201 protein-coding genes, 1 tRNA gene, 1 pseudogene and 1 riboswitch (2 of these 204 cut by a window edge) are annotated in these 230,686 nt (G+C 51.3%); of the genes and pseudogenes, 71 read left to right on the forward strand and 132 right to left on the reverse strand.

Annotated elements, in window-relative coordinates; translation table 11 throughout:
• From map to clpP, 33 genes are all read right to left on the reverse strand, one after another.
• Positions 1-439 carry the 5' portion of a type I methionyl aminopeptidase gene (map, locus tag C7120_RS02265; protein WP_107621351.1) on the reverse strand. Its footprint begins 362 nt before the window's first position, so only the first 439 of its 801 coding nucleotides appear in the window; the start codon lies at positions 437-439; its stop codon lies off the left edge, out of view.
• Positions 440-453: 14 nt separating this feature from the next.
• Positions 454-1,791: a preprotein translocase subunit SecY gene (gene secY / locus C7120_RS02270; protein WP_107620209.1), complete on the reverse strand. Its 1,338-nt coding sequence runs from the start codon at positions 1,789-1,791 to the stop codon at positions 454-456.
• 4 nt (positions 1,792-1,795) lie between these two features.
• The gene (rplO, locus tag C7120_RS02275; protein ID WP_107620210.1) at positions 1,796-2,242 is read right to left on the reverse strand and encodes a 50S ribosomal protein L15; all 447 of its coding nucleotides are present in this window, start codon (positions 2,240-2,242) and stop codon (positions 1,796-1,798) included.
• Between the two features lie 21 nt (positions 2,243-2,263).
• Complete coding sequence (gene rpmD, locus C7120_RS02280) at positions 2,264-2,440, reverse strand: 50S ribosomal protein L30 (protein ID WP_107620211.1); 177 nt, start codon at positions 2,438-2,440, stop codon at positions 2,264-2,266.
• Between the two features lie 16 nt (positions 2,441-2,456).
• The gene (gene rpsE, locus C7120_RS02285) at positions 2,457-2,969 is read right to left on the reverse strand and encodes a 30S ribosomal protein S5 (RefSeq protein ID WP_107620212.1); all 513 of its coding nucleotides are present in this window, start codon (positions 2,967-2,969) and stop codon (positions 2,457-2,459) included.
• 6 nt (positions 2,970-2,975) lie between these two features.
• Entirely contained in the window at positions 2,976-3,320 is a 345-nt protein-coding gene (gene rplR / locus C7120_RS02290; protein WP_107620213.1) for a 50S ribosomal protein L18, read from the reverse strand.
• Between the two features lie 20 nt (positions 3,321-3,340).
• Positions 3,341-3,913, reverse strand: coding sequence for a 50S ribosomal protein L6 (gene rplF, locus C7120_RS02295; protein ID WP_107620214.1), 573 nt, complete (start codon positions 3,911-3,913; stop codon positions 3,341-3,343).
• Between the two features lie 14 nt (positions 3,914-3,927).
• Complete coding sequence (gene rpsH / locus C7120_RS02300; protein ID WP_092114023.1) at positions 3,928-4,323, reverse strand: 30S ribosomal protein S8; 396 nt, start codon at positions 4,321-4,323, stop codon at positions 3,928-3,930.
• A 64-nt stretch (positions 4,324-4,387) separates the two neighbouring features.
• On the reverse strand, positions 4,388-4,690 hold the full coding sequence (gene rpsN, locus C7120_RS02305; RefSeq protein WP_092114021.1) for a 30S ribosomal protein S14: 303 nt from the start codon (positions 4,688-4,690) through the stop codon (positions 4,388-4,390).
• A 5-nt stretch (positions 4,691-4,695) separates the two neighbouring features.
• Complete coding sequence (gene rplE, locus C7120_RS02310) at positions 4,696-5,250, reverse strand: 50S ribosomal protein L5 (RefSeq protein WP_107620215.1); 555 nt, start codon at positions 5,248-5,250, stop codon at positions 4,696-4,698.
• Positions 5,250-5,594, reverse strand: coding sequence for a 50S ribosomal protein L24 (rplX, locus tag C7120_RS02315; RefSeq protein ID WP_107620216.1), 345 nt, complete (start codon positions 5,592-5,594; stop codon positions 5,250-5,252). The genes rplE and rplX overlap by 1 nt, the downstream gene beginning before the upstream one ends.
• A gap of 19 nt (positions 5,595-5,613) precedes the next feature.
• Positions 5,614-5,979, reverse strand: a complete 366-nt coding sequence (rplN, locus tag C7120_RS02320; protein ID WP_092114016.1) for a 50S ribosomal protein L14 — start codon at positions 5,977-5,979, stop codon at positions 5,614-5,616.
• 2 nt (positions 5,980-5,981) lie between these two features.
• Positions 5,982-6,239: a 30S ribosomal protein S17 gene (gene rpsQ / locus C7120_RS02325; protein WP_107620217.1), complete on the reverse strand. Its 258-nt coding sequence runs from the start codon at positions 6,237-6,239 to the stop codon at positions 5,982-5,984.
• An 11-nt stretch (positions 6,240-6,250) separates the two neighbouring features.
• Entirely contained in the window at positions 6,251-6,445 is a 195-nt protein-coding gene (rpmC, locus tag C7120_RS02330) for a 50S ribosomal protein L29 (RefSeq protein ID WP_107620218.1), read from the reverse strand.
• 3 nt (positions 6,446-6,448) lie between these two features.
• Entirely contained in the window at positions 6,449-6,877 is a 429-nt protein-coding gene (gene rplP / locus C7120_RS02335; RefSeq protein ID WP_092114011.1) for a 50S ribosomal protein L16, read from the reverse strand.
• Positions 6,878-6,891: 14 nt separating this feature from the next.
• On the reverse strand, positions 6,892-7,623 hold the full coding sequence (gene rpsC / locus C7120_RS02340) for a 30S ribosomal protein S3 (protein ID WP_107620219.1): 732 nt from the start codon (positions 7,621-7,623) through the stop codon (positions 6,892-6,894).
• An 8-nt stretch (positions 7,624-7,631) separates the two neighbouring features.
• Positions 7,632-8,036: a 50S ribosomal protein L22 gene (rplV, locus tag C7120_RS02345; RefSeq protein WP_107620220.1), complete on the reverse strand. Its 405-nt coding sequence runs from the start codon at positions 8,034-8,036 to the stop codon at positions 7,632-7,634.
• A gap of 32 nt (positions 8,037-8,068) precedes the next feature.
• Positions 8,069-8,335, reverse strand: coding sequence for a 30S ribosomal protein S19 (gene rpsS, locus C7120_RS02350; protein ID WP_107620221.1), 267 nt, complete (start codon positions 8,333-8,335; stop codon positions 8,069-8,071).
• Between the two features lie 10 nt (positions 8,336-8,345).
• Positions 8,346-9,173, reverse strand: a complete 828-nt coding sequence (rplB, locus tag C7120_RS02355) for a 50S ribosomal protein L2 (RefSeq protein WP_107620222.1) — start codon at positions 9,171-9,173, stop codon at positions 8,346-8,348.
• Between the two features lie 6 nt (positions 9,174-9,179).
• Complete coding sequence (rplW, locus tag C7120_RS02360) at positions 9,180-9,473, reverse strand: 50S ribosomal protein L23 (RefSeq protein ID WP_107620223.1); 294 nt, start codon at positions 9,471-9,473, stop codon at positions 9,180-9,182.
• Between the two features lie 18 nt (positions 9,474-9,491).
• A complete protein-coding gene (rplD, locus tag C7120_RS02365; RefSeq protein WP_107620224.1) occupies positions 9,492-10,121 on the reverse strand; it encodes a 50S ribosomal protein L4 in 630 nt (209 codons plus the stop codon).
• Positions 10,121-10,735, reverse strand: a complete 615-nt coding sequence (gene rplC / locus C7120_RS02370; RefSeq protein WP_107620225.1) for a 50S ribosomal protein L3 — start codon at positions 10,733-10,735, stop codon at positions 10,121-10,123. Before rplC ends, rplD begins: the two co-directional genes overlap by 1 nt.
• A gap of 24 nt (positions 10,736-10,759) precedes the next feature.
• A complete protein-coding gene (gene rpsJ, locus C7120_RS02375) occupies positions 10,760-11,065 on the reverse strand; it encodes a 30S ribosomal protein S10 (protein WP_092113999.1) in 306 nt (101 codons plus the stop codon).
• 97 nt (positions 11,066-11,162) lie between these two features.
• Positions 11,163-13,277 carry an elongation factor G gene (gene fusA / locus C7120_RS02380; protein ID WP_107620226.1) on the reverse strand — a complete coding sequence of 705 codons (2,115 nt, stop codon included), beginning with the start codon at positions 13,275-13,277 and terminating at the stop codon, positions 11,163-11,165.
• 27 nt (positions 13,278-13,304) lie between these two features.
• Entirely contained in the window at positions 13,305-13,781 is a 477-nt protein-coding gene (gene rpsG / locus C7120_RS02385) for a 30S ribosomal protein S7 (RefSeq protein ID WP_107620227.1), read from the reverse strand.
• Between the two features lie 166 nt (positions 13,782-13,947).
• Positions 13,948-14,328: a 30S ribosomal protein S12 gene (gene rpsL, locus C7120_RS02390; protein WP_092113994.1), complete on the reverse strand. Its 381-nt coding sequence runs from the start codon at positions 14,326-14,328 to the stop codon at positions 13,948-13,950.
• A 203-nt stretch (positions 14,329-14,531) separates the two neighbouring features.
• Entirely contained in the window at positions 14,532-14,852 is a 321-nt protein-coding gene (locus C7120_RS02395) for a DUF3467 domain-containing protein (protein WP_107620228.1), read from the reverse strand.
• Between the two features lie 161 nt (positions 14,853-15,013).
• Positions 15,014-15,262, reverse strand: coding sequence for a hypothetical protein (locus tag C7120_RS02400; protein WP_107620229.1), 249 nt, complete (start codon positions 15,260-15,262; stop codon positions 15,014-15,016).
• Positions 15,263-15,351: 89 nt separating this feature from the next.
• Positions 15,352-16,092, reverse strand: coding sequence for a hypothetical protein (locus C7120_RS02405; protein WP_107621352.1), 741 nt, complete (start codon positions 16,090-16,092; stop codon positions 15,352-15,354).
• Between the two features lie 125 nt (positions 16,093-16,217).
• Positions 16,218-16,355, reverse strand: a complete 138-nt coding sequence (locus C7120_RS02410; RefSeq protein WP_107620230.1) for a DUF1963 domain-containing protein — start codon at positions 16,353-16,355, stop codon at positions 16,218-16,220.
• Positions 16,356-16,499: 144 nt separating this feature from the next.
• Positions 16,500-18,674, reverse strand: a complete 2,175-nt coding sequence (gene recQ, locus C7120_RS02415; RefSeq protein ID WP_107620231.1) for a DNA helicase RecQ — start codon at positions 18,672-18,674, stop codon at positions 16,500-16,502.
• Positions 18,675-18,776: 102 nt separating this feature from the next.
• Positions 18,777-20,027 (reverse strand): ATP-dependent Clp protease ATP-binding subunit ClpX, encoded by a 1,251-nt coding sequence (gene clpX, locus C7120_RS02420; RefSeq protein ID WP_107620232.1) that lies wholly within the window; start codon positions 20,025-20,027, stop codon positions 18,777-18,779.
• Positions 20,027-20,695, reverse strand: coding sequence for an ATP-dependent Clp endopeptidase proteolytic subunit ClpP (clpP, locus tag C7120_RS02425; RefSeq protein WP_107620233.1), 669 nt, complete (start codon positions 20,693-20,695; stop codon positions 20,027-20,029). The genes clpX and clpP overlap by 1 nt, the downstream gene beginning before the upstream one ends.
• 402 nt (positions 20,696-21,097) lie before the next feature.
• On the opposite strand from clpP, the gene C7120_RS02430 reads away from it, so the two are divergent.
• Together C7120_RS02430 and C7120_RS02435 are read left to right on the forward strand one after the other, a co-directional pair.
• Positions 21,098-22,333 carry a site-specific integrase gene (locus tag C7120_RS02430; RefSeq protein ID WP_004371695.1) on the forward strand — a complete coding sequence of 412 codons (1,236 nt, stop codon included), beginning with the start codon at positions 21,098-21,100 and terminating at the stop codon, positions 22,331-22,333.
• Positions 22,334-22,345: 12 nt separating this feature from the next.
• Positions 22,346-22,708, forward strand: coding sequence for a hypothetical protein (locus C7120_RS02435; RefSeq protein ID WP_004371696.1), 363 nt, complete (start codon positions 22,346-22,348; stop codon positions 22,706-22,708).
• A gap of 74 nt (positions 22,709-22,782) precedes the next feature.
• Here C7120_RS02435 and C7120_RS02440 read toward each other — a convergent pair whose 3' ends face one another.
• Together C7120_RS02440 and C7120_RS02445 are read right to left on the reverse strand one after the other, a co-directional pair.
• Entirely contained in the window at positions 22,783-23,088 is a 306-nt protein-coding gene (locus tag C7120_RS02440; RefSeq protein ID WP_025072717.1) for a helix-turn-helix domain-containing protein, read from the reverse strand.
• 31 nt (positions 23,089-23,119) lie between these two features.
• Positions 23,120-23,419 (reverse strand): helix-turn-helix domain-containing protein, encoded by a 300-nt coding sequence (locus C7120_RS02445; protein WP_004371698.1) that lies wholly within the window; start codon positions 23,417-23,419, stop codon positions 23,120-23,122.
• Positions 23,420-23,621: 202 nt separating this feature from the next.
• Here C7120_RS02445 and C7120_RS02455 point away from each other — a divergent pair, with 202 nt between their 5' ends.
• The 14 genes from C7120_RS02455 to C7120_RS02525 all read left to right on the forward strand — a co-directional run bounded on the left by C7120_RS02455 (position 23,622) and on the right by C7120_RS02525 (position 45,806).
• Positions 23,622-23,978, forward strand: a complete 357-nt coding sequence (locus tag C7120_RS02455) for a helix-turn-helix domain-containing protein (protein WP_025072716.1) — start codon at positions 23,622-23,624, stop codon at positions 23,976-23,978.
• Between the two features lie 3 nt (positions 23,979-23,981).
• On the forward strand, positions 23,982-24,332 hold the full coding sequence (locus tag C7120_RS02460; RefSeq protein ID WP_004291454.1) for a helix-turn-helix domain-containing protein: 351 nt from the start codon (positions 23,982-23,984) through the stop codon (positions 24,330-24,332).
• Positions 24,333-24,352: 20 nt separating this feature from the next.
• Entirely contained in the window at positions 24,353-25,912 is a 1,560-nt protein-coding gene (locus tag C7120_RS02465; RefSeq protein WP_004371700.1) for a DUF3945 domain-containing protein, read from the forward strand.
• Between the two features lie 60 nt (positions 25,913-25,972).
• Positions 25,973-28,063, forward strand: coding sequence for a type IA DNA topoisomerase (locus tag C7120_RS02470; RefSeq protein ID WP_004371701.1), 2,091 nt, complete (start codon positions 25,973-25,975; stop codon positions 28,061-28,063).
• Between the two features lie 164 nt (positions 28,064-28,227).
• Entirely contained in the window at positions 28,228-28,680 is a 453-nt protein-coding gene (locus tag C7120_RS02475; RefSeq protein WP_004371702.1) for a DUF1896 domain-containing protein, read from the forward strand.
• Complete coding sequence (locus C7120_RS02480) at positions 28,670-33,340, forward strand: N-6 DNA methylase (protein ID WP_004371703.1); 4,671 nt, start codon at positions 28,670-28,672, stop codon at positions 33,338-33,340. The genes C7120_RS02475 and C7120_RS02480 overlap by 11 nt, the downstream gene beginning before the upstream one ends.
• 658 nt (positions 33,341-33,998) lie before the next feature.
• Positions 33,999-35,669, forward strand: coding sequence for a group II intron reverse transcriptase/maturase (ltrA, locus tag C7120_RS02490; RefSeq protein WP_107620234.1), 1,671 nt, complete (start codon positions 33,999-34,001; stop codon positions 35,667-35,669).
• A gap of 1 nt (position 35,670) precedes the next feature.
• Entirely contained in the window at positions 35,671-36,936 is a 1,266-nt protein-coding gene (locus tag C7120_RS02495; protein ID WP_107620235.1) for a DNA methylase, read from the forward strand.
• A gap of 656 nt (positions 36,937-37,592) precedes the next feature.
• Positions 37,593-39,518, forward strand: a complete 1,926-nt coding sequence (tet(Q), locus tag C7120_RS02500) for a tetracycline resistance ribosomal protection protein Tet(Q) (protein WP_004371707.1) — start codon at positions 37,593-37,595, stop codon at positions 39,516-39,518.
• Entirely contained in the window at positions 39,518-41,836 is a 2,319-nt protein-coding gene (locus tag C7120_RS02505; RefSeq protein WP_004371708.1) for a hybrid sensor histidine kinase/response regulator, read from the forward strand. The genes tet(Q) and C7120_RS02505 overlap by 1 nt, the downstream gene beginning before the upstream one ends.
• Entirely contained in the window at positions 41,829-43,151 is a 1,323-nt protein-coding gene (locus C7120_RS02510; RefSeq protein ID WP_004371709.1) for a sigma-54 dependent transcriptional regulator, read from the forward strand. Before C7120_RS02505 ends, C7120_RS02510 begins: the two co-directional genes overlap by 8 nt.
• A gap of 279 nt (positions 43,152-43,430) precedes the next feature.
• Positions 43,431-43,844: a dihydrofolate reductase family protein gene (locus C7120_RS02515; protein WP_004371710.1), complete on the forward strand. Its 414-nt coding sequence runs from the start codon at positions 43,431-43,433 to the stop codon at positions 43,842-43,844.
• A gap of 247 nt (positions 43,845-44,091) precedes the next feature.
• Positions 44,092-44,697 carry an RteC domain-containing protein gene (locus C7120_RS02520; RefSeq protein WP_008125994.1) on the forward strand — a complete coding sequence of 202 codons (606 nt, stop codon included), beginning with the start codon at positions 44,092-44,094 and terminating at the stop codon, positions 44,695-44,697.
• A 182-nt stretch (positions 44,698-44,879) separates the two neighbouring features.
• Positions 44,880-45,806, forward strand: coding sequence for an Abi family protein (locus C7120_RS02525; protein WP_004371713.1), 927 nt, complete (start codon positions 44,880-44,882; stop codon positions 45,804-45,806).
• A gap of 148 nt (positions 45,807-45,954) precedes the next feature.
• Here C7120_RS02525 and mobC read toward each other — a convergent pair whose 3' ends face one another.
• The 3 genes from mobC to mobA are packed head-to-tail and all read right to left on the reverse strand — an operon-like array spanning position 45,955 to position 49,718.
• A complete protein-coding gene (mobC, locus tag C7120_RS02530; protein WP_004371714.1) occupies positions 45,955-47,958 on the reverse strand; it encodes a conjugal transfer protein MobC in 2,004 nt (667 codons plus the stop codon).
• Between the two features lie 30 nt (positions 47,959-47,988).
• Complete coding sequence (gene mobB / locus C7120_RS02535) at positions 47,989-49,236, reverse strand: conjugal transfer protein MobB (RefSeq protein WP_008125997.1); 1,248 nt, start codon at positions 49,234-49,236, stop codon at positions 47,989-47,991.
• Positions 49,215-49,718, reverse strand: coding sequence for a conjugal transfer protein MobA (mobA, locus tag C7120_RS02540; protein ID WP_004371716.1), 504 nt, complete (start codon positions 49,716-49,718; stop codon positions 49,215-49,217). The genes mobB and mobA overlap by 22 nt, the downstream gene beginning before the upstream one ends.
• 421 nt (positions 49,719-50,139) lie before the next feature.
• Here mobA and C7120_RS02550 point away from each other — a divergent pair, with 421 nt between their 5' ends.
• The 18 genes from C7120_RS02550 to C7120_RS02635 all read left to right on the forward strand — a co-directional run bounded on the left by C7120_RS02550 (position 50,140) and on the right by C7120_RS02635 (position 64,010).
• The gene (locus tag C7120_RS02550) at positions 50,140-51,189 is read left to right on the forward strand and encodes a ParA family protein (protein WP_081040383.1); all 1,050 of its coding nucleotides are present in this window, start codon (positions 50,140-50,142) and stop codon (positions 51,187-51,189) included.
• A 2-nt stretch (positions 51,190-51,191) separates the two neighbouring features.
• The gene (locus tag C7120_RS02555; RefSeq protein WP_004371718.1) at positions 51,192-51,632 is read left to right on the forward strand and encodes a DUF3408 domain-containing protein; all 441 of its coding nucleotides are present in this window, start codon (positions 51,192-51,194) and stop codon (positions 51,630-51,632) included.
• Positions 51,633-51,634: 2 nt separating this feature from the next.
• Complete coding sequence (locus tag C7120_RS02560; RefSeq protein ID WP_004371719.1) at positions 51,635-51,988, forward strand: DUF3408 domain-containing protein; 354 nt, start codon at positions 51,635-51,637, stop codon at positions 51,986-51,988.
• Positions 51,989-52,004: 16 nt separating this feature from the next.
• A complete protein-coding gene (locus C7120_RS02565; RefSeq protein WP_004371720.1) occupies positions 52,005-52,733 on the forward strand; it encodes a hypothetical protein in 729 nt (242 codons plus the stop codon).
• A gap of 200 nt (positions 52,734-52,933) precedes the next feature.
• Positions 52,934-53,251, forward strand: coding sequence for a DUF4134 domain-containing protein (locus C7120_RS02570; RefSeq protein WP_004371721.1), 318 nt, complete (start codon positions 52,934-52,936; stop codon positions 53,249-53,251).
• A gap of 11 nt (positions 53,252-53,262) precedes the next feature.
• Positions 53,263-53,595, forward strand: coding sequence for a DUF4133 domain-containing protein (locus tag C7120_RS02575; protein WP_004371722.1), 333 nt, complete (start codon positions 53,263-53,265; stop codon positions 53,593-53,595).
• Complete coding sequence (locus C7120_RS02580; protein WP_004371723.1) at positions 53,592-56,096, forward strand: TraG family conjugative transposon ATPase; 2,505 nt, start codon at positions 53,592-53,594, stop codon at positions 56,094-56,096. The genes C7120_RS02575 and C7120_RS02580 overlap by 4 nt, the downstream gene beginning before the upstream one ends.
• 38 nt (positions 56,097-56,134) lie before the next feature.
• Positions 56,135-56,515 carry a DUF3876 domain-containing protein gene (locus C7120_RS02585; protein ID WP_004371724.1) on the forward strand — a complete coding sequence of 127 codons (381 nt, stop codon included), beginning with the start codon at positions 56,135-56,137 and terminating at the stop codon, positions 56,513-56,515.
• A 23-nt stretch (positions 56,516-56,538) separates the two neighbouring features.
• On the forward strand, positions 56,539-57,168 hold the full coding sequence (locus tag C7120_RS02590) for a DUF4141 domain-containing protein (RefSeq protein ID WP_025072698.1): 630 nt from the start codon (positions 56,539-56,541) through the stop codon (positions 57,166-57,168).
• Between the two features lie 3 nt (positions 57,169-57,171).
• Positions 57,172-58,176 carry a conjugative transposon protein TraJ gene (traJ, locus tag C7120_RS02595; protein WP_004371726.1) on the forward strand — a complete coding sequence of 335 codons (1,005 nt, stop codon included), beginning with the start codon at positions 57,172-57,174 and terminating at the stop codon, positions 58,174-58,176.
• Positions 58,177-58,209: 33 nt separating this feature from the next.
• Positions 58,210-58,833 (forward strand): conjugative transposon protein TraK, encoded by a 624-nt coding sequence (gene traK / locus C7120_RS02600; RefSeq protein WP_004371727.1) that lies wholly within the window; start codon positions 58,210-58,212, stop codon positions 58,831-58,833.
• Positions 58,834-58,839: 6 nt separating this feature from the next.
• Positions 58,840-59,148: a TraL conjugative transposon family protein gene (locus tag C7120_RS02605; protein ID WP_004371728.1), complete on the forward strand. Its 309-nt coding sequence runs from the start codon at positions 58,840-58,842 to the stop codon at positions 59,146-59,148.
• The gene (gene traM, locus C7120_RS02610) at positions 59,129-60,475 is read left to right on the forward strand and encodes a conjugative transposon protein TraM (RefSeq protein WP_004371729.1); all 1,347 of its coding nucleotides are present in this window, start codon (positions 59,129-59,131) and stop codon (positions 60,473-60,475) included. Before C7120_RS02605 ends, traM begins: the two co-directional genes overlap by 20 nt.
• A 36-nt stretch (positions 60,476-60,511) precedes the next feature.
• Positions 60,512-61,498 carry a conjugative transposon protein TraN gene (gene traN, locus C7120_RS02615; protein ID WP_004371730.1) on the forward strand — a complete coding sequence of 329 codons (987 nt, stop codon included), beginning with the start codon at positions 60,512-60,514 and terminating at the stop codon, positions 61,496-61,498.
• A gap of 2 nt (positions 61,499-61,500) precedes the next feature.
• A complete protein-coding gene (locus C7120_RS02620) occupies positions 61,501-62,076 on the forward strand; it encodes a conjugal transfer protein TraO (RefSeq protein ID WP_004371731.1) in 576 nt (191 codons plus the stop codon).
• A gap of 7 nt (positions 62,077-62,083) precedes the next feature.
• Positions 62,084-62,986, forward strand: a complete 903-nt coding sequence (locus C7120_RS02625) for a toprim domain-containing protein (protein ID WP_004371733.1) — start codon at positions 62,084-62,086, stop codon at positions 62,984-62,986.
• The gene (locus C7120_RS02630) at positions 62,983-63,486 is read left to right on the forward strand and encodes a DUF3872 domain-containing protein (RefSeq protein ID WP_004371735.1); all 504 of its coding nucleotides are present in this window, start codon (positions 62,983-62,985) and stop codon (positions 63,484-63,486) included. The genes C7120_RS02625 and C7120_RS02630 overlap by 4 nt, the downstream gene beginning before the upstream one ends.
• Positions 63,483-64,010 carry a hypothetical protein gene (locus C7120_RS02635; RefSeq protein WP_004371737.1) on the forward strand — a complete coding sequence of 176 codons (528 nt, stop codon included), beginning with the start codon at positions 63,483-63,485 and terminating at the stop codon, positions 64,008-64,010. Before C7120_RS02630 ends, C7120_RS02635 begins: the two co-directional genes overlap by 4 nt.
• 51 nt (positions 64,011-64,061) lie before the next feature.
• On the opposite strand, the gene C7120_RS02640 is transcribed toward C7120_RS02635, so the two are convergent.
• From C7120_RS02640 to C7120_RS02680, 9 genes are all read right to left on the reverse strand, one after another.
• Positions 64,062-64,283 (reverse strand): hypothetical protein, encoded by a 222-nt coding sequence (locus C7120_RS02640; protein WP_004371739.1) that lies wholly within the window; start codon positions 64,281-64,283, stop codon positions 64,062-64,064.
• A 117-nt stretch (positions 64,284-64,400) separates the two neighbouring features.
• A complete protein-coding gene (locus C7120_RS02645; protein ID WP_004371741.1) occupies positions 64,401-64,709 on the reverse strand; it encodes a hypothetical protein in 309 nt (102 codons plus the stop codon).
• Between the two features lie 54 nt (positions 64,710-64,763).
• The gene (locus C7120_RS02650) at positions 64,764-65,066 is read right to left on the reverse strand and encodes a hypothetical protein (RefSeq protein WP_004371743.1); all 303 of its coding nucleotides are present in this window, start codon (positions 65,064-65,066) and stop codon (positions 64,764-64,766) included.
• On the reverse strand, positions 65,006-65,236 hold the full coding sequence (locus tag C7120_RS02655) for a DUF3873 domain-containing protein (protein WP_004293898.1): 231 nt from the start codon (positions 65,234-65,236) through the stop codon (positions 65,006-65,008). The genes C7120_RS02650 and C7120_RS02655 overlap by 61 nt, the downstream gene beginning before the upstream one ends.
• Positions 65,237-65,255: 19 nt before the next feature.
• Positions 65,256-65,513: a hypothetical protein gene (locus tag C7120_RS02660; protein ID WP_004371745.1), complete on the reverse strand. Its 258-nt coding sequence runs from the start codon at positions 65,511-65,513 to the stop codon at positions 65,256-65,258.
• Between the two features lie 24 nt (positions 65,514-65,537).
• Positions 65,538-66,869, reverse strand: coding sequence for a PcfJ domain-containing protein (locus C7120_RS02665; protein WP_028900990.1), 1,332 nt, complete (start codon positions 66,867-66,869; stop codon positions 65,538-65,540).
• The gene (locus tag C7120_RS02670; RefSeq protein ID WP_004371748.1) at positions 66,866-67,282 is read right to left on the reverse strand and encodes a PcfK-like family protein; all 417 of its coding nucleotides are present in this window, start codon (positions 67,280-67,282) and stop codon (positions 66,866-66,868) included. The genes C7120_RS02665 and C7120_RS02670 overlap by 4 nt, the downstream gene beginning before the upstream one ends.
• A 13-nt stretch (positions 67,283-67,295) precedes the next feature.
• Positions 67,296-67,517, reverse strand: a complete 222-nt coding sequence (locus C7120_RS02675; RefSeq protein WP_004371749.1) for a hypothetical protein — start codon at positions 67,515-67,517, stop codon at positions 67,296-67,298.
• 11 nt (positions 67,518-67,528) lie between these two features.
• A complete protein-coding gene (locus C7120_RS02680; protein WP_008126037.1) occupies positions 67,529-67,744 on the reverse strand; it encodes a hypothetical protein in 216 nt (71 codons plus the stop codon).
• A 676-nt stretch (positions 67,745-68,420) separates the two neighbouring features.
• Here C7120_RS02680 and C7120_RS14320 point away from each other — a divergent pair.
• A pseudogene (locus tag C7120_RS14320) lies at positions 68,421-68,634 on the forward strand (hypothetical protein).
• Positions 68,635-68,977: 343 nt separating this feature from the next.
• Here C7120_RS14320 and C7120_RS02700 read toward each other — a convergent pair.
• The 22 genes from C7120_RS02700 to C7120_RS02800 form a co-directional block, all read right to left on the reverse strand.
• On the reverse strand, positions 68,978-70,246 hold the full coding sequence (locus C7120_RS02700) for an OmpA family protein (RefSeq protein WP_107620236.1): 1,269 nt from the start codon (positions 70,244-70,246) through the stop codon (positions 68,978-68,980).
• 61 nt (positions 70,247-70,307) lie between these two features.
• Positions 70,308-71,507 carry a hypothetical protein gene (locus C7120_RS02705; RefSeq protein ID WP_107620237.1) on the reverse strand — a complete coding sequence of 400 codons (1,200 nt, stop codon included), beginning with the start codon at positions 71,505-71,507 and terminating at the stop codon, positions 70,308-70,310.
• A gap of 20 nt (positions 71,508-71,527) precedes the next feature.
• Positions 71,528-72,667: a hypothetical protein gene (locus tag C7120_RS02710; protein WP_107620238.1), complete on the reverse strand. Its 1,140-nt coding sequence runs from the start codon at positions 72,665-72,667 to the stop codon at positions 71,528-71,530.
• A gap of 21 nt (positions 72,668-72,688) precedes the next feature.
• Positions 72,689-73,849 carry a hypothetical protein gene (locus C7120_RS02715; RefSeq protein ID WP_107620239.1) on the reverse strand — a complete coding sequence of 387 codons (1,161 nt, stop codon included), beginning with the start codon at positions 73,847-73,849 and terminating at the stop codon, positions 72,689-72,691.
• Between the two features lie 73 nt (positions 73,850-73,922).
• Positions 73,923-74,231 carry a hypothetical protein gene (locus C7120_RS02720; RefSeq protein ID WP_146154189.1) on the reverse strand — a complete coding sequence of 103 codons (309 nt, stop codon included), beginning with the start codon at positions 74,229-74,231 and terminating at the stop codon, positions 73,923-73,925.
• A gap of 117 nt (positions 74,232-74,348) precedes the next feature.
• Complete coding sequence (locus C7120_RS02725; protein ID WP_107620241.1) at positions 74,349-76,436, reverse strand: TonB-dependent siderophore receptor; 2,088 nt, start codon at positions 76,434-76,436, stop codon at positions 74,349-74,351.
• A gap of 49 nt (positions 76,437-76,485) precedes the next feature.
• On the reverse strand, positions 76,486-78,279 hold the full coding sequence (locus tag C7120_RS02730) for a hypothetical protein (RefSeq protein WP_107620242.1): 1,794 nt from the start codon (positions 78,277-78,279) through the stop codon (positions 76,486-76,488).
• Between the two features lie 223 nt (positions 78,280-78,502).
• Positions 78,503-79,120 (reverse strand): nicotinamide riboside transporter PnuC, encoded by a 618-nt coding sequence (gene pnuC, locus C7120_RS02735; RefSeq protein ID WP_107620243.1) that lies wholly within the window; start codon positions 79,118-79,120, stop codon positions 78,503-78,505.
• 7 nt (positions 79,121-79,127) lie between these two features.
• Positions 79,128-81,485: a TonB-dependent receptor gene (locus C7120_RS02740; RefSeq protein WP_107620244.1), complete on the reverse strand. Its 2,358-nt coding sequence runs from the start codon at positions 81,483-81,485 to the stop codon at positions 79,128-79,130.
• Between the two features lie 35 nt (positions 81,486-81,520).
• Positions 81,521-81,619, reverse strand: a riboswitch (TPP riboswitch).
• A gap of 156 nt (positions 81,620-81,775) precedes the next feature.
• The gene (locus C7120_RS02745; RefSeq protein WP_107620245.1) at positions 81,776-82,588 is read right to left on the reverse strand and encodes a class I SAM-dependent methyltransferase; all 813 of its coding nucleotides are present in this window, start codon (positions 82,586-82,588) and stop codon (positions 81,776-81,778) included.
• 76 nt (positions 82,589-82,664) lie between these two features.
• On the reverse strand, positions 82,665-83,636 hold the full coding sequence (mutY, locus tag C7120_RS02750) for an A/G-specific adenine glycosylase (protein ID WP_107620246.1): 972 nt from the start codon (positions 83,634-83,636) through the stop codon (positions 82,665-82,667).
• A gap of 31 nt (positions 83,637-83,667) precedes the next feature.
• Positions 83,668-84,120: a hypothetical protein gene (locus tag C7120_RS02755; RefSeq protein WP_107620247.1), complete on the reverse strand. Its 453-nt coding sequence runs from the start codon at positions 84,118-84,120 to the stop codon at positions 83,668-83,670.
• A 164-nt stretch (positions 84,121-84,284) separates the two neighbouring features.
• Complete coding sequence (locus C7120_RS02760) at positions 84,285-84,539, reverse strand: hypothetical protein (protein WP_107620248.1); 255 nt, start codon at positions 84,537-84,539, stop codon at positions 84,285-84,287.
• A gap of 10 nt (positions 84,540-84,549) precedes the next feature.
• A complete protein-coding gene (locus tag C7120_RS02765) occupies positions 84,550-84,807 on the reverse strand; it encodes a hypothetical protein (protein ID WP_107620249.1) in 258 nt (85 codons plus the stop codon).
• On the reverse strand, positions 84,804-84,926 hold the full coding sequence (locus C7120_RS14275; protein ID WP_255413132.1) for a hypothetical protein: 123 nt from the start codon (positions 84,924-84,926) through the stop codon (positions 84,804-84,806). Before C7120_RS14275 ends, C7120_RS02765 begins: the two co-directional genes overlap by 4 nt.
• 55 nt (positions 84,927-84,981) lie before the next feature.
• A complete protein-coding gene (locus tag C7120_RS02770; protein WP_107621353.1) occupies positions 84,982-87,096 on the reverse strand; it encodes a prolyl oligopeptidase family protein in 2,115 nt (704 codons plus the stop codon).
• A gap of 416 nt (positions 87,097-87,512) precedes the next feature.
• A complete protein-coding gene (locus tag C7120_RS02775) occupies positions 87,513-87,857 on the reverse strand; it encodes a hypothetical protein (protein ID WP_107620250.1) in 345 nt (114 codons plus the stop codon).
• 151 nt (positions 87,858-88,008) lie between these two features.
• Entirely contained in the window at positions 88,009-89,667 is a 1,659-nt protein-coding gene (locus tag C7120_RS02780) for a fumarate hydratase (RefSeq protein WP_107621354.1), read from the reverse strand.
• A gap of 97 nt (positions 89,668-89,764) precedes the next feature.
• Positions 89,765-92,674, reverse strand: a complete 2,910-nt coding sequence (locus tag C7120_RS02785) for a pitrilysin family protein (protein WP_107620251.1) — start codon at positions 92,672-92,674, stop codon at positions 89,765-89,767.
• Between the two features lie 29 nt (positions 92,675-92,703).
• A complete protein-coding gene (locus C7120_RS02790; protein ID WP_107620252.1) occupies positions 92,704-94,560 on the reverse strand; it encodes a DUF4954 family protein in 1,857 nt (618 codons plus the stop codon).
• Positions 94,557-95,804, reverse strand: a complete 1,248-nt coding sequence (gene hflX, locus C7120_RS02795; RefSeq protein ID WP_107620253.1) for a GTPase HflX — start codon at positions 95,802-95,804, stop codon at positions 94,557-94,559. The genes C7120_RS02790 and hflX overlap by 4 nt, the downstream gene beginning before the upstream one ends.
• A gap of 250 nt (positions 95,805-96,054) precedes the next feature.
• Positions 96,055-98,259: an alpha-N-acetylglucosaminidase gene (locus C7120_RS02800; protein WP_107620254.1), complete on the reverse strand. Its 2,205-nt coding sequence runs from the start codon at positions 98,257-98,259 to the stop codon at positions 96,055-96,057.
• 308 nt (positions 98,260-98,567) lie between these two features.
• Between C7120_RS02800 and nagB the strand changes: the two genes are divergently transcribed.
• Together nagB and C7120_RS02810 are read left to right on the forward strand one after the other, a co-directional pair.
• Positions 98,568-99,359 (forward strand): glucosamine-6-phosphate deaminase, encoded by a 792-nt coding sequence (gene nagB, locus C7120_RS02805; RefSeq protein WP_107620255.1) that lies wholly within the window; start codon positions 98,568-98,570, stop codon positions 99,357-99,359.
• A 12-nt stretch (positions 99,360-99,371) separates the two neighbouring features.
• Entirely contained in the window at positions 99,372-101,363 is a 1,992-nt protein-coding gene (locus tag C7120_RS02810; protein WP_107620256.1) for a glucosamine-6-phosphate deaminase, read from the forward strand.
• Positions 101,364-101,586: 223 nt separating this feature from the next.
• Here C7120_RS02810 and C7120_RS02815 read toward each other — a convergent pair whose 3' ends face one another.
• Positions 101,587-101,916, reverse strand: a complete 330-nt coding sequence (locus C7120_RS02815) for a hypothetical protein (protein ID WP_107620257.1) — start codon at positions 101,914-101,916, stop codon at positions 101,587-101,589.
• A 93-nt stretch (positions 101,917-102,009) separates the two neighbouring features.
• Positions 102,010-104,268 (reverse strand): outer membrane beta-barrel protein, encoded by a 2,259-nt coding sequence (locus C7120_RS02820; RefSeq protein ID WP_107620258.1) that lies wholly within the window; start codon positions 104,266-104,268, stop codon positions 102,010-102,012.
• A 320-nt stretch (positions 104,269-104,588) separates the two neighbouring features.
• On the opposite strand from C7120_RS02820, the gene C7120_RS02825 reads away from it, so the two are divergent.
• Positions 104,589-107,303 (forward strand): 3'-5' exonuclease, encoded by a 2,715-nt coding sequence (locus C7120_RS02825; protein ID WP_107620259.1) that lies wholly within the window; start codon positions 104,589-104,591, stop codon positions 107,301-107,303.
• A gap of 76 nt (positions 107,304-107,379) precedes the next feature.
• Here C7120_RS02825 and C7120_RS02830 read toward each other — a convergent pair whose 3' ends face one another.
• The gene (locus tag C7120_RS02830; protein WP_107620260.1) at positions 107,380-109,374 is read right to left on the reverse strand and encodes an OPT family oligopeptide transporter; all 1,995 of its coding nucleotides are present in this window, start codon (positions 109,372-109,374) and stop codon (positions 107,380-107,382) included.
• A 183-nt stretch (positions 109,375-109,557) separates the two neighbouring features.
• Between C7120_RS02830 and C7120_RS02835 the strand changes: the two genes are divergently transcribed.
• Positions 109,558-111,684, forward strand: coding sequence for a M6 family metalloprotease domain-containing protein (locus C7120_RS02835; RefSeq protein ID WP_107620261.1), 2,127 nt, complete (start codon positions 109,558-109,560; stop codon positions 111,682-111,684).
• A gap of 221 nt (positions 111,685-111,905) precedes the next feature.
• Here C7120_RS02835 and clpB read toward each other — a convergent pair whose 3' ends face one another.
• The 4 genes from clpB to C7120_RS02855 form a co-directional block, all read right to left on the reverse strand.
• Positions 111,906-114,494, reverse strand: coding sequence for an ATP-dependent chaperone ClpB (gene clpB, locus C7120_RS02840; protein WP_107620262.1), 2,589 nt, complete (start codon positions 114,492-114,494; stop codon positions 111,906-111,908).
• A 190-nt stretch (positions 114,495-114,684) separates the two neighbouring features.
• A complete protein-coding gene (locus tag C7120_RS02845) occupies positions 114,685-115,785 on the reverse strand; it encodes a hypothetical protein (RefSeq protein WP_107620263.1) in 1,101 nt (366 codons plus the stop codon).
• Positions 115,769-116,152, reverse strand: coding sequence for a hypothetical protein (locus tag C7120_RS02850; RefSeq protein WP_107620264.1), 384 nt, complete (start codon positions 116,150-116,152; stop codon positions 115,769-115,771). Before C7120_RS02850 ends, C7120_RS02845 begins: the two co-directional genes overlap by 17 nt.
• A complete protein-coding gene (locus tag C7120_RS02855; RefSeq protein ID WP_107620265.1) occupies positions 116,139-116,699 on the reverse strand; it encodes an RNA polymerase sigma factor in 561 nt (186 codons plus the stop codon). Before C7120_RS02855 ends, C7120_RS02850 begins: the two co-directional genes overlap by 14 nt.
• A gap of 251 nt (positions 116,700-116,950) precedes the next feature.
• On the opposite strand from C7120_RS02855, the gene C7120_RS02860 reads away from it, so the two are divergent.
• The 5 genes from C7120_RS02860 (at position 116,951) to C7120_RS02880 (ending at position 126,801) form a co-directional block, all read left to right on the forward strand.
• Positions 116,951-117,595, forward strand: a complete 645-nt coding sequence (locus C7120_RS02860) for a hypothetical protein (RefSeq protein WP_107620266.1) — start codon at positions 116,951-116,953, stop codon at positions 117,593-117,595.
• Between the two features lie 26 nt (positions 117,596-117,621).
• Positions 117,622-119,136 (forward strand): glutamine synthetase family protein, encoded by a 1,515-nt coding sequence (locus C7120_RS02865; protein WP_107620267.1) that lies wholly within the window; start codon positions 117,622-117,624, stop codon positions 119,134-119,136.
• A 268-nt stretch (positions 119,137-119,404) separates the two neighbouring features.
• Positions 119,405-124,876 carry an alpha-2-macroglobulin family protein gene (locus tag C7120_RS02870; RefSeq protein WP_107620268.1) on the forward strand — a complete coding sequence of 1,824 codons (5,472 nt, stop codon included), beginning with the start codon at positions 119,405-119,407 and terminating at the stop codon, positions 124,874-124,876.
• Positions 124,877-124,879: 3 nt separating this feature from the next.
• The gene (locus tag C7120_RS02875; protein WP_107620269.1) at positions 124,880-125,941 is read left to right on the forward strand and encodes a DUF1573 domain-containing protein; all 1,062 of its coding nucleotides are present in this window, start codon (positions 124,880-124,882) and stop codon (positions 125,939-125,941) included.
• Positions 125,938-126,801, forward strand: coding sequence for a 4-hydroxy-3-methylbut-2-enyl diphosphate reductase (locus tag C7120_RS02880; protein WP_107620270.1), 864 nt, complete (start codon positions 125,938-125,940; stop codon positions 126,799-126,801). The genes C7120_RS02875 and C7120_RS02880 overlap by 4 nt, the downstream gene beginning before the upstream one ends.
• A 27-nt stretch (positions 126,802-126,828) precedes the next feature.
• Here C7120_RS02880 and C7120_RS02885 read toward each other — a convergent pair whose 3' ends face one another.
• The 4 genes from C7120_RS02885 to porQ all read right to left on the reverse strand — a co-directional run bounded on the left by C7120_RS02885 (position 126,829) and on the right by porQ (position 130,611).
• Positions 126,829-127,500 (reverse strand): hypothetical protein, encoded by a 672-nt coding sequence (locus C7120_RS02885; RefSeq protein WP_107620271.1) that lies wholly within the window; start codon positions 127,498-127,500, stop codon positions 126,829-126,831.
• Between the two features lie 47 nt (positions 127,501-127,547).
• A complete protein-coding gene (locus C7120_RS02890) occupies positions 127,548-128,336 on the reverse strand; it encodes a hypothetical protein (RefSeq protein ID WP_107620272.1) in 789 nt (262 codons plus the stop codon).
• Between the two features lie 630 nt (positions 128,337-128,966).
• The gene (gene cmk, locus C7120_RS02895; RefSeq protein ID WP_107620273.1) at positions 128,967-129,659 is read right to left on the reverse strand and encodes a (d)CMP kinase; all 693 of its coding nucleotides are present in this window, start codon (positions 129,657-129,659) and stop codon (positions 128,967-128,969) included.
• 4 nt (positions 129,660-129,663) lie between these two features.
• Entirely contained in the window at positions 129,664-130,611 is a 948-nt protein-coding gene (gene porQ, locus C7120_RS02900; RefSeq protein WP_107620274.1) for a type IX secretion system protein PorQ, read from the reverse strand.
• 102 nt (positions 130,612-130,713) lie between these two features.
• Here porQ and C7120_RS02905 point away from each other — a divergent pair, with 102 nt between their 5' ends.
• The 6 genes from C7120_RS02905 to C7120_RS02930 all read left to right on the forward strand — a co-directional run bounded on the left by C7120_RS02905 (position 130,714) and on the right by C7120_RS02930 (position 134,546).
• The gene (locus tag C7120_RS02905) at positions 130,714-131,433 is read left to right on the forward strand and encodes an energy transducer TonB (RefSeq protein ID WP_233247001.1); all 720 of its coding nucleotides are present in this window, start codon (positions 130,714-130,716) and stop codon (positions 131,431-131,433) included.
• Between the two features lie 15 nt (positions 131,434-131,448).
• Positions 131,449-132,423 carry a polyprenyl synthetase family protein gene (locus C7120_RS02910; protein WP_107620275.1) on the forward strand — a complete coding sequence of 325 codons (975 nt, stop codon included), beginning with the start codon at positions 131,449-131,451 and terminating at the stop codon, positions 132,421-132,423.
• A 79-nt stretch (positions 132,424-132,502) separates the two neighbouring features.
• On the forward strand, positions 132,503-133,201 hold the full coding sequence (locus tag C7120_RS02915; RefSeq protein WP_107620276.1) for a hypothetical protein: 699 nt from the start codon (positions 132,503-132,505) through the stop codon (positions 133,199-133,201).
• Positions 133,202-133,219: 18 nt separating this feature from the next.
• A complete protein-coding gene (locus C7120_RS02920; RefSeq protein ID WP_107620277.1) occupies positions 133,220-134,026 on the forward strand; it encodes a TatD family hydrolase in 807 nt (268 codons plus the stop codon).
• A 3-nt stretch (positions 134,027-134,029) separates the two neighbouring features.
• A complete protein-coding gene (locus tag C7120_RS02925; protein ID WP_107620278.1) occupies positions 134,030-134,383 on the forward strand; it encodes an MmcQ/YjbR family DNA-binding protein in 354 nt (117 codons plus the stop codon).
• Positions 134,384-134,458: 75 nt separating this feature from the next.
• Positions 134,459-134,546: transfer RNA gene (locus C7120_RS02930), tRNA-Ser, on the forward strand.
• Between the two features lie 357 nt (positions 134,547-134,903).
• Here C7120_RS02930 and C7120_RS02940 read toward each other — a convergent pair.
• The 5 genes from C7120_RS02940 to C7120_RS02960 form a co-directional block, all read right to left on the reverse strand.
• Complete coding sequence (locus tag C7120_RS02940; protein ID WP_107620279.1) at positions 134,904-135,983, reverse strand: relaxase/mobilization nuclease domain-containing protein; 1,080 nt, start codon at positions 135,981-135,983, stop codon at positions 134,904-134,906.
• Entirely contained in the window at positions 135,967-136,398 is a 432-nt protein-coding gene (locus C7120_RS02945; protein ID WP_004384745.1) for a hypothetical protein, read from the reverse strand. The genes C7120_RS02940 and C7120_RS02945 overlap by 17 nt, the downstream gene beginning before the upstream one ends.
• Positions 136,399-136,749: 351 nt before the next feature.
• The gene (locus tag C7120_RS02950) at positions 136,750-137,211 is read right to left on the reverse strand and encodes a DUF3408 domain-containing protein (RefSeq protein ID WP_107620280.1); all 462 of its coding nucleotides are present in this window, start codon (positions 137,209-137,211) and stop codon (positions 136,750-136,752) included.
• Positions 137,212-137,215: 4 nt separating this feature from the next.
• A complete protein-coding gene (locus C7120_RS02955) occupies positions 137,216-138,181 on the reverse strand; it encodes a toprim domain-containing protein (RefSeq protein WP_107620281.1) in 966 nt (321 codons plus the stop codon).
• A 194-nt stretch (positions 138,182-138,375) separates the two neighbouring features.
• The gene (locus C7120_RS02960) at positions 138,376-139,815 is read right to left on the reverse strand and encodes a VapE domain-containing protein (protein WP_107620282.1); all 1,440 of its coding nucleotides are present in this window, start codon (positions 139,813-139,815) and stop codon (positions 138,376-138,378) included.
• Between the two features lie 477 nt (positions 139,816-140,292).
• Here C7120_RS02960 and C7120_RS02965 point away from each other — a divergent pair, with 477 nt between their 5' ends.
• From C7120_RS02965 to C7120_RS02995, 6 genes are all read left to right on the forward strand, one after another.
• Positions 140,293-140,583, forward strand: coding sequence for a helix-turn-helix domain-containing protein (locus C7120_RS02965; RefSeq protein WP_107621356.1), 291 nt, complete (start codon positions 140,293-140,295; stop codon positions 140,581-140,583).
• Positions 140,580-140,873 (forward strand): helix-turn-helix domain-containing protein, encoded by a 294-nt coding sequence (locus C7120_RS02970; RefSeq protein ID WP_107620283.1) that lies wholly within the window; start codon positions 140,580-140,582, stop codon positions 140,871-140,873. The genes C7120_RS02965 and C7120_RS02970 overlap by 4 nt, the downstream gene beginning before the upstream one ends.
• A gap of 89 nt (positions 140,874-140,962) precedes the next feature.
• Positions 140,963-141,382: a VOC family protein gene (locus C7120_RS02975; protein ID WP_013613459.1), complete on the forward strand. Its 420-nt coding sequence runs from the start codon at positions 140,963-140,965 to the stop codon at positions 141,380-141,382.
• 13 nt (positions 141,383-141,395) lie between these two features.
• Entirely contained in the window at positions 141,396-141,665 is a 270-nt protein-coding gene (locus tag C7120_RS02980; RefSeq protein WP_107620284.1) for a helix-hairpin-helix domain-containing protein, read from the forward strand.
• Between the two features lie 344 nt (positions 141,666-142,009).
• Positions 142,010-142,405 carry an HU family DNA-binding protein gene (locus tag C7120_RS02990; RefSeq protein ID WP_304590100.1) on the forward strand — a complete coding sequence of 132 codons (396 nt, stop codon included), beginning with the start codon at positions 142,010-142,012 and terminating at the stop codon, positions 142,403-142,405.
• 264 nt (positions 142,406-142,669) lie between these two features.
• A complete protein-coding gene (locus C7120_RS02995; RefSeq protein WP_233247003.1) occupies positions 142,670-143,959 on the forward strand; it encodes a hypothetical protein in 1,290 nt (429 codons plus the stop codon).
• Between the two features lie 242 nt (positions 143,960-144,201).
• On the opposite strand, the gene C7120_RS03000 is transcribed toward C7120_RS02995, so the two are convergent.
• From C7120_RS03000 to C7120_RS03025, 6 genes are all read right to left on the reverse strand, one after another.
• Complete coding sequence (locus C7120_RS03000) at positions 144,202-144,819, reverse strand: GNAT family N-acetyltransferase (protein WP_233247004.1); 618 nt, start codon at positions 144,817-144,819, stop codon at positions 144,202-144,204.
• Between the two features lie 59 nt (positions 144,820-144,878).
• Positions 144,879-145,283, reverse strand: a complete 405-nt coding sequence (locus tag C7120_RS14110; protein ID WP_107620287.1) for a hypothetical protein — start codon at positions 145,281-145,283, stop codon at positions 144,879-144,881.
• A complete protein-coding gene (locus C7120_RS03010) occupies positions 145,280-146,524 on the reverse strand; it encodes a site-specific integrase (protein WP_107620288.1) in 1,245 nt (414 codons plus the stop codon). Before C7120_RS03010 ends, C7120_RS14110 begins: the two co-directional genes overlap by 4 nt.
• A 56-nt stretch (positions 146,525-146,580) precedes the next feature.
• The gene (locus C7120_RS03015; RefSeq protein ID WP_107620289.1) at positions 146,581-147,810 is read right to left on the reverse strand and encodes a site-specific integrase; all 1,230 of its coding nucleotides are present in this window, start codon (positions 147,808-147,810) and stop codon (positions 146,581-146,583) included.
• 390 nt (positions 147,811-148,200) lie between these two features.
• The gene (gene ahpC / locus C7120_RS03020) at positions 148,201-148,767 is read right to left on the reverse strand and encodes an alkyl hydroperoxide reductase subunit C (protein WP_107620290.1); all 567 of its coding nucleotides are present in this window, start codon (positions 148,765-148,767) and stop codon (positions 148,201-148,203) included.
• Between the two features lie 21 nt (positions 148,768-148,788).
• Positions 148,789-149,376 (reverse strand): superoxide dismutase, encoded by a 588-nt coding sequence (locus C7120_RS03025; protein ID WP_304590086.1) that lies wholly within the window; start codon positions 149,374-149,376, stop codon positions 148,789-148,791.
• Positions 149,377-149,806: 430 nt separating this feature from the next.
• Between C7120_RS03025 and C7120_RS03030 the strand changes: the two genes are divergently transcribed.
• The gene (locus tag C7120_RS03030; protein ID WP_107621357.1) at positions 149,807-150,733 is read left to right on the forward strand and encodes a hydrogen peroxide-inducible genes activator; all 927 of its coding nucleotides are present in this window, start codon (positions 149,807-149,809) and stop codon (positions 150,731-150,733) included.
• A 482-nt stretch (positions 150,734-151,215) separates the two neighbouring features.
• On the opposite strand, the gene C7120_RS03035 is transcribed toward C7120_RS03030, so the two are convergent.
• The 12 genes from C7120_RS03035 to C7120_RS03090 all read right to left on the reverse strand — a co-directional run bounded on the left by C7120_RS03035 (position 151,216) and on the right by C7120_RS03090 (position 166,342).
• The gene (locus tag C7120_RS03035; RefSeq protein WP_107620292.1) at positions 151,216-151,707 is read right to left on the reverse strand and encodes a pyruvate ferredoxin oxidoreductase; all 492 of its coding nucleotides are present in this window, start codon (positions 151,705-151,707) and stop codon (positions 151,216-151,218) included.
• Positions 151,697-152,209 (reverse strand): RNA polymerase sigma factor, encoded by a 513-nt coding sequence (locus C7120_RS03040; RefSeq protein ID WP_107620293.1) that lies wholly within the window; start codon positions 152,207-152,209, stop codon positions 151,697-151,699. Before C7120_RS03040 ends, C7120_RS03035 begins: the two co-directional genes overlap by 11 nt.
• A gap of 160 nt (positions 152,210-152,369) precedes the next feature.
• Positions 152,370-153,191, reverse strand: coding sequence for an acetylglutamate kinase (gene argB / locus C7120_RS03045; RefSeq protein WP_107620294.1), 822 nt, complete (start codon positions 153,189-153,191; stop codon positions 152,370-152,372).
• Between the two features lie 15 nt (positions 153,192-153,206).
• Positions 153,207-155,099: a biosynthetic arginine decarboxylase gene (gene speA, locus C7120_RS03050; protein ID WP_107620295.1), complete on the reverse strand. Its 1,893-nt coding sequence runs from the start codon at positions 155,097-155,099 to the stop codon at positions 153,207-153,209.
• Positions 155,096-155,623, reverse strand: coding sequence for a shikimate kinase (locus C7120_RS03055; RefSeq protein ID WP_107620296.1), 528 nt, complete (start codon positions 155,621-155,623; stop codon positions 155,096-155,098). The genes speA and C7120_RS03055 overlap by 4 nt, the downstream gene beginning before the upstream one ends.
• A 68-nt stretch (positions 155,624-155,691) precedes the next feature.
• Positions 155,692-158,019: a type I DNA topoisomerase gene (gene topA, locus C7120_RS03060; protein ID WP_107620297.1), complete on the reverse strand. Its 2,328-nt coding sequence runs from the start codon at positions 158,017-158,019 to the stop codon at positions 155,692-155,694.
• A gap of 258 nt (positions 158,020-158,277) precedes the next feature.
• Positions 158,278-158,808 carry an NUDIX domain-containing protein gene (locus tag C7120_RS03065; protein ID WP_107621358.1) on the reverse strand — a complete coding sequence of 177 codons (531 nt, stop codon included), beginning with the start codon at positions 158,806-158,808 and terminating at the stop codon, positions 158,278-158,280.
• A 129-nt stretch (positions 158,809-158,937) separates the two neighbouring features.
• Positions 158,938-162,195 (reverse strand): glycosyl hydrolase, encoded by a 3,258-nt coding sequence (locus tag C7120_RS03070; RefSeq protein WP_107620298.1) that lies wholly within the window; start codon positions 162,193-162,195, stop codon positions 158,938-158,940.
• Between the two features lie 299 nt (positions 162,196-162,494).
• Entirely contained in the window at positions 162,495-163,484 is a 990-nt protein-coding gene (gene dusB, locus C7120_RS03075; RefSeq protein ID WP_107620299.1) for a tRNA dihydrouridine synthase DusB, read from the reverse strand.
• Between the two features lie 27 nt (positions 163,485-163,511).
• The gene (gene dprA, locus C7120_RS03080) at positions 163,512-164,639 is read right to left on the reverse strand and encodes a DNA-processing protein DprA (protein WP_107620300.1); all 1,128 of its coding nucleotides are present in this window, start codon (positions 164,637-164,639) and stop codon (positions 163,512-163,514) included.
• Positions 164,640-165,050, reverse strand: coding sequence for a thioesterase family protein (locus tag C7120_RS03085; RefSeq protein ID WP_107620301.1), 411 nt, complete (start codon positions 165,048-165,050; stop codon positions 164,640-164,642).
• Entirely contained in the window at positions 165,047-166,342 is a 1,296-nt protein-coding gene (locus tag C7120_RS03090; RefSeq protein ID WP_107620302.1) for a DUF2851 family protein, read from the reverse strand. The genes C7120_RS03085 and C7120_RS03090 overlap by 4 nt, the downstream gene beginning before the upstream one ends.
• 111 nt (positions 166,343-166,453) lie before the next feature.
• Between C7120_RS03090 and dapB the strand changes: the two genes are divergently transcribed.
• From dapB to C7120_RS03110, 4 genes are read left to right on the forward strand one after another with little or no spacing between them, the layout of a single operon-like run.
• Entirely contained in the window at positions 166,454-167,209 is a 756-nt protein-coding gene (gene dapB, locus C7120_RS03095; protein WP_107620303.1) for a 4-hydroxy-tetrahydrodipicolinate reductase, read from the forward strand.
• A gap of 15 nt (positions 167,210-167,224) precedes the next feature.
• The gene (lepB, locus tag C7120_RS03100) at positions 167,225-168,670 is read left to right on the forward strand and encodes a signal peptidase I (RefSeq protein WP_107620304.1); all 1,446 of its coding nucleotides are present in this window, start codon (positions 167,225-167,227) and stop codon (positions 168,668-168,670) included.
• Between the two features lie 9 nt (positions 168,671-168,679).
• The gene (locus tag C7120_RS03105; protein WP_107620305.1) at positions 168,680-169,213 is read left to right on the forward strand and encodes a S26 family signal peptidase; all 534 of its coding nucleotides are present in this window, start codon (positions 168,680-168,682) and stop codon (positions 169,211-169,213) included.
• The gene (locus tag C7120_RS03110) at positions 169,210-169,824 is read left to right on the forward strand and encodes a WbqC family protein (RefSeq protein ID WP_107620306.1); all 615 of its coding nucleotides are present in this window, start codon (positions 169,210-169,212) and stop codon (positions 169,822-169,824) included. Before C7120_RS03105 ends, C7120_RS03110 begins: the two co-directional genes overlap by 4 nt.
• A gap of 143 nt (positions 169,825-169,967) precedes the next feature.
• On the opposite strand, the gene C7120_RS03115 is transcribed toward C7120_RS03110, so the two are convergent.
• A complete protein-coding gene (locus C7120_RS03115) occupies positions 169,968-171,200 on the reverse strand; it encodes a pitrilysin family protein (RefSeq protein ID WP_107621359.1) in 1,233 nt (410 codons plus the stop codon).
• Between the two features lie 80 nt (positions 171,201-171,280).
• On the opposite strand from C7120_RS03115, the gene C7120_RS03120 reads away from it, so the two are divergent.
• The 3 genes from C7120_RS03120 to C7120_RS03130 all read left to right on the forward strand — a co-directional run bounded on the left by C7120_RS03120 (position 171,281) and on the right by C7120_RS03130 (position 174,766).
• Complete coding sequence (locus C7120_RS03120; RefSeq protein ID WP_107620307.1) at positions 171,281-172,222, forward strand: carbohydrate kinase; 942 nt, start codon at positions 171,281-171,283, stop codon at positions 172,220-172,222.
• 20 nt (positions 172,223-172,242) lie between these two features.
• Positions 172,243-173,430, forward strand: coding sequence for an FprA family A-type flavoprotein (locus C7120_RS03125; RefSeq protein ID WP_107620308.1), 1,188 nt, complete (start codon positions 172,243-172,245; stop codon positions 173,428-173,430).
• A gap of 169 nt (positions 173,431-173,599) precedes the next feature.
• Positions 173,600-174,766: a dicarboxylate/amino acid:cation symporter gene (locus tag C7120_RS03130; protein ID WP_107620309.1), complete on the forward strand. Its 1,167-nt coding sequence runs from the start codon at positions 173,600-173,602 to the stop codon at positions 174,764-174,766.
• Here the strand turns inward: C7120_RS03130 and C7120_RS03135 are convergent.
• The 3 genes from C7120_RS03135 to C7120_RS03145 form a co-directional block, all read right to left on the reverse strand.
• The gene (locus C7120_RS03135) at positions 174,759-175,289 is read right to left on the reverse strand and encodes a TIGR00730 family Rossman fold protein (RefSeq protein ID WP_107620310.1); all 531 of its coding nucleotides are present in this window, start codon (positions 175,287-175,289) and stop codon (positions 174,759-174,761) included. The two genes, C7120_RS03130 and C7120_RS03135, sit on opposite strands and share 8 nt — an antisense overlap.
• Positions 175,290-175,425: 136 nt before the next feature.
• On the reverse strand, positions 175,426-177,495 hold the full coding sequence (locus C7120_RS03140; protein WP_107620311.1) for a RagB/SusD family nutrient uptake outer membrane protein: 2,070 nt from the start codon (positions 177,493-177,495) through the stop codon (positions 175,426-175,428).
• An 18-nt stretch (positions 177,496-177,513) separates the two neighbouring features.
• On the reverse strand, positions 177,514-180,819 hold the full coding sequence (locus tag C7120_RS03145) for a TonB-dependent receptor (RefSeq protein ID WP_233247005.1): 3,306 nt from the start codon (positions 180,817-180,819) through the stop codon (positions 177,514-177,516).
• Positions 180,820-181,410: 591 nt separating this feature from the next.
• Here C7120_RS03145 and C7120_RS03150 point away from each other — a divergent pair.
• Positions 181,411-183,267: a DEAD/DEAH box helicase gene (locus C7120_RS03150; protein WP_107620313.1), complete on the forward strand. Its 1,857-nt coding sequence runs from the start codon at positions 181,411-181,413 to the stop codon at positions 183,265-183,267.
• 134 nt (positions 183,268-183,401) lie between these two features.
• On the opposite strand, the gene C7120_RS03155 is transcribed toward C7120_RS03150, so the two are convergent.
• From C7120_RS03155 to C7120_RS03175, 5 genes are all read right to left on the reverse strand, one after another.
• Positions 183,402-184,274: a hypothetical protein gene (locus C7120_RS03155; RefSeq protein WP_146154190.1), complete on the reverse strand. Its 873-nt coding sequence runs from the start codon at positions 184,272-184,274 to the stop codon at positions 183,402-183,404.
• Positions 184,275-184,435: 161 nt separating this feature from the next.
• Positions 184,436-186,547, reverse strand: coding sequence for a S46 family peptidase (locus C7120_RS03160; RefSeq protein ID WP_107620315.1), 2,112 nt, complete (start codon positions 186,545-186,547; stop codon positions 184,436-184,438).
• Between the two features lie 6 nt (positions 186,548-186,553).
• Positions 186,554-187,999 (reverse strand): lipopolysaccharide biosynthesis protein, encoded by a 1,446-nt coding sequence (locus tag C7120_RS03165; protein WP_107620316.1) that lies wholly within the window; start codon positions 187,997-187,999, stop codon positions 186,554-186,556.
• Positions 188,000-188,003: 4 nt separating this feature from the next.
• Positions 188,004-189,233: a nucleoside recognition domain-containing protein gene (locus C7120_RS03170; protein ID WP_107620317.1), complete on the reverse strand. Its 1,230-nt coding sequence runs from the start codon at positions 189,231-189,233 to the stop codon at positions 188,004-188,006.
• Between the two features lie 12 nt (positions 189,234-189,245).
• On the reverse strand, positions 189,246-191,804 hold the full coding sequence (locus C7120_RS03175) for a zinc-dependent metalloprotease (protein WP_107620318.1): 2,559 nt from the start codon (positions 191,802-191,804) through the stop codon (positions 189,246-189,248).
• Between the two features lie 140 nt (positions 191,805-191,944).
• On the opposite strand from C7120_RS03175, the gene C7120_RS03180 reads away from it, so the two are divergent.
• On the forward strand, positions 191,945-193,441 hold the full coding sequence (locus tag C7120_RS03180; RefSeq protein ID WP_107620319.1) for a xylulokinase: 1,497 nt from the start codon (positions 191,945-191,947) through the stop codon (positions 193,439-193,441).
• A 98-nt stretch (positions 193,442-193,539) separates the two neighbouring features.
• Positions 193,540-194,862, forward strand: a complete 1,323-nt coding sequence (gene xylA / locus C7120_RS03185; protein WP_107621360.1) for a xylose isomerase — start codon at positions 193,540-193,542, stop codon at positions 194,860-194,862.
• 202 nt (positions 194,863-195,064) lie between these two features.
• On the opposite strand, the gene C7120_RS03190 is transcribed toward xylA, so the two are convergent.
• From C7120_RS03190 to C7120_RS03205, 4 genes are read right to left on the reverse strand one after another with little or no spacing between them, the layout of a single operon-like run.
• A complete protein-coding gene (locus tag C7120_RS03190) occupies positions 195,065-196,504 on the reverse strand; it encodes an aspartate ammonia-lyase (RefSeq protein WP_107620320.1) in 1,440 nt (479 codons plus the stop codon).
• 37 nt (positions 196,505-196,541) lie between these two features.
• Positions 196,542-197,735: a porin gene (locus C7120_RS03195; protein WP_107620321.1), complete on the reverse strand. Its 1,194-nt coding sequence runs from the start codon at positions 197,733-197,735 to the stop codon at positions 196,542-196,544.
• A 24-nt stretch (positions 197,736-197,759) separates the two neighbouring features.
• The gene (locus tag C7120_RS03200; RefSeq protein WP_107620322.1) at positions 197,760-198,812 is read right to left on the reverse strand and encodes a type II asparaginase; all 1,053 of its coding nucleotides are present in this window, start codon (positions 198,810-198,812) and stop codon (positions 197,760-197,762) included.
• Between the two features lie 53 nt (positions 198,813-198,865).
• Entirely contained in the window at positions 198,866-200,185 is a 1,320-nt protein-coding gene (locus C7120_RS03205) for an anaerobic C4-dicarboxylate transporter family protein (protein WP_107620323.1), read from the reverse strand.
• Positions 200,186-200,456: 271 nt separating this feature from the next.
• Here C7120_RS03205 and C7120_RS03210 point away from each other — a divergent pair, with 271 nt between their 5' ends.
• On the forward strand, positions 200,457-202,967 hold the full coding sequence (locus tag C7120_RS03210) for a TIM-barrel domain-containing protein (protein WP_107620324.1): 2,511 nt from the start codon (positions 200,457-200,459) through the stop codon (positions 202,965-202,967).
• Between the two features lie 105 nt (positions 202,968-203,072).
• On the opposite strand, the gene xylE is transcribed toward C7120_RS03210, so the two are convergent.
• From xylE to C7120_RS03280, 14 genes are all read right to left on the reverse strand, one after another.
• Complete coding sequence (xylE, locus tag C7120_RS03215; RefSeq protein WP_107620325.1) at positions 203,073-204,539, reverse strand: D-xylose transporter XylE; 1,467 nt, start codon at positions 204,537-204,539, stop codon at positions 203,073-203,075.
• A 551-nt stretch (positions 204,540-205,090) separates the two neighbouring features.
• Positions 205,091-207,394, reverse strand: coding sequence for a GH92 family glycosyl hydrolase (locus C7120_RS03220; RefSeq protein WP_107620326.1), 2,304 nt, complete (start codon positions 207,392-207,394; stop codon positions 205,091-205,093).
• A gap of 2 nt (positions 207,395-207,396) precedes the next feature.
• On the reverse strand, positions 207,397-209,919 hold the full coding sequence (locus tag C7120_RS03225) for a glutaminase family protein (RefSeq protein ID WP_107620327.1): 2,523 nt from the start codon (positions 209,917-209,919) through the stop codon (positions 207,397-207,399).
• Between the two features lie 24 nt (positions 209,920-209,943).
• On the reverse strand, positions 209,944-212,202 hold the full coding sequence (locus C7120_RS03230) for a GH92 family glycosyl hydrolase (protein ID WP_107620328.1): 2,259 nt from the start codon (positions 212,200-212,202) through the stop codon (positions 209,944-209,946).
• A gap of 453 nt (positions 212,203-212,655) precedes the next feature.
• Complete coding sequence (locus tag C7120_RS03235; RefSeq protein WP_233247006.1) at positions 212,656-213,717, reverse strand: DUF6261 family protein; 1,062 nt, start codon at positions 213,715-213,717, stop codon at positions 212,656-212,658.
• A 138-nt stretch (positions 213,718-213,855) separates the two neighbouring features.
• Entirely contained in the window at positions 213,856-215,466 is a 1,611-nt protein-coding gene (locus tag C7120_RS03240) for a hypothetical protein (protein ID WP_146154191.1), read from the reverse strand.
• A 30-nt stretch (positions 215,467-215,496) separates the two neighbouring features.
• Positions 215,497-215,694: a hypothetical protein gene (locus C7120_RS03245; protein WP_107620330.1), complete on the reverse strand. Its 198-nt coding sequence runs from the start codon at positions 215,692-215,694 to the stop codon at positions 215,497-215,499.
• Positions 215,695-215,698: 4 nt separating this feature from the next.
• Entirely contained in the window at positions 215,699-215,983 is a 285-nt protein-coding gene (locus C7120_RS14115) for a hypothetical protein (protein ID WP_233247007.1), read from the reverse strand.
• 186 nt (positions 215,984-216,169) lie between these two features.
• Positions 216,170-217,768: a CotH kinase family protein gene (locus tag C7120_RS03255; protein WP_107620331.1), complete on the reverse strand. Its 1,599-nt coding sequence runs from the start codon at positions 217,766-217,768 to the stop codon at positions 216,170-216,172.
• 408 nt (positions 217,769-218,176) lie between these two features.
• Positions 218,177-219,673 (reverse strand): calcineurin-like phosphoesterase family protein, encoded by a 1,497-nt coding sequence (locus C7120_RS03260; protein WP_107620332.1) that lies wholly within the window; start codon positions 219,671-219,673, stop codon positions 218,177-218,179.
• Complete coding sequence (locus C7120_RS03265; RefSeq protein ID WP_146154192.1) at positions 219,666-221,180, reverse strand: hypothetical protein; 1,515 nt, start codon at positions 221,178-221,180, stop codon at positions 219,666-219,668. The genes C7120_RS03260 and C7120_RS03265 overlap by 8 nt, the downstream gene beginning before the upstream one ends.
• Before the next feature lies 1 nt (position 221,181).
• Entirely contained in the window at positions 221,182-221,634 is a 453-nt protein-coding gene (locus C7120_RS03270; RefSeq protein WP_107621361.1) for a hypothetical protein, read from the reverse strand.
• Positions 221,635-221,639: 5 nt separating this feature from the next.
• Positions 221,640-223,040, reverse strand: a complete 1,401-nt coding sequence (locus tag C7120_RS03275) for a RagB/SusD family nutrient uptake outer membrane protein (protein WP_107620334.1) — start codon at positions 223,038-223,040, stop codon at positions 221,640-221,642.
• 15 nt (positions 223,041-223,055) lie between these two features.
• The gene (locus C7120_RS03280) at positions 223,056-226,046 is read right to left on the reverse strand and encodes a SusC/RagA family TonB-linked outer membrane protein (protein ID WP_233247008.1); all 2,991 of its coding nucleotides are present in this window, start codon (positions 226,044-226,046) and stop codon (positions 223,056-223,058) included.
• A 299-nt stretch (positions 226,047-226,345) separates the two neighbouring features.
• On the opposite strand from C7120_RS03280, the gene ruvB reads away from it, so the two are divergent.
• The 3 genes from ruvB to ybeY are packed head-to-tail and all read left to right on the forward strand — an operon-like array spanning position 226,346 to position 228,282.
• Complete coding sequence (gene ruvB, locus C7120_RS03285; RefSeq protein WP_107620336.1) at positions 226,346-227,377, forward strand: Holliday junction branch migration DNA helicase RuvB; 1,032 nt, start codon at positions 226,346-226,348, stop codon at positions 227,375-227,377.
• A gap of 25 nt (positions 227,378-227,402) precedes the next feature.
• The gene (gene coaD, locus C7120_RS03290) at positions 227,403-227,852 is read left to right on the forward strand and encodes a pantetheine-phosphate adenylyltransferase (RefSeq protein ID WP_107620337.1); all 450 of its coding nucleotides are present in this window, start codon (positions 227,403-227,405) and stop codon (positions 227,850-227,852) included.
• A 4-nt stretch (positions 227,853-227,856) separates the two neighbouring features.
• Positions 227,857-228,282, forward strand: a complete 426-nt coding sequence (ybeY, locus tag C7120_RS03295; protein ID WP_107620338.1) for an rRNA maturation RNase YbeY — start codon at positions 227,857-227,859, stop codon at positions 228,280-228,282.
• A 151-nt stretch (positions 228,283-228,433) separates the two neighbouring features.
• Here ybeY and C7120_RS03300 read toward each other — a convergent pair whose 3' ends face one another.
• Both C7120_RS03300 and C7120_RS03305 read right to left on the reverse strand, forming a co-directional pair.
• Complete coding sequence (locus C7120_RS03300; protein WP_233247067.1) at positions 228,434-229,945, reverse strand: S41 family peptidase; 1,512 nt, start codon at positions 229,943-229,945, stop codon at positions 228,434-228,436.
• Between the two features lie 119 nt (positions 229,946-230,064).
• Positions 230,065-230,686, reverse strand: partial view of a DNA topoisomerase IV subunit B gene (locus tag C7120_RS03305; protein WP_107620340.1) — the 3' portion only. Its footprint extends 1,373 nt past the window's final position; the window shows 622 of its 1,995 coding nt (coding positions 1,374-1,995); the start codon falls outside the window, past its right edge — the gene reads right to left on this strand; the stop codon is at positions 230,065-230,067.

The following is a 230,686-nucleotide window of genomic DNA, read 5'->3' on the forward strand; positions in this document are numbered from 1 at the left end:
CAGCTACCGCCTGCTCTATACCGAGATATAAAGACTCCTTGGTGGTTTTCAGCAAATGCTTCACTTCGGGAGCAACCTCTCCTACGCAAAAGGTATAGCAACTGTCGCCATTATAACCATCGAGAAGTGTTCCGCAATCGATTGAGATAATATCTCCGTCTTTGAGGATAGTTTTCTCATCTGGTACTCCATGTACAACAATATTGTTCACCGAAGTGCAAATGCTGCCTGGAAACGGCTCTCCAAAAGGATTAGGGAAGCCCTTAAAAGTAGGGATAGCCCCATGGTCTCTAATGAACTCCTCTGCAATCGTGTCCAATTGGAGAGTCGAAATACCTGGCTTAATATGCTTACCCAATTCTGCAAGAGTCGCCCCAACAAGTTGGTTTGCCCTGCGCATCAGGTTGATTTCATCTTCCGTCTTCAGAAATACCTCCATTACGATATCCCTGATCAATAGGCTGATACAGCTCCTTGGCGAGTATGGCCGGAATTCAACAATCCGTCATAATGACGCATCAGGAGATGGCTCTCAACTTGCTGGAGCGTGTCAATAACAACACCAACAAGGATCAAGAGAGAAGTTCCTCCGAAGAACTGTGAGAACTCCTGCTGAACATTAAGGAAGCTTGTAAGCGCAGGCATGATAGCCACAAAGGCGATAAGCAAAGAGCCTGGCAAAGTAATACGAGACATGATGGTATCGATATACTCTGCAGTATCCTTGCCCGGCTTAATACCGGGAATAAAGCCATTATTGCGCTTCATGTCTTCAGCCATCTGAGTTGGATTCAGGGTGATTGCCGTATAGAAATAGGTAAAGGCGATAACCAAGATCACATAGATCACATTATACAGCAGACTGCGTGTATTCATCAGATTCTGAACCAGCCAGCTGGCATTCTCGCTCTGATACTGTACGACTGCCAAAGGAATAAACATCAAAGCCTGAGCAAAGATGATAGGCATCACATTAGCAGCAAACAACTTCAAAGGAATATACTGACGAGCTCCGCCAAACTGCTTGTTACCAACAAGTCGCTTTGCGTATTGTACAGGTATCTTACGAGTTCCTTGTACCAACAGAATTGACAGGCAAACAACCACATAAAGAATCAGAATCTCAACGATGAACATAACAAGGCCACCACCACTAATCGCCGTAAAGCGAGAGCCTACCTCTTGGACAAAAGCCTGAGGAAGACGGGCGATAATGCCAATTGCAATAATCAAGGAGATTCCATTCCCAACTCCCTTATCTGTAATGCGCTCACCCAACCATAGGATAAACATACTTCCTGCCGCAAGAATAATGGTTGCCGGAATCATAAACACCGACCATGAAATGCCAGAGGCCAAAGCCTGACCGGCCTGCATTCGTAGGTTGATGAGATAACTCGGAGCCTGGAATACCAAGATAATCACAGTCAAGATACGAGTATACCAATTGATTTTCTTGCGACCACTCTCACCTTCACGCTGCATCTTTTGGAAATAAGGAACAGCGACAGCAAGAAGCTGCATCACGATAGAAGCTGAGATGTAAGGCATGATTCCGAGTGCAAAGATTGACGCATTCGAAAATGCACCACCAGAGAACATGTCCAATAGCGACATAAGGCCACCAGAGGTTTGCGACTGAAGTTTCTGTAACATGCCCGGATTAATACCTGGAAGTACTACAAACGAGCCAAAACGGTAAATAGCCGTAAACAGAAGAGTTATGAGGAGACGCTGACGCAAATCCTCTATCTTCCAACAGTTCTTTAGTGTCTCAATAAACTTTTTCATTTACTTAGATAATAGTTGCGGTTCCACCAACAGCCTTGAGAGCTTCTTCGGCCGTCTTAGAGAACGCATTTGCTTCTACTTCAATTTTTGCCTTTAATTCACCATTGCCAAGAATCTTCACAAGCTCTTTGCCATTGGTAAGACCTGCCTGCTTGAGCTCTGCAATACCAATCTTTGTGAGGTTTCTTGTCTCAGCAAGGGACTGGAGGGTTGACAGGTTGACAGCAAGGTATTCCTTATGGTTGATATTCTTGAAACCAAATTTCGGGACACGACGCTGCAGCGGCATCTGACCTCCCTCAAAACCAACCTTCCTCTTATAGCCAGAGCGAGATTTTGCACCCTTATGACCGCGTGTTGAAGTTCCGCCCAGACCTGAACCTGGACCACGACCGATACGACGGCGAGAATGTGTTGAGCCTGCAGCTGGCTTTAAATTATTTAATTTCATATTAGCTTCTGAATTTAAAAATTATTTAACTACTTCTACCAGGTGATGAACCTTGCGAACCATACCGCGGTTGCTCGGAGTATCTTCTACCTCAACAACCTGAGAAATCTTATGGAGGCCCAGAGAAAGAAGAGTTCTCTTCTGATCTATCGGAGCTCCGATACGACTCTTAATCTGCTTGATTTTAATTGTTGCCATAGTTTATATCTCCTAATTAACCATTAAATACTCTATTCATCGCTATACCACGATCACCAGCTACAGTGTAGGCATCACGCATCTCGCTGAGGGCGAGAATCGTAGCCTTCACCAAATTGTGGGCATTCGAAGAGCCCTTGGATTTAGCGATGACATCCGTAATGCCGACGCTGTCCAAGACTGCACGCATAGCACCTCCTGCTTTCAGACCCGTACCTGTAGCAGCGGGCTTGAGAAGTACCCGGGCTCCAGCAAACTTAGCTTCAACCTCATGAGGAACAGTTCCATTGATGACTGGAACTTTAACAAGATTCTTCTTGGCAGACTCTGTACCTTTCTGGATAGCAGCAGTAACTTCACCTGCTTTGCCGAGCCCCCATCCAATAACTCCGTTTCCGTCACCTACAACGACGATGGCAGCGAAACGCATCGTACGACCACCCTTTGTAACCTTTGTTACACGGTTGATAGCAACCAAACGATCTTTTAGTTCGATATCGCTATTTACTTTTACTCTATTCATTGCCATAATCGTTTAGAAATTAAGACCTCCTTCACGAGCCCCTTCAGCCAACGCCTGCACACGACCGTGATACAAATAACCATTACGATCAAAAACCACTGCCTCAATCCCAGCGGTCTTTGCCTTTTCCGCCACAAGAGCGCCAACTTTCTTTGCTTGTTCAATCTTTGGCAACTTTTCAAGTCCTAGAGAAGATGCGGAGGCTAGGGTTCTACCTGTCAAATCATTAATAACCTGAGCATAAATCTGCTTGTTTGAGCGGAAAACGCTAAGACGAGGACGCTCGGCTGTCCCTTTTACACTCTTACGAATACGGAACTTTATCTTAATTCGTCTTTCAACTTTCTTTATTGTCATAATCGTAAAATCAATTAAAATTACTTAGCTGCAGCTGTCTTACCTGACTTTCTGCGAATAACCTCACCCTGGAATAAGATACCCTTTCCTTTGTAAGGCTCAGGCTTGCGGAAAGAACGAATTTTTGCACAAATGAGTCCCAGCAATTGTTTGTCGAAAGACTCCAGAGTTATGATAGGGTTCTGATTTCTTTCAGACTTTGTCTCGACCTTAACCTCCTTAGGGAGTTGAATGAATATCGGATGGGTATAACCTAGGGAAAACTCTACCAGATTGCCCTGATTGGAAACGCGATAACCTACACCGACAAGCTCCATTGTTTTCTTGTAGCCTTCACTCACTCCGACAACCATATTGTTTACAAGGGAACGATACAAACCATGGAATGCCTGCTTCTGCTTGATATCCACCGAACTCTTCTCGTCAATTTCAAAGGTAATTTCACCATTCTCGTTCTTAAACTTGATAGATGGGTCGATTTTCTGGGACAATTCCCCCCTTGGGCCTTTGACTGTAACTACATTCGACTTCTCATCGAAATTAACCGTAACTCCTGATGGAATACTAATTGGTAATTTTCCTATTCTTGACATATTCAATCCTCCAATTAATAAATGTAGCAAAGAACCTCACCGCCAATCTTCTGCTCGGCAGCTTCTTTGTTAGTCATAACACCCTGAGATGTAGATATAATTGCAATACCTAATCCATTAATAACTCTTGGCATATCTTTGTAACCAGTATACTTACGAAGACCTGGTGTAGATACGCGCTTCAAACTCTTAATTGCGTTTTGCTTTGTTTGCGGGTCATACTTCAAGGCAACCTTGATAGTTCCCTGAGGGCCATCTTCTATGAACTTATAGTTCAAGATATAGCCTTTTTCGAAGAGAATCTTTGTAATAGACTTCTTCATGTTAGACGCAGGAACCTCAACAACACGGTGATGAGCCATGATTGCATTTCTGAGTCTTGTCAGATAATCTGCTATTGGATCTGTCATAAAAATAAATGTTTAATTAATCGGGCCTACCCCGACAATATTAAATAATAAAAATTCTCCTCGCTTACCAGCTTGCTTTCTTCACTCCAGGAATAAGACCCGCAGAAGCCATTTCACGAAATTGGATACGAGAAAGACCGAACTGACGAATATATCCCTTTGGGCGGCCTGTTATCTTGCAACGGTTGTGAAGACGGATTGGGTTCGCATTCTTTGGAATAGCCTGAAGTTTACGAGCTGCCTCGTAAGCTTCTGCAGGATCCTGAGCCGTAGCGACGATCTTTTTCAAAGCAGCACGCTTTTCAGCATACTGAGCAACAAGCTTTGCACGCTTAACCTCACGGGCTTTCATTGATTCTTTTGCCATATTTCTTAATCGTTTTTAGCGTTCTTGAAAGGAAGACCAAATGCTTTGAGCAGAGCATACCCTTCTTCGTCTGTCTTAGCAGATGTTACGAAAGTAATGTTCATACCCTGAATACGATCTACCTGATCAATATTAATCTCTGGAAAGATAATTTGCTCGGTAACACCGAGAGTATAGTTGCCGCGACCGTCAAACTTGCTTTCAATACCCTTGAAGTCGCGGATACGAGGCAAAGCGACGCGTATGAGTTTCTCCAAGAACTCATACATACGCTCACGGCGTAATGTTACCATAACGCCGATTGGCATCTTCTTACGAAGCTTGAAATTCGCTATATCTTTCTTTGAATATGTCGCAACAGCTTTCTGGCCTGTGATAGCCGTAATCTCATTGATTGCGACATCTACGATCTTCTTGTCCTGCGTTGCATCACCCAGCCCCTGATTGATAACTATCTTCTTCAGGACGGGAATCTGCATAGTAGAAGTATAGTTGAACTGTTTTTGAAGCTCCGGAGCTATTGTCTCCTTGTAGACTTTCTTTAACTCTGCTGTATTCATTACTTAATTTCCTCCCCTGATTTTTTAGCTATACGAGTAACTTTCTTTCCCTCACGCTTGATTGCGATACGGGTAGGCTCGCCAGTCTTTGGATCTACCAAACTCAGATTTGAAATATGAATGGAAGCTTCCTGCTTAATAATGCCTCCCTGAGGATTTTTAGCTGAAGGTTTTGTGCTCTTAGATACGATATTAACGCCTTCCACTATTGCGCGCTCTTTATCAACAAGCACTTTCAGTACTTTGTGGGGTGCAGGGTACTTGCCATTAGACTTTCTGACATCCTTGTCTTTTCCTGCAAGGACGAGAACCATGTCCCCTTTTTTAATATGTAATTTACCCATTACTCTTTCTTTTAATTATTTAAAGAACTTCAGGTGCCAAAGAAACGACTTTCATATTAACCGCACGCAACTCACGAGCCACAGGACCGAAGATACGGCTACCACGAAGCTCGCCGGCATTGTTCAGCAATACACAAGCATTATCGTCAAAGCGGATGTAAGAACCATCTGCACGACGAATTTCTTTCTTTGTGCGAACAATCAAAGCCTTAGATACTGCACCTTTTTTCAATTCACTTGCCGGGATGACATTCTTTACAGCAACGACTATAATATCACCGACACTTGCATAACGACGGCGCGTACCACCAAGTACACGGATGCAAAGAGCCTCGCGTGCACCGCTGTTATCACATACTGTAAGTCTTGATTCTGCTTGTATCATAATTACTTAGCTTTTTCAACAATTTGTACTAATCTCCATCTCTTTGTCTTAGATAGAGGACGAGTCTCCATGATCTGCACAGTATCACCTACATTTGCCTCATTTTTCTCGTCATGCACATGGTACTTCTTTGTTTTCTGGACAAACTTACCATAAATAGGGTGCTTCTCCTTGAACTTAGCTGCAATAACAATGGTTTTGTCCATTTTGTTACTGATAACGACACCCTGTCTTACTTTTCTTAAATTTCTTGTTTCCATCTGGACCACTGTTATTTATTAAGTTCTCTTTGATGAAGTTCTGTCTTCATGCGTGCTATGTCGCGACGAGCGAGCTTAATCTGTGATGGATTCTCAAGAGGAGTAATGCTATGATTCAGCTTCTTCTGATGCAAATCAGCCACAGCAATCTCCAGTTTCTCACGCAGTTCCTTGTCGGTGAGTTCTCTTATTTCTTTAATCTTCATAGTTTAAGCGTTTTTATCGTAATCGCGTCTAACAACAAATTTTGTCTTAACAGGCAGTTTCTGTGCAGCAAGACGAAGAGCCTCCTTAGCCACATCAAAAGAAACGCCTTCTACTTCAAAGAGGATGCGACCTGGTGTAACAGGCGCTACCCATCCTGCTGGATCACCTTTACCTTTACCCATTCGAACATCAGCAGGCTTACGGGTGATTGGTTTGTCTGGGAAAATACGGATCCATACCTGGCCTTCGCGGTTCATGTAGCGGTTTACGGCTACACGAGCTGCCTCTATCTGGCGACTGTCAATCCATTTGGCTTCAAGGGTCTTGATTCCAAATGAACCAAATGCCAGCTGTGTCCCTCTGTGGGCGTTTCCTTTATTGCCACGACCATCTTGGGGCCTTCTATATTTTACTCTTTTTGGCTGTAACATGATAGCTTCTACTTTTAACGATTGTTATTGTTTCTTCTACGATTACCACGACCACGGCCGCTGTTGTTAGGACGGCCAGCACTCTGCTTCTCCTGAGTAAAATTAGGCGTAAGGTCTTGCTTTCCGTAAACCTCACCACGACAAATCCATACTTTAATACCCAGCAAGCCCACCTTTGTCAAGGCTTCTGCGTGACAGTAATCAATATCTGCACGGAATGTGTGAAGAGGTGTGCGCCCCTCCTTGTACATCTCGCTGCGTGCAATCTCAGCACCATTCAGACGACCTGAAATTTGAATCTTGATACCTTCTGCTCCTGCACGCATCGTATTCTGAATTGCCATCTTGATGGCACGGCGGTAAGCAATCTTACCCTCAATCTGACGAGCGACATTGTTTGCTACAATTGTTGCGTCAAGCTCAGGCTTCTTTACTTCAAATATATTAATCTGAATGTCTTTCTTGTAGAGCTTCTTCAGCTCTTCTTTCAGTTTATCGACATCAGCACCACCTTTACCTATAACGATGCCCGGACGGGCTGTACAAATAGTAATGGTAACGAGTTTCAATGTACGCTCGATGACAATCCTTGAAACGCTGGCCTTGGCCAAACGCTCATTAAGATACTTACGAATTTTCTGATCTTCTACCAGATTATCTCCAAAGTCTTTGCCACCAAACCAATTAGATTCCCAACCACGAATAATACCAAGTCGGTTGCTTATTGGATTAACTTTCTGTCCCATGCTATTTCTTATTTTTCGTCATTAGTTTTGGCATCAACAAACAAAGTAACATGGTTCGAACGCTTACGGATTCTGTAACCACGACCCTGAGGTGCAGGTCTCATTCGTTTCATTGTAACGCCCTCATCAACGAAGACCTTGCTTACATAAAGTTCGCCGTCTTCTGCCTTACGATCATTCTTAGTCTCCCAGTTTGCAATAGCCGAGCGCAGCAGTTTCTCAACATCTGCGGCAGCATGCTTTTTAGAGAACTTCAGTACTCCGAGAGCACGGTTTACCTCCATACCACGAATCATGTCGACTACATAGCGCATCTTGCGTGGAGAAGAAGGAATGCCATTGAGCTTTGCGAAGTACAAATTCTTGCGAGCTTCCTTTATTTTCTCAGCTGCTATATGTTTTCTTGCTCCCATTATTATTTTTACTTTTTAAATGGTTTGCCCTATCACTTCCTATTACCAGAGTGCCCACCGAAACGACGAGTTGGAGAGAACTCTCCGAGCTTGTGTCCTACCATGTTCTCTGTAATATAAACAGGGATAAATTTATTTCCGTTATGAACTGCAACAGTATGTCCCACGAATTCCGGGGAAATCATTGATGCTCTGGCCCATGTCTTAACGACACTCTTCTTACCACTCTCGTTCATAGCGAGAATCTTCTTCTCGAGTGATACATTGATATATGGACCTTTTTTAAGTGAACGACTCATAATTTACTCTTTATTTTTTATTAGCTCTTTCAATAATATACTTGTTAGAAAGCTTCTTCGGTGCACGAGTCTTGAGACCCTTAGCGTACAGACCCTTACGAGATCTTGGATGACCTCCGGACTGACGACCCTCACCGCCACCCATCGGGTGATCAACAGGGTTCATAACAACACCACGGTTGTGAGGACGACGACCCAGCCAACGAGAGCGACCTGCCTTACCAGACTGCTCAAGAGCGTGATCCGAATTACCCACACTACCTACGGTAGCCTTACAAGCAGAGAGTATCTTACGAGTCTCTCCAGAAGGGAGCTTAATTACACAATAACTGCCCTCACGAGAAGTCAACTGAGCAAAATTACCAGCCGAACGAACAAGCAATGCACCCTGGCCCGGACGCAATTCAATGTTATGAATCACCGTACCAACAGGAATATTTGCCAAAGGCAGAGCGTTACCAATTTCAGGAGCTGCTTCTGCGCCCGACATCAGCCTCGCACCTACCTGCAGTCCGTTAGGAGCAATAATATAGCGTTTTTCACCATCCACATAATAAAGCAATGCGATACGCGCCGAACGGTTCGGATCGTATTCGATTGACTTTACTACGGCTGGAACACCATCTTTCTCACGCTTGAAATCGATAAGACGATATCTTCTCTTATGACCACCGCCCATATAGCGGACTGTCATCTTTCCGGTATTATTACGACCACCGGTAGAATGCTTACCGTAAACGAGAGACTTCTCTGGCACTGATGCAGTGATTTCCTCGAAAGTGCCAATAACTTTGTGTCTTTGACCCGGTGTAACGGGTTTTAATTTACGTACTGCCATTTTTTATTAAATATTGCTATAAAAATCAATTGTATCACCCTCCTTGAGAGTAACGACAGCCTTCTTGAACGCCGCCTTCTGACCTTTCACAAGACCAGCCTTAGTATAGCGAGCGGAACGCTTGCCGGCATAGGAAGCTGTATTCACATCAACTACTGTAACATTATACAGACTTTCGACCTCTGACTTAATCTGGAGTTTGTTAGCCTCTGGACGGACAACGAAACCAAAACGGTTTGGCTGCTTGTCTGTAATCTTGGTCATCTTCTCAGTAACCAATGGTTTGATAATAAATGCCATAATCTACTTTCTCCTTCATTACTTTGTTAAGACACCGTCGATAAGCTTCAGCGAATTCTCCGTAATCACAAGAACATCAGCATTCAAAACTTTATACGAATTGAGTGCAGATGCAGTCATAACTTCGGCCTGCTGTAAGTTACGAGCTGACAAATATACATTTTTATTTACTTCTGGCAAAAGCAAAAGGGTTTTCTTCTCGTCGACTTTAAGATTTTTAGTGATATTTATAAAATCTTTAGTCTTCGGGGCGTCCATTGTAAAGTCTTCGACAACAACAATGGCGTTTTCCTGTGCCTTATAAGACAAGGCAGACTTACGAGCAAGAACTTTTACCTTTTTATTCAATTTAAAGCTATAATCACGAGGCTTTGGACCAAACACACGACCACCGCCCTTCAACAATGGAGAATTGATATCACCGCGACGAGCGCCACCACCGCCTTTCTGGCGACCCAGCTTACGAGTGGAACCGCTGTGCTCACTTCTTTCCTTTGACTTAGCGGTACCCTGACGCTGATTAGCGAGATACTGCTTCACATCGAGATAAAGAACATGATCGTTAGGCTCAATTCCGAAGATGCTCTCATTGAGAGTTACCTTCCTTCCGGTCTCCTGACCGTTGATATTTAATACGCTAACTTCCATTATTTCTCAATTAAAACGGTTGAACCTTTGCATCCAGCGAAAGAGCCCTTTACGATAAGGAGGTTCTGCTCTGGAATTACCTTTAACACTTGAAGGTTCTGAGTAGTAACCCTGTCCCCTCCCATTTGGCCAGCCATACGCATTCCTTTGAACACTTTAGCTGGATAAGAACAAGCACCGATTGAACCCGGCTTACGCAGACGGTCATCCTGACCGTGAGTAGCCTGCCCTACACCGCCAAATCCGTGGCGCTTTACAACACCTTGGAAGCCTTTTCCCTTAGATGTACCAATGACATCAACGAACTGAGCGTCGTTAAACAACTCAACCGTGATGGTATCACCAAGGTTGTACTCCTCATCAAACTTGAACTCGGCCAAGTGCCTTTTAGGCGTTGTGCCGGCTTTCTTAAAGTGTCCCATCATAGGCTTGGTAGTGTTCTTCTCCTTAGCCTCCGAGAAACCTAACTGAACAGCCTTGTAACCATCATTCTCTACGGTTTTAACCTGGGTTACAACACAAGGACCTGCTTCGATAACAGTGCACGGTATATTCTTACCGTCGGCACTGAAAACGGATGTCATTCCGATTTTTCTTCCAATTAATCCTGGCATTTCAATTAAATATTAACAATTAAACTATACTTTGATTTCTACTTCTACACCACTCGGCAACTCGAGCTTCATCAAGGCGTCAACGGTCTTAGCAGTTGAGCTATAGATATCGATAAGACGCTTGTAGTCTGAAAGCTGGAACTGCTCACGAGACTTCTTGTTAACGAAAGTACTGCGGTTCACAGTAAAAATACGCTTGTGTGTCGGCAATGGAATAGGGCCGCTAACAATAGCGCCCGTAGCCTTGACAGCCTTCACGATCTTCTCTGCTGATTTGTCTACCAACTGATGGTCGTAACTCTTCAGCTTGATTCTGATTTTCTGACTCATTGTGATTTTTTAAATTTGTATTTATAATTTAGAAAGAAAGGAACGCTCCTTAAGAGTCATTCGCTAAGCAGCGCCTCTCCACTCTATCTGTTAATTCTTAGAGAAGTTCCGAATGACCACCAGCCTCGTCGAGTACTGCTTTGGCAATCGTCGTGGATACAGGTGCGTGATGATCATACTCCATAGAACTTGTTGCACGACCAGAAGTGATGGTACGTAATGCTGTTACATAACCGAACATCTCTGCCAGTGGAACCATGGCTTTCACGATACGGGCACCACTGCGAGCCTCCTCCATACCCTGAACCATACCACGGCGCTTATTCAAGTCGCCGATTACATCACCCATATTCTCCTCTGGAGTAACAACCTCAACACGCATGATCGGCTCCATCAAGACAGGCTTTGCCTTAGGAGCAAGCACCTTGAATGCCTGATGGGCAACAAGCTCAAACGAAAGCTGGTCAGAGTCCACGGGGTGGAAGCTACCATCAGTAAGGGTTACTTTTAGACCAGTCATTGGGAATCCTCCGAGAACACCATTTGAGAGGCAATCCTTGAATCCCTTTTCTACAGACGGGATGAATTCCTTAGGAATATTACCACCTTTCACCTCATTGATAAATTGCAAGTCGCTTTCTGTGTAATCCTCGTCCTTAGGGCCAATGGTTACATCAATACAAGCAAACTTACCACGACCACCTGACTGCTTCTTATAAGTCTCACGACTCTGGGCAGTTCCGACAATCGCTTCCTTATAGTTAACCTGAGGCTTACCCTGATTACATTCCACCTTGAACTCACGCTTCAGACGATCGATGATGATATCGAGGTGAAGCTCGCCCATACCTGAGATAATGGTCTGACCACTCTGCTCATCGGTACGGACAGTGAAAGTCGGATCCTCTTCTGCAAGCTTGGCAAGTCCGTTATCGAGTTTTGCCACATCAGCCTGGCTCTTTGGTTCCACAGCAATAGATATCACAGTATCAGGGAACGACATAGACTCGAGTACGATCGGATGTCCCTCGTCGCAAAGAGTATCACCCGTACGGATATCCTTGAAACCCACACCCGCACCAATATCGCCTGCGTCGATAGACTCCATCGGAATTTCCTTGTTGGAGTTCATCTGGAAGAGACGACTGATGCGCTCCTTCTTACCAGAACGGGGGTTGTAGACATACGATCCTGCCTGCACCTTACCGGAATAGACACGGAAGAATACCAAACGCCCCATAAACGGGTCAGTAGCAATCTTGAACGCCAAGGCTGATGTAGGTTCGTCCTCTGACGGCTTACGGTCCTCTTCTTCATCTGTGTCGGGATTCGTACCAACAATGTTTTCCGTATCCAGAGGTGAAGGAAGGAAGGCGCAAGTATAATCCAACAGAGGCTGAACACCCTTGTTCTTATAAGAGGAACCAAGTGTCATCGGGGTAATCTCCATTGAGATACAGCCCTTGCGGATGGCAGCAATAATCTGCTCTTCCGAAATATCTTTACCCTCAAGGAAATTCTCCATCAGGTCCTCATCAAAGTCAGCAGCAGCCTCGAGCAACTTCTCGCGCCACTCCTGAGCCTCATCCAAAAGCTCTGCGGGAATCTCCTCAACATCATATTCTGCACCCATGGTCTCATCGTGCCAAAGGATTGCCTTCATCTTAATGAGATCTACTACACCCTTGAAGTTCTCCTCTGCCCCAATAGGAATTTGTACAGGCACAGGGCGTGCACCCAGGATATCCTTCATCTGCCGAACGGTCTCGAAGAAGTCAGCGCCTGAACGGTCCATCTTGTTTACATACCCGATACGGGGAACATTATACTTGTCTGCCTGGCGCCATACTGTCTCTGATTGTGGTTGCACACCATCGGCCGCGGAATAGGTAGCCACAGCACCGTCCAGCACACGGAGTGAACGCTCCACCTCTGCGGTGAAATCCACATGTCCCGGAGTATCAATCAGGTTTATTTTGTAAGTATTGCCTCCATAGTTCCAGTTACAGGTTGTTGCAGCTGATGTGATAGTGATACCACGCTCCTGCTCTTGCGCCATCCAGTCCATTGTGGCTGCGCCATCATGCACCTCACCTATCTTGTGAGTCTTACCTGTATAGAACAAGATACGCTCCGATGTAGTGGTCTTACCCGCATCGATGTGCGCCATGATACCGATGTTCCGAGTCAAATGTAAATCGCGGTTTGCCATTGTTTCTTTTTACCTTTAAAGTTTTGATTAGAATCTGAAATGAGCAAACGCGCGGTTAGCCTCGGCCATACGGTGCATATCCTCCTTGCGCTTGAATGCGCCCCCCTGATTATTAAAAGCATCCATGATTTCCGCAGCCAGCTTCTCGGCCATCGACTTGCCGCTACGCTTGCGGGCGAAAGTGATAAGATTCTTCATAGAGATACTCTCCTTACGCTCGGGGCGGATCTCCGTAGGCACCTGAAAAGTAGCACCACCGATACGGCGGCTCTTCACCTCTACCATCGGGGTGATGTTATCGAGAGCCTGTTTCCAAATCTCCAACGGTGGCTTTTCATCGTTAGCCACCTTCTCCTTGACAATATCAAGGGCATTGTAGAAAATTTTATAAGATGTATTCTTTTTACCGTCATACATCAAATGATTCACGAACTTCGAGACCTTCTGGTCGTTGAAGACGGGATCCGGCAAGATCACGCGCTTCTTTGGTTTTGCTTTTCTCATTGTTGTTTTTACTTTATTTGCGGAGGTTGTATCTTCTGTTCTTCAACGCCTGCACTCAGACATTTACTCAACCTTATGACTTTCTCCAGCAAAACGGTTGATAGTTTTTCTTTAGTTCCCAGGTCCTCAAGCATCTCCGCCTGTGGACTTTGGGTATAGCGCCTTATTACTTCTTAGCCTTTGGACGCTTCGCGCCGTACTTAGAACGACGCTGTGTGCGGTTTGCGACACCGGCAGTATCAAGTGTACCGCGAACGATGTGATAACGAACACCCGGGAGATCTTTCACACGACCGCCACGAACCAGCACGATGCTGTGTTCCTGCAAGTTGTGCCCCTCGCCCGGGATGTAGGAGTTCACCTCTTTGGAGTTTGTCAAACGAACACGGGCAACCTTTCTCATTGCCGAATTAGGCTTCTTAGGAGTCGTGGTATAGACACGGACGCAAACTCCACGACGCTGCGGACAGTTGTCCAAAGCCGGAGACTTGCTCTTGTCTTCCATGACCTTTCTGCCTTTTCTTACCAATTGTTGAATTGTAGGCATAATTTTACTCTTTTATTATTATATATTTAATTTTATATTTTCTCGACAGTTCGTGGCACGACATAACATGCCGTTTCGGGCTGCAAAGGTACACACTTTTCCTTAAACCACCTAATTAATAGAAAACGAAAAAGTCCTCGTCCTGTCGTTTTTAGCAAAATATAAAACCTATTAACATATTTTATACCACCCAAACTTTTCGTTTAGGCCTCAGGGGTTCCTTTTCCAAAGGGCAAAACCACACCAGGCTGTCCCTCTCCAAGGTCAATCTCCCCGAATTCCCGCTCATATTTATAGATATTCTCCTGAAGAGCTCCCAACAGGCGTTTTACATGTTCAGGAGCCATAATCACGCGTGCCTCAACCTCTGGCTTGGGAAGTCCGGGAAGGACAGCGGAAAAATCCAGCACGAAGTCGCTGTGTGAATGGCTGATCAATACCAGGTTGGAATAAATGCCTGAAGCCACCTCGGGCTTCAGGTTCAGTTGCAGCTGCATCTGCTGCTCATTATTTTCATTGTCCATAATCGCTATATATAATATAATAATGTATATGCAAAAATAGTGAATAAATTCGAGAAAACATCATTTCCCGGCATTATACTCCACACGCCTGCCCACTTCCGACCCTGCCAATAGCTGTTTAGGGTGTAGCAGAAGACGGGCGCATAGACTGGCGGAGCATATCACTTTGAAAGCGGGAGGTAGCATTGGGACACGGGTTTTCCGCTCTTTTCCCGCACCACATCAAAATAGCGCACATAGAGCCGACCGATGTCATGCGCCCGGAGGAAGGCCGTATCCACCTCCAGCATCGTGCTCCAGTAGTAGGCACTGCATCTCTCCGCTTCCGTCTTCGCCTCCTGGCAGGAGGAAAGGAACGGGGAAAGCACAATGCCACAAAGGCTGAAGAATAATATAATATATCGTTTCATACGCCCAGAATGCTACTGCCAATGTCTCACACAACCTAAACACATAAAGGAAAAGCTTAGAAGCAATACCCCGGAAGTTTGTCATAGGGCTACAGCAACACATCCAAGGACATCCGCTCCTGCGCCATATTGTATTGGCGGATCAAAGAGTCGTAGGAAAGAAACTCCACCCGAGAGACTATAGGCTCAAACGCAAATGCCTTTATCTTCTTGTCAAACTCCGCCTTTCTCCTTTTATCCGCCACAATAATCATTCGCGCGGAGAAGTCGCAGAGGTCGTCATACTTGAGAAGAGAGTTCTGGAAATCCGTCGAATGCTCCACCTCGAAGAACGAGTCGGGCAAGTCTCTTTTGTTGAACCAGATAACATCTATCGTGGAACTTCGCCGCATCACCTTATCCGTACTGAAGTGCGGAAGGGACTTCAGCGTACACACCTCGCCCAGTTCCCGATTGGAATATCTCCGATGAAAGTCCTGCCGGGGAACATAGGTGCCCATTTGCTTCATGTTGCCATACTCCACCAGCAACCCCTGATAGTAATAATGGTTAAACTCCCGCATCGCTTCCGTATCCCTGTTCGCCGGCGTTTCCTCTATCATGCCGTTCGCCTCAAGCTGCCTCCTGAAAGTCTCCAGCCCATACAATCCCGGCTTTATCCGATAGATTCCGACCTTGTTATGCCTCACGATGCGACGAATTGAGGCATAGGGTGTCTTCGTCTTCCACTGGCAATCGCCGATCTTGAAGACATTCTGGTTTATCTGTGCCAAGGTGGCCACGCCTCCCAGCATCTCTATGGTTTGTCTTACTGCTTCAACTTGATTCATAATAAGCACAAAGATAGGAAGTTTCTTGTTGAAACGCAAGGAATCTTCCTGTTTTTTGGTAACGCTCCCTGAAAAAACTTAAAACTTAAAACGAAGATATACCCTACGGCCAGCCGCCTTCCCACTCAATGGCAGTCCCAGTTATAGAGCACATCGGAGAAGCCGCGGCGGCGCAGTGCCTTACGGTTGATAAAGAAGTTGCCGACGCCCGCGTCGCCCCAGACGATGTTGCTTTCGTCGTCAGACACCGACTGCAGGAGCAGTCGCCCACCCTGCCTCCTGCCACCCGGGCGACAAACGGAGGCGGCTCCCGGGAATGTTACAGACGGCGTGTAACAGCATTACAAGCAGCGTGTAATCAGGTTACACGCCGTGTGTAATCCTATGGTTTGCCGTTCGCAATGCCGTCAATTGGCCATCTCAGAGAGGAACTTGATACGCACCAGTCGGATTTCTTCTTCCGAATAGTCCTCCCCCAGTTCGTCGAGAGCAGCTTCAATATCATCGGTTTCACTCTCGCGGAAATACTCATAGATGTCGTCTATCTGGTCTTCATCCATCACATCCTCAAGGAAGTAGTCGATGTTTAGTTTCGTTCCGCTGTAGACAATGGCCTCTATCTCGTCAAGGAGTTCATCGAAATCTTTCCCGAGAACGCTCGCTATATCATCGAGGGCTATCTTCCGGTCGATGTTCTGGATGATCTTCACTTTCAGCATGCTCTCCTTGGCCACCGTCCGCACCCGCAGTTCCTCGGGGCGTTGGATGCCTTTTTCCTCACAATGTCGCTTGATGAGTTCGCAAAACTCCTTGCCGTAGCGCTTGGCCTTGCCAGCTCCCACACCCTGAATGTTCTGCAGTTCCTCCAGCGTCACGGGATACATCGTGGCCATCTGCTCAAGCGAAACATCCTGAAATATCACATACGGAGGCAGTTCCAGCCGCACGGCCACTTTCTTACGGAAGTCGACGAGCATCTGATAAAGCTCCGGGTCAAGGACGCTCGTCCCCCCCTGTGCCTCTTCCTCGTCATAATCACTGAAGACGGTATCGAGCACCACCTTGAACGACTTCGGCTTCTTGATGAAGCGTTTGCCCGCCGGCGTGAGCTTAAGAAGCCCATAATTCTCAACATCCTTCTTCAGATAGCCGGCTATCAGAGCCTGGCGGACAACGGGACTCCATATCTTTTCGTCCTCGTCTTCTCCTGCGCCGAACTCCTCAAGGCCGTCGTGCTTGTGAGAGGCTATGTCATCGGTGGTTCTTCCCTTTATAAAATCTATTATATATTCCTGTCGGAAATTCTCCTTGAGCGCACTCACGGCCTTCAGGACGATCACGAGCTGATTCTTTGCCTCTATGTGTTCTTTCGGATGCAGACAATTGTCGCAGTTGCCGCAGTTGTCCTTCGGATATTCTTCGCCGAAATAGTGCAGCAGCATCTTGCGCCGACACACGGACGACTCGGCATAGGCTGCCGTCTCTTGAAGCAACTGCCGGCCAATGTCCTGCTCGGAAACCGGCTTCCCCTCCATGAACTTCTCCAGTTTCCGGAGGTCTTTACTCGAGTAAAAAACTATACATTTCCCCTCGCCGCCATCACGCCCTGCACGCCCGGTTTCCTGATAATAGCCCTCCAGGCTCTTAGGAATGTCATAATGAATGACAAAACGCACATCGGGCTTGTCTATGCCCATGCCAAATGCGATGGTGGCCACGATGACATCAATGCGCTCCATCAGGAAATCATCCTGCGTCTGCGAGCGGGTCTGCGTATCCAGTCCTGCATGATAGGGGGCCGCCTTGATGTCATTGGCTTTCAATACCTCGGCCAATTCCTCTACTTTCTTGCGCGAAAGGCAGTAGATGATGCCGCTCTTGCCGGCATGCTGCTTGATGAACATAATGATCTGCCGTTCGATGTCGCGGCTCTTCTGGCGCACCTCATAATACAAGTTCGGGCGATTGAAAGAACTCTTGAACTCCTTCGCGTCCTGTATGCCAAGACTCTTCTTGATGTCGGTGCGCACCTTGTCGGTGGCCGTTGCCGTCAGGGCGATGACCGGAGCATTGCCGATCTTGTTGATGGTAGGCCGAATGTTGCGGTATTCCGGGCGGAAGTCGTGCCCCCATTCCGAAATGCAGTGAGCCTCATCAATCGCATAGAAAGAAATCTTGAACGAGCGGAAAAACTCCAGGTTCTCCTCCTTGTTCAATGACTCCGGAGCCACATAGAGCAACTTAGTCCTGCCCGTCCTGACATCGTCCATGACCTGTTGGATGGCCGACTTGTTCAACGACGAGTTCAGATAATGGGCCACCCCATCCTCGTCGCTCATCCCGTTAATGACATCCACCTGGTTTTTCATCAACGCTATGAGTGGCGAAATGACAACGGCCGTACCTTCCATGATCAATGAAGGCAACTGGTAACACAAGCTCTTTCCGCCTCCGGTGGGCATCAGCACAAAGGTATCGTTGCCTGCCATCAGATTCCTGATTATCGCCTCTTGATCCCCCTTGAAGGTATCAAAGCCGAAATAGTGTTTCAGTTTTTCAGTTAGATTTACTTCTTTCGTCATATCAACAAGCAGATTCGGTCTACTTAGGTCAGATGGTATTTTCTGGTATGGTCTGCATTCCCGGAGTCTTCCATGCCTCCGCACGGAAGACCCCTAAGAATTCTATGCCGACTCCAACTTTTGCAAATGAGCTTTGTCTAACTGCTGCTTTGCATAGTTGAGAGTTACATTGAGGCTCTTCGTCCTCTTAGAAGGGATTTCAAACATGGCATCCATCATCACCGACTCAACGATTGAGCGCAGTCCGCGGGCACCAAGCTTATATTCAAGAGCCTTGTCGACGATAAAGTCGAGGGCTTTCTCATCAAATGTCAACTTCACCCCATCGATGGCAAACAGCTTCTCATACTGCTTGATGATGGAATTCTTCGGTTCAACCAGTATTCTTTTCAATGCTGCCCTGTCCAGTGGGTTCAGATAAGTGAGAACCGGCAGTCGCCCGATAATCTCCGGAATCAGGCCGAACGACTTCAAGTCTTGAGGAACGACATACTTCATCAGGTCGTTCTTGTCTATCTTTGCCACATTCTGCACGGAGTTATAACCCACGACATGGGTATTCATGCGCTGGGCAATCTTGGCCTCGATGCCGTCGAAGGCACCCCCGCAGACGAAGAGTATATTGCTCGTATTCACATGGATATACTCCTGATCCGGATGCTTGCGACCGCCCTGAGGAGGTACATTCACCATGGTTCCCTCAAGGAGTTTCAGCAGTCCCTGCTGAACGCCCTCACCGCTTACATCTCGGGTGATACTTGGATTATCACTCTTGCGGGCAATCTTGTCTATCTCATCGATGAACACGATGCCCCGCTCCGCAGCCTTCACATCGTAGTCGGCCACCTGCAGAAGGCGCGAAAGAATGCTCTCCACATCCTCGCCAACATAGCCTGCCTCCGTGAACACTGTCGCGTCTACAATCGTGAAAGGTACATCCAGCAACTTGGCAATGGTGCGGGCCAGAAGGGTTTTCCCCGTTCCCGTGCTCCCCACCATGATAATATTGCTCTTCTCTATCTCTACGCCGTTGTCGTCCCTTGGCTGCTCCAGTCGCTTATAATGGTTATAGACCGACACGGAGAGATAGCGCTTGGCCTCGTCCTGACCGATTATATACTGGTCGAGATATTTCTTGATTTCCTTGGGCTTCGGCACCCTCTTCAGCGAGAACTTGCTTTCGGTCTCGTTCTTTGCCTTGGCCTGCGCATCGGTAAGCCCCATCGACTGGACGATGGAATAGGCCTGCTGGGCGCAATCCTCACAGATAAAGCCGTCCAGGCCGCTGATCATCAGCTTCACCTGGTCCTCGGCTCTTCCGCAGAAGCTGCATACTTTCTTTTTCGTAGCCATTACTTCTTGCGTGTTAAGACCTGATCTATCATGCCATATTCCTGAGCTTCCTGAGCCGTCATCCAATAGTTGCGGTCGCTGTCCTGCCAAACTTTCTCGAAAGGAGTATGGGAATGGTCTGAGATGATAGTGTAGAGTTCCTTTTTAAACTTTTGGATTTCCCTTGCCTCGATTTCTATATCCGACGCCTGCCCTTGCACTCCGCCCAACGGCTGGTGAATCATCACCCGAGCATGAGTAAGTGCCGAGCGTTTGCCTTCCGTACCGGAAACAAGCAAGACGGCAGCCATCGAGGCGGCCATTCCCGTGCAGATGGTCGCAACATCACTGCTGATGAACTGCATGGTGTCATAAATGCCCAAACCTGCCGTTACGCTACCGCCGGGACTGTTGATATAGATTGAAATATCCTTGGCGGGATCAACGCTGTCCAGATACAGTAGCTGAGCCTGCAAGGTATTGGCGGTATAATCGTCGATTTCCGTTCCGAGGAAGATGATACGGTCCATCATCAGGCGCGAGAACACATCCATCTGAGTAACATTCAACTGGCGCTCTTCCAGGATATACGGGTTCAGATACTGCGCCTGTGCCTTCACGACATCATCCAGCATCATCCCGTCCACACCTAAATGCTTCGTGGCATAATTTCTAAAATCTCTATTCATTTCGTTCCTTCTAATTATTTATTCTATAATATATAAAGAGGAGTTATCCACTTTTTCTGTATATGTTGAGGCAACAAAGTTACTACAAAAAAGTGAAATGCGGAAAGATATAGTGATAGAATTGAGTTACAAGGGTTTTAGTTGAAGTGGCGATAATTCGTGAAGCCATTACAATCCCTGCCGAAGCCAAATCCTGACGCCGCAACGTTACTTGTTCGTAACCATGCCCGAAAATGCGACAAACGGGCACGGAGGGCGAAACAAGACACTAAGGAATAGTGAGTTACCGACAACTCACGCGAAAAATCCGGTTACGGAAAAAGATTGCGCCGTTCCTCTCCGTTTTGCGTACCGACACCGGACTCTTCACCAACTAATTTTGAAACCAAAAAATTAAGGACAATGAAGAGTACATTTTCAGTAATCTACTACCTCAAGCGTCAGGTAGTGAAAAAGGACGGGACAGTTCCCGTCATGGGACGCATCACAGTTGACGGCAGCCAAACGCAGTTCAGCTGCAAGCTGACTGTCGATCCGAAATTGTGGGACACCAAAGGTGGACGTGTCACGGGCAGAAGCACGGCGGCACTCGAAACGAACCGTATGCTTGACAAGATGCGGGTACGCATCAACAGGCACTATCAGGAAATCATGGAGCGTGATAATTTCGTCACAGCGGAGAAAGTCAAGAACGCATTTCTTGGACTGGAACACCGCCATCATACACTTATGCAGGTGTTCCGCCAGCACAACGAGGACTACGAGAAACAGGTGGAGGCAGGCATGAAAGCCAAAGGCACGCTGTTGAAGTACCGCACCGTTTACAAGCACCTGCAAGAGTTCCTCGACATCCGCTACCATGTGAAGGACATCGCCCTGAAAGAGCTTACCCCGGCTTTCATCTCCGATTTCGAGATGTTCCTGCGCACGGACAAGCACTGCTGCACCAATACCGTGTGGCTGTATGTCTGCCCGCTACGGACGATGGTTTTCATCGCCATCAACAACGAGTGGCTGACACGCGACCCGTTCCGCGAGTATGAAATCAAGAAGGAGGAAACGACACGCAGTTTCCTGACCAAAGAGGAAATACGCCTGCTGATGGACGGGAAACTGAAAAACGCCAAACAAGAACTGTACCGTGACCTCTACCTGTTCTGCGCCTTCACCGGGTTATCGTTTTCGGATATGCGCAGCCTCACAGAAGAGAATATCCGCACCTACTTCGACGAACACGAGTGGATAAACATCAACCGCCAGAAAACGGGCGTGGTGTCCAACATCCGCCTGCTCGACATCGCCAACCGCATAATCGGCAAATACCGGGGGCTGTGCGAGGACGGCAGGATATTCCCCGTACCGCATTATAACACGTGCCTTGCCGGTATCCGTGCCGTCGCCAAGCGTTGCGGCATCACCAAGCATATCACGTGGCATCAGAGCCGCCACACGGCAGCCACGACGGTATTCCTCTCCAACGGCGTACCCATCGAAACCGTCAGTTCCATGCTCGGACACAAGAGCATAAAGACGACGCAGATTTACGCTAAGATAACGAAAGAGAAACTCAATCAGGACATGGAGAACCTTGTGGCAAGATTGAGCGGCATTGAGGAATTTGCAGGTTGCACCATCTAAAAAAGAGGAGCCATGAAACGTGACATAATCATCATAGATAACAAGGCGGTCAGCGTAACCGGTAACGACGTATGGATGGCCGCCACCGAAATCGCCGGACTGTTCCATACGACCGTCCCGGCAGTGAACGCCGCCATCAAAGCTGTCCGCAAGTCGGACGTGCTGAACGACTACAAGGTATGCCGTTACATGCAACTTGAAAACGGGCTGTACGCGGACGTGTACGCGCTTGAAATCATCATACCCGTCGCCTTCCGGCTGAACACCTACAACACCCACCTGTTTCGCACATGGCTGGTGGGAAAGGCACTCTCACAAGAGAAACGGCAGGCATACGTGATGTTCATACAGAACGGAAAAACTGGGTATTGCTGATTGCGCATACCCCATAAGACAAGAAACGGGCAGCACCACAAAAGGTGTCGCCCGTTTCCTTTTTCATGCCAGCGTCACTCCAGCGGCTTGCGGTAGTTCGCTTCCAGTACCTCGCGCAACCCCGTTTCCGGGTAAAGCACCTTCCCTCCCAAAAGTATGAAGGGCAACACGCGGTTGTTGCGGTATTCCTGCAAGGTGCGTCGGCTTACACGGAGCAGTTCCGCCACCTCGCCGTCCGTCAGGTAACGCTCCCCGTCCAGCGGAGGACGGTAATTCTCCAGAAATGCGGACAGCCATTTTGAGCCTTTGCGCATATCCTGCATCACAGAGGCTATCGGCTCGTCTTCCATCGTAAAAACATCGTTGTTCTCGTTTATCATAACTTCGGATTCAGTGGGTAAATAAATCAAATCATCTGCCGTGCGGATAGAGTGTACCGATAAGCGGTATCAACCGCTTTACCTCCTCCGGCTTGTAATAAAACCTGCGGTTTATCTGCGAGTAGCCGATAAGCCGCCTGTCACGCAGCGTCTGCAACGTACGCGGGCTTATTCTCAACTGCCCGCAGACCTCCTCGCCCGTGAGCCATCTTTCCATGCGCCCCGTGTCGCTTTTGCGCCTCAGTGCGGCGACCTTCTCCGAGAGTGCGCCGAATGTCGCCACCATCATCTCGAAAGTCTTTTTCTCAATTGATACTATTTCCATATTCATGCAATTATCGGTTTGCCCGCAAAGGTAACGATACACTCCCGGACACGTGCCGTTTTCCACTGAAAGGCTGCCTGTTGCGCCGTTTGACCGGGTTACGGAGCCATCTTCCGTAAAAATCTTACGTGAGTCACGTAGTGAGTTGTTAAAGCCCCTTTTGTTTATTGCCGAATTTTGCCGCAGATACAAAAAGAAAGGACTGAATATGAAAGTGATAACAATGGAAAGTTCCGTCTTCCGGTCATTGACGGAACAGATAGCGGAGATTGCGGCACACGTCCGTGCCGTCTCCGGTGACAAGAGAGCGGCATCGCCCGACAGGTTGCTCACCACACGCGAGGCGGCGCACCTGCTTAACGTGAGTACCCGCACCCTCCAGCGTATGCGCAGCGAGCAACGCATCGGCTATGTCGTGCTTCGCGGCAAATGCCGCTACCGGCAGTCGGAAATCGACCGCCTGCTTGATGAGAGTACCGTCAACGAGGACGCGGCGACACCGCAGGAACTGAAACGCAACCACACGTTGCGCACGGGCGGCAACCCCAAAGGAAGGAGGACATAGGTCATGGAACTGCTCACACGAAACAACTTCGAAGGCTGGATGCAGAAGTTGATGGAACGGCTCGACCGTCAGGACGAACTGCTGCTGGCGATGAAGGCTGAGGGGAAACAGCCTACTATCACGGAAAGCATCCGCCTTTTCGACAATCAGGACTTGTGCATGCTGCTTCAGATAAGCAAGCGCACCCTGCAACGCTACCGCAGTGTCGGCGCATTGCCCTACAAGACACTGGGCAAGAAAACCTATTACAGCGAGGAGGACGTGCTGACATTCCTTTCCAACCATATCAAGGACTTCAAAAAGGAAGATATAGCCTTCTACAAGGCTCGTATCCATAATTTCTTTCATAAATAACCCATTAAAACATTTTTCAGATGGCAAAGAAAAAAGACGAAAAGGACGTGCTGGTGGTCCGTGACGAGAAGACGGGCGAGATCAGCGTGGTTGCCGGGCTGAACGCGGACGGCACACCCAAGCGCACCCCCGCGAAAGCGGAAAACGCGCAGAGTTTCCTGCAATTCGACCGACACGGCGACGTGCTGGACAACTTCTTCAAGAACTTCTTCCGGCAGTGCAAGGAACCCAGCCGCTTCGGTTTTTACCGCATCGCGGCAGACCAAGCCGAAAATCTCTTGGAGGTGATGAAGCAACTGCTGAAAGACCCCGAAGCGAACAAGGAGCTGCTTGCCCCTCACAAGGTGGACACCTCCGACTACGAGAAAAAGGTGCAGGAAGAACTGGCAACCGAAAAACAAGAACCTCAAAAACAGGAAAACATGGAGCAACAAAAAGAACAACAGGAAGATCCCGAACAGACGCAGGGCAAACGGGGCTACCAGCCCATCGACGAGAGCAAAATCAACTGGCAGGAGCTGGAGGACAGATGGGGCGTGAAGCGTGACGACCTTGAAAAGTCCGGCGACCTTACGAAGATGCTCCACTACGGCAAGTCCGACTTGGTGAAGGTCAAGCCCACCTTCGGCGGCGAAGCATTCGAGCTGGACGCCCGCCTTTCCTTCAAGAAGGACGGCGAGGGAAACATCAGCCTCGTGCCGCACTTCATCCGCAAGGAGCAGAAACTGGATGAATACAAGGAACACAAATTCTCCGACGACGACCGGAAGAACCTGCGCGAGACGGGCAACCTCGGCAGGGTCGTGGACATCGTGGAGAAGGAAACGGGCGAGATTATCCCCTCCTACATCAGCATCGACCGCAAGACGAATGAGATCACGGACATTCCGGCGAGCAAGGTACGCATCCCGGAGCGCATCGGCAAGACGGAAATCACCAAGCAGGAGCAGGATATGCTCCGCGCCGGACTGCCCGTGCGCGACAAGCTCATCGAGCGCAACGACGGCAGGAAGTTCGTCACCACTCTGCAAGTGAACGTGGAGCAGCGCGGCGTGGAGTTCGTGCCGGGAACCGGAAGGTCGCCCCGTACCGTACAGACGCAGGAAACCAAAGGCGACACGTCGAAAAGTCAGGCGCAAGGCGGGGAAAATGCCACACAGACCAAGAAGGAGCAACGCCGCAACACGTGGACGAACGAGGACGGCAGCATCCGCCCCATCAGCAAATGGAGCGACGTGAACTTCACCGAACAGCAGAAAGCCGACTATGTGGCGGGCAAAGCCGTGAAACTGGAGAACGTGACCGACAAGCAGGGCTTCCATGCCACGATGTATATCAAGTTCAACCCGGAGAAGGGTCGCCCGTACCGCTACGAAACAAATCCCGACATCGGGCAGCAGGTCGCCCCGTCCAACGAGAGCCGCACGCAGGTGGCGGTGAACAACGAGGGCAAGACCAACGAGGCGACAAAGAACCTGAAAGAGCCTTTGCAGAAAGGTCAGACCACTCCGAAGGACGCCCGCCAGCAACAGCAGCAGGACAAGCCGCAGAAGAAAACGGGCAAGGGCATGAAAGTATAGACCGATGTCCGCCACTGAATCCAAAATAAAATCCAAAGTATCAACAAAAAAGAAGAAGACATGAAGACAATCATTGCAGAAAAGCCCTCCGTGGCACGTGAAATCGCCCGCATCGTGGGCGCGACAAAGAGAGAGGAAGGATATTTCGAGGGAGGCGGCTATGCCGTGACATGGGCATTCGGACACCTTGTCCAGCTCGCCATGCCCGATGGCTACGGCGTGCGCGGTTTCGTCCGTGACAACCTCCCGATTATCCCCGACACCTTCACGCTCGTCCCCCGTCAGGTCAGGACGGAGAAAGGCTACAAGCCCGATAGCGGCGTGGTGTCGCAGATAAAAACAATCAAAAGGCTGTTCGGCACCAGCGACCAAATCATCGTGGCAACCGATGCCGGACGCGAGGGTGAACTTATCTTCCGCTACCTCTACCACTACACGGGCAGTACCACTCCTTTCGTGCGCCTGTGGATAAGCTCGCTCACCGACAAGGCTATCCGCGAGGGATTGCGCAACCTCGAAGACGGCGGCAAGTATGACAACCTATACCTCGCCGCCAAAGCGCGAAGCGAATCCGACTGGCTCGTGGGCATCAACGGCACGCAGGCTCTCTCCATCGCCGCCGGACACGGCACATACTCCGTGGGGCGGGTGCAGACACCAACGTTGGCTATGGTATGTGAACGCTACTGGGAGAACCGCCGCTTCACGCCCGAAGCCTTCTGGCAACTCCATATCGCAACGGACGGTTGCGACGGCAAGGTCGTGAAATTCTCATCCTCTGAAAAATGGAAGTCGAAAGAACCGGCAACGGAGCTATATAATAAGGTAAAGGCGGCAGGCTTCGCAACGGTAACGAAAGCCGAGCGCAAGGAGAAAACGGAGGATACCCCGTTGCTGTACGACCTGACCACGCTTCAGAAAGAAGCCAACGCCAAGCACGGCTTCACGGCGGAGCAGACGCTTGAAATCGCGCAGAAGCTCTACGAGAAGAAGCTGATAACCTATCCGAGAACGGGTAGCCGCTACATCCCCGAAGACGTGTTTGCCGAAATTCCCAAACTGCTCGCTTTCATCGGCACACAGCACGAATGGAAAGACAAGGTGCGGGCAAAAGCCATCCCGACACGCCGCAGCGTAGACGGCGGCAAGGTGACAGACCACCATGCCCTACTCGTCACGGGTGAGAAACCGCTCTTCCTCTCCAAAGAGGACAATACCATCTATCAGATGATTGCCGGGCGCATGGTCGAGGCATTCTCTGAAAAATGCGTCAAGGACGTGACCGCTGTCATGGCGGAATGTGCCGGAGTGGAGTTTACCGTGAAAGGCAGCGTCATCAGGCAAGCCGGATGGCGTGCTGTCTATGGCGAGGAAAACAAGGAGGAAACCACCATTCCCGGCTGGCAGGAAGGCGACACGCTGACACTGAAAGCCTCTTCCATCACAGAAGGGAAGACCAAGCCCAAGCCGCTACATACCGAAGCCACCCTGCTGTCCGCAATGGAAACGGCGGGCAAGGAAATCGAGGATGACGCACTGCGGCAGGCGATGAAGGACTGCGGCATCGGTACTCCCGCCACACGCGCCTCCATCATCGAAACGCTCTTCAAGCGCGGTTACATGGAACGCTGCAAGAAATTGCTTGTCCCCACCGAAAAGGGGCTTGCACTCAATTCCGTGGTGAAGACGATGCGCATCGCCGATGTCGCCATGACAGGCGAATGGGAGAAGGAACTGGCACGCATCGAGCGTGGGGAGCTGTCCGCCGATACCTTCCGCAAAAAGATAGAGGCGTACACGCGGGAGATTACCTCCGAACTGCTCTCATGCGACAAACTCTTCGGCAGCCGCGATTCCGGTTGCGCGTGTCCCAAGTGCGGCACGGGCAGGATGCGGTTCTACGGCAAGGTGGTACGCTGCGACAACACGGAGTGCGGGCTTCCCGTGTTCCGGCTGAAAGCGGGACGCACCCTGTCCGACGATGAAATCAAAGACCTGCTCACCGAAGGGCATACCCAGCTGCTCAAAGGCTTCAAGAGCAAACAGGGCAAGAGCTTCGATGCCGTCGTCGCCTTTGACGGGGAATATAACACGACGTTCGTGTTCCCGGAGGCTAAAAAGGGCAAGAAATTTTCAGGACGGAAGAAATAGTATTAACTTTGCCACTTGTTCAGAGTAATGAATTGTTCTTCGATACCGGATTACACTCATACTTTGGATTTAGTGGCGGCACTCGGAGGGATACCGAGTGCCTTTTTCTTCCTTTTTTCCAACCGATTATCCCGTTAAATATCAATCCACTAAACTCCAAAGTAATGAACAACAAGAAGAACAACGAAGGGCAGTCCGACTTTTCCTATTACGGTCTGTACCTGATGGACTACCTCCGCACGAACAAGTTTGAACAGGCTACCGACACCGCTTTCATACGGGAACGCGCCGATCGTGCCGCCGAAACGTATGAAAAGGCGCGGATTGAAGGCTATCCCACCGACGGTGCGCAGGAACTGGCGATGGAAACACTGCTGCGCGGGTTGCACTATTCCCGGTACGCCATGCTCCACGAAGTCGTGGAGAACGAGTTTGCCAACGAAGTGCCGGAAGAGAAACAAGAAGCCTTTATCCATAAACTCCTGCCGCTTGTCGGCAACGTGTTCTCCGTCTATGACCTTTCGGACGACAACTTCGCCCTGTCTTCCGATTACGACCTGCTCTATACGGAGCTGACGGGGGCAACCGTCCTTTACATCGGGGAATATGGCGTTTAACCGCAAACAGAAACTACGGGACAACATCGAGGCGATACGGACGGCATTCATCCTTGACAGGGAACAGAGAGCGGCGACAACCGAAGAGCGTGCCATACTTCAAAGGTACTGCGGTTTCGGCGGTCTGAAATGTATCCTGAACCCTGCCAAGGAACTGACGGATGCCGTCCGGTGGGCGAAATCCGACCTCGAACTGTTCGCCCCGACGGTGGAGTTGCACAGGCTCATCCGTGAGAACAGCAAGGACGAAACGGAATACAAGCGGTTTGTGGATTCGCTGAAAGCATCCGTGCTGACCGCTTTCTACACCCCAAAAGAGATAACTGACACCCTCGCGGACATGCTGGCGGATTACAGCGTCCGCCCCGCCCGTATGCTCGAACCGTCGGCAGGTGTAGGCGTGTTCGTGGATTCCGTGCTGCGGCACAGCCCCGATGCGGATGTGATGGCTTTCGAGAAGGATCTGCTCACGGGGACAATCCTGCGGCATCTATATCCAGACCATAAAATGCGCACCTGCGGTTTTGAGAAAATTGAAAAGCCTTTCAACAATTATTTCGACTTGGCGGTATCTAACATCCCGTTCGGTGACATCGCCGTGTTCGACGCGGAGTTTCAGCGTAGCGATTCCTTCGGCAGACGCTCCGCCCAGAACGCCATACACAACTATTTTTTCCTCAAAGGGCTTGATACCGTGCGTGACGGCGGTATCGTGGCGTTTATCACCTCGCAGGGGGTATTGAACAGCACCAAGACCTCCGTGCGTAACGAACTTTTCCGGCAGGCTAATCTGGTATCCGCGGTACGCCTGCCCAACAACCTGTTCACGGACAACGCGGGCACGGAGGTGGGCAGCGACCTGATTGTCCTGCAAAAGCACCTGAACAAGAAGGAAATGTCGCAGGACGAACGGCTGATGACCGTGATACAGACGGATACGAAAACCGACCTGACGGACAACGCCTATTTCATCCACCACCCGGAACGCATCGTGCATACGACGGCGAAACTTGACACCGACCCCTACGGGAAACCCGCTATGGTCTATCTGCACGAGGGCAAGACCGCAGGCATATCCGGGGACTTGCGCCGTATGCTTGACGAGGATTTCCATTACAGGCTCGCCATGCGTCTGTATTCGGGAACAATCCGGCAGTCGGGAACGGAAGAAAAAGTTACCGTTCAAAAGGAGGTAGAGCGTCCTGCTATAAAATTGGAAACGGTATCTTCGGCGCAGACGGTGGAAACTCCGACAGAAAAACCGCAACCCGTTGAGGAAAAACCGGAGATAGAGCCACGTCCGAAATATTCTGACGGTGTGCAGCTATCCTTGCTCGACCTCTGGGGGATGACGGAAGAAGTCAGTCAACAACCGAAAACCGCCAAAAAGAAAAAGGCGGCGAAAAAGGAAAGCCCGACAAGGCGCATTCCGTCCAAGCCGCAGACCACACAGAATGTTACGGAAAACAAGGAGGCGAAAACGGACAATGCCGCCAAGCCTGCCGACCCTGACGACATCTATGCCACGTTGGACTGGGATACCAATCCTCCCATCAACGGCTTCTATGAAATGATGATGGGTTTGACGCCGGAACGCAGGAAGGAACTTCGGGAGCTGGCAAGACAGCATAACGAGAAACAAGTGGCGGCGGAAAAGACGGAAGTGAAAGCTGTGCCGGAAACTTCCCGAGAGCAACCACGACAGGAGGAAACACAGCCGAAAGTTGCCGCCACGCCTGCTGCTACCGATGCTCAAGTGGAAGCGGTGGCGACTTCACTTTTCCCCGACATCGAAGCGGAAAAGCCGAAGGAGGAAGTCGTGGACCTTTCTCCGCGTGCCTACCACCGCACGCCGGAGATGCACCTGCGCGAAGGCTCGCTGGTGGCTGACAGGGCGCGCCGCAACATCGGCTATCTGAAGGACATCACGCCTTACGGGGCCACATTCCAGCCGCTCGACCTGAAAGGCTACCAGAAGGAGAAGGCGTTACAGTATGTTTTACTCCGTGACGCCTACGAGCGGCTGTACCGCTATGAATCGAACCTACACGAAGCAAATGTCCAGTGGCGTGAGCATCTGAACACCTGTTACGATGAGTTCGTCATGCGTTACGGCAACCTCAACGCCAAGCAGAACGTGAAGCTGGTGATGATGGACGCGGGAGGGCGTGACATCCTTTCGCTGGAACGGGCGGAGAACGGGAAGTTTGTCAAGGCGGACATCTTCGATCGTCCTGTTTCCTTCTCCGTGGAGAGCCATGCCAACGTAGGCTCTCCCGAAGAAGCCTTGTCCGCGTCGCTCAACAAATATGGCACGGTCAATCTCGACTATATGCGGGAGATAACCGACAGCACGGCGGAGGAGTTGCTCACAGCCCTGCAAGAACGTATCTATTACAATCCGCTCGTAACCGGTTACGAGATTAAGGACCGCTTTATTGCCGGAAACGTGATAGAGAAGGCGGAACGCATAGAGGCTTGGATGGGCGAAAACCCCGAAAGTGAACGTATGCCGGAGGTGAAGCAGGCGTTGGAGGCTCTGAAAGAAGCCGAACCGCCGCGCATCGCCTTCGAGGATCTGGACTTCAATTTCGGGGAACGCTGGATTCCGACGGGTGTCTATGCCGCCTACATGAGCCGGCTGTTTGACACAGAGGTGAAAATCGCCTACTCCGCCAGCATGGACGAGTTTTCGGTGGCGTGCGGCTACCGCACCATGAAAATCACGGACGAGTTTCTGGTGAAGGGGTATTACCGGAACTATGACGGTATGCACCTTCTGAAACACGCCCTGCACAACACCTGCCCCGACATGATGAAGTCCATCGGCAAGGACGAGCATGGCAACGACATCAAGGTGCGCGACAGCGAGGGAATACAGCTCGCCAACGCCAAGATTGACGAGATACGAAACGGATTCTCCGAATGGCTCGAAGAGCAGTCGCCACAGTTCAAGGAGCGGCTGACGACGATGTATAACCGCAAGTTCAACTGTTTCGTGCGCCCGAAGTATGACGGCTCGCACCAGACTTTCCCCGACCTCAATCTGAAAGGCTTGGCAAGCCGGGGCATCAGGAGCGTCTATCCCTCGCAGATGGATTGTGTCTGGATGCTGAAACAGAACGGCGGCGGAATTTGTGACCATGAGGTGGGAACCGGCAAGACGCTGATTATGTGTATCGCCGCACATGAAATGAAGCGTCTGAATCTGGCGCACAAGCCGATGATTATCGGGCTGAAAGCCAATGTCGCGGAGATTGCCGCCACCTATCAGGCGGCATATCCCAACGCACGTATTCTGTACGCTTCGGAAAAGGACTTTTCGACCGCCAACCGCGTGCGTTTCTTCAACAATATCAAGAACAACGACTACGATTGTGTCATCATGTCGCACGACCAGTTCGGCAAGATACCGCAGTCGCCGGAGTTGCAGCAGCGCATCCTGCAAGCGGAGCTTGACACGGTGGAGGAAAACCTCGAAGTGCTGCGCCAGCAGGGAAAGAACGTGTCGCGGGCGATGCTGAAAGGATTGGAGAAGCGCAAGCACAACCTTGAAGCGAAGCTGGAGAAGGTGGAACACGCCATAAAGTCACGCACGGACGACGTGGTGGATTTCAAGCAGATGGGCATCGACCACATCTTCATAGATGAGAGCCACCAGTTCAAAAATCTGACTTTCAATACACGACACGACCGTGTGGCGGGGCTGGGAAACAGCGAGGGAAGCCAGAAGGCGTTGAACATGCTCTTTGCCATACGCACCATACAGGAGCGCACGGGCAAAGATTTGGGAGCTACGTTCCTCTCCGGCACGACCATCAGCAACTCGCTGACTGAATTGTATCTGCTGTTCAAGTACCTGCGCCCGAAGGAGCTGGAACGGCAGGATATCCGGTGTTTCGACGCTTGGGCGGCGATATTCGCCAAGAAGACGACGGATTTTGAGTTCAACGTGACGAACAACGTGGTGCAGAAGGAGCGTTTCCGATACTTCATCAAAGTGCCGGAGCTTGCCGCCTTCTATAATGAGATTACGGACTACCGAACGGCGGAGGATGTGGGCGTTGACCGCCCCGCCAAGAACGAGATACTGCACCACATACCGCCCACGCCGGAGCAGGAGGACTTCATTCAGAAGCTGATGCAGTTCGCCAAGACGGGCGATGCCACCCTGTTGGGCAGGCTGCCGCTTTCGGAAACGGAAGAAAAGGCGAAGATGCTTATCGCCACGGACTATGCCCGGAAAATGGCACTCGACATGCGCATGATAGACCCGAATTATGAAGACCATCCCGACAACAAGGCGAGCCACTGTGCCAAGATGATCGCGGAATATTACCAAAAATACGACGCGCAAAAGGGAACGCAGTTCGTTTTCTCGGACTTGGGGACATATCAGCCGGGCGATGGGTGGAACGTCTATTCGGAAATCAAGCGCAAGCTGACGGAGGACTACGGCATACCGCCAAGCGAGGTGCGCTTCATTCAGGAGTGCAAGACCGACAAGGCGCGGAAGGCGGTGATAGACGCCATGAATGCCGGAACGGTGCGTGTGCTGTTCGGCTCCACCTCCATGCTCGGAACGGGTGTGAATGCGCAGAAAAGGTGTGTGGCAATCCATCATTTGGACACACCGTGGGTGCGACATGAAGTCGCATAGATAATTGTTAGAATGATACTTACGAGTATCAGCTTTAACCCGCTGTTCCGTCAGCGGTAGCCTACCGACCAATGCACCTTAATGTTGTATTAAGCGGTTGGGACAAAGTACACTTTCCGAAAGGACAAGACAGAACCGTGAGGGAAAGTCAAGTGCGGTTAGTATCATACCGCAGAGTGGCGAGGCTGGATAGTATGGTTAGCGTAAGCGAACTGTTAGTAAACTTCGTAATGTCGTAAATGAGTGTAAGATACTGGTACACTCTTCCCAAAAGGGAAGCGGTCAGTTAATCCTCTCCATGGTAGGATTACACGGATATAAGCACCGCCGGAGGATGAGACAGAACCTAACCTATCCGTTAGTTATCTATGTGGAACATGGTAAGCCTGTATATCTCCTGTCATGTCAAAGTGGCAGGTAAGCTGACAGCAATGGAAGCTGAACGGTGTGCAGGTATAAGATAACAGAAAAAGCGAATGCCGTTCTGTAATGGAACGGATACGGATTGAGCCGACATCACGAGTTGATTTGGGCGACATCACCCGACACGAAAGTGGGCAGACTTCTGTGACAATATTCGGGAGGCAAGATACCCGACTGTTGTCTAATGGTAATTCTTTACAATTAACTTTTAGAACTTTCAAAAGAAGGAATGCAAATGAACGAAAACAAAACATCGTGTGCACCTGCTGACAATCAGCTGACACTTTGGGACAGCATAGACTGGACCAAGGCAGAGTTGGCTGTCAGAAAGCTACAAGCACGTATTGTAAAGGCTCAAAAGGACGGCAGACACAATAAGGTGAAAGCCTTACAGTGGACGCTGACCCACTCTTTTTACGCAAAAGCCTTAGCCGTAAAGAGAGTAACTTCTAACGGAGGTGGCAACACCCCTGGGGTTGACATGGAGACATGGGATAAACCCGAAACAAAAATGCAAGCAATAAACGACCTCAGACGCAGAGGCTATCAGCCGAAGCCCCTGAGAAGAGTTCACATCAAAAAGAGCAATGGCAAACTGCGCCCATTGGGAATACCGACAATGAAAGACAGAGCCATGCAAGCACTCTACCTCATGGCATTGGAACCAGTGTCCGAAACTACAGCCGATACTCGTTCATACGGGTTCCGCAAGGAACGCCGCTGTATGGACGCTGTAATGCAATGCCATAATATTCTCCGAAAAGGCTATTCTCCCGAATGGATTTTGGAGGGTGACATCAAAGGATGCTTCGACCATATCAGCCACGAATGGCTACTCGCCAACATCCCTATGGACAAGGCGATGCTCCGCAAATGGTTGAAATGCGGCTATATCTTCAACAAACAGATGTTCCCGACGGAGGAGGGTACACCACAAGGAGGTATAATCTCCCCGACGCTTGCCAATATGGCATTGGATGGATTGCAGAAAGTTCTCGCAGAGAGGTATAAAAGAAGAACCATAAAAGGGAAACATTATTCCCCCATGGTGAATTTGGTACGCTATGCCGATGATTTTATCATCACCTGCGAGAACAGGGAAACGCTTGAGAACGAAATCAAACCATTGGTTGCCGAATTCATGGCTGAAAGAGGTTTAACCTTATCAGAAGAAAAGACTGTGATAACCAATGTCCGTGACGGGTTCGATTTTCTCGGTTTCAACATCCGCAAATACGGTAATGAAATATTGACCAAGCCGACCAAGAAAGCCGAAAAACGCTTTATGGAGAATATTCGTAAGGTGATAAAAGGCAACAAGGGTTGCAGGCAGGAGTCCTTAATCAGAATGTTGAATGCTAAAATCCGAGGATGGGGAGCATACTATCAGCATGGCGCAACGCGTGATTCCTTTCACAGAATTGACCATCAGATATTCCTCTCCCTATGGCAATGGGCTAAACGTCGCCACTCCAAGAAAGGAAAGCGATGGATTAAAGACCGCTATTGGCATAATATCCGAGGTAACAGTTGGACTTTTGCAGCCAAGTTCAAGAAATCAAATGGAAAGGAAGACCAACTAGCACTGTTGACTTTGACTTCCTCGTTCCCCTTTCTGCAATATACGCAGATAAAAGGAGATATGAATCCGTTTGACGTGGACTGTCGTTTATACTTCAACCAAAGAATGAAGTCGAAAATGCTTGTTTCACTGAAAGGGCGTAAGTCTTTGCTTCACCTATGGGAAAAGCAGGGTAGAAAATGTCCAATATGTGGTGAGCCGATAAACACGCACAAGGCATGGAATGTGATGCCTACCGTCCAAAACGGACGAAAATGCAACCTATTGGTTCATGACGAATGTTTCAAATTATCCCGCAAATCCAATGACAACAACAAGAAGTAATATGAGCCGGTCTCTATATAAGAATAGGGATTTAGAAAAGCTTGAGCCGTATGAGGGGAAACTCTCAAGTACGGTTCTTAGGGGGGAAGAGGGCAGTAATGCCCTTGACCTACCCGATCGGCCATCCGACCTGCAACAGCGTGACGGACGCGGAGTTAGGGCAGGAAATGAGATTGCCAAGCATTTCGCCGGGAACAACGTGGATGTAATCATCTACGCGGTGGAGAAGTCACTGGACAGCTACAAGTTCAACCTCCTGCACTGCAAGCAAACTTTCATCTCGCAGCTCAAAAGCGGTGCTATGGGGGCGCGTACCATCGACGAGGGGGCAATGGACGAGAAATCGGGCATGAACTTCTCGGAGTACATGGCGTTGTTATCCGGCAACACCGACCTTTTGGATAAGGCGAAACTGGAGAAGCGGATCGCATCGCTCGAAGGGGAACGCAAGTCGTTCAACAAGGGCAAGCGTGATTCGGAGTTCAAGCTGGAGTCAAAGACCGGCGAGTTGCGCAACAACACGGCTTTCATAGATGCCATGACGGAGGACTGGAACCGCTTCCTGTCGGTGGTGCAGACCGACAAGGAGGGCAACCGCCTTAATATAATTAAGGTGGACGGTGTGGATTCCGCCGATGAGAAGGTTATCGGAAAGCGTTTGCAGGAGATAGCGAAAAACGCCACTACGGGCGGGCTTTACACGCAGGTCGGAGAGCTTTACGGTTTTCCGATAAAGGTGGTGAGCGAAAGGATACTCAAAGAGGGATTGGAGTTTACCGACAACCGTTTCGTGATAGAGGGAAACTACAAGTACACCTACAACAACGGGCATCTGGCGCTGGCTGACCCGTTGGCTGCCGCCCGCAATTTCCTCAACGCGATTGAGAGGATACCCTCAATCATCGACCAGTATAAGGCGAAGAACGAGGTACTGAAAAGGGAGATACCGCAGTTGCAGGAGATAGCTGGCAAGGTGTGGAAGAAGGAGGACGAGTTGAAGCAGTTGAAGTCCGAACTTGCCGCCCTTGACCGCAAGATACAGCTGGAGCTTGCGCCGCCCACGCCCGAAGTCGCCGAAAAGGAGAACGAGGGGCAACAGGTCAAACCGGAAGCGGAAGATGTGCGGAACAGGCAGGTGCAATATCCCGAAAATGCACCGCCGCAGATACGCAGTCCGGCGGATAGTATCGTTGCCAACCATGTCATAATCGGGCGTCCAGGACTGTATGCCAAGGAGGAAACCCGGTCCAAAGGATTGAAAATATAACCTTAGGAATTTTATCTGAAGTATTAATAAGGGCTATCCCAAAAGGTCTAAAAGTAAATTTTATCCTTTCTGCAAGTATCTGTAGGATGGCAACTGCATTTTTTTCTTTTTGGGCAGCCCTTATTAAAATTTATTCTTATTTTAGGTTATATACATTCATGTTCATTTATGTAAAAAATCCTGCTGACCTTGTTTATGTCTTGTCAGTCACCATTTGCAAAACCATATTTGACCCTCAAAGAGGCTGAATTTGATAAGCAACTTGCTACATACTCATAATAAGGAGCTAAATAGAACACGAATGGGAAATACTCAAATGCCAAACTAAAGAAGATATTGGCCAAAATAAACGTTATACCGAGAGAGAAACTTGATTTTTCAACTTCCTAAAACGGTGTTGTTCAAACATTTCTACTTATTTGTACTTGCCAGTTGAACCTACGCTTCCCTAATAAAATGTCTATGGTAAAAAGTTAAAAAATCCTCCCACTTTTGTTAGATATATTTTTTTGTGTAATTTTGTAATCGTTATGCGGCAGTAATAATATACATATTAATACGAGTTAGTAATCCTGTAGTTCTCACATGCTACGAGGAGGTATTAAAAGGTGCATTTCGACAATGCATCTATTGTAGTATATTATTGCTTAATCCAAATGAATATTATAAATTTAGGAATTCTTGCTCACATTGATGCAGGAAAAACTTCCGTAACCGAGAATCTGCTGTTTGCCAGTGGAGCAACGGAAAAGTGCGGCCGTGTGGATAATGGTGACACCATAACAGACTCTATGGATATAGAGAAACGTAGAGGAATTACTGTTCGGGCTTCTACGACATCTATTATCAGGAATGGTGTGAAATGCAATATCATTGACACTCCGGGACACATGGATTTTATTGCGGAAGTGGAGCGGACATTCAAAATGCTTGATGGAGCAGTCCTCATCTTATCCGCAAAGGAAGGCATACAAGCGCAAACAAAGTTGCTGTTCAATACTTTACAAAAACTGCAAATCCCGACAATTATATTTATCAATAAAATTGACCGTGACGGTGTGAATTTAGAGCGTTTGTATCTGGATATAAAAACAAATCTGTCTCAAGATGTCCTGTTTATGCAAACTATTGTCGATGGATTGGTTTATCCGATTTGCTCCCAAACATATATAAAGGAAGAATACAAAGAATTTGTATGCAACCATGACGACAATATATTAGAACGATATTTGGCGGATAGCGAAATTTCACCGGCTGATTATTGGAATACGATAATCGATCTTGTGGCAAAAGCCAAAGTCTATCCGGTACTACATGGATCAGCAATGTTCAATATCGGTATCAATGAGTTGTTGGACGCCATCTCTTCTTTTATACTTCCTCCAGAATCAGTCTCAAACAGACTTTCAGCTTATCTCTATAAGATAGAGCATGACCCCAAAGGACATAAAAGAAGTTTTCTAAAAATAATTGACGGAAGTCTGAGACTTCGAGACATTGTAAGAATCAACGATTCGGAAAAATTCATCAAGATTAAAAATCTAAAGACTATTTATCAGGGCAGAGAGATAAATGTTGATGAAGTGGGGGCCAATGATATCGCGATTGTAGAAGATATGGAAGATTTTCGAATCGGAGATTATTTAGGTGCTAAACCTTGTTTGATTCAAGGGTTATCTCGTCAGCATCCCGCTCTCAAATCCTCCGTCCGGCCAGACAGGCCCGAAGAGAGAAGCAAGGTGATATCCGCTCTGAATACATTGTGGATTGAAGACCCGTCTTTGTCCTTTTCCATAAACTCATATAGTGATGAATTGGAAATCTCGTTATATGGTTTGACACAAAAGGAAATCATACAGACATTGCTGGAAGAACGATTTTCCGTCAAGGTCCATTTTGATGAGATCAAGACTATCTACAAAGAACGACCTATAAAAAAGGTGAATAAGATTATTCAGATCGAAGTGCCGCCCAACCCTTATTGGGCCACAATAGGGCTGACTATTGAACCCTTACCGTTAGGGACAGGGTTGCAAATCGAAAGTGACATCTCCTATGGTTATCTGAACCATTCTTTTCAAAATGCCGTTTTTGAAGGGATTCGTATGTCTTGCCAATCTGGTTTACATGGATGGGAAGTGACTGATCTGAAAGTAACTTTTACTCAAGCCGAGTATTATAGCCCGGTAAGTACACCTGCTGATTTCAGACAGCTGACCCCTTATGTCTTCAGGCTGGCCTTGCAACAGTCAGGTGTGGACATCCTCGAACCGATGCTCTATTTTGAGTTGCAGATACCCCAATCGGCAAGTTCCAAAGCTATTACAGATTTGCAAAAAATGATGTCTGAGATTGAAGACATCAGTTGCAATAATGAGTGGTGTCATATTAAAGGGAAAGTTCCATTAAATACAAGTAAAGACTACGCCTCAGAAGTAAGTTCATACACTAAGGGCTTAGGCGTTTTTATGGTTAAGCCATGCGGGTATCAAATAACAAAAGGCGATTATTCTGATAATATCCGTATGAACGAAAAAGATAAACTTTTATTCATGTTTCAAAAATCAATGTCATCAAAATAATGGAGCGGTCAGGAAATTTCTATAAGGCAATACGGTTGGGATATATACTTATCTCCATTCTTATCGGATGTATGGCATATAATAGCCTCTATGAATGGCAGGAGATAGAAGCATTAGAACTTGGCAATAAAAAAATAGACGAGCTCCGAAAAGAAATAAACAATATCAATATTCAAATGATAAAATTTTCTCTATTGGGTGAAACAATACTGGAATGGAACGATAAAGATATCGAGCATTACCATGCACGGCGTATGGCAATGGACAGTATGCTCTGCCGTTTCAAGGCCACCTATCCAGCAGAGCGCATCGATAGTGTGCGCAGTCTTTTAGAGGATAAGGAACGACAGATGTTCCAGATAGTCCGGTTAATGGATGAACAACAATCTATTAACAAGAAGATAGCCAATCAAATTCCGGTTATTGTGCAGAAAAGTGTGCAGGAACAGTCCAAAAAGCCAAAACGAAAAGGTTTCTTGAGCATCTTCGGCAAAAAAGAGGGAACGAAGCCAACGACAACAACGACTACGCTCCGTTCATCCAATAGAAACATGGTCAACGAACAGAAAGCGCAGAGCCGTCGATTGTCAGAACAAGCCGATAGTCTTGCTGCCCGTAATGCAGAACTTAACAGACAACTGCAAGGATTGATTTGCCAAATCGAAAAGAAGGTACAATCTGATTTACAAAATAGAGAAAGCGAGATAACAGCCATGCGTAAAAAATCATTTATGCAGATAGGCGGCTTGATGGGATTTGTTCTTTTGCTGTTGGTCATTTCCGATATCATCATACACCGTGATGCAAAGAACATTAAACGATACAAACGCAAGACAACGGATTTGATCGAGCAATTGGAACAGTCCGTGCAACAAAATGAGGTACTCATAACCTCCCGAAAGAAAGCGGTACATACTATTACCCATGAGTTGCGTACACCACTGACGGCAATAACCGGCTATACCGAACTTTTGCGGAAAGAATGCAATAGCGGTAATAATGGGCAATATATCCAAAATATACTGCAATCCTCCGACCGTATGCGGGATATGCTCAACACTTTGCTTGACTTCTTCCGCCTGGACAACGGCAAGGAACAGCCCCGTCTGTCACCCTGCCGGATTTCTGCAATCACGCACACACTTGAAACGGAGTTCATGCCTGTTGCCGTGAACAAAGGGTTGTCCTTGTCCGTGAAGACTGGACACGATGCCATTGTATTGACCGACAAAGAGCGAATAATACAAATCGGGAATAACCTGCTGTCAAACGCTGTCAAGTTCACAGAAGAAGGCGGTGTTTCTTTGATTACTGAATATGACAATGGAGTTCTGACACTGGTCGTTGAAGATACAGGTACAGGCATGACAGAAGAGGAACAGAAACAAGCGTTCGGTGCGTTTGAACGTCTATCAAATGCCGCCGCAAAGGAGGGTTTCGGGCTTGGGCTTGCCATAATGCGTAATATTGTGTCGATGCTTGGCGGAACAATCCGTTTGGACAGCAAGAAAGGGAAAGGCAGTCGTTTCACAGTTGAAATTTCTATGCAGGAAGCTGAAGAACAGCTTGGATATACAAGCAATACACCTGTTTATCATAACAATAAATTCCATGATGTTGTCGCCATTGACAATGATGAGGTATTACTTCTGATGCTGAAAGAGATGTATTCCCAAGAAGGAATACACTGCGACACTTGCACCGATGCTGCGGCACTGATGGAAATGATACGCCAGAAAGAATACAGCCTGTTGCTGACAGACTTGAATATGTCCGGTATAAACGGTTTCGAATTGCTGGAACTATTGCGTTCGTCCAACGTGGGCAATTCACCAACAATCCCGGTGGTTGTGGCAACCGCTTCGGGCAGTTGTAACAAAGGGGAACTATTGGCAAAAGGCTTTGCCGGATGCCTGTTCAAGCCGTTCTCCATATCGGAGTTGATGGAGGTTTCCGACAGGTGTGCCATAAAAGAAACACCGGACGGGAAACCGGATTTTTCAGCCTTGTTGTCCTACGGCAATGAAGCCGTTATGCTGGAAAAGTTGATGACGGAAACCGAAAAGGAGATGCAGACAATACGGGAAGCGGCAACAGAAAAAGACCTGCGAAAGTTAGATTCCCTGACACACCACCTGCGTAGCTCATGGGAGATACTCCGTGCTGACCAACCGTTGAGGGAACTTTACAGATTGCTTCATAGCGATGTAATCCCAGATGAAGAAGTGTTAAGCCATGCCGTGATCGCCGTGTTGAACAAGGGAGCGGAAATAATCCGGTTGGCAGAAGAGGAAAGGAGAAAATACGAAAATGGATAAGACAAAAATAATTGTGGTGGAAGACAACATCGTGTACTGCGAGTTTGTCTGCAACATGCTGTCACGGGAGGGCTACCGTACCGTGAAGGCTTACCACCTGTCAACAGCGAAGAAACATCTGCAACAGGCGACGGATAATGACATCGTGGTTGCCGACCTGCGCCTGCCTGACGGTAACGGCATAGACCTCTTGCGCTGGATGCGAAAGGAGGGAAAGATGCAACCTTTCATTATCATGACAGACTATGCCGAAGTGCATACCGCAGTGGAAAGCATGAAGCTCGGTTCGATAGACTATATCCCCAAACAACTTGTGGAGGATAAACTTGTCCCTCTTCTCCGTTCCATACAGAAAGAACGGCAGGCGGGACAATCCCGTATGCCCGTGTTCGCCCGTGAAGGTTCCGCCTTTCAGAAAATCATGCACCGCATAAGGCTGGTAGCAGCAACCGACATGAGCGTGATGATATTCGGAGAGAACGGCACGGGCAAGGAACATATCGCCCACCACCTGCACGACAAGAGCAAACGTACGGGCAAACCCTTCGTGGCGGTTGACTGCGGTTCACTCTCAAAAGAACTTGCGCCGTCGGCATTCTTCGGACACGTCAAGGGAGCGTTTACAGGTGCGGACAGCACCAAGAAAGGGTATTTCCATGAAGCGGAAGGCGGCACGTTGTTTCTGGACGAGGTGGGAAACCTCGCGTTGGAAACCCAACAGATGTTGCTCCGTGCCATACAAGAGAGGCGGTATCGCCCGGTTGGTGACAAATCGGACAGGAGTTTCAATGTCCGCATCATCGCCGCCACCAACGAGGATTTGGAAGTAGCGGTGAATGAAAAGCGTTTCCGACAGGATTTACTCTACCGCTTGCATGACTTCGTGATAACCGTGCCGCCTTTGCGTGACTGTAAGGAGGACATCATGCCGCTTGCGGAGTTCTTCCGCGAGATAGCCAACAAGGAACTGGAGTGTAATGTGAGCGGTTTCAGTTCCGAAGCCCGAAAAGCGTTACTGACCCACACATGGCCGGGCAACGTGCGGGAACTTCGGCAGAAAGTTATGGGTGCTGTATTGCAGGCGCAGGAAGGTGTTGTCATGAAAGAGCATCTGGAACTTGCCGTGACGAAACCGACCTCTACTGTCAGCTTCGCCTTGCGCAATGACGCGGAGGATAAGGAGCGGATATTGCGTGCGTTGAAACAGGCAAACGGCAACCGGAGTGTCGCCGCCGAACTGCTCGGAATAGGCAGGACAACACTATACAGCAAACTTGAAGAGTATGGACTTAAATATAAATTCAAGCAATCATAGCCTGTAATTCACTGAATTTGGCTATCTTTGCATAACATTTGAGAAAAACGGCGATTGGCAGGAGCTTTTCGCCGCCAACATATAGGATAAGACCGCAAGGCGTTTCAAGCGAAAATCTGGTAAATTGGAACTACGGAGACGATTGCGTGATGCTTATGCTATGCTTACGCATAGCGTGCATTCACGTACTCTCCGTAAAGGCTTTACCAGAGCCATCGCTTGAAGGTAGTGTGAATTGCACGCTACTTTTTTACCCTTGCCTAACGAAAAGAAACGATTATGGGTAAAGTTCAGATTCTCGCTGTACTGACGATGGACGGATGTCTTTCTTCAGAGTTATATGATAAAACACATCAGGATTTGTGCCTTGACCGTTGCGGTCTTGATGAAATCAGGAAGAAAGCCCTTTACCGTGTGACACCGGACTATTCCATTTCAATGCTGCACGAATGGAGAAAAGACGGCACAAACATCCGTTACCTCGCGGAAGCCACACCGGATACGGCAGATTATATAAACGGACTACTGCGTATGCACGCTGTGGATGAAATCATACTATACAACGTTCCTTTCATTTTAGGAAGTGGGCGGCATTTTTTCAAATCGGCTCTGCCAAAGCAACACTGGACGCTTTCCTCTGTGAAAAGCTATCCTAACGGTGTATGCCGAAGTATCTACACCCTTGACAAATAAGCAAGACAGCCAAAATGTACGGCAGTCATACAATTTTGTTTTCGGAAATAGAAGAAATGTTCTGATTATGAACAATTTAATCCCGTATAAATTCATTCCTTTGGAAAAATATTGAATTTTATACCACTGAATTCCAGCACCTTGAAAAAGCCGGTGCCGGATTTTTTGCTTTCTGACACATGTTTTGCCAATTATATTTATGTGCGCACGCAGAAAACAAAGTGTAATTTTCAAAATTGACAGAACCATGAATTATTTCTTGCTGGCGGAAACCGACTTCTTCCGCCTGATAAACGAAGCCGGTGACTGCAATATGGAAACGGCATATACGGCTTTCGCCACCCAAGTGATTGAACTGTGTAACGGCGGCATGGATGCGAACCTTACCATTATCGCGCTTGCTTACATCGAAATCGAGTTGCAGCACCATCCCGTGCGCAATCTATCAGAAGAAAGAAAAGAGATTGCCGCCTACATCAGCAAGGCCCTGTCTTTCATCAGGAAGATGCAAAAATTCCTTGCCACGCCCCAAGTGCCGCCACTAATATCCGCCAACAACGCAACTGAAAACACCGCCAGCCTCCTGCAATGGACGGGCAACGCCATAGACCTCGTGGAGCTTATCTACGGCATCGACGAGATGGGTTGTATCAACAACGGCAATATGCCGCTCAAACAGCTTGCCCCGCTTCTTTACAAGATATTCGGGGTTGAGTCGAAGGACTGCTACCGCTTCTACACCGATATCAAACGCCGGAAGAACGAAAGCCGCACCTACTTCCTTGACAGGATGCAGGAGAAACTGAATGAGAGGATGATGCGCGATGAGGAACTGGAAATAAAAAGACGGTAAGTATTTCTATACCTTTTCATCGTTTGAATGAAAAATCGGCTTATTTTTTGTCGTTACATAAAAAAGTCTTATCTTTGCATCTACAATTAAGAAGACATGCGGTTCTGACCGTGTTCAACGATAACAGTACCCGTTTGGCATACCGTAAGATCTGCCGGCGGGTCATTCTTTTTTATAACGGTATGGCAAATAAGGAATCACGTTCCATTGATGAACAAATAGAACTGCTCAAACAAAGAGGAATGCTTGTCGGCGATGAAGGTTTCGCTGCCCGACATTTGGCTCATATCAGCTACTATCGTTTGAAGGGATATTGGTGGGACATGCAGTCCGATAGAGCCAATCATCTGTTTCAGCCGGATTCCAAACTGGAAGATGTAATCACACGCTATTATTTCGACAAGGAACTGCGCCTTATTTTATTTGATGCCATCGAAACAATAGAAATCACGCTACGCACAAAGATGATTTATCATCTTTCACAATCCTACGGAGGGCTGTGGTATCGTGACCCGAGATTGTTTGCTGATGTCGCTTTTCACACACAGCACCTCAAAGAACTGATAGAAGAATTCTTACGGAGCAATGAGATTTTTGTGAAAGACTACAGGCGCAAGCACCTTGTGACTGATGCAAGCGGTGAAAAGACGCTTGACGAACACCCGGATGCGTGGATTATATTTGAAGTGGCCACATTCGGCACACTTTCCAAGATATACAAGAACCTTAACCACCAACTGCCCGAAAAATCAGCAATAGCCAATGATATGGGGCTGAATCTACACAATGAACTTTCGGGATGGCTTGAAGCCATTTCATATATGCGCAACATAATCGCGCACCATTCCAGAATATGGAGTCGGAACATGGTCAAACGGCCTTGTGAAATTCATAATCCGCGAATGACATGGCTTTCCCGTCCATTGACCGAGGTACAGCAGAAAAAACCGTTCTATGTGATTACGGCAATGTTATATCTCTGCAATGCCATAGACGAGGGGCATACGTTCAAAGAGAAACTGCTGGCATTGTTTGAGGAGTATGCGGATGTGCCCATCTACAAGATAGGCTTCTTCAACCGCTGGAAAGAAGAGCCGATTTGGAAATGAAAAAAGTGCCTGTTTACAGGTGCGGAAAAACAAAAAGAGAAGCAATACAATAAACCTCCTGGGCGCATCGTAAGACAGCATACTTGGGAGGCGTTCTTCATTTTAAGAGGTGACGGAGATATTTTCCGCCACCTCTGTTTTTTTATTTCTACTGCAACAGGTGCTTCAGGTTGTCATCGCCTGCGATGCGTTCCAGTTCATCCTGCACAATCTGCTTCACCTCTTCCTTGATGCGCCGGTAGTTCGCCTGCACCGTATCCTTCATGCGGTCGTTTCCGTCCTCGTCCGTGAAATCGGTAATGACAGGTATTTTCTTGTAGGCACTTTCCTCCCGCTTCACCTTCTCGGCATCCACCACAATCTCGCAGTGGAAAATCTTCTGCTCGATGCGCTCGTTGAAGTTGTCGGACACCGAACCGACAAACATACCCTGCGTAAGCCCGGAAATCTTGCTCGGCGGGATAAGCGCGTCCATCTGCGTGTTGATGGAGGTGGAAACATCCTGCCGGTTGATGGAGATAGACTGCCGTTTCTGCAACACCTTCCCGAACCGCTCCGATAGTGTCTTTGCCGTTTCTCCTACCACCTGCCCGGAGAAAATGTTACCGACCGTATTCATCACGACTTTTGCTTCCTTATCGCCGTAGTCGCGCACTAACTGGCTGAAATCCTGAAAGCCCAGACACACGGCAACCTTGTTGCTTCGGGCGGTAGCTATAAGATTGTCCAACCCTTTGAAGTATATCGTGGGCAGCTCGTCGATGATGACCGACGACTTCAGCATCCCCTTCTTGTTGATGAGTTTCACGATACGGGAGTTATACAGACCGAGAGCCGCCCCGTAAATGTTCTGACGGTCGGGATTGTTGCCCACGCATAGGATTTTCGGCTCTTCGGGATTGTTGATGTCCAGCGTAAATTCGCTGTCCGACATCACCCAGTAGAGCTGCGGGGAAATCATCCTCGAAAGCGGAATTTTTGCCGACGCTATCTGCCCCATGAGCTGCTCCGCAGCCCCTCCGAGCCAAGCATCCATGAACGGGGAAAGGTAATTCTCCAGTTCGGGATAGGAAGTCAGTATCGGAAAAATATCCTCGTAACGGCGGTTCAAAAACTCGATGGCATGGGGAAACGTGCAGTATTTCCCGTTCTGATAGATTTTGAGATACCAGATAATACTGGCAAACAGAATGATAGGTGACTCCACGAAGAAGTCGCCCTGCTTTTGCACCCACGTTTTATTGAGGTTGAGCATTATCGTGTAGGCACTCTCGTAAGCGTCCGTAATATCCTCCATGAAATCCGGGTGTATGGGATTGCAACGGTGTGAGCGTCGCGGGTCGTCGAAATTGATCACATAGAATTTCGGCTTCACCTTGTAGCCCTCCGGGTGGTTCAGCAAATGGTTGTAGGCTATGGTGGACAAGTCACTGAATTTGAAGTCGTACACATACATTGAGAAGCCCTTTTCAATCTGTTGCTTGATAAAGCTGTTCACCACTGCGTAGGATTTGCCGCTGCCCGGCGTACCCAACACGATGGACGCACGGAAGGGATTCACCACATTGATCCAGCCGTTGTTCCAACGCTTTTTGTAATAGAAGCGTGTGGGCAGATTGACCGAATACTCGCTTTCGATGAGCCTTGTTTCCTGCATGAAACTCTCGTTCTCATTGTTGAAAACATCCTCCATCAGATTGTGTTTCAACAGACGGCTCATCCACAGACCGCCCATCAAAAGGCAGACATAGCCTGTACCGATGGTAATGATATACAGCCCCGTCACCGCTTCGACCGGCAACGGCAGAGCCAGTATCCACCAGTTCAGGAAAAACAGCACGGACCCGATGGCGAGTGCCGTCCATATTTTTCTCCAAGTGATTTTCTCTCCCTTGACACCCTTCGTACCCAGACAGGACAGGGCAAGCAGCAGGACGGCAAACAGCTTCGTGTACAGTATGGAATGGAACAGCCCCGCCGTGCGGTCGAAGTTCATCAGGATTTTGTCCACCACACCGATGTTCACGCCCCACAGCCGGATGGCTTCGTAGCAGAACCAGTACACGTTCATGACCACTAAAATGATACTCACGGCACGCAGAAAATCCATGATTTTCGCCAATGCCCTCAAATCGTCTTCTTGTTGTGACATACATTGATTTTTTAATTGTTGATACTCCGATTACATACCCAAGCCCTTGCGCTTTTTCTTCTTTTTGCGCTTCATCGCCCGGATGAAAGCCTCTTCCTCGGCATCTACCGCCGGACCTTCGGGAGTGAGCAAGCCCATTCCGCCCGATACGTCTTCACGGTCGTATGCGGTCTGCCCGTGCGCCTTGTCCGCAGCATCCACAGGGATGGATAGCGGTATCGGCGGCTGTCCTGCGTATGGCAGGGTAAAATGTTCCTGCAAGGCATTCGCCGAAAGCTCCTTGCCCATGCGTGAGCCGTTCAGCACGCACCCCGTGCGGTGGTCGATGAAAGTAGCCCCGTAGATGCGCCCTTCCTCCGTATGGCGCAACACGGTGTCGATGCCTTTCTCTTTGAGCAGGGACACAAACCTGTCCTTGTCATAAGTGCCTTGCAGCACGGAAAGGACGGTGCGTTTCGTCATGTCGGCGAGTTTCCTGTCCTTAATCTCAAGCTTGGAACGGGCAAACTTATTCTGCACGGCTTCATAGCCTGCGGACTTCCCGAAAAGCGAGGACTTGAACGGGTTGCCGACCTTGTTGCCCTTGTCGTCCGTGACGGAATAGACCAGCCCGTGATATTCCCGTCCGCGCACGTTACCCCTCGCTTCCTCCACCGTCATATTATATAAGGAAAGGAGCGCACGGTATTCGCCCATCGTCTGGAAACGGTACTGCCCGTTCAGAGCCTTCAGGGTATTGCCTACCTGCTTCTTCACATCGCCTGCCGATACGTCCACTTTACATAGCGGCGTGTCAAGACGGCGGTTCCTGCGCTCCGCATCGTGCAGCCCGTATTTCCTTTCAAGCTCACGAGTAATCTGCTTGCTGCGGTAGTAGTTGTTCTTGTCGCTGATACATTTCCCGTTCTCATCCACCCGCACCGTCACAATGTGCAGATGGTGACGGTCGATGTCCTCGTGCTTGAATACAAGATAAGGCTGGTTGCCAAAACCGAGCTTTTCCAGATACTCGCGGGCGATGTCCTGCAATTCCGCATCGGTCAGCACATCCTCCGGGTGCGGGTTGAGCGAGATATGCACCACCGGTTTCTCCACTTTCATCTGCGGTGGCAGGAAGGTGTGGAAGCCCTCCATCGCCTTGCCGATGTCCACCTTCCCCGAACCGTCATTATAGATGCGGTTGGTGGTGAGAAGCCGCCCCTGTGCCTCGTTAATCTTCTCCCCGTTGTAGGCAATCGCGCCGTACAACGAGCTGCCTACACTGATTTTTGCGACCATTTCGCCTCCATTTGAGTTTCACTCTTCTTCAAACGCGACTCGGCAGAGTCCAAACAAGTTTGGCTCTGCTCTCGCTGCTCTTTCAGCTCCCTTGACAGTTCCACAATCTGACGGCTCAGTTTCACGAGTTCGACGGTGTGTTGCTCCAATTTATAGAGCAACGCCATCGCCTTTTTCTCTGAAAAATGCAGCCTCAGTTCCTTCACGACTTGGTTGTAATTCGTACCTACGGCGCGGAACTGCGCATGAAAATCCGACAGCTTGGTGTAATAGTCCACCAACGTCTTGTCCACCTTCAGCACCTTGAACGGCTGTCCGAAGAAGTGCGCTTTGAGGAAAACCGACCGCGCATAGACACCCGATTTTCCGAACATGGCGAGGAAACGGTTGTGTTCCTCCTCGTTGAAACGGACGGTGTACCGGTACACCGCCGGATCAAGTTTGGGATTTCTCCCTGCTTTGCTTTTCCTTTTCTCTTTCATATTACTTTGGATTTAGCGGATTGACGGCATAAGCCGCCGCTTCGGGTCACGGCACCGCAGTTCTGAAAGGCTTCCCGACTTCGGAGGGAAAGCCCGCCCCCTGCAAGGGCAAGGCGTTTTCCGGGATGCTCAAAATATTTTGAGCGGCTGAAAACATACCTTGCTATGTTCAGGTGAACATAAAAATCCGTCAGGGGACGGATTGGGAAAATACCTTTCAGGACTCCGGGCCGCGCGCCATCGGCGAACCCTGCCGTCCGGGTGCAAAGTTACGCTCTTAAAGCGGTAACGAACAGATACTTGACCCGGCCAATGGCTGCCAACCGGCGCAACATGCCGCCACTTGCTTGGGAAGTGATACAAGTTCAAAAATATACTTGTTTATTTGCAGCATGATTCAAGAAACTAACGGTTTGAAGATATGAGGAAAGGAATATTCAAATACCCGGACAACCGCTTCGGCGGACACTTGCCGAAACGGATACCCGAACCGTCGGAAACCCGGTTGTCCGACAATTCGGTGACGCATGGATTCAATGACTTCATGACGCAGTGTCGTCATTCATCACTTGTCCGCCGCACCGCTTCACCGCAGAACCGGATACGCGGTGACCCGCCCGTGTGCCTGTTCACGGAAACGGATAATGCGGTAATTCAATTCGCATGTAAACAGAAAACAAAATCATCAACAATTAAACTGAATAGAACCATGAGTAAGGAAATCTTCGTTGCATTCGCAACACAGAAAGGTGGCATCGGCAAATCCACCGTCACGGCACTCGCCGCCAGCTACCTGCACAACGTGAAAGGCTACAATGTCGCCGTCGTGGACTGCGACGACCCGCAGCACAGCATCCACGGCCTGCGCGAACATGAGACGGCACTCATCGGCAGGAGCATCTACTTCAAGGCTCTCGCGTGCGACCATTTCCGCAAGATAAAGAAGAACGCCTATCCGGTCATCAAGAGCAACGCGGTGAACGCCCTCGACGATGCGGAAAGGATGATCGCCGCCGAGGTCGTGAAGCCCGACGTGGTTTTCTTCGACATGCCGGGGACACTCCGGAGCAACGGCGTGATAAAGACGCTCTCGCAGATGGACTACATCTTCACGCCCCTGAGTGCCGACCGCTTTGTCGTGGAAAGTACCCTGAAATTCGTCACGATGTTCCGCGACAGGCTGATGACAACCGGGCAAGCGAAAACAAAGGGGCTGCATCTGTTCTGGACGATGGTGGACGGCAGGGAGAGGAACGACCTGTACGGCATCTACGAGGAAGTGATAGCCGAAATGGGCTTCCCGGTGCTTTCCACCCGCCTGCCCGACAGCAAGAAGTTCCGCCGCGACCTTTCGGAAGAGCGCAAGAGCGTTTTCCGCTCCACCATCTTCCCGATGGACACGGCACTGCTGAAAGGGAGCGGCATCCGTGAGTTTTCCGAAGAGATAAGCGACATCATCAGACCGCAGTGAGCATGGGCAGCAGGAAAGTAAACACGGAAGGCATCGACGAGGAACTGCTGTTGGCATCTATCGGGCGGCGCACACAGGACGGGACACTACGCCCGGCGCAGGAAGACCCCGCAGCCGTACCGACCGGAGAGGACACCGCCGCACCGGAGCCGCCACCGGCTCAACCCGTGACACGGGAGAGAGCGCAGAGGGAAGGCGGCCGCCGGAAAAGGCAGGACGAGGACTATAACGAGCTGTTCCTGCGCCGCAACGAGATAAAGACCCGCCAGTGTGTCTATATCAGCCGCGACGTACACGGCAAGATCCTCAAAATCGTGAACGACATCGCCGGAGGGGAAATCTCTGTGGGCGGCTATGTGGATACCGTGCTGCGCCAGCATCTGGAACAGCACAAGGAGAGAATCAACGAACTGTACAAGAAACAACGTGAAGATCTGATTTGAAAATGGAAAAAGAAATGACACCGAATGAAAAAAGACCGCAGCAGGACTGCGGAGGCATGCTTGCCCAAGTGCAGGCGAGCGTGGAAATACTGTCGCCCGTCCCGGTGAGCGGCAAATGCTGCGAGAAGGACTATGAACGTCTATTCATCCGCGACCCGGAAGTAAAGGCGCGGGAGGGCAAGATGGCGTATGTGCGTCCGGAGTACCACGAGCGTATCATGCGCATCACCCGTGTAATCGGGCATGATAGGCTTACACTGTCCGCCTACATCGACCATGTGCTGACGCACCACTTCAACCAGTGCGAGGACGCTATAAAGAGCCTTTACGCCCGGAATTACAATTCAGTATTCTAACTAAAACCGGAAGTATATGAATGAAACAATCAGCATGACAGACATTCTGCTGGCGGTATCGGTCGGCTGCAACCTATGGTTCCTGTTCCTGCTCCTTTACGAGCGCATCATGGACATGCGGCTTGTCCGCTTCTTCAAGGGCATCGCCGGATTATGGCGGTCGTTGGACAGGAATGGGCCAAAGAGCGTAGCGGCACATGAGGAAGTTTCCACGGCAAAGGGGGACATCATCGGCAAGAGCCGTTTCAAAATGGCATCCACCCGGACAATCGCTGCCATACCGGCGCAAGAAGCCGCCACTTTGGAAAAAGGCATTGAGCTGTCGGAGGAAGAGGCTACTTTTGACGACGGAAACACGGAAACCGCGTCCCGCCCGGCGCAAGTCCCGGAGGAAAAGCTCGATGAGACCTTCACGAGCATGCCGCCGGAGGAACTGGGATACGGGGAGGACGAACCGGATGAAGACGCTTCGGACACGCCACGGGCTTCGGGCAGCAGCTTTGACGAGATTGACGACGCCTGCAAGACCGCCATGAACCCGGACGCGACACAGGCGGAACGTGAAAAGGCGGCGAAGGTGTTCACCGACATGGAAGGCACGGAGCTGTACGAGAAAATGATGGAAGGCTCTTCGGAGATAGGCATCCGCATCAAGGGGCTTATCGAGATCCGGCTGAAGAAACCCGAAAAGGAGTTCATCGTGCCGGACAACATCGAGGATTTCGACATCCGAAACTATGTATGACAACTGAAAAAGGAATGGACATGAAATAGTGACATCAACCCACGCGGCAAGGAAACGCAAGGCGTATCCCGTCCGCAACGGACACGCCCACGTCTGTGGAAACAAACGGGCATCCACTAAAACCAAAGTAAAGTAACAGAGTAACAACCGCCCGACAAAGGACTATCCACCCTTTCGACGGCAAAAAACAAGGACAATTCATGAACAAGAACATCTTGAAAAACAGAAAAGCAATCCTATCCGCGGCACTTTTCATCGCCGCAACCGCCTCCGCTTTCGCGCAAGGAAACGGCATCGCGGGCATCAACGAAGCCACCTCTATGGTGAGTTCGTATTTCGACCCCGGAACTAAACTGATATACGCCATCGGCGCGGTCGTCGGGCTTATCGGGGGCGTGAAAGTGTACGGAAAATTCTCATCGGGTGACCCCGACACCTCAAAAACAGCAGCAAGCTGGTTCGGCGCGTGTATCTTCCTGATTGTAGCCGCCACCATCCTGCGCTCATTCTTCCTTTAATGTAATAATGTATGGCTGAATACCCGGTAAACAAGGGTATCGGCCGTCCGGTAGAGTTCAAGGGCTTGAAGGCACAGTACCTCTTCATTTTCTGCGGAGGTCTGCTGGCTCTCTTCGTCCTGTTCGTCATCCTCTACATGGTCGGTATCGACCAGTGGATATGTATCGGCTTCGGCGCGGCATCGTCCTCCCTCCTTGTGTGGCAGACCTTCGCGCTGAACGCCCGGTACGGCGAACACGGGCTGATGAAATTGGGAGCGTCACGGAGCCATCCCCGATACCTTATCAACCGGCGGCGGATAACCCGTCTGTTCAAACGACAACGAAAGGAAGAAACGACATGAGGAATACATCAAAAATGACAACACTGGAAAACAAGTTTCCCCTGCTTGCGGTGGAGCATGGCTGCATCATCTCAAAGGACGCCGACATCACGGTGGCTTTCGAGGTGGAGCTGCCGGAGCTTTACACCGTGACGGGCGCGGAGTACGAGGCGATACACGGCTGCTGGTGCAAGGCAATCAAGGTGCTGCCGGACTACTCCGTCGTTCACAAGCAGGACTGGTTTATCAAGGAACGCTACAAGCCGGAGCTTCAGAAGGACGACATGAGTTTCCTCTCACGGAGCTTCGAGCGTCACTTCAACGAGCGTCCGTACCTGAAACACACCTGCTACCTCTACCTGACCAAGACGACGAAGGAGCGTAGCCGGATGCAGAGCAACTTCAGCACGCTGTGCCGAGGGCACATCATCCCGAAAGAGCTGGACAGGGAAACCACGACCAAGTTCATGGAAGCCTGCGAACAGTTCGAGCGTATCATGAACGACAGCGGGCTTGTCAGGTTGCGCCGCCTCTCCACCGACGAGATTGTGGGGACGGAGGGTAAGGCGGGGCTGGTAGAACGCTACTTCTCGCTCATGCCGGAAGGTGACATCACCTTGCAGGACATCGAACTTTCGGCAAGGGAGATGCGCATCGGCGACAACCGCCTGTGTCTGCACACCCTCTCCGACGCGGAAGACCTGCCGGGCAAGGTGGCTACCGACACCCGTTACGAGAAGCTCTCCACCGACCGGAGCGACTGCCGCCTCTCCTTCGCCTCCCCGGTGGGGCTGCTGCTCTCCTGCAACCATATCTACAACCAGTATGTGCTGATAAATAACAGCGAGGAAGCCTTGCAGAAGTTCGAGAAGTCCGCCCGTAACATGCAGTCGCTCTCACGCTATTCAAGGAGCAACAGCATCAACCGCGAGTGGATAGACCAATACCTGAACGAAGCCCGGTCCTACGGGCTGACCTCGGTACGGGCGCACTTCAACGTCATGGCGTGGAGCGACGACGCGGAGGAACTGAAGCACATAAGGAACGACGTGGGCAGCCAGCTGGCAAGCATGGAGTGCGTGCCGCGCCACAACACCATCGACTGCCCTACACTCTACTGGGCGGCGATACCCGGCAATGCGGCGGACTTCCCGGCGGAAGAGAGTTTCCACACTTTCATCGAACAGGCGGTGTGCCTGTTCACGGAGGAAACCAACTACCGCAGCTCGCTCTCGCCCTTCGGCATCAAGATGGTGGACAGGCTCACAGGGAAACCGCTGCACCTCGACATCAGCGACCTTCCGATGAAGCGGGGTATCACGACCAACCGCAACAAGTTCGTGCTGGGTCCTTCGGGCAGCGGCAAGTCGTTCTTCATGAACCACCTCGTGCGCCAATATTATGAGCAAGGCGCACATGTGGTATTGGTGGACACGGGAAACTCCTATCAGGGCTTGTGCGGCATGATCCGGCGCAAGACAGGCGGAGTGGACGGCGTGTATTTCACCTACACGGAAGAGAAGCCCATATCATTCAACCCGTTCTACACCGATGATTACATCTTCGATGTGGAGAAGAAGGACAGCATCAAGACCCTGCTTCTTACGCTCTGGAAATCGGAGGACGACAAGGTGACGAAGACGGAGAGCGGCGAACTGGGCAGTGCCGTGAGTGCCTACATCGAGCGTATCCAATCCGACCGTAGCATCGTGCCGTCGTTCAACACTTTCTACGAGTATATGCGCGACGACTACCGCACGGAACTGGCGCAGCGCGACATCAAGGTGGAGAAGTCCGACTTCAACATCGACAACATGCTCACCACCATGCGGCAGTATTACCGGGGCGGACGTTACGACTTCCTGCTCAACTCCACGGAGAACATCGATCTGCTCGGCAAGCGGTTCATCGTCTTCGAGATTGACAGTATAAAAGAGAACCGCGAACTGTTCCCCGTCGTGACTATCATCATCATGGAAGCCTTCATCAACAAGATGCGGCGGCTGAAAGGGGTGCGGAAACAGCTTATCGTGGAGGAGGCTTGGAAGGCCCTCTCTTCGGCAAACATGGCTGAATACCTACGTTATATGTACAAGACGGTCAGAAAATATTACGGCGAGGCAATCGTGGTGACGCAGGAGGTGGACGACATCATCAGTTCTCCGGTGGTCAAGGAGAGCATCATCAACAACTCCGACTGCAAGATACTTCTCGACCAGCGCAAGTATATGAACAAGTTCGACCAGATACAGGCGTTGCTCGGACTGACGGAAAAGGAGAAGTCGCAGATACTCTCCATCAACATGGCGAACAACCCTTCACGGCTCTACAAGGAGGTGTGGATAGGCTTGGGTGGCACACAATCGGCGGTCTATGCCACCGAGGTCAGTGCAGAAGAGTATCTGGCGTACACTACCGAAGAAACGGAAAAAGTGGAGGTTTACCGTCTGGCGGAGAAGCTGGGCGGTGACATCGAAGCCGCCATCCGGCAGCTTGCCGAAAGGCGGAGGAACAAGGAATAACTAAAACAGAATGTATCAACAAAAAAAGGAAAACGCATATGAATTTACCAAAAGTGAAAATGCTGCAAGTCAGCAAGTGTCTGATCGGATTGGCGGTCATGATGCTGCAATCCTGCGACGTGGCCGACAACCGCCGTGATATGCTGTGCGGGAACTGGGAGAGCGTGGAGGGGAAGCCCGACGTGCTTATCTACAAGGAGGGCGAAGCCTACAAGGTGACGGTGTTCCGCCGGAGCGGTCTGCGCCGCAAGCTGAAACCGGAAACCTATCTCTTGCAGGAGAAAACCGGCAACCTGTTCATGAACACCGGCTTCCGCATCGACGTGTCCTATAACGAGGCCACGGACGTGCTGACCTTCTCGCCGGGCGGCGACTATGTGCGGGTGAAACCGCAGCCGGGACACCCGACAGAAGAATAACAACCACTAAAATCCAAAGTAACATGAGAACAAGAATAACAATGATTATCTGCCTGTGCCTGCTTTTCGCAGGCAGGGCAAGCGCACAGTGGGTCGTAAGCGATCCGGGCAATCTGGCGCAGGGTATCATCAATGCCTCCAAAAACATCATCCATACCTCCAAGACTGCCACGAACATGGTGAGCAACTTTCAGGAAACGGTGAAAATCTATCAGCAGGGCAAAAAGTATTACGATGCTCTCAAATCGGTGAACAATCTCGTCAAGGACGCCCGCAAGGTGCAGCAGACCATCCTGATGGTAGGCGACATCACCGACATTTATGTAAACAGTTTCCAAAGGATGCTCCGTGATGGAAATTTCAGACCAGAAGAGCTGTCGGCAATCGCTTTCGGTTACACGAAACTGCTGGAAGAGAGCAACGAAGTATTGACGGAACTGAAGAATGTGGTGAACATCACCACGCTCTCCATGACCGACAAGGAGCGCATGGACGTGGTGGAACGCTGCCACTCGAAGATGAAGCGTTACCGCAACCTCGTAAGTTACTACACGAACAAGAACATCTCCGTGAGCTACCTGCGTGCGAAAAAGAAGAACGACCTCGACCGCATCATGGGGCTGTACGGAAACATGAACGAAAGATACTGGTAGCCTATGAATTTCGACAACCTTCACCAGATTCTACGTTCGCTTTACGAGCAGATGATGCCGTTGTGCGGAGACATGGCGGGTGTGGCGAAAGGCATCGCCGGACTGGGTGCGCTGTTCTACGTCGCCTACCGGGTATGGCAGTCGCTGGCGAGAGCCGAACCGATAGACGTATTCCCGATGCTCCGTCCTTTTGCCATCGGTCTGTGCATCATGTTCTTCCCGACTGTGGTGCTGGGCACGATAAACAGCATCCTCTCACCCGTCGTACAGGGCACGGCAAAGATGCTGGAGGCGGAAACGCTGGACATGAACACCTACCGCCAGCAGAAGGACAAATTGGAATACGAGGCGATGATGCGCAACCCCGAAACCGCCTACCTCGTGTCCAACGAGGAGTTTGACAAGCAGCTGGAGGAACTCGGCTGGTCGCCCTCCGACATGGTGACGATGGCGGGGATGTATATCGACCGGGGAATGTACAACATGAAGAAAAACATCCGCGACTTCTTCCGCGAGATACTGGAATTGCTGTTCCAAGCCGCCGCCCTCGTGATAGACACCGTCCGAACCTTCTTCCTCGTGGTGCTGGCGATACTCGGTCCGATAGCCTTCGCCATATCGGTGTGGGACGGTTTCCAAAGCACGCTCACGCAGTGGATATGCCGCTACATACAGGTATATCTGTGGCTGCCGGTGTCGGACATGTTCAGCACCATACTGGCGAAGATACAGGTGCTGATGCTGCAAAGCGACATCGAGCGGATGCAGGCAGACCCGAACTTCTCGCTGGATTCGAGCGACGGGGTGTACATCGTGTTCCTCTGCATCGGCATCATCGGCTACTTCACCATTCCCACCGTTGCCGGCTGGATTATCCAAGCCGGAGGCATGGGCGGTTACGGTCGCAACGTGAACCAGATGGCGGGACGTGCCGGAGGAATGGCGGGCAGTGTTGCCGGAGCTGCGACAGGCAATATGATGGGACGTGCCGGCAAATTGCTGAAATAACAATCATGTAGAATCATTGAAACAGAATTAAGAATGGAATTTAAGTCACTCAGAAACATCGAATCATCGTTCAGGCAGCTACGCCTGTTCGGTATCGTCTTCCTCTCGCTGTGCGCTGTGGTGACGGTGTGGAGCGTGTGGAACTCCTACCGTTTCGCAGAGAAGCAACGGGAGAAAATCTATGTGCTGGACAACGGCAAGTCGCTGATGCTGGCTCTCTCTCAGGATTTATCGCAGAACCGCCCGGCGGAAGCACGGGAGCATGTGCGCCGCTTCCACGAGCTTTTCTTCACGCTGTCACCTGAAAAAAGCGCGATTGAACACAACGTAAAACGTGCCCTGCTGCTGGCGGACAAGAGCGTGTACCACTATTATTCGGACTTCGCGGAGAAGGGGTACTACAACCGCATCATCGCCGGGAACATCAACCAAGTGCTGAAAGTGGACAGCGTGGTGTGCGACTTCAACGCCTATCCCTACCGTGCCGTGACCTACGCCACGCAGAAAATCATCCGGCAAAGCAACGTCACCGAGCGCAGCCTCGTGACCACCTGCCGCCTGCTGAACGCATCGCGGTCGGACGACAACCCAAACGGTTTCACCATCGAGGGGTTCACCATCATCGAGAACAAGGATTTACAGACAATCAAACGGTAACAGGACATGAAAAGTATCAGAAAATCAATGTGGGGCATGTATTGGAAACTCCACGACAAACGGAAACGGCTGGTGGCAAGGCTCAAAGGGTATCTGGACGGTTTGCCGCCGGAAACACGCCGCCGCATCGTGCTGGGGATGCTCGCCGCCTTCGCGATGCTTGCCCTCTACACCTTCGGCAGAGCCGTCTATGACATCGGCAGAAACGACGGCTCACGTATGGATACGGGACATGCCGGACGGGTGGAACTACCGACCCCGGTGGAAACTGACAATCACTTAACACCTTATTTATATGGAACAGACGAAGAATGAATCAACGAAAGAGAACAAAGCCGCTCCCGACGCGGGAAAGCCGAAAAAGGAGCGCGAACCGCTGACAGAGGCGCAGCGGCTGAAACGGCAGAAGATGATAGTCCTGCCTGCTATGGTGCTGGTCTTCATCGGGGCGATGTGGTTGATATTCGCCCCTTCCTCCGGCAAGGAACAACCGCCGGGAACGGACGGCTACAACACCGAGATGCCAGACGCGGACAAGGCGAACCGGCAGATTATCGGCGACAAGCTGAAAGCCTACGAGCATGGGGAGATGGAAGAGCGGCTGGAGAGCCGCAACCGTGCCATCGGGCAGCTGGGCGACATGTTCGACCGCGAGATAGCGGGAACGGAGGACGGTACGGACTTCGACCTCGCCAATCCGGGCGGCAAGGAAGAAAGGGCAAAGCCTGCCACGCCGCAAACCATCCAATCCTCCGCAGCCGCCTACCGTGACCTGAACGCCACCCTCGGCAACTTTTACGAACAGCCGAAGAATGACAATGCGGAGATGGATGTGCTATTGGAGCGCATCGCCTCGTTGGAATCGGAACTGGAAAGTGAAAAAGGCAGGACTTCATCTATAGACGAACAGGTGGCACTTATGGAGAAGTCCTATGAGCTGGCGGCAAAGTACATGGGCGGTCAGAACGGTGGGAAGCCGGAACAGGCGGCAGAGCCTGCCACCGTGCAGAAGGGAAAGAAGAACACGGCGACACCCGTAAGGCAAGTGACCCGCCAAGTCGTTTCCTCCCTTGCACAGCCCATGAGCAACGCGGAGTTTGTCGCCACTTTCTCACAGGAACGCAACCGGGGTTTCAACACGGCTGTCGGCACGGCGGAGGTATCGGACAGGAACACCATCCCGGCGTGTGTGCATGAGGCGCAGAGCGTGACGGACGGGCAGACGGTAAGGCTTCGCCTGCTGGAGCCTATGGCGGTGGCGGGCAGGACAATCCCACGGGGTGCGGTGGTGGTCGGCACGGGCAAGATACAGGGTGAACGACTCGACATCGGGATCACCTCGCTGGAATACGACGGCACGATTATCCCCGTGGAGCTTGCGGTCTATGACACGGACGGACAGCCCGGCATCTTCATCCCGAACTCGATGGAGATGAACGCCGTCCGAGAGGTCGCCGCCAACATGGGAGGTTCGTTGGGTAGCAGCATCAATATCTCCACCAATGCCGGGGCGCAGCTCGCCTCCGACTTGGGCAAGGGGCTGATACAAGGAACGAGCCAGTACATCGCGGGGAAGATGCGCACCGTCAAGGTGCATCTGAAAGCCGGGTACAGGGTCATGCTTTACCAAGAAAAAGATTGAAATCAATAAAAAAATTACCACTAAAATCCAAAAGTAATGAGAAAAGTAATCATCATGTTTGCCCTCGCTATGGGCATCGCAACTGCCAACGCGCAGGAGAATGTAACCGTTGAAACGACCAACGGAAGTGAACAGCCGACCTTGACGAAGGAGGTCTATCCGCAGAAGGAGGCGGACGGAGACCTGTATCACGGTCTGTCGCGCAAGCTGACCTTCGACCGCATGATACCGCCGCACGGTCTGGAAGTGACCTACGACAAGACCGTCCACGTCATTTTTCCGGCGGAGGTGCGCTATGTCGATTTAGGCTCGCCCGACCTGATTGCCGGGAAAGCCGACGGAGCGGAGAACGTCATCCGCGTGAAGGCTACCGTAAGGAATTTTCCCAACGAAACGAATATGTCCGTCATCACGGAGGACGGCAGTTTCTACACCTTCAACGTGAAGTACGCCGCCGAACCGCTGTTGCTCAATGTGGAGATGTGCGACTTCATCCATGACGGCAGCACGGTGAACCGCCCGAATAACGCACAGGAAATCTATCTGAAAGAGCTGGGCAGCGAAAGCCCGATGCTGGTGCGACTTATCATGAAGTCCATCCACAAACAGAACAAGCGCGAGGTGAAGCATATCGGCTGCAAGCGTTTCGGCATCCAGTATCTTCTCAAAGGCATCTACACGCACAACGGATTGCTCTATTTCCACACGGAGATAAAGAACCAGAGCAACGTGCCTTTCGATGTGGACTACATCACTTGGAAAATCGTGGACAAGAAGGTGGCGAAGCGTACCGCCGTGCAGGAGCAGATCATCCTGCCGCTCCGCGCGCAGAACTACGCCACCCTCGTGCCGGGCAAAAAGAGCGAGCGCACGGTCTTCACGATGGCGAAGTTCACCATCCCCGATGACAAGTGCCTCGTGGTGGAGCTGAACGAGAAGAACGGCGGCCGTCACCAGTCCTTCGTGATTGAGAACGAGGATTTGGTACGTGCGGGTACCATCAACGAACTTCAAGTGCGCTGACCATGAGAAAGTACATCGCAATAATCATCGCGTCGCTTGCCCTTTTTACAGGGCAGGCGCACGCCCAGCGGTGTCTGCCGAAGATGCAGGGCATCGAGGTGAGGGCGGACATGGCGGACGGCTTCAATCCCGGCGGCAAGGACGGCGGGTACAGTTTCGGGGCGGCTCTCTCCACTTACACGAAGAGGGGGAACAAGTGGGTGTTCGGTGGCGAATACCTCCTGAAAAACAATCCCTACAAGGATACCAAGATACCCGTGGCGCAGTTCACGGCGGAGGGCGGATATTACTTCAAGATACTGTCGGACGCCCGAAAAATCGTGTTCGTCTATGCCGGGGCTTCGGCTCTCGCCGGATATGAATCGGTGAATTGGGGGAATAAGGTGCTGCATGACGGCTCCACGCTGCACGACCGGGACGCCTTCATCTACGGCGGTGCGCTGACGCTCGATGTGGAGTGCTACGTGACAGACCGTATCGCCCTGCTTGCCAACCTGCGTGAGCGTTGCCTGTGGGGTGGCGACACGCGGAAGTTCCACACGCAGTTCGGGGTCGGCGTCAAGTTCATCATCAACTGACACGGGCATGGAACGGACGGAAATAGATGCTATCAGAAGGATGCCGCTTGCGGATTTTCTCGCACGGTTGGGGCATGAGCCTGTCAGAAGGAGCGGTAACGAGCTGTGGTATATCGCCCCGTACAGGGGCGAGCGCACCCCCTCTTTCCGTGTGAACGTGGCGAAACAGCTTTGGTACGACTTCGGTTTGGGCAAGGGCGGTGACATCTTCACGCTTGCCGGGGAGTTTCTGCAAAGCGATGACTTCATGAAGCAAGCGAAGTTCATAGCGGAAGCCGCCAATATGACGGTTGCCGGATGGGAAAAGCCCGCCTATCTCCCGAAGCCGACCGAACCTGTCTTTGAGGATGTGGAGGTCGCTCCGCTGTTTCGTTCACCGCTGACGGAGTATTTAGAGGAACGAGGCATACCAATCGGAGTAGCATCCCGCCACTGTTGCCGCCTGAACTACAGTGTGCGTGGAAAACGGTATTTCGCTGTCGGTTTCCTGAATATGGCAGGTGGATATGAAGTCCGAAGCCGATATTTCAAGGGGTGCATCCCGCCAAAAGATGTGTCTTTGGCAAGGACGAAGGAAATCCCGGCTGACGAGTGCCTCGTGTTTGAGGGCTTCATGGACTTTCTCTCCGCCGTGACGCTTGGCGTAACCGGTAACGCTGACTGCCTTGTACTGAACTCTGTCGCCAACGTGGAGAAGGCGGCGGGATTGCTGGACGGCTACGGGCGCATCGGATGCTTCCTTGACCGTGACGAAGCCGGACGGCGGACGCTTGACGCTCTTGCCAAACGGTATGGGGCGCATGTCGCCGACCGTTCCTCCCTCTATGGCGGTTGCAAGGACTTGAACGAGTATCTGCAACAGACAACGAAAAAACAGAAAAACAACCATCTAAAAATCGAAGAAAAATGAACATACTGAACAACAGAAACAAGAGAACAAATATCTTTAAGGTGGTGGCGTTATGCCTGATAGCCGCTGTGTCATTCACCATCGTGTCGTGCGATGACGACATGGACATCCAGCAGTCCTATCCCTTCACGGTGGAGGTCATGCCCGTGCCGAACAAGGTGACGAAGGGGCAGACGGTGGAAATCCGCTGTGAGCTGAAAAAGGAGGGCGACTTCGCTAACACGCTTTACACCATCCGCTATTTTCAGTTTGAGGGAGAAGGAAAGTTGAAAATGGATAACGGCATCACCTTCCTGCCTAACGACCGCTACCTGCTGGAGAACGAAAAGTTCCGCCTGTACTACACGGCGGAGGGCGAAGAGGCGCACAACTTTATTGTGGTGGTGGAGGACAACTTCGGCAACTCTTTCGAGTTGGAATTTGACTTCAACAACCGGAATGCAAAGGATGACGGTTTGACCATCGTTCCCATCGGCAACTTCAGCCCCTTGCTAAAATGATGCGTGTATTCATGACAATGCTCTGTTCGCTTCTGACGGTCTGTTTTGTGTCCGCACAGATCAGCCGCCAAGAGGGAACGGACGGGCAGGCGGCAATCTACCGGCTGTCTCTATTCGAGAGGGCGGTACGATGCACGAAGTATTTTGAGGGATGGCACTCGGAAAAGCACCACCCATACGTGGGTTGGGGTCACAAGATTTTGCCGGGCGAAAGGTACTCGGCACGAACCATGACGAAGCGGCAGGCGGACGCGCTCCTGCGGAAAGACCTGCGGAAGTTCTGCGCGATGTTCCGGCAGTTCGGGAAGGATAGTCTTTTACTTGCCACGCTTGCTTACAACGTGGGTCCATACCGGCTTTTGGGTAGCAAGACAATCCCTAAAAGCACCTTGATAAAGAAGCTGGAGGCTGGCGACAGGAACATCTACCGGGAGTATGTAGCCTTCTGCAACTACAAAGGAAAACGCCACGCCATGCTGCTCAAACGGAGAAAGGCGGAGTTTGCACTGCTGTATATCCCGTGACTGTAAATGAAAATCCGATGAAGCCGCCAACTTCATCGGATTTTCCGCTTTTCATACATTCGGGATTGTACCCGTATCTATCACGTCACCATCCCTGCAAAATTCGATGCTTCCGGGTGTAAATCCCATGCTCCCGATTGCGATGTGACGGATATAGTCCGCATACTCCCTACCTTGAAAATTCTTTCCCGTAAGGTTTTTGAAAATCATCTTTATGCTTATGCCGTCGTTGCCGTGCAAGATGATTTTTCCGTCCTGCCTGATTGTTTCCATAATAAAAACTTGTTTTTGTGAATAATATCGCAGATTGGCACAGAGGTTTCTTTGCTACTTTCTTTGTCCGCCATCATGCTCACCGAAAGAAAGTAGGGCGGCTCTCGCCGCCGCAACTCAAAAGCGTGTGTAAAGTCCCGTCACCATCGTGAATATTTCTTCCAGCATATCAAAATAGATGCCCTCGTGTACGGCAATGTACTTTTCCTTGCACTCGAAAGTCTTTTTGCTGAATGTCCTGCGGTAGAACCGCATATTGTAGAGGTCTGCCCCCGCATCATAGATGATGTCAAGGCGGTTGGCACTTGTCTTGTTCCGTGTAAGGCTCATCCGTAAGCCGTTGCCCATGTCGATGAAATCACGGCTACCCGTCATGGCGGTAAATCTTCTTCCGCCTATCTGCTGTAATATCGTCTGTGCTATCATTAACCGTTGTTTTTAGGGTTTTAAGTGTTGGCGGTGTCCGCACCGCCAACTTGTTCAAAATTCTCGCATCTCGGCAATGGGTGTCTGCCGTTGCAGCCACTCTTTCACACATTCCATATTATACTCGCTCGTGATGACTGCCGTATGGCTGTCGGTGGCGGTGAAACGTGTGCTTTCGTAATCATCTATCCACCCTTTGAGGGTGTCAGTTCCCCACGCTTGGGCATCGTCAAAGATACCGTCCAATGCCGTGATAGGTTCGCTGAATTTGACTATCAGCGTTTGATAGGTCGTGTTCATCGGTTGCCCTCCTTTCCCTGCTTTGCGTTCAGCCACTTGTCCCTTGCGGTTCGGCACTCGTCCAATGTGGTTTTTACACAAGCGAACAATTCTCCGTCCGTGTGGCGGTAGTCGTATTGCACAAGTGTCCGCCTGCGTCTGCCGATACCCGATTGGAAACGCTCGTATTTCTCCGTACCTGCTTCCGTGCAGGTACTTACTCCGTTGATGGTCATTCGTGTTGCCATAATGTTGCTTTTTAGATGGTTAAAAATGTACTGACAGAACTCTGTTCTTCATCACCATTTCGGGGTTGCTCGTGTAGCGTTGGTGCAGGTAGAAATGGTGTGAGCCGAAGCCGTAAAGGAAGAACTTGTCAAGTTCGTGCTTCTCGGCAAACTCCTTTACGCTCTTTCTCAATTCCCCCTCACTCGTTGTGAGAGTGAGGAGGTTTACAAATTCAAGGAACAATGCAGGGATTTTATCGTCCCACACACAAATCATGCTTTCAATTCTTACTTCCATATCAATGTTGTTTTAGGGTTGATGCTATGCCACTTTCATCCGCTCACGGATAAGGTTGGCGTTCTTATTCACAAGGTCTATGATGCGCTCGTGGTATTCGGTGTCTTGGTTGTACTTGCCGTGGCACTGCACCACCTTGAGTGTCCGCAAATCCACCTCTACGGTTTCAATTATCTCACCGCCAATCCTTGCCGAGAGTATGAGGGTGTCGGCTTTCTTGTAGTATTCACTGCCGAACACGCAGATGTTCTGTGCCTTGCCCTCGCTGTAATACTCGTCTATACTTTCAAGCACCTTGATGATTATTTCCTCGTCCGTGATTACCAATCCGAAGAATTTGGATTTGTTGGCGATGAAATCCTCCGCATCTTTTTCCCTTTGCAGTTGCCGCTGTTGCTCACGCTCACGCCTTTCAATCTCCCAGCGGCGGCGTTGCTCGGCTCGTTCCTTCTCGTGTATGGTTTCAATCTTTCGGGTTGCGTTGTCGTGTGCCGCCATGAAATCTTCGGGGCAGATGTTCTTCGGGTTGCGGAGGTCTTGACCGAGTTTGTTGAGCATACGCAGATAGTCGCACCACATGGAGAAGTTGTCTATCAGATACTTGTGACGCTTGGCAATCAGATATGATGCCCAGCATTCATCGGCAGTACGGGCATTGAAAAGAAAGTGTTTCATAACCTCAATCTCACCGCCTTTCATAAGGGTTTCAATTCTTGGGTCTGAAAGCAAGGCTTTGAAAAGACGCACGGGGGAAATGCCGTGGAAATCGCCCTTGAAGCCGTTGCGTCTGAGTTGGGGTAATACCCTCATTTTGGGATATGCACAGCTTCTTGCCACAACATCATCGTATAGGCTGTTGTGCGGTCTTATCTCCATCGCGCTGCACAATGCCCATACATCGCAGTAACAGAATGTGAAGCCACGGAGCAACGCCATGTCCGTAACCTTACCGTCGGGTGAAATCCAACGCTGCACAACCTCGTGGCAATAGAAGTGCATCGGCTCGCCTTTCCTGCTCTCGCATCTGACCTGCGCCACACGGATTACCTGATAGCCTTTGCAGGTGGTTATCACGCTGAAATACTGCGTTTCCTTGTAGATACGTTTGCGTGTGTCCTGCACTTTGAGTTCGGCATGGCATTTGGGGCAGGTGCAACCTTCAAGGGTGTCGCACAGTACGCTGTCGCTGTGCCACTCGTGACCGCAGTCGGAGCAGGTGATGTTCCCTTTCTTGGTGCGGTAGCCTATATGTTCAATGCAGTGGCGGTATGCCCATTCAATTTGTGTCGTTGATATGGGGCGGAGGTTGGCTGAAAGTCTTGCCACCTCTTTCTGTATCTTGGTCTTCGGTTTCATAAGCCTAAATCAAATAATGAGGGTTGGGGGTGGGTTTCTTTTCTCGCTGACGGTCTGTTGCGGTTCTGCAACTTGCGGAGTTCCTCCTCTTGGTATCTGCGGACTGCATTCTGACGTGCCTCCGCCTTTTCCTCTTCCGTGAGTTCCACAACATGGTTCACCACCACTTGGCAGTTCATAGGTTTGCCCACCTCTATCTCGTTTTCCTCATAGTAGTGGATGACTTGCCCGAATATCTCTCCGTCCGTGAAGCCGCTGCAACCGCTTTTCTGCACATAGTTCAGAATGTGGGTCACACACTCGTCTATGTTTTTGGCAGGGTTGCGGTACTTCTTCGCAAAGAGCGTATCTTCCTCCGCCCGCTGTTCCAGATACATTTGTATCGTTCTTTTGAAATGGTCTGTTCCTTTCATATCGCTGTCGTTTTTAGATTGTCTGTTTAAGTATCTCTCTCCAATAGGTCGGCTCTACCTCGCTGAGAAGGAAGTCCATGAAGTCCCTCCGTGCGTCCTTGTTCAGTTCGTGGTACAATCTTCGGAAAGTGCTAAAATTGCCGTTGATGTACGTTTCCACCATATACACGAAGATGTTGTCCACCTCGTAATATTTGCACTGCTGCGCTACCGTCTTGCAGTTTCTCTTTGCCATGTCGGTAAGGGTTAAAGGGTGAATAACCAAAGGATGAAGCCGAAGAAGGCAATGGTGAAAAGGATAGCCACGATTACACCTATCGCCACTCGGAACACTCCGTTTACAATCTCTCTGATGATGCCCCAAAGGATGCCGAACACCCCGAAGGCGGTGCGCATCATCAAGCCGCATATCGCCAACCCGATGTATTGCGCCACTTGTCTGAAATTTGCCGTTGCTGTCATATCTTCGCTGTTTTTGATTTTTTTGTTTTTTATGCGGATTCAAGAGCTGAGGGAGTTGAGTTTCAAACTATCTTATCTGCCTCTCGTTTATCCGACATTTTTTTTATGCGTCTTTCTGTCGCATCGGTCGTTTTCGTTTCGGGTGCTTGAAAAGGTAGGGATTAGGGAATGCAAGGTTTTTCGGTCAAAATACTACCCGCAGGGCTGGAGATTTTTACCGAAAACAGGAGGCTTGACCTTGCTTTCCCGTCCAATCCCGGAATTACCTTTGCGCCCAGAACGGAAATGACTGCCTGATGCGGCTCACTGAAAGGCGCAAAAATGGAGGTAAACGAAAACAGAGGCTGATTGGGTAGAAAAAACTTCAGGGAAAAATCCGTAAAAAAGGAATCACCAAAAGGAAAAAGACATCACCGGAAGCGTGAAAAGGGCAAACCACTACAAAGGAAGTATGATTGTTTTCCGATCCGACAGGACTTGTCCAGCCGGGCGACAACAATCATTCTTCCCGGATTGCCCGCTGTGTGTGGCTACCTGTTTCATTCATGGGGCAGGCGGACACACTCTGCATTCACTTTCCGCTTCCGGCAAAAGGGACAGCGAAAAAAAAAAATCATCTGAAAACCCGTAAAAGCACCTCTTGGCATAGGCGCAAAAGAAAGGGGCATTGCTTCATCTGTCTAAACATCGTTTAGGCGTGAGGCAATGCCCTTTTCTCCGGCTATGCGGTAGTTGGCACACGTTTGTTCCAAACTCGTTTTGGGCAATGGTGTGCCGACGGATAATACCGCTTTTACGGAAAAATCTTATGAATGAGGGGATAAAAATCTGGGAGTTTATATCAAAATCTCGGATTAAATAGCTACTTTTGCATACGAAGAGTTCTTTGAAGGTTACGCAACGCGCAGAAGGATAATGCAGTAGATAACTAACTAAATCGTAACCTATTACTATCAAGAGCGATTAACCAACGCTCATTTCCAATAAATTACACTCTTTTCGTAACTTCAGGCAACAAATATACGAAATAATCAGGAATCTTGCAAGAAACAAGGAAGAGAATCCTCTCTTTTGGCAGAAATTCGGAGAAAGCTGGCTCTGGCTTATCCTTTCAGGAGAAACGATATATGAAAATGGGCGGACTTTGAGAGTCCGCCCATTGGGAAACATATCTTCCTTCGCAGAGGAAAGTTCCTTCTTTTTGTTATGAAAACCTATTGAGTTATATAGCTTTTATTTCTCCTGACCTACCACATCGGCGCGGCGAGCCTTCACGCTGAGGGCATCGCGGCCACTGAGCGATAAGTCCTTACCCTTGCCTTCCACGCTCTTGATGCGGTCGAGACTGATACCCTGCTCGGCCAGATAGTCGCGCAAGTTCTCGGCGCGCTGCTGGGTAAGGGCAGCATTGATGGCTTCTCCGCCCGTGTGGTCGGCCCATCCGGTAATCTCTACCTCCATGTCGGGGTTGTCTTTCAAGAAGCGGACTATCGTTTCCAGCTGCAGCGCATACTTCGTCTGGTCGATGTCGGCATGACCGCGGCGGAAGCCGATGCTGGGCAGCGTAGCCACGCGCTTTATCACTTCACGCACCACTTCTTTCTCCACGATGCGGTCTACATATATCGTGTCGTGCATCACATTGCATGACTTGTCGCAATGGCCGTTGAGGTTCATCTCGGGTACATAGGCCGGGGTAGCCGCATAGAGGATGTTGTCGCGTTTAGTCTTGCCGTTGAGTTTGAAGATGATGCCGGCCTGCATATAGGCCAGGATGTTCTTCGTGTTGTCGCCGGCGATGCCATCAAACTTCTTGTTGAAGCCATAGACGCCTCCACCCTTGAGCTGAAGGTCGACGATGCGGCCAGTGCGGAAGCGCAGAGCCAGTTCAGCGCCTACGCCGTTGTTCACCTGATAGAACAGGTTGCGCGAGGTGTAGCGGGCGTCGTTGCTCTTGCGGTAGACCCTCGGCCGATAATACTGGAAGTAATAGGAGGGAGAGAAAAGGAGCGTTACCTTGCGCATCCTTTCTCCTCGGTTGCCGCCGAACATGTTGCTCAAGTTCAGGTCAAGTCCCAGTCGACCCTGCCACAGCGTAACCTTGCTGTAGAGCTCGCCGTACTTCAGGAACTGGTCGCCCGTCAATGGGTCGGTCGGGCCGTCGGCCTTGAAGCCGTTGGTATTCAGATACTCGTCCTTGTTGCTCGACAGCGCGCCCAGCTGGTTATGGCTGTAGTAGCCCTCGAGGGTGAAGCCCACGGTGGGGTTCATCTGATAGCCCACCGACACGCTTCCGATGGGAGCGGGATAGAACTTCTCGTCGGAGAAAGTGGAGAAATCTCCAAACATGGCCGATAGGCCGCCGTTGAGGCCGATGGTCCAGTGCCCATAGTTGTTGTAATACTGCTGGCGTGCCTCGTTCTTCTGTTCATTGGTCTGCGCCATGGCGGCAATAGGCAATGCCAGCATGAGGGCAGCGATAATCATGTTTTTTGTTTTCATATCTTTGTTTAATACGAATAATGTTATTAGCTATAATATAGTTTCTTTATTACGGTTGGAATTACCATGACACCGAAGGCGTCGAGCCTCCCCAGGCATGCGGGTAGGCATCGGACTGTTCCTGGAGTTTCGCGTTCATGTCATCGGCCAGCTGCTGCCCGATAGAATCTATCGCCCCGACGGTCTCTGAATGATCGACTACTTCCAGATTACTTATTTCATTGTTGATTTCCTCCGCAAGATCTCCTGCCTCTTGCACTTTATCGTCAACCTCCTGGACTGCATCCTGAATTTCGTCTATGAAATTCTGAAAATCATCAGCCCAAGTGTTGATGTCGTCCACCTTGCCGTCGTAACCATCGTAGTTGTTGAAAACCTCCTCTACGGCATCCAGATCTATAGAAGCCAACTCTGAAGCCAGCGTCTCCAAGTCTGAGCATTCGCTTTCGGCTTTCATTTCCCAATCGTTCAGGTCTCCATCGATAGTTTCATATTGCTGATAGACATTTTTGTAGAGGTTGTTGATGCGATTGATAAGCCCGTTGATAGATTCCAAGTCGTCGTGCGTGAGTGTCTCATACTGCGAGATGGAGAGTGCCTTGAGCATGGCTTGCATGTTCTGGTAACGCTTCTCCATGTCGATGTCGTTGAGTGCTTCGATACGCTTTTTGTATGCGGCGTAGGTGGCAGTATAGTCCTTGGCGGCTATAGAGTTGAGCTGTCCCTGCCATTTATCCACCTTCTGGTTGAGGGCATCCATGCTCTCATCGGCTTCTTTGAGTCGGTTTTTCAGCTCCTCGAGCTTGGCAAGAGTGGCTGCGTCTCCTTGCTCCTTGGCCTTGCGGATGTCTTCCTCCAGCTGGGCCATCTGCTTGTTGTTATGCTGCTCGAAGGCTGCAATCTTTCCCTCAATGGTCGTTACCTGCGCATTGAGTTTCTGCGTCTGCTTCTGGATTTCCTCGTCAGTGAGGGTTTCCATACGCTTCACCATCGCGTCCATGTTCTTTGTCCATTCTGCCACCTTAGCCTTGATGGCTGCCCGCTTTTCTTTTTCTGTCTCGTTGAGTGCGGCCGTGATTTGCTCGTTGAGCGTAGCTATCCCGGTTTGGATGAGTTTTCTCAGCTCTATATCGGCCTGTTTCAGGTCGGCGACATTCTTGTCTGAGGTTGCTATTTCGTCGGCATAGTCCTTGGCGCATGAGCCCGTGAGGAGCATCATGGCACACAGGAGCGAGAGCTGTATTATCTTTTTATAGTTCATAGTCTTCTATCTTTTATGGGTTATACATTTACATTGCCGGCCATGTCTTCTGCTTCGCTCACGCATTCTTCCATGTAGTTATTAAGGTTGGAGATTTCCTCAACAACGCTATCCGCTTTATCTTTGATTTCCTGAATCTTCGCAAGTTCGTTTTCTACGACATTCAGGTTTTCTTTCACCTTGTCTTTAGCATCCTCGTAGACAGACTCCGCATCCTGATGCAGCGCTTCCATCTCATCATAAACGGTGTTGAAATTATCCAATGCCGTTGCAGCGTCGTCCATGGCGACGACGAGATCGTTAGCCTTATTGATGGCATCCTGAACATTGTCAGTCAGTTCGGCTACATCTGATGAGAGGTTCTCAAGCTCGGAGGTATAATCGCTTAAATTGTCATAGTATGACAGCTTGGCGTTGTAGTCGGCGAGCGTCTTCTTGATCTTGGCGAGGTTGCTGCTGCGGAAGGTCTGTATCTTCGAGTCTATCAGGGCTTTCATCCTGTCCTCGAAGTCCTGTGCCTGCTTCAGTAACCTTACCTTTTCAGCTTCCTTCTTTTCAATTTCCGTACGCATGTCAGCCAGTCGGGTTTCCAAAGCGAGCAGCCGGTTGATTCGTTCCTCATAGCCTTGCCCGGCTTCCTTCACTTCTTTTTCCGTCTTGGCAATGAGTTCGATGGCGTCCTGCGCCTTTTTGATATTGGCCTCATCGCCGTCCTTGATGGCTTTCTCCAGTTCTTGCCGCGCCAGCGACAGAGCCTGGTCGAAAAGTTCCTGCTTGGCATTGATGGCATTCGTGAGGGTGGTGCCCAGCTCTTCTATCTTCACGCCGGCCTGTTGGGCACGGGTTTCGATGACGCTTTTCAGTTCGTTTTCGGCAGCCGTGAAGCGTGCTACCACCTCCTTGTCCTTCTCGCTGAGCTTATCATCTACCGTCTGCTCCATTGTTTTGATGTTCTGCATCAGTTCCGTGTGCAGGGCTTGTATGGAGGCAATAATCTCAGCCTTTATCTTCTCGTCCTCGGCTTTCAGTCGTGCCTCTTCCTTGAAACGGTTGTTCATCTCTTCGTCGTAGTCGTAGGAGGTGCATGCACCGAGCAGTCCGCTCAGCAGCAAGAAACCTATGACCGGCACGAACGCATTTTTGATATTGAATTTTCTCATAATCGTGTTTTGTTAATGTGGTTATTCAAATATTTCATCCCTAATCTGATTGTATTCTGAAATCAGATCTTCGAGCTTTATCAACAACTCCGCACAGTCCTGCGCCCAGCCCTCCAATAACTCTATCATATCGTCGGCTGCGTCAGGATCAACTGTAATCAGCTGCGTAAGCTCATCTTCAGACCATGTTGGCATGTCGTCGAGTGGGGCACTAATGTCGTCGAGGTTGAAATCGCCCGCCGTGGGTACGTTTTCAAAGTCGCTCATGAGGTTCTCTATGTCAGAGAACTTACTTTCCAGTTCCTCCACTTTCTGTGGTAGTTCAGTGGCTTCGTTGTTGTTCAGGGCTTCATCGTATTTGCTCTTGATGGCCTCTATTCTGTCTGAAAGTTCCTCAAAATCGCTCAGCTTTTCTACCATCTCATCCGTGAGGGCTTTAGCTTTCACCAACTGGTCATTATAGGTGTTGAGCTGTTGGCCGGTCAGATTGTCGATGGTCTCATTCACCATCTGGCGTATCTGCCCGTTGAACTTCTCAAACAGGGCAGCCTGCCCCTTGTATTTCTCCTGCAACTGGCTCACGCTCTGCTCGATTTCGAGGATGGCGGCATTGTTCTTTTCGAGTTGGGCAATCTGCGTCTCGAAGGTCTCCATGCGTGTCTTTGTCGCGGCCATCTTGGCCTGCAGGGCGCCTATCTTGGCGATTTCTGCCTGGATGAGCGCCTCGTTCTGCTTGTCTCCTTCTGCGATGGCGGTGGCGAGCTGCCCTTTCCTCGTGCTAAGAATGCCGTCCAGCTTGTTGCCCGACTGCTCCAGCTTGCCCATCAGTACGGGTAGTTTGGCGTCTACATTGTCTTCAAATCCGTCAAACTTCTCGTTGATGAGATTCTTGGTTTGCGACATCTTCGTTGCCAGTTGGTCGTAAATGCTCTGCCCCTCGTCGTCGATGAGTTTCTTGAGCGTCGTTTCGAGGGTGTTGATTTTCTGGTTGAGCTCTGTGCGCGTAAGTTCTATCTGCTTCTTGAGCTCTGCCCGGATGGCCGCGTCTTCCTTATTGAGGTCTGACAGTTCCTTATCATTCCGACTCAGGAAATCGTCGTTGTCGTCGGCGCAGGAACTGAATAGGCTTCCTCCCATGAGGGTAGCCAGCGCGGCAATGATGAATAGTTTGATCGTTTTCATATTTATATAAATAGGTTTATATGTTTTTGTTTCTTGTTTTTCAGGCAGCCTTGTGTGCCACATGGTTTTTGGTTCAAGGCGGTTGGTCGCCGTCTTCCGGGTTTTGCGATTCAGCCGGAGACTTCTCTTTTTTTATTCCGAGCTGCTTTTTCACTTCTTTTTCCACCATGGCTTTTATCGTGTCCAGAAGCCCCATCCGTTCGTTGATAGGGTCTGGGTTTTTATCGGACAGCAGAGGAGTTCTTTTTTTCTTATATCCCATGGCATCTTTGTTTCCCTTTGATTTTTGTGCAAAGTTAGGCATGAAAGTATTGAAAGCTCTATTCAATTCTTGCCAAAAAGCATTCAATTCCTGACAAAAAGAAGTTGGCGAAATGGTCAATTCTTGCCATCACGAAAACTGGAAGCATTGATTATCAGCGCTTCCAGTCGTTTTGTTAAGTTATTTTAATGATTTGGGTTCTTTCCTTTTCGGTGCGGTTTTCGGGGCCATCGTTCCCTATAGATGGATGCTCATGCCCGCCATGATCCAGCGTCCCGGCTGCTTCAGGCGGCCGAAGTCGGCATATCGGTGCCCTGTGAGGTTGTTGGCCTCGAGATAGAGGGTGTAGCGGGGGGCTGTCCATGTGAGCTTGGCATCGAGCACGCTGTAGGGCGAATAGCGGTTCAGGATATTCTTCCGGGTGGTCTCGTCGAAATCTATGGCATATTGTCCGTTGCGCTTCTGGAAACGATAGTTGAAGTTCAGGCCGAGGGCGCGCCACACCTGCGTCTGTAAGTTGGCCACGAATTTGTGGCGCAGATACTCCAGCACATATTGGCTCGTGATGCCCTCATAGCGCTTCTGGTCCTGATTCAGGTAGGTATAGGCCATGTTCAGGGATTTCAGGAAGCGTTGCGAGGGCAGCCGCCGACTGAGGTCGAGGCGCACATCGGCCTGCAGGCCCACGGCGTTTATCTGCCCGAAGTTGGTCGTCGTGAGTTCCTGCGACACCGCTTTCTCGTTGATGATCCAGTCGATGAGGTTGCGGTAGTGGTTGAAGAAGGCGTTTACCTGTGTCCTGATGCCCGGCGCGCCATGTACGATGCCGATTTCTACGGCTGCGAGTTCTTCGGGTCTGAGGTGCTTGTTGGCGTTGTATCCCTTGGAATTATAATAGAGTTCGGTAACCGACGGCATGCGGAGCGACGCATTGTATGAGGCGTACACCTTCCACCGCTCGCTGAGGCGATAGCTGGCGTCGATGCCAGGATAGAAGCGCGTCCCTGCGTCCGACCAGCTGTTCTTCACCGCCGTAAGGCCCATGGAGATCGTGAAAGCCTTGAGGAGAATATTGTGTTCGAGCGTCAGCTGGATGTTTGTGCGGTTGATGCCGTGGGTATAGGCGCGTTCGGTGCCGTGTATGGGTTTCGGGTGGTCGAGCGGCTCACCGAGGTTTCCGCTCACGAGGTCTTCCTCGCGTATCTCTGCCGACAAGGCCGTGCGGTGTTGGCTCGACCAGTCGTACCAGCTGTTGATGCCCGCCCCGAACACATTTGTGCGGTGATAGTTGAAGGGATAGGCGTCGGGGTTGTCATGGAAGAGCTCAAACCGGTCGGTATAGTGGTTCCAGTAGAGCTGTGGCCGCAGGTGCAGCCGCCCGTGCTTGTTGCTGCCTTGCAGGGCGGCGTAGGTCTTGGTGGTGCGCTCATACTGCTCGTCGGAGTAGCTGCTGTAGAAGGTGTTGCTGCCGAAGCTTCTCGTGCTGATGCCTGCCTGCCAACGGATGTTGAAGTCGGCATGATCGTAGCGTCCCTGATAAAAAGCCTTCCCGCCATTGTAGTCCATGTTCAGGTGCCCTTTCTGGCTGCGGCTGTAGCCGTCGCTGCGGGTATAGGTGCCCGAGAGGGAGTGGCTCCATCGGTGGCGGTCGGCATACTTGGCGCGTGCCGTGGCCGAGAGATAGCCGTAGCTTCCCCCCTCCACGCCGGCCTGCAGCCCCGTGTTGTCGTAGCCCCGGGTGATGATGTTTACCGCCCCGAGCATCGACGAGGTGCCGTAGACGCGCGCGGCCGGACCTTCCAGCACTTCTATGCGCTGGATGTCGGAAAGGCTGCAAGGGAAGTCGAAGGCGTTATGCCCAGTCTGCGGGTCGTTGATGTTGACTCCGTTCAGAAGGATTGTGATTTGCTCGTAGTTGCCGCCGCGGATGCCGATGTCGGTCTGTGCTCCCACGGGACCTCGCTGCCTGACATCCACTCCGGCTATATACTTGAGCAAATCGTTGATACTTTGCGCTGGCGCAGCGGCAATTTCCTTCTGCGACAGCACGGTTACCATTCTCGCTTGCCGGGTAGAGCCCAGCGGCGCTCGTGAAGCCGTAATGCTTACCTCGTCCAATTCGTGCTCCTGATGCAGCAGGGTGCTGTCTGCATCGGCCTTCTCCATCCGGGTGCTGATGCCCTCGGCCTTGGCGTGGGAGAGCGTGGAGACGCTCAGGATGCCGATCAGCACTTCCCTGCCAAGGGCAGCGAAGAGCGAATAGCCTTTGTTGGAGAAGCGCTTGAAGACGATGGTCGAGCGCTTGTTAAACCGTACTTTGTTCATAACGGGTGCAAAGGTACGAAAAAAATATGAATCCGCAAGGGGATGACTCTTATCGGATGCTCACATTGTCGACGAGGTAGAGCGACGGCCTCATCGGTTCGTCGCATCCCGGGAGTGGGGGAGCCGGGTCTTGGTTGGGGGTCTGCCGGTTGGGCAACTCCCGATATTCGCCCGTGCGGAGGCTAAGTCGTTCCACCTCTTTCACGGCATGCAGGATAGGATAGGTCCTGCCTTCGAAGCGCAGCAGGCCGTTGTCGAAGGTGAAGGCAAGGTGCCTCACGATGCCCGGTTGATAGTGGCCGATGACCTCGCCGCAGGAGCGTATCTCGCCATTCTGCAGCCGGAGGCTCACGGCACGGGTGCCGTGGCGGTCGGTGAGGTCGATTTCAAAGGGATCGGCATTCTCTTTTTCCACCTTCAGGTCGAGGTTTACGGCAACCTTTTTTGCCGTCTCGAAGACACGGATGGCACGCGCGTAGTCGTAGCGGTCGGAATCGGAAAGGCAGAGCCGGTGTGCCTTGTCTATCCGCACTTGGCACCAGGTGGGGCGGTAGATGTTCCAGTGAGGGATGGTGGCGTCCGGTTTTATGTCGTCGAAATTGTCCTTCACCGGGCCTTGCCAAGTGGTCTTCACGGGCACGGGCACACGGCTCACCCAGATATCCTCCTTGTTCACGCTGTAAGTGAGCCACATGTCCTGTCCCTCGGGTTGCTGTTCGCCCTCGGTGATGCCGCGCACATAGCAGGGACCGAAATCTTTGTTCTCGCCCATGAAACGGCGCGGGGGCACCTCGCCGTGCACCACGCCGAGAGAGTCGAAGATGATGCCGTCGTCGCCGGTAATGACGATGAGCGGATAGCGGTAGGGCTGCGTTTCGATGGGGTTGTAGCAGAGGGCATAACGGCCGTCGCCCGTGCGTTGCCCCCACTGTTTCCCTCCGGCCATGATGAGCGACGGGCAGCGCACGGGCGCGGTCCAGCTACGCCCCTCATCGTCCGACAATGCGGCATACGACCATTTCCAGAGTGCCACCACTTGGCCGTCGCGGCGGTGGTAATATGAGGTGGCCTGCACGGTGTTGATGGAGTCCTTGAGGCTGTAGAAGCCGTCGAGACCCCGGTCTTCGTCAATCCATTGCAGGGTCTTGAGCCTGTCGGCGAGGAGCGATTCCACGGCCTCGCGGAATCCCTTGTCCTTCGACCGGGTGTAGAAGGGATACGCCGTGTTGCCCTCGTTCCAGCCGGCATGCGACGAATAGCGAACGAAGTAGATGGGGCCGAGCGTACCGTCCTTGTGCACCTCGCGTGCCATCCTCCCGATGCCGCCCTCCTTGAAAGGGTCGTAGGCATGTCCCTGGAAGGCCAGGATGAGCAGTCGGCCGTTGGGGGCGGTATAGAATCCCATGCGCTGATGCTGGATGTAGCCGTAGTAGGGCTTGGGAATCGTTACTCCCTCGGGGGCCTTGTATTGCGGAAAGGCTATGCGGGGCTTGTTCCAGTGGCGGCCATCCTTCGACATGACATAATAGGTCTGCCCGGGAGGTTGCTGCTCGTCGACGGGATTGGAGAGATATTCGAGGAAGAACGAGCCGTTCCAGTAGGTCAGGTTGGGGGCATGGTTGTAGGTCCATCCGTAGCCGTCGGCCCTCTCGGGGTGCGTGCGGTTGGCGCGCATTACCTGTATGTTTTCCGTGCCGATGGCATAGCGGAAGCCGCCTTCGTGAAGGCGTGGGTTGCAGATTTCGCCTCCCACATAGGCCACGGGCTCCTGTCCCGTGCCCGTTTGGGCGTGCCCGTTACCTGCGGCGAGCAGGGCGAGCGAGAGTGTCAGCATCTTTTTCATGTCGGTTGGGGTGTTAGGTTTCTGCCGCAAAGATAGCAAAAAGAATTGAGAAAGCGGCACACCTGTGAGCAGAAGATTTCAGAAGGTGGACTTGCGGGCGGCATGTCGTTGGGTTACAAGCGGCTTGTAATCGTGTTACACACAGCTTGTAATCGGATTACACACGGCTTGTAACATGACTCCTGACGAATTCCGATTGGAGGGGGAGCGGCGCCCCGTGGGGCTATGGGGTGCCGCGACGGGACATTTCCGCTTCCCGCCCGAGCATCATCCCACGCCACTTGAGGTAGCCCGCCACGGCGATGACCACATAGAGGGCGTAGAGCGAGGCTTTGAAGGGGATGTCTTTGTAGAAGTAGAGGGCGCTGGTTACGATGTCCACGACGATCCAGATGAGCCATTGCTCCAGGTATTTGCGTGCCAGCGCCCAGATGCCCACGAAGCTCAGGGCCGTGGTGAAGGCGTCGGCCATGGGCACCGTGGAGCCTATCTGCGTGAGCCAGTACCACAGGAGACCCCAAGCTGCCATGGTGAAGAGTGCCCATGGCAGGATGAGGCGCGGCTTGAAGTGGCTCACGGGCAGTTCCTCCCCCTCCTCTTGGGCGTGCTTCCGCCCGAATTTCCAGGTGGCGAAGCCGTACACGGTCATGGCGATGTAATAGAATTCCATGGCGCAGTCGGCGTAGAGCCCGTGCTGGTAATAGAGCACGATGTCCATCGCCTGCATCACGAAGCCCACCAGCCAGAGCCATATCGAGGCCTTGTATTCCAGCAGGATGTAGGCCAGGCCGAGCAGGGTGGTCGTGATGTCGAGCCAGTGGAGGGAGAGGAATTCCGTCATGAAAGGCTTAGAATTTCAGCGTGAGGTTTGTCATGCAGGTGAATCCCGCCATGGGGATGAAACCTATCTGATAGTAACGGTTGTCGGGGGTGTAGTTGTTTTTCGCGCTGACGGCGCTGTACACCCATCCGCTGGCGGCATAGCGCCGGCCGAAGAGGTTGTTCAGGTCCAGTCCCAGCGCCACCTCCTTGATGCCGAGCGTGCGGCGCGTGCTCTTGGCGGTGTAGCCCAAGTGGAGGTTGCTCTGCGAGAAGCTGGGCAGCGAGCGCAGCTTGTCGGCGGTGTTGTCGAGATACTGCCGGCTCACGAAATTGGTGTGCCACACGGCCTGGAAGCCCTTGTGGTGGAGGTCGATCACGCCATTGAGGAGAGTCGATGGCGAGAAGGCGAGGGTGGAGTTGTCGTAGTGCGCCTTGACGGGGGCTCCGTCCCAGTTTTCAATATATTCCGTGAAGTCTCTCACCTTGTTGCGGCTCAAGGCCGCGTTGCCTTCCAGCGTGAGCCACGCGGCCGGACTCCAGCCTGCTGAGAGCTCCACTCCCATGCGGAAGCTCCTGTCGATGTTGGTGGTCAGGTTCTCGCCGATGTCGCTCTTCATGCCCGTCTGCACGAACTGGTCCCGATACTTCATATAGTACAGGTTGAGGCCTACGGTCCAGTTGCTGCCCGTGTAGTCGTAGCCCAACTCAAAGTCGAGCAGGTGCTCGGCGCCGGGGGCGGGATAGTTGCCGTTGTCGGTGAAGTTGTTGCGCTCCGGCTCGCGGCTGGCATAGGCGGCAGAGGCATAGGCCTTGTGGGCGCCACTGTGGAAGGTGATTCCGGCCTTGGGGTTGAGGAAGTGGTAGTGGGCATTGATGTCGAGGGCTTGGTTGCGGTAGGTTCCGTCGGATTGATTGATGAACTTATCGTTGATGCCCCAGGTCTTGTAGGCCACATATCGGTATTGTACATCGGCGAAGAGGTCGAGGAGTTCTCCTGCGTGGAGCGTGCCCTTGACGAAGGCTGAATAGTCATCCTTGCGCGCATCGGAATCGTAGTATTGTTTTCCGGTGAAGTTCTGTGTCTGCCCCTTGTCCTTCACATAGGTGAGATAGCCGAAGTGGCTGCCGCGGAACTGCTGGAGGTTGACGCCACCGAGCACTTCCATGAGCTTGTCGCTGTAGTTGAGGTTGTAGACCAGCCCGTAGGTGTGCTGCGCCAATCCTTTCCTGCGCACGAAGTCGCCGCGCTTGATTTTGTTACCGGCGGCGTCGGTGGCCGTAAGTCCGAACTTGGAGAACTTGTTGTTGGGGCGGAACTCGTTGTAGTAGCCGTAGCCGTAGGTGTAGTGCAGGGCGGCGTTGTGCGTCCAGTGGGTGCCTGGTCGCCAGACGACGGAGAGGATGTTGTGGTTCTGATAGAAGTTGTCGGTGGTCTTCTTCCAGAGCGACCCGTCCTGCATGGCGTAGCGATGGGTGATGAAGTTTCCCCTTGCGTCCTGCGAGAAGCGCCAATGGCTTTCGTCGAAGACGATGCCCTCGTAGAGCGGGTTGAAGCGTCCCAGTCCGTGGTGATACATATCCTGATAGGTGCGGATGGCGTCGCCCATGAGCGTGGCGTCGTCGTTGCCCGCCGTTACTCCGTTCCATGCCTGGCCGGTCTTCTCGAAGTTGCCGATGTTTTTGTAGGCCAGCGTGAGGCGGTCGGCATAGTAGGTGAGGCCGCCGAAATAAGAGCCCGAGCGACCGTCGGTGCCGTGCAGGAATCCGTCGGTGGCCGTCTCGTGGTAGGCACCGTTGAGAATCCAGTGGCTGCCGAGCATGCCCGACGAGAAGTTGAATCCGATGTTATAGGTGTTGTAGGAGCCGTAGGAACCGGTAAGTTCGAGGCTCGGCACCTGCGAGGGAGCCGCCGTGGCGAGGGAGATGGAACCTCCGAAGGCTCCGTCGCCATTGGTGGAAGCCCCCACGCCACGCTGGATCTGGACGCTGCCGAGCAGGGCGGCGTAGGAGTTCATGTTGGCCCAGAACACGGTCTGGTCTTCCGGCGAGTTGAGGGCCACGCCGTCGAGGGTAACATTGACGCGCGAGCCCGCCGCCCCACGGATGCGCATATAGGTGGTTCCCGTGCCCATGCCGTTCTCGCTCCATGCCAGGATACCCGGCGTGCGGGCGAAGAGGAAGGGCAGCTCCTGTCCCGACTTACCGAACTGCCGCAGTTCGGCTTTCTTGATGTTGGCCACCGCGAAGGGCGCGTTTTTCTGCACGCGCACGCCCTTGACCACTACTTCCTGAATCTCCTCATGCAGCAGAGAGTCTTTCGGAGCCTGTGCACTTGTTGTTGCCACGCCTACCAGCGCGGTCGCCAAGATAAAAAGTTTCTTCATCTTTGAATCTTATAAATTAAGTAATTAATGTATAAGGGATGTTTCATAGACCTACCTACGCCAGCATTACCTGGATCAGGTTATCGGGTATATTCTCAGCTCCGCCAATCGTGCGGGCACCCCTTAACAGGCCATTTGCCTGTCGACTGCAAAGGTACGAATAAAAAAGAGAACCTGCAAGGGTTATGGGGTGAAAACTTTCCCTCGCCCTTCTTTTCGGAGGACGAGGGAAGTCTGTGGTTCCGGATTTTCCGTTGTTCTTCTTCTCGGGGGAAAGTTTCTGGTGTGTCTTATTTCTTTCCGTAGAGTATGCCCAGGCCTGTGAGCATGCCGGGCATCCGCATGAGTTGTGGCAGGGGGATTGTTTTTTCCGTGTTCGCCACAAAATATATCTTGCTGATTCCGTCAGCCTTCAGGCGTTCTACGATTCCATTGAAATCTTTGTAGATGTGTTTGTTTGAGAAGAGGTCGTGCAGGGCAAACGCGCCGCCTTTCTTCAATACGCGCAGGGTTTCTCGGATGAGGGCTTCCTTGTTGGGATTGTTGCGCACCTCGTGGTAGACGAAGTTGCTCACCACGGCGTCAAAGGTCTCGTCTCCGAATTCCAGCCGACTGGCATCTCCCTTCCTGAACGAGCATCTGTCGCTCACTCCCTTTATCTCGGCATTGCGCACGCACATCTTCTGATCGTAGTCCCATAGGGCTCCCCAGTAGTCGATGCCTGTGCATTCGGCCTCCGTGAAGGCCTTTGCGCAGCGGATGGTGAGCGCACCGGATCCACATCCCACATCTAGCAACTTACCTTTGCCGTCCCATGCCAGACAGTCTAAGACATACTGATGCACCTTGCCCATGAGTCCGCCGTGTTTGAAGCTGAAGGCGCGGCGCACATAGGTCATGTAACCGAAGAAAAAGGTAATGACAAGAAAGAGAAGGGTGGTGAGTGCCTTCAGCAGGTTGCTCTCGCTATAGAGCATCGTGAGGATGAAGATGATAAAGGCGACGATGGTTAGCGAGAGGAGGATGCCTACCAACTTTACGGGTATCCAGTTGCCGTATTCTGGCTCGCATCCGTTTCTTTTCTGAATGATTGATTCTGTCATACTGTAAATTGATCTGTTGTTTATGACAAAAGTAGCAAAAAGGCAGATGGTCCGCAATACTCAATAGTTGGTATTTTCAGTGTTTTTCGAGCAATTTCTCCACGAGACGGGGCAGCGCATAGTCGGCAAGGTCGGAGAAGTCTATCCACTGATAACCTTCGGGCAGGTCGCTGTCTACGGCTTTTACCGCCATCATCCGGGCATAGATGGTCTGATGGGTAAGGATGTGCTTGACTTCGGTTTCCTCCTTGGGAAAAGGTTCTTCTTTCAGGATGGGTTCCCAAAGGCCTTGCCATATGTCATTGGAACCCCGACGACGAATGGCTGTTTGGCCGTTGTTTTGCAGTAGGAAATAGGTGAAGAAACGCTCGCGCCGCTTCAGCTTTTTCTCTTTCACGGGTAACTCTTCTATCTTTCCTGTGCGCAGGGCATAGCAGCTTTCCTGCAACGGACAGAGGAGACAGCGCGGCGACTGTGGCGTGCACTGCAGGGCTCCGAAATCCATCATGGCCTGATTCCATGTCCCCGCCTTGTCGTGGGGCAGCAGTTCGTCGTCCAGTTGCTGAAATTCTTTCTTGCCACCCGTGCTGTTGATGGGTGTAGAAATGCCAAAATACCGACTCAGCACACGGTAGACATTGCCGTCTACGGCAGCATGCGACAGGCCGAAAGCTATCGAGGCGATGGCCGAGGCAGTATAGTCGCCCACACCTTTCAGGGCACGGATGCCCTCATAAGTACGGGGAAAGCCCCCATTGGCAACTATCTGCCGGGCGGCGGCATGCAGGTTTCGGGCTCGTGAGTAGTAGCCCAGTCCCTGCCATTCCTTCAGGACTTCATCTTCGGTAGCGGCAGCCAGCAACTCCACGGTTGGCCATCGGCGCATGAAGCGGTGCCAGTAGTCGGTGCCCTGTGCGATGCGCGTCTGCTGGAGGATGACCTCCGAGAGCCAGATGGCATATGGATCGCGGGTCTCCCGCCAAGGGAGGCTGCGCCCATTCTCCTCATACCAGCGAAGAATTGCCAATTGGAAATTGCCGTTTGCCATGTCGGGAAGATGGGACCTCACGCCTGTTTGCTTACCATAGTGCCTGCTCCAGCTCGTCGGGATGAATCACGGTCTCTATCCTCCGACCGCTCTCGCTTCCCTTGATGGTGAAGGCAATGTCGATGTGATTGTCCAAGGCCTCGTCTATGACATCCTTCTCGTTATTGCTTGCGGATCCTATATTCTGTATGAACTGGTTCTTCAGGTAGTCGGCTACTTGGTTCATGTCCACGCTCCTGCCTTTCTCCTCGACGGTGAGGTGATACGATATCTTATGGGAGCGGTAGTCCACGCGCGTCAGCGTGAGATCGTCGTAGACCTGTCGGGGCAGGTTCTGGTTTATCTTCTTGACCTCTGACTTCAGCTTCCAGTCGGTTACTTGTGAACAACCTGCCAGCAGTAGCGTGCCCAGCAGTAGCATTAAGGCAGCCATTCGATTCAGTTTGCGATACATGTCTTTTGTTGTGGTTTCTATGATTCTCATTGCAAAGATACGAAAAAAAACAGGAAACGCGACGGGATGGCAAACAAATTTTCAAGGCTGCGAATACTCCTCTCTCGGCAGTGGCTTGCTATGGGAAGGGGTGGTTTCCCTGTCGTCAGCCCTTGCTCCTTACCATTATTGATGCGAGTCTACCCATTCAGTCTTTATACGGGCGTGTGTGCTCTCTTCCTCCGTAGGCAGAGCCAGACTACGAGGAGGCCGATGGCCAACACATTTGCAAATAGCAGCCACCCCAGTCGGTCGACCTGATGGAGGGCGTAATCATGGAGGGTGGGTCCTGCCGGCTGTGCGCTTTTGAAGGTCTTGATGCCGAGGCGTGCGGTGTCCCAGATGTAGTAGTCGGTCATCATCAAGCCGTGGAAGGCCACCAGAAGTCCTACTTTCTGCCAATTCTTCATCTTTATTCTTTTATTCTTTCTTTCCTTCTTTCCCCCACAGGCAGATGAAGAGGAAGATGCACAAGGCTATGCTGATGCCTAATGCCACCGAAAGGTTGGTTACAACGAAATAGTATTCCCGCACCAAAGCCCAGAGGTTATCATCCATGCCTGCATGTGGCTCTACCATATACTTCATGTCGATGAAGGCGTTGAGCCATGTCATAAGTCCTTCTATCGATAAGCCTGCCAGCACTATGATTCCTAAGATTTTCTGCCAAAGCTTCATGATGGGTCTTGATTCTTAGGGTTGTCTTTCAGAGACTTGCCTGCCCAGGGCAGCGCGCTGTCTTGCGTTTCGATGGGCAGCGCCTCGTCCTTTACGGTGATATGCCACTCGTTGGGCATGTTTCCATTCTGTCTCTGTCATGTCGGCCGATCTGAAGGGGAAGTGTTGCCTCGGTTAGTATTTGATTCCCATGTTGTGGAAGATAAAGCTGTAGATGTCGGCCGTCTCCTCCAGTTGCTTGCTCAGAGGCTTGCCGCCGCCGTGTCCGGCCTTGGTGTCGATGCGGATGAGCACGGGCTGGTTGCCCGCGTTGGCCTCCTGCAGAGCTGCCGCGAACTTGAAGCTATGAGCCGGCACCACACGGTCGTCGTGGTCGGCGGTGGTGATGAGCGTGGCGGGATAGGCCACGCCCTTGTGGATGTTGTGGAGGGGGGAGTAGCCTTTCAGGTAAGAGAACATCTCCTTGGAGTCGTCGCTCGTGCCATAGTCGCTCGCCCAGTTCCACCCGATGGTGAACTTGTGGTAGCGCAGCATGTCCATCACGCCCACGCGGGGGATGCATACCTTGTAGAGGTCGGGGCGTTGCGTCATGCATGCTCCCACGAGCAGCCCGCCGTTGCTGCCGCCGGCGATGGCGAGGTAATCGCTGCTGGTGTATTTCTCGTGGATGAGGTATTCGGCCGCGGCGATGAAGTCGTCGAACACATTCTGCTTCTGCATCTTCGTACCCGCCTGATGCCACTCCTCGCCATACTCGCTGCCGCCTCGTATGCTGGGCTGGGCGTAGACGCCTCCCCGCTCCATGAAGGCCAGGAGCGAGGAGCTGAAACCGGGTGTCATGGGGATGTTGAAGCCTCCGTAGGAATAGAGGAAGGTGGGATTTCTGCCATTGAGCTTAAGTCCTTTCTTATGGGTGATGAACATGGGCACGCGGGTGCCGTCTTTGCTCTCGTAGAATACTTCCTTCGTCTCATAGTCTGCGAGGTTCGCCTTGATGGCGGGCATCGCGTAGGGGGTGGAAGAATCGCTCTCGTAGTCGTAGCGGTAGACCACATTGGGCTGGGTGAACGAGGTGAAGCTGAAGAACACCTCCTCGCGGTCTTTCTTTCCCTCCACGGCCACGGAGCCCGGCCCGGGCAGGCTCATCTCGCGGAGGAGCTTGCCGTCGAGGCTGTATATGCGCACCCTGTCGCAGGCATCCACCATGTAGGTGAGGTAGAGTTTGCCGTCGATGATGCTGGCGCTCTCCAGCACATCGTTGCCCTCCGGTATCAGGGTCTTCCAGTCGCCGATGCCCGGTTGCCGGATATCGGCCACCATCAGCTTATACTTTGGCGCTCTGTCGTTGGTGAGGATATAGATCTTGTCGCCGATGAACTCTACGGGCGAGTAGATGTTGTCCATGTTCGCCGTCATCTGCACGAACTGCGTGTCGGGCTCCTTGAGGGAGCGCACATAGAGATTAGAGCCCGCTCCCGCTCCGCTCTCAAAGAGCATCTGGAGGGTCTCGTCCTCGTTGACGAAGGTGGAGAAGAACTCCATCGGCTTCGCGGGGTTCTGATAGAAGAGGCGGTCGCTCGTCTGGGGCGTGCCGATCTTGTGGTAATATATCTTGTGGGTGGAGTTCTTGCCGGAGAAGGCGCGGCCCTCCTCGGGCTTGTCGTAGGCACTGTAGAAGAAGCCGTCCTTATACCAGGCGGCTCCGGAGAACTTTGCCCATTGGATGTGGTCGTCCAGCAGCTGGCGGGTCCGCAGGTCGATGACATAGAACTCCTGCCAGTCGCTGCCGCTGCGGGAGATAGAATAGGCGCAGTAGCGGCCGTCGTTGGAGATGTAGCTGCCTTTGAGGGCCACCGTGCCGTCGGCCGAGAGCCGGTTGGGATCGAGGAACACGCGGGCGTCGCGCTCGTCGCCGAGACGGTCCATCTCGTAGATGACGCTCTGGTTCTGCAGTCCGTCGTTCTTGGAGAAATACCATTTGCCGGTCTTCTTGCTGAACGATGGTGCCGACACCTTGCCGTAGTTGGCCAGCTCCTTGAGCCGCTTCAGGATCTTGCCGCGGAACGGAATCTTCCGCAAGTATGCCTGCGTGAGTCGGTTCTCGGCCTCCACCCAGGCTTTCGTGGCCTCCGAGTTGTCGTCCTCGAGCGGGCGGAAGGGATCGGGCACCTGCTCGCCGAAGTAAGTGTCCACGGTGTTGTCGCGCGGCGCTACTGGATACTGAACTCTCTGTGCCATCACAGTTGCGGGCGCAAGCATGACAATGGCCGATAGGATATATTTCTTCATCATGTGGCAAATATAGATATTTTTTGCGGTTCCGCCAAACGAAAGTGCTGATAATTTGCGTCGCTTCCCGTGCCCGGCCGTCCTGTCGGCATCCCTTCCTGTTTCCGAAAAGTAAAAATCTTTCCGAAAGAGGCTGCCTTGCCGGCCTCTTTCTTTTTTCTTTTTCTTTTTCTTTTTCATCTTCTTCTTCATCTATCGCGGACGCGATAAATAATGTTCGGGCCCGAGTGAGCTGATGTCGTTGCCACTACCCTGACACCTGGTGGCATCCTTGTGATAACTCCAACGCGGGGAGGCTGCGGATGGCTGTCGGATAAAAGGCCGTCGGAAGGCAGGCTTTTAACCGTTAGGAGCAAAGCTTTTAGCCGTTAAAAGGAGGAGAAAAGGCCGCTGAAAGGAATGTCCGTCTTCATTCATTACCTTCCTCGCCGGCCTGTCTCACCGGCCGCGACTGCTCGTTCGATGACCGATGGTTTCCCCGCGGAGAGGGGATTTCCCCTCTGTGGGAGGCCGTAAAAGTAGAAAAACGGGGTGTTGAGTTTTGGAAATCGGGCGTTCATGTTGTATCTTTGCAGCGTGTTAATAGGATTTCTGAAAACATGTTCTTTTCCGTTCTGGTTTTTTGTACAGGCATCCTCCCCTCCCTGTGCCCAGCGGTTGGGGCGGATGGTCAGGCCTTCGGGCAGTCGTTCTTTGACATTTGGGTTGTTCTCTTCGTGCGAGGGGAAAGAGAGAAGGGGGCTGTGCAGAGGCTTGGGCATGATTTTTCTGATTGCGTCCGACAGTCATAGGGGCGTGATTCATCATGCCCCGTCCATTCCGGCGAGTCCATAAAGAAGTAAGGGCATGATGAATTACGCCCCTACGGTTTTGGCACAGTCTTCCCTGTGAATGAATCAGAGACTTGCCCGTTTACTTCCGGCACGCCTGACAGGGCGCCCACGGCTTGAGCTGCTTGAAGAAGTCGTTGCCCTTGTCGTCGACGAGGATGAAAGCCGGGAAGTCTTCCACGGTAATCTTCCAGATTGCCTCCATGCCCAGTTCGGGATATTCCACGCAGTCGATGCTCTTGATGGAGCTTTGCGAGAGTACGGCCGCTACGCCTCCGATGGTGCCCAGATAGAAGCCTCCGTGTTTCCGGCATGCATCGGTAACCACCTGTGTGCGGTTGCCCTTGGCTATCATCACGAGACTGGCTCCGTGGTCCTGGAACTCATCCACATAAGGATCCATGCGGTTGGCCGTGGTCGGACCCATGCTTCCGCAGGGGTAGCCTTCCGGTGTCTTGGCCGGTCCGGCATAGAGGATGGGGTGGTCCTTGAAGTAGGCTGGCATCTCCTCGCCAGCATCCAGCCTCGCCTTGAGCTTGGCATGGGCGATGTCGCGTGCCACGATGATGGTTCCCTTGAGGTTGACGCGGGTGGAGACGGGATACTTTGTGAGCTCGGCCCGCACGGCGTCGATGCCCTTGTCGAGGTCGATCACGATGCCCTTGCCTCCCTCTCCCGGCCGGCGATATTCCTCGGGGATAAGTTCTGCGGGATATTCGTCCATCTGCTCGATCCAGATGCCGTCCTTGTTGATTTTTGCCTTGATGTTGCGGTCGGCCGAGCAGCTCACTCCCATGCCGATGGGACACGATGCTCCGTGGCGTGGCAGGCGGATGACGCGGATGTCGTGGGCGAGGTATTTGCCTCCGAACTGTGCGCCGAGGCCTATCTTGTGCGCTTCGTTGAGGAGCTTTTCCTCAAGGTCGGTGTCTCGGAAGGCGCGTCCTGTCTCATCGCCCGTGGTGGGCAGGTTGTCGTAATACTTGATGCTGCCGAGCTTTACGGTGAGCAGGTTTTTTTCTGCCGAGGTGCCTCCGATGACGAAGCAGATGTGGTAAGGCGGACAGGCTGCCGTGCCGAGGCTCTTCATCTTTTCCACGAGGAACGGGAGCAGGGTGCCCTCGTTCTGGATGGTGGCTTTCGTCATGGGGTAGAAATAGGTCTTGTTGGCTGAACCGCCGCCCTTGGCCACCATCACGAAGCGGTATTCATCGCCCTCCACGGCCTCGATGTCGATTTGTGCGGGCAGGTTACAGCGGGTGTTCACTTCGTCGTACATGTTGAGCGGGGCGTTCTGCGAATAGCGCAGGTTGTCCTGCGTGAAGGTATCGAAGACGCCACGGCTCAATGCCTCCTCGTCTTCGAAGTCGGTCCACACGCGCTGCCCTTTCTCGCCGTGGATGATGGCCGTGCCGGTGTCTTGACAGAAGGGGAGGATGCCCTTGGCCGCCGTCTCGGCGTTGCGCAGGAACTGCAGGGCCACATACTTGTCGTTCTCGGATGCTTCCGGGTCTTTCAAGATGCGGGCTACTTGCTCGTTGTGCTCGCGACGGAGCATGAACTCCACATCGTGGAAGGCTTGCCGTGCGAGCAGCGTCAGGGCTTCGGGGGAGACCTTCAGGATAGTTTTGCCCTCGAACTCGGCCGTGCTCACGCCCTCCTGGGACAGGAGTCGGTACTCGGTGGTGTCGGTGCCCAGCTGGAACATCGGCGCATACTTGAAATCAGGTGTTTTACTCATATTCTTCCTCACCATTACCCTCCCGTGGGGGAGGGAACGCCGTGTGAGGTGTCGCGTTAAAGTTTATAATGTTATTGTATTGGATGCCTCTTGGTTGTTAGTAGCCGAATATCTCCTCGGTGGTGAGGCGTCGCACGGGGCCTATCTTCTCGAGGGCTTTCATGTCGAGGTTTTTCTCGTCGCCGAGGATGAGATACTTGTAGGTCTTGCCTTGGATGTTTTGGCGGGCGAAGTCCATCAGGTCTTTTAAGGTGAGGCTTGGCAGCCTCTCGAACTCTTTCTTGTAGGGGTCGTAGTCGATGCCGAGACGCCGGGCGTTCATGTAGGCATTGAGGATGTCGAACTTGGTGGTGCGTGCCGAGGCCAGGTTCTTCAGCAGTCCCTGCTTGGCAAGGTTGAAACCAGCCTCTCGCTCGGGAGTGTTGTTCAGCAGTTTGTTGAATTCTTTGACGCAGTCCATCATCTTGTCGTTTTGGGTGATAATGTTGGTATAGAAGAATTCCTTGTCTTGCTTGCGACCCGGCCGGCTGTAGCGGGCGGAGGCGCTGTAGGCCAGTCCGCGTGCCTCGCGCAGCTCCTGGAAGACGATGGCGTTCATGCCGCCGCCGAAGTATTCGTTGAAGAGGTCGATGATCGCCCTGCGCTCGGGCGTATATTCCTGGTTTTCATTGTGCAGTTGCACCATGTAGATGTTCTTGGCATCATAGGGGGCTATCCATACCTCATTGCGGGGGGTGGGCTGCACGACATAGGGGCGTGTGCCGACATCGGCCTTGAGGAGCGTCTTAGGCGTGGGATGCTCCTTGGTGATGAGTGCGGACAGGTCTTTCAGGGTCGACGGGCCGTAGTAGAGCACGGTCTGGCTGTGGTTGCGCAGGTTCTTCATGAGTGCGGTCAGCTCCTCGGGGCTGCCCTCACGCAGTTTCTGTCCGCTCGGTATGTTGCGGGTGGCATTGTATGCTCCGTCCAGTCCGTAGTCCATGAGCGCCAGGAAATTGCTTCTCTGGTTGGCCTTGTTGTCGGCTCTCCCTTTCAACACGAGGTCTACATACTGGGCGTAGGCCTGCCCGTCGGCCTTGGCCTCCTGCATCAGGTGCTCCAGAAGTCGCAGCGCCTCGGGCAGGTTCTCGTTCAGGCCGGAGAGCGAGACGATGAATTGGTCGGCATATTGGTTGAAGCTGTAGTCGCAAGCCAGTCGGTAGAACTTCTGCTTGATCTGCTCGTTGCTGAACCTGTCGGTGCCCAGATATTCGAGATAGCTGGCGGCATAGCCCACGAGGGGATTGGTCTCCGTGCCCAGCGGATAGCGGAACTGCAGGGTGAAGAGGTCGTCGGTCGTGTTTTGTTTATAGACGACGGGAAGGCCTCTTTTGGTGGTGCCCTTCGTCAGGTCTTTGCTGAAATCGAGGAACTGGGGCTGGATGGGTGCCGGCTTGCTGCCCAGCACTTCCTGCAGGAAGGCTGAGTGCTTGTCGTTGTTGGTGGGAATGGGGGTGATGGCGGGCTTCTCCACCTTTTTGAGGGTGGTGTCATTGCCTTGCCGCTTATAGACGCAGACGAAGTTGTCGTTCAGGTATTTGTTGGCAAAGGCCATGATTTCAGCCTTGGTCATCCGGGAGATACGGTCGAGCTTGCCCGTGTGCTGTTCCCAGTCCTCGCCGTTGATGAAGGCGTTGACGAACTGGCGGGCTCGCTTCTGGTTGCTGTCGAGCCCTTTATAGAAGTCGCGCTTGTAGTTGTTTACGACGGAGGGCAGCAGCTCATCGGAGAATTCTCCCCGCTTCAACTTTCCTATTTCATCAAGCAGCAGTGTGCGCACTTCCTCCAGTGTCTGTCCCTGTTTCGGCATGCCGCCCACGAGGAAGATGGAGTAGTCGCACATCTCCTCGGCCCAGGCGAATGCCCCCTGCACTTTCATCTTCTGGCTGAGGTCGAGATCCATCAGCCCGGCACGGTCGTTGTTGAGCAGCGAGCCGATAATGTCGAGCGTGTCGGAGGTGAGTTCCCTTCCCGCGGGAAAGCGCCATGCCATGTATACGCTCTCTGCCTCCTGTCCGACGACGCTGGTATCCTGTGGAGCAGTGATGGGTGCGAGCGGCGCATACTCGGGCCGGGAGAGCGTCTCGCTCTTCTTCCACGAGCCGAAATATCGGTCGATGGTGGCGATTACCTCGTCTGGGTTCAGGTCGCCGGCCATGCATATGGCCACATTGTTGGGCACATAGTAGCGGCGGAAGTAGTTCTTGATATTGGTGATGGAGGGATTCTTCAAGTGGTCGCCCAGGCCGATGGTGCTTTGCGTGCCGTAGGGGTGGGTGGGGAAGAGCTTCGCGAGTAGGGCCTGATACATCTTGCGGCTGTCTTGCGCCAGTCCGATATTGTATTCCTCATAGACGGCTTCAAGCTCGGTGTGGAATCCGCGAATCACCATGTTCTGGAAACGGTCGGCCTGAACCTTTGCCCAGTTGTCTACCTCGTTGGCTGGAATATTCTCTACATAGCAGGTAACGTCGTTGCTGGTGTAAGCATTGGTACCCTCAGAACCGATGCCCGACATGAGTTTGTCGTATTCATTGGGGATGTTGTATCGTGCGGCGAGCCCGCTCACGGAGTCAATCTCGTGGTATGCCTGCTTGCGGGCCTGCGGGTCGGTGAGCTTGCGATAGACCTCGTATCGCTGTTCTATATCGTTGAGATAGGGCTGTTCGGCCTGATAGTCGGAGGTGCCGAACCGGCGCGTGCCCTTGAACATGAGGTGCTCCAGATAATGAGCCAGCCCCGTGGTCTCGGCCGGATCGTTGCGAGAGCCTGTGCGCACGGCGATATAGGTCTGGACGCGCGGCTTCTCCTTGTTCACGGAGAGATAGACCTTGAGTCCGTTGTCGAGGGTGTAGATGCGGGTTTGCATCGGGTCGCCCTTCACGGTGATGTACTTGTAGTCCTTTGCCTGCGTGGCAGTCAGTCCGAATGCCAGCAGCAGAGAGGCCAGGAAAAACTTTGATTTCATAGTTCTTTATTCTTAAAAGGTTTATGCATTCAATTCTCAAAATCCACCTCGTGGTCGAGTTGCTCGATGAAGTTGTCGAGCACGCTGCGTTCCACATCTCCCATGTGGAATTCCTTTTCGGCGTCTTTGCGTATCTCGGCAATCCATGTGCGGCGTGCAACGACATAGTCGTCGTGTATGCGCTGGAGGTCGGTGGAGGTGAGACAGTCAAGGTGATAGTAGTCGAGTATCAGCCGATAGGTCCATGCCCACTGGTATTCTCGGTATCGGGCGTCGATCTCGGCAAATCTGCGGATGATTTCCGGGATGCTGTCCAGATAGCCCGACTTGATGTCGTCGAGCATGCGCAGTTCTTCCGATGCCGGCAGCAGCAGCCCGGAGAGGTCGTTCCATTCACCCTCGCCGACAGTGGTTGCCGGAGGCTCTACGGCTCCGAGCCGCTTGATGACCCGCTTCAATACGGCACCCATGTAGATGCGCAGGGCGATGTCGTAGTATTTGATGCCCTTCTTCAGCGACGAGGCGCGGATGACATATTCGTGATAGTTGTAGGTCGACACTTCCTCGCCCGAGGCCTCGCGGAGCTTTTCCAGAATCTGCTTGCCCTGGATGATTTCGCCGACGCTGAACGGCGAGAGCCAGTCGAAGTTGACGATGCTCTTCTGCGAGCCTTGGGGGCGGACATCCCTCTTGGGCCACTTGCGGATGTCGCGATACAAGCCCACGGTGGTGATGTTGCGGCCGGGCGAGAGATACATGGTGTCGCCGTAGGCCACGAGATAGGAGAAAGGCAGCCGTCGGGTGTCGGGATGATACATCAGCTTGCCGAAGCACACAGAGAATGTTCCGATATGGGCGGGCATGAGCACATAGGCTCCGCTGGCCGTCTTCGTGCCTCGCTCGAGGATTCCGAAGTGCATGGGCCCCATCTTGTAGGCGTGGTTGCTGAAGTTGGTGGCCGAGCCAGCATTGTAGAACGAGAATTCGCCGCCGATGAGCAGGCTGCTCTTGTGATGGGATGCCGTGAAGGGACCGCAGAAGGCGGCACAGGCCTCGCCGTTGCTCATGTAGCTGTTGGCGAAGAATACGCTCTGCGACGCCGTGAATCCGTTGGAAATCTGGCAGGCCTCGCCCACGAAACAGTCTTGCATCTTCACGGAGTTGAAGAGCGATGAGCCGTCGGAGATGATGGAGTTCTCGCAGATGACGCCCGTGCCGATAAACACGCTGGCACTCTGCGAGCTCAGGATGGTGCAGTCGCTGAGCCTTGCCGCTCCCGAAATCTCGCACTCGTCGTTGATGACGGTATTGGTAATCTCCTTGGCGTTGACGATTTTCACGCCGTTTCCCACGGTGCCTCGTGCGGGTTGCCAGAGTCTCACTTCCTCGCTGATAAGCCGGCGCAGGTTGTCGCGTAGCACCGTGTCGTCGGCATGCCTGAGCATGAGGGCGGCCAACTGGCTGTTGAGACTGTTGAAGAGCACCACATTGCCTTCGCCCACCTCGTTCAATACCGAGATGAGGTTGCCGTTGCCGTAGGTGGCTCCCTCGGTGGTCTCCATGGTGCATATGTTCGAGATGTAACAGTCGTCGCCGATGGTGTAGTTGTTGATGAAGTTTCCGATGTTTTCGATCAGGCAGTTGTCGCCCACCGTTACATTGCGCAGGGTGGCGTTGTTGATGCCCGAGTGCTTCAGGAATCCCGGGCTTACCTCCACATTTTTCTCGAAGATGCCGATGCAGATCTCACCATAGAGCATCACCCGATGCATGTAGTTGGGCCTGAAGTCTTCGGCCACGCTCACGGCCGTCCAGTCTTCTGCCCAGCAGTTGTTGTTCTCGAGGATGCTGATTTCCTGTTCCGTCAGCGGTCTGTATTCATTCATTCTTCCGTGGGATATAGAAAGTCGTTGTAGGGATATTTCTGCACATGCAGTTCGCGTACCTTGCGGTAGAGCACTTCGCGCAGTTCGTCGATGTTCTCCCTCTTCTTTGCCGAGATGAAGAGGCAGTTGTCGTCAAGGCGCGCCATCCATGTCTTTCGGAGGTCGTCGAGGGTGATGTTCTCCTTCGTCGGTGGCGTCAGGTCGTCGGGCTCTTTGTCAGTCCATGAGTAGTTGTCTATCTTGTTGAAGATGATCAGCGAGGGCTTCTCGGCGCATCCGAGCTCTTTCAAGGTTTGGCTGACCACTCCTATCTGTTCTTCGAAATCGGGATGTGAGATGTCTACCACATGTACCAGCAGGTCGGCTTCCCTCACCTCGTCGAGGGTGGACTTGAAGGAGTCCACCAAGTCGGTGGGCAGTTTGCGGATGAAGCCCACGGTGTCGGCCAGCAGGAAAGGCAGGTTGTCGATGACCACCTTGCGTACGGTGGTGTCGAGGGTGGCGAAGAGCTTGTTCTCGGCAAACACCTCGCTTTTGGCGAGCAGGTTCATGAGGGTCGACTTGCCCACATTGGTGTATCCCACGAGTGCCGCACGCACCATGCGCCCTCGGTTTTTGCGCTGGGTGGTCTTCTGCTTGTCGATTTCCACGAGGCGCTGCTTCAGGAGCGTGATGCGCTGGAGGATGATGCGGCGGTCCATCTCGAGCTGCGTCTCGCCGGGGCCGCGCAGTCCCACGGATCCTTTGCCGCCTCCGCTTCCGGATCCTCCTCCCTGTCGTTCCAGATGGGTCCAGAGGCGTTGCAGCCGTGGGAGCATGTAGCGATATTGAGCCAGCTCCACCTGCGTCTTGGCATTTGCGGTCTGAGCACGCATGGCGAAGATGTCGAGGATGAGGCTGGTGCGGTCGAGGATTTTCACCTGCAGTTCCTTTTCTATATTGCGGATCTGGCGGGCGGAGAGCTCATCGTCGAAGATGACCATTCCCACCTCGCGCTCCGCCTCTTCCTCATCCTTGATATATTGCCTGATTTCCTCGAGCTTGCCGCTTCCCACATAGGTGGTCAGGCTGGGTCCGTTCATCTTCTGGGTGAAGCGCCTGAGTGTTACCACGCCCGCCGTGTCGGCCAGAAACTCCAGCTCGTCGAGGTATTCCCGGGTCTTGTCCTCGTCCTGGTCCTTGGTGATGAGCCCCACGAGGACCGCGGTTTCGGTCTTGGCCTCAGAGATTACGAATTCTTTCATTACATCTTTTATTATTCAGATGCAAAGATACAAAATATTGTAGAAACATGGCATTCTGCCCGCTTTTTTTTCTTCTCGTCCGCCGGGCGTGAAAGTCTCTGTTTGCAAAAGGCCGTTAGAAGGTCGTCTTCTAACGGCTAAAAGGCGGGCTTCTAACGGTCTTTTGCTTTCCTTTTAACGGCCTTTTACTTGCCTTCCGACGGCCTTTCGCCCACGGAAGCCTAAAAGGCTTCTTCCGTGGATATGACAATTACTTGTATATCAATGAGTTGGAGAAGTATTTGCCGATGAGCCTCCGGGAGACATCCACGGGGTCTTGCGGGGCGGGATAGCTGATTCGGCCTTCGCCGTTGGCAAACTTCTCCTCCCATGCAAAGCATTCCCGGGCGTAGGCGTCCTCGTCGAATTCACGCCCTTCTTCCACGGCCTTGAGCGTGGCTTTCAGGAACATCTGCCAGCGGGGCAGGTAGAAGCAGCTCACGAGTCCGGCCCATGCACGCTCCGAATAATCGTTGATGCTCGACAGGTTGTTGTTCCAGGTGGTTATGATGGTGCGTGCGTCGCGCTCATAGTAGTCTTTTTCCTCCGCCGTTCCTCCCCAGCCGCGCGCGCTGTCTATCCATGGCCGCATGGAGAAGGTGGGGTGGCAGCCCAGCAGTTCGTCGTAGTCGCCGAGCAGTCCGGTCATTTCGTCGGCAAGTTGCTGCATCTGCGCGAGATCGTGCAGCTCATAGGCGAGCTTGTATTTCATCCACAGGGTGCAGAAGAGATCTGCCAAGGCTTGCCGCCCGATGTTCACAAGGTCGAGGCGATAGGCATCCCTGTCGGCGTTCAGGGCCGTCATCTTGCGCCATAGTTTGACGAGATCGAAGAATGTCGGCTCCACGGTCTTTTCCGTGGCTCCATACTTAGGCAGCTGATTGCGCATCGAGGGTCGGCTCTCGATGAAGGTGCGTATGTAGGGCGCGAAGTTCACATCGAGCACCTTGAAATAGTCGGCATAGGCTTCCCTCGCGGCAGTCGAGACGGTGCCCACATGCCTGTCGGCCAGTCGGTCGCGCCATTCCGGGAGGGTCAGGGGCAGGTCCCACGCCTTCTCAAGCGTCAGTTCATAGGCAAACTGATTGGGGTCGAAGGCCTCGAGCGTGGCTCCCACGCCCTTGAAATTGCTGCCTCCGCTCCGGCATACCGTGTCGATGCGGTTGAAGATGCGCTCGGTGGGGGCCACGAGCCGGTGGCGTCCGCCGAAGTTGCCGAGGTAGTTCCACATATAGTCCTGCCCGAAAAAGGCCTGGTTGCGCTTCCATAGTTCCTTGTTCTCGCAGAAATAGTCGAGCAGGATCATGCGGCCCTGCGGGGCTCCATGGTACAGGGCCCGTTGCCGCTCGTCGTTCCAGTATTTCTTGTAGTAATAGGTCCACGCCATCTGGAGCCACACGGCCTGCTTGTCGGCGGCCTCGAGACTCTGGTAGATGTGCTTGGAAATCATGCCGATGGAGTCGGCGTTGAGGGTGGGTGGGTCCACCTCGTTGAAGGGGTCGAGGCCGTAGATGTGGTCGGTGCCGAACTGCCGGGCCTGTTCTTGCAGGAAGTCCTTTTGTATTTGGGCGAACATGGGATCCATGGAGTTGAGGAAAGTGCATCCGTAGAGCTCCGGATTCTTGAAGTCGCCCCATCCGTGTTGGTTGTCGTCCACCCTTGTTGCCATGAGGTTGGGGCGTCGCTTGAGCAGCGCGGCGGGAATGTGGCCCGCGAAGGCGGGCAGCACGGGCTTCATGTTCAGTTCCCGCTCGCGCCTCACGATCTTCTTTTGCAGCGCTTCCTGACTGTCCAGCCACGCCTTGGGCAGCGGACCGTGCCAGGCGTCGATGTTGCACATGCGGTGCCAGCCGAGGAAGGCGGGTCCGGTGAAATAGGAGCGGATCTCCTCGTCGCTGAGCCCGTATTTCCGCCATACTCTGTACCAGATGCTTTCCGTTCCCGTGATGGAGAGGGGCAGGTTGACGCCGTTGAGGGCCATCCAGTCGATGAAGTGCTCCCAGTCGGCCCATTTCCACCACGGCATGGTGTAGCCGTAAGTGCAGTAGTTGAGGAAAAAGCGCATGGGCATGCGGGCCTTGATCCTCAGGGTGCCTGCCACCTTCGGCAGCACCTCCGGCATCTCGACGGGGTCGTCCTTGTACCACGAGATGGTGGTGAGGCAGAAGTATTTCAGGTAATAGTTCAGCCCCACGGCCATGGAGTTGGCGTTGTTTCCGCCGATGACCACTTTGTTTCCCTCGCTGCGCAGGGTGAAGAGGTCTTGTTCCTCGTTGATTTTCTCGAAGACGAACGACGAGGCTTGTCTCGGCAGCAGTCGCCGGGTGAGGGCACTGGCGTTCCTGACATCGTCGCCGGCCATTGCCGCAACGGCGCTGAACAGCAGCAGGAACAGGGGAAGGATGATTCTTTTCATTTTTCAGTTTTTTGTGTTTTGATGGAATGATTGGTGCAAAATTACTATTTTTATTTGAATAACATGCGTCGCGGAGCATCGTTTTTGTAAGAAATTTCCCGGATGCAATCAAATTGATAGGTTGCAGACAGATAGGGCGGGAGCGGAAGCCGGCCGGAACCGGCGCCCATTCCAACAAGAAGTGCAAACCCTCAGAGGATGCTTCTTCGTTTTAATAAACCTAAAAAAAAATGCCATCCTGCCGTTTTCTTACTTTATTTTGTTATCTTTGCAATCTAATAAGGTAATTCTAAATAAATCAAAGAACTATGAGATTAATTATTGAGTCCGATTATGAAAAATTGTCTCAGTGGGCGGCAAACCATGTCGTGGAGCGCATCAATGCTGCCGGGCCTACTGCCGGGCATCCGTTTGTGTTGGGGCTTCCTACGGGTTCTTCCCCGGAGGGAATGTATCGCCGCCTGGTCGAGGCCTATAAGACGGGCAAGGTGAGCTTCAGGCATGTGATCACTTTCAACATGGATGAGTATGTAGGACTTCCCGAGGAGCATCCCGAAAGCTATCATTCCTTCATGCGCCGCAATCTCTTTGATCACATCGACTGCCCCAAGGAGAACATATATATACTGAACGGCAACGCGCCAGACCTTGAGGCCGAATGCGCCCGCTATGAGCAGATGATGGCCGAGGCAGGAGGCGTCGACCTCTTCCTGGGCGGTATCGGGCCCGACGGGCACATCGCTTTCAACGAGCCTTTCTCGTCGCTGACTTCGAGAACCCGTGTCAAGACGCTCACCACCGACACCATCATTGCCAACAGTCGTTTCTTCGACAACGATGTAAACAAGGTTCCGAAGCATGCGCTCACCGTCGGCGTGGGCACCGTGATGTCGGCACGCGAGGTGATGATCCTCGTCAACGGCCACCATAAGGCCCGCGCCCTGCAGGCTGCGGTGGAAGGCCCCGTAACGCAGGCTTGGACCATCAGCGCCCTCCAGCAGCATCCTCATGCGGTGATCGTGGCCGACGAGGCTGCCACCGAGGAGCTCAAGGTGGGCACCTACAAGTATTTTAAGGATATCGAGAAAGACAACCTATAATATTCAGACGATATGAGACTCCATTTAAGTTCAGAGATAGTATTGAACACGATTCCCGAAGAATTCTATGCTCCCAAGAACGCCGTAGAGCGTTCGGAGATAACCCGGCAGGAGAAGATACCCACGGATATATTTCCAAAGGTGGACGACGCGGCCCGGAATATAGCCGATGCCATCGTGGCCGAGATCAAGGCCAAGGAAGTGCTGGGCAAGTATTGCGTGCTTTGCGTGGGCACCGGACAGTCGCTTACCCCCGTTTTCAACGAGCTGATTCATCGCTACGAGAAGAAGCAGGTCTCGTTCAAGAATGTCGTGCTCTTCAATGCCTATGAGTATTTTCCTCTTCAGGCCGACTCCCAGCACAGCGCCATCTTCCAGCTCAGGGAGCGTTTGTTGAACCACATTGATATTCCCGAGCAGAATGTCTACTCGCTCGACGGCACCATCGCGCAGGAGGATGTGCAGAAGCAGTGCCGCCTCTACCAGCAGCGCATACAGACTTTCGGCGGAATCGATGTAGCCCTGCTCGGCATCGGCCGTGCCGGCAACATCGCCACCAACGAGCCCGGATCGGGGCTTACATCAAGCACTCGCCTGATTCTGATTGATGCCATCTCGCGCGAGGAGATGACGATGAGCTTCGGAACCAACGAGCCCGTCCCTCCATGCTCCATTACGCTGGGCGTGGGAGATATCCTCGGAGCCCGCAAGATTTACCTTACCGCATGGGGGGAAGAGAAGGCCGACATCATCCGCAAGGCCGTCGAGGAACAGATTACCGAGGCCATACCGGCCAGTTTCCTGCAGACGCATAACGACGCGCATGTGGTCATCGACCTCTCCGCCGCCAGCAAGCTCACGCGAATCATACATCCTTGGCTGGTGGCCAGCTGCAAGTGGACCGACAAGCTTACCCGTGCGGCCCTCGTATGGCTGTGCGGCGTAACCAAGAAGCCCATCCTGAAACTTACCAACAAGGACTACAACGAGAATGGCCTCTCGGAGCTGTTGGCTCTCTACGGATCGGCCTATAATGCCAATATCAAGATATTCAATGATTTGCAGCATACCATTACGGGATGGCCAGGCGGTAAGCCCAACGCCGACGACACCTATCGCCCGGAGCGGGCCAAGCCTTTCCCCAAGCGGGTGGTGGTATTCTCGCCGCATCCTGACGACGATGTTATCTCCATGGGCGGAACCATCCAGCGGCTCGTGAAGCAGGGACACGATCTCCATGTGGCCTATGAGACTTCCGGAAACATTGCCGTGGGCGACGAGGAGGTAACGCGCTTCATGCACTTCGTCAACGGTTTCAACCAGCTCTTCCTCGACAGCAAGGACGAGAAGATAACCAAGATGTACAAGGAAATCAAGAAATTCCTCGCCAACAAGAAGGAAGGCGATATCGACCTGCCTGATGTGCGCACCATCAAGGGCCTCATCCGACGGGGCGAGGCGCGTACGGCCTGCACCTACAATAATATTCCGCTCGACCATGTGCACTTCCTCGACCTGCCGTTCTATGAGAGCGGGAAGATTGAGAAGCTGCCCATGACGGAGAAGGATGTCGAGATTGTGCGTGCCTTGCTCCAGAAGGTGCAGCCGCACGAGATATTCGTGGCCGGCGACCTTGCCGACCCTCACGGCACTCACCGCAAGTGTACCGACGCCGTTTTTGCTGCCATCGACCTCGAGAAAGAGGCCGGTGCGGCCTGGCTTAAGGACTGCAAGATATGGATGTATCGTGGTGCGTGGGCAGAGTGGGAGATTGAGAACATCGAGATGTGCGTGCCGATGTCGCCCGAAGAGCTGCTTGCGAAGCGCAACTCCATCCTGAAGCACAGCTCGCAGATGGAGAGTGCTCCGTTCCTCGGCAACGACGAGCGCCTGTTCTGGCAACGCGCCGAAGACCGCAACCGTGGCACGGCCAAGCTCTACGACGACCTCGGACTGGCCAGCTACGAGGCTATGGAGGCATTCGTAGAATATAAGCCTCTATGACGGAACTTGCCTGAATCTTCCTCGTAATGAGGTGTTTAGGTCTTAGGATTATCGAGTGGCATCCGCATCGGGTGCCACTCTTTTTCATGTCCGTATCCGGTCGTTTTGTCGGAAGCCGTTAAAAGGTGAGTAAAAGGCCGTTAGAAGCTTGCCTTTTAGCCGTTAAAAGGCGAGCTTTTAGCCGTTAAAAGGAAAACAGCGAGCGGCTTCCTGCCGACAGGTGCTACGCCTTGTGCCTTTTCAGGTGTTTCCACCAGGCGTAATGACGGCGGCGGAGCAGATAGTCCGGGTCGTTCATGTGCTCGTAGGCCTCCCGCTCCAGGGAGATGTTCGTGTAGGCCCGCCCTTTCATCGGGAGGCGTACGAGCCATTCAAGAAGATACCAGAGATAGAATCCCACGAAGCCCATCTCCCGCATCTGGGCGGTGTGGATGCGCTCGTGCTGTATCAGGTCGGCCGTCAGGGTGGTGCCTTTCCTGCACAGCAGCAGTCCCAGGATGTTGACGGCGTCATACCTCCGGGGCGGCAGGAGGGGGTTGTGGATAATCTTCATACGGGTGCAAATATAGCCCGACTTTCGTGAAAGACCAAATTTATTCTGATTTTTTGCTCTCCTGCCTCTTGCGGCCTGCCCATCGATTTTCTATTATTGTTTCAGTTCGATGTCGCCGTTGTCAAACCCTTCTGCGGCCTTGCGCTCGCGGAACTGTTTTCCAAAGTTCCATGTAATGTTTAGTTGTAAATCGTTGTAATGCGTCTTTTGCAGCGATGTTTGGTGCATATTGGCAAAGTGGGTTGTGGTGCGGCTTGTGGTGAAGTAGCGCAACGAGTTCATTGCCACGATGCTAATGCCAAGCCTGTCATGAAAGAAGTTCTTTGAGACGCTTGCCCGAAAGAGGGGATGCCGGTGCGAAAGCGTGTTGAAGCCGTAGTTCTTCGGATGATATGTGCCCCATAACGAGTACATCCAGCTGTGCTTCGTGCGGTAGTTGAAGTTTAACATGCCGTAGCATCCGAAGCCTTGTGAGGGGAGCATAAGCGTCCTGTCGGCGAACGCCGATGCTATGTCGTAGTTCATGTAGTCGCCCGTGAGTATGAACGATAGATTCATCCTGCCTTTGCAGAGCCTCTGCGTCCAGTTCAGCGACAGCGATGCGTAGTCGCTTCGGCCGAGGTTTGAGTAAGTGGTGGTATTGAAATCGGTGGGCGAGAGGTAGGCCCGTGCTATCATGTCGCTGCTGCACCGGTAGCCCATTGTCGCGGAGAGGTAGGCCGTCTTTATTTGCTTGCTGTATGATAGGCTCAGCGCGTCATTGTGCTGAACGCCGAGAGCCGTGTTGCCCACAAGTGTTTCATTCTCGCTGATCATGAGCGTGTCCTCGTTCATATAGTCGATGCTCGGGCGCACAATGGTGCGTTGGTAGTTTGCGGAGAGCGATCCGTATTTCCCCATGCTGTAATTTATCCTCGCCGACGGCAGGAAATAGTAGCTCTGCTTGCGACGCAGGTTGTCGGTCTCACCCTTCAGGATGAAGTAGAACGAGAAATGTTTGCCTATCGGGCGCGAATGGTCGATGTACAATTGATGAACGGAATGTGTGCTCCAATCGGTTGACTGTGTACCATTCTGCCGCCAGGTACTCTTCCAGCCAAGACCTACATTGCCGCCGCCAAGCCAGTCTATCTTCTCATTCTCCGACTTCAGGCTGACCCCATATTCACGCATGTCTGACTCGTAGCGTGTTCTCGTGCCCAGCTTGTCTCGATATGAGTAGGAATATTCCATGTAGTTTGCTTTCAGAAGCAGGAGGTTGGTATTGGTTATGTTATAGAATGTGTTGAGCAATGTGCCATAGTTCTCTATCTTGTCTTTGCTTCTCAGCTCGACGAAGTGGTTGTCAAAGCCGGTGATATGTTGTTTTATATTCGTGGCGTTGAGGCTGTACACACCCCTTAATATTACCGACAACTTCTCTGAAGGATAAAAGCCCAGCTTCAGCATTCCGCCGCCCTGTGGACTCTCGAAGCATCTGTCTTCGTGCATTGTTTCTTTCGTGCTGCCGTCGGAATAGCTTCTTGTTACATCGTTGGTAAGTTTCGGCTTGTTGTAAATTAATCCGGCGGTGGCGTTCAACTCCCATTTAGGACTTTGATAGTTTATGCTGTTGTAGGTCATCAACGATGTGTAAACCAGGTTGAGGGTGTTCCGTGAGCTTCCGTAGAACTTGGGGCGTTCTCTCTTCCTGCGTATGATGTTTATAACGCCCGAGCTGTTGGCATTGTCATTGGCGTCGGTTTCCTTGACTTCCACCCGTTCAATGTCGGTGGCGTTGAGCGAGCGCAGCTCGTCGAGGCCCGCATCCACGCCGTCGACTTGCAGACGGGCGTTGGCGTGCTTGCCGAGAATCTTGAATGTGGTGCCGTCAGATTCTGTTCTGGGCAGGAATCTCAAGGCTTCGTTGGCTTTGCTGTCTTTCAGAAAACTTCGTACATCGACGGTATAGACTGTCTTTTCGGCGTTTCCCTTGGCGATAGGGCGGAAAGCCTTCACCTCAACATCTCTCAAATAGTATGTCTTTGGTATGAGTGTTATTCTTATATCTTTGACTGTCGTTTTTATAGTTGTGTCTTTGTCTTGATAGAGTTTACTGCTGATGTGCAAGCGTGCTTCCGCGCAGTTGCCGATGTCTGCTTCGGCCACGCCGTGCTCGTTCGTAATTGCCCGCACTCTCTTGCCGCATGCGTCTATGCGCAAGTTGATGCTTGGTAATGGTGTTCCATTACTGTCGGATAAGGTTAAATATATAATCTGTGCATTGGCCTTAGTTGACAGAGTGAGCAACAATATGACCCATGCACTTTTGCAAAAGGCGCAGAATGGTTGCTTTTTCTTCGATGTTCCCATTTCTTTGAGTTGAATTGTCAGTAGTCTCTGCAAAACTAATAATAATAATTGATTTTTGCAAATGAATTTATATTTTTGGGGTTGCAAGCGTTATTTTAACAATAAAACATTAATTTTGCAGTAAAACAACAAAGACAAGAATGGAAGTGTTACTATATGGAAAAAAGAAAGATGGCATTGTTTAGTTTCGTCCATTATTATAAGGTGAAAGACAAAAAATGGAAATTCGAGTCGTTAGCTCATATACGAGAACAATGAACCATGTGCCATCTTAGTAATGATAGTTTTAGAATATTAAAAACAAAAATAATGGTGGAATCATGAAAAGGTATAGCGAGTGGACTCCCGACGCCAGCCAGCAGCGAGTGATAGACGCCCATGGCGGGTATCATCTCGTGCTCGCACCTCCCGGATGCGGCAAGACCCAGATTCTTACGGAGCGTGTGAAACGGGCTCATGAGCAGGGTGTGGACTACGAAGACATGCTCTGTCTCACCTTTACCAACCGTGCCGCCCGTGGCATGCAGGAACGCATCCACGGACAGATCAGCGACAGCGACATCGCTCAGCTTTACATCGGCAACATTCATCGGTTCTGTTCCAAGTTCCTTTACGACAACGCCCTCATCGAGGCAGGCTCCTCCATCATCGACGACGAGGATGCTTTGAGCATCCTTACCCGTTATCTGGACGAGCAGGAAGACGAGGTGAAGGAGGATTATCGGCGCCGCCGTGGCTATGAGGAGATCATCCAGTTCTCGCATTTCATGTACCAGATAGCGCACGGCCACCCGAAGGAGTTGCGCCTGCATGCCGACTGTCTCTCGGCGGACGATGTGGAGGTCATGCGCCGGATCTGTCAAGTGGAGCGACGACCTTTCGATGCGGCGGCGATGATCGACATCTATGAGCACACCGATTATTACTCTGATGCCGTGAAGACCGAAGCCTACGACTACGCCCTTCAGCAACTCGCTCTGCGCCTGTTGCGCAAGATGCGCTATGCCCATGCCTTCAACGCCTATCAGCGACAAAACCACTTAGTGGACTTCGAAGACTTGCTCTTGCTCACTTATGATGCCTTGCGCAGCGGCGGCGATTATCGGCGCTATCCGTGGATACAGGTAGACGAGGTGCAGGACCTCAACCCCCTGCAGTTGGCCATTATCGATCTGCTCTCCACGCTCACGCCGCAAGCTCCCGATGCAACGGCTGGCGAGGTGCTCTATCTGGGCGACGAGCAGCAAGCCATCTTCTCTTTCATGGGGGCCAAGATGGATACGCTCACGCTGTTGAAGACCCGTTGCAGCGGCCGCATCCATCACCTGGGCGTCAACCATCGTTCGCCCCGCTATCTGCTCGAAGTGTTCAATGAGTATGCCAAGAGCCAGTTGGGCATCGACGAAGAGCTGTTGCCCGAGACAGCCGACGACCGGAAGGGCACGGGGCGCGAACTGAAACTGCTCTATTCCGATACGCTCGAGGGCGAATACGAGGATGTGGCTCGTTTCACGGGCGGTCTCTTCGAAGAGCATCCGCAAGACACAACCGCCATCATCGTCAGTTCCAACAAGGATGCCGATGAGGTGAGTGCGTGTCTTCATCGGTTGCGGCTGCCTCATTTCAAGGTGTCGGGGCAGGATTTGTTCTCCACGCCGGAGGTGAAGATGCTGCTTGCCCACTTGAATGTGCTCACGAGCGAGAATAACTTCATCTGCTGGTCGCGCTTGCTGAAGGGGCTGGGGGTATTTCAGACCAATGCCGCCGCCCGTGAATTCATGCGCAAGCTCTTCAACCGGGCCATGCTTCCGAGCGACTTCCTCCTTTACGACGACTCCACTTATGTGCAGGAGTTCGTGGCGCTCTGTGAGCAGGAAGAGGTGGTTGTCTTTGATACCGAGACCACCGGACTGAATGTCTTCGAGGACGATATCTTGCAGATAGCCGCCGTCAAGGTAAGGGACGGCCGGAAGGTGCCCGGCTCCGAGTTTTCCGTCCATATAGAGACGGAGCGTGAGATACCGCCGATGTTGGGCCGGACAGTAAATCCCATCATCGAGGAGCGTCGCCGCCACACCTTGTTGTCGCACCGTGAAGCCCTCATGCAGTTTATGGCCTATGTGGGGAATGATGTCCTGATAGGCCACAATGTGGAGTTCGACTATCATATTCTCGACTTTAACCTGAGGCGATATGTTCCCCGGAGCGACCTCCGTGTGAGCTGTCCGCGCTACTACGACACGCTGAAACTGCTCCGTATGCTCGTTCCCGATCTGCACAGCTATCGCCTCGACGACTTCAGGAAGCAGCATCTGTTCGGGATAGAAGAGGATGAAGCCCATCTGGCCGATGTGGATGTAGACGACACGCTCAAGGTCTTGCGGCACTGTTATCAGCAGGGCAGGGGGATGATAGTCTCTCAAATGGAGTTTCTCAGTCAACAGAATGTGCAGAATCGGATAGAGGTCTTCCGCAAGGCCTATATGGAAATCTATTTCCACTCCCGCGAGTTGCTCCACGAACGCAGCTTCAAGTCTTCGGAACCCGTGCTCGTGAGCGAGATGCGGAGCGTCTACCAGCATCTGCTGGAGGCCGACAGGATGATACCGATAGAGAAGTTACACTACATCTTCGAGTATCTTTCTCACGACATCCTGTGCCCCGAGGAGGAACCGTCGCTCATCGAACAGTTGCAAAGACACATCATGGAGATCAACACTTTGAAAGAAGCCGACCTCTGTAACTCGTCTACCATCAGAGACAGGATATTCGTTACCACCGTCCATAAGGCCAAGGGACTGGAATTCGACAATGTGATCGTCTTCGACGCGGTCGACGGGCGTTATCCCAATTACTATCATCAGAACAATCAGCGGCTGCTCGAAGAAGACAGGCGGAAGTTCTATGTGGCCATTTCGAGAGCCAGGAAGCGGCTCTTCGTGTCGCAGAGCCTTACGCGGATAGACTATCAAGGGCAGCCTCACCGCAAGCTCCTTACGCCGTTCATGCATTCCATAGCGCGCTTCTTCAGTTGAGTTTGCCGGTAGGCAGGGGGATCAGAAGAAAGGAGCCCCCCCGTGGGAGCCCCCTTTCCGTGAGTTTTATGAGTGGTTAATCTTGAGTGTCTGTCTCCTCTGCCTTGGGTCTTGTGGCGATGATGAAGTAGGTGATGAGCAGCAGGTAGGCCGCCAGAGAGAGCAGTTCCGAGAGGTGGTTTGCCCACCAGGCCTCGTAGTTGAACTCCAGTCCACCAAACTTCAGCAGCGCACTCACCACTCCCATCAAGGCACCGCCCGCAATAAAGCCGCTGGCAATCAGCGTTCCCCTTTCGCCGCGGGCCTTGTTCAGCTTCTCGTCCTTGCTGCGGGTGGTTACGAGCCAGTTGACCGCACCGCCGATAACCAGTGGTATATTCAGCTGGATGGGGATAAACATACCTAGTGCGAAGGCCAGCGCGCTGATCTTGCAGCGGTCGAGAATCAGGGCGATGACGGCGCCTATCGCATAGAGCAGCCACGGCGCGCCTTGCCCGTTCATCAGGGGGGCGATGACGGCAGCCATGGCGTGTGCCTGGGGAGCGGCCAGCGCGTCGCCCTTGAAGCCGTAGGTTTTGTCGAGCAGAATCATCACTCCGGCTACGGTCGCCGCCGCGATGATGGTGCCCAGGAATTTAAAGCTCTCCTGCTTCTTCGGGGTCGTCCCGAGCCAGTATCCTATCTTCAGGTCGGTGATAAAACTGCCGGCCATGCTCAAGGCGGTGCACACCACGGCTCCCATCAGCAGGGCCGCCAGCATGCCGGCCTCACCTTTCAGCCCCACTGCGACCATGACCACTGAAGCCAGAATCAAGGTCATCAGGGTCATGCCCGATACGGGATTACTGCCGACAATGGCGATTGCGTTGGCAGCAACCGTGGTGAAGAGGAATGCGATGACGGCTACGAGCAGGATGGCAACCACCGCGTGCAGCAGGTTGAAGTCCATTACGCCCATGTAGAAGAAGACGAAGATAACGAGAATGGTGAGGATGGAGCCAATGGCGATGATCTTGAACGAGATGTCGCGCTGTGTGCGCATCACCTTTTCCGGTCCTGCGCCCTTGCCTTTCATCTCCCGGGCAGCCAGTCCCACGGCACTCTTGATGATGCCCCAGCTCTTGATGATGCCGATGATGCCGGCCATGGCGATGCCTCCGATGCCTATGCTGCGGGCGTAACTGGAGAAAATCTGTTCAGGACTCATGGCTCCCACCGCGGTCGAGATGGCCGGGTCCCACTGGTTGAGCACGGTGTCGGGGAAGAGCAGGGCCATTCCCGGCACGATGAGCCACCACACGGCGAGCGACCCAAAGGTGATGATGGCCGCGTAGCGAAGCCCGATGATATAGCCCAGCCCCAGCACCGCGGCCCCCGTGTTCACCTTGAACACCAGCTTGGCGTGGTCGGCCAGCTGTTGGCCCCATCCTAACACGCGCGAGGTGAAGTTCTCGTTCCACAGTCCGAAGGTAGCCACGACGAAGTCATAAAGACCTCCGATGAGACCGGCAAACAGCAGTGGCTTGGCCTGGCTGCCACCCTTTTCGCCCGAAACGAGCACCTGCGTGGTGGCGGTAGCCTCGGGAAATGGATATTTTCCGTGCATGTCCTTCACGAAATACTTGCGGAAGGGGATGAGGAAGAGAATGCCCAGCACGCCTCCCAGCGAAGAAGCGATGAATATCTTGAGGAAACTGGCCTCCAGATCGAGCATGTAGATGGCGGGCAGAACGAAGATCGCGCCGGCCACGACGGCACCCGAACAGGCGCCGATGCTCTGTATGATGACATTTTCTCCCAGCGCATTCCTGCGCCTGGCGGCAGAGGAAACGCCGATGGCGATGATGGCAATGGGAATGGCAGCCTCGAAAACCTGGCCCACCTTGAGGCCCAGGTATGCGGCCGCGGCCGAGAAGAGCACCACCATGAGCACACCCCAGGTTACCGACCAGCCGTTCACTTCGGGATAGGTCTTGCCCGCGCCCATCACGGGCTGGTATTCTTCACCGTCCTTCAGTTCGCGAAACGCGTTCTCGGGCAGTCTTACTGCCTCTCTTTCTTTATCTTCCATTGATCTCAAAGTTATGCTATTGGCTGCAAAGATAGAAATTTCCGGATAGACTCCCAAATATATCCTTGCGTTTTTTAGCCTCCTGTTCGCACATTTAACTAAATAAATTTGTCCTGTAGGAAGTAAAAGGTTAACTTTGCGTTTGTATTTTTGAAATTGAGAATGGAAGCTAACTGACTTAAAATGAAAAAGTTTTTCTTACTGCTCTTGCTGCTGTCCGTCGTGCAGGCCATTCACGGCATACCTGCCCGCAGAGGGCTGTGGAGCAATATCACCCTGGCCGACGGAACCGTTGTAAGGGTCGAACTGGTGGGTAACGAGCATTTCCACTATCTGCGTGCGGCCGACGGAAGATGCTTTCGTCAAGACTCCACGGGCGGCTATCGGCAAGTGTCCGACCTCGCGGCCTTGAGCCTGAAGGCCTCCGGGCGGCGGGCTGCCGTGCGCAAGGTGTGCTACGCCTCCACCGACGACGGGCTTGGCCAATTCGGAAAGAGCGGCCTAGGTGCCGTCAATAGCATAGGAAATTACACTTTCCCTGTCATCATGGTGCAGTTTCAAGACCTGTCGTTCAAGCCGACAACGACCGTAGAGAAGATGAGGCGATACTACAATGCAGAGGGCTATTCGGAGGAGAGAGGCTGCGTAGGCTCCGTGAAAGACTATTTCAAGGCACAGAGCCAAGGCGTATTCGTGCCGTCGTTCGACGTCGTGGGAATCGTTACCCTGCCCAACGGATATAAGCATTATGGCGCTAACGACGCACAGGGCAGCGACAAAAACGTAAACGGACTGGTGGCGGATGCCATTGCCGCAGCCAAGACCCAGCTCGGCACAGACTTCTCGCAGTATGATACCGGTGCCGGTGTGCCCCTCGTCTGCATCCTCTATGCCGGTAAGGGAGAGGCCACAGAGGCACAGACCGCGCAAAATGCAGACCTTGTGTGGCCCTGCGAATACGACTGCGAGAAAACCATGAGCGGCACTTATTTCAAGTCTTATTTTGTTGGAAACGAACTGTATACCGGCGGCCGGACCTTGATGGGCATGGGAGTGTTCTGCCATGAGTTCGGCCATGCGCTGGGACTTCCCGACTTCTATGTAACCGACCAAAGCTATTCCGAGGACGATCCGTTTAGCAATTGGTCGATCATGGATTGCGGAGCCTATGTGAACGACACGCGGGCGCCTGTAGGTTATACGGCATACGAAAAGAGTTACTTAGGCTGGCTCGACATCCCCGAGCTGTCGACCGTGGTTTCGGAGCCCGACAGCGTCGTAACGCTGGGCAACCCCAACGAGGCAAACACGGTGTCGGCCGTGAGAATCAAGATCAGCGGCACGGAGACCTGCATCTTGGAAAGCCGATACCCGGGAACATGGTATCCCGAGACTTATTCCGACGACTATGGCACCTATTCCATGGGAAGCGGCCTGATGCTGAGCCGCATCGCCTACAGCCAGGCACGCTGGAACGACAACACCCTGAATAACACGCGGGACAAGAAGCGGGCCTGCATCCTCACGGCCGACAAGGCGAAGCTGAACTATTCGAGCAGCAATACCAATCTGTATGGCAACGGCCTGGACAGCATCGTTTCCCTGCGGACCTACGGCGGGGCATCCCGGGCGGTATCGCTGAGGAAGATTACGAAACGGGCCGACGGCTCCATCACCTTAGTCAGCAAGTCGGCGGCCAATGGAGGAACAGGAACCGACACGGGAAACTACTATTTCCATGAGACCTTCGACAACTGCGCGGGCACCGGTGGGAACGACAATCGGTGGAGCGGGAGCATCGCCAATGGCAGCTTCAGTCCGGACAACGAGGGCTGGACGCATTCCCTGGCCTTCGCCGGCAGCCAGTGCGCGAGGTTCGGCTCGGTAAGTGCTGCCGGGACGGCCACGACGCCCGTCTTCACCATCGACGAGGGTGCGACGACCTTGACCTTCAAGGCCGCGGCATGGAATGCGGCCGGAGACGGTACGAGCCTTACCCTCTCGGCCACGGACAACCTGAAAATCGGCACGCCCGTCTTCACCATGAAGAAGGGTGAATGGACCGAATGCTCCACCACGATATCGGGCAGCGGCGAGGTGCGGATAACCTTCACGACCACCCGGCGCATGTTCCTCGACGAGATTTCCATACCTAAACCGGTGGTGTCGGCCATTCAGGGCGTGAAGCTCACGCCGGCCAGTATGCCCGACAACCGAATCTACAACCTCAACGGGCAGTATCTGGGCACGGAGCTGGATGCCCTGCCCCGTGGCGTCTACATCCGTAACGGGAGGAAAATCATGAGATAGAGCCTGTCCGCAATCATCAAGAGGAGCCTTTACGGCATCCTTCGGGCACATCCGCAGTCGTTACCGATGGAATTACACGCTGCTTGTAATGCGATTACACGCCGTTTGTAACACTGTTACACGCTGTCTGTAACTTGCCTGAAGGGTGCCGTAAAGGCTCCTCTTGACAAAAGGCAAGGCTCCCCTCGCCAGCTTTTCGGGTCGAGGGGAGCGGCTGCTGATTAGTTGCGGAACTGCAGTCCGGCCGCGTTGGCGTCGACGACGATGGGCTTTTCGCGCAACACCTGTTCGGCCAGAAGCTTCCTGGAGAGCTCGTTCAGCACATGGTCTTGGATGGCACGCTTCACTGGTCGGGCGCCGAACTCCGGGTCGTAGCCCACCTGCGCCAGATAGTCGATGGCGGCAGGAGTCCACCGGAGCGTGAAGCCCTGCGACTCGAGCATCTGCCTTACGCGGTTCATCTGGAGCTCCACCACCTTTGCGATCTCCTGCTTGGACAGCGGCAGGAACATGATGGTGTCGTCGATGCGGTTCAGGAACTCCGGCCGGATGGTCTGCTTCAGCATCCCGAAGAGCTGCTGGCTGAGGCTTTGCAGCTCGCTTTTGCCGAGTACGCCGCCCGCCTCTTCCAGCCGTTCGCGGATGAGCTGGCTGCCGAGGTTGGAGGTCATGATGATGATGGTGTTCTTGAAATTCACCACACGGCCCTTGTTGTCGGTAAGTCTGCCGTCGTCGAGCACCTGCAGCAGGATGTTGAAAACATCGGGATGCGCCTTCTCGATCTCGTCGAAGAGCACCACGGAGTAGGGCTTCCGGCGGACGGCCTCCGTCAGCTGGCCGCCCTCATCGTAGCCCACATAGCCCGGAGGGGCGCCGATCAGGCGCGATACGCTGAACTTCTCCTGATACTCGCTCATGTCGATACGGGTCATCATGTTCTCGTCGTTGAAGAGATATTCTGCCAAGGCCTTGGCCAGTTCGGTCTTGCCGACGCCCGTGGTGCCCATGAAGATGAACGACGCGATGGGTCGCTTGGGGTCTTGCAGGCCGGCCCGTGAGCGGCGCACGGCGTCTGCCACGGCCCGAATGGCTTCCTCCTGTCCGACGACGCGCTTGTGGAGTTCTTCCTCCAGATGGAGCAGCTTCTCGCGCTCGCTCTGCATCATGCGGGCAACGGGGATGCCTGTCCAGCGGCTCACCACCTCGGCGATGTCGTCGGCCGTTACCTCCTCGCGCACCATTCCCTCGCCCCCTTGCGTGGCCTTGAGCTGTATCTGGATGTTGTCTATATCGTCCTGAAGGGCCTTGAGCTTGCCATAGCGGATCTCGGCCACGCGCTCATAGTTGCCTTCGCGCTCCGCGCGCTCCGCCTCGAACTTCAGGTTTTCCATCTCCTGCTTGTCTTGCTGGATCTTGTTTACCAAGCCCTTCTCCGACTCCCACTTGGCGCGGAAGTCCTTGTCCTTGTCTTGCAGCTCGGCTATTTCCTTGTCGAGCTGCCGGATTTTGTCGGTGTCGTTCTCACGCTTGATGGCCTCGCGCTCGATCTCGAGCTGCTTGAGCCTGCGTTCCAGCTCGTCGAGCTCCTCGGGAACGGAGTCTCTCTCCATGCGGAGCTTTGCCGCCGCCTCGTCCATCAGGTCGATGGCCTTGTCGGGAAGGAACCGGTCTGAGATGTATCGCTCCGACAGTTTGACGGCCGCGATGCATGCGTCGTCTTGTATGCGCACCTTGTGGTGGTTCTCGTAACGCTCCTTCAGGCCCCGCAGGATGGAGATGGCGTCGGCCTCGGAAGGCTCGTCCACCATCACGGTCTGGAACCTGCGCTCGAGGGCCTTGTCCTTCTCGAAGTACTTCTGATACTCGTTGAGCGTCGTGGCGCCTATCGCCCGCAGCTCTCCGCGTGCCAAGGCCGGCTTGAGGATGTTGGCCGCGTCCATGGCTCCCTCGCCTCCGCCGGCTCCTACGAGCGTGTGAATCTCGTCGATGAATAGGATGATGTTGCCGTCGGCATGGGTAACCTCCTTGATGACCGACTTCAGCCGTTCCTCAAACTCGCCCTTGTACTTGGCGCCCGCAACCAGCGCGCCCATGTCGAGCGAGTAGAGCTGCTTGTTCTTCAGGTTCTCCGGTACATCGCCGCGAACGATTCTCTGGGCGAGTCCTTCTGCAATAGCGGTCTTCCCGGTGCCGGGTTCACCAATCAGGATCGGGTTGTTCTTGGTGCGCCGCGACAATATCTGCAGCACACGGCGAATCTCCTCGTCGCGGCCGATGACGGGGTCGAGCTTGCCCGACTGCGCGTCCTGCACGAGATTCTTGGCATATTTGTCGAGGGCCTGATAGTTCTCGTCGCCCGACGCCGACTGCACTTTCTGTCCCTGACGGAGTTCTGCCACGGCCTTCCTGAGCCCTTCTTTTGTGCACCCCGCGTCTCTCAAGATGCGTGCGGCGGTGCTGTCTACCTCGAGCAGGGCCATCAGCATGGGTTCTACGGACACGAATTCATCGCCCAATTTCTGGGAGATGTCCTGCGTGCGGGTGAGCACCTGGTTCGCCGTATTCGAGAAATAGGGCTGTCCGCCCTGTACTTTAGGCAGGTGGGCGATTTCCCCCTGCACAAGCGTCTCTATCTGCGGGGCGTTGATTCCGAGTTTCTGGAAGATGTAGTTCACTACATCCTTGCCTTTGGCAACGACTCCCTGAAGCAGGTGTATAGGTTCTATGGCCTGGTTCTGGGCCAGTTGCGCGGTGTTGACTGCTTCTTGCACGGCCTCCTGCGCCTTGATGGTGAATTTGTCTAATGTCATTACTTTTTTCTCCTTTCTTTTATTTTATCGGAGCTTGCTGCCGCCTTTTCCCGTAAGCAAAAGGCCGGAAGACTCCGCTTGTCTTATCTGATGATTTACTCGACAATCACCTATCAAAGAGCATTCCGATCTTTGGATTATGACATTTTGTCATTTTCTGTCGACGGAATGGCAGTGATGCGATGTTGTCTCAGCGTGAATGTTTCCATTTCCTACAGACCAGCAGGACGGCTAAGAGCATGATGAGGGCGGTAAGAAGGAATGCCCACAGGTTCTTGACCCTTACATACGGGTCGATGATATACTCTCCGGCGAGGAGGCGGGAGCCGGTGAGGCGGTACTGGAAGAATGCTCCTCCGCTGGCTTTTCCCTCTTCTCCGTCGCTGCCGGGCATGAGAATCTGATAGTCGACGGTGGTATGGACGAGGGCGTCAAATGCCGAGAAGGTCCGTTCCAAGGCGGCAGTCTTGCTGTCGTCGTTCAATATTCTGTCGTAGGCGGTCGACCGGAAAACCTTGTGGAAGATGTCGCCGACGGCCTGCTCGTCCACTTTTTCGATGATGGAGCGGCTGCGCCTGCAGGCCTCCTGAATCAGGATCTGCCTTTTGGCGGTAAACTCCTGTCTGCCTACGGGCGCGTTCTTGATGGAGGAGTAGTTGTCTTCAATGATGCCGCAGAGCCCCTCCACCCAGTTGGCCACGAGCCATTTGCCGTATTTCTCCTTGATGCCGTCCATCAGGTCGTCGGTCTCCATCCCCGACAGACCTTGTCCGAGATTGGGCTCACCGCCGAACCAATAGCCGATTTCGGCCGTTGAGAGATACTTCTCCAGCGGAATCTTGAACGGCAAACTCACCTTCGGATAAGTCTCTTGATAGGTATAATCGGTATAGAACCACTTGAAGGAGCGCCTGAACTCGGCCTTGGGCGTGATGGTTTTGGAGCCTGGCACGAAAAGGGTGTGCCGTGCCATATCTTCCACCTTGTCCCATTCAGAGGAGGCGATGATGACGATGCTGTCCGTCCGGGCATGCCTCACGGGGAACGGGCGCCTGTCTTTTGAACCCTTGTCGGTCCAGTTCAGGGTCCAGTTTTGGTCAAATTGAAAGGCTATCATGTCGAAGTCCGGCCAGCCATTCGCCAACAGGGCCGTGTCGAGTTGTATCTCGATGGTCCGGGTGCAGGAGCCGTCGGGTCTGACGATGGTGCGCATGGTGCTGTCCTGCTTTCCACAGGAGCCGGCCAATATGCTTGTCGCGAGGAGCGCGAGGAGTTTAATTCTCGTTTTCATGGAGCTTTTGTTTTAAGACTGAATAGATGGTTTTGCCACCTATCTTCTTCTGTAGGTAGCTTTTGAATAAGTCCTTTTCCGTCGGCGCGGGCTTCTTTTTGCGAGCCTGTTCCTGATAGGCGAGAATGGCGGGGTCGGTCTTGGGGCAGACCGTGGCCGTCGACTGGAGCCAGGCGAAGCCGAGGATAGCGATTACGGAGGCCGCGACCGACAGTCGGCGCAGTGCCCCGATAAGGGTCTCTTTGCGGTTGGAGGTGCGCACTCTGTGCATGATGAGGTCGGTCATCAGCCCGGGTTCTTCCAGCATCGGGTCGTGTCGCCGCAGGTTTTCGATCAGCTTGTTGAGTGTATTGTCATTCTTTTCCATAGCCTAAGAGCTTTAGTTGTTTCTTGATTTTCTGCCTGGCGACATACAGGTTGCTTTTGATTTTCTCGGCTGTCAGCCCCGTAATCCGCCCGATTTCCTCGTTGTCTAAACCTTCGAGCATGCTCAGCGTGAAGACGATTTGCTGCTTCCTGCCCAGGTGGGAGGATAGCACCCTGACGACGCTCGCCCATTCCCGGTTCTCCAGATGGCGTTCTTCGTCGTTGTCGATGAGTTGCCGGAGCAACCGTTCTTCCTCCGGAAAGGCCACCCGTCGGCGTCTGTGTTTCATCCTGTCGAGGCAGACGCGGGTGGCGATGGCATATATCCAGGTGGCGAATTTGGCTTTCTCGGACGAGTAGTTGCCGATGCTCCTCCATACGCGCAGGAGCGTTTCCTGTACGGCGTCCTTGGCTTCGTCCTCATCGCAGAGCATCTTCAGGCTGACAGAGAATACCATTTCCTGATAGTCGCGGACCAGTGTCCGGAAGGCTTTTGTGTCGCCTTTTCGGCATGCTCCTATGATTTGTGCCAGCTCTACTTGATTCATTCTCGCTTGGTTTCCTCTATTTAATGATACGACGGACGGTCGGGAAAGTCGAAAATCGGGCTCTCATTTCAAGGCGTGAGATACTGCCGCCGGATGTTGCAAAGATAATAAAAAATAGGAGAAGGCGATGCCCCCGCACCCTTAAACATCGGAAACTTTGCCCCATCGCCGCAATTTTTTTTGCTCAAAAGGGTATCTCGTTTCAGAATATTTTGTATTTTTGCGGAAACAATGAGGCTAATTTATAAACAATGAAGCGCAGTTCAGTGGAAGTTTCCAGGGCTTGTGATGTATGGAATGTGATGTTTCTGCTCGTCGGAGCGGTCAGCCTGCTGCTTGACCGGTATATGACCGACATCGTAAACCTTACTCATGGCGGCGCAATGTCGCTCCTCTTGGCAAAGGTCTACTATCTCGGAGTCTTCGGAATCCTCTTCGCCGTTTGTGAGGCGGCGCTTGCTTTTAATCTTGCCCGCCACCTGAGGAAATGCGGGGAGTCTGTCTACTGGCTGCTCTATGTGTGGATTGTCGTGAGGATAGGACTCTTCGCGTTAGGCAACATACCTTCTTTCGACCCCACGCTCAACATCGTCCGCCAAGTGGTGGGCGTGGTCTACACCCTCGTCATGCTGGCCGTCGGCATCGTCTTCTGCGTTCGCTACCGGGGCTGGCTCCGCTGGCTGGGCATCCTGCCGCTTGTCCTTTTCTCCCTGGGTATTGTTTCCGGGCTTGTCAACCTTGTCATCGGGGATACTGCGGAATGGATGATGGCGAAGACGGCGGTGTTTCTCCTCGTGCTCGCAACCCTGTTCGTCCTGCAGCGCACGATGGTGGTGAAGCGGCAGCCTGCCGCGCCTTGCCCTCCGGCTCCCGACACGGCGCATGACTTGAAATAAACGAAAACCTAAACAATAACAGTTTTATGGAAAATCCCAAACTACAGATGTGCCCCAACAGGGTGGTCGCTTTCCTGCGGAAAGAGCCTCGCGAGTTCACTAAGGACGACATTATCAGCTTTATCCAGGCCAACGACATTCGCATGGTCAACTTCATGTATCCGGGCGGAGACGGGAAGTTGAAGACCCTGAACTTCGTGATCAATGATCTTGATTACCTCAGTACGATCCTCTCCTGCGGAGAGCGTGTGGACGGGTCGAGCCTCTTCGACTTCATAGAAGCCGCCAGCAGCGACCTCTATGTGGTGCCTCGCTACTCCACGGCATTCGTCGACCCCTTTGCCGAAATCCCCACTTTAGACTTGCTCTGTGAGTTTTATGACCGCAACGGGAAGCCCTTGGCCAATTCTCCTGAAAAGACCCTGAAGAAAGCGCAGCAACTCCTTCTGGAAAAGACAGGCATTGAGTTTGACGCCATGGGCGAATTGGAATACTATGTCATACGGCCCGCCGAAGCGGTCTATCCCGCCCTTGACCAGCACGGCTATCATGAGTCGATGCCCTATGCGAAGACCAACGACTTCCGTGCACGCTGCATGGACATCGTGGCGCGGTGCGGCGGGCAGATTAAGTATGGGCATTCCGAGGTGGGCAACTTCACTCTGGACGGCCTTACCTATGAGCAGAACGAGATAGAGTTTCTGCCCGTGCCTTGCCTGGAGGCGGCCGACCAGTTGCTCATAGCCAAGTGGGTGATTCGCAATGAGGCCTATCGTGAGGGGCTGGATGTAACCTTTGCTCCCAAGATCACCGTGGGCGAGGCCGGCTCGGGCCTGCATATCCACATGCGACTGATGAAGGACGGCCGCAGCGTGATGACCCGTCCCGATGGCAGCCTCACCGACGAGGCCCGCCGGGGAATAGCCGGGCTGATGGATCTTGCCCCGTCTATCACGGCTTTCGGCAACAAGAATCCTACTTCCTATTTCCGTCTGGTTCCTCACCAGGAGGCTCCCACGAATGTCTGCTGGGGCGTGAGCAACCGCTCGGCACTGGTGCGCGTGCCGCTGGGGTGGACGGCCGGCGTGAACATGAGTGCCGAGGCCAATCCGCAGGACCCCTTGTCGGGTGCTGACCTTGACATCTCCGGCAAGCAGACTTTCGAGATTCGCAGCGGCGACGGAAGTGCCGATGTCTATCAGTTCATCGCGAGCCTCTGCGTCGCCATCCGTCATGGATTCGAGATGCCGGATGCCCTCGAGGTGGCGGAGCGGACTTTCGTCGACGGAAATATCCACGACGAGCGGCTTTCTGAGAAGTTTTCCAGACTCGCGTCGCTGCCCGACAGTTGCTGGGCTTCTGCCGAATGTCTTGAGAAACAGCGTACTATCTATGAGGAATATGGTGTCTTCAGCAAGTCGATGATTGATGCTATTGGGCGCCAACTCAAGTCTTTCGGAGACAGAACCCTAAGGGCTGAGATTGCGAACGACAAGGAGAAGGTGGGACAACTTGTGGCTCGCTTCTTCCAATGTGGATAGGATGAAGGATGCGGGAGACGGCCTCCCGTCTGACGAAATCGGCGATTTTGTCCTACAATTTCGCCGATTTCGTCGTACAATCTCGCCGATTTCGTCAGGCTGCCAGCCATCAGTTGGGGAGTGAAAAAAGTCTAAAAGCATGACTTTTTATCCGGAGCCCGTTTCAGATTCATTGTTTTTTTGTTATCTTTGCGTAATAATCGCTTCTCCAGAAGCAAGTTTTTGCCTGGGTCGGCGTTTAAGAATTAAATCTTAAAAAGATAGAGATATGAAACATATAGTCGGTTTAATGGCCATGCTGCTATGCATGTTGCCCTTGTCAATGAACGCGGATAACTATACTCAGTTGTGGAAACAGTTTGAGCAGACACGAGAGAAAGACCTGCCGAAGACCGGACTTCAGGTGCTGGAGAAAATTTCCCGGATGGCAACGCGAGAGAAAGCCTACGGTCATCTGGTGAAAGCCCAGCTGCTCACCGTCAGCCTTCAGGCTGCCATTTCGGGAGATTCCCTCCAGCCGGCGAGGGCCCGTCTGGAGGCTCTGGAGCAGAAGACGACCGACAAGGCGCTGAAGGCGGTCTACGATGTGGCCATCGGGAAGATGTATGAGGACGACTACGAGAATGAGGAGCGGGAAGTCCGGCGCGATGAATACTATGCCCGTGCCATGGAGAATCCCGACGCGCTGGCGGCCATTCAGGACCTGGCCTATTCGCCGCTGGTGGAGGTGGGCGTAGACAGCAAGATCTTCCATCACGACTTGCTGCATGTCATCGGTTTCGAGACCGAGGCCTATGCCGTGCTCCATAAGTACTATGAGGCCAAGGGCAATCGCCCCGCGGCCTGTTATACGGCCCTGAAACTCGACGAGCGGGAGGCCAAGACCGACAAGCGGAGGATGGCTTCTCTCGACTCTCTCCTCCGTCTTTACGGCGACTTGCCGATAGCCTGCGAGGTGGCAATCGCTCGTTACGACCTCATGGCGGACGGCAGCACGGCAGCCAACAAGGCGCGCTTCGACTATCTCAACGAGGCCATCAGGAAATGGAAGGACTATCCCCGCGCGAATATCTTGCGGAACAACCTGAGCCAGCTCACGCAGCCGGAGTTCTCCGTCAATGTCAGGAAGACGCTCTTGCTGCCGGGCCGGGAACAGCAGTTGGAAATCGATCTCGCCCGCAACATCCGTGAACTCACCATGAAGGTGTATCGCGTGAATGCGAAATCCGTAACTCCCGGCAATATCGTTGATGAGAAAGTGTTGGCCCGCTTGGCGGCGGAAGGCAAGCTTGTGGCCGATGCCGTACAGACGAAGAGTTTTGCCGGGCACCCTGCCTATGAAGAGATGAAGGACTCCATCACGCTCAAGGGACTGCCTTTAGGTGCCTATATCCTTGAGTTTCAGGTCGACAACAAGAGCGTGAAGCCCGACAGAATGCTCGTCAGGGTAAGCAATTTGTTGCCTGTCTGGACCCGGTTGCCTGACCAGTCAGTGCGCGTAGCCGTGCTGAATGCCACTACCGGAGAGCCTGTTCCTCATGCCCAGTTGACATTGAACAATCCGCGAGCAAAGACGAGGATGGATGTTACGACCGACGCAAACGGCGAATATCTCTTCCAGAAACCGGATTATCCTTATATCCGTGCTTTCAAGGACGAAGACCGATATGGCCCGAGGCAGTCGTTTCGTTCAACCTTCAACTACTTTGATGCCACAGGCTCATCGAATTTTGCTAAACTCTATTCCGACCGTGCGCTGTATCGGCCCGGACAGACGGTGCATGTGGCCATGGTGGCCTATAACAGGTCGGGACATGCGGAGCTGAATGTGCTTCGGCATAAGCCATACACCCTGACCCTCTACGATGCCAATCATAAGGAGGTGGAGCGGAAAGAAGTTACCACCGATGAGTTTGGCTCGGCCTCTGCCGACTTCATCCTGCCCGCCGGCAGACTGACGGGACGGTTCTCGGTGCGGACGGAGAATGGAGCCGTATACTTTAGCGTGGAGGAGTATAAGCGTCCCACCTTCGAGGTGGAGTTTGACGCCTATAAAGAGAAATATGAAGCCGGCGACACCATCACGCTGAAGGGAAAGGCGCGAAGCTATGCGGGCATGCCCGTGCAGGGTGCCAAGGTGGCCTATCAGATATCGCGAACCCACTCGTTCTGGTGGCGCTATTGGCGTGAAAACGACGGGGATTTCGGGGTGCTCAAGCGGGATACCGCGGTTACCGACGACAAGGGGGAATTCAAGATTCGCGTCCCTATGGTATTGCCGCAACGACACGATGGAACGCCGATCTTCTGCAATATATCCGTAGAAGCTACCGTAACCGATCTCACCGGGGAGTCGCATGACGGCGTGGCAAGGCTGCCGCTCGGCTCAAGAGCTACTGCCTTCAGCGCCAATCTGCCAGTCCGTGAACTCAAGGACAGCCTGCGCACCCTCACCTTCAGCTATCTTAACAATGCCGGGAAGGAAATTCCCGGGACGGTGGCTTACACCATCGACAACCGGACATATACCGCCAAGGCCAATGAGGAAGTGGATGTCAGCCGGCAGGTGGCGGCCCTGCAATCGGGCAAGCACCATCTGCGTGCCGTGTGCGGGAATGATACGATCGAGCGAGACTTTGTCATCTTCTCCCTGCAAGACAAGAAGGCCGTGGAGGAAACGCATGACTGGTTCTATCAAACGGCCGAGGAGTTTCCCCGCGACGGCAGCCCCGTATACATCCAGCTGGGCTCTTCCGACGCGGTGCAGCATGTGGTCTACACAATCTTTTGTGGCAAGAAGGTCCTCGAAAACGGAGCGCTCGACCTGCACGGAGAGCTCTATACCCGCTCGTTCACTTATAAGCCTGAGTATGAAAACGGGCTCACGCTCAACTACGCATGGGTGAAAGAGGGCGTTGTCTACCGCCATCATGTGCAGATTCGCAAGCCGCTGCCCGACAGGCGGCTCCTCTTGAAGTGGACCACCTTCCGCGACAAGCTCGTGCCCGGGCAGCAGGAAGAGTGGGCGCTGAATATCACCCGTCCGGGCGCCAAGGCCGCCAAGGCCCAGCTTTATGCCACGCTCTTCGACAAATCGCTTGATCAAATCCGCAAGCATAACTGGAGTTTCTATCCCTCTATCTTCTTCACTTATCCCCAGGAGGCATGGCGGATGGGCTACAGAAGCCCCGTCTCTGTCGGTTCGGCGTTACCGCTGAACTGGCTGGCGGCCACAGAACTGAGGTTCTCACATCTTCAGGAACTTTCTTATCTATGTGGTGAGGCCTCATTTGCGGTGCGTAATGATGTGGCTTTGGCAGGTCTGAACCAGGAGGTTCTCATGGCGCCCATGGCCAAGAAGACCCACACTGGGGCTATTCGGGCAGATGTTGTGGTCCGTGGCTTGGGAGCTTCTTCCGCAGAGACCGCTTTGAACGAAAGTCCCGTCGCCGGCTATGGCACGCAGGACAAGGAGCGTAACGGCGTGGACGGGAAAGCCTCGGAGCAGACCGTAGGCCAAGTGCGCGAGAACCTGAACGAGACGGCATTCTTCTATCCGAATCTTGAGACCGACGCCCAGGGCAATGTGAAAATCAAGTTCACGCTGCCCGAGAGCATCACCACATGGCGCTTTATCGGCTTTGCCCACGACAGCCGGATGAACTATGGATTCCTCGAGGGGGAGGCCGTGGCCAAGAAGACGGTGATGGTGCAGCCCAATCTGCCGCGCTTCCTGCGGGTAGGCGACAAGGCGACCATCAGCAGCAGGATATTCAACACGACCTCCGAGGCTGTCTCAGGGACGGCAACGGTGCAGCTCCTTGACGCCGAGACGCAGAAGGTGGTCTATGAGGAGACTGCCAAATACCGCATTCCCGCCAACGGAACGACGAGCGTGAGGTTCGGCTATAAGCCCGAATCGGCCGACAGGATGCTTGTTTGCAGGATCATGGCAAGCGGGAAGAACTACAGCGACGGCGAGCAGCACTACCTACCGATACTGCCGGACATGGAACTCGTAACGAATACCGTGCCCTTTACGCAGAACGGCGCGGGCACCAAGACGATAGACCTCGGCAAGCTCTTCCCCGTGAAACGCGACGACAACAGGCTCATCGTGGAGTATGCCGACAACCCCGCATGGCTGATGGTGCAGGCTTTGCCCTATGTGGGAGATGTCGATGAGCGCAACGCCATCTCGCTGACGGCAGCCTACTATGCCAACTCCATAGCCTCAAACCTGCTCCACCAGAGCCCTGTCATCAAGCGGACGATCGACCCTTGGCGGCAGGAAAAAGGCAAGGAGACCGCCCTGATGAGCAGTCTGGAGAAGAATCAGGATCTCAAGTCGATGCTCCTCGAGGAGACTCCGTGGGTCATGGATGCCGAGAAGGAGGACGAACAGAAGCGGCAACTCATCAATTTCTTCGACGAGAACACGATTTCCATGCGTCTGAACAAAATACTCGACGACCTCAAGAAGCTGCAGCGACTCGACGGATCATTCTCTTGGTGGCCGGGCATGCAGGGCTCCCCATACATGACAATGGCAGTTACGAAGATGCTCACGCGCCTTGACAGGATGATCGGCAAGCAGGAGCAGACCCGCCGGATGCAGGCTCGGGCTTTCGGATTCTTGGACAAGAGAATGAGCGCCTATGTCGCCGAGCTGAAAAGACAGGAGAAGAAAGGGGCGAAAAACCTTGTTCCCAGTGAGTTGGCCTGCGACTATCTCTATTGCAACGCGCTGGCCGGGAGGGAGAAGACGGCCGACATCGACTATCTGCTGAACCTCTTCGTGAAGCAGCCGGCAGAGCATACCATCTACGGAAAGGCCAACGGTGCCGTCATCCTAAGCCTCTACGGCAAGTCCTCCAAGGCGCTGGAATACCTGCAAAGTCTGAGGGAATACACCGTTTACAAGGAGGAGATGGGCCGCTATTTCGATACTCCGAAGGCGCAATACAGCTGGTTCGACTACCGCATTCCTTCCCAGGTGGCGGCCATCGAGGCAATGAAGCAGCTTCAGCCGACCGAGAGGCAGACCATCGAGGAGATGCAGCGGTGGCTCTTGCAGGAAAAGCGCACGCAGAGTTGGGATACTCCTCTCAACAGCGTCAACGCCGTCTATGCCTTCCTGGACGGACAGACAGATAAGCTCACGCCGGCAAACGACGCTCCGGCCGTATTGGAAGTGGATGGCAAGGAATTGTCGGCCGACCACCGAAGTGCTGCCATCGGCTATGTGAAAGGCAGTTATCAGGGAGCCGACCTGCGGCAGTTTACGGCCCGAAAAACCACCGGCCATACCAGTTGGGGCGCCGTCTATGCCCAGTTCATGCAAAAGGCCGCCGAGGTGCGGAATGTTTCCGCCGGCCTGACCGTCAGGCGTGAGCTTCTCAACGAGGGGCGGCAAATCAAGGTGGGAGACAAGGTGAAGGTGCGCATCACTATCACCGCCGACCGAGACTATGACTTCGTGCAGGTGCAGGACAAGCGTGCGGCATGTATGGAACCCGTCGGACAGATCAGCGGCTATCATTGGGGCTACTACTGCGCGCCGAAGGATAATGCCACGAACTATTACTTCGACCGTCTTGCCAAGGGTAAGCATGTGGTGGAGACCGAGTATTATATCGACCGTGAGGGGAACTACCAGACCGGCACTTGCACCGTGCAGTGTGCCTACAGTCCGGAGTTCATGGCCCGGGAGGCTGCCAAGAACATGAATGTGAAATAGAATATGCGAAAACAGATTATATTAGGAGTTTTGTTGCTGCTGTCTTCCCTAGGGGCTCCGGCACAGAAAGTGGAGACTAAGCAAAGTGTGATAGACTGCGGGCAGATACTCTTCCAGCGACCTGTAAGCGTGGAGTTTGAACTGCAAAACAAAGGTGGCAGGCCGCTTTACATCCGCGATGTGAAGACCAGTTGCGGTTGTGCCACGGCCTCTTACCCGCGAAACGCCATCCCGCAGGGTGAGAGCTTCAAGGTGAGTGCCACCTACGACGCCCAGCAGTTGGGGCATTTCGAAAAGATCATAGCCGTTTACAGCAATGCGGGCAGCAAGCCGTTGCTGCTCACCTTGCGCGGTCATGTCGTAACCGAGGTTGTCGACTATGCGGGCGACTATCCCTTCAAGCTCGGGCAGTTGAGCACGGATGTCAACGATATCGAGTTCGATGATGTCAACCGCGGCGATCGTCCGATCAAGCGGATACATGTGTTCAATTCGTCGTCGCAAACCGCCGAGCCGCAGGTGATGCACATGCCGCCCTATCTGAAGGCAGAGGTGTCGCCGTCGCGGATTGCCGCGGGGCATGCCGGTGTCATCACCCTTTACCTCGATTCGCACCATATCCGTAACCTGGGATTGAATAAGACCTCTGTCTATTTAGGTGCCTATCCGGGCGATAAGGTCTCTGAAGACAAGGAGATCACGCTCTCGGCCGTACTGCTTCCCAGCTTTGAGAATTTCAATGAGTCGACGCGGGAATTCATGCCGAGGCTCGCTCTGTCGGCCCGCGAGCTCAGCCTTGCCTTGAACGGGAAGGCTAAGAGGAGAGGGGAGATAGAGATTGAGAACAAGGGTCGTACCACTCTGGAGATCCGCAGCCTGCAAATGTTCACCGAGGGACTTGAAGTTTCGTTGAGTGATAAGAAGATTGAGCCGGGTGAAACAGCGAAATTGAAGGTTACGGCCATTGCCAGCCATCTGAAAAAGGCCCGCTCAAAGCCCCGCATCCTGATAATAACCAACGACCCCGACAATGCCAAGGTGGTGATAACCATTCATGTGGAATGATCCAGATAGAGATAGACAGCGGCAGTGGATTCTGCTTTGGGGTAACCACGGCCATCAAGAAAGCCGAGGAAGAACTTGCTGCGGGAAAAACCCTTTATTGTCTCGGCGACATCGTGCACAATAGTATGGAGGTGGAGCGGCTGCACTCCAAGGGACTGGTAACCATCAACCATGACCAGATGCGGGAGCTGCACGATGTGAAGGTGTTGCTCCGAGCCCACGGCGAACCGCCCGAAACCTACGAGCTGGCTCGCAGGAACAACATCGAAATCATAGACGCCACCTGCCCCGTAGTGCTTCAGTTGCAGCGGCGCATCAAGCGTCAGAACGACAATAGCCAGCCGGCGCAGATCGTGATCTTCGGCAAAACGGGACATGCCGAGGTGCTGGGGCTGGTGGGACAGACGCATGGGCGCGCCATCGTGGTGGAAAACCTTGAGGATGTGAAGGGCCTCGACTTCTCCCGCGACATCTATCTCTATTCACAGACCACAAAGTCGCTCGACGAGTTTCACCGCATCATCGAGTATATCCAGACGCATATCCGCGGGGGGGCTACCTTCCGGAGTTTCGACACCATCTGCCGACAGGTGGCCAATAGGATGCCTAACATCGCCTCGTTTGCCGCAAGACACGATCTGGTATTGTTCGTCAGCGGGCGGAAAAGCTCCAACGGGAAGGTGCTTTTTCATGAGTGTCGTAGCGTAAACCCTAATTCCTATCAGATAGAAAGCCCCGGAGAGATTGACATGCGGTGGCTCGACGGCGTGCGGACCATCGGCATTTGTGGGGCCACGAGCACCCCGAAATGGCTCATGGAGCAGTGCCGGGACTATATTCTGGCCCGTGTGGAGACTTGATTTTGCCGGGGGCGACGCATGGGCGGGCTAAGTTGTCCGGTCTTGCCGTCGGCTCCTTCTTCTCTGGTTCTTGAGGCCGGGTATGGACAAACCGACCTTCCAGAAGCCATAGAGCGCGCCGAAAGTCAGCAAAAGGCATAGTATTCCCGCCGTGATATAGGCATACTTGCGGGTCTGCCAATAGAAGTCTTCATTGCTGATGAGATTAGGTTTTGCCGGTGAAAGGTTCTTTGAGAGTTCGGAGAGGTTGTCGAACCGGCGTATATTCCCAGTTTTCAGGTTGAAAATGAAATATCTTCCATCCTTCCCGGTCCATCTACTGCCTATCAGGGAATCATCTCTCAACTCCACTCTTTCTATGCCGTCCAGGACGATCTCTCCGTCTTCCTTTGTAACGGATGCCGATTCCGGTAGGTCGACGGAGCTCAGTTCATAGCCATATCTGAGTGGGGCCACCCAGCTGTCGCCTATGCCCGGGTCTATATGGAGCACCATCGCTATGACCGACATGCAGATTAGGCTGCAGGCGGCATAGCTGAAAATCGCCACGCCGGGTGAGCAGAAGGCAAGGAGCAGCTTCCTTCCCTTGTTCGCTCCCTGGGCGACAAGGACCGCGATGAGCAGCGCGACGAGCCCTGCCAGCAAGGCGATGCCGGAGAGGATAATTATCCAGAAGAGTAAGACAAACAGTATACCCATGTCCTTAGTTCCTTGTCTTGTTAGGCGGATTTACCTGTCGATAAGGGTCAGGGGAAAGAGATCGTGGCGCTTTCGGTCTCCCCGTTTAGCGAGCGCAGCAGTTTCATCTTGACGATGCCGCCGTGAAAATAGCTTCCCGCGGGGAATACCGGCTCGGAACCGAAGTGCATCTTCGGGTCATAGGCCTTCAGGTCGGCAATCGCGCAGTCCCATGCCGCATAGCCTAATCTCGGACCGCTGGCCGTGGTGCTGCTGTTCCCGTTGAGTGTATAGACCCAAGTGGTGCGTGGCTGGGGTGTCTTCTGGTGCGACGGATAATAGGGAATGTCGTCCTTGGTAGCCACTTTCATGCGCAGGTCAAGGTCGCTTTCGAGCGATGTGTAGATAGACGGAACCAGCGTTGCCATCCGCCCTTTGAGGGTATAGAGGTTGTCTCCGGCATGCCGCAGGGTGTAGGCAAGGTTCTCTTCCGATAGCTTGACGGTCCATTCCGCGTCCGCGGCAGTGAGTTGTTTGTTGCCCGTATGGATGACGATGCCCATTGAATAATGGTTTGTGGTGATGGTTCCCTTCTCTCTGTCTATCATGGGAGCCGTGTTGCGGAAATACTTTTCCAGATACTCTTTCTGCAAGTTGGGGTTGCCTTCCGCCGCAAGATAGAGGTCGCAGGCAAACACCTTGTTCAGCTGGTCGATCATGTCCGTGTAAGTGCGGGCCAGTACCGTTTCGGGTTGCGGGGCAGATTCTCCTCGGTTTTCACTTTCTTCGGAGCATGATATCGACGCGGACGCTATCACGAGGGATAGCAGGATGTTGGGCAGCGTGTTCTTTCTCATTGGTGATGTCTTTGGTTGATGGAGTGCTGTTTGTTTATAATCACGCCCCCGTTTTCTGCTACGGGGTTCTGTCCGTGATGCTGCAAATATACGATAATCTGACGACAATGGCAAGAAACGAGGACGAAAAGTGATAAAACAAACCATCTTCGCAGGACCTGCTGACATCTCGCCGACTGGGCGGTAGTGGCTTTCGGGAGGATTACACGCTGTTTGTAATGGGATTACACGCTGCTTGTAACATCGTTACACGCCGCTTGTAATTTTAGCGCAAACTGCCTGTCCTCCTGCCAAGGGTCGCTTTCTGTCTGGCCGGATGCCGCGCGCCGTCTTTCCGGAAACTTGCCAGGGGCGTGATCAAGGTGGGAACAACGAAAAAGGACGGCATCTCACGATGGCGCCCCTCATAAAAAAAACAGTAATTAACTCAAAATTTATAATCTATATTTTGTCTGATATTTCAGTCTCTTTTACGATTTCTTATCTTGTTGCTACTTAAATTCTATTTCTATAAAACTAATAGGAATAAAAACTTAATAGTTCCTATTTCCTGCTGCAAAGATACAAATAATTTTGATTCGACCAAAATTTATTCGATAAATTTACAGTTTTTTTTAGTATGCGGGGTGATTATTCCCGCATTTTCTCCTGATATTGTTCCATTAGCCAGGCCTTTTGCTCTGCGATGGTCATGTGGCTGTTATCGAGCTCGATGGCGTCTCCGGCTTTCCTGAGAGGTGAAATCTCACGATGGGAATCTATATAGTCGCGTTCCTCCACATTCTTCAGGATGTCGTCAAAGTCGGCCGGCATGCCCTTGGCATTCAGCTCGTCGAAGCGGCGTCGGGCACGGACCTCGGCACTCGCTGTTACGAAAACCTTGAGTTCTGCGTCTGGAAAGACGGTGGTGCCGATGTCTCTTCCATCCATTACGATGCCTTTTTCCCTGCCCATTTGCTGTTGCCGGGCAACGAGCGCCTTGCGGACGAAGGGGAGTGCGGCTATCGGACTTACATGGTTGCTTACTTTGAGGGAGCGGATTTCCTGCTCTACAGGCTCATTATTTAAATAGGTATCGGGGCGTCCGGTTTGCTGATTAAACTTGAAACTGATATTGATCCGGGGCATCTGCTTCTCCAATTCGCGGGCCCGGATCGTGCCATCGGAATCGAAGAGGCCGTTGCGGAGGGCATAGAGCGTTACCGCACGATACATGGCACCTGTGTCTACATAGATATAGCCGATTTCCTTGGCCAGGTCTTTGGCCATCGTGCTCTTGCCGCACGATGAGAAACCGTCGATGGCGATGATGATTTTCCTCATGATTCTAAAGTGTATATGCTAAGTTTACGATGAAGGAATTGCTCGATACATGATATTTGGCATAGGCCAGGTTGATCTTGAAACGGTCGAGATTGATGCCCGCTCCGCAAGAGAGACCTGCCCCGTGGCTGCTCTTGGTGCTGTCGCTGCCGAGGATTTTCATCTCGTTGGCGCGGCGGAAATTATATCCCCCGCCTACCCAGATGTTGTCGCTGAGGAGGAGGTCCACGCCCGCCACGAGGTGATAGAGGAACTGATAGTCCCAATGGTTGAGGTCGATGAGCGAGGCCGAAACGCGGAAGGGAGTGTGCAGGAGGCGCTTGCTCACACCGGCCTGGACATCGATGGGCATCTTCTCAAACCGGTCGTTATAGGCCTTGAGCTGGCCTCCGAGGTTCTTCGCGACCAGCGACAGCGACCATTCCCGATCCGGGTCGTAGTAGTTCAGGCCGAGATCTATGCCCATGGCGATGGAGTTGTAGCTGCCGATATATGAGGTGATGAACTTGGCCGCGATACCTCCGGCTACACGATCGCCAAGCATATAACTGAAATATCCTGCTATCGAGATGTCCTTTGCGCTGAATTCACCACTCTGCACATTGTTCTCGTCAACTTCTTTCATGGTTCCGTAGTTGATATACTGTGCCGAAACGGCCACGGTGGCACGGTCGCGAATAGTCTTGTTGAATGCCGCACTGGCCGTATTCGCACCTTTCATATAGTTCATATAATTCAGGTTGACGGTCTTGTCGCTTACCGACGACAGCAGGGCGGGATTGTTGAAGATCAGGGCCTCGTCGTCCTCGATGACCGTTATATTGTCCCCTCCCAGCGCCGCGGCATGCGCACTCACGGGCAGACGCAGGAAGTTATACTCCGTCTGACTCTCCTGGGCTGCCGCAAAAGTGGCAAAAAGGGTTAACAGGAGGGCAAAAACGCTTTTTTTCATTTAATTTTCCTAATTATTCGGCAAAGTTACACCTTTTTTCAAATATCTGCGTTATTTTTGTAATTGAATTCGTTTTCATAACGCGGAATCTATCTTTTTAGTGTGGCAGAACTGAAGAAATCAAACAAGGCGAATCTGGAGAACAAGAGGTGGCAGGGCTTCCTCTTGGGCTTGATAGTTGCCTGTTCGCTGTTCTTTATGGCTATGGAATACACCACTCGTCCCAAACAGGCAGATGCCGAGATGGAAGTAGACGAAGACTTCATAGAGGATTTGGAGCTTAAACTGAAGAAAGACAAGGACGACATGATATCCGTGGCCTCGCCGAAGCCGCCTCCCCCCGCGGTAACGGAGAAGGTGAAGGAGGCTGAAATGAGGCTGGCCGAGGCAGAAAAGATTTCTCCCAACACGAGCGATATCGAGGCGGGGGAGGGTGATGCGCTGAAAAAAGAGGCTACGGTGAAGGAAGCCGTGCCTGCGGTTCCATTGGTGGAGAACGACGATCCCTTGAGTTTCCGTGTCGTGCAGCAGATTCCCGAGTTCCCGGGAGGTATGGCCGCCTTCACCCAATGGCTCACCCAAAACCTGAAATATCCGCCCATGGCCCAGCAAAAGCATATAGAGGGGAAGGTTGTCGTCTCCTTTGTCATCAACAAGAACGGGTCGGTGTCTGACTTGAAGATTGAGCAGTCGGCCAATGATTCTCATCTCGACCAGGAGGCCTTGCGCGTGATGATGCGCATGCCGAAATGGAAACCGGGCCTGGAAAACGACAGGCCTTGTCGCACGATGATGGCCGTTCCGATTATTTTCGCAATTTAAAAACACTTTCATACTATGTTTACGCCAGAAGAATTATTGAATCGCTTCAATGAATACTTGGACAATTTGCCTTACGACCGCAAGCCCGAGTCGCTCTATGAGCCTGTCCGTTATGTCCTTTCCATGGGCGGAAAGCGCATCCGGCCTGTCTTGATGCTGTTGGCCTACAATCTTTTCAAGGACGATCCGGATACCATTCTTTCCTCGGCCTGTGCCTTGGAGACCTACCATAACTATACGCTCCTGCACGACGACCTGATGGACAATGCGCCGATGCGCCGCGGACATGAGACCGTGCACATGAAGTGGAATGCCGACACAGCCATCCTGAGCGGTGATTCGATGCTCGTCCTGGCCTATCAGCGCATGGCGGCATGTCGCCAAGACAAGCTCAAGGCCGTCATCGACTGCTTCACGGAGACAGCCCTTGAGATAGGCGAGGGGCAGCAATACGACATGGATTTCGAGGCTCGTACCGATGTCCGGGAAGAAGAATACATCGAGATGATTCGCCTGAAGACCAGCGTCCTCCTGGCCTGCGCACTCAAGATCGGCGCCCTTCTGGCAGATGCGCCAGAAGCGGATGCCGAGAACCTCTATCGCTTTGGCGAGCAAATTGGCCTGGCTTTCCAGCTGCAAGACGACTATCTGGATGTATACGGCGATCCTGCCGTCTTCGGGAAGGCTATCGGCGGAGACATTCTTTGTAACAAGAAGACCTATATGTTGATCAATGCCTTCAATCGTTCGGATGCCGCGCGGCATGAGGAACTGGAGCGTTGGGTGTCGGCCAAGGACTTCGATGCCCGGGAAAAGATCGCCGCGGTAACGCATCTGTATAACGAGATGGGCATTGATCAGGTTGCCCGCGACAAGATACAGTCTTATTTCGAGCGGAGCAAGAAGTATCTCGATGCCGTCAATCTCCCTGCCGAGCGCAAGAAGCTGCTTGCTGGCTATGCCGAACAAATGATGCACAGAGAAAGGTAGACCCTCTCCTCCAGCTTCCCTTAGATGGGTCGGATGCGTGTAAAACATTGAATCCCAAAAATAAATTATTTCACAATAAGTGCCCTACAGAAGATTACCCAAGAGTGATGCAGCCCGTCTGAAAGCCTTGAAGACGCTGCTTGACAACAACGATATCTATACCGCCCGCAACAGGTTTATCGACTGGAAAACGCTCAATATGGCCCAGCCGCTGTACGACCGGCTGCTGACGGCCACCGAACAGCTTCGCCTAAGTAAGCTGGCACTGAAGCGCTATAATACGCGCATGGGCAAACTACACCATAACGCGTGGATCTATGTGAGCCACTTCGTACAGGTGCTGATCATGAGCATGGAGCGTGGAGAAATCAGGCGCGGCCTTCTGGAGCTGTACGGTCTTCCGCAGGATGCCACAGCCGTGCCCGACATCACGACCTCCGGCAAGCTCATGGAGTGGGGAAAGAAGATTATCGAAGGCGAGAGGGCGCGCGTCAGGAAAGGTGGCCGGCCTATCTATAACCCCTCGCTGGGTATGCTGAATACCCATTACGATATCTTTGTCGATGCCGTGCGGCAGCAACAGGCTTTGCTGGAGCGCACGCAAAGAGATTCCGGCGACATTCAGGAACTCCGCCCCCAGGTAGACGAGGTGATACTCAACTTGTGGAATCAGATAGAGAAGCATTATGAGGGCGAGCCTCCCGAGACGCGTTTCGAGGCGTGTCGGAAGTTCGGGGTAATTTATTATTACCGCCGGCATGAGGAACATAATTATTAGGATTAAACTTTTAAGACATTGAATTTCATAGATACACACGCTCACTTAGACGCTGAGGAGTTTCGCGAGGACTTGCCGGAAGTCATCGCAAGGGCACGGGAAGCTGGTGTCAGCAAGGTCTTCCTGCCCTGCGTCAACCTGTCATCCATTCCGACAATGGAGGAGGCATGCCGCTCTTTTCCCGGCTATCTGTACCCCATGGTGGGGCTGCAACCCGAGGAAGTGGGTGCCGACTGGCAGGAAGTCTTGGGCCAGATGAAGCGCTATCTCGCCTCTAAGGAGGAACACCCCATGCTGGGTGGGGCTGAAATCCTTGCTGTCGGCGAGGTGGGACTCGACTTCTATTGGACGCGGGAGTTTGAGAAAGAACAGCTGGCAGCCTTCGAAGAACAGGTGAAGTGGGCCGTTGAGTACCGGCTCCCGTTGATGATACATTGCCGAAAGGCGCAGAACGAGCTCCTCCGCATTCTCAAGCTATATAGGAAAAACCTGGTGGGCGGCGTGTTCCATTGCTTCACCGGTAACGGCAGGGAGGCTCTCGAGCTGCTTTCGTTGGATGGCTTCATGCTCGGCATAGGCGGCGTGTCTACATTCAAGAGCAGTCATCTGCGGGAAGATCTGCCCGCCCATGTCCCTTTGAGTCGCATCGTTTTGGAGACCGACAGCCCCTATATGGCCCCGGTTCCCCATCGGGGCAGTCGTAACGAGAGCGGCTTTCTTGTTTCCGTCGTGCGTCAACTGGCCGAAAGCTACGGCGTAAGCGAGGAAGAAGTGGCCCGCCAGACGAATGAGAATGTGCGGCGAGTGTTTCATTTGGAAGAATAGGAAATGAATATAGAAGAAGTCCGGGCCTACGCCTTGTCCCTGAAAGGAGTAACAGAGGACATGCCTTTTGGGGAAGACTGCCTCACCTTCCGCGTCGGGCAGAAGATATTCATGTGTATTAACCTGGGCGCCCTTGGGTCTGTCATAGCTCTCAAGCTATTGCCCGAGACCAATGAGGAACTGCGGGAAGAGTTTGTGGGGATTACCCCTGCCTATCATTGGAACAAGAAACATTGGAGCGATGTCTCTCTCCAAAGTGATGTCCCGGACAAGTGCATCCATAGCCTGATTGATCAGTCTTATCACTTGGTAGTGAGCAAATTACCTAAGAATTTACGCCTGAGATGCGGACTTTGAATGTTTAAAGAAATTTAAATAGATGACCAAAAGCTTCTGATTCTCGAATAAAAACTATACTTTTGTAACCGATTTGGAGAGATGCTCGAGTGGCTGAAGAGGCACGCCTGGAAAGCGTGTAACCGTCTAAAGCGGTTCCGGGGTTCGAATCCCCGTCTCTCCGCGTTCGCAGACAGGCCGGCCGCTTATTTCCCGTAAATAAGCGGCCGGTTGTTGTTTTTCTCCCGAGAACTTAGGTTCTTGTATCCTCGAAATTGTCTACGGCGGTATTACATTATAAGATGATTTCTAAAACGTATCTAATTGAGAAAGAAGAAGTTACCTCGCTGTAAAAACTAAACAGGTAACGATTTGGAAACGAGCGAAGTACTTTCTATCGCATATTTCTACATCAACAAAGAACGCTTGTTATTCTATTTGCAAAGATAATCATTTGCTTTGAATAACAAGCGTTTTTGATAAGATTTTCACTCTTTTGCGTCATCTGTTGTTTGGAAAGATTGAAAAATGAGGAGAATGGTTATATTCCTCTTCCTCGTTTCTTCTTTTTCTTGGCTTGGTTTCTGAGTTTTCGTTGCCATACCGTCTCAGCATAATCATCGCCATGTGTCTGTGGATTGATAAGTCCACCTGCTCCCGAAATTATTTCTTCAGCAGCATTCAAGACAGTGCTTGCTACATTTCCTACGGCTTGTGCAATAGGTGAAGTTTCGTTTGCTTTTGTAGGCGGTGTGTACGAACGGCTGGGAGGAACAAGTTGATAGGCTGTATCCGGTTGGGGTTTGCTCTTTTCCTGCTTGTGCGCCATTATTTGAGCTTTTGTCATTATCTCCTTTGTTTCGGCTTTATTGCCTGCTTCAAAGTTCTTTTGCAAAGAACGGTAGCCGAACTCCCTGCCGATTTCGGAAGCCTTGAAGCTTTGTCCATTGAAGGAGAACTTCAAACCATATACTTTGCCCTGCTTGTTCTTCATGCGCTCTATGGCGATGTCGTTCTTATTTAGGTCGTAAAGAAACATTGAATGCCCTGTGATGCCTGTTCCTTTATACTTTTCAAGCAAGGTGTAGCAAATCTTTTGTACCTGCTGCTTCGTTTGCTCTCTCGTAGGATTGGATTTTGCTTTCTGATGCATCCTTTCAGCCTTTACTTCCTTTGCAATGGTCAAGCCTTTCGAGCGACTTATTTCCTCCGCCACTCTTGCTGCCCTGTTGCTTACAAAAGTGGTGTCATAGACCTCCCCATACAGGCTGATGCGGTTGGCAATGATATGGATATGCCTGTTATCGGTGTCCTTGTGCGTTACTGCTACCCATTGGTGGTTGTTAAGTCCCATTTGTTTGGCAAACAGATGGGCTATCCGCATGAGTTCAGATACGGGTAGTTTCTTCTCATCCTGAGGTGCTATACCGATTTCAATGCGGAGGAACTTGTTTCTGCAACGACTGTTATAATCGCTGACCACTTTCATTTCCTCATAGATTGCTTTCGGTTCTCTGCTGCAAAGATTGTGGAAGGCAAGCCGATTACCGAGCTTTCCCTCTCTGAAAATATAATCCAAAGCCGTGCTGCCATGCGCTATCGCCTTACATTTTCCTATCATCTCTCGACATATTTAAGACCTTATATATTTCGTCGTCCACACGAAAATGCGGGTCGTAAAATCGCTTAAATGCTTCTTTGGCACATAGCGAAAGGTTCTGTGTGATATGTACCCATCTCTCATCCTTGACTTTAATAAGGTTGGAAATCTGCCCATAGAACCTGCCCGTATGCTGGAGAATGGCAATGGCTTCTCTCTCATTGTCCGTCATCTTAGGAATGGCAACCACTTCTCCATTAAGGAGTATTTCACGGCAGTAGTCTGAGAACTTCCGTCTTGTGCTTTCCGCCTTTGACTTGATGCGCTGCTTTTCCTCTAAGGTGCATCTTACCTTGATGAACTCCGTCTTGTTCATCCTCGCTTCTTCTTTACCTCGTTGCTGCCATTTGGCAGTTCTGCTATCATATCTGTTCATATAAAAGTCCTCTTTTCTTTGTTTTCAATCTTGCTTAATTTCTGAACACTGACCGATGAGAACGGAGTGATTACGGTCTAATCTCCCCGACAATTAAACGAGGGGAGCAAGCGCAGTTTGTGGGTACAAACTGACGTCTTGCAATGTCAGCTAACGAAACGTTTACGCATAAAGCGTTTTGTCGTCCAAAAATGAATGCTATGCATTCAGAAGATTAACTGTGTTCGTGGCATTCCCACCATTCAATGTGTTCAGTAAAAATCTATTGTTGGTACTACCCTAAAACGGTCGAGGATTTTGAGTGAAAGGGACGTTCCTTTTTCTGAAAACCCTCGACCTTTTTCTTACGGCTTACAGTCTTCTCCATTTCTCTATGTCCTCATCATATTCCTCTAGATGTTGGCGGATAATGTTTTCTACGAAACTTGAAAGGTTGCTGCCCCTATCGCCTAATCTGCGTACAATGAAGTCCGCACGTTCCTGTGTCTCCCTGCTCAGATAGACCGCTTTTCTCTCACTTAGCTTTGTCGGAACAAGGAACGCTTGCTTGTATGCTTCGAATGTCTCCTTTCTCATCTTGGCACTGATGCGTCGTTGAATAGTTGCATGCTCTGTATGCAGTACAGGCTCGGATGGCGTGGCATGCTCTATGGTATGTTTTGTTTCTTGTTGTTTTTGCTCTTGAATATTTTTCATTCCCTCTGCCCGGAATTCAGCGACAGTTTGTTCACTTGAATTTTCAGCTTGGCTCATACCAAAAGTTTTTCCTATGAAACGATCTATTTCTTCCATATTTCTTCTTTCCTTTTTCATCACTCTATCTTATTTTAAGTTTGACTTGTTTTATTTTGTTGCTTGTATTTGGAGTTTTCTCCAACTTTTTCTGTTGCTCACGGACACGGCTGGCGTGAAAATCGTTGAGGTCTTTGAAGTCTCTATAATACACTGCCATATCTTCTACCTTAAAACCTGTGTTTACAAATTCCTGCACTGCCTTTCGCCCAGCATCGTCATTATCAAGAAAAGCACGAATGGAGGTTATACTTCTCTCGTTTAGGTAGCGAATACTTCTGGCCACATTGCTTACAGAGTTCATCACAAGGCATTGGTTGGTTACTTTCTCTTTCATTGAAAGAAAAGAGAGAAAGTCCATAAAACCCTCGAACAGACAAACGGGCTGTTCCATGTCCTCAAATATCGGAGTGATGCCCTTCGGGGCCGTTCCCTTGAACGTATTGTTGTCCCGAAGTTCATAGCCACCCGAAGAGTTGGCAAAGCCGATGGCTTCATATCTTCTTCCTCTTACCTCGTAACTGATACATTTGAGAAAGGGTGTTGCCTTTTCCAAATTAATACAGCGTTCCTTTTTGAAATACTCCTGTAAGTGCGGCGACAAGGTGTCTGATAGGCATATCTGTCTCCTTGTACCGCTTGCCGTTACATTTTCTCTTTGATTTGGACTGATGGATATTCCTCTATTTGTAAAACTGTAGCTGTGCGTTGTATTATCGGGAGCGTTCTGTCCCAAACGGCAGATGGCTTCCGAGAGCGTGCAGCCCTCCAAACGCATGCAAAGGTCGATGATGCTTCCACCCCTGCCTTCGGCATAGTCTATCCAAAGGTTCTTTTCCGTGTCCACCTTGAAACTCGGATGTGTTTCCTCCCTGAGCGGTGAGTGGTACATGGCATAGGTCGGTGTCTTGCGGACAGGCTTGATGCCTTTACTTTCGAGATATTCCACGATGGAATATCGCTTGATAGCTGATAAATCTTCTTCTTTCATTGTTTTTGATGTTTTAATGGATTGAATGATAATTATTTATGCTTGTCTGTTTTATGGTTTTACCGTTTCCAAAGTTTTCCTCTCCAAACTTTTTCATCTTTCTTCTTACTACATACTATTTTGTGATTAAGTGATTGATAATCAATATTATTTTGTAGTATCAGGCCATACTACAAACCTACTACATGTGCCTACTACATTTGGCTACTACAACTATTGAGCAAAGGACATGGGAGTATTTTCCTTACCTTATACACATAGATAGGGCTACCGCCCTCCCGTCGCTTACTTACTTTTTCAAAGCCTGCCTTTCTTAGAGCCTCACCCATGTGCTTCAAGGATAAGGGATGGTGCGTATAAAGTCCCAAGTAGGTGATTATCTCGGTGGTGGTCATATAAGAGCTATGAGGATTAGCCTCCGTTGGCTTTTCAAAACAACGTAACAAAAGTTCCATTTCTGCAGTCTGTACTTGAAAGTCTTCACTCTCCCTATATAGCTCGGCTATCTCATCATCGTCAAACCAATAGCGGAAACCTGACTTTAACAGGGCTTTGGCTTCAGCATAGACATTATCCATTGAAATACGCTTGGCTTTCTCTATGTCTATGGAAAGAACTTCAAAAGGAAGAAACCGTCTGCTGCCTGTCGGGTCGGTAAGAAAGTCGTTGCCGTTCACTGATGCCACAAAGCTTGCCAAGTGGGGATGCTCCTCAACATATTTGTCATACGGCATACGGTACTTGACCATCGGACAGGTGATAAGGTTTTTCAGCTCATTCTCGTCCCGCTTATTGAGGGCTTTGAGCTGGTCATCTATATTTACGATAAGGTTCTGCCCGATATAGGTAAGTGTATCTTTCTCCTGCGGATATATCTTTCCTGTGTAACTATAACCATATAGTGCCGGCGGACAGAGCAGGTCAAGGAACGTGGTCTTGAACTTTCCCTGCTCGCCTGTCAACACGAGGCAGGTATGGTTACGGCACTCGCGGTCGTCGATTGCGTTGCCGACCACCGCCACAAGCCATTTGGTAAGATACGGCAACCATTTGTTAGAATTACGGACAACAACACAGCTTGCCAAATCGGGAATTGCTTTTGGTGAAAAGAAAGTAAGAACACTACTACCACTGTAACTACCACCATTGCTACAACCATCACCTATATCTATCAATGGTAACCCTTTTAAATACTCCTGCACAGGATTGATACGGGGAGAAAAGCTGCTTTCAATGATGGAATAAAGGTTCTCGGCAGAAGTCGCTATGTTTTTATCGCAATCAAGTTCCCTGCGAAGCGTATTGATTTCATAACGACCGACTTTTGTAAATATGCCGCTGTTCCTACTTCGGTATTCGGTTCTACCCAATACTGTATTGTATCTAAAATCGTAGTGTGTGGAGAGGTAGTTTTCTATCTCTACGTTCTTGGATGAACTACCCCTTCGATGAGGATTTCTCCTGCTGTCTGTATTGCCTGCATCTGTGTTCTTTTTCATTATTCCCTTGAATTGGTTTCCAAGAGTGAAGTTAGGGTGAGAATGTGTAACTTCCAAGCATTCAGAGCCTTCTTGCATAATGTTGCGCTCGTCTGCTGCAAAATTCTTAGGGGAATAGGCAGGCAAGAAGAGCATTTATCGTCTCATTAAGCAAAAAACAGATGATAGGAAAGATCGGTTAGCTGAAATACGGATGTCGTTGTTTGCTCTCAGATGTACTCTTTTGCTTTGATTACCTTATTAGCCTCAGTTGTGCAGTGGCAAGAACATCAATCTGTCTCTTTTGTCCTTGTTATAGCGCCACAAGCTGCCACTTGAATGAAATGTGATGGAATAAGAAATATCCAATATTAATTTTGCATAAGACAAACTGCGCTCGACAAAGGATAAGTGAACTTTCCTCTGCACTCGCTTGGATTGTCTTTGCAATGAAAGAAAAAAGACGGGGCAGGAAAACGCAAATGTGAACCGATGAAACGGATTGCTCTTTTCCCGATTGTTCCCGATACTTCCCTGCTGTTCCCCACGGCTTTGAGAGGCGTACGTACGCCATTACCTTTGCCAGCAGAAACAGGAAAGAACTGAAACAACAAACAATAACAAAATATGATTATGAACTATTACGTCATTACGGAAACCAATTGGGCAAAGCTTCGAGATGAAATCTTGAGCCTTGCGGAATGCTGCCACAAGGCATTCGGAGAGAAAAGCAAGCAAACGGACTGGCTGCACAACGGTGATGTGTGCCAGCTGCTGAATATCAGCAAACGCACCTTGCAGCATTATCGTGATACGGGCGTGCTGCCGTTTACGCAAATCGGACACAAGTGCTATTACAAGTGCGAGGATGTGGAAGCACTGCTTCTTATGAAGTCGAACAAACCTAAAAACAAAATGATATGATGGAAACAGCAAGAGACTTGAACATGGAGACGGACGAGATGCAGCTGGTCGTCTCGGCCTTGAGAGGTGTAGGCAAACGGATTGTGGAAGTGGCGCAGACGCACAAGCCACTCTTTGCTGGCGAACTTTTCCTCACGGGCAAGGAAGTGTGCGAGCGTCTGTATATCAGTCCCCGCACTTTACAGGACTACCGCGACAGGAGAATCATTCCCTACACGCAGTTTGCAGGGAAGATACTCTACCGACTCTCCGACATAAACCAACTATTGCAAAAGAACTATCGAAGATAAAGCCTTCGCAAGGGACGTTTCCTGCTGACTTATTCGTCTTTCTCGTTAAGAATGAGTAACTTTGTGGCAAATTCAATAATATACAACTTATGAGACAGAAATTCACTTTGATTACATTGGGAGTAAAGGACTTTCAAAAGGCATTGGCTTTCTATGAGGGATTGGGCTGGAAGAAGTCGGAACAGAGCCAGGAAACTTACGCCTTGTTCCCTTTGGGTGGGATAGTCTTGGGGATATACCCACTGCAAGAATTGGAAAAAGATACGACGTTATACCATCAACAGACTGCCTTTTCGGGCATGACAATCAGTTATAACGCCATATCGGAAGAGGAAGTCAATGCCGTGATGCAGGAAGCACAACGGCTCGGAGCAACCATTGTGAAACCTGCACAGAAAGTGTATTGGGGAGGATACAGCGGCTATTTCAAGGATTTGGACGGCTATGTGTTCGAGGTAGCCTACAACCCTTTTTGGCAGATTGACAGAGACGGAAATCTTGTCTTGTAGTTTGTCAAGTGCAATGACCAAAGAGCAGACAATTAAGGAACTGACGGTGATTCCCGGAATAGGGAAATCGCTTGCAACCGATTTGTGGAATATCGGGATAACCTCCGTTGCAGACTTGAAAGGCAAAGCCCCCGAAATACTCTTTGCTTTGTCCAACGACTATGCTGGAGTGGTGCAGGACCGTTGCGTACTGTATGCTTTCAGATGTGCCGTTTACTTCGCGCAGACACCGCCAGAGCATAGGGAAAAGGAAAAGCTGAACTGGTGGTTCTGGAAAGACTGAGCCGATCGTACTCCTAAGATTGACATGGTCTTGATCGTATCAAAGGATCTGTGTTTTAAATTTGTCTTGAATTGTTAAAGCACGAAGCCTATCAAGCCCGAATGTTGGCAACAACGGTATAGGGGCACGATTAACACCAGAAAATAATAATACACTTTTTTTGAAAGCGCAAGTAAGCACAGATAGAAATTAACGTGTGCAGGACAAGGATTATAAGTGAAATTAGGGAATAATCGGCATTCTCTTAGCAGAATGTTCAGATATTCTGCTGGCTTCATCGTAAAATTTAGTATCTTTGTGGCATTACTAACCCTTTAATTCTAAGCGATATGATAAAGTAGGTAATTCAAGCGAAGAAGAATCCGCTGAAGAAAGAAGAAGTGGAGTTTTATCCGCAGGCTGCACCGACCACGCCGGTAACGTTGGCGCAAATCGTAAAGCGGATAGAGAAACGCTCCACCGTGTCGAGTGCTGACGTGAAGGCTGTGTTGGACGCCTTACAATACGAAGTTATCGAGGCCTTGGAGAATGGCAACACCGTGCGACTGGGCGACATCGGTTCGTTCCGTCTCACTATCAAGGCGGAGGGCGCAGCAACGGCCGTCGAAGCCAAGGCAAAGGGCGCGAAACTCATAAAGCAGGTGAACGTGCAGTTTACCAAGAGTACGGCCATGCGTGATTCTTTCGACATCCGAAGTCTCGACTTCGCCCCGCAGGAAGATATCGTAAACGCAAAATAGCATGATGGCAGCATCGTAATGCCTTAACGAAAAACGTGTTTCCGGCATACGAAAAGGATATTTTCCATATGTGTCGGGAACACCGTTTTCAAGGTTTAAAAATACAATTTTGCAACTCGCTGATAATCAATACTTAGCAAAAGGCAAAAATTGTCTTATAAGAGAATTTTGAGAATGTACTTCGTACTTCTAAGGGAATTAGGAAATTTGATATTAGCTAAGGCTATAAAGAAAAGAGTGATTATTATACAAAAAAAGAAGAACATGGTAAATATAGTAAAAAAAACAACGACAGAAATAATTCTTCCTGCTGAAAAAGTTGAATACTTACAAAGAGAACTAACTAATGTAAGAGAAGAACTTATAGGGAATAAATATATTGAAGAAGCAAGACTAGTTTTGAAGGCTGGTGGATTAAGAAGTGCTATTGGATGCTATTGGAATGCAGTAAGTGATGATCTAAGAAGAAAAATAATACATAGAAGTTTGGACTTGTTTAATAAGGAAATGAATAAATCTGCAAAGACTTACGAAGACTTCCAAAATAACATTACTGATTATGATTTAATAGAAGGTGCGTATAAAATAGGTGTTCTTAGTTGGGAAGCAAAAAAAGTCATACATCAAGCAAGAGAAACCCGTAATATATTTGACGGACATCCAGACAGTTCCGATCCAAACCTTTTTAAGGTTCTAAACATGATTGCAGATTGCAACAAATATGTGTTATCACAAGAGTTTCCGATTCCAATAATCAACGTAAACGATTATATCGTTAAAATGGATACGGATACTTATGACAAGCATGAATTAGCTGTTGAACAAGCTTTCATTGATTTACCAGAAGTTTATAAGAAAGAAATGTGTAACAAATTGTTTACATACTACATTGGGGATACAATCTCAACGCGTTTTCGTTCTAACATTGAATTAAGTTTTCCTATTTTGTGGAAAGTAACGCCAAAAGAAATACGACAACAAATAGGACAACGTTTTGATAAAATGTACCTTGAAGGTGATGCAATGAAGAATAAGAAGGGGGTTGATTTATTTAGCTTAATTGACGGCTTAAGATACTTGTCTACGGCAACCAGAAAGTTAATCTATGCCCCCCATATACAAAATCTAGAAAAGAACTTAGATAACTGGGCACAAGAAGCCTTGTCTGTAAGAGAACTTGAATCGTTTGGTTCTGTTATCCCAGACGAATATGTTGAAAGATTAGTAGCAGCTTTAACTCTGACATATGTAGGATATAAAGGTGCAAGTTATAGTTTCAGCAGAACTTCGTTTTATTCTGATGCGGCAGCACCAAGAATTTCAAGGATGTTTGAAAAATTTGACAACAAGTCAGCAGAAGAGTTTGTAAAAACAATAAAGACAAACTCAATCTTGAAATCAAGAATATGTCATGTCGGGCAACTTAGTAGACTTAGAACACTTGGCAATATTCTTCTAAACAAACCAGAAATCACTAGCGACACTAAAATCTTTCTTGAATTACTAGTTGATGAATCTAGAACAAAAGAATTATACAATGAAATAAATAAGTAGAAAGAACTCCTACCAATAAGAGCCTTCAATCAAATGGATTGGTGTGGGAGCATGATTTCGGTAACAGAAGCGACTTAGGTATTGGTATCAGAATCCTTCAAGACTATGGGATAAGGTAAAGGCTCTCTGATATGTGGCACTTGGACAGAGATGCCTCTCTTTCAAGTGCCATTCTTTATCGGATAAATTGATTTGCAGTTTTTTAAAACTGCTCTGTTGTATTGAGTTAGATAAACTCGGAATTACCTGTATCTCTTCATAATGTATTTCAGCCTTGGAGTCTCAATTACTTCATTGATTTCAAACCCAAGTTTCTCATAAATTCTCTTTGCTTTTTGGTTGAAATCAAAGACCGTTAGGGAAATACTTTTAATATTATCATCCTCAAGAATGAAATCTACAAATCTTTTTAGGGCCTCAGTCCCAAAGCCCAATCCTGTTTTTCGGGGATCTATTACAAATCTACCTATGTGTATGTTATCCTTACCAATTCGTACTTCTTGTATCATTCCGATAAATTCCCCTTGGTTGAATATCGAAAATACATTTCCCAAGTCCTTTATTTTATCATAGTCCAGCGGGTAAGAAATTTCGGAACCCATCCATTGCTCCTGAAACTCTTTTCCTTGTTCGTTGGACCATTCACATAAAAGCAAAGCATTGCCTTTATTGATTCCCTTTTCAATTCTAATATCCCTCATCTCGTTAAAAGTCTCGGTTGTATTTTGCAAAGATATATAAATTGCTTGAAATATAGAACAAGTACCACCTTGCTTTTCGCCGTAACTTTGCAAACTGTAGTTTGTTGTAGTAATAGCAATCTCTCCTTCCTGACTACACGCCAACCCTTTTTCTTTCACCGTATTACCTTTCCTTGTAGTTATGTAGTAAGATAATATCGGTGAAAGGGAAAAGTATATCAATTGATACTGGCATTGCCGTGTAGGTATATCTGCTCTATCACAAGTGCAGAGCGTTGCAGCTTTTGGCAAACGTATTTTCTGAACAAGTGCGCTTCCGTGCTGTCCAATTGATAAGACAAAGCGATGATGATTGAAAGCGGATAAAGCGGGGCATATCCTTTTAACAGTCCGTTCACGTAGACTTCCACCTCCCCTGCGGCCCTTTCTTCGGATTGTAGGGTATATGTTTTCAGAAGCAGTTGCAATCGATAATTGAGTTTCCTCCATGTTACACCGAAGAAATCTACCAATTCGCTCTCTGTCATTGCTATTTCGCCTTTGCCTTTGCGAATAATTTGCATACTGTCGCCCCACTCGAAATAACTGCGGTCTCTTTTTGTTTGATGGTGATTGACATTCATACGGTTTCCTCCCTCGTTTCTTTTGTCTGATGTTTCCTTATCAACCTGTCCATGTCCTCCGAAATCTTATTGTCTGTCACCTGTGCGTAGATTTGAGTGCTTGAGATAGAAGCGTGTCCCATCATCTTGGCAATGCTTTCGATAGGTATTCCTGCACTTAAACTCATCGTGCCGAACGTGTGCCTTGCCATGTGGTAGGACAACCGTTCTCTGATACCGCAAGCCTTGCCCACGATGCTCAGCTTTGCACTCATCACGCTACGGCTGCAAGCACAGTGAAAGATAAAGTCGTCACCTTTTTCTTTCACCGTCTGCATTTCTTTCGTGCTGGGTTGTTCTTCCTTACATTGATTGATGATGGCCTCCGCTATCGGGTGCAGTGGCACAATAAACTCTACCTTTGTCTTCTGCCGTTCCTTGCGGATATATTTCTGTCCGTCTGCTGCCGTTTGAATGTGTCCAAATTGCAAATGTTCCATATCAGCAATAGCCAAGCCCGTGAAACAGGCAAAGATAAACATGCGTCTTGCTTGTTCTGCTTCCTTATCAAGTACTCTCAATACCATGAGTTTGGCAACATCGCTCTTTTGCAAGAAGTGTATCTTCTGTTCCGTTTTCTCGTACTTGGCATTCTCAAAAGGATTGCAACGAATGAGCCTTTGACTGACCGCACGATACATCAGCCTACTCAACCAACAAAGGTAGCGGTTGATGGTTGCTGTTGCCAAGTCTCGTTTTTTCAGATAGAAACGGTATTCTTCAAACAAGTCTTCCGTTATAGTGGCTATGACTATATCCGTCATTCCCTTATCCTTTACAAACTCTGTAAGTAACTTGTCTGAATGGAGAAGATTCTGATAAGTCCCCTCTGCCCTTGATTTGCCCACGCACTCTTTAACGGATTGCAGTTCTGCTTTGCTAATGGCAAGAAGTGTTGTCGGCATGGTGGCTATCCCCTGCAAACGGTTCTTGAGCAGTTCCACGCTTACCACTCCGTCCTTTATCAATATCTCCTGATAGGTCTTTTCTACAAGTTCTTTGAACTCGCCAATTCTTTGATTGGTTCTCTTGTCGGTTGTCAGTCCTTTCCTGCTGTTCCACTCGGAGGATTTGCACTGCTCGCCTGTGGTAATGGCGGTACTTTTTCCGTCTATGGTGATACGGCAGAGAATGGTGGTCTTGCCGTCTGCCTTTGTTTTCTGTCTGTTGATATAGAATAGTGTCTTGAATGTACTTCTCATTGTCTTGTTGTTTTAATTTCTGAAATGAATGCATAAGAATATACAAAGTATAGAGATTAGATAGTCAAATGCATATCTTCGGTGAAAGAAAGGAAACGGTCGAATTCCTCAAAGAGTTTCTGTGGTGTTACCTTTGCATAACGTTCGGTCATACTTACGTTCGTATGTCCGAGCATCTTGCTGACTGTTTCAATAGGAACGCCCTGCTCTAAGGTGATAAGTGTGGCAAAGGTATGCCTTGCCGTGTGCGAGGTAAAGGGAAAAGAAATACCTGCCCGTAGTCGCAAGGCTTTGAGACAGGACTGATAAGTGGGATATTTGATGCAAGGCAGCAGTGTTTCCCTTTCATCGCTGTGCATTTTCTCAATTAAGCGAACTGCTTCCGGCAACAACTTGATACGACAAAGCACACCCGTCTTCTGTCGGTTGAACTTCAACCACAAACTACCTGCATCATCACGAACAAGATGCTTCTTGCTTAGCTCCATCAAATCACAATAAGCTGCACCGGTATAGCAAGCGAAGAGAAACACATCGCGAGCGGTTTCCATTTCCTCTTCCAACTCATCAAAGCAGATTGCCTTCAACTTGTCCAATGCTTCTTGGTCAAGAGCTTTAGGTGCTTTCTTGTCTCCTCGTTCTATATGTACTTTATCAAACAGAAGCGTATCAGCCAGCCTCTCACGATAAGCCAGCCTGCAGACAGTCTTCAAATCTGCTGCAGCTCTGAAAAATGTGCTTTGCTGATGCCCGAGTTCACTAAGACAGAATGCTTGCAATTCGTAGATGAAGTTTTCTGTCAACTGCGAGAATGCCAAATCCGAAACATGATACTTCTTCTGTATAAACTCCTGCAATCGTTTTCGAGTGGAATGATAGGCAGACATAGAGTCCCTCTTGATGTCTATACCGATATGGCTTTCTTTCTCCTTAATGAGCATATCCAATCTCTCGATGAGCATACATCGTGCCTGCACACAGCCTTGAAACTGTTCCTTTACATCGGTTGCATCAAATGGCTGTCCTTTGGCAATCAACGACTGATAGGCAGATTGAATGGAAAGCAGAAGATTTTCCAACCAGCCGTTAACCTCCACCGCCTCATGGCTCTTGCCGTCCATCCTGCTCTCACGTGAATTCCACAAGTCGGGGTTGCAGGAAAGTTTACAACTAAACTGGGCAATGGAACGCCCAATGGTAATACGTCCCATAATCGGAGCTTTCCCCGATTTGTCAAGCCCGCTCTTTTTAAGGTAGAGCAGCACCTTCATTTTCTCTGTTTTCATACGCTTTAATATTTGTGGGCAAAATTACCCGAATTAAAGCGTTCCTCACTTACGCAGAAAACTGCCGACCGAAGCAACAGCCACACGAACGAAAATAATTCAGTTACCGAATACTGCACCATCGTTACCTACATCAAAATAGGGTAACACTCTGGTAACTGAACTTCTGCCTAAATCTGCATATTTCTGCCCTTTACAAACAGAGCAGTATTATGCCAATTCGTGTATTTCCTCCTCATTATCAGTTAGTTTACATCAATTTCGATATTTCTTCATTTTCATTGATTAGTTACATTATACTTGTAACATGATTACAAGCCGTTTGTAACAGGATTACAAACGGCTGGTAATATCAAGAAAGGCCCCCAGAGAGAGTCCGGGGGATTATCTTTAGAGCTTCCCGACCAAGTCAATACCCGGGCGAAGAGTTTTCCCACCCTTCTTCCAGCGTGCCGGACAAACCTCGCCGTCGTGGCTGGCCACGAACTGGGCAGCCTCTACCTTGCGCACCAATTCTTCGGCATTACGCCCTATACTGTTATCCTGTATCTCGGCAATTTTAATCTGGCCTTCCGGATTCACAAGGAAAGTACCCCTGTAGGCCACGCCCTCGTCTTCCTTATACACTCCGAATCCCCGGCTTAACACCGCCAAGGGGTCGGCGAGCATGGTGTAAGGCAACTTCTTGATGGTCTCCGACGCGTCATGCCATGCTTTGTGCACGAAATGGGAATCGGTGCTGACGGAGAAGACCTCCACGCCCATCGACTTGAGTTGCTCATAGTAATCGGCCAGGTCTTCCAGCTCCGTAGGGCAGACGAATGTAAAGTCAGCTGGATAGAAGAAGAACAAGGCCCACTTTCCCTTGATGTCTTCGCTGGAGACGGTCTTAAAACTGTCGTTCTGAAATCCTTGTACCTTGAACTGCGGTACCTGTGCATTGATAATTGGTTCCATTGTCATTGTTGTTTTATTGAGTTATTTCATTCTGCTCTCTACGACCTCCCAGTCGATCAGTTCCCACACGGCTTCCACATGGTCTGCCCTGCGATTCTGATAGTCGAGGTAATAGGCATGCTCCCACACATCGATTCCCATCAGCGGATTCAGTCCGCTACGCGACGGATTTCCGCCATTGGGCTCCTTGGTAATGACGAGCTTGCCGCTCCCATCCTGCGACAACCAAGCCCATCCTGAGCCGAACAGCGAGATGGCCGCCTGGGCAAACTGCTCCTTGAAAGCCTCGAAACTACCGAAATTGGCATCGATGGTAGCCGCAATCCGCCCCATAGGTGCATTGTCCTTGCGCGGCGAGCGGAACTGCAAGAAGTAGAGCTTGTGGTTGAGAGCCTGTCCCGCATTGTTGTACATCGGTCCCTCCGGAACTGTCCGAACCAGCTCCTCAAGGCTCTTGCCCGCAAACTCTGTACCCTCCACAAGCTTGTTGATGGTATTCACATAACCCTGCAGATGCTTGCCGTAATGGAAACTAATGGTCTGTTCACTGATAACTGGCTCCAGCGCGTTGGGCGCATAAGGGAGTACTGGCATTGGTATATTCATCATTGTCTCATTTTTTGAAAAATTATCACGCATCGTCATATTCGTTTGCAAAAGCAAGGGGAAAAGAGCCCCCAAAAGAATTGTACTCATAATCGTGATGTTTTTAAAAAGTTATTATTATGTCGTTTATTTGTTGCAAAGGTAAGAAGAAAGACGATATGCGCAAAAAGATAATTTCTATCAGCACATAGAAATTGTCTATCAGGGACAGGCAAAGTTCCTATTCATAGGCATTAGCAGTAATCATAATTTTTATTCTCCGGTCGGCAAAGTGATAGGAGAATTGAATCGCCAGTATGTATTATCCGCAGAAATCAGTCGCTATTTGATGACTGCTCATTGTTTTTTTGCCCTAAAATAATCGTTTTTTCACCCCGGAATGAACCGCTATCAGAAAAAAAGGAGTAACTTTGCCCGAAAAGGATCTATTCTTATGACACTACAACAATTAGAATACATCATCGCCGTATATCGGCACAAGCACTTTGCCAAAGCGGCAGAGCATTGCAATGTAACCCAGCCCACTCTAAGTTCCATGATACAGAAACTGGAGGAAGAACTGGGGGTGAAGATCTTCGACCGTAAGGCACAGCCCGTCAAACCCACGCCAATCGGCCTAACCATTATAGAACAAGCCTGGAAAGTAATCGTGAGAGCACGCAAGATAAGGGAATTCGTGGAAGAGGACAAGCAGTCGTTGCTGGGAACTTTCAACATCGGCATCCTGCCTACCATTGCCCCCTATCTCATTCCTCGCTTCTTCCCACAGCTCATGAAGCAATATCCCGACATGGACATCCGAATCAACGAGATGCAAACCGAGAGTATCAAGAAAGCCCTGCGCCACGGAGATATCGACGCGGGAATCCTCGCCATGCTCGACGGACTGGACGACTTTCACTGCGAGCCGCTTTTCTATGAACAATTCTTTGCCTATGTGGCGAAGGACGACCCCTTATATAATAATAAGGTAATACGCACGGCCGACCTGACAGGAGAATATCTATGGCTTCTGGACGAGGGGCACTGCTTCCGCGACCAGCTCGTGAAATACTGCCAGCTCAAGGCCGCCCGTCGCAGCAAGAAGGCCTACAGCCTCGGAAGTATAGAAACCTTCATGCGTATCGTGGAGAACGGCAAGGGGCTAACCTTCATTCCGGAGCTCGCCTTGTCGCAGCTCAACGAAGAACAGACCCGACTTGTGAGGCCTTTTGCCATTCCCGCCCCTACACGCAAGATCGTAATGATGACCAGCAAAAATTTCATTCGAAAGACCTTGCGCCAGCTGCTTGTGGAAGAAATCAGAAAGGCCGTGCCCACCGCTATGCTTAAACTGGGGCAGGCACAGCAGCAAGTGTAATCCTGACAGGCATCTAAAAGCCTCTGCCACAAAGGTTGACTTGTGTTAATACATACAAAGCCGATTCCTCTCTACAAGGGCTTTCAGACTGCTGGAATAAAGAGAAATCGGCCATAAGCGGAGAATCGTCATCTTCTATAGATACTGGCTACTCCGGCAGCCAAATCAATGAGCGTGCCAGGAGATAGCAATCTCCCTTTTCTGCTTTTTGTATTGCCGGTTGATTTTATTCCCTCTCGCGGTAGATGAATTACCTTGCCGCCGCGCTCCCAGAACGGTCGCTTACCTCAAGGAAGGCAATCCTTACAGACGCTCCATAAGAAATTGCGCTTCTATCTTGAATGTTTATAAAATAAATGAGGGGCCGGAAATCCGACCCCTCTTCTTCGTTAGTATGTTATGAAAAATTTGAGAGAATTTGAAGCTTCACAGCCTCGTTTGCTTGTTTTACTAAACATTATAGAGAAAGCATAGAAATTTGTCTATTTCAATAAAGGGTGCGCTTGCACTTGCACGGACTCGATACGACTCTGCTTGAGCGTATCCATCGTCGCGCTGTCTCCCATCGCAACCGATGTACCGTGCTTAATAACCTGATAACTATCACCAGTAGCGCCTATCTTATTGGCCTGATCGTTGGTCATTGATAGATGCATAGCATTGCCCAGCGTAAGCACAATGGCTACCACGGCTGCGGCCTTGAAGAGCGGCATCAACCGCTGCTGCATAGTGATAACGCGCGCCTTGACAGGAACAGGTTCCTTTATCATTTTGAGCACACGCTCATCAAAGTCATCAGATAATACATCGTTTCGCACCTCGGCCTGCTCGTAAGCAAACAGGTCTTTATAGCGCAGAAGCCCAACAGGAACCTCCTTCTGAGAGAAGAATGCACGAAGAATCTCCTCTTCTTCAAGAGTGGTCTCGCACATCCAGTAGCGCTCGAGTAGTTGTTGAATGTATTTATAGTCCATAATTATCAAATTCTTTAAATCTTGTCTTTATCGCCTGCCGTGCCCTGAATATATTCACCTTTACCTGTTCTTCAGTGATAGCAAGGATTTCGGCAATTTCCCGATAGGACTTTCCTTCGAAATCTCGCAACTGCATGCAGGAGCGCTGCTTCTCTGGAAGAGAGTCTACGAGCCTCCTCACCAGTTCGACCCTGTCTTTCTGAATCATTTGCTCGTAGGGGTCAGATGCTGCATCTGGCGTTTCAAATGGAACGGCGTCGAGTGAGCCATTCTGGTTGTCGGCCTTCTTGATGCGGTCGAGGGCAAGGTTTCTGCATATTGTCATGCTGAATGCTTCTATGGATTCTATATCATCCCAACCTTCGCGCTTGTCCCAGACCTTAATCAGCGTGTCCTGTACGATGTCCTCTGCCTCTGCAGTATTGAGAGTTATGCGGAGAGCTAACCGATAAAGGGTATTCTTCAGCGGCAACACATCGTTACGGAAACTGATTTTTTTCATCTGCCTCTCTATTTGAATTGACGACTAAGACTGGTGAAAGTTACAGGAAAAATAAAATTTAACACTTTTCCTCGAACGGCATTCTGCCCGAAGCACCATTCTTTCACTTTCTCCATATTTATTATATCTTTTTAAATGCCTGGTAAACGAAATCCCATTTTCATTTCTCGATGATTGTCCCATGAAGACCATTCATCGCTTCGGCCTTAGTAATTATGACGCGACTCACACCGGCATCTATAGCTGAAAGGGCATTCTCTATTTTGGGAATCATGCCATCAGTAATGGTGCCATCAGCTATATATTTATCAAAATCGGCACGCATAATAACAGGAATAACGCTCTCTGCATCCTCGGGATTACGGAGCACCCCGTTTTTCTCAAATGTAAATACAAGTGTTACATCGAAGTGGGCAGCAAGTGCCTTTGCCGTCTCTGAGGCGATGGTATCCGCATTCGTGTTGAGGAGCTGCCCTCTGCCGTCATGGGTTAACGGTGCCATGACTGGTGTAACTCCCATCTCAACGAGTCGACTCAGATATTCTCCATTCACCTCATCAATATCCCCAACGAGACCAAAGTCGATACCATCCTTAACGGGGCGTTTGTGAGAACGGATGACATTCATGTCTGCACCTGTAAGTCCGAGGGCATTGATCCCGCTTTCTTGAAGATATGCCACGACATTTTTGTTGATGAGTCCGCCATATACCATAGTTACAATCTCAAGCATAGCGTCATCCGTGATACGGCGACCATTCATCATCTTGCTCTCAATGCCAAGGGCTGCAGCAATCTTTGTTGCCTTGCGACCACCTCCATGCACCAGTATTTTCCGACCCGGAATGGACGCAAAGTTATCAAGCAGCAACTTCAGGCGACGCTCGTCCTCTACGACAGCACCTCCCACCTTAACAACAGTAAAAGGTTCTCTATGTATTTCTTTTAGAGATCCCTGATTATTGATATGATCCGTTAGCATTCCATCCACGCTTAATTATTCCAGATAAGTGTATCCATACAGCCCACTACGATAGTTGCTAAGGAACTCCTTACCCTCCTCTAATGAAATCTTGCCCTGTTTCACGCTTTTGCTTACCCAGATTTCCAGCTGACGGACCAGTTTCTTTGGATTATACTGGACATAGTCAAGCACTTCCTCTACCGTCTCTCCATCAAAAATCTGATCAATATGATATGCCCCATCCTTGACACTGATGTGTGCAGCCGTAGTATCACCAAACAAATTGTGCATGTCTCCTAAAATCTCCTGATAAGCACCCACGAGAAACACGCCCAGGTAATAAGGCTCGTTCTTCAAGAGTCGGTGCAGCGGCAGCACATGCCTGATGTGCCCGTTCGTTACAAAGTTGGCAATCTTTCCATCTGAATCACAGGTGATATCCTGAATCGTCGCATTACGCGTGGGCCGTTCATCGAGCCGTTGAAGCGGCATGATAGGAAATATCTGGTCAATAGCCCATGCATCAGGCAGACTTTGAAAAAGTGAGAAATTGCAGAAATACTTGTCAGCAAGCAACTTGTCCAAACCTCTAAGCTCTTCCGGCACATGTTTAAGCGACTTGGCAAGGCTGTTTATCTCATGACATACGCTCCAATACATGCTCTCGATTTCTGCACGCGTCTTCAAATCGACGATGCCGTGAGCAAAAAGTTCAAGGGCTTCATCCCGAATCTGCTCTGCATCGTGCCAGTCCTCAAGCATAGAGCGGGGACTCAGATTATCCCAGATTTCATAAAGGTCTTTTACCAACTGGTGATCAGTTTCCTTAGCCTCAAACTCCTCTGGCATTTCCGGAAGGCTCGCAGTTTCCAGAACATCGATGACGAGCACCGAATGGTGGGCGGCCAGAGAGCGGCCGCTTTCGGTAATGATATTAGGATGCTGAATGTCATTCTTATTAGCCGCGTCGACAAAGGTGTAAATACAGTCGTTGATATACTCCTGGATAGAGTAGTTCACGGAACTCTCGCTGGAAGAAGAGCGAGTTCCGTCATAGTCTACTCCAAGTCCGCCTCCACAATCCACGAAGTCCACATTATAGCCCATCTTGTGAAGGTTGATATAAAACTGAGCCGCTTCACGCAGGGCTGTCTGTATACGGCGAATCTTGGTAATCTGGCTGCCTATGTGGAAGTGGATGAGACGCAGACAGTCGTGCATGCCCTTTTCGTCCAATATCTGAAGGGCTTTAAGGAGTTCCGAACTCGTCAGCCCGAACTTAGAGGCATCGCCACCACTTTCGGCCCACTTGCCAGAACCACTCGACGCAAGCTTGATACGGATACCAAGATTTGGCATTACATTCAACTTCTTGGCAGCCTTGGCAATAATATCTATCTCATTGAGTTTCTCGACGACAATAAAAATGCGTTTTCCCATCTTCTGGGCAAGAAGGGCAAGCTCTATGTAGCTCTGATCCTTATACCCATTACATATAATAAGAGAATCGCTTTGGCATTGCACGGCAATCACCGCATGAAGTTCCGGCTTAGAACCAGCTTCCAAACCAAGATTGAATTTACGACCATGCGTTATCATTTCCTCTACCACAGGCTGCATCTGATTCACCTTAACAGGATAGATGATGAAGCTCTCGCCCTTGTAACCATATTCCTTGGCGGCTTTCTCAAAACAGCTGGCATTCTTTTCTATACGGTTATCGAGGATGTCGGGGAAGCGCAACAGAACCGGGGGTGTAACATCGCGAAGAATTAGTTCATCCATGACCTCCTTAAGGTCTATCTGAACTTCATCCTTGGAGGGTGTTACATAGACATCACCTTTCTCGTTAATACCAAAATACGAGGTGCCCCATCCACAGATATTATACAGCTCCTTCGCATCATCGATTGTCCATTTCTTCATATATTCAACAGTTCTCTAAGTTTGGTTACCGTAATACTTATTTTATCAAAGTTGTCCATTAGGTTCACATCCAATGTATAGCGCGCCTTTGAGTAATACTGTTCGCGCAGTGCGAGTTGTTCCTGTATATAGGCTTTCATCTCCTGAGGGGACTTATTGAGAAGTAGCGGTCGCACCGACTTACCCATTTTCAAGTGTTCGTAAAGCACTTCGGGGCAGGCTTTGAGATATACCGTCTGTCCCTTTTCGTTCATGTAGTCGACATTATCAAAGAAACACGGGGCTCCACCGCCACAGCTGAGGATAACATCCTCAAACTCCGCAACTTCATGGAGCATATTACGCTCTATCTTCCGGAATCCTTCCTCACCCCGCTCATCAAAGATTTGCTTCACCGTACGATGCATACGCGTCTCGATATACCAATCGAGATCATAGAAGGGAACCTTAAGCTCCTTCGAAAGTGCCTTCCCGAGAGTTGTCTTTCCGGCACCCATATATCCGATGAGAATAATGCGTATCATGGGCAACAGGAACTGGAGAACCCTCCGAAAATGATCTTCCAGAGGAATCTAACAGTTCTTCCGAAGTTTTATCTCCTCTTATGTGCCTTGGGCTCCGGAGCTTTCTCCACGATTTCCTTGCACTCCGCGTAAGTAAGCTCTGCCGCTTTCTCATGCAATGCCTTAGGCATCCGATAGTTCCTGCCAGCATAAGCGATGTAAGGACCGAATCGACCGTTCAGGACCTCCATGCTTGAATCTTCCTCGAAACTCTTGATATGGCGCTGTTTTTCCTGTTCATTCCTTGCCTCTATGAGCTTGACCGCATCTTCGAGTGTAATAGTTAGCGGATCTTGATCTTTCGGAATTGACACATATTTCTTGTTGTGAAGAATATAGGGACCGAATCGACCGGCACCGATCGTAACGGTCTTGCCCTCATATTTACCAATCTCACGCGGCAACTTGAAAAGCACGAGTGCCTCATCGAGCGTGATGGTCTCAATGCTTTTGTCAGCAGGCAGCTGTGAGAAGCGCGGTTTTTCCTTGTCATCGGCAGAGCCTATCTGTGCAACAGGGCCAAATCGACCGATCTTCACGAATACCGGCTTGCCGCTCTTGGGATCTATACCAAGCTCGCGTTCTCCGGTCTTATGTTCCGAGCGAGACTCCATCACCTCTTTAACAGCAGGCTCAAAACCTTTATCGAAAGTCTTCATCATCTTGCTCCATTCCTCTTTTCCTTCGGCAATCTTGTCGAACTGCGCTTCCACTTTGGCCGTAAAGTTATAATCCATAATTTCCGGAAAGTTGTGCATGAGAAAGTCGTTGACCACAATACCTATATCAGTAGGAAGCAGCTTGCCGGTTTCCTTACCGACAGTTTCCTTTTTGTTTTTTGTACTTATCTTGATGCCCTTAAGGGTATCTACGATGTAGATGTGCTCCTCGCCTTTCTTATTGCCCTTCTGTACATATTCACGCTGCTGAATAGTTGAGATTGTTGGAGCGTAGGTAGACGGACGGCCGATACCAAGTTCCTCGAGTTTCTTGACGAGCGAAGCTTCCGTATAGCGCTGCGGAGCCATCGAGAATCTCTCGGTGGAAGTAATCTCACGACGCTCCAGAACATCACCCACTTTTAAAGCCGGCAATGTGTTGCCCGGTTCCTCAGAACCATTTTCCTCATCATCGGTAGACTCACGATACACCTTGAGGAACCCGTCAAAGGTTATGACCTCTCCGTTGGCCACGAACTTTTCTTCTTCTCCTTCGATATCAATCGCTATCGTAGTCTTCTCTATTTCAGCCTCAGCCATCTGCGATGCAGCGGTGCGTTTCCAGATCAGGTCGTAAAGCCGGCGCTCCTGGGCGTTTCCCTCAATGACCGTATTAGCCATAAAGGTAGGCCGGATGGCCTCGTGGGCCTCCTGGGCACCCTTTGAATGGGTCTGAAAGTTGCGAGGACGGCTATACTCCGCCCCGAAAAGCCTGATAATTTCTTCCTTGCTTGTTCCGATGGCGAGCTTGGAAAGGTTCACGCTATCAGTACGCATATAGGTAATCAAACCGTTCTCGTAGAGGTGCTGAGCCACCATCATGGTCTGGGTAACGGTGAAGCCGAGCTTGCGAGCAGCCTCCTGCTGCAAGGTGGAGGTCGTGAAAGGAGGAGCCGGCATGCGCTTCAGCGGTTTCTGCACGATACTGCCGACTGTGAAGTCAGCACCCTTGCATCTATCGAGGAAGGCCACGGCCTCTTCATGAGTGCCGAAACGGCGGTCGAGTTCAGCCTTCACTTCTGATTTGGAGCCATCAGGATTCTCTACCCCGAAAATGGCATTGATGCGATAGTAAGGCTCACTCTTGAAACCTTGAATCTCACGCTCACGCTCCACAATCAGACGAACGGCCACACTCTGTACACGACCGGCAGACAGTGCCGGCTTGACCTTGCGCCACAATACGGGTGATAACTTGAACCCAACGATGCGGTCGAGCACCCTGCGGGCTTGTTGCGCATTCACCAGATTCATGTCCAGACGACGGGGATGCTCGATAGCCTCCACGATAGCAGGCTTCGTTATTTCATGGAAAACAATACGACTGGTTTTATCTTCGTCCAATCCAAGCACCTCGCACAGATGCCATGAGATGGCCTCTCCCTCGCGATCTTCATCGGAAGCGAGCCAAACTTTCTTGGCTTGCTTCACATTCTTCCTCAGTTCACTCACGAGTTTCTTCTTCTCCTCGGGAATCTCGTAGTGAGGCTCCATTGTCTTTTCGTCAATGCTCAACTCTTTCTTCTTCAGGTCGCGGATATGTCCGAAACTTGACATTACCTTAAAGTCCTTTCCAAGGAATTTCTCTATGGTTCTTGCCTTGGCAGGACTCTCTACTATAACTAAATTCTCTTGCATGGTCGCGAATAACTTATATTTGGAGCGCAAATGTAAGCAAAGTTTTAGTTTATACCTTATTATATAGGGATTTTTTTTATTTTTTTAAGGAAAATAGATGCCGTTTCAGTTCCCGAATATTACAAGATGCGCTTTTTTGCTCCCTTTATCTCCCCGAAACTTTCATTCCGGAAAACCCAAAAGGGAGCTTCCCTGTATTCTGTCTGCCCGTTGCCAGCACCACAGAAACCCATATCCCGACCCGTTTCTTATCGGTTTCTATATTCCTGCCTTATATTTTTCCATGAACAGACGGAGCCCATTGCGTATGGAGCGCAGGCCAAACAGCTCGGTACGGATGTCTCCGACAGGCATCCAGAGGAGCTCTGCCGCATCGTCGGCTGCCTTGAGCGGGGAGAAATCATCCACCTTGCAGAGAAAGAACTGGTCGAGGGTGGGAATGTCGACGCCACTATAACAATACTTGTTCGGACAACTGAAGAGATACTTCGCCTCCTTTACCTGAAGACCGGTCTCCTCCATAACTTCCCGCGCCACTCCCTCCTCCGGGGTCTCATCCTCGTTGGCGAAACCACCGGGAAGGTCATAGGTTCCCTTGGCCGGCTCTTTCTTGCGAAGGGCAATGAGCAGTTCACCTCTCCCATTCACGATAAACGCAGCGTTGGCGGAACTCGGATTCACGAAATACTCGAACCCGCAATTCCCGCAAAACAGGCTTTTCTCCGAGTTCGGGGTAAAATGCCTGCTGCCACAAACCGGACAATACTTGAACTTCTCTAATATCTTCATCTCTTTAAAAACTATCACGCAAGGATTCAGAACATGTCTTACCAGATAGTAGATAATACAATCGAAGACGCAGCCCGATACCTTGTCATGCAGTTCCTCGTCTCCCGCAGAGGAGACGAGGAGCATTCTCTATTTTTTCACCTGCAGTCTCACCGGCCCCACCAAGCCGGCAGGAATCAGCGGGCTCTTAGCATCATAGAACTTAAACGAGGTGTAGGTATAATGATGTTTGCAATCGGGTTGTCGGTCGCCGATGATGCGGTTTCGCCACAAACTCGTTACTTTGACCTCCAACTGATTATCACCCTTCTTCAGGGCGTCTGTAATATCCACGGAATAAGGCGATTTCCACTGCCAACCGAAGTCTTGTCCATTCACCTTAACCCCAGCAAGATAATACACCGTGCCCAGATTCAGAAGTATCCGTCCTTGCTTAAGCTCTTTCTTCGAAAGCTTGAAATGATTGGTATAGACGGCCGTCCCTCCGAAATACTTGATTCCGGCGTCGCTTGATTCCGTGTAAGACTTCAGACTGTCCGTGGTTATCTGCTCCGGTGCACCGAGGTTTTCCTGGAAATGAATGGTCCAGGTACCATCAATGGCTCTTAAGTCCGAGAGCGTTGTCTTCGGCAGATTCTGAATAGCATGGCGGTCTACTTCTCCCTGGAAAACCACAAACACGGCATCGCCCGGCATCATGTCCAGTTCTACGATTGAGCTTTCATCGGTAATACGGTAGTTCACCTCTTCGGCCTCACCTGTCTCCGGACGCCAGACCATCGGTTTCAAGCCGCGCACATTGAAGGTCGCATTCATCTTGCGGCCGTGAAAAGAGCGGTTGTTTATCCAATATATCTCGGCGTCAGGCGTCCTACGGTGCACAAACCGCAGGCTGTCCATGTCATCGGTTTCAAAGTCGGGAGCCACGCCAAGGGCCTTGAGTGCATCGCCGACCGACATACCCGTATAGACATTCTTGCGCACTTTGCCCCAAATATCGTCCACAAGACGGCTCCACTCTTCCTTCGAATCACTCAAAGAGGGGCATACGGAAGGCCTCTCCCCACAGACAGGAGCTCCTTTCCTCACCATTTCATCGAGTTTCCTGAGAGCCTGCACGGTCATCCTCGTTGTATTCTTGTCGAGCATGAGCAACTTGTATTTCATGCCCGATGGAGCCACGAAGTCATGACCATCATACGAAAGCAGGTCAACGAGTGCCGTGGTGTTCACATAGTCATAGCTGTAAGCAGGCGGAACGGCCGGCAAGTCGTTGTTAAAACAAGCCGTTACATTGGTGTCCTCGCCATAATAGCAAGCCACATCTGCCACATACTGACCCTGCGAGAGCATATAACTGGTGCGCGCGAGGTAATCGGTCCACGGCTTTGCCTGCTCTGCCCATGTCTCAAAACGATGAAACCACTGACCATAAACCTCCAAGCCCTGTCCCGGAATCTTGTCATCCACGGGCTGATGGGCACTCTCATGGATGACCACGCGATTCAAGCCGCTGGCAAACTCGAGATCGATGACGCGCTTCAGGATGCTTGGATAGAGTGAATAAGCCAGACCGATGCCGTCATTCCCATTGGCGGTCAGCGACTCGGCAGCCACGAGGTTTTGTCCCCAGAGATGTGCCACGGAAGCCGACTCGTGAATGTCGGCCTGTTTGCCGTTCTCGGTCTTGTCCTTGAAATCCATCAGTCTGGCACTCGACCACATGGCCCCCATCGGTATGTCGGCATTCTTCTTCACATCCATTCCGTCCGCAAGGAAGGGGCGCGAAGACTCGTGGCTTTCCATATAGGTTTTTATTCCACGCTGATGGAGCAGCTCCCTTGCCTTTCCGTATTGGTTTTCCTGAATGAGCTCGCAGAGGGTCTTGCGCCAGTCGAAGAGGAAGCGGTCGGTCGTCTCGGCACTCTCCAGAATCTGTCCTGCCAGTGCCGGCATCCAGGGTGCCAGCTCATAGCCTCTCCGACGCTTGAATTCCTCCTTTATTTTCGGAGTCCAAGTGTAGATTCCGGCCTCATAGCTGTCGAACATCATATACTCGATGCCCCCTTTGCCCATCCTGTTTCCCGAAGCCTCCTGATAGATATCTACGAGATGGTCGAGATAACGGCCGACAGCATCGGCATCCAGCTTGTCCACTTCAAGGCCTGTCGCCTCGGGTGAAGCCGGATGATTCTGCTTCCCGGTAAGGGAATAACCGAAGCGGTAGATGCGCCATCTGCCCTTGGGCGCCTTCCAGACAAGCCGGCCGTTGGCATCCACCTTGTCGGTCAAATCTACGATTTCGGACAACCGCGGCTCGTCGTCGCTGCTCACGGTAGGGCATACCGCCACATTCGAGGGCGTTCCGAACCCAGCCTTGTCGGCCGCGCGATTCACCTTGTTGACGGTGTAGAGACACAGTTCGCTTACCGCAATCGGCCTCTTCTGATTCTCAAAGCAGACACGGAAGTATTTTGCGGTCGTCGAGGGAATGTTCACCGTCTGGAGCATGGCTCCGCCGATGGGTATCTTACAGATGTCCCGGAATGTCTTGCCGTCATCGCTGGCCTGCAAGAACTTTGTCGCGGCAGGCTCGTTGGTCGTCCAGACACGCCAGGTACGGCCGTCCGCGACGCTCAGAGCCTTGATGGTGTAGGGCCTGTCGAACTCCACTTGAATCCATTTGTATCCCTTTGCGGTATCACCCGGAAGCTTGGATGCCTCGACCAGATCCTCATCTGTCAGTTGCTGAAGGGTGAAAGTGCCGTCGCTCGAGGTAATCTTAGCCCCCATTTGCCGCATGCTCAAATCCGTTGGAGAAAGGGGTACGGCAAGCACGCTAATGTCTTTATAGTAAGTCTGCAAATGGGTTTTGTCGCTGGCAGGAACATTCTGGAAGGGGCCGCTCGTCCTGAAAGGCTCCGGCAACTGCACCTTCAAAGTAGAGCCGCCCTGCACCACCATCTCTCGCCATACCAGCTTTTTCATGGCATCCTCGGGGCTCACCCAGGGTCCTCCGGTATTGCTCCATCCCGGAGCACTGGTTACCGTAGTAGCAAGTCCTAATGAGTCGGCCAGGTCGACGGCATACTTGAAGCAGTCTTTCCATTCCGGCGTCATAAAGGTGATGCGCTTCGGAACTACCCGCGGGGTCTTCAGTCCGGCGTCGAAGATATGCAAACCTCCGATGCCCACGCGCCGCATCCACAAGAGATCCTTGCGGATGCCATCCTTCGAGATGTTTCCGTTCATCCAATGCCACCACACCTGGGGGCGAGCCTCCTGCGGGGGATTCACGAAACCGGCCTTCAATGCGCTCTCCTGAGCTTGCATGCCTGAAGCCGCAAAGGCATAAACTGCCAAAGCAAAAATTCTGAAATGTTTCATCGTATGTTATTAAGTTTATCGTTTTCAATGGACAAAGATACTAAAAAATCTGCTATCAACCGCAATTCAGCCTATTATTTTTCTCACCTGCAGCAAACCGTAAAGTCTTGGTTTCCCTGCAAATCAAAGTCTTTTTATCTACAATTTCCGTCCATTCCATCGATAAAAAACGCATGGAGAAACGAGAACATGAGAAACAAGAGACTAATTTCCGAAAGACAAAATCGGCGAGATTGAACGACAAAATCGGCGAAATCGTGGGACAAAATCGTCGATTTTGTCAGACGGAAGACCGCCTTTTACAAATTCTTCAGCCGTGTGCGGCACGATTCCAAGATGGTCATAAGTTCTTCTTCGGTCGTGGCCCGCAGCATGGCAATGCGTGTCTGCCGGAAATCGGGAATACCCTTGAATATCGGACTTGCCGCCAAATGGCGACGAGTGTGCAGGATGCCGCGATACTCGTCGATGCGCGCGACATTGATTCGGAGCTGTTCTTCCAGCACATCTATCTTCGTGTCGAGGTCGAGCGAACTGCCAGAATCGCCCATTCCATCGACGGCATTCCTCATTTCACGGAATATCCACGGGCAGCCGAAAGTGGCCCTGCCCACCATGACGGCATCCACCCCGTAGGCTTCAAACGCTTGCCGGGCCTGCTCGGGAGTGGCGATGTCGCCGTTTCCTATAATCGGGATGTGGATGCGGGGATTCCGTTTCACCTCGCCGATGGGAGTCCAGTCGGCCTTGCCGGTATACATCTGGCTACGGGTACGCCCGTGAATGGTGAGTGCCAGAATGCCGCAGTCCTGCAACTGCTCGGCCAGATCGGCAATAATCAGATGGTCCATATCCCATCCAAGGCGTGTCTTTGCGGTAACGGGAGTCTTTACGGCCTCCACCACCGCCCGCGTAATCTCGAGCATCAGGGGTATATTCCTCAGCAGTCCGCTGCCTGCGCCCTTGGCGGCAACCTTCTTTACCGGGCAGCCGAAGTTCAGGTCGATGACATCAGGACGAACCTGCTCCACGATTCTGGCGGCCTCGACCATGGAATCCACATCCTTGCCGTAAATCTGAATGCCGACGGGGCGCTCCGCTTCGTCGATGACCATCTTGGAAAGCGTGGATTTGATAGAGCGGATAATGGCGTCGGCCGACACGAACTCGGTGTAGACCATGGCGGCTCCATACCGCTTGCAAAGCATGCGGAAGCCGATATCCGTAACATCTTCCATCGGGGCGAGGAAGAGAGGGCGCGGTCCGAATTCTATGTTGCCAATCTTCATTACGGGTGTAAAGATAGGAAAAAATCCTCAGTTGAGCAAATGATACATGCCTCCGGCAAAAGTTTTTACCACGCCTTTCATCTCCAAAGAGAAGAGCAAGGCCGAGAGCCGGGGAACCGGAATGCCTGTCTTGAGGGTGAGGATGTTGACTTGAAGGTCATTCTGACGCGAGAGGGCATGCACGATTTTCTGCTCATCCTCTGACAGATTCGGGAATAATTCGCGCTCGATGCCTTGCTGCCTGGCTTCGGAGAGATGCTGCTCCGTCTCCCAGCCCATGGCCTTGACGAAGTCCTCGGCATTCGAAATGAGGGCTGCCCCGTTGTCGCGGATCAGGTTGTTGCATCCCTTGCTGAACTCCGAGCCTACGGGGCCGGGAAACGCAAAGACATCACGCCCATAGCTCTGGGCGATTCCACAAGTGATAAGACCTCCTCCCTTAGGGCCGCTCTCCACGAGAATCGTCGCGTCGGAGACGCCCGCCACGATCCGGTTGCGCCGCACGAAGTTCATCTTGTCGGCATTCGTACAGGTGAGGAACTCTGTCAGCAACCCGCCATTTTCCGCCATTTCATCGGCAATCTGCCGATGCTGGCGAGGATAGAGGTCATCCAGTCCATGGGCGAGGACACCCACCGTGGGGAATCCATTCTGCAATGCCTGTCGATGGGCGTTGACATCCACCCCGTAAGCAAGCCCGCTCACGATGAGCACCTGCGGACAGAGCTGCTTCAGGTCGGCGCAAAAACGGCGGATGATATCCACCCCGTAGAGCGTGCAGTGCCGTGTTCCGACAATGTCTATCACCCTTGCCTGATTGAGATCGGCCGTCCCTTTATAGAACAACAGCAGCGGGGCGTCGGCACATTCCTTGAGACGCTGGGGATAACGGTCGTCGAGCATGCAGATCGGAACTACTCCGTTCGCCCTGTCCCACTGCAACTCGGCCTCCGCACGGCGCATAGGCTCACTGACATCCTTGAACGCCTCGGCCAACCGGAGCGATGCATCGGGGACTACCTCACGGATATCCTTGCGGTGCTCCATCACTGCCGTTGCCGAGCCCAACCGACGATAGAGCTCGAGCATGCCGGCCAGCGAGAAGTAATTGATGCGGGTGAGGGCTATGGAATAGAGTATTTCCTGCTCGTCCATCTATTCCGTCTCCAGATATTTAGCAAAGGCACGGTCGTATTCCTCACTGTTCCCAAGCCTCCCGTTGATGAGAACCACGAGTTCCACGATGCCCCGGAAGCACAATTTCCCATCCTTTTCACGGAAAAGATCCTGACTGAAAACATAACGGAGGCCTTCTTTTCGCAGTCCCAGCCGCGAGATGAAGACATCGTCGCAGCAGAGAGGGGTCTTATACTGAAGGTTCATCCGCGCCACTACGGCATCTATTCCGCGCCGGTGCATCTCGGCAAAGCTCAGGCCGGTGCTGAGCAGGAAGAGGTGGCGCGTATGCTCCATGTAGTGCAGATAGTTGGCATTGTTGACGATGCCCTGAATATCACACTCGTAATCTCGCACCTCCATGCGGGTCTCATAAATATATTTGCTCATCTTGTCTTTAAGTATTCGTATCCAATCCGGCAACGAAGGCAGTCCTTCCTGTCGCAATATTCTTTCTTCAACTGTATCAATGCCTGCGAGTCGCCGGCGCTCCCGACCGTCAGGCCGCACTGCCTCCACATCTTGACTACATGGTTATTCTCCGCCTTTAGCTGCTCCAGAAAGTCGAAGGCACGGTCGCAGAGCTTGTCCGACGACTTGTGTCGCCCATAGGCGAAGAGCATCGGGATGGCAGTGTTTATCATGAGGAGGTTGAGGGAGAACGGAGAAAGGTGCTTCTCGTTCTTGCTGCTCTCGGAGCCGAAGATGTAGTGCGTCTCCCAATAAGGCGTTACCCGGGTCTCCAGAATACCCTCCATCTGCTCCACGGTGGTGCAGTCCATGAGCTGGCTAAGGCTCGCTTTCCGCCCGAAATACAGGTTTGCGAGCTGCGATATGCGGATATGGGGAAAGTTCTGGGGGCGCAGCCGCAGGAATCGCCATAGCCCATGGTCCATGGGATGCAAGCCGAACTTATGCGCCAGGTAAAGGTATTCATTCCTCAACCTTGCAAAATACTCGTCTCGAGACGTTTCTTCCCGATACCGTTCCGGAACTCCATTAAGCTCGAGAAGCCCCGCCTGTCCCATAAAGATGGCCTCTATCTGGAAAAGATTGTCGCGGTGATGGTCCACGGCATGCAAGGGAATCGTCTTTGCCCATGTCTCGAAGGCCTCGCCGTTGATGCCGAAGCCATAGTTACGGGCCAGGGTTACGAAGTAGGCTGCCTCCCAACTGCCGCCGCAGTCGTCGGCTCTTTGCCTGATGGCCTCGGTCTTCTGCTCCAGTCGCTCTGTCTGCAAGGCACTCATCCAGCTGTGAAGCATCAACTTGCTGAGGTCGGGAATGATCTGGTAGCATGGCGGATACTGATCAATGGTGAGCAGTTCCTTGTAATGGTTCCTTACTTCTTGCGGCACTTCAAGCTTCAGTTGCGGAAGCATCATGCCACGGGCAGTCGTGGCCTCGGCATCGGCCCTCCCCACCACATGCAGAATCACATTGTCGTAATGGGCGTCATGGTCGTGCCCGTGAGCAAACCAATCGCTTGCCTTGTCATGTATTTCAACATTCCCAACCCACAAAGTACCGTCGATCTTGACCTTCGCATTGAAGAAGTCTGGCCCCGAATTAAGATTATGGAGGCCCGGGTCGATGACCTCGACGACCTTTCCTTCGGTGGTTTTCAAACCGCCTAAGGGAAGCAACTTGTGCTTCCAACAATAGTGAATCAGCTCCTCCATGCTTGTCGGTAATATTTCTTTCTAAAATGCAAAACTACTAAAATTTTCGTAATAGATAAAGGAATGAGTAAAAAAATGACTACCTTTGTTGTGTAATTAGTAATTGCAATTATGAAAATAGCATTGATCGGCTATGGCAAGATGGGGCACATGATTGAGCAGATCGCCCTTGCCCGTGGCCACGAAATCGTGAGTATTATCGACATAGGCAATCCTCAAGACTTCGATTCTCCTGCTTTTGCATCGGCTGATGTTGCCATCGAATTCACTAATCCGACCGCTGCTTATGCCAATTACCTAAAGGCCTTCGAACATAATGTCAAGGTTGTGTCGGGCTCCACGGGGTGGATGAAAGACCACAAGGCGGATGTGGAGAGCCTGACAAAGGACGGAAAGCAAACCCTTTTCTGGGCTTCCAACTTCTCGATTGGCGTTGCCATCTTCTCTGCGGTCAACAGATATCTGGCAAAAATCATGAATCAGTTCCCGCAATACGAGGTAGAGATGGAGGAGGTGCACCATGTCCACAAACTTGACGCACCGTCGGGAACGGCCATCACGCTGGCAGAAGACATCGTCGACAACATTGACCGCAAGAGCAACTGGAAGGCAGGAACCACTACATGGGATGACGGACGCATAGACGGGGACGACTGCCACAAACCCGAAGAGCTGCTGATCAACAGCGTGCGACATGCCGAAGTGCCGGGCATACACACCGTTTCCTACGACTCGGAAGCCGACAAGATCACCATCACCCACGACGCCCACAGCCGCAAAGGATTTGCCCTCGGTGCCGTGCTGGCCGCAGAATACACCCTGAACCACACCGGTCTGCTGACGACAAGCGACCTGTTTAAATTCTAAAAAACATCTTGAACCATGATAGATAAAGAAAAAGCAAAGCTCAATATGACGCACCAATGGATTAAGTTCATCATCGTATCGGTGCTTTATCTCATCTTCCTATACTGGGTGAAAAGCTGGTGGGGACTGCTCGTAGTGCCCTTCATCTTCGACATTTATATCACGAAGAAAATCCGCTGGCAATGGTGGAAAGATTCGGAAGGCCCCGTGCGATGGGTCATGAGCTGGGTAGACGCCCTCGTCTTTGCCCTCGTGGCGGTCTATTTCATCAACCTCTTTTTCTTCCAGAACTATGTCATTCCCTCCAGTTCACTGGAGAAATCACTGCTCACGGGCGATTATCTCTTCGTCAGCAAGATGAGTTACGGGCCGCGCATACCACAGACTCCTCTTACCATGCCGCTCACCCAGCACACGCTCCCCATCATCAACACCAAGAGCTACATACCCTGGCCGCAGTGGGACTACCGCCGCGTGAAGGGTTTGGGCAATGTGAAGCTCAACGACATCGTAGTGTTCAACTATCCCGCAGGTGATTCTATCTGCACGGAACCACAGTATCAAAACGACTACTACTCAATGGTATACTCCTTCGGGGAATACTATTACAACCAACGATACCCCGACCATGTAGATGTGAGTACGCTCAACAAACAGGAACAATATGACTATTTCGCCGAGATATACAATATCGGCCGCAGCTATATCAAGGCCAACCCCAACCAGTTCGGAGACATCGGCTGGCGCCCCACCGACCGCCGGGAGAACTATGTGAAGCGATGCGTAGGACTGCCGGGGCAGACTCTCCAGATCAAGAACCGCATCGTGTATCTTAACGGGAAGCCCAACAAAGAGCCGGAAAATGTGCAGTACACCTACTATGTCAAGTTCAAGGCTGATCTTCCGGATGAGCTGATGAAACAACTCGGCATTTCCATGGAAGACCTGACGAGCCTTAACCAGAACGGTTACATGCCCCTGACAAAGGCTGCAATCAAGGCGTTGAGTGCCCGGAGAGACCTCGTGGAGAGCATCAAGCTGAATACCGGACCCTACCCGGGCAATCTCTACCCTTGGAATACCGTTACGGGCTGGACCTGCGACAACTACGGTCCGGTCTGGATACCCAAGAAGGGGGCAACCATCGCCCTCAACATGGACAACATCACTATCTACGAGCGCCCCATCAAGGTGTATGAGAACAACGAGCTCGAGGTGAAAAACAACCAGATTTACATCAACGGCAAGCTCGCGCACAGCTATACCTTCAAGCTTGATTATTACTGGATGATGGGCGACAACCGCCACAACAGCGCCGACTCACGCTATTGGGGGTTTGTTCCGGAAGACCACATCGTCGGAAAACCTATTTTCATCTGGTGGAGTTCAGACCCCGACCGCCATGGAATCGGCGGTATCCGGTGGAGCCGGCTTTTCCGTTGGGTGGACGATATCAAGTAAACCACAGACATGAGGAATGCCGTCAAGTTCCTGATCTCACTGGGGGCAGCATTCTTCGTGCTGCTGCTCGTCAGAGCCTTGGCGCTGACCGTCTACATCATACCCGACAGAACCTTGGAGCCCACATTGCTCCAGGGCGACAGGGTCATCGTAAACCGATGGAGCTATGGCCTCAGAACCGGTGGCGACTCCCTGTTCCGATATGCGCGAATCATGAAATCACCCGTCAGAAAAGGCGATTTCATCGCTTTTTATTTGCCTACGGACACCCCGGGGAGCGCGTCTTCCCGCAAAGTGCTCATCGGTAAGGTGAACGCCTTGCCGGGAGACACGATCAGCGTTTATGGCAAGAGCTTCGCGCTCCCCAAGGACTGCCAAGCCTGCTCATGGCCCTATCAGGCTCCTTACGCCATAGGCTCCGCAAAGGACGACTGCCTGCTCTTGGTGCCCGGGAAGGACATCATCGGGCGCGCCTGTCTCGTCATCTATAACTTCCACAACGGCAGACTGGACAAAAACCGCTGGCTAAAGTCCATCCCATGACGACCGCCCTTCTCACTTCCACCTATTTCGGCCCGGTGCAGTGGTATCAGAAGCTAAACCGATATGATGCCTGCCGGATAGAATGCCACGACAACTATCAGAAACAGACTTTCCGAAACCGCTGCCTCATAGCCACCACCAACGGTCTGCAAGCCCTTTCCATCCCGATAGAAAAATATGAAGGCGCAAAGTGCGAGATGAAGGATATCCGCATCAGCGACCACGGCAACTGGCGCCACTTGCACTGGAATGCCCTGCTCTCGGCCTACGGCGAGAGCCCTTTCTTCGAGTTCTATGCCGATGACATAGCCCCTTTCTTCGAGCGAAAATGGGATTTTCTATTGGACTTTAACATGGAAACCACACTAAAAATATGCGATTTCATCGATATAAGACCTCATATTTCTCTCACCACGAAATATCAAAAAGATATTCCGGAAGCCACCGCCGACTTCCGGGAAGCCATCCACCCCAAGCATCCGCAACCCGACAACGAGTTTGAAAGCAAGCCTTATTACCAAGTATACCAACAAAAATTTGGATTCCAAGGCAACCTAAGCATCCTCGACCTCTTGTTCAACGAGGGCAACGAAGCCATCTTCTATTTATAGGGAAACCGCTTTCCGCGAACGAGGATGTCGCCTGCCGGAGGATTACAAGCCGTTTGTAATCGGAGTTTCAGCAGCTGAAACCCGGCGTTTCAGTCATTGAAACTAAGAGTTTCAACCATTGAAACACATACAGGAAGTCGCTTCTAACGATAAATAAGGGTAGTGATACGGTCGCTACTGAATATTTCTAGGGCCACTTGTCGCAGTTGTCCGGGAGTAATGGCGTCAATTCGGGCATAGAGAGAAGTGATGTCCTGCTCCCGACCATAGTGCAGGAAGCTCTTGCCAAAGTCGATGGCAAAATTCTCACGATTGTCGCACGCCACGCCTATCTGACCCTTTATCTGCTTCTTTGCCTTGTTCAGTTTGGGTGCGGAGAACTCTTTTTTGCCCATTTCATCGAGTTCTTTTCGCACGAGCCGCAGGCACCGGCCGATGTCTTCGGCATCACACCCGAAGTAGGTGCACCACAGTCCGGTGTCGCCATAGCTCACCATGCTGCTGTCTACGGTATAGACCAGCCCGTGGCGTTCCCTCAAGGCGAGGTTCAGTCTGGCGTTCATACCCGGCCCCCCGAGCATATTGTTGAGCAGATAGAGTGCCATGCGCCGTTCATCGTGGATATCATAGCCGCGCGTTCCCAGCATCACATGTGCCTGGTGGGTATGGCGATCGCGGACGACGGTCTGCCCTAAGCGCCCCCACGAGGAGGCCTTCGCAGACTCCGTAACGGTAGCTCTCCGGCTTTCAGGAATGTCGGCGGTATATTTTTCCAGCAACCTCAGCAATTTCTGGAAGTCGATGTCGCCATAGGCAAAGAATATCGAGTTGGAAGGCGTGTAGAAGCGATTCACGAAGCGCAGGGCATCGGCCGTGGTGTATGAGCGCACCCGTTCGGCCGTACCCAGTATGTTATGGCCCAGCGGATGACCGTCGAAAATCAGGTTTTCGAAATCATCGTAGATGAGTTCTGAGGGTGAATCGTTGTAACTCTCGATTTCATCGCAGATAACCTCTATCTCCTTCTCTACCTCGGCTTGTGGATAGACGGAGTGGAAAACGATGTCGGAGAGCAGGTCGACCGCCCGCTCCAGATGGTCCTTAAGTATCGCCGCATAGTAGACGGTGTCCTCCTTGTTGGTGAAAGCATTAAGGTCGCCTCCCACACTTTCCAGATAATTGATGATCTGGAAAGGCCTGCGGCGGGCAGTGCCCTTGAAGGTTACATGTTCGCAGAAATGCGCCAGTCCCTCTTCACCGGATTTTTCGTCGCGTGTGCCGGCATTTATCCCGTATCCACAATACAGTACGGGGGACTCCGACGGAAGGTGTATGACACGGAGCCCGTTTCCCAATTTGTGGGTATTATATTTCATATCAGATGCAAAAATACGGAATTTTACTTTGTTTTCTGCTCTTTTTTTCAGATATTTGCATATCAATTCATACCAACATCATGCGCAAAGTCATCGGAATCGGAGAAACTATTCTCGACATCATATTCAGAGATGGGCAGCCCATAGGAGCCTACCCTGGCGGCTCGACATTCAACTCGCTCATTTCGTTGGGCAGGGCAGGTGCAGCGACTTGCTTCATTTCAGAAACCGGAAACGACCGCGTGGGCGATAAGATTATCACCTTTCTCAACGAAAACGGCGTGAACGCAGACCATGTGAACCGGCATCCCGACAGAAAGTCGCCCATCTCGCTGGCATTCCTCAACGAGCACAACGACGCAGAATACCTGTTCTATAAAGACCAGACGAACAACCTGTCGGACTTCACTTACCCCTGCATACAGACTGACGACATCGTTATCCTCGGGTCGTACTATGCCGTGAGCCCAGCCACCCGACCTCAGGTGGTGGGCCTATTGGACTATGCGCGAAACCGGGGAGCCATCATCTATTATGATGTGAACTTCCGGCCGGCCCATAAGAACGAAGTGATGCGGATCACGCCGAATCTGCTGGAGAATCTGGAATATGCCGACATCGTGCGCGGAAGCAGCGAGGACTTCGAAACGCTGTATAAAAAAGATGATCCGGACAAGGTGTATAACTCCGAGATATCCTTCTACTGCAAGAGATTCATCCATACGCAAGGAGCCGGAGCCGTGGAGGTCAGGGCGGAGAACGCATTTAAGAAGAGATACCCCGTAAGCTCTACGGAGACCGTGAGCACCATCGGAGCCGGCGACAACTTCAATGCGGGATTCATCTACGGACTGCTGCGGCTGGGCATCACGCGAGAGAAAATAGAGCAAGGCCTCAGCGAGGAACAGTGGGACGGGCTGATGCGCTATGCCCAGCTTTTCGCCTGTGAATGCTGCAAGAGCCCCTATAACTATGTCCCCAAAGAATTCGGGGAACGGATGAAAACAGAACTCAACCAATAAAGAAAATAAAGAAAGAAGCAATGAAAGAAATCAAGAACAAGGTCTTTTATGTGGGTGTAAACGACCGCAACAAGGCGTTATTCGAAGGACTATGGCCTCTGCCCTATGGAGTTTCCTACAATTCGTACCTCATCGATGACGAGAAAGTGTGTCTGATCGATACCGTAGAGGTGGACTTCTTCCCCCAATTCCTGGAGAATATACATGAAGTCATCGGCGACAGACCGATAGACTATCTGGTCATCAACCATATGGAGCCTGACCACAGCGGCTCGCTGCCCCTCCTCCTGAAGTATTACCCGGACATAAAGATCATCGGCAACAAGAAGACTTTCGACATGATGGGGGGCTTCTATCACATCAAAGAGAACGAAGCAGAGGTGAAAAACGCCGACACACTCAGCCTCGGATATCACACGCTCAACTTCTACATGACCCCGATGGTGCACTGGCCGGAGACCATGATGACCCTCGACACCACCGACGGCATCCTTTTCTCGGGCGACGGATTCGGATGCTTCGGCGCGCTGAATGGCGGCATCCTGGACGAAGCCATCGACACCGACTGGTGCTGGCTGGAAATGATTCGCTACTACTCCAACATCGTGGGGAAATATGGTACCCCCGTGCAGAACGCATTGAAGAAGTTGGCCGAGATAAAGTTCGACTATATCTGCTCCACGCATGGCCCCGTATGGCATCAATATGTAAAAGAGGTGGTAAAAATGTACGACCGCATGAGCCGTTACGAGACTGAACCGGGACTCCTCATCTGCTATGGCACAATGTACGGAAACACCGAAAGAATGGCGGAAGTCATCGCCAAGGCGGCCTCGGAGGCAGGCGTAAAGAACATTGGGATGTTTAATGTCTCAAAGACCCACCACTCGTATATCCTCCGCGACCTATTCCGTTTCAAGGGACTTATCGTCGGCGCGCCGACCTACAACAACGGCCTGTATCACGAAATGGAAACCCTGCTGTCGGAAATCGCCAACAAGGATATCAAGAACCACTACATCGGCTGGTTCGGAAGCTTTGCCTGGGCAGGGAAAGCCGTACAGAAAATCAGCGACTGGAACGAGAACAAGATTCACTTCGAACCCGTGGGCGAACCCGTGGAGATGAAACAGGCTCTCACGCCGGAAGTCAAGGCACAGTGCGAGGCGCTGGGCAAGGCGATGGCAGAGAAGCTCTTAGGCGAATAGACTGGCCATGGGCGAGAATAAGAACAAGGACTGAAGAGGCTTTCGTGGCAAGGGCAATCTCACAAGGAAAAACCTCTGCCGGAAAGCCTTTTCCCTTTCCCACATAACCGGAAAGGAAACTTGTCTTTTTGGAAAAACACCTTTCTCAAGATTTTAATACTATCACGACATGAAGAAAAACAAGCTCGGACTGCTTCCCCGCATCATCCTGGCCATTATTCTGGGCATCCTCTGTGGCAACTTCTTCCCTTTGCCGTTCGTAAGGGTATTCGAGACCTTCAACAGCATTTTCAGCCAGTTTCTCGGATTCATGGTTCCTCTCATCATCGTGGGGCTGGTGGTTCCGGCTATCGCCGACATCGGCAAGGGAGCCGGACGGCTGCTGCTCGTAACGGTGATACTGGCTTATCTCGACACGATTTGTGCCGGATTCCTCTCATATGGGACAGGGTCGTGGCTGTTCCCGGACATGATAGCCAACTCCCATTTCAGCAGGACAGCGGAAGAAAGCGTGAAGATAATGCCTTACTTCATGCTCAACATCCCGCCATTGCTCGATGTCATGAGCGGATTGATATTCTCCTTTGTCGTGGGACTGTGCATCACGATGGCCAACCTCGGCAGCCTCAGGGAGGTATTCAATGACTTCAAGAAAGTGATTACCATTACGATCAGCAAGGTGCTCATCCCTTTGCTGCCGCTCTACATCTTTGGTGTATTCCTGAATATGACGCACTCCGGACAAGCCTACCGCATCATGCTGGTGTTCGCACAGATTATCATTGTCATCTTCGTGATGCATGTATTCATCCTTCTTTACCAATACTTCATCGCCGGCGCCTTTGTAGGAAAGAACCCCCTGAAGCTTTTAGCAACAATGATTCCTGCCTATCTGACAGCCTTGGGCACCTCTTCGTCGGCCGCAACCATACCGGTTACCCTGAAGCAAACGATTAAAAACGGGGTGAAAGAAGAGATTGCGGGCTTCGTCATACCGCTGAACGCAACGATTCACTTGTCGGGCTCGGCCATGAAAATTACTGCCTGCGCGCTCGCTATCTGCCTGTTGGAAGGACTGCCCCACGACCTGTTGCTCTTCGTGAATTTCATCCTGATGCTAAGCATCATGATGGTGGCCGCACCAGGCGTGCCGGGGGGAGCCGTCATGGCAGCCCTGGCACCTCTGGCGAGCATTCTCGGTTTCGGCAGCGACCAACAAGCACTGATGATAGCCCTTTACATCGCCATGGATTCCTTCGGCACGGCATGTAATGTAACGGGAGACGGAGCCATCGCCATCATCATCAACAAATTCTTCAAACGCGAACCTAAGTAAGCAGCTTAGCCAGTTCCTCAAGGTTGTCAGCCACGGCTATGACCTCGTGGTAGTCGCCGCGAATGAAACCGCGAGCCTGCAAATCGTCGAGCATCTCTATGGTCTTATTCCAGAAGCCTTTCATGTTATAGAGGACAACGGGCTTATGATGGTATCCTATCGTGTGGGAAGACGCCATGGTAAAGATCTCATCGAGCGTACCGATGCCACCGGGAAGGGCTATGGCTGCGTCGCTGTGCCGCAACATGAGCTCCTTGCGGTCGGAAAGATTATCGCAGAAAATCTCTACATCTACATAGTCTGAGATTTCACCGTGTTCTTCTACTAGGCGAGGAATCACGCCGACAGTCTGTCCACCCGCCTCCTTCACCGACCTCGCAATACACTCCATAAGTCCCAGATTACAGCCTCCGAACACGACGGAATGGCCGTGCAGCACGAGCCATTGCCCCAATTCCTCGGTCATAGCGAAGAAATCCGGATCTATCACGCTATTTGCAGAACAAAAAACAGAAACCTTCATTGCATGATTTTTCAACAAAGATAATGCTTTTCCATAATATATACAAGCTTAGGAGACAAAAGTATCGGGGACGGAAAACAAGAGTGGCGGTGAATTTTCACCGCCACTCCGAGAACTGATTGTTAAAATAAGGATATTAATAGCCTGGATTCTGCGGATACTCCGCACCCGTATTAGAGTCTATTACCTGTGTAGGAATAGGATACTGATACATCCATGGCTTGATACCCGATACATAACGGGGCACACCGGGAGTGCTGCCCACCTGGCCTTCCACATGTCCGCTATTGTCTATCGTACGACCGTAGCTGGCATTCTGTTCTGCTGTTATATTAGTATAGCTGATACTATACTTGCGGGTACGCTCATAAAGGGTATTAGAAGTGGTAGCGTCTTGAGTGGGATACTTAGAAGTTACATAAGTTCCACAGTTGGGATTGCAGGACAGACGGTTCAGAGTTATCAAACGATGCTCCTCGCCCAGAAGCTCACGGGTACGCTCATCAAGGATATAATCGATATCCATATCAGCGGCAGAGCAGTGAGGCGCTCCTACACGATCACGCAAGACATTGATGTCGTCAGCCGCTTTCTGAGCATCCCCCTTGGCGAGATAAGCCTCGGCACGAAGCAAATAGGTCTCGGCTACACGAGCAAGATAAAGCTCATTGGCATACTCTTGAGTGTTTCCATGAGAATGCCGGTCTTCGGAAAGTTTCCATAAGCGAGGCTGTAAAACTGTCAAGGTATCACTACCGAGAACCTCTAAATTAGGCTCGTTGGGGTTGTCTTTATGACGCTGGAGAATCACCCTGTAGAGGTCGCGGATGCCCTTTCCGCCCGGTCCATACCAGTTACGCTGCATCATTGCCTCCGAACCGCGGAAATCCCTGATATTCTTATATTCATCCGAACCGCGCGGAATACCCCAGATATCCCAAAGGGTGTGCTCTGAAAGCATCCACATGCCACCGACATAGCTATAACCGCCTCCTAAGGAGTCTTTTGGAGTCGTGGTCATGCGATAACGGGAGGCAACAGCAGGATCGGTAATTCCATCTTGCGAAGCCAAGCGATTAGATCCCTTCACACCTGCAGGATAGCAAGCGCCGTCGGCAGTCCAGGTATAGACCTTAGACCCGTTACTCAATGTCTTGGTGCCAGCATTATCACGGGTAAGTGCATTGGGATTCCACTGGGATTCCCAACCATTATAACCACGAACACGCCACCAAGCCATACCAGAACCACCAGTAGAATAAGTACCATAATTAAACTGCGCTGTCCAAAGAGCTTCCTTATTGCCATTCACACCATAATCTTGATTTGTGTTACCATTTGCGTCGGCACGGAACAAATCCCAATAAGCATTAACAGGATGACCATAGCGGTCTTTAGTCTCTGAGGCGCGAACACCAAAGCGGTTTGTCATGAGCTGATAATCACCATCGGTCTTATTGATAACACGCGAAGCTGCCGCAATAGCGCCATCAAAATCGCCTAACGCAAGGTCTACTTCCGCAAGATAATGGTCGGCGGTAGCACGACTTGGGCAACCTATCTCACGAGGAGAGGTGGGCATGTTCTCGGCGGCGAAAGTGAAATCTTTCTGCGCAAACTCCCAAACCTGCTGACGCTCACTCACCTTATAGCCCGTTTCTATTTGTGTGGTATGATGCTCAAGGAGAGGAACCCTGCCGAAGAAACCGGCCAAACAGCGATAGCACCACCCCCGTATGAACCGTGCTTCACCCAGAAGTTCATTTTTCTTGGTATCGGTTGTATAGGTAATCTTGCGCTCATTGATCATGTCAATTACGGTGTTGGCATAATTGATGATGTTGTACAGGCCGTCAAACCAGTGGCGTCCATTTCCATTATTTGTTGCTCCGAACGAGGCTGGATTGTTCCAGAAGTTATTGGCACTTGTAGAGCCGAACTGGTCAAGGCCTGGCCCATGCAACATATAGTTATGACCTCCATTAGGACCGTAGAACAGATATTGGATTCCTCCATTCGTGCTGGCGGTTCCTGACTGATAGCAGGCATTCAGGGCCATCTCAATCTCGTTCTGCGTATTGTAAAGGGTTTTTCCATTCAAACTGTAGGAATGCTCTTCCAGGAAGTCGTTGTCGCTTTGGCAGCCAGCAATTCCCAGTGCCAAAGCCCCCACAGCAAAGCTTAATAATATTTTATTGAATTTCATAAAAATCTCCTTTCTTGTTTAGAATGTAAAGTTAAGACCGAATGTAATCGTACGGTAAGTTCCGATGGAACCATAGCGGCCAGATGACACGCCGGCTGCAATTGTACCGCCATCCTCTGGATCAAGCCCTCTCCATTTAGTAATGGTGAACAAGTCAGTACCTGCTATATAAACACGCAAGCCTTGCATACCGATCTTACTGATGAGCTTTTTATCAAAGTTATAAGAAAACACGAGGTCTTTGAGCTTCAAGAAACCACGACCCTGCCAGTAAAGGTAATGCAGATTGTTTTCGTAGGCGTAGCGTGGATATACATTACTGTGGTTGGTCTCTGTCCAAGGATTCACATCATCAAGCTGTGCTCCGCTCGCACCGATAGCATACGCGTTCGGGTTAAGGCCCAAGAAGTGAGTATCGCTACTTGGCATCCAACGGAAGTTAAAGTACAAACTGAAGTTCTTGTAAGACACCGTATTACCGAAATTCAAGGTAAACAACGGGTCGGAATCGCCTATCACATGCTGGTCGTCGACAGTAATCTTACCATCATGATTGGTATCCTCAAACTTCAGGTCTCCAGGCTTAGCACTTGGTTGAATCTTGTTGCCTTTGTCATCTACATAGTTATCTATCTCCTCCTGGCTTTGGAAGACGCCGAGCATCTTATAGTCATAAGCAGCGCTGATAGGAGAACCTTTCACGAGTGCATAGTAGCTTTCCGGACCATAAGCCGTATAATTAGCTATATCCTTGCTGTTCTCCTTGCCCGCATAGTTTTTCCCATAGAGCGTCATCACCTTATTGCGGGCAAGATTGAATACAACCTGGGACTCCCAACGGAAATGATCATTGCCGTCGCCATTGATGTTGACTGAATTCAAGGTTATCTCTACACCCTTGTTCGATACCTTGCCGAGATTGGTCCATGCTGTGCTGAAGCCAGAAGGATAAGGCACTGAACGGGGCAACAGCATGTTGGTGGTGCGGCCCGTGTAGAGATCTATAGTACCGCTCAGACGATTCTTCAGTACGGAGAAATCGATACCCAGATTATACTTGGTAATGGTCGCCCACTGCAGGTCAGGATTACCAATCGAAGTCGGATAGTAAGTCAGATGAGACTCGTTACCCAACCATGTATAGCGAGTACCTACACCGGCAATGGTCTGATAAGCACTTACCGATCGACTGCCGTTCTGGCCCCAGGAGAGGCGCAGCTTCAGATGGTCAAGCCAGCTGACATTATTCTTTACGAAGCTTTCATTAGAGAGCACCCACGCACCACTCACTCCGTAGAAGTTACCCCACTTATTGTTCTGACCGAAAGCAGAGTAACCGTCTCGACGGAAGTTAAAGGTGAGATAATAGGTACTTGCATAGTTATAGTTCAAGCGAGCCAGATAGGCTATCGACTGCCAACGGCTACGGGTGCGTTTAACGGTGCGTGTGTTGGCTCCATCTGCGCCATAGAAGCCCAGAGAGGTAGAACCCGAAAAGTCGCTGTAGTCTATCTCCAGTCCATCGTTGTTGTAAGCCTCCCGAGTATAACCCAGTGTGGCATCCACATGGTGCTTTCCGAAGTCCTGATAATAGCTCAGGATGTTATCCACATTCCAAGTATAGGAGCGCGATGTTTCATCGTGTCCCTGGGCTTTATTGTTATATTGCGACGGGTTGTCCATGGCGCTCGTACTGTTGGTATCCACGAAATACTCTGGCCGTCCAAACCAATCGTAACCACTATAGTTACGGCGTGCATTCAAATTAAACCGATAAGACAGGCCTGGAAGGAACGGGAAGTCTATTTGGGTATAGAAAACACCATTCACATTCTGATTATCACGCTGTAAATCCGTCCACAGGAAAGAATGGCTCACATCAGTACCCCAGTAAGGGCTGACATAAGAGTTGCCTGCTCCCGACGGATCATGATTATACCAACTGTCATATTGGTCGTGAATCACATTGCCGTTGGCATCTGTACGATGCAGGCGCACATAGGAAAGAGGTGATGTCCATGTAGCCAGATTCATACTTGCAGGAACGCCCCACTGTCGGGCACTGAGGTAATTGGCCTTCAAACCCATGCGCAACCAAGCGTTGAGCGTAACATCTATCTTAGAAAGAATGTTGAACTTTTCATAGTCATCGCCACGCCGGACACCTTTTGTGCGGGTATAATCAGCTGACAGATAATAATGCACATACTTGGAGCCGCCACTCACATTGATATCATATTTCTGCCCCAGGCCCGTACGCGTCATCTCGTCTATCCAGTTGGTCCATGTACCGTCGTTCCAAGCTTCCTGCTCTGTAGCGGTCAACAAGGTGCTAAGTATCGTCTTGTTGCTCGGATCGAAGTCCAGATTGGCCACTGCCAGGTTGCCTGTCGCCTTCGCCAAGTTGAAACGATTGCGCAAGAGCTTTACCTTGTCATTCACCATCTTGGGAGCATTTGCCCAATCCGAGAAGCTCCATTGAGTGCTGAAGCGTACAGCTGGCTTCTCCGAAACACCACGCTTGGTCGTGATGATAATCACGCCATTGGCGGCACGGGAACCATAGATGGCTGCCGAGGACGCATCTTTCAACACATCAATGGTTTCGATATCACTGGTATTGATCTCGTTGATGGATCCGGAGAAAATTACCCCGTCCACAACAAGCAATGGCTGGTTAACACCTTGGTCTTTTAAAACCTTGCTGTTAGGGATAGAGTTCATACCCCGGATATTCATCGTCGACATATTATCACCTGCCGCACTGTTGGTAGGACGATAACTTATACCTGCCACCTGACTTGACAGAGCAGTCATGGCATTAGGGTTAGGCAGGTTGGCAATGGTGCTATTGGCAAAGCGAACACTAGAGATGGCGCCGGAGACATCCTTTCTTTTGGCAGTACCATATCCCACTACGACTACCTCTTCCAGCCCTTCCGTGTCTTCCACAAGACTGACCGAGACCTTGCCGCTTCCCACAGCCACATCCTGCGACTTGTAGCCCACATAGCTCACGGAGATCTTGGATCCCTGATTGATCTGCAATGTGAACATTCCGTCAACATCGGTAATGGTTCCGTTCGAGGGATTTCCCTTCTCCACCACCGTAGCTCCCATTACGGGCTGACCAGTCTCGTCGAGGACCGTACCCGTAACTGTCTTTTTCGCCTGTTGCTGAATGGCAACAGTTTTTTCATTAGCATTGCTTTCCACTGCCGACATACATATTGGAGCCAGCAGGAACAAAGAGGCAGCGAACAGGTTTTTCCACTGTCTCCTCTCCGGCAAACCGAATGAACGATTCTTTAATTTCTCATCCATAAATTATTGTTTTAGGTTAAACTTATATATTGATTTCACGATATCACCTCCATAGCAGCATACTACCATAGATTCGGTTTTATATAGATTGTCTTTTCCTTCTATGTTCTCCTATTGCCATATATATTAAGACTCTATTTTGTTGTCCTGATGGTATTTCCTAACAGGAATTCAGGGTATATTTATCATGGCATCATTCCGCGAATCACTCCCCTTCCTATTCAACATCATCATGCAAATATACAGAAAATTTTGTTTTTTTACTAGGATTTTATCTTTTTTCAATTTGACTCCCTTGAAAATTAGTTAAAAAGTGCGCAACTTATTGCGCAACCTGTAATCTTTCCACGCAATAGCACTTGCTGCTGTTATTGTATTCAATAAGACTCCCGGGATATCCGGTTGACAGAAAGCATCGACGGGCGTCATTCGGAACGAAAGCGGAAGACAGGGTTTTCCATAGATGACTATACTTCATGTAAGTCTCTTGTTTTGAGTATTTTACCCATAAAATGTTAAAATAATGGCACAAATTCAACTTTTCTCATGAATAATGATTACCTTTGCACCCGTTTTATAAGACATTCTATATTGAAGACATTTGAAGAATTAGGCGTTAACGAAGATATTCGCCGCGCCATCACGGAACTGGGATTCGAACATCCCATGCCCGTTCAAGAAGAAGTAATCCCCTATTTACTTGGTAATGGAAATGATGTAATCGCTCTGGCACAGACCGGAACAGGCAAGACCGCCGCCTTTGGAATCCCTCTTTTGCAGAAGATTGATCCCGAGAAGAAGGAAACCCAGGCCCTGATCCTCAGCCCTACCCGCGAGCTATGCCTGCAGATTGCCGACGACCTGACCGATTTTTCCAAATACATGAAGGGCGTGCATGTCGTTCCCGTGTATGGCGGAGCCTCCATCGAGACCCAGATACGCACCCTTCGCCATGGCGTGGAGATTATCGTGGCGACGCCCGGACGACTGATAGACCTGATGAAGCGCGGCGTGGCCAAGCTCGACCATGTGAACAATGTGGTGCTCGACGAGGCCGACGAGATGCTGAACATGGGTTTCCAGGAGAGCATCAACGCCATTCTGGAGAATGTTCCGGACGACCGCAACACGCTGCTCTTTTCCGCTACGATGAGCCGCGACATCGAGAGAATCGCCAAGTCTTACCTCCACGACTATAAAGAAATCGTGGTCGGCTCAAGGAACGAGGGTGCCGAGAATGTGAACCACATCTATTATATGGTGCACTCCAAGGACAAATATCTTGCCTTGAAGCGCATCGTGGACTTCCATCCGCGCATCTTCGCCATCATCTTCTGCCGCACAAAGATAGAGACCCAGGAGATTGCCGACAAGCTCATCAAGGACGGCTACAATGCCGAAGCCCTGCACGGCGACCTGAGCCAGCAGCAGCGCGACCTCACCATGCAGAAGTTCCGCCAGCACACCGTGCAATTGCTCGTGGCCACCGATGTGGCTGCCCGCGGACTGGATGTGAACGACCTGACGCATGTCATCAACTACGGGCTGCCTGACGATATCGAAAACTATACCCACCGCAGCGGCCGAACAGGGCGTGCGGGGAAGAAGGGAACCTCCATCTCCATCATCCACACGAGGGAGAAGTCGAAGGTTCGCGCCATCGAGAAGGAGATAGGCAAAGATTTCGTAGACGGAGTCCTTCCTGCCCCTGAGGAGATCTGCAAGAAACAGCTCTACAAAGTGATGGATGACATCATGAAGACAGATGTCGATGAAGAACTCATCGCTCCGTATATGGACGAAATCAACCGCCAGTTCGAGTACATAGACAAGGAGGACATCATCAAGAAGATGGTAACCGTAACCTTCGGGCGGTTCCTCAACTACTATAAGAACGCTCCTGAAATCGTGAAGCCCACTTCTTCCCGCGGCGACAAGAAGAGCAGCCGCAGCGAGCGTAAGAGCCAGGGCAGAGGTCCACGCAGGGCCGAAGCCGGTTATCAGCGTCTCTTCATCAATCTCGGAAAGGCCGACGGATTCTATCCCGGAGAGGTCATGCAGTTCCTCAATAAGAACATGCACGGCCATCAAGAGGTTGGGCACATCGACCTGCTGAGCAAATTCTCTTATATCGAAGTTCCCAAGGGGGATGCCCGCAAGGTGATGAAAGCCCTCAACGGAGCCTTCTACAAGAGCCGTGAAGTGCGCTGCAACGATGCCGATGACACAGGACACGGCAGGTCGTCGAGAGGCGGGAGCCGCGACGACAAAGGCGCCTCCCGTGGCCGTAAGGAGCGTGAGAACAGCCGTAAGGCGCGCTCCGAGCGCACCAACCCAAAAGAAGACTGGCGCGACTTGATGAACGGAGCTCCCTTTAAATTCAAGGGCGAGGAGCCCGACTTCAGCGAAGAGGGCTGGGCACGGCGCCGTCCGAAGAAGAAGAAATAAGTCCGTTGCGGTCGGGCTCGCCTCCTGAGAAGCTCGCCGCGACCGCCATTCAACATAAATCCCCATGCAAGTCCTTATGATACTTGCATGGGGATTTTCCCTTGCCTATGGCCAAAGAAAAAGCAGGATATTGCCTAATGGCCGGGCGGCGGAATGACGGGGCCGCGACCATGCTTGCCCGTAGTGGCCTTTTCCACGACCGTACGGATGAGTCCTCCCAAGGGAAGCTCGACCCTTACCTTTTTCGAGATATTGAATTTCGGTGTAACGATGGGTGCCATTATCCACCTACGCCCAAAAGAATCATAATAACGCTGAGCTCCCATGTCGATGGCGAATCCCCGCGCAGACCATGTCATGTATCCCCCATAGTGGGAAGTGGATACGAACGGGAGGGCCGCCAGCGAGAAATAAGGTTGCAGATTGTAATACTGTCCGAAGAGCGTAGCGCTCAAGTGGTCGGCAAACCGATAGGTCAACTGTCCCCGCAGCCCATACTGGGTAGCCATGCGACGGGCGAAATAGCGAGTAGCCGTGGCGTCTATTCGCAGATGCAGAGATCCGAAATCGCGGCCGAGACCCAGCGAGGCCGACTGCACTACGAGTAGGTTCGGATATTCCAGATGGTAGCTCTGTCCGTAAACCGAGAAGTTTTTGTTTTCCGCTATCGTGCCGGATGATAAGAAGTCATGCTGGTGAGGAAGGTTTCCAAGCGGCAGGCCGGGCGCGGGATAAGGCGACAGGAGAAGCCCGTCCCACTCTTCTTTGCCCCGGCTGATCTTCCTATAGAGCGTCGTATCCATCATCAGGTGCCTCATCTCCGACGAAGCCCGCAGGTCTCTCATCCACGGTTTCATCTCCAACGAGGGTGCCAACAGAGCCGTTTCCGGTATCGGCACTTCGTCCGCCTGCCGAAAAGATCCCTGCTTCCGGAATACCGTTTCTTGTGCATATACGACCTGAACCAGGCATATCAGCAGGAAAAACACAATCATTCTTCTCTTCATTTGCAGCTTTTTAAGAATCATCCCACGACAGAAGCGACTCCCCCTTGCGGCTTATCGCCGGATTACACGCCGTGTGTAATGTGGTTACAAGCAATGTGTAAGGTCGTTACACGCAGTGTGTAATCCTTTGGGAGATTGCCAGGCACTTTGCCCTTGGCAACCTATTGCGGATTGATTTCCCGCAAGAGGCGGTCGGCATGGCCCCACTTGTCCATCAAGTAGAGCACATAACGGATGTCCACTCCTATACAGCGAGCCAGCCGGGCATCGAAGTTGATGTCGCTGGAAAGGCTGTCCCAGTTGCCGTCGAAAGCCAGTCCGATGAGCCGCCCCCTGCCGTCGAACATCGGGGAGCCGCTGTTTCCGCCCGTGATGTCGTTGTTGGTGAGGAAGCAGAGCTGCATCCTACCGCTCGTCTTGTCCTGATAGCGGCCGAAGTCTTTGGCCGACATGAGCTCTTTCATCACCGGCTCGGCCTGATATTCAAAGTTGGTGTCGCCATGGTTCATCTTCTCCACGATGCTTTCGGCCGTCGTATAGTAGCCCGAAGGCCTGCCGCCCAACTCGAAGCCGCCCACCTGTCCATAGCTCAGTCGCATGGTGAAGTTGGCGTCGGAATAGTGGGGCTTATCCTCCTCCATGCGAATCTTGGCATCGCAGAGATAGCGTTCCTGCTCGTCAATCTCGTCGATGGTGGAGCTCATGTCGCCCCTTATCTCAGCGAGAACTTCCAGCAAGTCGAGCCCATACTGCAATCCGGGATCCTTCTGGTAACTCTTCTTGTTCACATAGATTTTCTCGCCGCTCCTCATGAGGAACGACTTTTTATAGAGAAAGTCGACATAAGCGGTGTAGTCGCCGCCGAATTGGGTGTCGATGGTCTTGTAGAAAGCCGGCAGATACTTGCCACTCACCTTGTCGCGATAGTTCTTCAGGAGCGTGGCAAACACCTCCTTATCGAGGTCGGCATCCCAAGTTTCGCTATTATCCTTAAACTCTACATACTGCTTTTTGGGCTTATTCCTCGGTCCCTGCACCTCGATATAGTTCAGACGCATGGCCCGGTTGCTGAACTCCGATGTCCCACGGAAAGTCTCCGAGAAATAGGTCATGGTCTTTCCCGCCTCGAAACGCTTGTCGTAGAGCTTCTTCATCTTCTGGAAATCAAGCTTTCCTCGCAGATATCCGGTGCTGTCCTGCCAGTGGGCAATCTGCTCCTCAAACTGACACTTTTGGTCGATCAGGCCAATCGAGTCGATGCACTTGTTCATGCCGATGGAGTTTTTCCAGTAGTTGGAGCTCTGCGCATACCTGGAGTCATACTTGATTCTGACAGCTTCATCTGCCCGCATGTGCTTCAGCATCACCTCCTGCTTCACGCCGCGAACCTGCGCACGGGGGGCGTTCATCGCGTCGCGACGCTCACGGATACCATAAGAGGAGAGATAACGGGAGGTAGATCCCGGATAACCCACCGTCATCGCGAAGTCGCCCTCTTTGTATCCTTGGAGTGAAACCGGCGCCCAACTCTTCGGGTGATAGGGCACATTGCCCTTGCTGTACTTGGCCGGACCATTGGTCTTAGGGTCTGCATAGATACGGAAGACGCTGAAATCGCAGGTCTGGCGCGGCCACATCCAGTTGTCGGTCTCACCGCCGTACTTGCCCATCGACTTCGGCACGGTGAAGACCAGCCGCAGATCGGTGAAGTCCTGATAGGTGGTGGCGTAGAACTTGTTGCCCTCATAGAAGGGATCGATATCTACATGCAGGGTGGAATCCTGCTTCCTGGCCTCCTGGGTATAGGCGTTGGTGAGCGAGTCGATGAGCATCTCCTGCTCTTCGGGCGTCTTATAATAGAATCCTCGGGCAAGCATCTCGTCGGTGATATCTTTCTGGCTCACCATGAAAGATACAAACATGTTCTCATTGGGCAGCTCCTCCTCATACGATTTGGCATAGAACCCGTTCAACATATAGTCGTGCTCTACGGTAGAATGCGAGCGGATGGCCTCAAAGCCGCAGTGGTGATTGGTGAAGACAAGGCCGTTGAGACTGACGACTACGCCCGAGCAATAGCCCGAGAAGTTGACCACGACATTCTTGATGGCGTTCTCTCCCGAGTAGAGAGCGGAGTAAGGCAGCTGGAATCCCTCGGCCCGCATGGTCTGATAAACGGGTTGCGGAAGGTTGTAGAGCGTCCACATTCCCTCGTCGGCCCTTGCCATGTTCATGGCGAGCAGTCCCGTCAGAATGATTATTGATTTCTTCATATCTGATTATTTTCTAAAATGTTTTCCAATGATAGGCAGTCCCGACAATGGGAAGTCTTTCTTCACGATGTAGGCAATGAAAAGAATGCCCAGCAAGGTGTTCACTGCCACAGCCGGCAGAGTCGGCAAGTTGCGATTGGAGGCCGTCATTGCAACGAACAGCAATGCGGCCAGCACCACATAGAGGGCCATCTCCTTCAACGGATAGCTGATGGGATAATATTTCTGTCCGACGAAATAAGACAAAATCATGGCCGTTCCGTATCCGGCAAAACCTCCCCATGCACACGCCATATAACCATATTTCGGCACGAAGACGACATTGATGACAATGAGCACGGCACATCCTATGCCCGAGAACATGGCCCCCCAGATGGTCTTGTCGATGAGCTTATACCAGAACGAGAGGTTGAAATAGACTCCCATCATGATTTCCGCCGCCATGACAATCGGCACGACCTTCAGGCCTTCCCAGTAATCTTTCCCGATGATGTGGCGGAGAATGTCCATATACCCTATTACCACAAGGAACGCCAGCAGCGTGAAAATCAGGAAATATTTCATGGCCTTTGCGTAGGTCGCACGGTCGTCCTTGCTCTTGGCCTGCCCGAAAACGAAAGGCTCGTAGGCAAAGCGGAAGGCCTGGGTGATCATCGCCATGATCATGGCAATCTTCGAACAGGCTCCATAGATACCCAGCTGACTGTGCACATCACTGGCCTTGTAGATAAACGGGAAAAGTATCTTGTCGGCCGTCTGGTTCAGGATGCCGGCAATGCCCAGGATGAGAATCGGCCAGGCATAGGCCAGCATGCGTTTCAGAAGATTCACATCGAAACCATAGGAAAAACCTTTCATCTCCTTCAGAAGGAAAAGCACCTGGACGGAAGAGCAGAAGAGGTTGATATAAAAGATGTAGACCACATCGGTAACTCCCACTATGAGGAAATAAAACAGGTTCAGCCCGATCAGCATGGCGATGTTCAGCAGTTTGATGCCCGCGAACTTCAAGGCTTTGTTCTGGTAGCGGAGATAGTCGAAGGGAATACACAAGAAGGCATCGACACCCACAGTAACGGCCATGATTCCTATATACTCGGGATGCTCCGCATAGCCTTCGAAAGAGGCGATGGGCCGCAGAAAGGCAATGACCAGCAGCACAAAAGCCAGCGACAACAGGCCTACCGCCCACAAAGTGGTACCGTATACCTTATTAGCATTCTCCTCCCGCTTGTTGGCAAAACGAAAAAATGTGGTCTCCATACCGAAGGTCAGCAAGACGAGCAGCAGTGCCGTGTAGGCATATACATTCGTAACGACGCCATAGCCTCCCGACGCAGCCGAAATCTTTATCGTGTAGAGCGGCACCAGAAGATAATTCAGAAACCGTCCAACAATGCTGCTTAGACCATAGATGACGGTATCCTTTGCCAATGATTTTAAGTTTGCCATTTTCCTAAAAGAACAAATAACATATTGAGATTGCCGCAATCACTCCCGCCAGATCGGCAAGAAGTCCACAGGCAACGGCATGCCGGGTGTACTTGACACTCACGCTGCCGAAATAGACGGCCAATATATAGAAGGTGGTATCCGTGGAACCTTGGAACAGACAGGAAAGGCGGCCGGCAAAGGAGTCGGCTCCAAAGGTCTTCATCGTATCAACCATAAGTCCGCGTGCGCCGCTACCCGACAATGGTTTCATGAGAGCCGTGGGAAGGGCGTCTACAAAACCCGTATCGAAACCACAGGTCTCTATGCACCACTTGATGCCTCCGATGAGCATGTCCATGGCCCCCGAAGCCCGGAACACGCCTATACCCACGAGGATGGCGACCAAATAAGGAATGATGCGCACGGCCGTCTGAAATCCTTCTTTCGCTCCCTCGATGAAGGCATCATAGACATTGACGCGCTTGAAGAGGCCCATAAGGATAAATCCCGTAATGATTGCCATCAGAAGAATGGTGGCAACACTCGTACTCACCGCATTCATCGTTGCTCCGTCCAACTGCGAGAATCCCCAGATGATGCCTGCCACAGCGACGCAAGCCCCGCCCAGCGTGAGCAGAAGGGTGCGATTCAAGAGATTAATGCGCTGATATAAGGAAGTGATCACGATGCCCGCCAAAGTGGCAAAAAAAGTGGCAAGGAGGATGGGGATGAATACATCCGTGGGCTGGGAAGCCCCCATCTGAGCCCGATAGGTCATGATGGAAACCGGTATCAGGGTAAGGCCGCTGGTGTTCAGGACGAGAAACATGATCATAGGATTGGTCGCCGTGTCCTTCTTGGGATTCAATTCTTGCATTTGTTCCATGGCCTTCAGGCCCAAGGGTGTTGCCGCATTGTCAAGCCCGAGCATGTTAGCAGCGATATTCATGAAGATGCTGCCCATTGCCGGATGGTTTTTCGGAATATCGGGAAAGAGCCTGACAAAGACCGGGGAAAGGAAGCGTGCCAAGGCATTCACCAATCCTCCACGCTCCCCTATCTTCATGATACCTAACCATAAGGACAGCACTCCCGTCAGTCCGAGGGAGATTTCAAATGCCGTCTTCGAAGAATCGAAGGTGCTGTTCATCATCGCCGGGAACACTTCCAGGTCGCCCAAGAAGAGAAGCCTGACGAGAGCCACCACGAAAGCAACGGCAAAGAACGCTATCCAAATATAGTTCAGTACCATTTCCGAATATCTTTACTTAACGGTAGTACGGCGCTCCTTAATCAGCTTGATCTGCTGGAGCAGTTCGTCATAGTGCAGCTTGTTGATGCCCATAGCAGACGCAGACCGGCTCTTGCAGTAGCTCTCCACCTTGTTCAGGTGCTGAAGCACATAGAGGGTAGCATCAGAACTGATAGCATTCGAGGAACTGCCGACCTTGAGAAGTCGCACAAGGGGAGTGGCCACATTTTTCGCCTCATCCTTCTTTTCCGGATTCAGGATGGAATTGATACAACTCAGATAATTACGCTCCTGCGTACGGCGTATCTTGTTCTGCAGCTCACTCTTGTTGTTCAGGGGTTTCCACACATACTTGAACACGGTATTCAGATAGGTGTCAAGCTTCAGAATATCAGCACCTTCGGTAAATGAATCGTTATAAATCTTATTGAGAACCGACACGCTGAGCAAAGCGGAAAGCGCCGTGCTCTGTCTGCTCTCTATATCCTTCTGGGCATCCATGCCTATTAAGTCTGTTATTTTCTTCGGATAAAGCCACATTGGGGTCTCAAGGACATTTGTACCAATCCAGCTGACCGCAGAGAGCTGTTTCGACGCAGGAGCCACTTCTACGGGCTTCTTACCGGGAAGATTGCTCAGATAGTGGCCTCCTATGTTCTTCTGTACATGACGAGTATAACGGTTGAACTGGTCGCGAACGGCAGCATACATCTCCGTAAGGTCGTCGTATTGATAGTTGTCTTGCTTCGTCCATGTCGGCAATCCCGCGATTACACGCTTCAGATTTTTTATACCATAAGTGCTGGCTTTCATGTTATCGTCGCCCACACTCTCTGTCTGAGACCGTGGATCCTCATCCCGACCTTCACCCGAGAACCAGAGTTCAGGATGCTGCTTGAGCATATTCGTCGTCTCCGTCATCAAGGCTTTCTTCTCTTCAAACTCATCCTTGAACTCCGGCCGCCACTGATAACCCCACTTGATGGCCCACTTATCATAGTCGCCAATGCGTGGGAAGAGTCCCTTCTCGGAGATATTGTCTTCCGGCTGTGCGACATAGTTAAAGCGTGCATAGTCCATAATACTTACAGTGTGGCCATGGGATTCTACCCAAGCCTTGTCTCGGAGTTTCTCAACGGGAGTAGCATAGCTTGCCCCCATGTTATGACGAAGTCCGAGGGTATGGCCCACCTCGTGGGAACTTACGAAGCGAATAAGCTCACCCATCAGATTGTCATCAAACTTCATGGTCTGGGCACGCTTGTCGAGCGGCCCACACTGGATCATATACCATTTGGTAAGAAGGTTCATTACATTATGATACCAACAGATATGACTCTCGATGATTTCACCGCTTCGAGGGTCGGAAACATGGGGGCCATAGGCATTCTCGATTTCTGAAGGAAGATAGCGGAGCACACAATAACGAGCATCATCGACGCTCATATTCGGGTCGTTCGGCCATTCCTTTGCCTGAATAGCATTCTTGAAGCCAGCAGCTTCGAAAGCAACATTCCAATCCTCGATACCCTTTATCAGAAAAGGAACCCACTTCTTGGGAGTCGCAGGATCGATATAATAGACAATCGGCTTTATTGGTTCTACCAGTTTTCCTTTCAAGTAGGCTTGCTTATCCTTCGGTTCGAGACGATAGCGGGCTATGAACGACTCGCGGTCGGTCTTGTGTTGTTCGTCGCTAAAGACGGTAAAGTTGTTCACAAAATAACCTACTCGCTTATCCCAAAGGCGTTTGCGCATGGGCTGCTCGGGAAGCATCACGATAGAAGTGTTCATCCCAAGTGTGGCGCTCCCCGTAGAAGCGGCCGCCAATCGCCCGCCCGTAAGGGCATAGGTGCGGGTAGTACCTACTTCTATATTTATTGGAAACACCTTCACGGTGTCGATAAAGGTGCGATCTGCAGAGAGAGCTCCGAGCTTAGGAGCCCCGGGTCTGCCCCCCGAGATAGAAGTCATCAGCTTGTTATCTTTCAAGAAAAGGTCGGTAACCTCTATCAGGTTCAAGTGCTCGTCCTTGTTCTTGCCGATAATTTTGAACGCCCCCACGATGGGATCAGTCGTCGAGGCTTGCAAGGTTTTGGATATATTATCCTTTTCATCGGCAATTTGCGAGAGTACATAAGCGCGCAGGAGCATAGTCTTGTAGTCGCGCTTCTCGAAATATACGGTGGCCTCGTTAACCTCTTCTCCAGAGAACTTGCCGAAGCCCTGTGGCACGGAGGTATAGCGGGTAACGCAAAGCAGGTATCGTCCAAGCAATGAATCCGGCACCTCAAAGTACCATTTATTTTCGATATGACGAACCGTGAAAAGCCCCTTGTGCACGGTACCTTTCTTCTTCATCAGTTCTTCATACTCGTTCTTCTTTTCCGGTTTTTTCTCGGCATCAGCTTTCTTGTCTTTGGAAGACGACTTCTTGTCAAGTTTAAGGCTGTCTTTTACAGCTACAGAAGTTTTCTCCTGAAAGGTAAGAGACGGCAAATTGAATGCTTGCAGATTCAGACAGAAAGCTACTGCGGCAATACACAGTAGTAAAGGTTTCTTGTTTCTCATTTGTTATAACTAATTATTTCGAACTGCAAATTTAATTATTAATTCGGAATTATCGAAATAATATATTTGAAAATGATGGTTTTTTCTGGATATTTTATATCTTTGCAATGGAGAATTTTAAACCTAACGATATTCTTTCTATGGGCAGACAATACTTATTGGGCTTTGATGTTGGCAGCAGTTCTGTCAAGGCTTCGCTCGTAAATGTAGAGACCGGGGCCTGTGTGGCAACGGCTTTCTTCCCCGAACATGAGGCTCCCATCAAGGCCGTGAAGGCAGGGTGGGCAGAACAGAACCCTGAGTCCTGGTGGATATATGCCAAGCAGAGCCTTGCCAAGATTATGGCCGACAGCACCGTGGAGGGCGAGGACATCAAGGCTATTGGCATTTCTTATCAGATGCACGGCCTCGTTTGCGTCGACAAGGAATGCCGACCATTACGCGATGCCATCATCTGGTGCGACTCGCGTGCCGTTCCCTATGGCGAGGAAGCCTTTGAAAGCATCGGGGCGGAGCTGTGTCTCGGACACTTGCTGAACTCTCCGGGAAACTTCACAGCCGCCAAGCTGGCATGGGTGAAGACGCAGGAGCCTCAGCTTTATGACCGCATCCATAAGGTAATGCTTCCCGGCGACTATATCGCCATGAAGCTGAGCGGAGAGATTAATACTACTATCTCCGGACTTTCCGAGGGCGTTTTCTGGGATTTCAAACAAAGACAGGTCGCTGATTTCCTAATGAAACATTATGGCTTCCGGCAAGACATAATAGCCGACATCGTGCCTACATTCAGCATTCAGGGAGAGGTTTCAAAGGCCGCAGCACAGGAAACAGGACTGAAGGAAGGCACTCCCATCAGCTATCGCGCCGGCGATCAGCCCAACAATGCCTTGTCTCTGAATGTGTTCAACCCTGGTGAAATAGCCTCCACTGCCGGCACATCAGGCGTCGTCTATGGAGTCCTCGGAGAGATCAACTACGACAAGAAAAGCAGAGTGAACACCTTTGCGCATGTCAATTACACCGACAACCTCACCCGTTTGGGCGTCCTGCTCTGCATCAACGGAACGGGAATCCTCAATGCCTGGGTCCGCCGCAATATTGCTCCGGAAGGCATCTCCTATGGTGAGATGAACGACCTTGCCGCAAGCGTTGCCATCGGCTCTGAAGGCTTGAAGGTCATCCCGTTCGGCAACGGGGCGGAACGCGTGTTGGAAAACCGCGAGGTGGGATGCTCCATTCACGGCATCGACTTCAACAACACCACCCGTGCGCATATTGCACGGAGCGCTCAGGAAGGCATCGTGTTCAGTTTCTGTTACGGCATGGAAATCATGAGGCACATGGGAATGAGCATCCGGAGAATACACGCCGGAAAGGCAAACATGTTCCTCAGCAAGCTCTTCCGCGACACACTGGCCTCCACCAGCGGCGCCACCATCGAACTCTACGAGACCGACGGAAGCCAGGGAGCGGCCAAGGGAGCCGGAATGGGAGCCGGAATCTATAAAGACCACGACGAGGCCTTCGCCACCCTGAAGAGACTTGAGATCATAGAACCTGACCATGCACGCCAGAGCGAGTATCTCAACGCCTATGCGGAATGGAAGGAAACCTTGAAGAAGGTCATAGGCTAAGGCAAGAAAATAAAAAGACAGCAAACATGAACCCAGAAGTTCTCGCCTCTCTTTTACCAAACAGGATTAGGCAAAACTTTAGAACGAATATTTTAATGATTATGGCAAAAGAGTATTTTCCACAGATCGGCAAGATTCCTTTCGAAGGAACCGAGTCAAAGAATCCTCTCGCATTTCACTATTACGATGCGGAGAAAGTAGTTTTAGGCAAAAAGATGAAAGACTGGCTGAAGTTCGCCATGGCTTGGTGGCACACCCTCGGCCAGGCTTCCGGCGACCAGTTTGGAGGCCAGACCCGCGCCTATGAATGGGACAAGGCTGCCGGCCCCATACAGCGCGCCAAGGACAAGGTCGATGCCGGTTTTGAAATCATGACCAAGCTCGGAATCGAATATTTCTGCTTCCACGATGTAGACCTCATCGAAGAGGGCAAGGACATTGAGGAATACGAAGCGCGCATGGCGGCCATTACCGACTATCTGAAAGCAAAGATGACAGCCGACCCGAGCAAGAAACTGCTCTGGGGAACGGCAAATGTATTCGGGCATCAGCGTTATATGAACGGAGCCAGCACCAATCCCGACTTCAATGTCGTGGCACGAGCCTGCGTCCAGATCAAGAACGCCATCGACGCAACCATCAAGCTCGGAGGCACCAACTATGTATTCTGGGGCGGAAGAGAGGGGTATATGAGCCTTCTGAACACCGACCAGAAGCGCGAGAAGGAGCACATGGCCACAATGCTGGGAGCCGCGCGCGACTATGCCCGCGGCAAGGGTTTCACGGGAACATTCCTAATCGAACCCAAACCGATGGAGCCCACGAAGCACCAGTATGATGTGGATGTAGAGACCGTATTGGGATTCCTCCGTGCACACGGACTGGACAAGGACTTCAAGATTAACATCGAGGTGAATCACGCCACACTGGCAGGCCACACCTTCGAGCACGAACTCGCGGTGGCCGTGGACAATGGAATGCTCGGCTCCATCGACGCCAACCGCGGCGACGCCCAGAACGGTTGGGACACCGATCAGTTCCCGATTGACAACTTCGAGCTCACGCAGGCCATGATGGAAATCATCCGCAATGGCGGACTGGGCAATGGAGGCTCTAACTTTGATGCCAAGCTCCGTCGCAACTCCACCGACCCGGAGGATATCTTCATCGCGCATATCAGCGGTATGGACGCAATGGCACGCGCCCTGGAAAACGCGGCCGCCATCCTCGAGGAGAGCCAGCTGCCCGCCATGAAGAAGGCACGCTATGCCAGCTTCGACAGCGGCAAGGGCAAGGAGTTTGAAGAAGGAAAGCTCTCGCTTGAAGATATCGTCGACTATGCAAAGGCTCACGGCGAGCCCGCACAGACCTCGGGAAAGCAAGAGCTCTATGAAACCATCGTAGCACTCTACTGCAAATAACTGGATCCAGGCTCACAGCCAGACCCTGGTTCAAGGAAAGAGGAGAGGACCGTTTGGCACCCTCTCCTCTTTCTCATTTTGCCCCGGAGCCGACCCGCAGCTGCCTTGGGCCTGACAAAATCGGCGAGATAGAACCACAAAATCGGCGATTTCGTCAGACGAAATCGCCGAAATCGCAAGTCAGTTCGCCGTCAGCAGACTTTTATTTCTGCACCTTCGCGATATCATCCTTCAGCCTGAAGCTGTGTGACTGAAGCATGTTGTCCGGATCAAGAGCCTTGTCCAGCTCCTCCTGCGTCATCAAGCCTTTCTCAAGCACGATGTCATAGACCGAACGGTTGGTCTCCAGTGCCTCCTTGGCCACCTTCGTGCTGTTCTTGTAGCCGATGATGGGATTGAGCGCCGTAACGATACCGATGCTGTTCTTCACCATCTCCTTGCAGTGCTCCTGATTGACCGTAATACCGAGGATGCACTTCTCCGTGAGCGTGTCGAGGGCGTTGTGCAGCCACAAGAGGCTCTCGAAGAGACACTCGGTGATGACAGGCTCCATCACATTCAGCTCCAGCTGGCCGGCCTCTGCGGCAAAGCAGACGGTGGTATCGTTACCGATAACCTTAAAGCAGGTCTGGTTTACCACCTCGGGAATGACCGGATTCACCTTTCCCGGCATGATGCTCGAACCCGGAGCCATGGCGGGCAGGTTGATCTCATGCAGTCCGCATCGCGGACCGGAAGCCATCAAGCGGAGATCGCTGCAAATCTTCGACAGCTTGACCGCCAAGCGCTTCAGCGCACCCGAATAGCTGACATAGGCGCCCGTGTCGGGGGTTGCCTCGACAAGGTCGGGCGAGGAGATAAAGTTCTCACCGGTGAGCTTGCTCAGGTTGGCCGCGCAGAGTTTCGCGAAACCGGGCACGGCATTCAGTCCGGTGCCGATGGCCGTGCCACCCATATTGATCTCGTGAAGCAGCTGCACATTGCGGTCGAGGTTCAGGATTTCCTCCTCGAGGTTGTCAGCATAGGCGTTGAACTCCTGTCCGAAGGTCATGGGGACAGCGTCCTGAAGCTGCGTGCGCCCCATCTTGATGTCCTTCTTATAATCCTCTGCCTTGTAGCGGAAGGCACTGATGAGGCCGGTGAGGCTGGCCACAAGGGTCTTGTTCATGCGAACCAGCGCCAGGCGGATAGTCGTCGGGTAGACATCGTTGGTCGACTGGCCGCAGTTGCAGTGGTCGTTAGGCGAGCAATACATGAACTCCCCGCGCTTGTGCCCCATGATTTCAAGAGCCCGGTTGGCGATTACCTCATTGGCATTCATGTTGACCGAGGTGCCCGCACCGCCCTGCATCATGTCGATGGGGAAGTCTTCGTGCATCTTTCCCTCGATAAGTTCCCGGCAAGCCTGCTCGATGGCAGCTGAAATCTCGTCGTTGATAACGCCCAGAGCGTGGTTGGTCTGAATGGCTGCCAACTTCACATAGGCTATCGCGATGATATAGTCGGGATAGTCGCGCATCTTCTTGCGCGAGATGTGATAGTTGTTGATGGCCCGCTGCGTCTGTACACCGTAGTAAGCTTCAGCAGGCACTTTCAGTTCTCCCAAGAGGTCAGACTCTACACGGAATTTTTCTTCACTCATAACTTAATCTGTTTTAAAGTTTTATTAATGTTTCTGTTTAGAAAGCCTTGATACGATACATAAACCCGAGTTCTATGCGGTTGGTGTTGTAGTCCGCCAAAGCAACCTTGTCGCTATAGTCGAATTTACGACCGCAATAAGCCAGGAAAACACGGAAGTCCTGAGACTTTACAGGGTAGTATTCCACACTGGCCATATACATATACGACTTGCGGAAGTTCTTCAGTTCGTCAACTTTCTCTACGCTTGCCGTCTCATAGGTGCCCTTCAGCATGAGATTCCATTGTGGGGCAAACTGCCAGTTGGCCTTCGTGATGAACGAATTGTAGTGCACATCGGCAAACCGGGTGGCGCCGTTCAGATAGTCAGAAGCCTCGCCCGTGGCAATGCCCAGGCGGTCCATGCCATCAAAAGCACCCATATAGTCAAGATACCATTGGAATGTGGGGAGATTCAGCTTTTGTCCTAAGACGACCATCCGGCTGTATTTGTGCTTGGCCTGCGTCTGTATCCCATAAGACCAACGCGTCTGCAGCTTGTCGCCAAACAGGCTGCCCGCCCAGAGGCCGATAAAGGTGAGTGGGTGGTTCGCATTCTCAAGGGTCTTCACATCGCCCCCTTTCTCAAGCGTTCGTACAACGCTGCCATACTCATCCGCAAAGGTTCCGTTGTTGGCATCCGTAATATTGAGGTCGAACTCTTGTGTCGGAACAGGTCTGTAGGAGAAGTTCACGCCGGCCATAAAATTATCCATGTTATCTACCATGTCAGAGTATTGGTAGATATACATAGGGTTTTCGTCGAACTCAAACCCTCCCCAGTTCTGGCACATCTTACCCGCCTGGATGCCGAACTGGTCAGAGAGCTGATAGCCCACCATCAAGATGTCGGTGGCCTTGGCGAAGTTGTCTTGGCTCTGGGCAGTATTGTTCTTGTTCAGCCGATGCCGGAAACGATAGCTTAACTTGTCGGTGATGTTACCCTTGATTTCTATACGAGCCTGCTTGTTCCTGAAGGAGGAAAGCCACTTATCGCCGTTGTCGAACTCTTGAAAAGAGGCTGCATAGTTAAAATATACATTGAAAGCGTCGGTCTTCTTCTCAAGTTTGAGCACGCGTTCGGCCAGACTTTCATAGTTTCCGTCATTTCCGCCCATTCCCGTGTTGTTGCCTTGGGCATAAACAGCTAAAGTTACAGTCAAAGTTGCTGTAAACACAATAAATCGCTTCATAATTTCTTGGGTTAAGGTCGTTGTTTAATACTCTTTGAAATACTGCTGGATCTTCTGCCAGTCATGAGTCTTCGTCAAGGCCAGCATCAGCAGGATACGAGCCTTCTGTGGATTCAGGTTGAGGGAGGCCACAAAGTGATACTTGGCATCATCGACTTCAGCATCCTGATTGGTAGCCCCCGTCGGGACACGGCTGGAGCGTACGATCTGTATGCCCTGCTGCTGTGCCTTCACGGCAACATCAAACACATCCTTATAGAAATTTCCATCACCCACTCCAGCCAATACGATTCCATCATATTTAGCGTCAACGAATGCCTGCATAGGCAGTGGAGAAGCGTTGGCGTAACCATAGACGATGCCCACCTTAGGCAGCTTGGTCTCGGCCGTAACATTAAATTCCGAGGCCATGCCATTCTTGCAAGTAGAGAAATTGTCTACATAGATAGGCTTGCCGTTATAGATATAGCCCACGGGGCCATAGATGCCGCCCTTGAAGGTGTCAAGATCGGTGGTGTGTCCCTTGTACACCGACTTTGCGGAAAAGAGCGAGTTGTTCATGCTTACCATGACACCGCGCCCCTTGGAAGACGGGTCTACGAGCGTCGCGATACCATTATAGAGGTTAGCCGGGCCATCGGCGGAAATTGCCGTCGAGGGACGCATCGCACCTGCCAACACCACAGGTTTGTCGCTGTGAACCGTCAGGGAAAGGAAATAAGCTGTTTCCTCCATCGTGTCGGTTCCATGCGTAACGAGCACGCCGTCGTAACCTTCATTGTTGAGTAGCTGATTAATGCGTACGGCCAGCTTGAGCCATACGGCATCGTTCATGTCCTGGCTGCCGATGTTACAAAGCTGCTCTCCGCTCACATCAGCGATATCCTTTATCTGAGGTACGGCATCGATCAGCGTCTGGATACCCACCTGGCCGGCAGTATAGGCAGAGGAGGTTGCCGCGCTACTAACGCCGGCAATGGTTCCGCCCGTAGCAATAATACGGATTCGTGGCTTTGCAAACGAGAAAGAGGCTGCTACCGTGCAAAGCAAAAACAGAATTACAAATCTTTTTTTCATAAGACAAAAATTTAAGTTAATAGTAAGTTAGCTATATCTGGTTAGTTAAAGGTTCATAAGAATAATGTAATCACATAAGCCACGGTAATCGACACAATAGTCGTTACGAAGCCTGGGATCTGGAAAGAATGGTTAACCACATACTTGCCCACATGAGTAGTTCCCGTACGGTCGAAGCCTAATGCTGCCACCTCGGTAGGATAGTTAGGCAAGAAGAAATAACCGTTCACGGCAGGAAACATGGCTACGAGCAACAGAGGATTGATGCCCAACGCAATGCCCACAGGATAAAGCGTCATGACAGTTGCCGCCTGCGAAAAGAGCATGATGCTCATCGCAAAAAGGGCAACTACAAAGAGGAACGGCACAGCGTCCACCATCCCCGAGAGGGCATTATTGATGGCTTCGGCATTGCCGGTATAGAATGTAGAGCCCATCCATGCTATGCCAAAGATGGCTATAACTGCATTGATGCCCGCACTAAAGATGCTTCCCTTGGGAACATCTGCAAGCTTCGCCCTGCCTACCGCTACGATGAGAATCGCAATGCTCATCATCACCATTTCAATGGTCTCCGACATGGAAACCCCTTCCGGGCGGAGACTTGGAACAAAGCCAAAAAGGACGATTACGGCAACACCGAACAAAAACGCCCATACGGAATACTTGGCATGCGGATCGGGATTATCCTCAGCCACCTGAAGGTTCTTCAGGTCCTCCTCTGGATTGATCATGCCTTTCTCCACACGGCGGCGATATTCAGGATCGTCTTCCAGTTCTTTCCCTAAATGGTTCTGGATGAAAGCCGAAACCATAATTGCTATGAATCCGGCCGGAATACATACCATGAGAATCGTACCGAGTTCTATACCCTGTCCACCCAAAAAGTCCTGTGAAATAATGGCTGCCGTAGCCGCAGAAACAGGGCTACCCGTAATGCCAAGTGAGGCTGATACCGTGGCAAGACTCACGGGGCGCTCCGGACGAATCTTGTTGGCCTGTGCGATCTCTGAAATAATGGGAAGCAAGGAATAACAGGTGTGAGCCGTTCCCGCAACAAGACAAAAAAGCCAGGTGCAAAGCGGGCCGTAATAGGTAATATGATCGGGATGCCTTTTCAGAAACTTTGCTGCCTGTCCTACCAACCATTCCAAACCGCCGGATGCCTGTAATGCCGCCGAGGCCACTATCACCGCCAGAATAATCATCATCACATCGATTGGGGCTTTGCCTGGGGCCAGCCCGAACCCATATACAAGGACAAAAACGCCAAGCATACCATAGACACCAAGCCCAATACCGCCCACTCTTGCGCCGATAAAGATAAACAAAAGCACTAAGGCCAGCTCAATTAAGATAATAGTAGTAGCCATAACATTAATTTTTAATTAGACTTAATTATCTATAGTAGCACCCTATGCAAAGATAGGTAATCTTTTTGAATATCTTACTCAAATGACCAATATTTTTTCAAAGACTGTTTCTGTTTTAATCCCCGCATAGAGTCAACTTGCAGGTGCAAAGTCAGGCAAGCACTACGGATTATACGAAAAATAAGCAGAAAGTTATAAATTATCAGCGGCAAATCTTGCCACATTGAAACTTTTGACGTAATTTTGAAGCAAATATCAACAATCTAACCAAATGAAAAATCAATTCAGATTACTGTCCATGTTATGCTGGGTGATGTTTTCCCCACATACCAACGCACAAAAAAACATAGCTTATCAAGACTCGCAAGTCCGCATCTCCATGATTACGGATGGTGTTGTAAGATTAGAGTATGTACCCGATGGAAAGTTCATGGATGCCCACTCGTTCATTGCGGTTAATCGCGACTATCCCCATGTAGACTATAAGGTCAACAATCGCGGCAAGCAGGTGGAAATCAGAACGGCCAAAATGGTGCTCAGATACTTAAAAGGTAGTGGAAGATTCACGCCCTCCAACCTTACTATCACCTCTGCAAAGGGAGCCCAAAAACCTTTCAGCTGGAAACCGGGACAGAAAGACGACAAGAACCTCTCAGGCACTTATCGCACCCTTGATGGCTATGACGGCAACTACCAGACTTCAGAAAAGCGCACAATGCCCATTGAGGACGGGCTGCTCTCACGCAATGGATGGACCCTTATCGACGATTCCGAGGGCTATATATACGACCATTCCGACTGGCCATGGATAGCCAAACGCCACGAGGAAGGCAACACGCAGGACTGGTATTTCATGGCCTACGGGCACGACTACAAGAAAGCGCTGAAAGATTTCACCGTCTTCTCGGGCAAAGTACCATTGCCTCCACGCTACGCTTTCGGCTACTGGTGGAGCCGCTACTGGTCATATTCCGACGCGGAACTGCGCGACCTCGTGCGTAAGTTCCATCAATATCAGATTCCGCTCGATGTGCTTGTCATCGACATGGACTGGCACTACACCGAGAAAGGCAAGGGTGGCTGGACCGGCTACACATTCAACAGGCGCCTGTTTCCAGACCCCGCCAAGTTCTTGAAATGGCTCAAGGGAAATGATCTGCAGATTACATTCAACCTACACCCTGCCGACGGCATCAAATCCTACGAGGAGCACTACCCCGAAATGGCCAGGTGGATGGGCATAGACCCTGCCACCAAGCGGGATATTCCATGGCAGGCATCCAGTAAACAGTTTATGACGGGATGGCTTAACACCCAGCTCCGTTCCATGGAAAAGATGGGGGTAGACTTCTGGTGGCTCGACTGGCAGCAACGGAGCAACGACGAAGAATTCCCGAAACTCAGCAACACATGGTGGCTCAACTATTGCGTATTCACCGATATGGAGCGTAACCGAGACACTCGTCCCATGCTTTACCACCGTTGGGGCGGACTGGGCAACCACCGCTACCAAATAGGCTTCTCGGGAGACTCACATATCAGTTGGAATTCTCTTGACTTTCAGCCTTACTTCAACTCCACCGCCTCCAATGTGCTCTATGGTTTCTGGAGCCACGATATCGGTGGACATTATGGCGCACCGGGCATCGACCCCGAGCTCTATGTGCGCTGGATGCAGTTCGGTAGCTTCAGTCCCATCCTGCGCACGCACTCCACCAAGCAGGCCGCGCTCAAGAAAGAACCCTGGCTTTTTGACAATGAGCACTTCGAAATACTGCGCAATATCGTGCTGCAACGCTATCGCATAGCACCTTATGTGTACACCATGGCCCGCAAGACCCATGACGAGGGACTCTCGCTCTGCCGCCCAATGTACTACGACTACCCTGAAAATCAGGAAGCTTACGACTACAAAGACGAGTATATGTTCGGCGACCAGATGCTGGTCTCTCCCATTACAGCTCCCGCCAGGGATGGCATCTCGGAGAAACAGATATGGCTTCCTGCCGGCAGCGATTGGTTTGAGACCGCTACAGGCACCCTCCTCAAGGGCGGGCAGGCCGTTACTCGAACCTTCCTGTTGGACGAGACGCCTGTTTATGTCAAGGCCGGTTCCGTGATACCCGAATATGAAGAGGTGAAAAACCTGCGGAGCAACGACAATTCCATCACCGTAAGCGTGTTCCCCGGTCAGCGGGGGGAATTCTGCATGTATGAAGACAACGGCAACGACAAGGACTACGAGGACAACTATGCCACGACCTTACTCTCCTCGGAGCGTTCCGGCAACATGCTGACCGTGAGGATAGGAGCCCGCAAAGGCAGCTACAAGGACATGCCGGCACAACGACGATTCAAAGTAAAAGTGCTGGCTTCAGCCATTCCCGAGCAAGTTAGCGTGAACGGAACAGAAGCCAAAAAATATGAGTACGACGGCGAGAACTTAGCACTCATCATCGATGTGCCGCAAACCGACTGTGCCATGGAAAAGACCATTGCCATTACCTATCCCAAGGATGCCGTCGATGTAACCGACGGCCTGCAGGCACAGATGAGACATGTACGCAAAGGCATCGTCAAGCTGAAATATAGCAATGCTGGTATCGTACTCAACGAGGAACTGGGCACCATGGGGTCTCTCGGTGAAGCCTTGCAGTACTACCCCGATCGCTTCAACGAGTTGGTGAAAGCCTTCAAGACCAACTACCGCAATCTGCCCGAGATTCTCAAGGCCAACAAGGTCGGCGATGCGGCAGCAGCCAAGTTCCTGCGCATGAAGTAAAGTGTGCCCTCTGCCAGAAGTATGCAGGCATCTCATACCGCAAGACGGGCAAAGCGGAGAGACCGTGTTTTCTCTCTCCGTTTTGCCCATGTTGCGGACAGACGATTATTTTCTCCAAAGCCGGGTCATGTCTTCCAGAGTCTTGCCCTTCGTCTCCGGGACAAGCCTCCACACGAAGAGAGCGGCCACGACGCAGATGCAGCCATATAGGCCGTAGGTGAACCAGTGCCCGAAATCGTCGCCCGGCGTGAGGTGCATATTGAACATCGGCACGAAGGTAGAACTCACGATGAAGTTGAAAATCCACTGGAAAGCCACGGCGATGGCCACGGCGGCGCCGCGGATGGTATTCGGGAAGATCTCGGCAATGAGCACCCAGGTGATAGGTCCCCATGAGAACATGAAGCTTGCGCTGTAGACCATGATGGAAATCATACACACCATCGACAGGGCTGGATTACCGAAAGTGATCGCCACGCCGAAGGCACCGACAGCCATACCAATGGAACCACAGATGAGCAGCGGCTTGCGGCCCAGCTTCTCTACCGTGAAGATGGCGATGAGCGTAAAGGTAAGGTTGATGACACCCATGATCACCGTCTGCACCATGGGGCTGTCCATACCCATGTCGCCGAAGATGCGGGGCGCATAATAGAGCACGGCATTGATGCCGATGGCCTGCTGGAAGACACTCAGCATGATACCGATGAAGATGCACATGAATCCGTAGGAGAACAGTTTCTCGGTCTTCACGCTGATGGTTTCCTTGATTTCGGCGAGAATTTCCCGTGCCACGACCGTCCCGTTGATACGGGAGAGGATGCCGAGCGCCTTCTCGTCCTGCCCGCTCATCACGAGGTAGCGAGGCGTCTCAGGAACGAAACAAATGAGAATGGCAAACAGGCCGGCGGGCACCATCTCACTTCCGAACATATAGCGCCACCCCGCAGAAATGGTCCAAGGGTCGCTGCCCGGCATCACCCGCGCCACACCCTGCCCTATCGACTCGATGACGGGATTGGTGTGTTCGCCCAGAATGAGGAAGTTGACGAAATAGACAATGAGCTGACCGCCGATGATGGCAAACTGGTTCCAGCTCACCAGCATGCCACGGATGTTCGAGGGAGCCACCTCGCCGATATACATCGGGCAGATGGCAGATGCCATACCGACGCCGATGCCTCCAAGAATACGATACAGGTTGAACACCAGAAGCAACTGGAAAGTGGCCTCGCCCTCGGGCAGGACATAGCTTTCGGGCATCATGGACCCCCATGCGGAGAAGAAGAAACACAGACCGGCGAATATGAGCGATCGCTTGCGACCGAACTTTCCGGCGAAGAGACCCGACAGAGCACTTCCAATAATGCAGCCGATGAGAGCACTTGAAGAAGTGAAACCATGAATGAACTCTGAATACCGGAAATCTCCGGCTCCCAAGAAGAAAGCCTGAAGCCCCTTCTCCGCGCCCGAGATAACGGCCGTGTCATAGCCGAAAAGCAAGCCTCCGAGTACGGCGACCAGCACAATAGAAAACAGGTAAGCCTTGCTACCGTTCCGTGTTTGTTCCATATTTATTGATTTGTTTAAGTTTATAATCGTTAGGTCCTTATGTCTTTTATAGACGGTGCAAAGATAATAAAAAACGACAAAAACAAGAAGGATTTCCGAAAATAAAAGCCAAAAGAAGGCGAAGAGACTGGCCCGTTCCCTGCCATGGGCGGTCTCCGGCTTCCCGGGAACAGTATTCCGCCCGGATGAAAACCATCATTATGAGATCTGGAAAAGACATTCTCATTCAGAGAAAGTTGTTGTAGGGAAAAGTTTCAGCCGTTGAAACTTCAAGTTTCAGTCATTGAAACACGGAGTTTCAGCTATTGAAACTTCTTGTTTCAGTAGCTGAAACTATTCCGAGAAACCGTTTGTATTTTCTCGGGAGTCCACTTCCATGGCGACAGACAGCCGTCAGCATGGGAACAAAAGGCCGTTTCCACGACCACAGGATGCCACTTCCACGACGAGCGGGGGCCATGGGTGGCAGGCAACAAAAAGGCGAAGAGGCCCGTTTCTCCCGGTGTCTCTTCGCCTTCGGCATTGTTGTCCTCCTCACAGGAGATACTCCGTTACCGCCTCTTGGTTTTCCTTGCCGCATTCCGCAGCGTCTTCGTGAACGAGTAGGGCGCGCTCCCGGCAGCCGTACCGCGCTGCTTATTAGGCTCTGCGGAAAGGCTGTAACGAATGTCAGCACCTTTGAGCAGGTCTGCGTGCAAGAGGAAGTTCTTGTCAGAGGGCATGCCATCTACCGTCATCTGGTGGATATAGCGGTTAACCGGCGATAGATTCTCCGCGTCGATGTTCACCTTGTTTCCGTTCTCCAGATTGAGCGTTACATGACGGAAATAGGGAGTCCCGAGCACATATTCATTGCTGCCCGGACACACGGGATAGAATCCCATGGCCGAGAACACATACCATGCCGAGGTCTGGCCGTTGTCCTCGTCGCCGCAATAGCCATCAGGAGTCGCGCTGTAGAGTCTGTCCATCACCTCCCGGATCCAGTATTGCGCCTTCCAGGGCTGCCCGCTGTAGTCATAAAGATATATCATGTGCTGGATGGGCTGATTGCCGTGGGCATAGTTGCCCATGTTCATGATCTGCATCTCGCGTATCTCGTGAATGACCCCTCCATAATAGCTGTCGTCGAAAAGAGGGGGCACCACGAAGACGGAATCCATCATGCGGTTAAAGATGTCGTTGCCTCCCATGAGATCGATGAGCCCCCGCGGATCGTGGAAAACGCACCATGTCCAGTGCCAGCTGTTGCCCTCGGTGAAAGCATCGCCCCACTTGTAGGGGCTGAACGGGCTCTGGAACTCGCCGTTTTTCAGGCGGCCACGCATCATGTTGACGCGCTTGTCGAACACATTCTGATAATTCAGGGCGCGCTTGGCGAAAGGCCTGAGCTCCTTGTCCGACTTGCCGAGCGCCTTTCCGAACTCGTAGATACACCAGTCGTCGTAGGCATACTCGAGGGTGCGAGCCACATTTTCCTTGATATTCACATCATAGGGTACATAGCCGAGCTTGTTGTAGTAGTCCACACCGGCACGTCCTGTAGACATAATCTGCGGATGGGCGGCATTGGCTCCGTGCACCACGGCCTCCCAAAGAGTCTCCACGTCCGCCTTGCTGCGCACCCCTTTCAGGTAGGCATCCGCTACCACAGAGGCCGAGTTATTCCCCACCATACAGTCGCGGTGTCCTGGCGAAGCCCACTCGGGCAGGAATCCGCTCTCACGATAAGCATTCGCAAGACCATTCTGCATCTTCTCCCCCATGGAGGGATAGACCAAGTTTATGAGCGGGAAAAGACTTCGGAAGGTGTCCCAGAATCCCGTATCGGTGAACATATAGCCCGGAAGCACCTTTCCGTTGTAAGGGCTGTAGTGGACGGCCTTTCCCTCGGCGGTAATCTCATAAAAGCTGCGAGGAAAGAGCACAGAGCGATACAGGCAGCTATAGAAGGTGCGCAAGTGATCGATGTTATCGTCTTCCACTTTCACACGACCCAATGTCTCATTCCAACACTTCCGTCCCTGATCTTTCACCTCGTCAAAAGTCAGGTTGCCCAATTCCTTTAGGTTCTGCTCCGCCTGCTCATAGCTGATGAACGAAGAGGCCACGCGCACATGCACCTGCTCGCCTCGACGGGTCTTAAATCCTACAATTCCACCGGCATGCTCGTTGCCCGTTTCCAGACTTCGGGGGTTGATGACGCTGTCATCGACGGTTGCCATATAGGTAAACGGCTTGTCGAAGACGAGCACGAAGTAGTTCTTGAAATTGTCGGGCACGCCTCCATGGTTGAAAGTCGTGTATCCGACGATCTTGTTCTCTTCGGGAATGATCTTCACATAGGATCCATGATGATAAGCATCGAGCACGAGATAGGATTGCTCGCTCTCGGGATAGGTAATCCGGAAGATAGCCGCCCGGTCGGTAGGAGCCACCTCGGTAACCACATCATAGTCGGCGAGGTAGACCTTATAATAATAAGGTGTGGCCACTTCCGCCTTATGCGAGAACCAGCTCTCGCGCTTATCTTCGTCGAAGACAGGCGCGCCCGTCTCTGGCATCAGCGAGAACACGCCGTAGTCGTTAATCCAAGGGCTCGGCTGATGGGTCTGCTTGAAGCCTCGTATCTTATTGGCCGAATAGGTGTATTGCCAGCCGTCTCCGTTCTTTCCGGTTTGCGGAACCCAGAAGTTCATGCCCCACGGCATGGCAATGGCGGGATAGGTGTTGCCCGTGGACAGGGCAAACTTGGAATCTGAGCCTACCAATGTACTCACATAGTCGACAGGGTCGCTGGCTGCCTTTGCCCCCAGCGCAAGAAACAGCAACGATGCTGCTAATATTTTTTTCATATTTACCGGTATTTATTCTTTGACAATTCACGATCCATGAGCACTTTCATCCAGTAACCACCGACCACCGAACGGGCCTTGAAGCCCACCCACCGGCCGCTGGTGGTATAGCTCCAATCGCTCAACGGGACGCGCGAGGGGGTCTCGTTGACATAGTTGTATACGGGCTCCATGAGGCCAAGGAAGTCGTCGTGGTTCTTTGCCATGGCCGCCACCCACATTACCCAGTCGGTCTTGGTGTAGTCTTTACGACTGTCGAGGGGCACTCCATAGCGGTTCAAGTGATTCAGGTAGAAGGGGATTTCGCGCTTCATCACGCTGCCGGAGAACACTTTTGTCCCCCATAGCTTATCCCACACCATATTATATTTCAAGCTCCAGGTATTCTTGCGGTCGAAGGCCAGCCGGTAATGATCTCCCTCGCGAGCGTCTTTCTCCCATTTCGAGGCCATCTCCCTGGCCTTAGAAAAATACTTATTATAAGCCTTCAGGTCGCCTCTTAGTCTGCACATCTCGGCGTATCCTACAATTCCCATGATGGCTTTCACGGAGAGATTGCAGTTGTGCGCCCAATGACCGGCGAAGTCGTCGGTGCAGAGCTGGTTGGTTGGGTCCTGTCCGTTCTCGGCGAGATAGTCGGCCCAAGTAGTAACAATATCCCAGTAAGGATCCACATATCGGGTGTTGCCCTCCATCCGGCAGAGTTCAGCGGCGAGTATAACCATGTTGCCGCTCTCCTCTAAGGGCATGTCGCCTCCATAGACCTGGCCGTTGGCAATGGGATAGGTTCCGAGGTCGTGGGCAGCAAATGGCTTGTTCCAGCGGCCGCTCTTCGAATATTCGAAGATGCTCGTCATCATCCCTTTCAGTAAGTCTGGGTTATAAAGCAGGAAAAGAGGAGCCGAAGGGTAGGTCAGATCCACGGTATTCACGCAGCCGTTGGAGTTGTTCTCCTTGCAGAAATAGAGCAGGTTTCCCTCCTTGTCCTTAAAAAGCTTATGCGCTGCCAGCACCTGTCTGTAAGAGCCGGAGAGTATCTCGGCATAGTGTGCATTGCCCGCCTTCAGTGCGTCGTCATAGATTCGTTTGTCAAGAACTTTGGCCTTGGCCATCATCTCTGCATATTGCGTCTTGAACTTATCGAAAGCATCGAAGATGGAAACCTTGCCTCCATGCGTCCAATAGGCTTTGTAACGCTCGAACATATATTCCATGTCGTAGACCTCATCGTAGCCTACCATCGTGTAGCTCGATGCCCGGACGGTCGTCCCGAAGTCGTGCTCATAGGCCAGCACTGACATCGTAGAAGCCTTGTAGTTGCGAATCAGGCGGCTTCCGTCGGCATATTTAGCCCCCACTATAAGATTATTTCTTATTTCCGTCTGGCTGCCAAGCGTCAATTTTCCATTGATTCCACAGAGGTAAAAGTACCCCCAGTCGCAGGAAATGTTGTCTCCGGCCTTCGCAAGATAAGGCTGCTCAATGGTTCCTGTCTTGAGATACTGTACTCCATGCTTTGTGATAAGGCTGCTCTCGGTGGGCTGGTCGTTCTTATTAAGTGCCATCTGTGGGGTCGTGGTGATAAAGAGCCTCGCCTGGTGAGCCTTTCCGTCGTTCGACCGGACTTGATAGGAAATATAGTTAATGGGGGTAGAAAGCATATCGAGGTCGTCAATGAGCATCGGAGCCGTAAATACAAGGTCGAGATCCAGACCACCACAGCGGAAGGTGTAATAAGTGCTCGTAGCCATCACATTACAGCTCAACTGGCGGGCTTTCTGCTCCTGATACCCCTTCGGGGCAATATCCTTGGAGAAGCCCACATCTGCCATGGCACCGCCTTTACCGTTATGGCAATGGAAGGCTATGATATTCTCGCCCGGTTTCAGGAGCGATTTCTGGCCGTCATTGAGTTTCAGGCTCACCCCCATGCCATAAGAAGAGGGCGACTTTACAAGCAATTTCCCATTGGCATAAACCTCCATGTCATCGTCGAAAGAAAGTACGAGATAAAGGTTTTGCCTGAAATCTTCCTCCTTGAAACTCACGACACGACGAATCCAGATATCAGAATCATAGTCTTTCCAAAGGGTACGAACCCCGGTATTGCCCTCGCTGCCAAAAGCACCTTTCCCCTGCTGCCAACCCTTGGCATCGAAGTCTACAGAGGTCCAGTTGCTATCTGGCTTCTCGCGGGTATAGAGCGCGTCATAACCTTCTTCGTCGCCAGCGGGAATAATGGTCTCGAGAATTTCACGCGGCTCCGCTCCCATGAAGCGATAATTTACCCCGTCTACGCGCAGGATACCATTCAACGGTTTCTTATAGCGTGCCCAGTGTTGCGTAAAGCCATCGTAAAGATGGTCGAACGGCGACCAGACAGACCAGTAAGGGTCATTCATGAGAATCGGATTCGAAGGTAAACGCAGGTTCGACTCCTTGTAAGGCTTGAAAATATCATGATCCTGAGCATCTGCCGTAAAGACAAAAGCCAAAGCAATTAATAATATTGCAAGTTTCCTCATTGCATTAATTATTAAAATCCGGGCTTATCTCAAGTTGAATTTCAATCGTCTGCCCTTTACAAATTCATCGTGTGAGATGCGATATCTGGTCAGCTTTTTTCCGCCAAGCTGCATACTCTGGATAAGATGCGAGTCTTTCTCTGGATGCACAGCCTCAATCACAACATCTCCCTCTGGATAATAACGCTTGTCAAGATGCAAGGTAACCTTTTCGAAAACCGGAGCCGTAAGCGAATAGTAAGGACTTCCGGGACAGTCGGGATAAAAGCCCATCATGGTGAAGAGTGCCCACGCCGACATCGTCCCGCAGTCGTCATTGCCGGGAATTCCATCAGGCTTATCCGTAAAGTATTTATTCAGTAGCCTGTAGGTTTCTTTCTGTGTGCGCCATTCCTCATCCTTGAAATAGTCGAAGAGATAGGGATAGGCAATGTCTGGCTCATTGGCCGGATCATATAACCCCTTGTCAAAAACCATCTGTAGCTTATCGACAAAAGCCTTTTTCCCTCCCATCAAATTGGAAAGACCATAGACATCGTGCGGCACATAGAAAGTATAGTTCCATGCCGATCCCTCATGAAATCCTGGTGCATTGCTAAAGTCAGCCCCGTCTTCCGGATTAAAAGGCGACAGCCAAGAGCCATCGACCTTCTTCGGGCGCAGCGTTCCATCGGCCTTTGAATAATAGTTCTTGTATCCTAGGCTGCGTTGGCGGAAAAGCCTTGCATCCTCCTTATGCCCCAAAGCCAGAGCCAAGTCTGCCAAGGCATGGTCGGCGATATAGTACTCCAAGGCATGGGAAACACTATTGTCGCCGGAATTATCCTGTGCATAGACACCCATGGGGACATATCCTTTCTGGATATAACCGTCGATATCAGGGCGCATCAGGTTGTCTTTTCCTGGGAGGGTGGCACTCTTTCGGAAGGCCTCATAGGCCGTGTGGATATCAAAATCGCGCAGTCCTTTCAGATAGGTGTCGGTGATAACGGGAATGGCAGGGTCTCCCTCCATCGTCCACGTTTCCCTTCCATAAAGTTCCCACTTGGGCATCCAGCCCCACTCCTTGTACATGTCGATCATGGAGCGCACCATGTCAAGTTGCTTTTCCGGATAGAGAAGCGTCTCCAACTGATGTACATTGCGATAGGTGTCCCATAACGAATAGACCGTATAGCGGTTACCAGAGGTAATGCCATTCTCCGCACTCTCCATCTTGGGATACTCGCCGTTTACATCCTGAAGCACATTGGGATGTATCTGTGTATGATAGAGTGCTGTATAGAAAATCTTCTTCTGCGCCTCGCTGCCACCTTCGACAGTAACCACACCTAGGGTTTTCTCCCAGGCCTGACGAGCCTCCCGACAGACTTTCTCAAAGTCGAAGCCCTGTTGTTCTTTTTCCAGATTCTCTCGAGCATTGGCCGTAGAAACGAAGCTCACACCGACCTGTACCTCCAACTGCTCTCCCTCCTCAGCATCATAGCTGAAGTAGTAGCCGATTTCATTGCCGGATAGTTCACGCCCATAATTTTTATAAATCTTGTACTTTCCGCTGTCGTGATCCCATTCGGCGGCGGCTCCCGCCAATTGCGGCTGCTTCTTCCAGAATCCCGCCTCCTTAGGAGCCTTACTTACACGCATCACGAAATACAGAGGGAAAACCGCCTGTGAGTTATAGCAAAAGGTACCCACCAAACGCGTTCCCTCTATCTCTGTAGGTGAAACGCGCCGAATGCTTCCCCCCACCTCGTTGGTCAGTCCGTTTCCGACATTCATCAACAGGTGAGCCTCTCCTTTGCGAAAGGTGAAGCGCTCTATGCTCGATCGCATCGTAGACGTTACCTCGCAGCGAATGCCATACTTTGTAAGCTCGTTGGAGTAATATCCCGGCGTGGCTTTCTCGTGCTTATATTCCGAGCCATAACGACGATAATCCACCTCCAACTTTCCGCTCGTAGGCATCAGCAGGAGCGTGCCCAACTCCGGACAGCCCACCCCGCTCAAGGTTACATGGGCAAAACCCGTGAAATATCTATTCTCGTAGAGATAGGGAGTAGACCACCAACGGGAATCCTTGTCGTAGACATTCAGATCGGAGCCCATCACATTGAACGGTACCACCGACATCATCGAGTGGGGGCGGAGAGCCCCAGGGTTACAAACGCTGAAATTGGTAGTTCCAATAAACGGATCCACATAATCTACTGGGGACTTCTGAGCACCTGCGCCACATGCAGAGGACAATAGGATAGCCATTGCCAAGACTTGTTTCAGTTTCATGATTGCGGTTTGTTTAATTTGCCACAAATTTACAATAAAATTCCAAGACCGCAAAATAGCAAGGGGGAAACCTCTCTCCCTTCTCACTCTCCTCACAGGAATAGAGGGAAAAGGCGCAAGCCCTGTTTCTCAACAAGCCTTGCGCCACAGAATTAGAGAGTGATTTAAAAAAAAATGTAGTCGCTTACCAGAAACGGATATGGATTTCGGCCGCGCGGGGGTGCTCTCCTTTTCTCGGAGCGCGGGGGCTTTTGTTTTACGCGGAGCGCGGGGCGCTCTCCTTTTCTCGCGCGAAGCGGAGGGATTTTTCTCGCGCAACTCAATCTTTCTCGGAGCGAGTCCTTCCCTTTCTCGGCGTGCGCGGAGCGGGACTATCCCCTTTTTCCGCGTGCGGGATTCAATCCTCCTTACGGCGAGATATCCTCGCACGATTACGGCTCCGTGCTCGCGCTCTCACGCCTCCGCGGTGGCGATGTTGGGATCGCCGCTATCGGCCGGCTTATTTCCTCCGCCTGCAGGTTTGCCTCCGCCTGCAGGTTTGCCTCCGCCCGCGGGCTTATTGCCGCTGCCCGTTCCGCTGCCGGGATCAGAGCTGCCCGACTGGCCGGGCTTATGGGTTTGGTGGAGGTAGAGCGAGCCGCTCTTGTTGCGACCCACCCAGAGCGTGCGGGGCTGGCCGTCGGGGCCGGTCTGGTCCTTGACGGCCAACTGGTAGTGGCGCTGGGCGCCGGTGCCCTCGGTCTTGCCCGTAAAGGAGAGGCTGCCGGCGGGCAGGCCGAGCTGCTGTTCGAGGGCGGGGAAGGCGGGTTTGAGGAGGGCGTCGTACTCGGCGCGGCGCTTGTCGCGGGCGGTCTGGGTGGTGGCGGCGCGGTGGGCGAGCGTGGTGCGGCGCTTCTCGACGAGGGCGTTGTAGTGGGCGATGAGTTCGGGCAGTTTGGCGAGCGTGGGCTGCAGGGCTTTGTCGGTGGCGGCTCGGAGGGCCTTGATGTCGTAGGTGCCGGTGGGGATGGCGGATTTGAGTCGCGAGCGGTAACGCTGGTCGAAGGCTTTGTTGGCCTTCTCGAGTCGGTCGAGGTAGGGCGCGGCGGAAACCTTCGTGAGATGGGCGGCCATGGCGGGCGCCTTGAGGTCGGTGAGGAGGTTTTTGATCATGCCGCTCTCCTTGTCGTATTCCGACTGGATCACTTTCGGATAACGCGAGAGCACTTCACTGATGCGCTGTGCGGCGGCTTGCGTGGCGCTGTCGTCGGCTTGCAGGTGGAGTTCGGTGAGCAGTTGCAGGGCTCGGTAGGCTTGGTCGCGCGTGCGGTCGAGCTGTTCGAGCTCCTTGGTTCCCTCCTCCTGACGGGGCAGATTGAGCGCCTTGTCCTCCTGCTCAATGGCCTGTTTGAGAGGTTCGAGCACGGCGTTCACGAGTTCGATGTTGGCTTCGTCGCAGAGGGCGGCCACGTGGCTGGCAAACTGGAAGTGCTCCATGTGCTGGAGCGATGCTTTGTGAATTCCTTTAATTTCCATAGTGATAAAATTGATTAGGTTATTAAATAAGCTTTCTCTCTAGAGAGAAATGCAGTTTTCGCTGTTTTGAAGCTTTCATCCGTGGATGATGAATCATTTTTGGTATTTTCTTATTTTCATCCACGGATGACGAGCTATCTACAGTCCAAAGGGTCGGTACTGATCTTCATAATTCTTGTCTAACAGCATGTAGCCGCGGTAGCGTTCGGTGGCGCCGCCTGCCTGTATGATGAGGCCTTTGCTGAAGACCAGGTACCACGAGAGTTTCTTGGTTATCGACGAGGAAGGCGAACTCGACCAGTAGAAGCCGTCTTCGCCAACACTGTACAACGTACCGTTTTGGTACCAGCCAAGCGCGGGGAGATAGAAGTAATCGTTTATGTTGCTGGGCTTACCCTGGGTGATGTTGGTGTTGGGGAAGTTGGTATATGTGAGGCGGTAATCGGTACCGTAATAATTGATGTCGGTAAAGCCCGGGATCTTATCCTTTTTCTTAAGCCACATGCCGCCCTTGTAGAGGTGTCCCATGGTGGCCCAAAGTTCGTTGTCCCAATGGGGGTCGCCATGCTTGACATACCAAATCAATTCGTTGGCATTGGGGCAATCCTTGGCGCTGCGGTTGGCGGGGGGACATGGCCAAGAAGCATCTTCTCTATACCAGCGAGAGTCGGTGTTGTTTAGAGGATAATTCCCGTCGGGTTTACCGTCAGAATCAAGGTGGCCGTACCAATAGTATTGACCCTCAGCAGCATCCCACATATAGAAGTTGTCTTGACCATAAACCGGTACTTGCAAGTCTGTGTTTACCTTTTTATTTCGGCCGGCCATGAAAGTTACACTGGGATAAGTCTTGGTGATCGTGCCGGTAACGTGGGTTACAGGGTCATGGACAGTGTATTCTATGCTGACGTTGTTGTATGTACCGGGATTGACGACCATTGTGGCACCGTTGGTGGCGTAAGGTTCTATGATGGGCTTCACGCGCGTCGTAGCGCCGTTGGTAGCGTAAATTCCTGTGGTGGGGATGGAGAAATTGGGGACGGTGAGCTCTACGCTGTTTGACGTGGATGCGGGGTTGCTCAAAGTTCCATCATCCGCCAGATCGAATGTGCCGGCAAGGGCGTCGGACGGGTTGCCTGTGAAGACGCGAATCTTCTGAAGCTTAGCACCGGCAACTACGCCTTGGTCGGTATAGGGCATAAAAGTAATGTAAGCGGCCTTGTGATCGAGCGTGAAATGATATTGGGCAACGCCCGCGGGCTTGGTAGCTGTGGCTACTCCGAAGTCGCCGTCTTCACCGATGTGGCTCGCGTCATTAGGGATGGTCTGCGTCTGGTTTGCCTTGATCGTTACTTTATCTGCTACTCCGTTTTTGCCGGTGTAGCGCACGGGGTAAGAGCTGGCCGTGAAAGTGCCGTTGAACCAGAACTTGGCCTTGGCTGCGCGCTTTACGGCAGAGGAGTTTGCCGGATTGTTTTCGAGCTTCGAGCCGATATTATTATACGCATCTTGCGTCAATGTTCCGCCGTTGTTCACCCACAGGCGGTCGCCGGCAGTCCAATAGAAGTCCAGGCCCGTGCCGTCGTATTCGGCCGTGGTACGCGTCGCAGGGACTTCTTCTACGAAGCCGATCAGTCCCTCGGTGCTCGGCTCTTGGTCGTTATTGTTATTCGCTGTGTCGTCGCTTGCGCAGCCGGCAAAAGATATGAGGCCGGCGAGGGCGAGCAATGATAAAATCTTTGTTTTCATCTTTTGTCTGTTCTTGTTTTTACTTGTTTATTAATTCTCCCATTGCTGTGGGGCGTCATCGTCCTCGTCAAACCAACCTTGCTTGGCATTCAGATCGTCGCCGTCGTCGCCGGCCTTGTTGTGTCCGCCACTGTTGGGGAACGAAGTCTGCATCAGATAGCTCGTCCCCACGGGTACCAGCTGGCACTCCGGAGCACGATAATCTTTCACTTGTTTTTTTTCTTTCATCTTTTTACGAATTAAATTTGCTATTAAAATGGGTCTTATAGGGCTCTTTGCCTGCTGGGCAAAAGGGCATGAAAAAGCGAACAAAGGGAACTCGGTTGAGCCCTTTGTTTATTGGGTTTGCGCGGCCTGCCTCGCGCGCGTATGCGATTAAGAAAAAGGAGAAGTGGCTGTAAGCCTGTATTCCTAGAGAGAGAGAGAGAGAGAGAGAGAGTAGCAAATTATTTGGAACTACCAAATAATCCTGCAACTTTTTTACCTCTGAAATAAAGATTTCTTGTTTTGCTCTCATAACTGTGATGTCTTTAAACGACTCTCTTAACGCCGGCAAAGATACGACTTTCTTTCGGAACAGCCAAATAATTGGGGAAGAAAAGTTAGGATTGACCTCCAGTTGGAAAGTAGAAGTACAGGGCGGATCGACCCTCCGAAATCGCTCCCTATAGGCAAAGAAAACGGGCTATGCCCTGCAACGCTTTTATCTAACCCACACTTTCCGGATGCTTCCATCAGAATACCGCACGATGTTAAGTCCTTTCTGTAAATGCTGTTGCTCCACGCCATGGACGGAATAAACCGACACCACGGTCGGCGAAGCTCCTTTTTCTGGATGCTGAATGCCTGCACCCGCTTCCTCATCGCTCGGATTCGGTGCGAGCCATCCTGCATCGAGAAACAAAAGGCGGGCTTTAATATAGTTATACAGGGATTCTTTTTGGCTGCTCAAGACTTCAAAATGATTACTCCATGCCTGGTTATCGCGGGCAACAGCCCCGTTTGCAATAAGCACCGCTTGCAAAGAGTCGAGCTTGCTAGAAATGAATGCCTCGGAATAACGAGTGGTTCGAAGCTCCATCCAGCGCATTTTTAATTGCTTGACATAAGCCTCATCTTTCATGAGCTTATACCAGAAAAACGGGACGAGCTGGTTGTCTCTGTGATACATCACATCGTTGGCCGTATAGCGCCAGATGCCATTTGCCTGCGGCGAATAGTATCCCTCGTTGCCATAGGCGATGTTAAAGTCCCAAAGGGCTGTCTTCCACTTTGCGTTATCACCCAGTTTGGCAGCGTGGGTGGCACTGTATTTGTAAAGGGGTGAGCTTAGGCGATACCCGTCGATGTTGTTGGAAACTTCCACAGCTATCTCATGGTCTATAAAGGATGGCACATCGATATATTGACGATAGCCCGTTGTGGGATTCTTATAGTTCTCCGAAGCAAACGCATCTTCCATGGCGTTGATAGCCGCTTGGATAGAGTCTTCGGTATGTGGGGGGAGATCGGCAAAGTCCTCATACTTCGGCTCCTTATACTGATAAGTGATCCTCTTTCCGTAAATCTTCGTCCCGTCGCTCTTTAAGGGGGTGTATTTCGACTGATAGTAGTGATCCTCGTCATCGCGATCTATCTCCACATGAAAGTCTCCCGACATGTCTTTCGCCTTCACATCGTTCAGATTCAAGCGGCCAGAGCCCTTGGTAGCTCGCTCTGACATGATGTAGATACCATAATAGATGCCGTCTACTATCACCTCACAATACTTCATGTGTGGCGCAAAGGTATGCCCTCCACGCGCCATGATCATCGTGAGAACATCACGCATATAACTCTTGTCCTGCCAAGGCGCAAGGAGTGCCCAGTCGTTATCCTTCGCCATGCCCATGATCTTTACCTTCTCTTTCTTCGCATTCACACCCTTGGAAGCCACATCGCTCGCCTTCAGGGGGCGAACAGAAAAGGGTTTCTTCCTAGAACTATAGAACGAGGAATTGCCACGATACTTCAGGGATACATACCCCTCGTAATCCACCTTCTGGCCAGGATGAGCAAGGGTGTCGCGATAGTTATGCCCATCACCATTATCGATAATCTTCATCGTGGCTAGTATCTTGTTGTCATGATGGATAATCTGACCTTTTACATGGATGAATACCAGGGGGAGATTGGTTTGTGTAAAGGTTACCTTTTTAGAAGGCGCGAAGTTATCGGCAGCCCACTTACGACTATCCCATTGCGCAAAAGAAGATACTGCGAAGAGACATCCCGCAAACATCAAGAGTAAACGTTTGGACATTGATTAATTTAAATTTATCAGGTCTTAATCATCATAACACTTCGGAACAGAAGCTCTCCCCCTCTCTCTTCGCCATTTTTCGCGGCAAGGGAAGCAAAGAGCTGCAAGATTTAAAGTTGGTTCCTTAGCCTTTTCTCCCTACAAAAATAGAGATATTTTATCACCTCCACAAACATTTCCTGCAGAAACTTGAAAAACCGCTGATTTCCAACCATTTCCATCACACCCACAAACAGAAAAGTAAAAGATGGCCTTTTACGCTCCTTTTAGCCGTTAAAAACTCCCCTTTTAGCCGTTAAAAGGAGAGTTTCTAGCGGCCTTTTACAAAACAGTTTATAGCTATCTTTAAAACTGCGAACAAAAGGAGCTTTTTATAGGCATGGCTTCGACTCCTAAGAGCAGGCCCGCTTACTCGTAGACAAACACCCTTTGCCCACTTGCTCGGAACCCATATCCATCGCTTGCCTGCACTTCTATGCGGTGAGCACCGCTACGGGCAGACTCTGGGAGGGGGAATGTCCACAGCTGTGGCGAGGGTGTCCTGCGCATCGGATTCACGCGGTTATAGCGCGTGGGATAAACCTTCTGTAGATTCATCTCGCGCATCCGCGCCACATTCGGATCAATGGCATCCGTCTTTCTGGCCATCATCCACGCCCCTCCATCCACACGGCATTTCACCTCGGTAGAGTCGCAGCCTCCCCAGATGGTGAGCAACGCTTGATAAGGCGCCGTGCCCTCCATGTCGCGGAGATGGGTGTCGAGCGTATCAATGCCCGTTACATGAATGCTCATCTGCCTGTGCGCATCAAGCCCCACGCCTTTGCAACGCAGGCTGTAAGAATTTCCCGTAAAGTCGAGCACGAAATAGTTGCGTGGCGTACCGCCCTGCTGAAGAGCCGTGGGAACGCCCTCCCAGTCTTTCTCTCCTACCCACCAGAATCCACAGGTGGCACCAGCGCCTAACTCATGGACATGCACTCCTGGTCTTCCATAGAAGAAGCGCATGACCCGATGGAGATGTCCTGTAATGGCAAGCACCTCTTTCCGATCTTTCAAAATATCGAGCAGCGCATTGCGATTCTTCGTCATCGCCAGAGGAATGTGCATGCTGAGACAGATAAGATAGTCTTGGGGTACCAGGCGAATGTCATTTTTCACAAACTCAAGCGCTTCTTCCGGTAACTCTCCGTGATACCCTTTAGCACCATCGCCATACACATTGTTGAGGACGATGAAATGCACCTTTCCTTCATTGAAGGCATAGACATCCGACCCAAAGATCGTGCTATAGGTCTTGGTCTGCCCTCGGCGGATGCTATCAGCATCTCGGTCGTGGTTCCCAATGACTGTCCACGTCTGCGAAGGCAGCAACTCCATCATCTCTTTCAACTTAGAGTGAAGGGAGAGATTATTGTTTACCAAGTCGCCAAGGAAGAGGTTCACGTCCGTCGAATCTGTATTGAGCAGCTCAGGCCACAGCGTCTTTGCAGCATAGTCTAACTCCTGATAGTTGCCCACCTGCACGTCACCGATGGCATTCAAACGGAATTGCTGCTTCACGGCCTTGCGCCTCAACCCGAAATCTGGGCTGCCTTCCCCTTTCTTAAAACTGACCCGGAAATGGCTGTTTACCACCTTCCCTGTAGACAGCGTATAGTCGGATGGAAGAATAGGGAACACACTGAAGCCCTCGGCGAGGCGAAGCTTGTATTTTCCCTTATCATTCGTCAGCACGACATCCTTGCCGTTTGAGACCGGAATGCCGGCAATTCCCGCCTCCTGGCGGTCTCTTCGACCATTCCGATTTACATCCGAATACACATAGCCTTCGATCGTCTGCTGAGCCTCGGAGGGAGCAATCGAGAGCCCGAGAAACAGCACCAAGAGGAAGATCCTACTCATACTTGAAGATATGCACTTTGTTTCCACTATCGGTAAAAGCCACATAGCCCACGCCCGTCTTTGCAAAGTCGATATTCAAACCCGTTGCGGGAATGTCGGCTATCTTCACGGGAGCACTCCATTGCCCCGTCTCTTGGTCAAGGTACATGAAGTAAGGATAGTTCTGATCGGACAAATTGTTATAAACAATATAGGGCGTTTCATCAGTAGCCACAGCAAGAGCCACTTCGGTATGGCGGTCTGGCACAAATCCTAGCGGAAGCACATTCCCACCAAGCTCTTTCCAAGTGGCATCCTGGGCGTCGTAGTATTTCATGCGCATGGCTGTTGCCCCAGACGCATTGTCTAGTGTCCAAATATATGGAACTTCATCTGGCGCAACATAGGCTCCTATCGTATAGATGTTATTAAAGGTGTTACCCGGCTCTAGATAGTTGAGGACCATGGCCTTCCATTCGCCGTTTTCATACTTCAATACATTGTATCCGTAGTTGATACCACTCACAGCACCACGATTGATACTGATGACATAAGCAGCTTCCTTGCCTCCTGCCATGTTCGACATGTATACCTGATTGGTGAGCATGGAAGGCGTTTGGCTGCGCCAGATGCCATCCTTATAATTGGAAACCACGAGGGTGCGACGTGCAAAGTCGGAATGGGTTGCATTGTTCACCTGGGCTCCTACCACCTCGCCATTGCCGAGGACGGTGATGCCAAGATATGTAGACTGAGCCTTCAAAACACCTGACGAGCCACCTGTAAACTCCCAGTTCCCATTCGTAAAGCTCTGAACGGTAAGCGCACCCTTGACAGAAGCCGTATTGTCAGCATATCCAACAAATGGGATCCCATCTGCACTTAAGTCCATGTCAAAGTAAGAACTGCTGATTTCGTTGCCAAAAGAAGTGCCTCCCACATACTCCCATTCACTTCCATTCAGCTTGATGACCACCGGATGGTTATTGTTGTTACTGCGAATCTTAAACCCTACATAAGGCTCGTGGGTCTTCGGGTTAATCTTCATAACGGGAGAGCCAAACACGGTAAGGTCTTCGAATGTCGCCACCTCATGCCATTTCAAACCTGTAGCCTTGGTTACGCTTATGGCATAACGCACATTGAAGCTGCCCTTTGTAACGATATAATCGACGGGCACCTTGAAGTTATTAGCTGTAGACTTGCTGGTTTGATCTACACCATTTACCTTGACCGTTGTCCCGTCTGAGGTCGTGAAGCGGGCCACGAGCCTTGACTTGTCGATCGTAGAAGGCATGGGGAGGCTTATGGACACCGTAGATGTGCCGGCAACCGACTGCCCGGATAGGTCGATGACATAATCGCTTGACAGATAATCGGGGTTGTCTTCTGCGTAAAACCCAAAGGACAACATCCTCGGAGCATCTATATCTTGATAAAGAAAATTCGTATTGTCAGAGCAGGCCGCTAGGAATAAAACCACTAGGGCAAGCACAACGGAATGATAGGATAATTTCTTCGTCTTCATGTTAATTCTTCTTTTCTATTACTAATGACTTTCCTTTCCCGGACTTGCCTGGCAGTCCAAGGGTGAAATCCTGACTGTTTGCCGTCAGCGTGATGGTCAGCTTGTTGTTCTTACCCTCGTCTACAGGATGCGATATCCAGCGAATGCGGATTGGCATATCATAAACTCCTGGCTCAAACACGAGTGAATTACCCGTTGTTACCAGCTCGTAGTCTACCCCCTCTGTAAGTCCGTCTCCAACGTTAATCTCATAATTAACGGTCAAAGGTTTCGTAAAAGGTCGAGAGCTGACCGATACAATATAGGTATTGAGATTGTTTACCTTCGACAATACCGTTATGGAAGAGGCTCCTGTCTCCGTTGTAATGCAGATGAACGGATGGTCGTAGCCGTCAAATTCTTTCTTGTTGCAACCGACCAAAGTGATAAGTGCTATGAATAAAAATCGTTTCATTTCCATTAGTTGTTATTGGGGTTAGGAAGCATGTTCTCGTTGGCATTCAACTCATACCGTGGAATAGGGAGAATAAAGAGGTTGCTCGGATAGGCAATCTTTTGAACCATGGAAGGGGTGTTCCTTTCACGAACGAGATCCTGTTTCCATCTGGTGATATCGAAGAAATTATGTCCTTCGAAACAAAGCTCCTTTACTCGCTCGGTGCGAATGAGGCTGATAAGGTCGGCATCTGAACATCCGGAAAGTACGGCCTGCGCCTTCAAACTTCCGACTGCTCTCTCCACGATAGCCCGAATATAAGAACGGGCATCGTTATAGCGACCAAGATTCCAGGCTGCCTCCGCAGCGTTCAAATACATCTCTGAAAGACGGAAGATGATAGGATCCTCATGCTTATCCTGCCTGTCGGGAACGACTGTTGCCGCATACTTAATACATTTGTTCGTTCCGCTTTGCTGCAAGAGCGGCAAACGGATATCATCTGAGTCATAAAGACTGATAAGCGTATCCGCAGGGAAGCACTCTAATGTGTAGAATTCCTTGAGCTTGCCACTCATATCGTGTCCATTCAAGCGGAAAATCGCCTCACCCGACATATTCAGATCCATATACATATTGATATAATCGGCACCTTGGGCAAGCGACTTGTTTGCGATTGCTCGCTCTGCATAGTCAAATGCATTCTGCCAATCCTCCATGTAAAGATATACTCGAGAGAACATGGCATTTACCGCCTGAAGAGAACCATAGAAGCGATCGGCGGCTACCTCATCGGTGAGCAGTCCTGCTGCCTGACTCAGATCGGAAAGCACCTGAGAGTACACGCTCTTCACCGTAGCACGCGCAGGATTATCGTTCGGGCCTGGCGTCTTCGTCAATACGGGAACTCCTAAATGGGAGGCATCAGCAGTATAATTATAGGGCTGTGCATAGACTCTTACGAGATCAAAATGACAAAGGGCTCGGAGAAGCAATGCCTGTCCGAGAATCTTCTTGCATTTGTCTGCTGCTGCAGGGTAAGCCGCCTCTACGATCGGTGCATATTGAATGATGTTATTGGCATTCGCCTGCGCCTCATTGATGCGATACCATATATAATAAGCCGTAGTGGCATTCTCTGGATTCAGAGTGAAGTTATACTGATCAAGCACAGAAGACCCTGAAGACCGATTTACATAACACATGTTCCCAGCAACTTCTGAGTACTTGGAGAACTCTCCGTCATAATAAGTATAGAATTTATTGTAGGCTCCTATAAGGCCTGCCTGCAATCCTCTAGGGTCTGACAGGAATGAGGGAATGGTGGTCTTACCCTTCTGCTCAACGGTAAGGAAATCGCTACATCCCGTCAAAGGAATCATTAGCAAGGCCAGCAAACTATATTTCATTGTATTTCTTTTCATTTTTCAGCATCTTTTTTAGAATCCAACATTCAATGATAACGTAAAGGTGCGCTCCAAGGGATAGCCGCTCATCACGGTCTTATAAGAATTACGCTTGCTGCTTGCATAAGGAGAATAGGCAAAAAGATTATCCGCTATCAGCGACACATCGGCACTCGTAAGTCCCCATTTCCGAATCCAGTCTCTGGGAATCTCATAACCCAATACTATATTTTGCAGACGCACCAGATCCTTCTTATAGAGGAAACGGGTAGACTGTCGGGAAGAGCCCGTACTCACACCTGCCATAGGCTTGGGATTCAAGGCTATATCACCAGGGAACTTCCAATAATCTTGTTGCTCAATAGCTTGATTATTACTGATGATATTATAACCATCGCTGTTGCCTATTGAAGCAAAGCTGCTATAGGTATATCCTCCGAACTGATAGTTAAGAAGGAAGCGTAAGGAGAAACCTTTATAAGTTAAAGTATTGGTAAGACCGCCTGTAATGATAGAGTTCGACTTCTTACCCCTAACCCGATTATTGGTACTATCGTATGTCTTCGTGATATCCCCATTAGCATCATACCACAACGGACTCCCATCATAGGGATTCACACCGGCCCATCGAACAAGGTAATATGTACGGGTATCTTCGCCTTCTATCCAAGAGATGCCGTCGGTAAAGTTCACCTGTGTACCACGATACGACTTTTTCAACTTATTGGAATTACGAGCAAGATTGATATCTGTTGTCCATGTAAAGTCTCCTTCTTTCTTGGCAATGAAATTACGGGTTGTTATGTTGATTTCAAAACCTCGATTCTGGATCTCTCCTACATTGCGATATACACGAGTATCACCCGTAGTAAGAGATACCGGAAGCTGACTCAGAAGGTTCTTTGTAAGGTTATTATACCATTCAAACTCAAAGTCGATTCGGTTAAAGGCCGCTATGCGGAAACCAAGATTCGTCATATAGGTTGTCTCCCAACTAAGCTTGCTATTAGGCGATTGGCCCTGTGTACCTCCGCTCTCACCATTATAAGAATGGCTGTCGCCATAGGAATAAGTGCCGAGAGCTTCTTGAGAGCCTATGCGGGAGTTGCCATTGGCACCATAGCTGGCCTTCAACTTTAAGACTTTCATCCATGGAATACGAAACCATTTCTCATTATGGACATTCCATGAAGCACCCACCGATGCGAAGTTTGCCCATCTCACATCGGTGCCGAACTGGGAGTTTCCGTCCTTACGACCGTTCATCGTCAGATAATATCGGTGGTCGAATGAATAGCTCAACTGGCCGATGAAAGAAACCTTACGGCTCTTGCTGCTTGAGTTATACCCTTGTCGGAGGGAGGCTTGGCTCACATCTTGAATATGATCGTTAATAAAGCCAGAGCCAGTTACATACATAGTCGTATAATCGCGGGAATCCGCTTCAAAGCCGAACACACCGCCCACAGTATGCTTCCCAAAAGTATTGTTATAGTTCAGACGGTGAATGGTTGCCCAGTTCACAATGTCTGCCGAAGAGCGACGGGCATATCCGACAGGAATCCCTGCCGTATTCATACCCGTCCAGTTTCTTTGAGAGCTATAAGTTTGCTCCAGCGTACTTTGATAGTCATAGGCAAACTGCCCCGTATACTTCAGTCCTTTCATGATATCATAAGACAGTTGGAAATTCGTTCGGAAATACCAAGTCTTCTGGTTATTGATATTCTGATCGCGTTCCAATATGGAATTTGAGATAAATCTCTGAATTGCATAGATAGGATCGCCATTGTTGTCGACGCCTGTTACTATCTTATTATAAAGGCGATAAGTTCCATCTAAATTATAAGGAGAATAAATTGGCAACAGCTCATAATACTCTCTTCCAAGCGCGAACAGGTCGTTGTCATTGTAGGAAGCAAAAAGTCCAACCGTTAGTTTCAACTTCTCCAAAAGTTGAAAGTTAAGATTCGAGCGCAGAGACAAGCGCTGCTGCTCGTTGCCCTTGACGGTTCTCTCGTTTTGATAATATTGTCCGGAAACATAATAATCCACTTTGTCTGACCCTCCGTTTAGCGACACATTGGTGAGAAATGTTGTTCCAGTATCATAAAAGACATCCCTCCAGTTCGTGTCAGTAGTAGAATAAGAGTTCATGTCATTATCTTGATAAGGGAAAGTGCGCATATCAAGACCCGCATTCTTATAGGCTTGCTTTGCCAAAGCCATCCATTGTGCAGCGTTCATCACCTTTGGAGCAGTGCTCTCATCGATATTCGCAACTCCATACTGCACATTGGCATGAATGTTGGTTTTGCCTTTCTTGCCTTTCTTCAAGGTAACGAGAATCACGCCATTGGCTCCATCGGCTCCATAGATGGAGGTTGCGGTCGCATCTTTTAATACGGTGATTGACTCGATATCATCAGGGTTCAAGTAAGAGAGGGGACTTACCGTATAGCTCGTTCCAGGCATCATATTCGTGCGGTCGCCGGTGTACATCGGCGTTCCATCGACCACCCAGAGCGGTTCATTGGATGCATTCAAGGAGGCTTCGCCGCGTATACGGACATTAAGGCGAGTACGCGGAGAGCCTGGATCTTCTGTATTTGGACTAATCTTTACACCTGGAATCAAACCATCCAACAGGACATCCACTCGCTGTTGAGGAAGACCTTTCAACTGATCAGAATTTACCTGATAGGCACTACCGACCAAGTCTGAACGCTTCTGGGCTGTACCGTAGGCTCCTACTACAACGACATCCTGAAGCTGATTGGCATCTTCCTGAAGGGTTGCGTTTACAATATTCCCACTAACCTGAATGGTCTGAGATTTCATTCCGATATAAGTAATTACCAAAGTTCGCACTCTCCCTGGCTTCAAATGCAGGACATAATGCCCATCAATATCAGTAATCGACTTGTTTTCCGTTCCTTTTTGTTGAACGGTAGCACCAATAAGAGGCTCTCCTTTTGCGTCTGTAACAATTCCGGTAACGACATCTTCTTGAGATTGCCTCACTGCTTTTGAATCATTCACAACAGCTATATCAGCCGGGTAGGCATAAGTTGTCATAAATGTAAAAGCCAACATTAGACTAAATAGAATTCTCATAAATGCGAATAATTAATAGTGCAAAGATATTAAAATTCTATTAAAAAATACTATTAGAATTACAAATTAGCATATACTTTGATCTTATAATCGCTAATCTTGATTTGAGTCAATCATACAGAGGGAGTCTACTTTAGTCTTGCTTTAAAATATTTGCATGTTATAGAGAAAAGATGTATCTTTGCAAAGGATTAAAAAATATTTGAATGTCCGACGAATTTGACATAAGAGACGAACAGCTTTCCAAGGCCGAGAAGGAATTTGAAAACGCCCTGCGCCCATTGAAATTCAGCGATTTCAGCGGCCAGAAAAAGGTGGTGGAGAATCTGGAAGTCTTTGTGGAAGCTGCCAAATACCGTGGCGAACCGCTCGACCACACCCTCTTGCACGGCCCTCCGGGGCTGGGGAAAACCACGCTGAGCAATATCATTGCCAATGAACTGGGCGTGGGCATCAAGATTACAAGTGGTCCGGTACTGGATAAACCAGGCGACCTTGCTGGCATCCTCACCTCGCTGGAACCCGATGATGTGCTTTTCATCGATGAGATTCACCGCCTCTCACCCGTCGTCGAGGAATACCTTTATTCGGCGATGGAAGACTATCGCATCGACATCATGATAGACAAGGGGCCTTCAGCTCGTTCCATACAGATAGACCTGAATCCGTTCACCCTTGTCGGAGCTACCACCCGAGGCGGATTGCTGACAGCCCCCTTACGGGCACGCTTCGGCATCAACCTTCATCTGGAATACTATGAACCTAACACCCTGCAGCGCATCATCAGGCGAAGTGCAGGCATCCTGCAAGTACCTATCGACGATGATGCCGCCGTGGAGATCTCCCGCCGGTCGCGCGGAACGCCTCGTATCGCGAACGCCTTGCTTCGCCGGGTTCGCGATTTTGCGCAGGTGAAGGGCAACGGGCGCATCACCAACGATATTGCCAAGGTTGCCCTTAAAGCTTTGAATATCGACCAATACGGCCTTGACGAAATCGACAATAAGATTCTGCTCACCATCATTGATAAGTTCCGGGGAGGCCCGGTGGGACTTTCCACCATCGCGACCGCCATCGGCGAGGACACCGGAACCGTCGAAGAAGTCTACGAACCGTTCCTCATCATGGAAGGATTTATCAAGCGGACGCCTCGCGGACGCATGGCCACAAAGCTCGCCTACGACCATCTTGGACGCAATCCTTACAATGGCAACATTTTGGAACCACAGCTTTTCTAAATCACAAAATCAAAGAAAACAAGAAATGAAAACAGGTATTTTCGTAGGAAGTTTCAACCCCTTCACCGTGGGACATGACGACATCGCCCGGCGTGCCCTGACTCTCTGCGACCGACTGGTCATAGGCGTGGCAGCCGACAATGTTCATAAGCCGGACCTCAAGTCTTCCGAAGAACGCATCAAGGCAATACAAAAACTCTATGCCGACGAGCCTCGTATCGAGGTAAAACCATTTTCCGGACTTGCCGTTGATTTTGCAAAGGCGGAAAACGCTCATTTCATCATTAAGGGGGCACGCAACTCCCGCGACTTTGAATACGAGCAGGAACAGGCCTTTGCCAACCGTTGTCTCTCGGGAATCGAGACGATCCTGCTTTTTGCCGACCCTCAGTTTTCCACCGTTTCATCGACCATGATTCGTGAAATGGAGCACTTCGGCGCAGACATAAGCAAGTTTATTCCCCACAGAAAGTAACAGAATGATTACCTATAACACCGACGGCGCCAGGATGCCGAAGATAAAGAAGCGTGAAATCACAAGGTGGATCAAGGGCGTAGCCGCGTCTTATGGCCGCAAGGTGGGAGAGATAGGCTATCTGTTTGTCAGCGACGAGAAAATCCTGGAGTGCAATCGCGAGTATCTCGGACACGACTATTATACCGACATCATCACCTTCGACTACGACGAGGGCGACCGGATAAACGGCGACATCGTGATAAGCCTCGACACCGTGCGCACCAATTCCGAGAAGTTCGGCAAGCCCTACGACGAAGAACTGCACCGCGTCATCATCCACGGCATCCTCCATCTTTGCGGCATCAACGACAAGGGACCCGGCGAAAGGGAAATCATGGAGGCTAACGAAGACAGGGCCCTTGCGCTCTTAGACGAAATACAAGACTGATTCTTTGCGGTGTCCAAACCGTACACTGAAAGCGGCAGACAGCAATAGCACCTACAGCCGGGTACTATTCTATGAGCATCCCTCAGATTTTTATAAGCTGTTGACACTCCATGTTGCAGTCGTTGAAACCCGCAAGGCTGTCTACTCTACCTTATCGGATTAACTGCACGGCCTTCTGGACGATGCGGTTTTCCTCATTCATGATGGAGAAATATTCCGACATATCCCACAAGTCGCGGGCTATCAAAGCCTTCAGCTGCAATCGTAGATAAGGCAGCGTGCGCTGCAATTCAGCCTTGTCTTTCGGCTTAATCCCTTGCTTCTCACCCTCACGCAGCACCTCGTCGATGAGACTCTGGGGGACCTCGAATCTCGCCTTGAAATCTGAAAAAGCCGGAGTTTGTGCCCGCAGCGAGCGGCGGTGCTTGTCCACATACTTGAGGTTGGCGTTGAGCACGATGCCCTTGGCCACCAATTGACGGTGAAGGGGGGTAAACTGCGCGGTGTCAAGCGGCACGAAGAAGTCGGGCATGATGCCGCCTCCGCCATACACGGCACGGTGGCGGCGCAGGGTATAATACCGCAGGCTGTCGGCAAAATGAATGCTGTCGGCACTGTACAACTCGCCATGCTTATAGCGTTGATCCAGTTCAAGGGCGTAGTCTTTCATGTCGCCCTTCACATAAGGCTTCTGGATGCAGCGGCCGGAAGGCGTGAAATAGTGGGCTACGGTGAGACGCATCATCGAGCCATCCTTAAACTCAATGGGGCGCTGCACGAGTCCCTTGCCGAACGAGCGGCGGCCTACGACCTGCCCGCGGTCTTGATCTTGAATGGCTCCCGTTACGATTTCGGCAGCCGAAGCGCTGAATTCATTGATCAACACCATCACCTTGCCCTGGAGCAAATGACCGTTGCCCTGAGCCCGGGATTCCTGCTTCGGCACGGAGCGTCCCTGCGTATAGACGATCAGGTCGCCCTTGTGGAGAAACTCGTTGGCCACCTGTACGGCAGCCTGGAGATAGCCGCCTCCATTCTCCTGAAGGTCGAGGATGAGATCTTGCATGCCCTCCCTCTTCAAAGCCTTCACCGCCTCCATGAACTCATCGTAGGTGGTAAGCCCGAAACTGCCGATGCGGATGTAGCCCACCTGCGGCCGAATCATATAATAGCCGTCAACGGTCTTCACGGGAATCTTGTCTCGCACGACCTGGAAAATAAGCCTCTCGCCGATGCCGCGGCGCACCACGCCCAGCTTCACCCGTGTCCCCTTGGGGCCGCGGAGCCGCCTCATGATTTCCTCCTTGCTCATCTTGACGCCTGCAATCAGCGTGTCGTCGACCGTGATGATACGATCGCCGGCCATGATGCCGACCTTCTCGGAAGGGCCTTTCAAGACGGGTTGAATGACGAGCAGCGTATCCTCCACGAGATTGAACTGAACGCCGATGCCGTCGAAGGAGCCGTTCAGGGACTCCGTCATTTCCTTGGTCTCCTTCTCGGTGGAATAAGAGGAGTGGGGATCGAGCTTCTCGAGCATTCCCCGGATGGCATCCTCCACGAGCTTGTTCTCGTCGACGGAGTCAACATAGAGGTTGTTCACGGCCATCTCCGCTATCTGCAACTTGTGGATTGGACTGTTGGAATTGAAGTCCAGGCGCATCTGGGCATTCAAAGGCAAAAGGGTGAAGAGGCTAAAAGGCAGAAAGAATATGGCCCTTTTCAGCCCCCGGCTATTTGTTTCTCTCATTCTCGATCGTATTATTACACCATAAATCCTTGTCATTCCAGAGGTCTGCTGTCTTCCTCCGGGATGTCTTCCTCGATGACGAGGTTATCAATGATAAAGTTCTGCCGCTCCATTGTATTCTTGCCCATGTAGTATTCCAACAGCTTTGCTACCTGATCGTTCTTGTGCAGCGTTACCTGCTCGAGACGCATGTCGGGGCTGATGAAATGGGCAAATTCCTCCGGACTAATCTCCCCCAGTCCCTTGAATCGGGTGATTTCAGGTTCGGGAGCAAGGTCGCGGATGGCATCCTGCCGCTCCTCCTCACTGTAGCAATAGCGGGTGATGAAGTCGGTCTTCCTCTCATGTTTGCCTAAACGGCCGTCGGCCTCTGCTATCACGCGCTTGTCCTTGATCTTCGTGCGACGGTTGCGGACACGGAAAAGCGGTGTCTGGAGCACATAGACATGTCCTTTTTTAATGAGCTCCGGGAAGAACTGGAGGAAGAAGGTGATGGTGAGCAGACGGATGTGCATGCCGTCGACATCGGCATCGGTGGCCACGATCACCTTATTATAACGCAGGTTGTCGAGTCCATCCTCTATGTCGAGAGCCGCCTGAAGGAGATTGAACTCCTCGTTCTCGTAGACCACCTTCTTGGTCAGACCGAAACTG

It is taken from the genome of Prevotella sp. oral taxon 376, assembly GCF_003043945.1.
GTDB lineage: Bacteria > Bacteroidota > Bacteroidia > Bacteroidales > Bacteroidaceae > Prevotella.

Bases quoted from the DNA above. Each gene is read 5' to 3' on its own strand.
- secY (WP_107620209.1), bottom strand. From the start codon at position 1,791: ATGAAAAAGTTTATTGAGACACTAAAGAACTGTTGGAAGATAGAGGAT.
- rplO (WP_107620210.1), bottom strand. From the start codon at position 2,242: ATGAAATTAAATAATTTAAAGCCAGCTGCAGGCTCAACACATTCTCGC.
- rpmD (WP_107620211.1), bottom strand. From the start codon at position 2,440: ATGGCAACAATTAAAATCAAGCAGATTAAGAGTCGTATCGGAGCTCCG.
- rpsE (WP_107620212.1), bottom strand. From the start codon at position 2,969: ATGGCAATGAATAGAGTAAAAGTAAATAGCGATATCGAACTAAAAGAT.
- rplR (WP_107620213.1), bottom strand. From the start codon at position 3,320: ATGACAATAAAGAAAGTTGAAAGACGAATTAAGATAAAGTTCCGTATT.
- rplF (WP_107620214.1), bottom strand. From the start codon at position 3,913: ATGTCAAGAATAGGAAAATTACCAATTAGTATTCCATCAGGAGTTACG.
- rpsH (WP_092114023.1), bottom strand. From the start codon at position 4,323: ATGACAGATCCAATAGCAGATTATCTGACAAGACTCAGAAATGCAATC.
- rpsN (WP_092114021.1), bottom strand. From the start codon at position 4,690: ATGGCAAAAGAATCAATGAAAGCCCGTGAGGTTAAGCGTGCAAAGCTT.
- rplE (WP_107620215.1), bottom strand. From the start codon at position 5,250: ATGAATACAGCAGAGTTAAAGAAAGTCTACAAGGAGACAATAGCTCCG.
- rplX (WP_107620216.1), bottom strand. From the start codon at position 5,594: ATGGGTAAATTACATATTAAAAAAGGGGACATGGTTCTCGTCCTTGCA.
- rplN (WP_092114016.1), bottom strand. From the start codon at position 5,979: ATGATACAAGCAGAATCAAGACTTACAGTATGTGATAACAGCGGTGCA.
- rpsQ (WP_107620217.1), bottom strand. From the start codon at position 6,239: ATGGAAACAAGAAATTTAAGAAAAGTAAGACAGGGTGTCGTTATCAGT.
- rpmC (WP_107620218.1), bottom strand. From the start codon at position 6,445: ATGAAGATTAAAGAAATAAGAGAACTCACCGACAAGGAACTGCGTGAG.
- rplP (WP_092114011.1), bottom strand. From the start codon at position 6,877: ATGTTACAGCCAAAAAGAGTAAAATATAGAAGGCCCCAAGATGGTCGT.
- rpsC (WP_107620219.1), bottom strand. From the start codon at position 7,623: ATGGGACAGAAAGTTAATCCAATAAGCAACCGACTTGGTATTATTCGT.
- rplV (WP_107620220.1), bottom strand. From the start codon at position 8,036: ATGGGAGCAAGAAAACATATAGCAGCTGAGAAAATAAAGGAAGCTCGC.
- rpsS (WP_107620221.1), bottom strand. From the start codon at position 8,335: ATGAGTCGTTCACTTAAAAAAGGTCCATATATCAATGTATCACTCGAG.
- rplB (WP_107620222.1), bottom strand. From the start codon at position 9,173: ATGGCAGTACGTAAATTAAAACCCGTTACACCGGGTCAAAGACACAAA.
- rplW (WP_107620223.1), bottom strand. From the start codon at position 9,473: ATGGCATTTATTATCAAACCATTGGTTACTGAGAAGATGACCAAGATT.
- rplD (WP_107620224.1), bottom strand. From the start codon at position 10,121: ATGGAAGTTAGCGTATTAAATATCAACGGTCAGGAGACCGGAAGGAAG.
- rplC (WP_107620225.1), bottom strand. From the start codon at position 10,735: ATGCCAGGATTAATTGGAAGAAAAATCGGAATGACATCCGTTTTCAGT.
- rpsJ (WP_092113999.1), bottom strand. From the start codon at position 11,065: ATGAGTCAGAAAATCAGAATCAAGCTGAAGAGTTACGACCATCAGTTG.
- fusA (WP_107620226.1), bottom strand. From the start codon at position 13,277: ATGGCAAACCGCGATTTACATTTGACTCGGAACATCGGTATCATGGCG.
- rpsG (WP_107620227.1), bottom strand. From the start codon at position 13,781: ATGAGAAAAGCAAAACCAAAGAAGCGCGTGATCTTGCCGGATCCCGTC.
- rpsL (WP_092113994.1), bottom strand. From the start codon at position 14,328: ATGCCTACAATTCAACAATTGGTAAGAAAAGGCAGAAAGGTCATGGAA.
- C7120_RS02395 (WP_107620228.1), bottom strand. From the start codon at position 14,852: ATGGACAATGAAAATAATGAGCAGCAGATGCAGCTGCAACTGAACCTG.
- C7120_RS02400 (WP_107620229.1), bottom strand. From the start codon at position 15,262: ATGAAACGATATATTATATTATTCTTCAGCCTTTGTGGCATTGTGCTT.
- C7120_RS02405 (WP_107621352.1), bottom strand. From the start codon at position 16,092: ATGAATCAAGTTGAAGCAGTAAGACAAACCATAGAGATGCTGGGAGGC.
- recQ (WP_107620231.1), bottom strand. From the start codon at position 18,674: ATGACGAAAGAAGTAAATCTAACTGAAAAACTGAAACACTATTTCGGC.
- clpX (WP_107620232.1), bottom strand. From the start codon at position 20,027: ATGGCTACGAAAAAGAAAGTATGCAGCTTCTGCGGAAGAGCCGAGGAC.
- clpP (WP_107620233.1), bottom strand. From the start codon at position 20,695: ATGAATAGAGATTTTAGAAATTATGCCACGAAGCATTTAGGTGTGGAC.
- C7120_RS02430 (WP_004371695.1), top strand. From the start codon at position 21,098: ATGAAGAGTACATTTTCAGTAATCTACTACCTCAAGCGTCAGGTAGTG.
- C7120_RS02435 (WP_004371696.1), top strand. From the start codon at position 22,346: ATGAAACGTGACATAATCATCATAGATAACAAGGCGGTCAGCGTAACC.
- C7120_RS02440 (WP_025072717.1), bottom strand. From the start codon at position 23,088: ATGATAAACGAGAACAACGATGTTTTTACGATGGAAGACGAGCCGATA.
- C7120_RS02445 (WP_004371698.1), bottom strand. From the start codon at position 23,419: ATGAATATGGAAATAGTATCAATTGAGAAAAAGACTTTCGAGATGATG.
- C7120_RS02455 (WP_025072716.1), top strand. From the start codon at position 23,622: ATGAAAGTGATAACAATGGAAAGTTCCGTCTTCCGGTCATTGACGGAA.
- C7120_RS02460 (WP_004291454.1), top strand. From the start codon at position 23,982: ATGGAACTGCTCACACGAAACAACTTCGAAGGCTGGATGCAGAAGTTG.
- C7120_RS02465 (WP_004371700.1), top strand. From the start codon at position 24,353: ATGGCAAAGAAAAAAGACGAAAAGGACGTGCTGGTGGTCCGTGACGAG.
- C7120_RS02470 (WP_004371701.1), top strand. From the start codon at position 25,973: ATGAAGACAATCATTGCAGAAAAGCCCTCCGTGGCACGTGAAATCGCC.
- C7120_RS02475 (WP_004371702.1), top strand. From the start codon at position 28,228: ATGAACAACAAGAAGAACAACGAAGGGCAGTCCGACTTTTCCTATTAC.
- C7120_RS02480 (WP_004371703.1), top strand. From the start codon at position 28,670: ATGGCGTTTAACCGCAAACAGAAACTACGGGACAACATCGAGGCGATA.
- ltrA (WP_107620234.1), top strand. From the start codon at position 33,999: ATGAACGAAAACAAAACATCGTGTGCACCTGCTGACAATCAGCTGACA.
- C7120_RS02495 (WP_107620235.1), top strand. From the start codon at position 35,671: ATGAGCCGGTCTCTATATAAGAATAGGGATTTAGAAAAGCTTGAGCCG.
- C7120_RS02505 (WP_004371708.1), top strand. From the start codon at position 39,518: ATGGAGCGGTCAGGAAATTTCTATAAGGCAATACGGTTGGGATATATA.
- C7120_RS02510 (WP_004371709.1), top strand. From the start codon at position 41,829: ATGGATAAGACAAAAATAATTGTGGTGGAAGACAACATCGTGTACTGC.
- C7120_RS02515 (WP_004371710.1), top strand. From the start codon at position 43,431: ATGGGTAAAGTTCAGATTCTCGCTGTACTGACGATGGACGGATGTCTT.
- C7120_RS02520 (WP_008125994.1), top strand. From the start codon at position 44,092: ATGAATTATTTCTTGCTGGCGGAAACCGACTTCTTCCGCCTGATAAAC.
- C7120_RS02525 (WP_004371713.1), top strand. From the start codon at position 44,880: ATGGCAAATAAGGAATCACGTTCCATTGATGAACAAATAGAACTGCTC.
- mobC (WP_004371714.1), bottom strand. From the start codon at position 47,958: ATGTCACAACAAGAAGACGATTTGAGGGCATTGGCGAAAATCATGGAT.
- mobB (WP_008125997.1), bottom strand. From the start codon at position 49,236: ATGGTCGCAAAAATCAGTGTAGGCAGCTCGTTGTACGGCGCGATTGCC.
- mobA (WP_004371716.1), bottom strand. From the start codon at position 49,718: ATGAAAGAGAAAAGGAAAAGCAAAGCAGGGAGAAATCCCAAACTTGAT.
- C7120_RS02550 (WP_081040383.1), top strand. From the start codon at position 50,140: ATGAGGAAAGGAATATTCAAATACCCGGACAACCGCTTCGGCGGACAC.
- C7120_RS02555 (WP_004371718.1), top strand. From the start codon at position 51,192: ATGGGCAGCAGGAAAGTAAACACGGAAGGCATCGACGAGGAACTGCTG.
- C7120_RS02560 (WP_004371719.1), top strand. From the start codon at position 51,635: ATGGAAAAAGAAATGACACCGAATGAAAAAAGACCGCAGCAGGACTGC.
- C7120_RS02565 (WP_004371720.1), top strand. From the start codon at position 52,005: ATGAATGAAACAATCAGCATGACAGACATTCTGCTGGCGGTATCGGTC.
- C7120_RS02570 (WP_004371721.1), top strand. From the start codon at position 52,934: ATGAACAAGAACATCTTGAAAAACAGAAAAGCAATCCTATCCGCGGCA.
- C7120_RS02575 (WP_004371722.1), top strand. From the start codon at position 53,263: ATGGCTGAATACCCGGTAAACAAGGGTATCGGCCGTCCGGTAGAGTTC.
- C7120_RS02580 (WP_004371723.1), top strand. From the start codon at position 53,592: ATGAGGAATACATCAAAAATGACAACACTGGAAAACAAGTTTCCCCTG.
- C7120_RS02585 (WP_004371724.1), top strand. From the start codon at position 56,135: ATGAATTTACCAAAAGTGAAAATGCTGCAAGTCAGCAAGTGTCTGATC.
- C7120_RS02590 (WP_025072698.1), top strand. From the start codon at position 56,539: ATGAGAACAAGAATAACAATGATTATCTGCCTGTGCCTGCTTTTCGCA.
- traJ (WP_004371726.1), top strand. From the start codon at position 57,172: ATGAATTTCGACAACCTTCACCAGATTCTACGTTCGCTTTACGAGCAG.
- traK (WP_004371727.1), top strand. From the start codon at position 58,210: ATGGAATTTAAGTCACTCAGAAACATCGAATCATCGTTCAGGCAGCTA.
- C7120_RS02605 (WP_004371728.1), top strand. From the start codon at position 58,840: ATGAAAAGTATCAGAAAATCAATGTGGGGCATGTATTGGAAACTCCAC.
- traM (WP_004371729.1), top strand. From the start codon at position 59,129: ATGGAACAGACGAAGAATGAATCAACGAAAGAGAACAAAGCCGCTCCC.
- traN (WP_004371730.1), top strand. From the start codon at position 60,512: ATGAGAAAAGTAATCATCATGTTTGCCCTCGCTATGGGCATCGCAACT.
- C7120_RS02620 (WP_004371731.1), top strand. From the start codon at position 61,501: ATGAGAAAGTACATCGCAATAATCATCGCGTCGCTTGCCCTTTTTACA.
- C7120_RS02625 (WP_004371733.1), top strand. From the start codon at position 62,084: ATGGAACGGACGGAAATAGATGCTATCAGAAGGATGCCGCTTGCGGAT.
- C7120_RS02630 (WP_004371735.1), top strand. From the start codon at position 62,983: ATGAACATACTGAACAACAGAAACAAGAGAACAAATATCTTTAAGGTG.
- C7120_RS02635 (WP_004371737.1), top strand. From the start codon at position 63,483: ATGATGCGTGTATTCATGACAATGCTCTGTTCGCTTCTGACGGTCTGT.
- C7120_RS02640 (WP_004371739.1), bottom strand. From the start codon at position 64,283: ATGGAAACAATCAGGCAGGACGGAAAAATCATCTTGCACGGCAACGAC.
- C7120_RS02645 (WP_004371741.1), bottom strand. From the start codon at position 64,709: ATGATAGCACAGACGATATTACAGCAGATAGGCGGAAGAAGATTTACC.
- C7120_RS02655 (WP_004293898.1), bottom strand. From the start codon at position 65,236: ATGGCAACACGAATGACCATCAACGGAGTAAGTACCTGCACGGAAGCA.
- C7120_RS02660 (WP_004371745.1), bottom strand. From the start codon at position 65,513: ATGGAAGTAAGAATTGAAAGCATGATTTGTGTGTGGGACGATAAAATC.
- C7120_RS02665 (WP_028900990.1), bottom strand. From the start codon at position 66,869: ATGAAACCGAAGACCAAGATACAGAAAGAGGTGGCAAGACTTTCAGCC.
- C7120_RS02670 (WP_004371748.1), bottom strand. From the start codon at position 67,282: ATGAAAGGAACAGACCATTTCAAAAGAACGATACAAATGTATCTGGAA.
- C7120_RS02675 (WP_004371749.1), bottom strand. From the start codon at position 67,517: ATGGCAAAGAGAAACTGCAAGACGGTAGCGCAGCAGTGCAAATATTAC.
- C7120_RS02680 (WP_008126037.1), bottom strand. From the start codon at position 67,744: ATGACAGCAACGGCAAATTTCAGACAAGTGGCGCAATACATCGGGTTG.
- C7120_RS02700 (WP_107620236.1), bottom strand. From the start codon at position 70,246: ATGAAAACAAAAAACATGATTATCGCTGCCCTCATGCTGGCATTGCCT.
- C7120_RS02705 (WP_107620237.1), bottom strand. From the start codon at position 71,507: ATGAACTATAAAAAGATAATACAGCTCTCGCTCCTGTGTGCCATGATG.
- C7120_RS02710 (WP_107620238.1), bottom strand. From the start codon at position 72,667: ATGAGAAAATTCAATATCAAAAATGCGTTCGTGCCGGTCATAGGTTTC.
- C7120_RS02715 (WP_107620239.1), bottom strand. From the start codon at position 73,849: ATGAAAACGATCAAACTATTCATCATTGCCGCGCTGGCTACCCTCATG.
- C7120_RS02725 (WP_107620241.1), bottom strand. From the start codon at position 76,436: ATGAACAAAGTACGGTTTAACAAGCGCTCGACCATCGTCTTCAAGCGC.
- C7120_RS02730 (WP_107620242.1), bottom strand. From the start codon at position 78,279: ATGAAAAAGATGCTGACACTCTCGCTCGCCCTGCTCGCCGCAGGTAAC.
- pnuC (WP_107620243.1), bottom strand. From the start codon at position 79,120: ATGACGGAATTCCTCTCCCTCCACTGGCTCGACATCACGACCACCCTG.
- C7120_RS02740 (WP_107620244.1), bottom strand. From the start codon at position 81,485: ATGAAGAAACTTTTTATCTTGGCGACCGCGCTGGTAGGCGTGGCAACA.
- C7120_RS02745 (WP_107620245.1), bottom strand. From the start codon at position 82,588: ATGACAGAATCAATCATTCAGAAAAGAAACGGATGCGAGCCAGAATAC.
- mutY (WP_107620246.1), bottom strand. From the start codon at position 83,636: ATGGCAAACGGCAATTTCCAATTGGCAATTCTTCGCTGGTATGAGGAG.
- C7120_RS02755 (WP_107620247.1), bottom strand. From the start codon at position 84,120: ATGAGAATCATAGAAACCACAACAAAAGACATGTATCGCAAACTGAAT.
- C7120_RS02760 (WP_107620248.1), bottom strand. From the start codon at position 84,539: ATGAAGAATTGGCAGAAAGTAGGACTTCTGGTGGCCTTCCACGGCTTG.
- C7120_RS02765 (WP_107620249.1), bottom strand. From the start codon at position 84,807: ATGAAGCTTTGGCAGAAAATCTTAGGAATCATAGTGCTGGCAGGCTTA.
- C7120_RS14275 (WP_255413132.1), bottom strand. From the start codon at position 84,926: ATGCCCAACGAGTGGCATATCACCGTAAAGGACGAGGCGCTGCCCATC.
- C7120_RS02770 (WP_107621353.1), bottom strand. From the start codon at position 87,096: ATGAAGAAATATATCCTATCGGCCATTGTCATGCTTGCGCCCGCAACT.
- C7120_RS02775 (WP_107620250.1), bottom strand. From the start codon at position 87,857: ATGCCCAAGCCTCTGCACAGCCCCCTTCTCTCTTTCCCCTCGCACGAA.
- C7120_RS02780 (WP_107621354.1), bottom strand. From the start codon at position 89,667: ATGAGTAAAACACCTGATTTCAAGTATGCGCCGATGTTCCAGCTGGGC.
- C7120_RS02785 (WP_107620251.1), bottom strand. From the start codon at position 92,674: ATGAAATCAAAGTTTTTCCTGGCCTCTCTGCTGCTGGCATTCGGACTG.
- C7120_RS02790 (WP_107620252.1), bottom strand. From the start codon at position 94,560: ATGAATGAATACAGACCGCTGACGGAACAGGAAATCAGCATCCTCGAG.
- hflX (WP_107620253.1), bottom strand. From the start codon at position 95,804: ATGAAAGAATTCGTAATCTCTGAGGCCAAGACCGAAACCGCGGTCCTC.
- C7120_RS02800 (WP_107620254.1), bottom strand. From the start codon at position 98,259: ATGAAAAGAATCATCCTTCCCCTGTTCCTGCTGCTGTTCAGCGCCGTT.
- nagB (WP_107620255.1), top strand. From the start codon at position 98,568: ATGAGATTAATTATTGAGTCCGATTATGAAAAATTGTCTCAGTGGGCG.
- C7120_RS02810 (WP_107620256.1), top strand. From the start codon at position 99,372: ATGAGACTCCATTTAAGTTCAGAGATAGTATTGAACACGATTCCCGAA.
- C7120_RS02815 (WP_107620257.1), bottom strand. From the start codon at position 101,916: ATGAAGATTATCCACAACCCCCTCCTGCCGCCCCGGAGGTATGACGCC.
- C7120_RS02820 (WP_107620258.1), bottom strand. From the start codon at position 104,268: ATGGGAACATCGAAGAAAAAGCAACCATTCTGCGCCTTTTGCAAAAGT.
- C7120_RS02825 (WP_107620259.1), top strand. From the start codon at position 104,589: ATGAAAAGGTATAGCGAGTGGACTCCCGACGCCAGCCAGCAGCGAGTG.
- C7120_RS02830 (WP_107620260.1), bottom strand. From the start codon at position 109,374: ATGGAAGATAAAGAAAGAGAGGCAGTAAGACTGCCCGAGAACGCGTTT.
- C7120_RS02835 (WP_107620261.1), top strand. From the start codon at position 109,558: ATGAAAAAGTTTTTCTTACTGCTCTTGCTGCTGTCCGTCGTGCAGGCC.
- clpB (WP_107620262.1), bottom strand. From the start codon at position 114,494: ATGACATTAGACAAATTCACCATCAAGGCGCAGGAGGCCGTGCAAGAA.
- C7120_RS02845 (WP_107620263.1), bottom strand. From the start codon at position 115,785: ATGAAAACGAGAATTAAACTCCTCGCGCTCCTCGCGACAAGCATATTG.
- C7120_RS02850 (WP_107620264.1), bottom strand. From the start codon at position 116,152: ATGGAAAAGAATGACAATACACTCAACAAGCTGATCGAAAACCTGCGG.
- C7120_RS02855 (WP_107620265.1), bottom strand. From the start codon at position 116,699: ATGAATCAAGTAGAGCTGGCACAAATCATAGGAGCATGCCGAAAAGGC.
- C7120_RS02860 (WP_107620266.1), top strand. From the start codon at position 116,951: ATGAAGCGCAGTTCAGTGGAAGTTTCCAGGGCTTGTGATGTATGGAAT.
- C7120_RS02865 (WP_107620267.1), top strand. From the start codon at position 117,622: ATGGAAAATCCCAAACTACAGATGTGCCCCAACAGGGTGGTCGCTTTC.
- C7120_RS02870 (WP_107620268.1), top strand. From the start codon at position 119,405: ATGAAACATATAGTCGGTTTAATGGCCATGCTGCTATGCATGTTGCCC.
- C7120_RS02875 (WP_107620269.1), top strand. From the start codon at position 124,880: ATGCGAAAACAGATTATATTAGGAGTTTTGTTGCTGCTGTCTTCCCTA.
- C7120_RS02880 (WP_107620270.1), top strand. From the start codon at position 125,938: ATGATCCAGATAGAGATAGACAGCGGCAGTGGATTCTGCTTTGGGGTA.
- C7120_RS02885 (WP_107620271.1), bottom strand. From the start codon at position 127,500: ATGGGTATACTGTTTGTCTTACTCTTCTGGATAATTATCCTCTCCGGC.
- C7120_RS02890 (WP_107620272.1), bottom strand. From the start codon at position 128,336: ATGAGAAAGAACACGCTGCCCAACATCCTGCTATCCCTCGTGATAGCG.
- cmk (WP_107620273.1), bottom strand. From the start codon at position 129,659: ATGAGGAAAATCATCATCGCCATCGACGGTTTCTCATCGTGCGGCAAG.
- porQ (WP_107620274.1), bottom strand. From the start codon at position 130,611: ATGAAAAAAAGCGTTTTTGCCCTCCTGTTAACCCTTTTTGCCACTTTT.
- C7120_RS02910 (WP_107620275.1), top strand. From the start codon at position 131,449: ATGTTTACGCCAGAAGAATTATTGAATCGCTTCAATGAATACTTGGAC.
- C7120_RS02925 (WP_107620278.1), top strand. From the start codon at position 134,030: ATGAATATAGAAGAAGTCCGGGCCTACGCCTTGTCCCTGAAAGGAGTA.
- C7120_RS02940 (WP_107620279.1), bottom strand. From the start codon at position 135,983: ATGATAGGAAAATGTAAGGCGATAGCGCATGGCAGCACGGCTTTGGAT.
- C7120_RS02945 (WP_004384745.1), bottom strand. From the start codon at position 136,398: ATGAACAGATATGATAGCAGAACTGCCAAATGGCAGCAACGAGGTAAA.
- C7120_RS02950 (WP_107620280.1), bottom strand. From the start codon at position 137,211: ATGAAAAAGGAAAGAAGAAATATGGAAGAAATAGATCGTTTCATAGGA.
- C7120_RS02955 (WP_107620281.1), bottom strand. From the start codon at position 138,181: ATGAAAGAAGAAGATTTATCAGCTATCAAGCGATATTCCATCGTGGAA.
- C7120_RS02960 (WP_107620282.1), bottom strand. From the start codon at position 139,815: ATGCTCTTCTTGCCTGCCTATTCCCCTAAGAATTTTGCAGCAGACGAG.
- C7120_RS02965 (WP_107621356.1), top strand. From the start codon at position 140,293: ATGAACTATTACGTCATTACGGAAACCAATTGGGCAAAGCTTCGAGAT.
- C7120_RS02970 (WP_107620283.1), top strand. From the start codon at position 140,580: ATGATGGAAACAGCAAGAGACTTGAACATGGAGACGGACGAGATGCAG.
- C7120_RS02975 (WP_013613459.1), top strand. From the start codon at position 140,963: ATGAGACAGAAATTCACTTTGATTACATTGGGAGTAAAGGACTTTCAA.
- C7120_RS02980 (WP_107620284.1), top strand. From the start codon at position 141,396: ATGACCAAAGAGCAGACAATTAAGGAACTGACGGTGATTCCCGGAATA.
- C7120_RS02995 (WP_233247003.1), top strand. From the start codon at position 142,670: ATGGTAAATATAGTAAAAAAAACAACGACAGAAATAATTCTTCCTGCT.
- C7120_RS14110 (WP_107620287.1), bottom strand. From the start codon at position 145,283: ATGAATGTCAATCACCATCAAACAAAAAGAGACCGCAGTTATTTCGAG.
- C7120_RS03010 (WP_107620288.1), bottom strand. From the start codon at position 146,524: ATGAGAAGTACATTCAAGACACTATTCTATATCAACAGACAGAAAACA.
- C7120_RS03015 (WP_107620289.1), bottom strand. From the start codon at position 147,810: ATGAAAACAGAGAAAATGAAGGTGCTGCTCTACCTTAAAAAGAGCGGG.
- ahpC (WP_107620290.1), bottom strand. From the start codon at position 148,767: ATGGAACCAATTATCAATGCACAGGTACCGCAGTTCAAGGTACAAGGA.
- C7120_RS03025 (WP_304590086.1), bottom strand. From the start codon at position 149,376: ATGATGAATATACCAATGCCAGTACTCCCTTATGCGCCCAACGCGCTG.
- C7120_RS03030 (WP_107621357.1), top strand. From the start codon at position 149,807: ATGACACTACAACAATTAGAATACATCATCGCCGTATATCGGCACAAG.
- C7120_RS03035 (WP_107620292.1), bottom strand. From the start codon at position 151,707: ATGGACTATAAATACATTCAACAACTACTCGAGCGCTACTGGATGTGC.
- C7120_RS03040 (WP_107620293.1), bottom strand. From the start codon at position 152,209: ATGAAAAAAATCAGTTTCCGTAACGATGTGTTGCCGCTGAAGAATACC.
- argB (WP_107620294.1), bottom strand. From the start codon at position 153,191: ATGCTAACGGATCATATCAATAATCAGGGATCTCTAAAAGAAATACAT.
- speA (WP_107620295.1), bottom strand. From the start codon at position 155,099: ATGAAGAAATGGACAATCGATGATGCGAAGGAGCTGTATAATATCTGT.
- C7120_RS03055 (WP_107620296.1), bottom strand. From the start codon at position 155,623: ATGATACGCATTATTCTCATCGGATATATGGGTGCCGGAAAGACAACT.
- topA (WP_107620297.1), bottom strand. From the start codon at position 158,019: ATGCAAGAGAATTTAGTTATAGTAGAGAGTCCTGCCAAGGCAAGAACC.
- C7120_RS03065 (WP_107621358.1), bottom strand. From the start codon at position 158,808: ATGAAGATATTAGAGAAGTTCAAGTATTGTCCGGTTTGTGGCAGCAGG.
- C7120_RS03070 (WP_107620298.1), bottom strand. From the start codon at position 162,195: ATGAAACATTTCAGAATTTTTGCTTTGGCAGTTTATGCCTTTGCGGCT.
- dusB (WP_107620299.1), bottom strand. From the start codon at position 163,484: ATGAAGATTGGCAACATAGAATTCGGACCGCGCCCTCTCTTCCTCGCC.
- dprA (WP_107620300.1), bottom strand. From the start codon at position 164,639: ATGGACGAGCAGGAAATACTCTATTCCATAGCCCTCACCCGCATCAAT.
- C7120_RS03085 (WP_107620301.1), bottom strand. From the start codon at position 165,050: ATGAGCAAATATATTTATGAGACCCGCATGGAGGTGCGAGATTACGAG.
- C7120_RS03090 (WP_107620302.1), bottom strand. From the start codon at position 166,342: ATGGAGGAGCTGATTCACTATTGTTGGAAGCACAAGTTGCTTCCCTTA.
- dapB (WP_107620303.1), top strand. From the start codon at position 166,454: ATGAAAATAGCATTGATCGGCTATGGCAAGATGGGGCACATGATTGAG.
- lepB (WP_107620304.1), top strand. From the start codon at position 167,225: ATGATAGATAAAGAAAAAGCAAAGCTCAATATGACGCACCAATGGATT.
- C7120_RS03105 (WP_107620305.1), top strand. From the start codon at position 168,680: ATGAGGAATGCCGTCAAGTTCCTGATCTCACTGGGGGCAGCATTCTTC.
- C7120_RS03110 (WP_107620306.1), top strand. From the start codon at position 169,210: ATGACGACCGCCCTTCTCACTTCCACCTATTTCGGCCCGGTGCAGTGG.
- C7120_RS03115 (WP_107621359.1), bottom strand. From the start codon at position 171,200: ATGAAATATAATACCCACAAATTGGGAAACGGGCTCCGTGTCATACAC.
- C7120_RS03120 (WP_107620307.1), top strand. From the start codon at position 171,281: ATGCGCAAAGTCATCGGAATCGGAGAAACTATTCTCGACATCATATTC.
- C7120_RS03125 (WP_107620308.1), top strand. From the start codon at position 172,243: ATGAAAGAAATCAAGAACAAGGTCTTTTATGTGGGTGTAAACGACCGC.
- C7120_RS03130 (WP_107620309.1), top strand. From the start codon at position 173,600: ATGAAGAAAAACAAGCTCGGACTGCTTCCCCGCATCATCCTGGCCATT.
- C7120_RS03135 (WP_107620310.1), bottom strand. From the start codon at position 175,289: ATGAAGGTTTCTGTTTTTTGTTCTGCAAATAGCGTGATAGATCCGGAT.
- C7120_RS03140 (WP_107620311.1), bottom strand. From the start codon at position 177,495: ATGAAATTCAATAAAATATTATTAAGCTTTGCTGTGGGGGCTTTGGCA.
- C7120_RS03145 (WP_233247005.1), bottom strand. From the start codon at position 180,819: ATGGATGAGAAATTAAAGAATCGTTCATTCGGTTTGCCGGAGAGGAGA.
- C7120_RS03155 (WP_146154190.1), bottom strand. From the start codon at position 184,274: ATGAAGAGAAGAATGATTGTGTTTTTCCTGCTGATATGCCTGGTTCAG.
- C7120_RS03160 (WP_107620315.1), bottom strand. From the start codon at position 186,547: ATGAAGAAATCAATAATCATTCTGACGGGACTGCTCGCCATGAACATG.
- C7120_RS03165 (WP_107620316.1), bottom strand. From the start codon at position 187,999: ATGGCAAACTTAAAATCATTGGCAAAGGATACCGTCATCTATGGTCTA.
- C7120_RS03170 (WP_107620317.1), bottom strand. From the start codon at position 189,233: ATGGTACTGAACTATATTTGGATAGCGTTCTTTGCCGTTGCTTTCGTG.
- C7120_RS03175 (WP_107620318.1), bottom strand. From the start codon at position 191,804: ATGAGAAACAAGAAACCTTTACTACTGTGTATTGCCGCAGTAGCTTTC.
- C7120_RS03180 (WP_107620319.1), top strand. From the start codon at position 191,945: ATGGGCAGACAATACTTATTGGGCTTTGATGTTGGCAGCAGTTCTGTC.
- C7120_RS03190 (WP_107620320.1), bottom strand. From the start codon at position 196,504: ATGAGTGAAGAAAAATTCCGTGTAGAGTCTGACCTCTTGGGAGAACTG.
- C7120_RS03195 (WP_107620321.1), bottom strand. From the start codon at position 197,735: ATGAAGCGATTTATTGTGTTTACAGCAACTTTGACTGTAACTTTAGCT.
- C7120_RS03200 (WP_107620322.1), bottom strand. From the start codon at position 198,812: ATGAAAAAAAGATTTGTAATTCTGTTTTTGCTTTGCACGGTAGCAGCC.
- C7120_RS03205 (WP_107620323.1), bottom strand. From the start codon at position 200,185: ATGGCTACTACTATTATCTTAATTGAGCTGGCCTTAGTGCTTTTGTTT.
- C7120_RS03210 (WP_107620324.1), top strand. From the start codon at position 200,457: ATGAAAAATCAATTCAGATTACTGTCCATGTTATGCTGGGTGATGTTT.
- xylE (WP_107620325.1), bottom strand. From the start codon at position 204,539: ATGGAACAAACACGGAACGGTAGCAAGGCTTACCTGTTTTCTATTGTG.
- C7120_RS03220 (WP_107620326.1), bottom strand. From the start codon at position 207,394: ATGAAAAAAATATTAGCAGCATCGTTGCTGTTTCTTGCGCTGGGGGCA.
- C7120_RS03225 (WP_107620327.1), bottom strand. From the start codon at position 209,919: ATGAGGAAACTTGCAATATTATTAATTGCTTTGGCTTTTGTCTTTACG.
- C7120_RS03230 (WP_107620328.1), bottom strand. From the start codon at position 212,202: ATGAAACTGAAACAAGTCTTGGCAATGGCTATCCTATTGTCCTCTGCA.
- C7120_RS03235 (WP_233247006.1), bottom strand. From the start codon at position 213,717: ATGGAAATTAAAGGAATTCACAAAGCATCGCTCCAGCACATGGAGCAC.
- C7120_RS03240 (WP_146154191.1), bottom strand. From the start codon at position 215,466: ATGAAAACAAAGATTTTATCATTGCTCGCCCTCGCCGGCCTCATATCT.
- C7120_RS03245 (WP_107620330.1), bottom strand. From the start codon at position 215,694: ATGAAAGAAAAAAAACAAGTGAAAGATTATCGTGCTCCGGAGTGCCAG.
- C7120_RS14115 (WP_233247007.1), bottom strand. From the start codon at position 215,983: ATGAGAGCAAAACAAGAAATCTTTATTTCAGAGGTAAAAAAGTTGCAG.
- C7120_RS03255 (WP_107620331.1), bottom strand. From the start codon at position 217,768: ATGTCCAAACGTTTACTCTTGATGTTTGCGGGATGTCTCTTCGCAGTA.
- C7120_RS03260 (WP_107620332.1), bottom strand. From the start codon at position 219,673: ATGAGTAGGATCTTCCTCTTGGTGCTGTTTCTCGGGCTCTCGATTGCT.
- C7120_RS03265 (WP_146154192.1), bottom strand. From the start codon at position 221,180: ATGAAGACGAAGAAATTATCCTATCATTCCGTTGTGCTTGCCCTAGTG.
- C7120_RS03270 (WP_107621361.1), bottom strand. From the start codon at position 221,634: ATGAAACGATTTTTATTCATAGCACTTATCACTTTGGTCGGTTGCAAC.
- C7120_RS03275 (WP_107620334.1), bottom strand. From the start codon at position 223,040: ATGAAAAGAAATACAATGAAATATAGTTTGCTGGCCTTGCTAATGATT.
- ruvB (WP_107620336.1), top strand. From the start codon at position 226,346: ATGTCCGACGAATTTGACATAAGAGACGAACAGCTTTCCAAGGCCGAG.
- coaD (WP_107620337.1), top strand. From the start codon at position 227,403: ATGAAAACAGGTATTTTCGTAGGAAGTTTCAACCCCTTCACCGTGGGA.
- ybeY (WP_107620338.1), top strand. From the start codon at position 227,857: ATGATTACCTATAACACCGACGGCGCCAGGATGCCGAAGATAAAGAAG.
- C7120_RS03300 (WP_233247067.1), bottom strand. From the start codon at position 229,945: ATGCGCCTGGACTTCAATTCCAACAGTCCAATCCACAAGTTGCAGATA.